The sequence below is a fragment of the Legionella drozanskii LLAP-1 genome (assembly GCF_001467585.1).
GTDB lineage: Bacteria > Pseudomonadota > Gammaproteobacteria > Legionellales > Legionellaceae > Tatlockia > Tatlockia drozanskii.
The window spans coordinates 57,672-288,357 of sequence record NZ_LNXY01000003.1 but is presented as its reverse complement, the minus strand read 5'-3'; the positions used below and the strand labels follow the sequence as shown (position 1 = coordinate 288,357).

Below are 230,686 nucleotides of genomic sequence, written 5' to 3'. Positions count from 1 at the left end.
AGTCGATAGCTCAGCGCATGCAATTGCACAGGCCAAGGAAAATGCTCAATTAAATCAGCTCAAAAATATCGAATTTATTGAGGCAGATGCACGCGATTATTTAACTCAGGCCGGTGATTATGATTTGGTTATTCTCGATCCGCCTAAATTAGTTCCGTCTCAGCAACATTTAGAGCGCGCTAAAAATTATTATCGTTTTTTACATCGGGAAGTGTTTAAAGCGATGGAGCCTGGTAGTTTATTGATGACTTGTAATTGCTCATCTGCTTTAAGCGCACAAGAATTTTGTCTATTAGTAAGTAGCCAAGCTGCAGCGGCAGGAAAACAAGCACGATTATTGGGTACTTTTGGACCAGCAAGCTGCCATCCAACCTTGGCGACTTTTCCTGAGGGTAATTATTTGACTGCGGTATTGTTGGCGGTGGTTTGAGTGGGTAGGTGAGACTCTTAAAAATTGTCACTTTTCTGCCCTCTCCCGCAAGCGGGAGAGGGCGTGGAAAATCCTTATTCCAACTATGATTTATGCCTTGCCTGCAAACAGTCCAACAACTCATAAAAACTAAGTTCACAGGCTTGTAACATCACGAGCAAATGAAAAATCAAATCAGACGCTTCATTGACCAATTCATCGCGCTGATTAGTCACTGCTGCAATGGCAGTTTCAACTGCTTCTTCGCCTACTTTTTGCGCGCAACGGTTGATACCTGATGCGAGTAATTGAGCGGTATAACTCTCGGCGGAGCTTTCTTTTGCGCGATGTTCGATGAGTTGAATCAAGCGATCTAAAAAGCCGAGCTTTGTGTTTATTGGTGGTTGAAAACAACTGGCAAAGCCGAGATGGCAAGCAGGGCCATTGGGTATAACTTGAATAAGTAAACTATCGCCATCACAATCCGGAGCAATCGCTTTGAGTTGCATCGAATGCCCCGAGGATTCGCCTTTAGTCCACAAGCGTTGTTTACTGCGACTATAAAAAGTGATTTGGCCTTTTTCCAAAGTGAGAGCTAAGGCCTCTTGATTCATGTAGCCAAGCATTAATACTTCACCATTGTTGGCATTTTGGATGACGGCCGGTATGAGGCCATCCATTTTTTGCCAAGCTAATTGATTGATCTGTACGCTATTCATAATCTAACCTCAATATTATTGGCTTTAAGTTTCTGTTTCACTTCGTTGATCGATAAAACCCCTTCATGAAAAACTGAAGCAGCTAAAGCACCATCGACTCGTGCTTGTTGGAATACATTCACGAAATCATCGGCATTTCCCGCTCCCCCCGAAGCAATTAATGGGACTTGAATGTGATCGCGAACGAGTTGCAATTGCATGAGATCGTAGCCCTGACGGACTCCATCCGCTTGCATGCAGTTGAGAACGATTTCTCCGGCACCTCGGTCTTGTACCTCAGAAATCCAATCCAGCGTTTTGCGTCTTGAGTTGATTGATTTAGTTTCATCCCCAGTGTATTGGTAAACGTAAAAATCATTGGCTATCCATTGACTATCAATGCCAATGACGATGCATTGATTACCAAATTCTTGGCTGAGATGATTAATTAAGTTGGGATTTTCTAAAGCGGGACTATTGAGCGACAATTTATCGGCCCCCGCATTAAGTAAGGCTCTAGCGGTAGCAAGATTCCGAATACCACCAGCGACGGTGAAAGGGATATTAATTGCAGCAGCAACCTGATTTACCCATTGGGGACTAACTGAGCGTTGGTCGGAGCTTGCGGTAATATCATAAAAAACGAGTTCATCCGCGCCCTCAGCAGAATATTGACTAGCAAGAGATAAAATATCTCCCACTACACGATGGTTACGGAATTTCAGACCTTTCACAACTTGATTATCGCGTACATCAAGGCATGGAATAATACGTTTAGCTACCATTTGCTTGCCTCGTTAAATAAGAAGAAATATCAAAGTCACTCTCGTACAGCATGCGGCCTAAAATTGCTGCCGCTATCCCAAGAGTCGCTAATTGTTCCAAATCGGCGACATCTCGAATTCCGCCTGAAGCCTGCCAATCAATTTGTGGAAAACGGGTGATGGCTTCTTGATAAAGATCAAAATTAGGACCATTCATCATGCCATCACAATTAATATCGGTGCATAGAACCTGGGTAAGGCCTAATTGTTGATAATCATCTACTAATTCCCATAGACTGCGCTCGGTAGTTGTTTGCCAACCATGAATGGCTGGTTTGGGTAGTTTGTTGTCGATTTGCACATCCAAGGCCAAAACAATATTTTCTGGTTTAGCGAGTTCAATGATCTTAAACGTGAGCTCTGGATTGGTGACGGCTAGGCTACCAATGACTAATTTATCAATACCGGCTTGCAAACAATTTTCAGCGGCGTCAAGACTGCGAATTCCACCACCTACTTGCAAACATAAACCAGGTGCATGCATCGCTTGAATCAAGGCCAGTTGTGCGATTCGTCCTGACTTGGCACCATCAAGATCAACAATATGTAGGCGTTGTGCGCCTTGTAAAGCATAGCCCTGTGCCAGAGTAATAGGGGAATAGTCATAAACAGATACTTGATCAAATTGACCCTTGCGCAGCCGTACACATTGACCTTGGTGCAAATCAATCGCTGGAATAATGATCACGATGCCTCCAATAGTAAAAAATTATTGAGTAATTTAAGTCCGGGTTCTGCTGATTTTTCTGGATGAAATTGCATGCCATAAACATTTTCATACTGAACTATAGCGGTGAATTGTTCACTATATTGGCATTTGGCCAGAGCGTTTTCATCATTTAATAAAGCATAGCTATGTACAAAATACACATAATCCTCAGCACTTAAACCCTCCGATAACGATGTAATTTTTGTCCACTGCAATTTTGACCAGCCCATATGTGGCACAGGATAGTTGGAAAGTGCAGGTAGGCGTTTAACCTGGCCGGGTATCCGATTTAGGCAATTGACTTGACCTTCTTCACTATATTCAAGCAATAATTGCATCCCTAGACAAATGCCTAATAAGGGTTGTGTTAACTGCTTAAGCACATCAACTAAGCGATAATGTTTGAGTGCCTCCATACCCGCAGCTGCCGCGCCCACTCCGGGTAAAATCACATGACTGGCGGCGAGAAGATCTTGGGCTTCATGTGTTAACTTATAATCGCATCCCAATCGTTTAAGCGCGTTGGTGAGCGAGGTTAAATTATTACCGCTCACATCAATTACAGCGATCATAAAACCCCCTTTGTTGACGGTAAGCTACTATCACAACGCGCACAAGCTTGACGTAATGCACGACCCAAGGCTTTAAAACAGGCTTCAATCATATGATGGTGATTTTGGCCTTTCACAGAGATGTGTAAAGTGGCCCCAAGACTGCTGGCAAATGAGTTAAAAAAATGTGGAATCATTTCAGTCGCCATGCCACCAACAAATTCACGCGTAAATTGCCCTTCAAAGGCACAGTAACTGCGTCCACCTAGATCGATAGTTACCGAAGCAAGCGACTCATCCATGGGGAGGGTAAAGCCATAACGCGCAAGCCCCCACTTGTCGCCCAGGGCTTTTTTTAAAGCTTCGCCAAGAGCGAGTGCGGTATCTTCAACGAGATGATGTTCATCGACCTCGGTATCGCCTTGCGCATTCATTTGCAAGCTAAATCCTCCGTGTTTAGCTATTTGTTCTAGCATGTGGCTGAAAAAACCGATGGGTGTATTAATGCGACTCGCTGTTTCACTATCGAGATTCACTGCAACCTCTATGCTGGTTTCTTTAGTTTGTCGTTTAATAGAAGCTGTGCGTTCTAAAATAGTTTCAGCAATACCTTGCCAGCCCTGTTCTTGGGAAATGGGAAGAAAAGAAACGCCAATATTATTAGCTAACTCTCTATCAGTTTCTCGATCGCCGATAACCCACGATCGCTGACGGTCAAACTTATTTTGCATTAAAAAAGTATCCAGCAAGCCTGTCTTCGGTTTGCGACAGCTGCAATTGTCTTGTTCTTTGTGAGGGCAAATAAAAATTTCGCTGAAACAAATGCCCTGGGAAGAAAACAAATCAAGAATGAAATCATGGCAATTTTGAAAAGAGGTTTGTGGGAAACTATCGGTCCCTAATCCGTCTTGATTGGAAACCATCACCAATTTAAAACCTGATTTTACTAAGGCTAACAGAGCAGGAATAACTCCCCGACATAAGCGAATTTTGCCAAGCGTATCGACTTGAAAATCACTAGGCTCTTCAACCAGAGTACCGTCTCTATCAATGAATAACAGTTTTTGCATTTATCTCTCCGGCTGAAAATTATTTAATGCGGTTAATAACCGTTGGTTCTGCTCTTGAGTACCGACGGTAATGCGCAACATATTTTGCAAAGGGTCCGCTGTAAAATGGCGTACAGCAATGCCCAACTCGGCAAACCAGGCGTTAAGTTGCTGTGCGTATGACGATATCATCAAAATAAAATTGGTCGTACTCGAATAGATTTTTTCTATCCAAGGAGATTCTTGCAACTGAGAAGCGAGTTTTTCGCGCTCATTTAAAATATAAGTAATATTGTGAGTAAACCAGGTTTTATCTGTTAAGGCATGTTGAGCTAGTTCAATGACAGCACTGGATAAGGTGTAGGGTGGAAGAACGTTTTGGATTGCTTTAATCAGTTGCGGTTGGGCAATGATTGCCCCTAGCCTTAAACCAGCCAAACCATAGGCTTTAGATAAAGTGCGTAAGACAATTAAATTATCAAACGAGGCAAGAAGCGTGGTTGCACTGGATGTTTGGGCGAATTCAATATACGCTTCATCCACAACTACGACCGCCTTAGACCTAAAATAGAGGCAAAGATCGGCGATACTGGCTAAATCGAGCAAATTACCTGTCGGATTATTGGGGCGACAAATCATAATGAGCTTGCAATTGGGTTGCCACAGTGAAAACATTTTTTCAATCGACCAATTAAAATTATTGTTAGCCTCCAGCGGGCAATTAATTATCTCTGCTTGTTGTAAACGGGCATAAAAGGCATACATAGGAAATGTGGGTGAGCATTGCATGAAGCTGTCTCGACCTGCGCATAGAAAAAGCCGCATCAATAAATCGATTCCATCATCGCTACCACGAGTTAAGACAAGTTCCTCATCGCTTACTTGATAATAAGTAGCAATTTGTTGTTGCAATCGTTGAACTTCTCTAGCATCAGGATAATGATTAAGCGGTACTTGCCTCAACGAAGCCGGTGACCAAGGCAATTCATTAGCGTGCAAGCGACAGCTTAATTCATCACCTCCAGGAGCATAACCTTGAAGAGATTTTAAATCGGGGCGAATTAATTCTAATACTGACATGTTAATACTCCAGTGCTTTTAATGTATTTAAACGTAAGGTCACTGCATTCGCATGCGCATCTAAGCCTTCAATAAGCGCTAGGGTTTGCGCTGCTTCGCCTAAAGAATTAAGACCTTCTGCAGAGACTGACTGTACTGTTAATGTCTTTAAAAAATCCATAGTACTCAGGCCGCTGTGATTACGCGCGTAACCATTAGTGGGCAAGACGTGGTTGCTGCCTGTGACATAATCCCCCATTGTTTCAGCAGCCCAGGGTCCTAAAAATACTGTCCCTGCAGCGGTGATAGAAGCGACCCAAGTATTGGCATCGCTACGATTGATAATTAAATGTTCAGGGGCATAACAGTTGATGATCTCAAGTTGTTCAATCGGATTGCTGCAAATTAAAATAAGGCTATTTTGCAATGCCTGCTTGAGAATTGTCTGTCGCGAAAGCGACATTAATTGCTGTTTGAGGGCTTGATTCACTTTAAGAGCAAACTCAAGACTTTCAGCAATTAAAATAACTTGAGAATCCATCCCATGTTCTGCTTGAGCAAGCAGATCAGCAGCAACAAAGGCTGGATTTGCTTGATTATCTGCAAAAACCATCACTTCAGAAGGGCCTGCCGGCATGTCTATTGCGGCACCTGCTGGATCCGCAGCTACCAGAGTTTTCGCTTCGGTGACAAAACTATTGCCGGGTCCAAATAATTTATCCACCTTGGAAATCGTTTCTGTCCCATAAGCCATTGCGGCGATGGCTTGTGCACCGCCAATTTGATAAATAGTTTCAATGCCACAAAGACGGGCTGCGACTAAAAGATGAGGATCAATTTCTCCTTCTGAATTAGGGGGGGTACATAATATTTTTAAAGGGCAACCAGCAACTTGAGCAGGAATAGCCTGCATGAGCAACGAGGAAACCAAGGGCGTATTATTGCCACCAGGAACGTACAAGCCGACTCGATTGATGGGTCTATAAATTCGTTCAATGCTAATTCCTCTGGCCGTGATGATTTGTTTTGGCTGAGGAAGAATTGCTTGATGATAAGCGCGAATCGTTTCTATTGCCTGATTGATAGCCCAATTGGCCTGGGCACTAATTTCGGCTTTCAGAATTCTGTCAACAGATACCCTTAATTCAACCAAATCAACGGCGTCAAATTCGCGCGTGAAGGCAAATAAAGCCTCATCTCCGCGTGTTTTAACTGCTTCAATAATCGCTTGAACTTGTGGTTTAAACGAATTCCTTTGTTTGGGCCTAGACAGTTTTTGCTTTTTTTCTTCTAGGGATAAATTTTGCCAATCATTAATGGTTAACATCGAATTACTCCAGCATTTTTTCAATCGGTAACACCAAAATGGAACTTGCCCCTAAAGATTGGATAGTTTCTAAGGTGTTCCAAAAAATTCCTTCACTGGATACTACATGCACGGCCACTTTGTCGGGATGGGCAGGCAAAGGCAAAATGGTTGGTGATTCGGCACCGGGTAAGCGTTCACAAATTCGGTCTAAAGCGGTTTTAGGAGCATGAAAGAGAATGTACTTGCGCTCAGCTGCTTGTTGTACAGCTTGAATGCGTCTTTGCAACATAGTAAACAGTTCTTGTATCGCCGTGCTAATAGGTTGAGTCGCTTGGATGAAAACCGCCTGACTCGTTAAAACAGTATCTACTTCTATCAACTTATTATCTTCCAGCGTTTGGCCAGTGGAAACAAGGTCGCAAATGGCATCTGCCATGCCCATACGAGGGGCAACTTCAACTGAACCGGAGAGCACCAAGCTTTCCGCACAAATTTGTTGAGCAGCGAGGTATTGAGCAAGCAAAAGAGGATAACTGGTCGCGATTCGTTTGCCATCTAACGAGCCTGGACCACGATAATCAAAATCCTCAGGAACTGCAATTGCAAGGCGACAGCGACAGGTTCCGAGATTTAAAAGGCTGTTATAACGTTTATCCGGTGCTCCGAGGGCTGCTTCTAATAGAACATTTTCACCGACAATACCGCCGTCACATAAACCATCAAAAACCAAGGTAGGGATATCGTCATCGCGAACGAAGAGCAAGTCAATAGGAAGATTGTCGACATGAGTCAGTAATGCGTTATCTTTAATACGAAATTTTAGACCACAGCGTTGTAATAAATTAAGCGATTCTTGTGCTAAACGACCTTTTTTTTGTAAAGCCAAACGAAGACGTGTTTTCACGGTTGCTCCAAACGATCTGCAATTAAGTTATAACCTCCGCTACCAAAGCTAAGACAACGTGCGACGCGAGTAATCGTTGTTACACTTACTCCAGTTTGCTCATGAATGGTCCGATAAGGGAGCCCTTCGCGAAGCAAGGGAATTACTTCCCAGCGATCGGCCATTGCTTCAAGCTCAGCAGGTGTACAGAGATCTGTAAAGAAAGCTAAAGCTTCTTCTGTATTTTCAAGCAAGCTGATGGCATGCATGAGTTGATGAACTGATTGATGTTTATGAGGATGTTGTTTCATGATAATGTATTAACGTAATATAACATTAACTCAGTCTAGCGTGATTTTACCTGCTCCGTCAACCTTAGATCTCTATTTTTTTCTTGACAGTATCTTCGCTTTACGTTGATATTGTCCTTTTCTGTTGGAGAAGGGAATGCTGCTGGAAAAAGATAAGTCCTGTTTATTGCTTATTGATGTGCAAGATAAATTAACCCCCCACGTACTGCATGCAGAAGCGATAGTAGAGCGCTGCCAATGGCTGATGCAATTAGCTACAGAATTTGATGTGCCCGTACTAGTAAGCGAGCAATATCCCAAAGGCTTAGGCGCAACAGTTGAGTCTTTACGCAGCCTGGTACCTCAAGATAGATTTATCGAGAAAGTGCAGTTTTCTTGTTTTCGTGCCCCCGATTTTAAGCCGAAGCTCCAGTCTCTCAATAGAAAGCAGATGGTGTTAATTGGCATCGAAGCTCATGTTTGTGTCTTGCAGACTGCCTTGGATTTGCAGAAAGTAGGTTATGACGTATTTGTCGTGGTTGATGCAGTAAGTAGTCGATTTGAACTGGACTATCGATATGGACTTAAGCGCATGAAGCAAGTGGGCGTTCATTTAGTTACCTCAGAAATGGTGTTTTTTGAGTGGGTTGGCCAAGCTGGGACGACTCAATTCAAAGCATTAAGTAAAGCTTACTTACAATAATATAATGATTCGGAGCAGGGATGAATTTAGATAATCAAATCGCCATTATCACCGGTGGTTCCTCGGGAATGGGTAGAGCTTGTGCACAGATGTTAAGTGAGCGGGGCGTGAGAGTCGTTGTTTGGGATCAACAAATTGAAAAAGACAGCCAGCTCAAGTTGGCCCTCGCTATTGCTTGTGATGTCAGTTCTGCTGAAGAAGTTGAGCGCGCGATAGAAAAAACAATTGCGCAAGTTGGCACTCCCAGAATTTGTATTAACTGTGCTGGAATTGCTCCTGCTAAGCGGATGTTTGGCAAAGAGGGCATTATGCCTCTTGCTGCATTTAAACAGGTTATTGATATTAATTTAGTCGGAACATTTAACGTGATGCGAGTTGTCGCCGACGCGATGTCCAAACTTGAACTTGAAATAAATTCTCAAGAGCGGGGAGTGATCATCAATACCGCATCAGTTGCTGCTTTTGAAGGGCAAATCGGGCAAATGGCGTATAGTGCTTCGAAAGGCGGAGTAGTAGCGATGACTTTACCTGCCGCACGTGAGCTTGCTCAGCATGCAATTCGAGTGAATACAGTTGCTCCTGGTTTAATTGCTACGCCTTTACTGTTGAATATGCCACAAGAAGTACAGGATAACCTAGCGGCAACAGTCACCTTTCCTAAGCGTTTAGGAAAACCTGAAGAATTTGCAGCGCTTGTTTTGCATATTATTGAAAATAGTATGATTAATGGCGAAGTGATTCGCTTGGACGGGGCTTTGCGTATGCAGGCGCGTTAACAGTTTCCTCTCCCGCGAAGGAAGTCATCGAATTGAACTTCTTGCGCGAGAAGTTGAGGGGAGAGGGAAATCTTCCTGACAAGATCATAGAATTAGCGATTATAAAATTCTTTTCCAATGATGCATTTGTAAAGAAATCAAGCTTTCTCATGACAACTGGATGCTGTCGAAGTTTTTACATCGCCAGTCGCAGTGTAAATATTAATGGCATTAGAAGGATTTTGACCGGTTAGTATACTAATAAGGTCTTGGCGGCTGTTGATATTAGATGAAATGACTTGACCATTGATTGAGTTCAACTCTCTACACTCAGCAATTTTTTCTGCTAGCTGATTATTTAATTGATTAACTTGATTGGCTTCTTCTAGGGAACAGGGTTTTAAAAAAGCTTGCAGTGCGAGCTTGGTATCATTGTTATAGGCTGGTAGCTCGAGGAGTTGAAGGCGATTATTGGCACTTTCTTCTAGCTGACTAGAAAGCGTTTCTTTTTGATTTGCGATCGTTTCCAGTGTCGTAAATTGGCGTTCGGCGAGTGCTTTTTTTTCTTCAGACAGCCGTTTAATCAATTCGTCAATCCAATTGATTTCTTGTTTTAGCTGGGTGATTAGCAGGGTAATCTTGCTATTAGTCATGGAAGTCCCTTGAGATATAAAGATAAAAAACGAATAATCTTTCTTGAATTACCTGTACTTCGCTGGGCTCCATACAGGTACTTGTTTTTAGGCTAATTCGATATCATCAAGCATTTTTGCTGCAATTTGATCACTTAGAATGCGATAGCGTCCGCTAGCCAGCTCTTCTTTAAGAAATTTTATTCTTGTATGGTTAACTTCTGGTGCTTTGAGAATAACTTCTTTTAAGGCTGAGAGATGTTTTGAAGTACTACTAATACTTACATGATTAGCATCATCAGCAGGTAGATCGTCAGAAGCAGTAACTTGTGTGCGCTGTTGCTGAACACGATTTTCTGTCTCTACGCGCTTGACGTTATTCATATCATTAAGTGGATTTACCATAACATTGCTCTCAATTGCACTCATCATGGTTATCGGCTCCTATCATGAAATCTTTAGAAAATATCGTTCAATATCCAAGCTATAACATATTTATAAAGTCATGTCATCATGATTTTAAATAATTTTTTAAATAGTCACTTTCACTTGTTTATTTGCACTAATTCTTGCTTCTATGATTCGCTTAGAAGATAAATTTTGTACTTTAATGGTATCTCCGAGTGCACCATCATTTAAAGCGATTCCATTCATGCTTACATTAATCATCTCGTTGACTGCCTGAATACTGACTTGCTCACCGCGATGAATAAGCAAAGGAGTTTCTAGATTAAAAGGGGTCACGATGGCACCTTCAGCCAAGTTTTGTTTACAAACTTGATCTCTAATCTCTTGAACATCCGAGAAATATCCATGTTTTAATTGGCTTACATCGATTTTTAATTTATCAAAATCATTGTCAGAAAGTTGTGTTCCCTTGGGTATTGGACGGTTAGTTACCAGGACCCATTTTTTTAGAGAAATTTTGAGGGGTATATAGAGAGTCCAATGCGTGTCTGGTTCACGGCATCTAACACCAATGGTTGTAGTATGTAAAATAGGTGTTTTATAAGGATTAAATATTTCCAACTCACTCTCTTTACAAGCTTTCAAGTTTAATCGAGGATCTATTTTTTCGGCAGATACTTCGATTTCGTCATGATTTTGAGTTGATAATTCACTTAAAGCAAAGCGCTCTACTTTTTGTTGAAGTAGCTCTAATGATTGCTTAGGCGCAGCTTGTAGTAGGCTTGATGCAAGAATAAACATTAAACCCAGAAAGACAGATTTCAACATAGACTAAACCTCAATCTATTCTCCTTTTGATAATCTTGCTGATTTTGGAACAGAGTAAATTGATTAAGAACTATCGTCAAGTTTCGGTTTAGCCGTAATTACGCATTTTCTAAAAATGGAAATAAAATTTATAATTGCCCACCAAACTGAGATGTAAAGGATCAATGTATGCTGAAACTTGGATTTATTGTTGTTTGTTTTTTGCCTTTTACTTTTGCTCTAGCTGCTAATCATCATCCGCAAGAGTTCCTTCAATCGATAAAAGGGACTAAGGATGAAGGAGCGCAAATTGTGAAGCATTTCTGTTCTAGCTGTCATGCAGAGAAACCTTTAATACCACTTGGTGCACCGAGAGTTGGAAATGAAAATGATTGGACCCCAAGAGTCAAAAATGGGATTAAGAGCCTGTTTAAGCATACGGAAGAAGGATTTAATGCAATGCCAGCACGTGGCGGATGCTTTGAATGTAGCGATGAGCAGTTGGTTTTAGCCTTAATAGCTATGCTTCCCGAGCCTCTTAAAAAAGAAGTTTTAAGCGATGAAAAAGACAAAAAATAAACACAAAGTAAAAATAATTTATAAAAAGACCTAAATTTATTCAAAAACCTTCCGATAATATAAAAAAAAAGAGGGAGGTAACACCCATGAAAAAGCAACTAGTCATTGGCTCGTTGTCAGTGTTAGCAGCATCTTGTGCGTCAATGGATCGATCAGTGCCCATAGTAGATGATGCGGGACATACGCATTATACAATGAGCGTTGATTCAGATCATAGGGGCGTAGGTAGTTTCCCAGCACAGCGTGAGGCCACAGGGAATAAAGTATTTATTTTTGACCCTAAAGCCGCCGCTTGGGCAGCTTATGATGCACAAGGTAACCGCGTTAAAACCGGAAGTGCATCAGGAGGTAAAGACTTCTGCGAAGATATTGGTAGGGGCTGTCGTACAGTCACTGGAACTTACCATGTTTATTCTAAGAAAGGGGAGGAATGTACTTCAAGTCTTTATCCTATTGAAACAGGTGGTGGTGCACGTATGCCATACTGTATGCACTTCAGCGGAGGCTATTCTATCCATGCTGCCTACGAAGTACCTAACTATAATGCTAGCCATGGTTGCATTCGAGTTTTACCAAGTGCTGCAAAATGGTTAAACCAAGACTTCTTGAATGTAGGTTCTACAGTAATTGTTAAATCCTACTAATAAGAAAAATAAGAAAGACGAAACCTGGTTGTCGCTTTGCGACACCAGGTTTGTTTTCGCTTATAAATATTTTTTTAATAAAGAATTAATCTGGGCCGGATTAGCCTGCCCTTTAGTTTCTTTCATCACTTGGCCTACAAAAAAACCAATTAATTTTTCTTTACCTGCGCGGTAATCAGCGGCTTGCTCAGGGTATTGATTAACAATTGCTTGTACGATTCCCTCGAGCAAGACATTGTTGCTCGCTTGCAGGTATCCTTCTTTTTGAATAATTTCATCGACTGTTCCTTCTCCAGCCCATAGCTTGGCAAAAATTTGTTTAGCGATTTGCATTGAAAATTTTTGTTCTGCAAGCTGGGTTAATAAGGGTGCGAATGCTGATGGTGAAACAGGAGTATTTTCAAAGCTGAGATTTACTTCATTGAGCGCTGCGGCAAAACTTCCTTTAAGCCAGTTCACAATCATTTTGTCGTCAGCTTGAGTGAGCTGTTTTAACTCGCTAAAAAATTGATAAATTGCGGGTGCTGAAAGAATAAAATGGATATCTTCTTCATTTAAATTTTCATTCTTTCTGAGAGTTATTCTGAGTGCCTCGGGCAAGGGCGGCATTGCTTGTTTAATTTGTTCTAAATCCTGCGAGTGAATTTGGATAGGCAATAAATCAGGATCAGGAAAATAGCGGTAATCATTTTCATTTTCTTTCGAGCGTAGAAGCTGAGTCATATTAGTGTTAGGACAATACAATCGTGTTTCTTGATAAATTGGTTGTCCGGTTTCAAGTAGGTCCTGATGTCTCATTTGTTCATAACGAATCGCTTTCTCAATGAAGCGAAAAGAATTAAGATTTTTTATTTCACTGCGAGTCCCTAATTTCTCTGAGCCTTGCGGCTTAAGGGAAATATTCACATCGCAACGAAAAGAACCTTCTTGCATATTTCCATCGCAGATCCCTAAAAATCGCACTAAAAGATGTAGTGCTTTGAGATAACTGACTGCTTCTTCTGCTGAAGTTAAACAAGGCGCCGTCACAATCTCAAGTAGCGGCGTGCCTGCTCGATTCAGGTCAATGCCTGTATATTGCGAATGAGCTTCGTGTAAGGATTTACCTGCATCTTCTTCTAAATGAGCTCTTACAATCTCAACTCGCTTTTCAGAACCTTCAACCTCAATGTTCAAATAACCATTGGCAACAATAGGTCGCTGGAATTGACTAATTTGATAACCTTTCGGTAAATCGGGATAAAAATAATTTTTGCGTTCAAAATAGGAATAGTTATTGATCGTAGCATTAATGGCTAAACCAAATTGAATGGCCATATGTACTGCTTGTTGATTGAGGACAGGTAAAACACCTGGAAGACCTGCATCAATAAAACAGGTTTGTGTGTTGGGTGCTGCGCCGAAAGCAGTAGCAGCGCCAGAGAACAATTTCGATTTTGTTCGTAATTGGGCGTGAACTTCAAGACCAATAACAGTATCCCATGCCATAAATCACCTTTCGAAGGTCGGTCTGGCTTGGTGCCAGTCAGTACATTGTTGATAATGGTGAGCACAATTAAGCAATAGTGCTTCGCTGAAATGTTTGCCAATTAACTGCATGCCAATAGGCAATCCTTGACTAAATCCTGCAGGAATAGACAGTGCAGGTATTCCCGCCAAGTTTGCAGCCACGGTAAATACATCGGCTAAATAATTTTGGATTGGGTCCGCTATTTTCTCCCCTAGTTTGAACGCGCAAGTCGGGGTAGTGGGACCTAAAATAATATCCACTTGGTTTAAGTAGTCTTGCAGTTCATTTTGGATTAACCGTCGAATTTTTAACGCTTGTAGGTAGTAATCGTCAAAATAACCAGCGGAAAGCACATGTGTGCCGGTTAGGATACGACGTTTGACTTCGAGGCCAAATCCTTCGGTGCGTGTATTGATAATTTGTTCGTGTAAGCTGCTCCCTTTTGTACTGCGATAACCAAAACGTACGCCGTCATAACGCGATAAATTTGATGAAGCCTCCGCACAAGCAATGACATAGTAGCAGGGTACCCATAGAGCTTGCAGTTTTAAGTCAAGTTCGATTATTTCAGCACCTTCCTGCTGGAAAATTTTTACAGCTGCATAAAGGGCTTGTTGAATATCGTTATCCACTTCTTTTTGAAAAAAACAAGAAGGCAAGCCAATACGTAAACCTTTAATTGAGCGATTTAAAGAGGCTGAATAATTAGGAATAGGCTGATCAACTGAAGTCGAATCCTTGGGATCAAATCCTATCATGGCTTGTAAGATCAGAGCTAAATCTTCTGCAGATCTAGCCAAGGGACCACCTTGATCAAGGCTCGAAGCAAAGGCAATCATACCAAAGCGAGACACCAAGCCATAGGTGGGTTTTATCCCTGAAATTCCACAAAATGCGGCGGGTTGTCTTATAGAGCCTCCGGTATCGGTACCGGTTGCAAAAGGAACTAGACCAGCCGCTACTGCCGCAGCAGAACCACCAGAAGATCCGCCGGAAACTCGTTTTTCATCCCAGGGATTTTTGACAGGCCCAAAATAACTGTTTTCATTAGCTGAGCCCATCGCAAATTCATCCATATTGGTTTTACCCAATAAGATTACTCCTTGTTCTGCTAAACGAGTAACGGCTGTTGCTTGATAAGGAGAATAATAATTTTCAAGCATTTTTGAGCCGCAAGTGGTGGCTAACTCTTTGGTGCAAAAAATATCTTTATGGGCCATCGGTAGGCCCGTTAAAGATTTTGCTTGCCCTGTTTGGAGCAATTTATCCGCTTCTTTAGCGGCGCTGAATGCCTGTTCTTCATCGATTACACTAATAAACGCATTCAGTGTCTGATGTTGTTGAATACGATTAAGGTAGTGTTTAGTTAATTCTATACTTGAAAATTCCCGCTGCCGCAGCGAATGGAGTAATTCAGATAAAGAGAGCTTGTGCATAGGTTTATTGTCCTGAATCAGAATCGATAACCTTGGGAACTTGATAGAGTTCGTTTTCGAAAAGCGGAGCAAGAGCTGCCAACTGTGCTTGACAATTTTCTTCAGTTACTTCGTCCGCTCTGAAACGCTGCTGCAGCTCAGAGGGGTGAAACAGGGGCGTAGTCTTGCTGGTGTCTACTTTACGTAATTGCTCCACAAAATCCATGATTGCATGAACTTCTTCTGCTAATTGGCTATGCTCATCGGATTCGCTATCTAGGTAGGCTAATTGTTCTATCTTTTTTAAGTCTTGTTCGTTGAATGACATAATGAATTCCAAAATAATTAAGGAAAAAGTATACCTTGCATTGTATACCTGGGGAATTATTTTCCGATATTTATCTAAGGTTTGGCGAATCCCCGTGGCTTGACCACAGGGGGCATTCTAAATAAAAAACTAGACTGTTGCGACTCTATCGAATTTCTGGCCCGAAATACAAGCTGCTTGGATTTTTGCTTGTAAGGCATAAACAAATTCGGTAACTGTAGTAACCGGTTGATCAACGATACAATCGGCATGGCCTTGTTTGATAAATGATCTCAAGTCGTTTCCTAAGCGTCCGTTTCTTAGAGTCGATAAATGAGCGATTAAATCGATGGGTTTTCCCTCTGCATCAAAATATTCTCCTCTTAATACTCTCTTTAAATCCGCAAGTGCTGTCATTTTTTGCTTATAGCTTTTTTGAAATAGACCTAAGACATTGAGATACAAATATTCTTTAGTGTCACCATATTCATCTTTTTGTTCCCTGCGTGTATGGTGATAATTATCCATGATGCTATTTAACTCATACAATCTGTTCTCTTTTAAAAATTCTACGCTGCGCTCAACTACAAACTGGTCAAGTGCTTGAACTATCGCCTGATTAGTATTTTGAACGGCAATTTCTCTGGCAGAGCGGTAGGCCCCCTGTTTTTCGCAAACATTAATATCGATGCCAGATACTTGCAGTAAAGCTTCTACTGCGTCTGCATTATTTTGAATGACGGCATCGATAAGAGCGACGTGACCATCATTAGATCGAACATTAACATCAGCACCAGCTTGTATTAATTGGGTGATATTTTGTAGGTCGCCATTTTGAACAGCACGTAGGAGTGGGGTATAACCCAGTCGGTCTTGAACATTTAAATCTGGATGTGGTTCAATGTTTTTTCTTTTTGAGGATGATTTAAGGGCTGTAGTTAAACCAAATTTAGCTCTAAACGTTTCAATTTCTTCTGCATTATATTTCACTGGTATAAATGCTTCGACTGGGTCACCAATGAAAGCTGCAAAACTCAGTTCACTTATGCTTAAGGCATCCACTGCTTGCTGCCTTATAGCGCCCTTTTCGATTAAAAATCGGGCTATTTGGGGATGCTTATAGTCAATTGCTAGTATAAGAGGAGTCATTAAAGTTGCTTTAGCTGAGATAGGAGGTTCAACGTAATTTACGTCAGCTCCTTTTTCATTCACTAGAAATTCTACGGCTGGCAAATTTCCCGCTGAGACGGCAAATAGTAAGGCGGTATCGTAATCAAAGGCTTTCTCGCTTGCTGCAATTAACTCTTTGGCAATATCTAACTTTCCTTGAGAACAAGCTTTCTGGAAGTCAGCCTGAGAGGGAACTACTCCTGCCTGTAGTAATAGTTTAATAGTATCAAAACTACCGCTAATAACAGCCGCAGTGAATGCTTTTCGAGCAGAAGCAGAGTGGGGGTCGAAATTTTTGGCAGCAATAAGTAGTTCAACAAGAGCCGATTTATTTTGTTCTGCGGCTATAATTAGCGCAGTTTTTTTGCTTTGCTTAAATTCAAGGTCAACAATATTAGGCACTCTTTCCGTGAGTGCTTCTAAAAGCTCCTTATCATTTTCACGAATTGCAATTTTGAGAACAGGCTCTAATTCATCCAATCTTATCGCTACTTTTATCGCAACTAGACCTGATAGTTCTATTCGATGAACCAAATCATGTTGTTTAATGCTGATTTGATGCTCGGCTAGTTGCTTGAGATAATAATGGAATACAATGGATTCAGCTTGATTTTCAAAAAGCCCGTTCGCGGCGCGAGTTTTATGCAAGCGTTCTAGTCGAGCATCAATTTTCTTCTCTAAGTTATCAAGTGACTGAACCATAACGATTTCTTTATCAAATAAAACTACATCTTAGCAAAGGATTCTTAAGGGAAACTTAGAGGTTTCTTAAGGAAAACTTAAGCGCTTGGAATTTGAAAAGAAAGCCGCTTGCAGTGCATTAGTTTTAAAGTAGAATGAATAAATGTCCTTTTTTCTTGAGTGTTATTGATGTTACAGCAGGTTAAAACCTCGGGTGGCGTTCATATTGAATATGTGCAACATGATTTGGTCTATGAGAATGCTATTGAGCCGCTACTTGAACGACTCGATACTCATCGAGGAGCATTATTCGCTTCAAGTTTTGAATACCCCGGACGTTATACTTGCTGGGATATTGGTTTTTATAATCCCCCTTTGGCTTTGGTTTGCAAAGCTAAAGAAATTCATATTCAAGCATTAAATCAGCGCGGGGAAGTTTTATTAGCAATTATTTTTCCCTTATTGCAAGGATCTAGTGATTTAATTATAAAAGAACAATCGGATCGCTTGTGTCAGATCGAAGTAAAGCCCGCGCAACAGATTTTTAGTGAAGAAGAACGCAGTCGCCAGCCTTCGGTTTTCACTCTTTTGCGCTCTTTACTTGGTTTTTTTAAATCAGATGAATCTTATTTGGGTTTTTATGGCGCCTTTGGTTACGATTTAATTTTTCAGTTTGAGAGTTTAACCCGGCACAAAGAACGTTCATTAGAGCAGCGCGAAATGGTTTTATACCTTCCCGATGAAATCTATGTGGTAAACCATCGCAAAGAAGTTGCTTTTATTAGACGTTATAATTTTCAATTCCAAGGTAAATCAACTCAATCTCTGCCGCGAGATGGCGAATTTAATACCTATAAACCCACGCATAAACCGACAAAATCTTGCGATCATGAACCAGGGGAATACGCAGCCCTCGTTGATTTAGCTAAACAGCGTTTTGCCTGCGGCGATTTATTTGAGGTAGTACCTAGCCAAACATTTTATGCAGCATGCTCAGAACAGCCTTCGGCAATTTTTCGCCGAATGAGGGAAGTCAACCCTTCGCCCTATGGATTTTTCATTAACCTTGGGGAAGATGAATATCTTGTTGGTGCGTCACCAGAAATGTATGTTCGTGTGCAAGGTAAGCGGGTGGAGACCTGTCCTATTTCAGGGACGATTAAACGCGGAACTGATGCCATTGAAGATGCGCATAATATTCAGCTTTTATTGGATTCTGAAAAAGAAGCATCGGAATTAACGATGTGTACGGACGTAGATCGCAACGATAAATCCCGCATTTGTGAAGCAGGGTCTGTGCGAGTGGTTGGGCGTCGCCAAATTGAAATGTATTCACGCTTGATTCATACCGTCGACCATGTTGAGGGGACTTTGCGGGAGGAGTTTGATGCTGTCGATGCGTTTTTAACACATATGTGGGTTGTGACAGTCACAGGTGCACCGAAATTATGGGCCATGAATTTTATTGAAAAACATGAGAAATCACCGCGGAAATGGTACGCCGGTGCAGTCGGTTGGTTTGGTTTCAACGGCAACTTAAACACTGGACTTGTTTTGAGAACGATACGTATTCAACAGGGCATAGCTGAAATACGCGTGGGCGCAACCTTACTTTTTGATTCTCAGCCGCAAGCTGAAGAACAGGAAACCCGTTTGAAAGCCTCGGCATTTTTGGATATTTTGCAAAAACCAAATTTGAAACCTGGTTTAATAAATTCCCTACCGCAACAAGGTGCAGGTAAAAAAGTACTCCTGGTTGATCATCAAGATTCATTTGTCCATACCTTAGCCAATTATGTGCGACAAACAGGAGCCCAGGTAGTCACTATTCGTAGCGAATATGCCCTGGATTATTTACAAGAGCAATCCTTTGACTTAGTCCTGCTTTCACCGGGGCCTGGGCGGCCAGTTGATTTTAAGCTTGCAAAAACGATTGAAGCGGTTCTGAAGAAGAAGATTCCTCTATTTGGTGTATGCCTTGGCTTGCAAGGTATTGTGGAATATTTTGGCGGTGTCTTGGATATATTAACTTACCCGATGCATGGTAAGGCTTCCGAAATTGAGGTTAACGAGGAGTCCGGTTTGTTTGCTGGTCTGGGGCAATCATTTACAGCAGGCCGCTATCATTCGCTCTATGCGCGTACAGCAGAAGTGCCGGAGGAGTTAAAAGTGACGGCTTTAAGCCAAGATGGTATTGTAATGGCTGTAGAACATAAGACCCTACCGGTTTATGCAGTACAATTTCATCCTGAAACAATTCTTTCGCTGCCTAACCAAGCAGGATTGCGGATTATTTCTAATTTAATGGGAATGATTTGAGTAAATGCGCGATAAATTATTGATGGTCTATGGAGTATCAATTCTCTTAGGTATAACCACAGGGATAGTGGGCTCTTTTTTTCAAATTGCCATTTTACATTTAGATGAGTTCATTCAGCAAGTGCTTACTTTTGTTCAAACCAAAGGTGGTTCTGTTGTATTAGCTTCTGTTTTAATTTCTATGATTTTTGTTTTTATTGCTTGGCTCATGGTGCGACATATTTCCCCTGAAGCCTCAGGAAGCGGGGTACAAGAAATTGAAGGAGCTTTATTGCATGAAAGACCTATTTTTTGGCGGCGTTTAATACCAGTTAAATTTATTGCAGGTATTCTGGCAATCTCAGGAAAATTAGTGCTTGGTCGAGAGGGTCCGACGATTCAAATGGGTGGTAATCTTGGCGATATGTTTGGAGAGTTGCTTCATTTTTCCCAAGAAAGACGAGACACCCTAATCATGGCAGGTGCGGCCGCCGGTCTTGCTACGGCATTCAATGCGCCTTTAGCAGGAGTGCTTTTCGTAGTTGAAGAGCTGCGCAATGAATTTAACTTCACCTTCACTAACTTTAAAATGGTGGCCATTTCTTGTGTGATGGCTACGATTACCTTGAATTATTTTATCGGGGCACAAGCAGACATTCAGATGAATGTTTTTGAGTTGCCGAGCCTTAGATCCTTATGGCTCTTTTTTATTTTGGGAATTATGGTGGGTTTTGTTGGTTTGTTATTCAATCATACCTTGATGCTGAGTTTAAAACTCACTGATAAAATGACCTACGGATTACGGATGACCTACATATTAATTGTGGGTGCTGGAGTAGGACTTCTTGCTTATCTTCAACCTGATTTCGTCGGCGGTGGCTATCATATTATCAACCAAGCTCTAACGCTTACCCCGAGTGTATCAATACTCACTCTTATTTTAGTGGTTCGTTTTTTTACGACTATGATCTGTTATTCAACCAATGTTCCCGGTGGTATTTTTGCCCCGATGTTGGCCTTAGGAGCCTTATTTGGTACGGCCGTGTCGCATTTATTACAAGATTTAATGCCAGATGTAACGCTTCATCCTGGTATGTTTGCAGTGGCAAGTATGGGCGCTTTATTTGCCGCAGCGGTGCGAGCACCGATTACGGGTATTGTTTTGGTGGTTGAGATGACCCAAAACTATTCTTTGATTTTGCCATTAATGGTGTCTTGTTTGACTTCTACTACCGTTATGCAATTAGCGCGCAATGAACCTATTTATACGCAGCTATTGCGTAGAGCACTAAGGAAAGAACGTTTAGAGGCTGCGAAATAGTGTATTAAGAGTTAGCAACTGTCTTGAAAAACAGTTGCTAGACTCATGTTACAAAACTATAAATCCATTGGTTTTTCAATGTTTGTTGACATGAATTTCTTTGAAAACGCTTGTGGCGACTCTGCCTTGGGTTGCAAATTATCCAGATAAACGAGTTTAAAATAGCTCGCATTCGCCTGAGAATTAATATCTGGATTCTCAGGGAAATACTTAAGAAGCGGAAGAAAAGCCGACTGGCCTATGACATAGCGCTTATCTCTGCTTTTAGGTGCAAGGCCCCAAACATTTTGATAACTAATCGCTTCAACTTCTTGATTGCCAAGTTGTTTATTACCGACATACAACATCACATGGCCGCCAATATAAATCAGTGTCATTAAAGGATGGCCTTGGGATTTAAGTGTCTTTAAACGCTCATCAACATTCATTTGCGATAAATCGATAGCAGAATTTAATTTCCCTTGTGCTCCCGAATTTCTGGGTAGCCAAATACCGAAAGGGGCAAAAATACTTTTCATTTCTTGTGAGCAATCATTAAAAAAGAAAGTACTACCCCAACCATAGGGTCGATTTTTTAATTGTTTGAGAATCTTCACCAAGTTTTCTTTAGAAGCGACTAAAGGCATTAGAGTCGCCGCTTGAGCCGAAGTTAAAGCGGTTTTAATGACGGCTTGATTTTGCTCATTTTTAACGGGGATGAGTAGGGATATTGTTTGCCCCTCTTGTTGAACAAGAGGAAATACGGCTCCAATATAACCGGTAAAACGAAAATTATTGTTGGTGTCGACAATAGATGTTTCTGTTTTAGTGATGGCGGCTAGGTTTTTTTTGGCAGCTTGTTGCCATTGATTGATAAATTGAGGAGTGGCATAGGCTAGATCACTTGTTTTGATCCAAGCAAAATAGGCATCCGGGGTCAGAACTAGCGACCAGGCTTTATCTCGAGATTGAGTGAAAACATAGAGGGGGGTACCTGCCCAAATTGCCGATTCTTGTAAATTATCGAATGGAAAACCTTGTCCTGGAAGACTTATATGAAAGAAATCAGGTGCAAAATTCGGTAAGGCACGTGCGAAAGTATTGTTCACTGCGATTGCTTTATTTTCCTCTTTGAAAGAACTAGCCTGCAGTGTCTCCAAGGCCATGTTCCGTTTTATTTTATCCCACCAAATGAAATTTTGTTCTTTAAAATTTTCTGAATAATGAAGCTCATTAGGTGCTTTATTTTGGTTATTAAAATCTTCCAATACTTCTAGCTCAACTGTTCTCACAATCGGCAAAACTGACCTAACCATTTGCTCACTCCAAGGAGAGAGTCCTTGTGCATCGCTCGCATAATAATGATTATAAAATTGCTGTAATTGAGTTTTTTGATATTGTTCGCTTAATAGAGGAGTGGAATAATCACTGCTGTCTTTCGGCAAATAGTCATTACTATTTTGACTGTAGGTGTTTAGAGGAAAGTCAAAAATGGGTACCTCAATTGCGAAAGAGACAGTGCTTGAGAGCATTAAACTAATTGAGAAGAGGATTTCTTTTTTATTTAGCATAACCATAAGCTCAACTGGAAAAACGTCGATTTTAACATAAAACCAATCTTGGCGGTAATATAAATGATAAATCTGTTCTTATTTTGGTCATTAGTCCGATAAAATAGTGCGGCTTTTTTAATCCATGCGGATCACAATCTTCCCAAAATGTTCACGACTTAGCATACGAGCATGAGCTTGTTCGATATTAGAAAAACTAAATTCGGAATCAATAATGGGAACGATATGTTTGTTGAGTAAAGAGGTTGCCCAATGCGCCTGGGCAGATTTCCATAAGGCTGTTTTTTCACTAAGTGATTGAGCTCGTAAAACAAAGCCAATTAGCTGCAGGCGTTTTCTTATCATCGTGACTAGATTGAAGTCAACTTTCGCGCCTTGCATGCAAGAAATCTGTACTAATCTGCCCTTTGTTTGTAACAGCTCTAAGTGCTTAGCAAAATAACCGCCGCCTATAAAATCAACGATTAAATTAATTGAACCCTCATCAATTAGATTGTAAAAATCTTCTGTTTTATAGTTAATAGCCCTTGTTGCACCCAATTGCAGGGCTTTATCAACTTTTTCCTGATTACCTGCAGTAGTAATGACTTTGGCACCGATGTGTCTTGCCATTTGAATCGCAAAAGATGAAATACCGCTGCCTGCAGCATGAATAAGTAAGGTTTGACTTTGATTTAAATGACCAAGTAGAAAGACCGTAGCATGAGCGGTGACTAATGCTTCAGGAATGGCTGCTGCATAGCTGAATCCCCAGCCCTTTGGGATGGGTGCTGCAAGTGACTGATTCAGACAGCAATATTCAGCATAGCCTCCACTGCCAACTAGTCCGTAAACACGATCACCAACCTTAAATTGTTTGACGTGAGTACCGATTTCTACAACCTCACCAGCAATTTCTAATCCTGGAATATTGGATTCACCCGGAGGAGGAGGATATTTCCCTTGTCGCTGCATCAAATCAGCGCGATTTAATCCTGCTGCTTTCACGCGAACAAGAAGTTGATCTTTATTATATTGGGGTTTTGCCTGTTCTTTTACAATGATACGGCTTTCTGGCCCAGGAGCGTCAATTGCTACATAGCGCATAAAAATCCTCATGACATATTTAGCTACTATTGATAACTCATTTATTAATCTTGAACAATATATCGGACTTAAAATGGTGTGATTTAAAACAACCTCATGCCTGCAATTTAAAAAAGCTCGCTTAATGACAAAACTTCGTTATACTTTTGCACATTGCTAGCAACCTGGTTGTTTGATGGCAAAATACACTAAGCATAAAAAAATAGCGTTATTTTTTATTTTCTTCCAATTATTGGTAACTCTTTTATTTTTTATTTGGCCAGCCTGTTCTGCACTAATCCAATCGGTATTTTTTAGCGATTCTTTTGGTTTGCATGATCGCTTTGCTTCTCTGACTAATTTTATCGATTTATTGCGCGATCCGGATTATGGGAAAGCCTTGCTAATTACCTTACTCATCGCTTTTTCTGTCACCTTAATAACCATGTGCTTGGGTTTGTTATTTGCTGTACTTTTGCAAAACCGGAAAAAAAGTAAAAAAATTTATAAATCCTTGCTTCTGTGGCCTTATGCTGTTGCCCCAGCAGTGGCTGCAATTTTATGGCGCTTTTTATGTCAACCGACAATAGGGTGGTTGGCCTATGATTTAGAGCTGCTTGGGGTTAACTTTAATTATCTTACTCATGCTAATCAAGCCTTGCTCGTTGTTATTCTGACGGCCAGTTGGCAGCAATTTAGTTATAATTTTCTATTTTTCTTTGCCGCGTTGGAGGCAATACCTAACTCACTTATTGAAGCAGCGATTATTGATGGCGCATCTCCCTGGCGACGTTTTTGGCAAATTATCTTTCCTCTTCTATCGCCCATCACCTTCTTTTTATTAGTCATGAATTTAATTTATGCTTTTTTTGACACCTTCGGTATTATTGATGTACTGACGCATGGAGGACCGGGTAATAGCACGACAACCTTAATTTATAAAGTTTATAAAGATGGTTTTGTGGGAATGGATCCGGGAAGTTCCTCTGCACAGTCAGTGTTGTTAATGCTGATTGTGATAAGCCTCACGCTAATCCAATTTCGTTACCTTGAAAAAAAGGTGCATTACGAATGAAAATAATAAGAAGAATATTAGCTCATAGCGTATTAATTGGATTTATTGCTTTTCTGTTTCTACCGCTTTACTTAGCATTGGTTGCTGCTAGTCATGAAGGCGCTGCAATGATGCATGCCCCTTTACCTGTATGGCCGGGTGCGGCTTTATTTCATAATGTAAAGACTGTCCTCACTGAAGGATTAGTAGCGACTGGAGGGCAGCCAGTAGGGCAGCTGTTACTGAATAGTTTATTGATGGCCGTGTTAATTGCGATAGGTAAGATCATACTAGCCTTATTCTCGGCGTTTGCGCTTGTTTATTTTGAGCTACCATTAAAACGAGTTTTCTTTGCGCTTATTTTTTCGACAATGATGCTGCCTGTTGAAGTGCGTATTGTGCCCACGTTCCAAGTTGTTGCTTCCTTTGCTTGGTTAAATACCTTTGCCGGGCTAACCTTGCCCTTGATGGCTTCGGCAACGGCTACTTTTTTATTTAGACAATTTTTTAAAACAATTCCGCCCGAACTTGTGGATGCTGCGAAATTAGATGGGGCCGGCCCGGTCCGATTTTTCCTTGATATTCTGCTTCCTTTATCGAAAACACAAATTGCTGCCTTATTTATTATTCTTTTTGTCTATGGTTGGAATCAGTATTTATGGCCTTTGGTCATTACCACGGATGGTAATATGGCGACCATCGTGATGGGTATTCGTTATTTAGCCGGTGTTGCGGATCAAATTCCTCAGTGGCATTACATCATGACTGTTGCGCTAATTGCTTTATTACCACCCTGTCTAGTCGTAGTAACGATGCAACGTTGGTTTGAAAAGGGGTTAACACATTAAATGGCAATGGTAAATTTAGTTGAAGTCAGTAAATATCATGGTCAACAGCTTATCCTTGATCAGCTCAACTTAACTATTGATAAAGGTGAATTTGTAGCTGTTGTCGGGCCTTCCGGCTGTGGTAAATCGACCCTGCTTCGTTTGGTTGCTGGACTAGATACTGTTAGCTCCGGTAGGATTTTGATTAATAATCAATGCGTTAATCAAATACCCCCTGCAAAACGAGACATGGCGATGGTATTTCAAAATTATGCACTTTATCCCCATATGACCGTTTTTGAGAACATGGCCTATGGTTTAAAAATGCGCGGTATGAAAAAAGATCTGATTCGACAAAAAGTCGCTGAAGTTGCCGCTTTATTGCATTTAAGTGATTACTTAACGCGCAAACCCTCGGCGCTTTCAGGTGGACAACGCCAACGCGTGGCGATGGGCAGAGCAATTGTTCGCTCACCTGCGGTTTTTTTATTTGATGAACCTTTGTCAAATCTGGATGCAAAATTACGCAATGAAATGCGTCAAGAAATCAAAAAATTACATCAGCAATTAAAAACAACTTCTCTGTATGTCACCCATGATCAGACAGAAGCAATGACCATGGCTTCTAGAGTTCTTGTTTTAAATAAAGGAAGGGTAGAGCAAATAGGTTCTCCGCAGAATTTGTATCAACAACCCGCTTCTCTTTTTGTTGCCGGTTTTACTGGTCATTATCCTATTAATTTTTTTCCTGCAAAAATTAATCTGAGTTCCCAAAAAGTTGTCTCTGATTTTGGCTTTGAGTTAGATTTACCTAAACTCAATGAATCACTTTCATGTGGAGAAGAGGTGATTCTGGGCATTAGGCCTGAGCATCTAAATATCGTATCCACCAATAAACCTGGGGCAATTTCAGTAAAAGTAGAATATATTGATGATATGGGTGCAGATAAATTGATTCAGGCCTCGAGTTTATGTGGTAAAGCTCGCTTTTCTATAAGGACATCAGCAGATACTGAAGTGATCGATAATTTATTTGCTTTAGATTTAGTGGTTAATAAAGCAAATTTATTTCATCAAAAAACAGGGTTGCGTTTAGGAGGATGGCATGATTGAGGACAATAAAGCGTTACGCGAGATTGATAAACCCTTCTACCGATATTGGCAAGCTTTATACCATTCATTTTTTAATAATGAATTATATGTTGATGTGGGAAAACGTTGGAGAGGGTTGGGCCTTGGTTATTTACTCCTCTTAATGTTTGTCGTGACGCTGCCGTTTTCTTGGCGAGTAACTATGGATTTTCGTCAATTTTTTATGCAAGATTTAATTCAGCCTATGGAACAATTACCAAAGCTATATATACAAAATGGTCTCGTATCACTCGATAAGCCTATGCCCTATGTGATAAAAAATAAACAAAATCAGGCGGTCGCCATCGTTGATACGACGGGTAAAGTCAACACTATGGATCAAACTTATCCTTTTTTGAATATATTAATCACCAAGGATAAGTTGTTTTATCGCTTTCCCTCACCGCAATTCTTTTTTAATGTGGATCATGTTCAGAATCCAGTAAGTCCAGTTTATGTTTATCCTTTTAGTAAGAATAGTAATGCGGTATTTGATGGGAAGGAATGGGTTAAATCGTCTGGAATATTACATTTAAAAACCTTTTTTGGGTTTTTGATTTACCCAACCGTTGCCCTTGTATTTTTTGCAATGTTTACAATTATTCTACTTGCCTTTGCATTGATGGGACAATTTATTGCAAAATTATTAAAATTTTCAATTAGTTATAAACAATCCTGTCGTTTAACCATGGTGAGTATAACTCCTTTTATGGTGGTCTTATGGTTCCTTTTAACCTGTGGATTGTTTTCTAATCGCGCCGGCTTTTTCATGCCTCTGCTTTTCATCCTCTATTTTTGTTATGCTGTAATATCACTAAGAAGAGAGAGCCAAAAGCTGGTGGTTTCGTGAGGGAGCTGATCCATTTTGCCCATGGTAATGGATTTCCATCTCCATGCTATAAGCAATTACTTAATGGATTAGAAGAGCGTTATAATTGTTGTTATATCGATAGAATTGGCCACAATCCTAAGTTTCCAGTGACGGAGAATTGGCATTTTCTAGTTGACGAAATTATCGACAGCATTAAACGACAAGCTGAGCAACCTGTTATCGCTGTCGGTCACTCCTTTGGTGGGGTTTTAAGTTTACTAGCAGCAATAGAGCAGCCGTCTTTATTCAAGTCAGTCATTATGCTCGATTCGCCCCTAATTGGACGCTTTAAATCGAGTATGGTGCGATTGGCTAAAGCTTTAGGTGTGATTGATCGAGTGACGCCTGCTCTTCGTACGCGTGAGCGAAGAGAGCATTGGCAAAATAGAGAACAACTCGTGACTTATCTGCGAAAGAGGGAGTTGTTTAAAACATTTACCGATGAATGTTTACAAGATTATATCGATTATGGTTTAGAAAAAACGGACGAAGGTTACGCGCTCCGTTTTAATCGGCATATTGAGTATTTAATCTATCGCACGATCCCTCATCGTTTAGCAGAGTATGAAGGAAAATTAAAGACTCCAGCCGCATTGATTTATGGTGATCAATCGAGTGTTGTGGACCGACTAGATCTTCGCCACATGAAAAAGAATTATAATATAGTGAGCTTTAAAACGCAGGGAACTCATATGTTTCCAATGGAGCATCCCGCTGAGGTGGTGAAACAAATTTTCTACCTCTTGGATGCTATACTAAAAAAATGAGTTGATGGTATTGTTCAATACAAAGGACCGTTTTTTAATAAGGAGAAAACCGTGTTGCCTAGTCTAATTATTTTAGCAGTTTTGTCGGTAGCCCTTGTATTATTTTCGCGTCAAGCATCTATTGTGGTTTGGGCTATTAGTTATGCAGTTTTTGCCTTATTGGTTGAACGTTATGCCTCGCCAGGTATTCTTGCACAAATTTTCTTGTGGGCTCTATTCGCAGTTCTTGTTTTATGCTCCATAAAACCGCTACGTCGAAATTTGTTATCTCGTCATCTCTTTCCCATCATCAGCAAAAGCATGCCCGCGATGTCTGCAACCGAAAGGGAGGCTTTAGAGGCTGGAACCGTAAGTTGGGAAGGTGATTTATTCAGTGGCGCGCCAGATTTCAATGTTCTACTTAATGCGCCAGTGGTGAAATTAACCCCTGACGAACAAGCATTTATAGACGGTCCAGTCAATGAATTATGTCGCATGATTGACGATTGGGATATTACTCATGTGCGCACTGATATGCCTCCTGAGATGTGGCAGTTTCTCAAAGAGAAAGGCTTTTTCGGCATGATCATTCCTAAAGAGTATGGCGGACATGATTTTTCTGCAACGGCGCAAATGTCCATTTTAGCGAAGTTATATGGGCGTTCAGTGACTGTCGGCAGCACGGTATCCGTTCCTAATTCCTTAGGTCCAGGTGAATTACTATTAAAATATGGAACAAAGGAACAAAAGGATTATTATTTACCACGCTTAGCCGATGGACGAGAAATTCCCTGCTTTGCTTTAACAGGACCTAATGCCGGTTCTGATGCTGCATCAATTCCTGACAAAGGCGTTGTATGTCGTCAAACGGTTAATGGTCAGGCAGTCTTGGGAATCCGTTTAAACTGGAATAAACGTTATATTACGCTTTGCCCAGTAGCAACCGTAATAGGCTTGGCTTTCCGATTATTTGATCCTGACAATCTCTTAGGCAAAGGAAATGATGTGGGAATTAGTTGTGCTTTAATTCCTGCTAATACACCGGGTGTCATTAAAGGCAGACGCCATTTCCCATTGAATACTGCTTTTCTAAATGGTCCGACTCAAGGCAAAGATGTGTTTATTCCAATGGATTATTTAATTGGTGGCGCCGACATGGCGGGACATGGTTGGCGCATGTTAATGGAGTGTTTAAGTGCGGGCCGGGCTATTTCTTTACCTTCTAGTTCCGCAGGTGGTTCGCAAGCGGGTGCTCTTGCAAGTGGAGCTTATGCCAGAGTACGTAAACAATTTAATCAAGCCATCGCTAATTTTGAAGGAATAGAAGAACCGTTGGCTCGTATTGCTGCGAATACTTATATGATTGATGCAGGTTTAACAATGACCGCTGCTGCAATCGATCATGGAGCAAAACCTTCCGTGGCTGGAGCTATATTGAAATTCCACAGTACTGAGCGTGCTCGTCAACTTGTTATGGATGCAATGGATATTCACGGTGGTAAAGGAATTTGTTTGGGACCCAACAATTATCTAGGACGTGGTTATCAAAATGCGCCCATTGGTATTACCGTTGAAGGGGCTAATATTTTAACGCGGAATTTGATTATCTTCGGACAAGGTGCCATTCGTTGTCATCCTTATGTATTTAAAGAGCTAGAAAGTGTAAGAGAAAAGAATCTTAATCATTTCGACGACGCCTTTTGGGGGCATGCAGGGTTTGTGTTTGCGAATTTAACCAAGTCGTTTATCTTTGCATTCACTGATGGACATTTTACAGGTACTCCGACAAGTGCCGCGAAGCGCTATTATCAGCTGATCCATCGATATAGCACCAACCTTGCTTTTCTTGCTGACTTCTCCATGGCAGTTTTGGGTGGAGAATTGAAACGAAAAGAGATGATTTCGGCTCGCTTAGGTGATGTACTAAGTAAGCTGTATCTCACTTCCGCAGTTTTAAAACGCTTCCATGACGACGGTGAACCTCTTGCTGATTTGCCCTTAGTTGAGTGGTGTTGCCAGCAGTTGATGCATGAGTGTGAATTGGCGATTCGTGGGGTGATCGCGAATTTCCCATCACGTTGGGCACGTGTGGTGCTGAAATTATTTTTACAACCTTTTGGCAGCCAACGACCGGAGCCTTCAGACCAATTAAGTAAAAAACTAGCTCACATACTCACTGAACCTAATGACACTCGCAAACGGCTAACGCGTTTTGTATTTTCAGAACCACTTGCCAACTGCCCACTTGGACGACTCGAGGAAACTTTTCATAAACTATATGCGGTAGAAGAGCTGGAAAAGAAAGTGAGTCGTGCGGTCAAAAAGGGCCAATTACAATCATTAACCTTGCTTGAGCAAATTGATGAGGCTGAGCAGGCAGGCATTTTGGATGCTAAACAAGCCCAACAATTGAAAGACGCAGAATATGCAAGGCAAGAAGTTATTGCTGTCGATGATTTTGCTGATGAAGAATTGCGAAGACAATCAGCTCATAGTAAAACGAAAAAATCCAGCAAATATGGATATGATGATTTAACTGAAACCGTTTAATACAGTGGGGGCTTGGAGTTTTTGTTGTTATCCCTGCGAAGGCAGGGATAACAACACTGGTGTTTCAAAAACAAGGTATACGTCAGATTGAAAAACTAGAACGAAAAGCTTATTTATCTTCTAGCACTTCATCAGGCATTGTGACATTAAGTTCAAGTACTGCACTATCGCCCATGCGCTCAAGATTCACGCTGACTTGGTCTCGGTTAATGCGAATGTATTTCGCAATGACCGCCAGAATTTCTTCTTGCAGCTTGGGGAGATAATCCGGAGTATTACGTTGTGAACGTTCATGCGAAATAATAATTTGGAGACGTTCTTTTGCCACTGAGGCAGTATTATTACGCTTTCTCAAATAATTAAATATGCTCATGCTGGTGCTTCCTCCTTGTTTTTACCGAACAGACGGCGTAGTAATCCTTTACGCTCGCTGGTAATAAATCGCATTGGTCTGTTTTCGCCCAGAAAACGAGCAATAGCATCTTGATAAGCAATACCTGCGTCACTGGCTTCATCAAGAATAACCGGTGTTCCGGTATTGGAGGCTTTAAGAACAGCCTTTGACTCAGGAATCACCCCAATTAGAGGAATTGCAAGAATTTCTTTAACATCTTCAACAGAAAGCATATCCCCTTTTTCTACACGCTCTGGATCATAGCGAGTCAATAAAAGATGTTCTTGTACGGGCGCTACATTATCAACTGCCCGCTTAGTCTTAGAGGCTAATATTCCTAAGATGCGATCAGAGTCTCGCACGGACGAAACTTCAGGGTTAGTAACAACAACAGCATGATCCGCAAAATACATCGCCATATGCGCACCCGTTTCGATGCCGGCAGGTGAGTCGCAAATAATATAATCGAATTCTTTTGCCAAATCGGATAAAACCTTTTCTACCCCCGCTAAAGTCAATGCATCTTTATCACGGGTTTGTGATGCAGGTAATATAAACAGATTTGGAATACGTTTATCTTTAATTAAAGCTTGATTTAAACTTGCTTCCTCGTTAATTACATTGACAAAATCATAAACCACTCTGCGCTCGCATCCCATTATAATATCAAGATTCCTAAGACCGATATCAAAATCAATGACCACTGTTTTGTGACCTTGCAAAGCAAGACCTGAGGAAAATGCTGCAGAAGTTGTGGTTTTGCCCACGCCACCTTTACCAGATGTTACAACAATAATTTTAGCCAATGCTGAACCCTTCCGTTAATCGCCAGATTAAAAATTTTACCCAGTTTACACGGTATTGTTTGCACAGTTCAAGCTCAAAGAATGTCCTTAAGAAATTAATTTTATCGAATAGGAATTAAAATACTGATTATTACTCATAACTGATTGATTTCAGCGTGTATTGATAGTCTGAAATCAAAGTTATTTGGAAATGATTAAATGCTTTTTTTTAACGTCGTGCTCATTAAAATCAAGTCGCCTGAAATCAAGCATTTCAGTATAGATAACTGAAGGGATTATTGTGACAAATTTGTTACGAAGTTTTTTATAATTGTCATAAGCGTATTACATAGTATGGCTAATCTTAGCTTGTATCCACTAAAGGAGATTAACCATGTACCTAAGAAAACTTATTATGACAACAGTACTTGGCACGTTAGTGCTGGGAGCTTCGGTAGTATCAGCGAATTCATCGCCTAGCGATATTGTTAATAGCGCCCCAATAAAACAAATTCATCAGCAGCGCGGATTTATGGGTATATTAACCATAGAGCAGCGTGATGATTTAAAAGTAATTAAGAAAAATTTGCATGAGCAATTAGTTCCATTATTCAAAGAGAAAATGGCTCTTAAATTGCAATTAAAGGGCAAAATGGCTAGTCCGCAAACTCAGTGGGCTGATATTAGCAAACTAGTTGATCAACTTAATGAAAATAATGCAAAAATTACGAGCTTAGTAGTTCGTACTCAACTCTCAACCTTTCAAAAATTTGGTGTGTTACTTCCTTTGCAACCTCATCATTTCCATCATCATCATCATCATCATCATGGATTTAAAAGTTGGAGGTAATTTTAACCTTAGGCAGTTAAAACAATGTAACAACTATCCTTTCAGATGGTTGTTACATTGGCTGTTTACCAAAAAGATCTTAATACCAACCATTAGAGCCACAGCAACCACCATAATAGCTAGTGCTACAACAGGAAGTACAGGATGAGTAACCGCAATTAGAGAATCCACAGCCAGTTAAAGCTGCTGAGGCAACGAGCACTGCAATTATTAGTATTTTTTTCATGACGGCGTCCTTGCTTTTAGTTATTATCAATAATTATACACAAAGACCACAAAATAAACAAAAAAATAAATAAAAAATTTTTTAATCAGCTTCTAACGACTTATTCAACGCCTTTCTCTTTTGATATTTGAAAAATCTTAGTGACTAAAATAAAAACATTCTGTATCATATAGGTAACAAAAGTTTTAGCAGTTCTCATTAGTAAATGATGTATTAGCGAAAAATGTGGAGTAGTTGCAGAAAGCAAGGATAGGGCAGAGATGCTGACAGAAACTCGCAATTATTACGACGAGTTGTATCAAAGTCAATAAAGGAGGATCTGCAAAAATAGTTTTTCCGAAACTTGATACTACAACTTTAATGCTTCACTATGCATACTATAAAAAAGGATAGTCTAGATGAAAAATTCAATACACATTCTCGTAGTCGAAGATTCTAAGATAGCGCAAATGGTCATTGAAACAAATCTAACCCAATGTGGATGTATCGTCGATATTGCAGCGGATGCTCAAGGTGCTCTAGAAAAAGCACATGATCATCATTATGATGTGATTTTAATGGATATAAGTCTTGGAAGCGGGCCTGACGGATTTGATATCGCAGCGCAAATAAAAGCGCACAGTACTTTAAATAAACAAACGTCGATTGCCGCCGTGTCTTCCCATGCTGAACCCGAATACCGAGATAAAGCAAAAGCGGTGGGTATGGTAGGGTATTTTAATAAACCTTTTACGCAAAAACACGCTGAAAAAATCATTGGTTTTGTCAAAAATAATCAATTAGCTCACATCATAAATCACATGAGATAACTCATTATCTAATATTTATATGGAAATATTTTTTTATTTATTGAAAATTATAACTAAAGTTTTATACTCATAATTTCCAAATAAGAAAGGATTTGCAAAGAATGAAACATTCATTGATAGCTTTGGGAGTTTTGCTGAGTAGTTCCAGCTTTGCTGATTCGCTTTCTTACAAAGAAGTCCAACTCTGTACCAATGCTTACAATCATGTTTGGTTTTCATTTGAAACGCTAAAATCCAATCTAAAAGAGGATCCTGCTGAGCAGCTGCCACAACTTATCACCGAATTTACCAAAGCAGTGACTTCAGATATTCATTTTGAGGTTCAGAAGCTTCCAGTTCCCCCCGATTTTACAAGCACAATTTCTATCATAGTGGATGGTATTGCTGATTTAGCAAATACAGCAGCATTCGGTATTGAGAATTTTGGCGAACACCATATAACTTCTCCCTTTAGCGTAAAAAGACTTCCAAATACTGACCAGGGTCATGTTTATAGTATGACAACTCGAGATATGGAGTTTACTCGAGATGCCGTCGCTGAAGGGGGATGCACAGTGTATCTGTCGCAAAAGGATGTTATTTGCACCGTGCAAAAAGGAGAAACTGGGAGGAAAGCATTTTTAAGCAGTATCATTGATAATGTTGTGACCGCCTATACAATCCCTGCACCACAATGTGCCTTGTGGAATGCGGCGCCAATTACCCCTTATGTTTAGGGTCAATAAGAGGTAAATCTTTACGGATTTAGAAGTCGGATATTTCCTATTTCCTATAATAGTTGTATAATGTTCGGTTAATCTAATTGTAGGAGCGTGGTATGTCACTTTCAATTGTGCAACAAGCACTGACTTTTGATGATGTGTTGTTAGTCCCCGCCCACTCGACTGTCCTACCTAAAGAGGTTTCACTAAAAACCTATCTTACTCGTGAAATTGAATTAAACATCCCTTTGATCTCAGCTGCGATGGATACAGTGACCGAAGCGCGATTGGCAATTGCTATGGCACAAGAAGGAGGAATCGGGATTATTCATAAAAATATGAGTATTTCTGCTCAGTCCGATGAAGTAAGGAAGGTAAAGAAATTTGAAAGCGGAATGGTAAAAGATCCAATATCCGTTACCCCTTCCATGAATGTCAAAGAGTTATTGGCAGTCATGGCTAAACACAATTTTTCCGGGGTTCCAGTGGTTGACGGAGAACTTCTCGTAGGCATTGTGACTAGTCGAGATATTCGATTTGAAACTAATTTATCCTTACCTGTTTCTGCAGTAATGACCCCTAAAGAGCGTTTAGTGACTGTCAGAGAAGGGGCAAACCGAGAAGAGATCCGTAGTCTTCTTCATAAACATCGTATTGAAAAATTACTAGTGGTCAACGAGGAGTTTAACCTCCGAGGTTTGATCACAGTAAAGGATATCCAAAAAGCGAAAGAAAATCCCTTTGCTTGTAAAGACAGTGCAGAACAATTAAGAGTTGGTGCTGCGGTTGGTGTAGGTGAAGGTACTGATGAACGAGTCATCGCTTTGATTGAAGCTGGGGTAGATGTCATAGTGGTTGACACTGCTCATGGCCATTCACAAGGTGTGTTAAATCGAGTGAAATGGATAAAGCAAAACTTCCCTAATATTCAAGTGATAGGCGGTAATATTGCTACTGCTAAGGCTGCTTTAGATTTAGTTGAGGCAGGAGCAGATGCGGTGAAAGTAGGAATAGGTCCTGGTTCCATCTGTACAACCCGAATTGTTACTGGTGTTGGTGTTCCTCAAATTTCTGCGATTGCTAATGTGGCAAACGGTCTTAAAGGCAGAGTTCCTGTGATTGCTGATGGCGGCATTCGTTTTTCTGGTGATGTTTGTAAAGCTTTAGCTGCTGGTGCAAATACCGTGATGTTAGGCGGAATGTTTGCAGGAACAGAGGAATCTCCCGGTGAAATAGAGTTATACCAAGGTCGTACCTATAAAAGCTATCGCGGTATGGGGTCTATCGGTGCTATGTCACAAGCTCAAGGCTCCAGTGATCGCTATTTCCAGGATACCAGTCAAGGTACTGAAAAATTAGTCCCTGAAGGAATAGAAGGCCGGGTACCTTACAAAGGTCCGGTACAGACCATTATCCACCAGATGATGGGCGGACTTCGTTCTTGTATGGGCTATACCGGTTGTAATACCATTGCAGACCTTCATGCAAAGGCAGAGTTTGTTCAAGTTACTAATGCGGGGATGCGTGAATCGCATGTTCATGATGTAAGTATTACTAAACAAGCGCCTAATTATCAGGTTGATGAATAACATGAGAGATATTACTCAAAAACCTATTATTATTCTTGATTTCGGTTCCCAATATTCGCAGCTCATTGCTAGACGTGTTCGTGAAATGGGAGTGTATTGCGAAATACATCCTTATGATATCGAAGTGAGAAGCTTAAAAGCACTTGCTCCCTGCGGCATCATTTTGTCGGGAGGACCATCCACCGTAACCGAAGCCTCTAACCCACGCGCGGCAGAATGGTTATTTGAATCCGGATTGCCTATACTTGGAATCTGTTATGGCATGCAAACGATGGCAATGCAGCTTGGTGGCGAAGTACAATCTTCAACGCTACGCGAGTACGGCTACGCAGAATTACGCTTACATGGTCATAGTCAATTATTAGACAATATTGAAGATAGAACAACGCCTGAAGGTGAGGCTTTATTAGATGTATGGATGAGTCATGGTGATAAGGTAACCGTTCTTCCTCCTGATTTTAAAATCATTTGCGAAACACGCAATGCACCCATCGCAGGCATGGCTAATGAAGCTCGTCATTGGTATGGCTTGCAGTTTCATCCTGAAGTAACTCATACCTTACAAGGATTACGAATTCTAGAGCGTTTTGTCGTTGATATTTGTAAAGCGGAAACGACCTGGACTGCGGATAATATTATCGAACAGGCAATTACCACTATCCGAGAACAAGTGGGGAACCAACAGGTGCTTCTCGGCTTGTCCGGAGGCGTGGATTCTTCAGTCGTTGCTGCCTTATTACACCGAGCAATTGGAGATCAATTAGTTTGCGTCTTTGTGGACACAGGTTTATTGCGTTTAAACGAAGCCGAGCAAGTGATGGCTATGTTTGGTCAACACATGGGTATACGCATTATTGCTGTTAATGCAGAAGAAAAATTTTTAAACGCATTGGAAGGCGTTGATTGCCCAGAGAAAAAACGTAAAATCATAGGCCGAACGTTTATAGAGGTTTTTGACGAAGAAGCCCAGCACATTCCGAATGTGAAATGGTTAGCTCAAGGTACCATTTATCCTGATGTCATCGAGTCGGCAGCGACAAAAACGAATGGTGCAGCAGTAGTGATTAAATCCCATCATAATGTGGGTGGTTTACCTGAAACATTGAATTTAAAATTATTAGAACCGATTCGTGAACTGTTTAAGGATGAGGTTCGTAAGATTGGTTTGGAGCTGGGTTTACCTTATACCATGGTTTATCGTCATCCTTTTCCTGGCCCGGGTTTGGGTGTGCGTATTCTCGGCGAAATTAAAAAAGAATATGCAAATATTTTACGTCAAGCGGATGCTATTTTTATTGAAGAACTGCATAAAGCCGATTTATACCAAAAAGTCAGCCAAGCATTTGCAGTTTTCTTACCCGTAAAAAGTGTAGGTGTAATGGGTGATGGACGACGCTATGATTATGTGATTTGTCTGCGTGCCGTAGAAACAATTGACTTTATGACCGCTCATTGGGCTCACCTTCCATGGGATTTTCTTGCTCAAGTATCCAACCGTATTATCAATGAGGTGGCTAGTGTATCTCGGGTCACTTACGATATTTCAGGAAAACCGCCAGCAACTATTGAATGGGAATGAGTCATCAGTTTTGGATGAGGCAAGCTTTCGAGCTTGCCTTAAAAGCAAAGGAGCACGGCGAGGTCCCTGTCGGTGCTGTTCTTATTTCTCAAGACGAACAAATACTTGGATGCGGTTGGAATCAAGTATTGCAAACAAATGATCCCTGTGCCCATGCTGAACTTCTCGCGATTCGGGCTGCTGCGGCCAAACTTGATAATCATCGGTTAATTAATACCACGCTCTATGTGACTTTAGAACCCTGTTCCATGTGCGCAGGAGCGTTAATTCATGCACGTATTGAACGTCTAGTTTTTGCCACTCGAGATTTTAAAGCTGGAGCTGCAGGTTCTGTTTATAATTTGTTACGCGGCTATCCTTTGAATCATCAAGTGCAGATTGATGAAGGGATTATGCAGCAAGAATGTGCGGATTTATTGGGTGATTTTTTTAAAGCGAGAAGGAGTTAGCTGCTAGCTTGGACTTCCTTTCGTCTATTAACTATTAAGGCTTCTATGATTTAGAAGGAAGTGGTTTATTCTCCCCAGATCGGCTATTTATCAATTTAGCTTTTTGTTATTATCTACCTCTTTCATTGTTTAATTGGACTTATTATGAAAACTCTAACAAGAGAACAGATTATTGAAAAAATTTTAGAATATATTCACAAGGAAGTTGAGCCTAATAATCAAGATAAAAATAGAACTCTTCATCCAGATATTCTACAAGCCGTTGACGAAATTTCACAAGTTATTATAAAACCTAAAAATTTATCTTTTCATTCAGAGAACAATGAAGAAAGAATTATCGCCTATAAAGTTAAGCAATATGGTTTGCATGAATTAGAAACTGCCTTTGTGGATCGTCCCTCTCAGTTAGAAGAATCAGGAGAGGTTAGTTCTTATGGTTTTGCTTATAGGTAGCCCTTTTACTTGCAACCGGGATAATACTTTTGCTATCCAAGATATTCGAGCAAAAAAGTGAAGAAAATAAAAAATAGTCCCAGCATCAAATAAAATAAAAACTGATCCTGAATAAGCCGTTGCTCTTTTGCTTTTGGACGCAGCATCCTAAAGGCGATAAAAAGAAAGACGGCGCCAATGATTATGCAAAAAATTTGTACTAATAAAAATATGGACATTCCAAATTCCTCAATGAGAGCTGTTTTCCAAAACTGCCCTGATAATTGTTTTCTACACTTCTTTCCTCATCCTCCAGCTTGAGGGAAGATCCAGAAGAACTCTCTAAGTTCTGAATCTTCCGTCAGGCCGAAAGATGACTATATTTCAACCAAATAAGGGTAGATCTTAACTTAATGGCAGTGAAGGCTTGACCATGAGGTCATTCACTCCATCCCTGCGAATCAATCCAATCTCGTCAACTCTGTAATCAACGCTTGTTTAAGGTTCTCTTTGTCCTCTTGACTCAAAGCTTGTCCCTCTAAAGTTGAAATAAAAAACATATCTTCCGCACGCTCGCCCGCAGTGGCAATTTTTGCATTATGAAGATGAATATTTTGATTCAGAAAAACACGGCTAATACTAGCCAATAGACCTGGTCTGTCAGGGGTTACAAGAAATAATCGGCTAATTTGATCATCCTCTTCACTAAAAGTAATTTGCGGTTTCAATTTAAAATGGGCCTGGGTACGCGACAATCTACGTAGAGTAATAGCGGGTATTTGCGCTGTCTCGGCTAATTGTTTTTCGAGCGCATGTTGGATATTCGCAGTACGCTGCTCATCAAAAAAAACTTGCTGCTGCTCGTCCAGAATGATGTAACTATCTAAATCATAATTATTATCGCAGGTGAGAATGGCTGCTTCTTGGATAGTTGCATAATGATTGCTGAGGACGGTTGTAGTGATAATAAAGCGCTCATCCCGATGCGGCATATAAATAAACACTTCAATCCCACCTCCACTGTGGTGGGGCATGATCAAAACCAAAGGATAGTTTTTACAGTTAATAATTGCTTTAGTATGCCTAGCTATCACTTCAGCTGGCTGATGAATAAAATACTTTTCCTTAAAATTTGTCCATAAACTTTGAATGGTTGGGCTAGAAAGACCCTCGCTAACCAATATATCGAGTGCCTGTTGTTGCCGGGAATGAAGCAACTCAGTCTCATTAAGGGATATTTTCTCTTGTTGCATCCATTGGTGAGCTGCGCGATATAATTCTTTTAACAAAGAATCTTTCCAAGCATTCCAAAGGGTATGATTGGTTGCACAAATATCTCCAACAGTCAGTAAATAAAGATACTCAAGATAATCCGCTTGTGGCAACTGGCTACAAAATTGTTGTACTGTTTTAGGATCATAAATATCTTGTCGTTGAGCGGTTTGCGACATGAGTAAATGGTTGCGCACAAGCCATATTAATAATTTCGACTCATCCTCACTAAGCTTATGACGCAACGCAAATTGTCGCGCTTCTTCTGCACCTAACTCCGAGTGATCGCCTCCACGCCCTTTGGCGATATCATGAAAGAGAGCTGCTAAATATAAAATGGCAGGATTCTCGATTTTTGGCATTAATTTAGCAGCTAAAGAAAATTGTTTTGCATACTTTGGTTTTAAAAAACGAGCCAGATTGCGAATAACAAATAGAGTGTGCTGATCAACAGTATAGACATGAAATAGATCATATTGCATTTGCCCTGTTACGGTTGCAAAACAATCCAAATAATGGCCTAAAACACCATAGCGATTCATATGATGTAGAGCATCATAGGGATCTTTTTCTTTAAAAATGGCAAGAAAAGTTTGAGTAGCAAATTTTGCGACGCGAAAGCGACGGTCAATTAAATAAAGATGTGTGCGGATCAAGCGAATGGTGCTGGCGCGCACTCCTTTAATGCTCGGCATTTTGGCAATCCAGAGAAAGATTTCCAGCAGAGCCTGTGGTTTATAAGCAAAAACTCTAGTGTTTTTTACCTCAATATAGTTATTTGATAACTGAAAATAACTGTCGAGTGGAGTCAGGCGTTGTTTTTGATGATGGACAATGGCTTCGCCAAACCACTGTAAGAGCATTTCGTTCAATTCTCGACTGCGTTTAATCATTTTGAAATAGGCTTTCATAAATTGTTCTATCGCTAGAGAATGTTCATTATCAAGGAAACCGAAAAGTGCAGCTAATTTAACTTGGTAGTCAAAAAGTAAACGTTCTTCCTGTTTTTCAGCTAACAAATGTAAAGCGAAGCGGACTCGCCACAGAAAATGTTGGCAAGCGATTAGCTCTTCATATTCTTTATCGCTAATAAAACCACAATTAATGCCATCGGCTAATTTTTTAATACCAAAATGGCGTTTACCAATTGATAATAAAATTTGTAAATCGCGCAGTCCACCTGGACCATTTTTTACATTGGGCTCTAAATTGTAGGCTGTTTCTCCGTATTTCGAGTAGCGTAGCAATTGTTCTTGCTGTTTAGCAAAAAAATAATCATGGCTGGACCACATATGTAGCGGGTGAGTCTGATAAATTAATTCTTCCATTAACGTACCGCGGCCACAGATTAGGTGCATATCTAGAATGCTAGAAATGACGCTTAAATCCGTCGAAGCTAGTTCGGCACAGGCATTCACTGTGGTAATTTGATGACTCACTTCTAAGCCGGTATCCCAGCAGTCTTGAATGAAAGATTGAGCGTGTTGTAGCTGTGTTTTTGAGATGCTATCAGTATGGAGTAGCAATAAATCAACATCGGAATACAGTTGCAATTCGCGCCGCCCATAGCTACCTAATGCAAGTAGACAAAACTTATTGCCCTTATGTAAATGATTTTTATGAAAGAGATTCGTGAGGATTTCGTCAATAAAGTTGACTAATTTACTGGTCAGAGGACCGATATTCGGTTTTTGTTTAAACTCTTCGCACAGCTCATCCTTGAACTGATGAATGGATAGTTTGAGATTGAGATTATCGTTCTTCATTACGTAAAGTCAGTATTTCTACTCCGTCGTCAGTGACCAAAAGAGTATGCTCCCACTGTGCGGATAGACTGTGATCTTTGGTAACTACCGTCCATTTGTCGGGTAGCAGTCGAGTGTGATGCTTCCCTATATTGACCATAGGCTCAATTGTAAAAGTCATGCCTGAGCGTAAAACCTCTCCGGTACCAGGAGTACCATAATGAAGCACTTGAGGATCTTCATGGAAAATACGTCCGATGCCATGGCCACAATATTCGCGAACAACTGAACAGCGATTTTTTTCTGCATGGGTTTGGATTGCATGACCAATATCACCTAAACGGATACCGGGTTTTACCATTTCAATGCCAATAAAGAGACATTCATGAGCAACATTGACAACATGCTTGGCTTTTATGGCAGGTTCGCCAATAAAAAACATTTTACTGGTATCACCATGGTAGCCATCTTTAATCACAGTAATATCAATGTTAATAATGTCGCCGTCTTTTAGTGCTTTTTTGCCTGGAATACCATGACAAACTACGTGGTTTATAGAGGTGCAGATCGATTTTGGAAAACCATTGTAGTTTAAGGGAGCAGGAATAGCCTGTTGTTCATTGACGATATAGTCATGACAGATGTTATTCAATTCATCAGTTGTTACACCTTCGCGTACGTAGGGGCCAATCATTTCTAATACTTCACCTGCTAGCCTTCCGGCTACACGCATTTTTTCAATTTCATCCGGGGTCTTAATGGTCACTGACATGATTTGGGAATCCACAAAATAAAAAATACTAGCATAAGTGATTATAGCGATAAAAATTAGATCCTGTCCCGAATTTGTTTTGATTTGAATCGATTAATTGCAGCAAAAAGTAATGGATTAATAATAATAGAAATGATAGCTGCAGCAAGTATCAGATCTTTCGCTTGTTCAGAAAGCATATCTAGCTTATAACCGAGTTGTGCGAGAATGAATGAAAATTCTCCAATTTGTGCGAGACTTACCGAGATAGTGAGTGCCGTATATAAAGGGTAACGAAACAAGCGGACGATAATAAAAGCGACGATTGATTTGCCAAGAACAATAATCAATACACTGATGAGGACCAACAAGGGTTGAGAAATCAAAATTTCTGGTCGTAAAAGCATGCCAACCGAAATAAAAAACAGTACTGCGAAGGCATCTCGCAAAGGTAAGGTTTCCTCAGCGGCGCGATGGCTTAATTTTGATTCACTTAAAAACATACCAGCAAAAAATGCCCCCAATGCAAGAGAAACACCGAATAAATTCGCGGCAATAAATGCAACAACGAGAGCAATAGAAAGCACCGCGAGCCGAAATAACTCATTGGATCCATTTTTAGCCACAGCAGCAAGAATGCGCGGAAGATAACGTCGTCCAAATAGCAACATGATAGTAAAGAAAGCAATAGCTTTAAGTGTCGTTATGCCTACTAGAAAAAAGGGGTTTGAAGTTAGGGTAGATGGTTGTTCTGTAGTCGAAGTCGTCATTGCAGCGAGAGAAGGAAGAAAAATAAGGATAACGATAATGGCGAGATCCTCAACAATTAACCAACCAACAGCGATTCGGCCGTTTTTCGTTTTAAGTAAGCTCCATTCTTCTAAGGCACGTATTAATACGACAGTACTCGCTACAGAGAGAGACAAGCCAAATACGATTCCTGTATTGATGGGCCAGCCTATACAATAGGCGAAAGTGAAGCCTAATAAGGTCGCAATGACCATTTGGACAATGGCACCAGGAATGGCGATTTTTTTAACAGATTTTAAATCGGAAAGTGAAAAATGAAGACCAACGCCAAACATTAATAAGATAACGCCAATTTCAGCGAGTTCCGCAGTAAGATTATGGTCAGCAATATAACCTGGTGTTGAAGGACCAATGAGAACACCTGCGAAAATATAGCCAACAATAGGGGAAATTCGTAAGCGATGAGCTAGATAGCCAAAAATAAAAGCTAATCCAAACCCAATCACCAAGATAGTGATGAGCGGAGTGTAATGCGTCATACTCCTCCTAAGCATTTGCTCTTAAATCCGTTCGGGCTGTGGGCAGCAAAGCCGTCTCGAAGCCTTGCTAACCTTGATGTGAACTTCGAGACCGCATAAACGCCTCCTTAGTCCGAACGGATGGTTATACGCGCTCAATCCCACCGCGTAAATTATCGTATTTTGAAGGGATTATAGACGTAGAATTAAGGTTTTGCTGAAAAAGAATCCGCGAAATCCGTATTTATAAGCTTTTGAGAATTAATGTCATTGATGATTGAAGCCTATTATGGTATAAATAACGCGCTTTAAATACACACACGTTTCGTCACATACGGCTGGGTCCCATGAGGGTGCTGTATGGGAGACGTGGAGGCCTAACCCTGGAGAAATAAAATGAACGTTAGTATGCGTGAACTGCTTGAAGCGGGTGCTCATTTTGGACATAGAACCCGTTTTTGGAACCCTAAAATGGCTGAATATATTTTTGGGGCGAGAAACAAAATTCATATTATCAACTTAGAAAAAACAATGCCTATGCTGAGTGATGTCGTTAATTACGTCGGTCGGTTAGCTTCTAATAAGGCAAAAATCCTATTCGTTGGTACAAAGAGAGCGGCTCAAGACAGTATTCGTGAGCACGCTAAGCGCTGCGGTATGCCTTATGTCGATCACCGTTGGTTAGGTGGTATGTTGACCAACTACAAAACAGTACGTCAATCAATTTTCCGTTTAAAAGAATTGAAAGAAATGCGCGAAAAAGGTGCATTTAATTCCATGATTAAGAAAGAAGCGTTAATGCTTACTCGAGAGCTTGAAAAATTAGAGCGCGGATTAGGCGGTATTGAGGACATGGGTGGTTTACCAGATGCTCTGTTTGTTGTCGATGTTGGCTTTGAGCATATTGCTGTCGAAGAAGCTCGTCGATTAAAAATCCCTGTTATTGGTATTGTAGATACTAATAACAGCCCCGATGACATTGATTATGTTATTCCGGGTAATGATGATTCAATGCGCGCTGTCGATATTTATGTACGTTGCATAGCAGACGCTATACTTGATGCTAAGCGTGGAAACACTGTAGGTGGTGTTGCTTCTGATGCTGAATTTGTAGAAGTTGCGGCTGATAAAGAGTCAGAAAAAACTGGGGAATAATATTTTTAAGGGGTAGGCATCATTGCAGTTTGCTAATGGACCTACCCTTTTTGCTATGTGGAGGATTCAATTATGTCAATAAGTGCTTCGTTAGTTATGCAACTTAGGGAACGTACTGGCGCTGGTATGATGGAATGCAAAAAATTCTTAATTGCTACGAATGGTGATATTGAGCAAGCGATTTTAGAAATGCGTAAAGCAGGGCAAGCTAAAGCTGATAAGAAAGCTGATCGCGTTGCTGCTGAAGGTGTTGTGGTAATCGCTCGTTCTGCAGATGGTCGTTTTGCCGTAATGCTTGAAATCAATAGCGAAACTGATTTCGTCGCACGTGATGAGAATTTCACAGAATTCGCTGGCAAAGCCGTTGAAACAGCACTGCAAAGTTCTGTGGCAGATGTTAATGCATTAGCAAAAGAAATCTTAGTAGGTACCAACATTACCGTTGAGCAAGCAAGACAAGAGTTGATTGCTAAAATCGGTGAGAATATTAAGCTACGTCGTATGGTTCGTATGAGTTGCGATGGTGTCGTTGGTTCTTATTTGCATGGTGCACGAATCGGTGTAATGGTTGCGTTAAAAAATGGTGATGAAGCCTTAGCTAAGGACATTGCAATGCATATCGCTGCTACCCGTCCTATGGTCATTAATAATGATCAGGTTCCAGCTGAAGCTATTGAAAATGAGCGTGATATTTTTACTGCTCAAGCTCGTGAAAGCGGCAAACCTCAAGAAATTATTGATAAAATGATTGAGGGTCGTATTAATAAGTTCCTCGATGAAGTTAGCTTGATGGGACAGCCATTTGTTAAAGATCCTAATAAGAAAGTTAGCCAATTATTAAAAGAGAAAAATGCTGAAGTTATTTCTTTCATTCGCTTTGAAGTGGGTGAAGGTATTGAGAAAAAAGAAGATAACTTCGTAGAAGAAGTGATGGCTCAGGTTCGTGATCAATAATGGACGATAATCATCCAAAGCTAAAATACAAACGCATTTTATTAAAATGCAGTGGTGAGGCATTGATGGGTAAATCTCAATTTGGGATTGACCCATCAGTTCTCGATCGCATCGCCAAAGATGTTGCAGAACTTATTCATATGGGCGTAGAGGTCGGTTTAGTCATTGGTGGTGGAAATTTATTCCGCGGAAAAGCCTTATCTGAAGCCGGTCTTGGCAGAGTAACTGGCGATCATATGGGTATGTTGGCTACGGTAATGAATGCCTTAGCTATGCGCGATGCCTTAGAGCGAATTGATTTACCAGCCCGTATCATGTCTGCGATTCCTATTTTGGGAATTGTTGATCCTTATCATCGACGTAAAGCAATGACTCACTTACGTCAGAGACATGTTGTTATTTTTGCTGCGGGTACGGGTAACCCATTCTTTACTACCGATACTGCAGCCTGTTTACGTGCTATTGAAGTGGGTGCAGATGTGGTTTTAAAAGCCACCAAAGTGGATGGTATTTATTCAGATGATCCGGTCAAGAATTTGAACGCGACTCGTTATGATTTTTTAACTTATCAGCAGGTACTGCGAGATGGGTTGCAAGTAATGGATGCTACGGCTATCTGCTTATGTCAGGACCAGGGCATGCCTTTACAAGTATTTGACCTAGCTGCACCAAAAGCCCTAAAGAAAATTGTCTTAGGTGAAAGGGTTGGAACCATAGTAGGAGCAAACCATGATCAATGATATTAAGCAAGATGCTGAAAAGCGAATGAAAAAGGCAGTTGAAAGTTTACGTAATGATTTAACGAAAGTCCGCACAGGGCGAGCAAACGTCGGTCTTTTGGATCATGTTATCGTAGATTATTACGGTACCCCAACGCCAATTAACCAGGTCGCTAATATCAGCAGCAGTGATGCCCGGACTCTATTAGTTACGCCCTGGGAAAAATCGATGGCGGCTGCTATTGAGAAAGCCATTTTGACTTCTGATCTGGGTTTAAATCCTGCAACCACAGGTAACGCAATTCGAGTTCCAATGCCGCCTTTAACTGAAGAACGCCGAAAAGAGTTAATTAAGGTAGTTCGAGGCGAAGGTGAGCAGTCTCGTGTTGCTATTCGCAATATACGCCGCGATGCGAACTCTCATTTAAAAGATTTGGTTAAAGATAAATCTATTTCTGAAGATGATGAACGCCGCGCGGGTGAAGTGATTCAGAAAATTACTGATAAATACATCGCAGATGTAGATGTTGCGCTTCAAGAGAAAGAAAAAGATTTAATGGAAATTTGATTAGAATTTCATCCAAAAACGCATCGCTAAGATGCGTTTTTTTTATTAACCAATTTTAGCGACATGTCCCCATTTATTATTCCAAGTGAGCTGTTTCAATTGCTTGTTTTTTTTAAGTACTTCTAAAAAAGGAGTAATTGATGCGCTATTTTGTGCAAGAATAATCATATTGGGAGAGTCTAAAACTGGTAAGGCAAGGGTGGAGAGTCCAAACTGTTGTTGGATGAGTTGGAAAATGGGCCATTGTTCATGTCGATTGGCTAGATTTACTGCAAGAATACCATCCGGTTTTAAGAGACGTTTGCATTGAGCAAAAAAAGCTTCGTTATTGCAATCAGCAGGGAAGGCATTAGCATCAAATAAATCAACTAAAAGATGCTGAAATTGCTGGGTACATTGTTGGACAAAGGAATTTGCATCTTGATGAACAATACTAAGATTATCTAACTGATTAATCATAAAAAAACGGGAGGAGATGTCTATTACCTCATCATTAGTTTCCACAATAAGCAGTTTTTCTGGACTCAGCAAGGGCGAAAGTGCATGTGCCGCACCGCCTCCTCCAAGACCGAGCATGCAGCAATTAGCTGGTTGTAAACGTACCGCAAAAATCAGAGTCTTGATATAACTTAGTCCCGGCCTATGAGGGAAATAACGATTGATTAAGGTTTGTATGGCCCTACTTTCAAATTGCAGCCATCGGAATAGAGGATTTTGGAAAACGCGTATTCCGGTTGGTGATTGGTAAATACAGTGTCTAGCAAAGGTTTTCCACATAAGTTAGCCGTTGATTTCGCGTTGAAAGGGATAAATAGCACCTAGCTCAAGCAATTTACTGAGCTCATCTAATGCCGCTAAGCATTCATCAATCAAATTAGGATCAGCCAGATCATTGGTGTCTAATTGGCTACGATAGTGACGCATGACCCAATTTTCTAAGTGCTCCAATAAAGTATCCGTCACCAAAATGCCTTGATGCATTGCTAATAATTCATCTTCAGTTAAAGCTATTCTTAACCGAAGACAGGCAGGGCCGCCGCCATTTCGCATACTTTGTTTGAGATCAAGATAGTGCGCATTGACAATCGGATTGCTCTGATCAGCAATGATTTCGTCAAGCAAATGTTCGACTCTAGGATTAGCTCGACACTCCATCGGTGCAATAAATGCCATTTTGTGTGGTTCGTTTGGCAGGCTAATGAGCTGAGAGTTAAACAGATAAGTGGCGACTGCTTCTTTCAGAGTAATATCTTGACTATTAACGGTAATCACTTGCACAGCAAAATCGGCTTTGAGCTGGATTTCTTTTAGCACTTCTGCCTGCAGAACGAGGGCATCCTCATGAATGAATAAAACAGATTCATTGGCAACAGCAATGACATCATTATGAAAAACACCTAGATCGATTGCTTTTGGGTTTTGGCGCGCAAAAACAACCTTATCTGGGTTTAATCGATGAGCACGAACGATTGCTTGTGAAGCCTCAAGGGTTTGGCGAGCAGGATATTTAAATGGGCCTTCAATTGACGAGGTTTTTAAGGTTTCTTTGCCATAAACAAATAAATGAATTCCAGGTCTATTGTGAGAACGGCATAAACGACTATGATTGGCAGCCCCTTCATCACTGGTTGTAAAACTTCTTGGGAGGGGCTGATGATGGCAAAAAAAGGACTCGTTGCTGAATAGGTTTTTCAGCAAGCTTTGGGAGAAATCAGCCTCTTGATGACGATGTAAGTTGGAAATAAGATTCGCCGCCGTAAAATGAATCCGATGATCTGCGGTATCAAGACTCGGAGAAACGGTGGCCGCATTGGCCGTCCACATCGCAGAAGCTGAATAGCAAGCTGCTAGAAGTTCAGGAGCTGTACGATGCGCTTTTTCAATCTGTTGAGCTGGACTACCTCTAAAACCGAGTTGATGGAGTAGCTCTAAGTTAGGGCGCTGTTGAGGAGGTAATAAACCTTGTTTTAATCCCATACGGTGTAATAAACGCATTTTAGCAATGCCTTGCAAAGCGGCTGCTTTTGGATTTGAAGAGCAGAGCGCATTCGACGTAGAGGCTATATTGCCTGCGGACAAGCCAGCATAATTATGATTAGGGCCGACTAGACCATCTAAATTTAACTCATAAACCGCCATCATTATTCCAAGTGAATGCCAGGCAATAATTCTTCTGGCGTCGATAATTGAGGTTGTTCCAAGCTGGCAATAGGATAAGAGCAATAATCCGTCGCAAAATAGGCACTAGGACGGTGGTTACCGCTACAACCAACCCCACCAAAAGGTAGATTAGAGACTGCTCCTGTTGTCGGCCGGTTCCAATTAATTAAGCCCGCGCGAATATGTTTATAGAATTGTTGATAGCGTTCAGGGCTATCAGATAATAAACCGGCAGATAATCCATAGCGTGTTTGATTAGCTAGTGCGATGGCTTCATCAAAATCATCATAGCGATAGATCTGCACAAATGGACCAAAGATTTCTTCATCAGGGGCCCTAGATACTTCGGTCATGTCGATAATCCCTGGGCTAAGTAAGCCAGTATTTTCTGCCAATAATGACATAGCTAACAGCGATTTACCTCCAAGATGAATAAGCTCCTGTTGGGTATGCAGATGTGCTTGTGCATGTTCATAGTTGATTACTGGCCCCATAAACGGTTCTGGTTGGTCATTAAATTTGCCAACGCGAAGTGATTGGCAATTTTTAATAAATTGTTTTAAAAAACGTTCCCCATTGAGATTGTTGGGAACGAAAAGCCGTCTGGCACAGGTGCAACGTTGTCCTGCGGTAATCATGGAAGAGAGTATGCTGTGATAAACGGCAGCATTCACATTTTTGATTTCATCAATAATGAGTGGATTATTTCCCCCCATTTCAAGTGCGAGGATCACTTCGGGTTTATCACTAAAATGCTGATGAATTTGTTTTCCCGTTTTATAACTTCCCGTGAAATAAACGGCTTGCAGATCGGAGGACAAGAGAGCTTTTCCGCTGTCTCCATTGCCTTGGACACAATTGAGAACCCCTTTGGGCAGGCCACTTTCATGCCAGCATTGCATAATAAATTGCGCGACTGCAGGAGCAAGTTCACTGGGTTTATAGACCACTGTGTTGCCGGCTAAGAGAGCGGGGACAATGTGTCCATTACTTAGATGGGCAGGAAAATTAAAGGCGCCAAGTACTGCTGCAACGCCATGAGGCTTATAACGTAAGCAAGCGTTGACTTCTTGAAGTGTAGCTTGCTTTTCAGCATTTCGGTCTTGATAGGCTTGGACTGATAAATTCACTTTACTAACAACTGCACTCACTTCGGTTTGCGCTTCCCATAAAGGTTTACCAGTTTCTAGAGCAATGAGAAAGGCAAGCTCTTGGCGCCTAGCTTCGACTTCTTGTGCAAAATGGTGTAAGTATTGAGCCCGGGTTTCGAGATTGAGTGAAGACCAGTAAGGAAGGGCTAAATGGGCAGCATCGCAGGCTAAAGCCACTTCTTCGTTGGTTGCATTGCGGCCTCGCCAAAGAATCGACCCATCCGCGGGATTTTTAGAAATAAAATTTTCACCTTGACCATTAATCCAGTGTCCATCGATATAATGATCTGCTGTCTTGCCTGGTTGTGGAGGATTAATCATGTTTTACTCACTTGGTCGCTGATGTTCTACTTGTAAAGGTGCTACGCGTAGACAATCGCCTGGTTTAACCTCTAAAAGCTTGGCTGTTTTCTTAGAGATAATACAAGAGCCTTGTAACTCATTAAAAATGACTTGACTGACGGTAGCTCGAAAATCGAGCTTAGTATTAGCAAGCAAAAATCGTTTTGAACTCACTTCGTCACTGATATTTTTAATAGTCATAATGCGACTTGCTGAGATTGTTCTTATTTGCGCACGCTGCGCTTCGATGGTGGGTCCGGCATCAAAAATATCAACGTAACCATTATGACGAAACCCTTCTTGGAGCAAGATTCTCATTGCCGGGGTTGTGGATTGATGGGGTTTAGCAATCACAGCTTGAGCAGAAGGATCCAGCAATTTTATATAAAGAGAATTCCTTGGCATTAAATCAGCAATGAATTGTTTATTGGTAGAAAGTGTTAAACGATCTGCATCTGGAAAAGGCATGTGAAAAAAATGTCGCCCCACATTATCCCAGAATGGAGAATGACCCGAATCGTCCGATACGCCACGCATTTCTGCAATAACCGTAGACGCAAAACGTGTCGGATAATTTGCCATGAATAAAAATCGTGCACGTGAAAGAAGCAAACCATTATGGCTGTGTCTAAAGTTAGGTTCTAAAAAGAGGGTACAAATTTCACTGACACCTTGGTAATCGTTCACTAGCGTTAAGATTTCATAATCACTACGAATATTGAGAGCGTGAGAGATTCGTGTGCGTTTCGAGAGTTTATAAGAATAGAAAGGCACTTCGTGACCTATTGCCGATTGAATAGCTGAGGTGCCAACCACTTTTTTTGACTCTGGATCCTCTAAAACAAACAAATAATATTCATGAACCGGAGAGTTCACAATTTTCTTAAATGATTTGCAAGCCCAGTCAAGCCGAGCAGCTAATAATTCTTTATCTTTGGGCAGAGTCGTAATCCCAATACCGCAATGCTCGGCTAACTGATAAATAGTCCCCAAGTCCGATTTTCGAGCACTGCGAAGGAGCATCATTTCTTGAGCTCCTCAAGACCACCAGCGGCTAAATCCATGAGTAAAAGAGCTGTGAGCGCTGAACGTTCAACTAGACTATCTAGCAAGATAAACTCATTTGCACTGTGAATATGACCGCCACGAACGCCTAGAGTATCAAGGACAGGTAAACCATGACGTGCTAGATTATTTCCATCACAGCAGCCGCCACTGTCTTGCCAATCAATAGATAGACCTAATTCTTTACCTAACTTTTGAATGCGAGAGAATAAGCGTTCTGTAGCAGGGCAAACTCGCTTCACAGGTCGGCCGAAATGACCATGGATAGTTAAGGAATATCCTTCACGTTTCATGCTGTTGAGGATTTTATTAAGTTGTTCTCTTACCCAATGCTCATCTTCCGTTTTAGATACCCGTATATCTAATTTAGCCACCGCTTTGTCAGGGACCATATTAATTGCATCACCGCCGGCAATTTTACCTACGTTTATAGTAACGCCCTGACTATGACTGTCTTGATTGAGTCCATGAATCGCTGTAATGACTTCGGCTAGATAGCAGATTGCATTGTTGCTTGCTGTGAAATCTCGTCCTACATGCGCTGATTTGCCTGTCGCTACAAGGGTAAATTTGCCGCTGCCACGCCGATTTTTGGCTAAGATTCCACTTGTAGTCATTGCAGGTTCATAAACCAAAGCCGCTTGATATAGATTCGCAAACTCATCAAAAAGCGTACTGGATGCTGGAGAGCCTATTTCTTCATCAGCATTGATTAATACATCCCAACCCAGGTTTTTTGTTTGTTTGGTTTCTTCAAAAGCGGATAGCGCGTGCAGTATAACGAGCAAGCCGCCTTTCATATCCGCTACGCCAGGACCATTAATCTGATTATCATTGATATAGGTTAAGGTTTGAAAAGGGTGATTTATCCCATAAACAGTATCCATATGGCCACTGAGAAGGATACGTCGCTTCAGTTCGGGACGTTTGCGAATAAAAAGTGCATCGCCACATTGTTGTATACTTATTTCACCGGTCATGTTCATTGTGGTGATAGAGGGAAGTTGCAACGTTTCAACTTGATCAGCAAGAGGAGTAAAAACCTCTTGTAAAGTGTGGTGCATCAGAGCTAGCCCCTGCAAATTTTCACTTCCAGAGTTAATTTCGCAGAGTTGATGTAGTTGCTCCACCATCGTTTGTTTACGGGGGGTTAAAAAGAGCAGAACTTCCTTTGTCATAGAGGTATCACTTTTACTCAAAAACTATCTATGACATTAGCGGAAATTATAACTGTTCGCAACCTTGCTTGATAATTGCGAAGGAGTTGACGCAAGACCTAACGGCATTTAGCGAGATAATCTTAAGCCGTTAAACGAGAGTCGAAAACGGAAGACACAAATTGATTTAATTGTTCAAGCTGTCGATGAATTTCTCTTTCGTATTCAGGGGTCGAATGTTCATCTGCATCTTTTAAGAATAACAAGTATTCGGGATTATCTTTATTTTTCCTGACAAAATTTTTGCGACCGTTGATACTGGCGAGTTCTTTGAGAAGTTCGGCTCTTCGTTTCTCAAAAACTCTATCGATGTTGTCATTAATAACCGAAATAAATTGGTTGTAGAGTTCGATATAGCAAAAATCAGGATCGTAGTTTTTTTGCAGTTTTAAATTTTTTAAATGATAAGCAAGAAAGGGTGATAGGGTCTCAATATTCTCAAACACTGAAGCTGGTGTTTTGAGCCTGTTTAAATAAGTGTAGCAAGAGTAGTTACCTAGACCTTTAATTCTGGGCGCTTCTATGTTGTTGCTATTCAGCATAATTTAAATCTCATTGAATAGATTAAATCGCTATTCTAATAGAAAAGGCTTAAGAAAATATGATGTTGATCAATTAATAATCATAAATGAATGTTTTTAACCAGCTATTATGCATGGCTTTTATCAGCTATTATGCATAGCTATTTAGATTTATAGGAGAAGTTTGTGCATCCTCTTATTGAGAATACTCATCCAGAATGGCATGAATTACTTGATCAAGCGTTGTTGACTGTGGAGCAGGATTATTTGCTGCAATTAGAAAACAGTCAACACTGGTTGCCGGGCTATTCTGCCCTGTTTGCTGCATTTAGCCAGCCATTAAGTAAAACAAAATATCTATTACTTGGCGAATCACCTTATCCTCGACAAGAATCCGCCAATGGCTATGCTTTTTGGGATGCAGCAGTTCATGACTTGTGGAGCAATACTGGACTTAGTAAAAAAGTGAATCGAGCGACTTCTTTGCGTAATATAATAAAAATGCTGCTTAGAGCGCGCGGAGATTTACAGCAAGATTGCTCTCAACCCGCCATTGCTGCTCTCAATAAATCTCAATATTGGCAGACTTCGGAGCAATTATTTACTGGTATAATTAATAAAGGATTCTTACTTTTAAATGCATCGCTGGTTTATGCTGAAGACAAGGTGCAATTTCACGCACGCCAGTGGCAACCTTTTATGCATAATCTATTATGCCAGCTGGCTAAGAGAGAACATACTTTGCAGCTGATTTTGTTTGGACGAATCGCAGAACAAATTCCTGAATCTGTCTTTTTTCCTTGCTTAATTGCCGAGCACCCTTACAATTTAAGTTTTATTACTAATACTAAAGTGTTGGAATTTTTCAAACCTTTAGATTTATTGAGTTGCCATGAATAAATCGACTGTTGATCCTCAAGAAATTGCTAAATTTGCCCAACATGCCAGTGATTGGTGGGATAAAGAAGGGCCCTTAAAAACCTTGCATGATATTAACCCTGCTCGCTTAGATTTTATTCAAAACCATCTTGAACTCGCTCAGCAAACCGTTCTCGATGTGGGTTGCGGTGGAGGTATTTTATGTGAGGGAATGGCATTAAAAAAAGCGCAAGTCACAGGACTAGATGTTGAGATTGATGCGCTGGAAGCGGCGAAAGCGCATGCAGCTTTAAGCACACTCACCATCAACTATGTTTGCTCTCCTGTGGAAGATTATGAGGAGAGGAGTGCTTTTGATGTGGTAACCTGCATGGAAATGTTAGAACATGTTAATAATCCCCAATTAGTCATTAATCATTGCGCCCGTTTGTTAAAACCAGGTGGCTATCTTTTCTTGTCCACAATTAATAGAACTTTAAAAGCCTATGCTACCGCAATTGTTGCAGCAGAGTATGTATTGGGTATCTTACCAAGGCAAACTCACGATTTTGCAAAATTTATTAAACCTAGTGAATTAGCTGCAATGATCAGAGAGGCAGGGCTTGAATTCCGAGAGATAGCAGGTATGGCTTACAATCCTTTAAGTCGAAGCGCAAGGCTTCAAGAGTCAGTGGATGTCAATTATTTGCTTTCTTGCTTTAAACCTAGCTAGGTACGCGCAAACGGCCTTATTTAGCATTTTGCTAGAGTGTGGCCGTTTGTAAGAGATTTATTACTCCTGACTTTTCTTTTCAACATAGCGTTGCTGATAACGCTGATGAGCGTATTTTGCTTGATCTTCAGTTACTATATCGACCTCATTACCAAAAAGATCGATGCGAGCAGTGTTAGCTTTTTGACAATTCAAATAAGCAGGGGATGAACTATAGTAACTCAGTGCTTCCCGTAATGCTTTTTTACTAAAAGGGGGGTTATCTAAGCGTTCATAAAAATCAATAATTTCGTCAAATATGCCGATCTGAAGTGGCTTAACCTGACTTCCTTTTTTAAAAAAAGCACTTGGAAAATGCTCTATTAACCAATCGATAATTTGGAGCTTATCTTTTTTGACGATTTCACTTTGCTGGCTCATACATATACTCCGTCGCAATGAATGTTGTTAAACTACCACAATCAATACGTTAATCAAGGCTGTTTTACCATAATTGGTGAAAATTTTGCTACAAATTATATGATTAATTGTTGTATAAACCATAGTATTTATTTTTCAATCTAGCTTTTTTTTATCTCAATGTCTTAGTTTAACCCAAGAGATCTCTCAAATTGCCACAAGAAATAAGTAGCAATGACCTTGCATTTATTCTTTTAAAATAATTAACTTATTGAATTATATCGATTAAACGATTTTATAAGAAAAAGACATTTCGTTCTAACCGTGACATACTGTCTTGCAAAGCAGCACTCTAGTTGCTAAATTTTACATATGGCTTCAATGGAATTGAGGCTCAACAAAAGGATTTGTAATCATAGGGATATGATAGTCAAGGATGATGTCGGAACAGGATGTTCTGACGGAAGACTGCGAAAAGCCAGGGCTTAACCCCTGGCTTTACTTTTTTGTAGTATAGCTCAGCAATATTATCATTGCCTTGGCCTTGGGTAGGTTGAGAAAAACTCTCAAGATCTGGGGGGGAAGCAAAGAGGATGTAAATCACCCTCTCTAAGGGATGTATTTATACAGTGGCAAAGCCAGAATGGGATAGATAATAGTGGTCAGGATAGTAAGCAAAGACTACAGACCCTCCTTTTATGGTGTTAATCACAGGCTTAGCTAAAGTTTTAGCAATTGAAGGACAACCCCAACTACGGCCAGCACGGCCAGCTTTTTTAATAAAATCAGGCTCTACATACCAGGCACCATGGATAACCACGCGTCTGCTGTAAGCGTTGTCATTAAACCCTCGCTCTAGACCTTGTAAATTTAATGAGTAGCCTTTTGAACCAACATAAGTGTCACGGGTAACGAAGGTACCTAGACTTGTTGCCTTGCTAGAGGGGGCGTTTGAGAAATGCGTAGGAGTGTCCATTCCTGAGTTTCTACCATGAGCAACATAAGTATTATATAAGAGTCGTTCTCTATTGACATCAAAAACCCACATGCGTTGCTTGCTGGAGGGTAGAGAATAATCAATCACAGTGAGAACAGGTTTTTTTACAGCGCCTTTGGCGGCTGCTTTTTGATAGGCTGTTAATGCGAGTTTAAGAACTTGTTTGTTAAGCTGTGGTGCTTTTTGACTCAGGTGCTGAACATGTTGATTGACATCAAAGCCCGTTTTAGAGGGGATTACATGGTGTGAAAGACCTGTTGAAAAAAAAGCCGCAGAAAGTATGCTTAATATTGTACTCATAACACTCCTTTTTTCTTGTTAAATGACGGAAATAAGGTTTACATACGGATGGTGATTATATTTACAAGTAAAACAAATGTAAAATTACAAGAGAAATGATTGCCCATTAGGGCGAAATATTATCCAATTCAGGAAGTTAGAAAAAGATAAGCTCACAATCTCAGAATAAATATTACACAAAAAGTCTGTAAAAAAATCTATCTAGTCTTATTTCCACCGGTTTAACAGCGTTAAAAAAGACCAATATTAACACAATTAGATCTATTTTGGCTATATTTTGAACATTTTTATCCGGAAACAGGCGACATAAGGGCTATAGATTTGCTAAAATACCCTTCGATACATTTCAATTAGAAATATTCTGAATTATTATCGCCTGATATTTTTTGACCTGTTGGATTGGAGATTACCATGCTTGAGCGATACTCAGCACAACTTCCGGAAGGTGCTCGCGCACTGATAAATAATGCTTACCGGACTGATGAATTAACTATACTAACCGAGCTGATAAAAAATGCCGAGGTAGATAGCGAACAAATTAAAGCTATTCGCAATCAAGCAACGGTCCTGGTTGAACAGGTCCGCTCGGAGCGTAAAAAAAGTACGGGCATTGACTCCTTTCTCACCGAGTATTCCTTGTCTAGCGATGAAGGAATTGCCTTAATGTGTTTGGCAGAAGCATTATTGCGCGTACCCGACAACGCTACAATCGATAGTTTAATAAAAGATAAACTAACAACCGCTGATTGGAAATCACACCGCGGGCAGAGTGATTCCTTTTTTGTGAATGCAACAACTTGGGCTTTAATGCTGACAGGAAAAGTGCTCACACCAGAAAAAGCAGACTCGATGCTTTCAAAAACATTATTCAAACTGTTCAACCGTGGCGGCGAATCCGTTGTACGTACAGCAGTGGATAAGGCAATGCGCATCATGAGTAAGCAGTTTGTCACTGGTCGAACGATTGGCGAAGCTTTATCACGCTCAAAGAAAAAGGAAGCTTTAGGTTACCGTTATTCCTACGATATGCTTGGCGAAGCAGCGCTCACGATGGTTGACGCCCACCGTTATTTCGACGCTTATAAAGAGGCAATCAAGGCGATTGGCGCCAGCGTTGATAAAAATACTCATATTTACCAACGCGCAGGAATTTCCATCAAACTCTCGGCTTTGCATCCTCGTTATCAAGAGGCACAGCGCGCAAGAGTCATGGAAGAATTGCCATCCAAATTATTGGAATTGTCTCAATTAGCTAAAGAATATGATATTGCTCTCACCATTGATGCAGAAGAGTCCGAACGACTCGATATCTCGCTTGATATTATAGAACGTGTATTTAACGATGATAGCTTGCATGGTTGGCATGGCTTTGGTATGGCAGTGCAATCTTATCAAAAACGAGCATTCTATTTATTAGATTGGATTGCTGCATTGGCGAGAGGAAAACAGCGTCGTATGATGGTGCGCTTGATTAAAGGGGCCTATTGGGACAGCGAGATTAAAAAGACGCAAATGCAGGGGCTTTCTGAATATCCTGTATTTACGCGAAAAGTATTTACTGACGTATCGTTTCAAGCTTGCGCTAAAAAGCTGCTGACGATGACTGATGCGATTTATCCGCAATTTGCTACCCACAATGCTTATTCCGTAGCAATGATTCTCAATATCGTTGGTGATTATCGAGATTTTGAGTTTCAGTGTTTACATGGCATGGGTAATGAACTTTATGAACAAATTGTGCCTGCAAATCGTTTAGGAATTCCTTGCCGAATTTATGCCCCAGTCGGTTCTCATGAAGATTTATTACCTTACTTAGTTCGTCGTTTATTAGAAAATGGCGCAAACTCTTCTTTTGTAAACCGAATTGTCGACGAAAAGGCACCCATCAGTACTTTAGTAGAAGATCCAGTAAGCAAAGCGAGTCATTTACTAGGTAAAATCAATCAAAATATTCCTTTACCAGCATCCATTTTTGTCCCAGGAAGGAAAAATTCGACTGGTATTGATTTTACCGATCGAGAAGTAATAGCCAAATTACAGCAACAATATACTGAGATGAATCTTTCTCATTGGTCTGCTAAACCACTTCTAGCTGGTGGAAAGCAAGGCGGGGAAGTGGAGCGATCGGTCTTATCACCGCAAAAACCCGAACGTCCAATAGGTCGGGTGAGTGATTCCACTCAACAAGATATTGATTGGGCTTTAACCCATGCTGAACGCGCTTTCCCAATGTGGTGTCAAAAACCAGTTAGTGAGCGAATAGCTTGTATCGAACGTTTTGCCAATCTCTTAGAAGAAAATATGCCGGAATTATTGGCTATGGCTTGTTTAGAAGCAGGTAAAACATGGAGCGATGGGGTTGCAGAAATTCGCGAGGCCGTCGATTTTTGTCGTTATTATGCAATGATGGCAGAAAAATTAATGGCAAAGCCAATGAAACTTCATGGCTATACTGGTGAATTAAATGAATTGAGTTTACATGGTCGTGGAGTGGTTCTTTGTATCAGTCCATGGAACTTTCCTTTAGCTATTTTCACAGGTCAGGTGGCAGCGGCTTTAGTGACAGGGAATTGCGTGGTTGCTAAACCTGCTGAGCAAACCTCTTTAATCGCTTGTTTTGCTGTACAGTTAATGCACCAAGCTGGTATCCCCACTGAGGTTGTGCAATTATTACCTGGAAACGGTGAAACAGTAGGCGCTAGTTTAGTCGCAGATTTACGCATTAAAGCAGTAATATTTACTGGCTCGACGCAAACTGCCGCTCATATTAATAAAACACTGGCGACTCGCGGAGGAGAAATTATTCCTCTCATTGCAGAAACTGGTGGCCAAAATGCAATGTTAGTTGATTCTTCTGCCTTATTAGAGCAGGTTGCTATCGATGCAATAACTTCTGCCTTCGGAAGTGCTGGTCAACGATGCTCTGCTTTACGGGTTTTATTTATACAAGAAGAAGTCTACCCTCGCATGATTCATTTATTGAAAGGGGCGATGGCTGAGTTACAAGTAGGTGATCCTCGTTGGCTTTCTACTGATATTGGCCCAGTTATTGATAATGAAGCATTATCAGGATTAAAAGCCCATGTAGACGCGATGAAACAAAAATATGAAATCATTTATCAATGTAAATTATCGGAAGACTGCGAATCAGGGTATTTCATGCCACCTACCGCAATTGCGATTGATAATATGGCTGCTTTAGAAAAAGAAGTATTCGGGCCCGTTTTGCATGTGATTAGTTATAAACGTAAAAACCTCGATAATATCATTGAGCAGATCAATAACACCGGTTATGGCTTGACCTTAGGTATCCACAGCAGAATTAACTATACCGTTGAATACATTAGAAAACGTGTTCATGCCGGTAATTGTTATGTAAATCGTAATATGATCGGCGCGGTTGTTGGCTTACAGCCTTTTGGTGGAGAAGGATTATCGGGTACAGGACCGAAAGCAGGAGGACCTTATTACCTACTGCGCTTGTGTCATGAGCGAACCTATACCGTTGATACAACAGCAGCAGGAGGCAATGCGAGTTTAATGTCATTGCCTGAGGGGTACTAGTTAGCAGTTATCTAAGAACCCCCTTACTAGCCAATTTCTGGTCCCCCGATTTCACGGAGGGGCCAGGTTCAATCCAACAAAAAAATATTTTATTCACAAATCTTCCCAACAAGGCCTATTATTATAATAATTAATGGTATAGCCGGTTGCAGGTTCAAGAAGTAGGTGGTCAGTAGAGTTAATACCCGGAGCTAACAACAAAAGGCCGAATAAAATGAAAGTATTCTTTTTGAACTCTTTGGCGTATCTAGTCAGTTTCCTAAGAATATGTATACTTCTTTGCGTTTTTCTTTTACTTATCGGTTTTGTTTCTCAATTTGTAGAGAACGTAAAAGAGTATCCCACGTTAGTAAAAATAAATAATCTAGAGCAGCAATTAAGCGACCCCTTCACTAAACAAATAAAAATGGCAATGCCTTATCGTTATAACGGGACTGATTACAGTGAAATTATCCTTCTATTTCTGATGCTTATTTTGGCCCATATTTGTGCTGTAATTCGATCAAAATTGCAGGGAATGGTGCGACGTATTCGTGAAAAGGAAACTTATTTTAAATGGCGTAACCAGGTCCGGGGTGTTGTATCAAAGGATAAAATGAAGGAGCTCGATAGCAAATTTGAAGCTTTAGCGACAAGTAAACCCAGTGATAGGAAAAAAATTCTTCGAGAATTTGCTATTTTAAAAACCAAGCTTGATAGTATGGGACAACAGCTTGCGTTTCTTGCTATTGATGTCGTTGATTCTACAGGCATGAAGCGAGATGAAGACAAATATCTTGCTGCTTATGATTTTGATCGCTACAACCAACTTGTTAGTGAAAGTCTTAAAGAAAATGGGGTGTTGAAACTTGCAATGACGCCTGATGGAATCATGAGTTGTTTTCGCACGGTTGATGATGCGGTCAAGGCGGCAATCAATCTACTTGATAAGTTAAAGTTGTTTAATGCCGATGAGAAAAAAATCAAGAGAGAATTCCAAATTCGTTGTGGTATCAACGCGGGCTTTGTCTATTTTGATGATGAGATGCCACTTGAACAAATCAGCGATCGAGTCATTGATATAGCGGGTCATATGCAAAAATATGCTAAACCAAATAGTATTAATATTGCTGCTTCAGCAATAGAACCCTTAAAAAATCGTGGTGGATTTAATGAAACAAATGATGTAATTGACGAGCAAAAAGTGTTTGAATGGACTAATAAGTAATAATAGAAAATAAGGAGATTTTTATGAAAAATAGAAATAAAATAATCAAAGCTGCAGTATCAGCTTTTCTCGCAATGGCAGCCACTCAAGTTTCTGCTGAAGCGAATAATCAAAATCAGGCAGCTCAGAATTCAGTGAAATGCTATGGTGTGGTTAAAGCAGGTATGAATGATTGCAAAACCGCAACAGCCTCTTGTGCGGGCTCTTCAACAAAAGACAATCAAGCTGATGCCTTTGTGCTTGTTCCAGAGGGTTTATGTGAAAAGCTTGTAGGCGCAAGCTTAACTGCAGGTACAGAAAAGAAATCTTAAGTTATCATTAATTTTATACACTTACATGGAGTACTCATGAATAGGACGTTAACCCGTTTTTTAATAGCAATATTATTCATTCTACCTACCTCTCTTCTGCATGCTGCAGCTGAAACCTTAACTCTTGATCCTCAACATAGCTATGTTTTATGGGAGATTGATCACCTGGGATTTTCCACGCAAGCAGGTAAATGGTATGTCAATGGGACTGTTACTTTAGATCAAGGGCAACCACAAAATAGTAAGGTAGAAGCGACAATTAAAATTGCTAATATAGTCACCGGAATACCTGAGTTAGATAAACATTTACAAGGCCCACTTTTCTTCGATGTGGCAAAATACCCCACGGCTACCTTTGTTTCCAATAAGGTTGATGTACTGAGTAAAACGAAAGCAAAAGTTGAAGGTATGCTAACTCTACGCGGGGTGACTAAGCCTGTTACGTTGGATGTGACTCTGAATAAAGTAGGTAAAAGCCCAATTACTGACAAAATGACGGTTGGTTTTACTGCGTCAACTACAATTAAACGTTCTGATTTTGGCATGAATACTTTGATACCTCAGGTAGGAGATGAAGTTAAAATTCAAATTGGCGCTGAAGCTTTCAAACCTTAGCGTTAAAGGAGCGTGAAGTCATGAATCTAAACATCAATAAGGGATTAGTATTTTTTCTCTTTATACTAGTGCCGTTCATCGGAAGAGCTGCGCCACCCGAATGGCAAATCGATCCGAGCCAAAGTAGTCTTTCGTTTACTGCCACACAAAATGGCGCGCCGGTAAGTGGCCAATTTAAGACATTTACAGGTGAAATTTTTGTTGATCCTGCTAATTATAAAGCGAGTTCGGTGCATATTGTCATTGATATGAGTACGATTACTACAGATTATGCTGATGTGAAAACTACTCTGATCACACCGGATTGGTTTAATGTGAAGGTGTTTCCAAAAGCAGAGTTTAAATCCACTGAGTTTAATAAAACAGGGGATAATACTTATCAGGCCATCGGAAATCTCACAATTCGCGATAAAACAGTCCCTGTGACTTTAAGTTTTACCACAGAACAACCTTCTTCAGATACTGGAATAGTAACCGGTAATACGGTATTGAAACGCAATGCCTTTGGTGTTGGACAAGGTGAGTGGTCGAGTACCGATCAAGTAAAAAATGATGTTAAAGTTGATTTTAAAATTGTCGCAAAAAGAAAGATTTAAGTTAGGCTTGGTACAGCTTAAATAGCTTTGTTAGGAGAGGATAGCAAAAAGGACATATTGTGATTAGGCGCTCAAACTTATATTTATTTATTTTCCTTGGCATTTTTTCCAGTTTAGTTTTGGTAGGGGGGTTACTTTCCCCCTTGCTTCTTCATTTTATTCGTTCAACTTACCTTTCTATGAGCACCTTTGTTCATCAGCATGAAGCTGAAATGTTTGGTCGATTTATGTCCAAATTAATCGAAGAAGGAGAGCCGAAAGCAAAAGTCATCAAGGCTTTCCAACATTCTCTAGAAAATACAGAAATGTATCATGGATATCTTTACTTGGTTAATGAAAATACAGGGGTGTTTCTTGCCCATCCCAATAGAAATGTTGTGGGAAGAAACGCCGGCGAACTTGATGCAGACTTCTTACCCATTAATGAACAAAAGACATTAAAATGGTCTACTGCCATAAAGAACAAGAAATTAGCTCAGGGAGGCATGCTCAACATGCCAACAGGCAGGGTTGAGGTTTTCAATTCTTTTCTGGTTCCTTCAACAGATTTTCGTGTTTTCTCTCACGAAAATTTAAATCGCTTAAATAGAGAAATAGCTAAGTTACAGCGAATTACCATCTTAATCTTCATACTACTGGGATTTTTAATTGCCTTACCGGCTTCCTATGCAGCCTTAAAAGTCAGTCGTCGCTATGAAAGGACAATTGAAGAGGAGCAGGACAAGTCAGAACGATTATTACTAAATATTTTACCTCTGAGTATTGCTAAGCGATTAAAAGCACAGGAAACACATATTGCTAATCGTTATGAAGACGTTTCAATACTATTTATTGACATAGTCGATTTTACTACGCTTGCGAAGCAAATGAGCCCCGAACAATTAGTTGAAATACTGAGCTATGTCTTTTCTCAATTCGATGCTATTTCTGTAAAATATGGTTTAGAAAAGATTAAGACAATGGGGGACGCTTACATGGTTGCTGGAGGCGTTCCTGATTTTAAAGTAAATCATTTGGAATGCTGCATAGAGGCAGCTTTCCAAATGATGGAGCTAATTAATAAAGAATTTAATGCGAAGATTCAATTACATGTTCGATTGGGGTTACATGTGGGACCAATTGTTGCTGGAGTAATTGGTACTCATAAGTTTACTTATGATTTATGGGGCGAAACAGTGAACATTGCCTCGCGCCTCGAAAGCACGGGTACACCTGGATTTATCCATTGTTCAGAAATGGTTTATCAACGTATGAAAGACGAGTATAAGTTTCTTCCAAGAGAAAAAATTGTATTAAAAGGAATGGGGGAAGTCTCCACCTATTTTTTAGTCCCTAGAGAGTAAAAGCCCATCAGTTTCGCACTTAATTTTTTTTAACTTTGCAGAATCAGTTTTGATTGCCTATGCTTTAAAGAATTTAATAATTTTAAAAATAGGGAAGAGGCCACATGGATAGATCAAGCCTATTTAAAATTATCCTTGTTGTTACATTTTGCTGCTTAGTCGTAGTTGGTTTTGCACACACAAAGGATATTTTTTCACAAGCTGGTATTGCTAATAAGTTTGGAAGTTTTATTCAACATAAGCTGATGCAGTAAATGCCCAGAACCTGGACATTTACTGGAAAAAATAATCTGCTACATAGGAGCTGGAAGTTCAGACTCTAGTCCATTAGCCTTTGTTTGATGGTATATGGCTGCTACTACTAATAAAACAGCCGCTACGGCGAGAATACCAGCAGCGAGTGGCGATAGAAAACCTATACCAATACTAAGTAGACCTGCTGTGGCTCCTAATATAAACTCTGCTTTAGCTAGTTGCTTGAGTTTAGGCGCCGAAAACATAGTATTTGTGCCATTCCAATGTGATGTTACCCCTTCAGCGACCACACCGGCAGAGGGTACTACATGTTCAGTAAACCCTTTTTTTACAGTTTCAAACATACCCTTAAGTAAATCGTTTGACTGAAAATCCTGATTGGTAATGAGCTGATTTTGGATAAACGCAGTGTGTGAATTAACAAATTGATCTAATTTTTTCCTTTCGTCATTGACAGAAGCATTAAAAAAATAATTAAACTGTACCCCATCTTCTTCAATCTGAAGACAGTGTCGGCCCCTAGGCGCATGGAATTCGTCGGCTGTAGTAATGTGCAGATCATGTTCTGAATCAGGTTGCGGATTAGCTTTAAGTAGTTGCTGTAGTTCCTCTTTCTTAGCCTTATTAGCGCCTGTTATAACGAGATTTATACGCATGGTTTTTCCTTAGATCAAAGTTAATAAAAAAATGGGCTAGTTAAACAAGAGAGACCGCGAATTGATTGGCTTGCTCCCTATGATATGAGGCAGCAATATAAAGAAATGCGGCTGCTAATAGAAGAAAACTGGCAGTAATGGGTTCTATAAAAAAGAGAGGTAGACCGATTAAAGTTAATACAACTGCTGATGCGAGCTCTACCCTAGCTTTTCGTTGGCTGTGATAGTCCGTTCTAAAGAGAATAGGAGTGTAATTATATGAGGTTGGGGGGTGTTGTTTATCTCTCCAGTTCTCTCTATCTTGTTGTGCTAGTCTGCATAGATACTCACGCTCATTTTTAATCGCCTGTAAAGCAGATACGGAAACTCGACCCATGTACTCGGAGGAGCTGCCTAGACGAGAGCGTACAAAATTTTCATAGCTATAAGCAAATGCTTCGAGTTCTTTAAAATCATCTAACTCATGATGGGAACGATAATCTGCAAAAGAATAGCGAAGTTTAATATCAAAAGCTGGCTTCTGATAGTACATAGGATTTCTGCTGTAATAATTAAGAGTAGTCGATGCGTGAGGAATAAAATTTAGACTGTAATTTCGGTATGCTGGATTTAAGCGCGATAACTCTACATGGTTCGATTGAAATAACTCGATTAATTCCTGACTAGTATTAATGTCTTCCGACTCTACAGTAATATTTAGTTGACGCATGATCTTCCCTTAAATTTAGACAAAGTAGATAAAATAAAACTAGGAGAGCTGGGTGAGTTTACTGATTACCATGAATATCAAACTCTTTTGAATCAATCCCCCGCTCACGATCAAACACTTCTTCATGCTTTTTGGCAAAAAACCATGGAAGAACGACAAAGAGCAATAATCCACCAATTAAAAAGCTTTCAAAAAAGAACAGATTACCTACTGGAATTTGTGTTGGTGGAACAAAACCTATAAACATTGCAGTCAGACAGCAAAGAATACCTAGTCCTGCAACTAGCCACATTACTGGTTTTCCCCCGGGAATTTTGTAACTTCGAGGTGTATTAGGCTGGCTATAGCGTAATTTTATCGCTGCAGAAAACATGAAAACGTAGACCAACAAAGCCATTTGAGCACTCAGATCACTTAAAAGCCAATAGGCAGCATTAATTGAGTCAAGTAGGATAAAAACCGCACTCAAAAGTGTGAAAATTATACCCTGCGCGATTAAAATAGCAACAGGCGCGCCGTGGCGATTGACCTGAGCGAAACGCTCGGGTAATGAACCATCACGGGCAGCAACCAACAGCCCTTTTGTCGGGCCAATAATCCATGCGGAAACTCCGCTGATACCACCAAGAATAATAAAAATAGCAATTAGCTTAGTCATCCAAGGCATATGGTAGCTATTAAAAAATATGGCGTAAGCATCGATTAAGCCTGAGACAACGCTTAAGTCTTTGTTGGGTACAACAGTAATGATTGCTAATGAACCTAAAACTAAGGTAGAAAAAATAAGAATGGTTGAATACAAAATGGCACGGGGATAGTCTCTTTGTGGATTCTTAACTTCCTCAGCGTGCACTGCAGACATCTCCATACCGAGTAGCCCAAATAAAACCGCGGCGAAAAGCGATAAATTACCGATAGAACTAAAATCAGGTATCAAAGAAGTAGACATATCAGCAGGAAGAGGTTTTCCTTGGAATAGCCAGATAGCGCCTAATATACTGATTAAGACCATCGGTAATATAGTGCCTAGGCTAGCTCCAATGATGCTCACTATACTCGAGACCCTCATTCCAAAACAATTGAGGAGGGTAAAAAGCCAAAATAGGCCGACGACGGTAGTCAGTAAATAAAATTTATTGTTAGCAAGTTGTGGTGCAAAAAGGTAAGAAAGTGTCGCTGCAATAAAAGCTAAAATAGTGGGGTACCACACCACATTATAAATCCACTGCAACCAGATGGTAATAAACCCAGCGCGTCGGCCAAACGCTTCACGTACCCAGACATAGAGGCCTCCTGTATTGGGAAAAGCAGTGGCTAATTCAGCCGCGACTAGGGCGATTGGTATAAAAAAGGTTATTGCAGCAATTAGATAATAAGAGACTAAGGGTAGACCCAGTTTTGCACTAATGGGTAAAGTTCGCAGGCTATCAACAGCAATCACATTGATCATAACCAATGAAAAAACTGACAATACTTTTTTAGATGGATGCATGCAAAATAGCCTTTATAAAAAAATGAGTTACCAATGATAAAATTGGCGATAGATAAGAGATAACCATGCAGCTAATTTGTAAATTATCAAGCGGCAAAATTTAGCAGTTTAGCTACATAAAATCAATCAAATGATTAGCAAATGAATTTGTTGGGTCCAGGCTAAACCTACAAGTTTTAACATCCAGGTTTCTTCTTGAGCGAACCACACAAAATGCAAGTTGGGCCGTGGCCCAACAATTTACAATTTAGCGAATCCCGCCTGTTTGACTAAACCAGAGCTCTTACAGCAAGTTACGCAATACGTACTGTAAAATCCCACCGTGGCGATAATATTCCAGCTCATCTGCAGTATCTATACGACAAATCACCTGGATTTTATCTTCTTTCCCATCGGAACGAAGAATACTAAGGTTTAGTTTGGCACCTGGCTTTAAAGAATCATCTACGGCGATGCTTATCTGCTCGCTACCATCTAATTTTAATGTTTTTCGAGAAGTACCTTCTTGAAACTGTAAAGGTAATACACCCATGCCAATAAGATTAGAACGATGGATACGCTCAAAGCTTTCAGTAATAACGGCTTTAACCCCTAATAGATTAGTGCCTTTAGCTGCCCAATCACGGGAAGAACCGGTTCCATATTCTTTACCAGCAATAACAACTAGCTGATGATCCTCTTTTTGGTAAAGCATCGACGCGTCATAAATTGACATCACTTTATCGGTTGGGATGTGACGAGTCACTCCGCCTTCGATATCGGGAGTCATTTCATTACGAATACGAATATTGGCAAAAGTTCCTCGCATCATCACTTCGTGATTGCCGCGTCTTGAACCGTAGGAGTTAAAGTCAGCTTCGGCAACGCCTTTGGATTTAAGATATAATCCGGCAGGGGAGTTTGCTTTAATGGAACCTGCTGGTGAAATATGATCGGTTGTAATTGAATCACCTAAAAGTGCTAAGACATAAGCGTTAGTCACTGGTTTTATACTTTGTGGTTTGATAGACAGATTGTCAAAGTAGGGTGGATGTTGAATATAAGTAGAATCTGCATCCCAGTTATAAGTGGAGCTACTGCTTGTTTTTATACTTTGCCAATGGCTGTCACCGAGGAAGACTTCAGCGTATTCTTTACGAAACATAGAGCTGCTGACTTTGGCTACTTCGCTAGCGATTTCCTTATTGCTTGGCCAAATATCTTTCAGATAAACATCGTTGCCCTCAGGGTCTTTCCCAAGCGGCTCTTTTGTTAAATCAACTCGAACAGTTCCTGCCAAGGCAAAAGCCACAACAAGTGGAGGGGAGGCTAACCAGTTAGCACGAACTTGAGGATGTACACGCCCTTCGAAGTTACGATTACCTGAAAGAACTGAGCAGACAACCAGATCGTTATCATTGACGCTGTGCGCAATCTTATCAGGCAGTGGACCTGAGTTACCGATGCAGGTTGTGCACCCGTAGCCGACCAAATTAAAGCCTAACTGATCTAGATAAGTTTGTAATCCAGCCTGTTTTAAATAATCAGTCACCACTTTTGAACCGGGGGCAAGTGAAGATTTAACCCAAGGTTTGCGCGTTAATCCTTTTTCCACCGCTTTTTTGGCAACCAAACCTGCTGCCATTAAAACGCTAGGATTAGAGGTGTTGGTGCAGCTAGTGATTGCTGCGATAACCACATCCCCGTGATGCATATTGTAGGATTCATTTTTTACGGAAAATGCTTTATCCATTTCATCGATTTTATTCACTTCTTGCATAAAGTTCGTAAATTCTTGCGAGAGAGTATGTAAATTAACTTTGTCTTGAGGGCGCTTAGGTCCTGCAAGTGAAGGTTCAACCGTGGATAAGTCGAGAGTCAGAGTATCGGTAAATACGGGTTCTTCTGAATGATGGTCATACCACAAACCCTGTACTTTCGTATAGGCTTCAACGAGTGCAATCGTATGGGCATCGCGGCCTGTTAATTCCAAATATTGTAAAGTTTCTTTATCGACGGGGAAAAATCCACAGGTTGCACCATATTCCGGAGCCATATTTGAAATGGTAGCGCGGTCAGCTAGTGGAAGCTCAGCAAGCCCCGGACCATAAAACTCAACAAATTTGCCCACAACCCCTTTTTTACGCAGCATTTGCGTGACTGTGAGTACTAAGTCGGTTGCGGTAATTCCTTCTTTCATTTTGCCAGTCAGTTTAAAGCCAATAACTTCAGGAATTAACATTGAAACCGGTTGACCTAGCATTGCTGCTTCTGCTTCGATACCACCAACGCCCCAGCCTAAGACACCTAGACCATTGATCATCGTCGTGTGTGAGTCCGTTCCGACAAGCGTATCAGGGTAAGCATACCAGGTTCCATTTTGCTGGTTGGACCAGACTGTTTTACCTAAATATTCTAAATTGACCTGGTGGCAAATACCCGTTCCTGGCGGTACTACTTGGAAATTAGCAAAGGCTTTTTGTCCCCAACGTAAAAACTCATAGCGTTCGATGTTACGCTCTAATTCAATTTCTGTATTGATTTTAAGTGCATCAGAGCTTGCGAACTTATCAACCATGACCGAGTGGTCAATGACTAAATCCACTGGTGAAAGTGGAGAAATTTTTTCTGCGTTGCCGCCCATTTTCTCAAGTGCTGCACGCATTGCTGCTAAATCGACGACTGCAGGCACTCCCGTAAAATCTTGCATTAATACGCGGGCAGGACGATAAGCGATTTCATGCTGAGAAGTTTTCGTATGAAGCCAGTCTGCGACTGCCTTGATGTCCTCGGTGGTGACAGTACTGCCATCTTCAAAACGCAATAAGTTTTCTAAAAGAACTTTAAGAGAATAGGGTAAGCGATTGATGCCTTTAAAATGTTTGTTCTCTGCTTCCTTGAGGCTATAGTAATGGTAGTTTTTACCATCGACTTGTAATTGGCATTCAGTTGAGAGACTGTCTTGACCCACTTTCATATACCGACTCCATTGAGTTCAAAAACAATTATGATAGCTCAAATAAAGTAAGTTTTCATGGGTCAAAGACGGCTTTGCTTGTTTTTTTCAGAAAGTGCTTACTTAAGTCCTATTGTTTCTGTAGGACTCTCGTCCTCATCATTAGTAGCAACCGAGTCTGACGCAACCAGCGCTTTAGCTGCAGCAAACAATTCCTCTTCTTTAGCATAAACTGCGTTTTCATTAGAACGTGTGATTACAGTAGAGTAATAGGCGCTAGGAGCTAACATTGTAATACCAATTCCAATGGTGATAAGTGCAGCAGGCAAATTAACAGGAATAAGAAACAGGCCTAATAGCGTTAAAAGAATACCGGAGTAAAGAGCAGCTTTTGATTTGCTGTCTGTAGAATTATAGGAGTGGTTTGAATCTTTACCTACATAAAGATAATAGGGAGAGTTAGTGTAAACGTGTAAGGCATGTGGGTTTAACTCTGGAGCTTCGAAGTAATCGTTTAAAGTTTTAGCAAAGACATAAAAAGCATTGATGTAAGGTTGCTGAGCTTCTCTTGTGGCTCTACGATCACTTTCTGGGGAAGCATCGCGACTAACTACCCTTTGTGAGTCAATTTGATTCCTGAAATCCCTCTCTCGTGCAAGAATTAACTGCATAAGATCTCTACTGCTCTCTTCACTAAATTTATCTGTGATGATGCGTTTGGCCTCTGCTAAACAGTCATCGGCTTGTTTTTGAGTATAGTGTTTTTGATATGATTTAAAGAATAATGTCATGGTTTTATCTCACAATTTTTTTTAACTGAGCTGAGACTACCATGTTCAAACTGAGGCCAAAAGAACCAATTATTAATCTTTACAAGCAGGAAATAATTATTAACAGAAAATTATTAATAATTACGGATTATTAACGTTGGTATGTTTTTTGCTTAGATTTTTCTCTTAGAGTGTTGAATTGAATTTTACAGGGAGTTTTTTAGAGATGATGAGTTTAATCCAGCTTATATTTTCTCAGAAAATACCAATGGAAACTTTGAGCCCAGAGGAGCAAACTGAAAATGGGGAAGCTGGAAATTCTGCTTTTTTAACCCTTATAGAACATTTTTTTGCTCCAGTTGAATTGACTCCCACCGAACAAACTCTAACTGTGAATGATAATTTTCAAGCTTCTGATATTGAAGAAGAAAATGGTGAAGAAATCAACTTTGTATCAACCTTAACAACCACTCCTGAGCTTGCTAAAAATGAGAGTACAGAGGAAGAAATGTCTCATTCGTCAATCGACACAAATCAAGAGGAATTATTAATTATTAATAGTGGACAATTGGCTTGGTTTGATGCTGATTTTTTCGTACCACCCGCTGAAAATTTAAGACAAGATTTTGGGCAGACCGATGAAAATTTAGATGCTAATGTTTCTTTAACAATGACCGATAATAAAGGAGTTTCGTTATCTAAAGAAATTGTAAAGAAAGATGATAAATTTGAGATGATTGATCAAAATCAAATTGAACAGTCCACAGAATATCCATTTGAAGATCTGCCTAAGGCCAATGAAAATTTATTAGAGCTGGAGTTGCCAGAGTTAGTTCAGGACAGTTCTTTTGAGAATCAAGTTTCGCAAGTAATTTCGCCTAGTTTAAGTAAAGAAATTAACACCAAAGCGGGAATAGTTAAACAAAACGAGAACATAGACCAATTTGAAAACTCTCAAGTTCAAGCGGTTTATAATAGCAATGAAAGAAGCCCAACTACTGAGATTGAAATATTAAGAGATTTCGATACAGGCGATAAAGAATTAGATAGCAAGTTAACAAATGATCCGGCTCTTCCCCTACAAAGCAGCCAGAAATTTACGTTAGCAGAACAGCAAGGAATAACAGCAAAAACAATAGAGCTGCCTCAACATTTAGAGCATCCTGACTGGAGCGAGCACTTCAATCAGCAGATTGTTTGGTTAGGACAACAAAACATTAAAACTGCAATTATTAAATTAAATCCACAAGAATTAGGGCCTCTTGAAATCAATATTAACGTCAAACAAGAGGACGCTTCAGTCAATATTACAATTCATCGATCCCAGGTCCACGAAGTCATTGAAAATGCAATACCTCGTTTACGAGAAATGATGGCTGAACAAGGATTAAATTTGACTCAAGTGAACATCGAATCTAATCAACGACGCAACGCGCAATCTTGGCAATACGAGCCTTCATTAGAGAAAAAGCAAGCAAATAGCGAACAGTTTGAAGAGCAACCTTTGCAAATGAAAGTAAAGAATGGACTGATCGATTATTTTGCTTGACTTAAAAAATAATTTTATTGACTATTGTAATAAGGATGAACAATAAGATTATAACATGGCGCTAGATTTCCTTACTTGGTTTAAACAAAATCAAACCTTCCTAAAACAATCAGAAGCCTCTGCTTATTGGGATGAAAAAATTACTGATCCTCAAATGCAAAAAGCGATTGTTAGGAATCAAAAAAGTCAAATGTTTTACGCTCATATAGAATCAAAGATTGCATCTGATCATGAGCAGCTCATCAATTTTTATTTAAGAGCTGCCTTTAAAAGGCTTCATCGTTCAGACTTTGAAAATCCAAAAGGTTTTGAACATAGCGCAAAGGCTAGTTTTGCTTTGCAAAATTTTTTGGATGTGAGAAATAAATTGGTTTTTTTAATCCAAAACGATATTGCTCAACATACGAGTAGAGATGCACAAGTTAGTGCTTTTCGTCGATGGATAACAACAGCCGAATTCCTCCTAAAACGCAACTCTTATGAAGGGTATTTTTTGGTAACTACTGTTTTATTAGGAATAGATATAGATAAGAACCTTCTCAGGGAAACACCCGAAGTTTGTCAAAACATTTTTAAAGAGTTATTTGAGTTAGCTAACCCCTCGCTTAATTTTCAAGCACTACGCACTAGGATTAGAGATAAAAAATCAGCAAATGATTTCACTGCTCTTTTCTTGTGGTCAAGGGATCTTATCTCTATAAATGCTAATTTACAGCAAAAAACGCCTTCACAGGATAGTTCTGAGCATAACAATACCAGTGATGCGAGTGATGAAACTAGCTCGGAATCTTCAGAATTCACTGATACGGATTTGCAGGAGAGCGATTCAGCGCCACAAATGATGAAAGAAGAGAAGAGCTCAGATTCTTTTATCGATCAGCAAATTGATAAAATATTGTGGAAAATTCGTTGTGAACAACAAGTTGAGCTCCCACCTCTCGCTCCTCACCTCATAGCCACATACAAAGAAAATGAGCAAAAATTTAATGTCCATAACTTAACTATCTTCCTTGAATCACAAGCGAGCCATGATTCAGAAAATTCAGAGCTAACTAGCGTTGACAACGATTTAGCAGGACTAGAGTCAATTTCTGAGTCTGAATTTAATGATGAACCGCCGGGAATTTCTGATATCGAGAGATTAAAAATTTCTACTAAAGAAGAAGCAGAAGAAATGCCCGAGAATAACTTAGCTAAGGAATCGACTGCTCTGGCCTCATCTGAATTATTTACTAAGCAATTACTTCCTAGCTTCTGGAAACGCAGATGCAGTAAAAAGGACCATTGGGAGCGCGTTTTTTCATACCCAACTAACGACTTTAGTATTTAGTAGCAACCGGTTTTACAACGTAGAACAGTGCCATATTGGTTAACAATACATCGTCGAGTACAAACAGGCCCGCTCCAAGCGTTTCGGTTGGGACGAGGCCCATACCACCAACCTGGTTTAAGACGATAAACACGAAAATAGGCTATTTCAGTATTTTTTGCTGAACTTATTGTTGATAACTGAGTTGGATTGGCTTGGGGGAAAGCAGGAGCCCCCAAAAAAGCTAATGAAATAAATAAGATAAGAGTAAAATAAAGAGTTTTTTCCGTCTTGTTATTATTCATGTGGCTTCCTTGTTTTCCAGATGAATAAAATTATAGACTTATGTATTGTATTTAACCACTTTTGATACCAGCCTTTGAGCAAAGACGACTAGAATCATTAATGTTGTGCCAAGTCTCCACCTACAATTTGGATCTCCGCTTTCGCGAACTTCCAAAGGGATAGTCAAGACATAATTTTCCTATAAGTCATCTTGCAGATCGCGTATTATTCTCCACTTTTGTTCATGAGGAAACCTAATCAATGGTTCATTTTGCAGAAATTAGCCAAGAACAATTTTTATCTGAGTATTGGCAAAAAAAACCTCTTGTCATTCGTAACGCTTTGCCTGGTTTTGTCAATGCTCTAACTCCGGACGAATTGGCTGGTTTATCTATGGAAGAGGAAATAGAAAGTCGTATTGTTTTTGAAACGCCTAAGAAAGCACCTTATTGGCATTTAAAACGAGGGCCATTTCTAGCAAAGGATTTTAAAAAATTACCCTCAAGTCATTGGACTTTACTTGTCCAAGGAGTGGATCGTTTTTTACCCGAAGTGAATGCTATGCTCGACTCTTTTAATTTTATTCCTCAATGGCGAATCGATGATGTGATGATTAGTTATGCGGCCAAGGAGGGTAGTGTAGGCCCACATTATGATAATTATGATGTGTTTCTGTATCAGGCTAAAGGACGGCGTAAATGGTTATTAACAACTAAGTATTGCAATGAAAATAATTACTTAGCCAATGTTGAATTGCGTATCATGAAGGAGTTCCAAATAGAAGAAGAGTATCTCCTTGATGAGGGCGATATGCTTTATCTTCCACCTCATGTTGGTCATTATGGAATTGCTAGGTCTGAAGACTGCATGACTTATTCGTTTGGTTATCGTAGTTATCAAGGACGAGAGTTATGGGATAGTTTTGCTGAATATCTAGCGGAGAAAGGACAGGCTAGTTATTACCGCGATCCTAACTGGTCTAATATTGTTGGAGCTTCTGAATTGCCTCAACAAGCCTGGCAAAACGCAAAGCGTTTAATGCAACAAATCCTCGATGATGAAACGTTGTTTAAGTCTTGGTTTGGTTGTTTTGTTACCGATTTAGATCAGCAAGCTGAAGCCTTATTGCCTGCTATTGATGACGAGGCCACTGACTTTGGCGATTTCCTCAATGAGCTACTTCATTGCCAAGAACTTATTCGTAATCCAGTCAGTCGTTTTGCTTATCAAGAAGAGAAAGAGGAACCTTTTATTTCTTTATATATTAATGGTAGTCAGTGGGACGTCCGTCAGGTTTCTAAGGAACTAGTTAAATTAGTTGCTAATTCGCGAATATTATCCAGTCAGGAACTCACACCTTATATTCAAACCGAACCTAATCAACATTTTCTTTATCAATTATGGAGTCGTCAGTGGTTGGAGTTCTCTGAGCCTTAGGGAGGGCAAATTTGTGCTTGACTAAGCTAGACAAGAAATAGCAGAATTTGAGACGATCTTTAACATAGTGATGATAATTCAGCCTTGTAGAAGTAAATCTGATCGACAAAGCCCCTCAGTGACCAATGTTTAACCTAATGTTTTAAATGAAAATTTCTCAGTTTAGCTGGTATAAATTTTGCAATCAATAGGTATTCAATAAAATAGTGATGAGGGATGAGCAATGTGCAAAAAATTCATTTTAAGTCTGATTTTCTTTGGATTTACTCTAGTCAATTCTGCGTTTGCCTTTGAAAAAGAAGTGGCTATCACTGTCGATGACTTACCCTTTGTAGGTTTTGCTGGTAATGATCCCAAAATATTAAAACGCGAGGAAGAGCAAATTTGGAATATTTTCCAGGCGCTTCTTGATAATAACATTCCTGCTACTGGCTTTGTTATCGCAGGGAATATTGAAAATGGTCAGTGGGAATTATTGGAGCGCTTCCAACAAGCAGGGTTTATAATAGGTAATCATACTTATGACCATGCCAATTTAAACGCAATGAATTATAAAAAATACATTGCTAACGTCGATAAGGCGGACAAAATTTTATCCTCACTCATGTCATCGCCAAAATATTTTCGTTATCCCTTTTTAGCTGAAGGTAGAGGAGAGAAAAGGACATTAGTTCAAGATTATCTGACGTCAAATAATTATGTTGTGGCGCCAGTGACTATTGATAGTAAGGATTTTGTGTTTAATGCCAAACTATATACGATGTCTTCGAAGGTTCGTGCAAGAAATTTAGATCGTATTAAACAGCAGTACTTATCTTATCTCAACAGCCAGATTCAGAAAGCAGATCGAATTGCTAAACATAAGAATCGCCCAGTAAAAGAGATTTTGCTCATTCATTCCAATCTACTCAATAGCTATTGTATGAGAGATGTAATTGCATTGTTTAAAAAAAATGGCTATCACTTCATTAGCTTGCCGGAAGCGCTACAACAATCTACAGATAGTACAATAGGAGCTAGCGCTGCGAACAACTCAATAGCAGAATCCTCGTTAGCATCGGGAGGGGTAGAAAGTATTACAGATAATACTGAATCAGCAGTCTCAGAAGAGCAACAATTGGATAAATGGATGTTTTAAGCAATTCATATTAGTATGGTCGCTTTTATGGTTTATCGAGTAAAACTAATATGGAAAATGATTTTTCTCTTAAAGAAAGTCTAAAAATTTTACAAATTACGGATACCCATCTTTTTTCTACAAACCCTAATTTATTTGGTATTAACCCTAATAAAAATTTTAATGAGGTAATGCGGGTAGTTTTTAATCACGAGCTTCAGGATACGGATTTTATTTTATTAACCGGTGATCTGTCCCAGGATGAGACGGCGAATTCCTACCAATATTTAGTAGAATCATTTAAACACTGTAAAAAACCTGTTTTTTGGATTTCTGGTAATCATGATAATGAAAAGCTGATGGCAGAAGTTTTTAGCCCATTCGCTTTATTTAATCGAGGAAAATTTTTAGAACTAAAACATTGGATCTTTTTATTCCTCAATTCAAAACTTGAAGGTTCTGAAAACGGTTACCTACACCAAGATGAGTTAAACAAATTAGAAAAACAGTTGAAATTATGTCACAAAAACGTTGCGCTAATCATGCACCATCATCCCACTCCAGTTAATACACCATTAATCGATAAATATATTTTGAATAATCGTGATGAGTTATGGGAAATAATTTCCAATACCAAGGTCAAATTGATTATTACCGGTCATGTGCATGGGGATTATAGTCTCTCTAAAAATGATATTAAAGTAGAGTGCTCGCCGGCAACATGTTATCAACTAAAGAAGGGTACTTCCACCTTAGAAATTGACAAGGCCATTGGTTATAAGATTCATTATTTTGATAACGGTAGGTATTATTCCAAAGCTGTTGAGTGGCAGTTTCCTTAAAGCATTCAACGGAGAAATTAAGTTTTTCCTCTCCGAAGGAAATCAGCCTACTAATAGAACTTCTTACGCGGGGGAGGATTGGGCGAGGGGGAAACAGCTGAGGATCTTCTCTCTGGTCCCACGAACAAGTCGTGGGACGCAAGGATGTTGGGATTAAGCAAACTCTTTCTTCAATCTTTCAACAGTATGTTTAGGTAAGAGCAGCCAATAATGCCCTGGGTTTTTCATATGACCGGCGATAAAAGTTGCTCTTTCGCCACCACCCCAAAAGACATCACCGCGTACTAAACCTTTAATGGCGCCCCCAGTATCTTGGGCAATCATTAATCGTTGAAATGCTTTGTCTTGATCAGGATTAACCTCCGCTGGTCTTGTGGTATTTAGCCACAGAGGTGCTCCTATAGGAATCCATTTTTTATCAATTGCTAAGGAGTAACCGGGTGTTAGAGCAACACCTTGAGAACCTAGTGCAGAATCATCTTTAAGATAATGGAAAAATACGAAGGATTTATTTTGATTTAAGACCTTATGCATCTGATCAGGATTTTCTTCAAGATAACGTTTAATATGCTGCATCGAGGCATTATCTCTAGTCATAACCCCTTGATCAATGAGAATCCGAGCAACAGAGGTATAGGGTGCACCATTTTCTGCTGCATACCCAAGATGGACACGCGAACCGTCATCAAGCACAACAGTGCCCGATCCTTGAATCTCTAAAAAGAGTCTATCAATATCACTATTTACCCATAGCAAAACGGGTGCTTTTTGAGCAATTGCCCCATTATTTATTTCAGCACGCGTATAATAAGGTAGGATCTGGTTGCCTGCTACTCTGCCAACCATTCGACGATTTTTTAAAGAAGGATCAAATAACCCTAAATTAATCGTCACGAGGTTCGTTGGCATACCATAAATAGGCACATTATATTCTTTGCTTTTAGTGCGACTGCCATGTAACTCCGCCATATAGTAACCAGTAAATAAACCCCGAACAGGCTGGTTATCATTAAACTCGACAGGAGTGAACCATTTTTGGAAAAATTTCCTTGCGGTAGTTTCCGTAATTGGATTTATTGCTAGCGCGGCGCGGCAAGCCGGTTGCCAATCTTTCGCTTTTAAAGTGATATGCTCACTACCCACATGTTGTTCTGGATTCTGATTCAAAAATGCTTTACAGGAAATTTGGAAGGCATGTAAAGATTTCTTTACCTTAGTTGTTTTCCAGCCAGGCAATTGAGCAAATGAGCGCTGTTTTAATAGGACTGCTTTTGGTTGTTTAGACCAATACCACCACGAGAAAACGCCAAGTAGTGTAAGCAGAAGAATAAATGTAAGTAATAGTAATTTTCTTTTCATAACTGGACAAATTTTACACTAATTGAGATTAAGTGCAACTCTTTTTTTCCTCTAAAAGGATTAACTAATTGTTTTATATAGTGAAAAAAATATCAATTTATGATATCAGAAGCGTGCTGAAAAGCCATGATTTTAAGCTCTGCGCCATCGTTCTGATTAAAAATTGAAACGTTGTCCGCGAACTAAAAATCCTTGAAAGCCATCTTTCTTGGCATCGGGTAGAGGACCGCAGTTATAATCATAGAGCCACATCTTTCCACGAGTTTTGCTATTTAGAGTTTTTAGTTCATTATAATGGGCGTGTTGACCGCTCAACTTCTCAGAGGTTTCACAATCATGAAAAATAAGGTCAGCTCGATCATATAGCGGTTGCAAAGTGTCGGGGGAGAAGCGAGTATCGGTTGAAATAAATATTTTTTGAGAGTTTGTTCTTATAAATAATCCATAACTAGGCATGATTTCTCCATTTGAAATGGAATGAATTGTTTTGACCAATTGAAACTGATAATTCTGCCAGGTAAAACGCTCATGAAGTGATTTAACATTAAAGAATGAAGCTAAATTGGCCTGTTTATCTTCTATTGAACACATGCCACCACGCAAGACATTGTTCCATAATTTTTCTATTTGATCATGACTTATAAAAAGTTTGGTTTTTTCACCGTCAATGAAATGCTTAGAAAAGCCTAGCCATTCGAGCCCACCACAATGATCACTATGTAAATGGCTTATGTAAACAGCATCGATATCACTAAATGTGTATCCCTCCGCATAGAGTGAATGTCTGGCATCGCTTCCACAATCAATAAGCAATTTGTAACCAGAATTACTTTCAATCAACATATTCGATTGAAATTTGTTTTCACCTACACTAAAGGCAGATGAGACGCCAAGGAATAATAGTTTCATTAAACTATCCTCTGAGCCATTTTGTCCTTTAACTAGCGATAACTCTAGGCATTAGACCTTATATTAAGCATAGTCATGCTTTTCTAAATAATATACTAAAGTAGTACGTGGGCGAAGAGAACTTGGTGATTAATGTAAGTCGCTTATTTTTTCACCATTCAGCCAAGAGCTAATTTTCTTATGTTGGTCTAGCTCAAGCAATGCAGGGGCATGTCCGGCATCTTCTACCTCGAAAAAATCAACTTCGGAATGAATTCTTTTCATTTTTTTTATATGTTCAGGGAGAAGCAAGGTAGAGCGCCTGCCACGAATGACTAAAACAGGGCATTTAATTTTTTGCCAGAAATCCCATAGATCAATGTCAAAAAGAATGCCTTCAAGTGCTCTATGAGGATGATAGAAAAATTCTTTGACGGATTGCCAACTGAGTTTGAAATCATGAATGTCCGGATCAAATTTACTAATAAAAACCCCCGGAGAAGGTTCGGTCACACTATGTTCAGTAAAATTAATCCATTGTTTTTCAGTAAGATTACCAAATTCTGCGTAAATTTTTTTATAGTGTTCTTTTGCTTGTTCTTTACTAGAAAATTCAGGATCTTTGCCTACATATTTGGCTAAATGCCACAGTGCTTGAATGGGAACCTCAGGGCCTACATCATTGAGAACAAGGCGACGAATAGGCGTATTAGGTAGTGAGGCCATAATAATACCCAATAACCCCCCCATGGAAGTGCCAATCCAATCAATTTCTTTTGCACCTGTCCTACTGATCAAGTTGCTCAGGTCTACAATATAGCGCTTAAAGTTATAATCCTGGGGGTTTGTCAGCCAACTACTATCTCCACGTCCAACCACGTCGGGGCAAAAAACATGAGATCCTTGTCCACTTAAGTAATCTGCAAGAGCATCAAAATCGCGGCTGTTACGGGTCAGGCCGTGAACACAGATCACAGTAGGCGACTCCGAATTCACCTTACCCCATTCGGTATAGGCAACTCGATGATAGCCCTCTTCAGAGACACAAAGAATATAATCCTGCTTCATAGGTTCACACTCTGATCAAGCAATTAGAATTAACTTCACTATAGTATATATTGGCCGCAGGAGTGTGCGATTGACAACAAGTAGTCTGGTTGTTTGAATCCCAGACTACTTATTTTAAGCTTTAACCGATTAAGCTAAAAAGAATTGCTGAGATAGCAATTAAGCCGATGATTGTAATAAAAGTATTTGCAACTGGCTGACGAAATTTTTTCATCGCTGGCACCTTTAATATGGCATACATCGGCATTAAAAAGAGGATGATTGCAATAATTGGCCCGCCTAAAGTCTCAATCATGGTTAATATATTGGGATTAATCGTTGCCGCAGCCCAACAACTGACGATCATAAATCCCTCAATCAAGGAATATAATTTGACATTATTTATCGTTTTGCCACGAGAACGCAGGGATTTAACAATTAAACCATGCAAGCCCTCACTAGCTCCGAGATAATGGCCAAGAAAGGATTTAGCTATAGCGATAAAAGCAATCACCGGTGCAATATAAGCAATGGTGGGTGTATGAAAGTGGTTGGCGAGATAAGATAAAATGGAAATATTTTGCTGTTTAGCCAAAGCAAGATCTTGTGGGGAGAGGCTAAGAACACAGCTAAATACAAAAAACATGACGGTGATGACCATCATGATATGACTGTATTTGAGAATCCATGAACTTTTTTCATCTGCTTTTTCTTTATAAGTGCGTTTTTGATTGACTGCAAAAGAAGAAATAATCGGCGAGTGATTAAAGGAGAAGACCATGACGGGAATAATTAGCCACAAAGTCATCAAAAAGCCATTGCTGCCTGCAGCCTGGCCAAAATTACTTTGTTGGAAAATAGAATCATTCCAATGTGGAATCAAATAGATAGATAAAATGGTTAGGATACTAACAAAAGGATACACCAATATGCTCATTGATTTTACAATGATTTCTTGACCCAAACGTACAATCGCCATTAAAGCCATGATAAGTATAATGGCTAAAAGTGCACGTGGAGGGGCCTCCATACCTAATTGATGGACTATAAAACTATCAGTGGTATTAGTTATAGCAACACTATACATTAGCAGGATTGGATAAATAGCAAAGAAATAAAATACGGTGAGCACTTTTCCTGCGATACTTCCGAAATGCTCTTCAACCACTTCGGTAATATCATTATTTCCCTTAGAACCCGAGAGTACGAAGCGACATAAGGCTTGATGTGAAAAATAAGTCATAGGGAAGGCAAGAATGGCCATGATGATTAAAGGCCAAATGCCATGTAAACCGGCATTGATGGGTAGGAATAAAGTACCTGCGCCGATAGCTGTTCCATACAAGCTCAACATCCAAACGGTGTCTTGCTTTTGCCAGCTTGGTACAGAATGCTGTGCTTCTTCGGCTATTAAGACCGAAATTCCTTCTTGGGACATAAACATCTCCATCTGCAATAAAATTAGGTTGACCTACTTTCACAAAGCCATAATTTCCATACTATGACCCTTTTTTTAGCAAAATCTGCAAACATGTTATAGAAAGTCATTTAACAAATCAAGCATGCTTTTCGTTTGATTATTGCACAATAAGATTAAGAATAGATTAAATGAAAAATTAAAATCTCGCGGTATAAAGTTATTTTTAAATTCCTAAACATCAAAATTTAATTCTAAATTTCAATCGGTTAAGTCAGTCACTTGTATTAATGGATGTACTATACTTCATAAAAGTACTTTCTTTGGAGAAGAAGCATGTCGCGCTCAATTAAGTCCACGAGCCCAAAAAATACTATGGATATGAATCAATTTTATCTTGATGTTATTGATTGTATGCCAAATATTGTCTATTTATTAGATAAACATTGCTCTTTGATAGGCTGTAACCGTAATTTCCGCAGTTTACTTGGCATTGACAACAATGAAGAAATTATTGGCAGCCGTCCTTATAAAAAGCTCACTTCGCACGCTAATTGGTCAGCAGAACGAAGTGAAATGCTTAAACGCGATGATATCAATGCTTTGTTATCTAAAGAGCCTATTTATGATGTGCAAGAAGCTCCAGTCGTTAATAAAAATAGTGATATTGTTTACTATCTGTCAAAAAGAATTCCTTTATTTGATAAAAATGAAGAAGTTATTGGCTTAGTCTGCGTCTTAACAGATATCACCGAAACAAAACGAATTAAAGAGCAACTAAGAAAAGTTAAAAACCAATTACAAGCTTATAACGAAAAACCTATTACTATTGCACCCACACAACAGAATATAGAGAATTTTTCAGATAAAAAGCCTCCTAGAGTACTTATGGTTGAAGATAATTCAATTGCACAAAAAGCAGCGCAATCATTATTAATGCAACTTGATTGTCATGTTGATGTAGCTGAATCTGGCGATAAAGCAGCCCTGCTATTTGAACCAGGAAAATATGACCTTGTGTTTATGGATATTGGGTTAGAGGATACTTCAGGCTATGTGGTATCTAAAAAAATACGACAATTGGAACAAGGGACTGAATACCATGTCCCTATCATTGCGCTGACCGGTTATCAAGCGGATATTGTTAAATATGATTGTGATGACTACAGCATGGAAGGTGCGCTGACAAAGCCGCTCACGACCGAGCAAGCTAAACAAATCATTCAACATTACATTTATCATATTGATATACCAATTCATGGATTAAAGAGTATCAAGGGGCAGATGGAGTAATTGATTGCCCCTTGAAACATTTACCGTTAGTATGTAGCGATTTGATTTACAGCGCTAAAGGGAATAAGAGAGAATTATGGTTTTAATGAGTGAGGCAATTTTTCAACACTTACAACAGAAAAACTATGTACAAGTTCCATTTCCTATCGCTTCAGAACTCCTGCAACAAGCTATTGACTCTTTTTTCAAATTTTTAGAAGAGCCTGAGTCAATTAAGCGCCATATTGATTTTACAATAGCACCTCAACATCGTAGAGGTGACGTAGGATTTAAACAGCGGAATGCAGGCGATCATCTCTATAATGACTCTAAAGATTTTTTTCATTTTCATCCTGCGTTATTTAAAAAATATGAGAAATTTCTTGAGGAAAATCCCGTTGTTAATGATTTTATGTTAAAAGCTAAACCCATTTGGGAATTGGTGTATGAAACAGTGCATACTATTTTACAACTGTTTGAAAACCAATTTATTGGAATCGTAGATAAGGTTTTTGCTACCGAAAATGTGCACATTCTTTTGCGATTTTTAAAGTATGAATGGTCAGAATCAGGGAAATACCTTGCAAAACCTCATTTTGACGCTGGATCCTGTACTTTGGCTGTCGCAGAAAGTTGTCCCGGTTTACGAATAGGGTCTTCTCCGGAGAGTTTAAAAACGGTAGAACATAAAAAAGAGCATGCAATTTTTATGCTTTCCTCAAATTACAAGCAAATTATCACCACTGATGAATATTCTGCCGGTTGGCATGATGTGATACAGCTAGATGAAACACATCTTGGAAAACCGTTTGCTAGATGGGCAATTGTGGCGTTTATTGATGCGCATGGGGTGTCGGCGCTGCCGAGAACAGAAACACATAAATGGTATGCAGGAACGGCATGAGCTCATCGACAAAAACTACACAGGAAAACAAATTTTCTCGATTATTATCGCTTGATGTTTTCCGCGGGATGACGATTGCTTTAATGATTCTAGTCAATAGCCCGGGAAATCGCACGGCCTATTCCTGGCTCGAACATTCCTCCTGGAACGGCTGTACTTTAGCTGATCTAGTGTTTCCCTGGTTTATCTTTATTGTTGGAGTTGCTTCGGTATTTAGTTTGTCGAAGGCGAGTGAGTTGGATCATTTATCTTCGCAGCAATTGTTCATTAAAATTTTAAAACGAAGTCTGCTTATTTTTTTTATAGGTCTATTGCTTAATGCACTCCCCTATTTTCATTTTTCCACGTTTCGCGTTTATGGGGTCCTGCAGCGAATTGCCATCTGCTATTTTGTGGGTTCCTTATTATTTTTAACGACACGAATGGAAACTCAAGCGCTGATTATGGCATTGCTGTTAGTTGTCTATTGGTTAATCATGATTTTGGCTAATGTACCGGGATATGGAGCTGACAATTTAACATTCGAAGGTAATTTTGCTGCTTATGTTGACCGCTTAATTTTCTCTCCTGCTCATTTATATGGCAAATTTTATGATCCAGAAGGGCTTTTAAGTACACTTCCCGCCATCGCTACTGCATTGCTAGGAAATTTGACCGGCTTTTGGTTACGCTCTCGTTATACTCGCCGAAAAAAATTGGAAGGTCTATGGGTGAGTGGTTTTATCGCATTAATACTTGGGTGGTATTGGGGCATATGGTTTCCAATTAATAAAACTTTATGGACAAGTTCCTATGTATTATGGACTGGGGGGTGGGCGCTTGTTATCTTGGCTTTGTGCTATTGGCTTAACGATGTTAAAGGGTGGAAGACCTGGTCTAAGCCTTTTGAAATCTTTGGCGCTAATGCTCTTGCAGTGTATTTTTTACATATTTTTTTCCTCAAAATACAGACAATCATTATTGTTAATCGAGCAGCAGATGGTTTGCCTGAAACTTTAAAAATGGGAATTACTAAAGCGCTTTTTGGTTGGGCATCACCGGAAAATGCTTCTTTGCTCTATGCAATAAGCTATACGTTATTTTGGTTGTTTATCCTTTCTATTCTTTATCGCAAGAAAATTTTTATCAAAATATAGAGATGCCTTTTCTGGGCCTATATCAGCTCTTGAATAGCAAATATTGCACTATACTTAGTTTGAGGTAGCTCTAGTCTAGCAACAAGTTAAATCTTCTAAGCTATAGGGAGGCAATTATGAGCTTGCGAAGAGAATATGATAATCATTCATTTACCGACTATTCCTATGAAGACGAAGAGGATAAAGAAAAATTAAGCCATAAAAGGCAAGTACGAAAAATGCTTGAAGAAAAACTTGAGCGTAAACGCTTAAAAGAAGAATTCGATGAATTAGATGGAGAGTTTGATTGGGATGAGCTTGATCGCTAACTGAGATCAAACCGGCCATTAGCTAGCTGGATGAGAGTGATAATTCGCAGCTAAAAGTGTATTTTGTAATAGGGTAGCTATCGTCATTGGGCCTACACCACCAGGTACAGGGGTTATCCAAGAAACGATATCTTTTGCACGCTCGAAATCAACATCCCCACGTAATTTTCCGTCAGCTAAACGATGCATGCCTACATCGACGATAATTTGCTTCTTATTTAACCAATTAACATCCAGAACATCTTGAACTCCTGTCGCAACAACAATAATGTCAGCAGCTCGTACAAATTTCTCCAGATTTTGAGTAAAACGATGACAAATAGTTACGGTTGATGCAGCCAATAAAAATTCCATCGCCATGGGTCGGCCAACAATATTCGATGCACCAATCACTAAAGCGCTTACTCCAACCAGAGGAATTTGATAATAGGATAATAAATGAATGATTCCATAGGGTGTGCAAGGTCTGAGTAGGGGGTTTCGTTGTACAAGACGGCCTATGTTGTAGGGATGAAATCCATCTACATCTTTTGTCGGGCTGATGCACTCGATTACTTTGTTGGTATCAATGGAATCAGGTAAGGGTAATTGAACGAGAATGCCGTCTACCTCCGTTGAATGATTTAATTGGTCAATTAATTCAAGCAATTCTTTTTCGGAAGTGTTTTCCGGCAAATCATAGGCATAGGAATTAAAGCCAACTTCCAGGCAGGCCTTGCGTTTGTTAGCGACGTAAATATTGGAGGCTGGATCACTACCAACCAAAATGACTGCCAAGCCGGGTGCTTTTTGCCCTTGTGCTACGCAATTGGCAACAGCTTCTTTAATATCTTCTTTTAGCTGTGTTGCGGCTTTTTTACCATCTAAGAGTAATGCTGTCATTTTATACATGAAGAAAGATTTTGAGTGCAAAATTATGAAATACTGTGACTCGATATGCAATGAAATTCGCAATTCTTTATAATATGGTTGCTAAATTAACCATTTTGACAAATAAATGTCGCATGCATTCGAAATACGAAGTATTTCTGCATGGGATTTCGTTTTTTTTGCCTAGCATTATGAAATACCAAGAGAAATCTAGACAAAAGTATTGGGGTGTTATACATTGGCCATTTTCCAGCAGGAAATGCTAATGCGTATTGCCTTAGGGGTTGAATACGATGGTAGCCAGTATCATGGCTGGCAAGCGCAGACTGGCCTGCATACGGTTCAGCAAGTTTTAGAGCATGCCTTAACGAAAGTAGCGGACACTGAGACTAGCATAATCTGTGCTGGCAGAACCGATACAGGGGTTCATGCAACAAACCAGATTATTCATTTTGATTGCGAGAAAGAACGAACCATTCGTTCTTGGATTCATGGGGCTAATTCATTTTTACCTAAGGATGTTTGTGTAAAATGGGGTCGTGAGATGCCTGATAATTTTCACGCACGCTACTCTGCTTTATCACGACGTTACAGGTACATTATATATAATTCGCCTATTCGACCGGCACTGTTGCGATCTAATGTGACTTGGCAATATCGTCAATTGGATCACAAAGCAATGCAAGAGGCTGGTCAGCATTTAATCGGTGAAAACGACTACACTTCCTTTCGTTCTGTAGAATGTCAGTCGAATACACCAATGCGCAATGTGCATCATCTACAGGTGACGCGTACCGGTGATTTGGTAATGATTGATATCACTGCGAATGCATTCTTACATCATATGGTAAGAAATATTGCAGGGGTATTAATGGCAGTGGGTTCTGGAAAAAGAACCAGTATCTGGGTGCAAGAGGTATTACAGGCTAAGGATAGACGACTTGGCGCGGAAACAGCACCACCCTATGGTTTATACTTAGTAGGAGTTGCCTATCCAAAAGAATTTAGTGTCATACAAACCAATCCCGGGCCTCTATTTCTTTGGGAGCGCTAATTGACTAATGCTCGAGTGCGAATAAAAATGTGCGGAATGACCCGCGAAGAAGATATTGCCTACGCTGCAGAACTTGGTGTAGATGCAATTGGGTTCATTTTTTATCCGAAAAGCCCACGGTGCGTTTCGCTGACTCAAGCAAAAAAAATATTACGTCAATTACCCGTGTTTGTTGACGCAGTGGCAGTTCTAGTTAATCCTTCATCCTTACTGGTTGATGAGATTCTTAATGAATTGCCCATTGTTTGGCTACAGTTTCATGGAGAAGAGTCTCCTGAGTTTTGCAGCCAATTCAAAAAACCTTATATCAAAGCGTTACAGGTAAGTACTGCAGCATCCATTTATAAGTGCAGCGCCGACTATCAACAAGCCTCAGCCATTCTTTTAGACACGCCATCCGAGAGTAGTTATGGTGGCACAGGTAAAACCTTTGATTGGGGACTTATTCCACGAAATCTCGAGAAGCCCTTTATTTTATCGGGTGGTTTGAATCCAACAAATGTTGGTGTAGCGGTTAGTAAATGCTTTCCATATGCAGTGGATGTGTGCAGTGGAATTGAATCATCCCATGGAATCAAGGATCATGAAAAAATGAGTCAATTTGTATCTGCGTTACGGGGGAAAAATGAGTGAAAAAGAACTTCCTGATGAGCATGGCCACTTTGGGCCTTATGGGGGCATGTTTGTAGCCGATACTCTGATTGATGCTTTGGAAGAACTAAAAAAAGCGTATCAACGTTATCGCAACGATCCAGAGTTTTTGGCTGAATTTACTACAGAGTTATCAGACTACGTCGGTCGTGCCACGCCGCTATATCACGCAGAGCATCTCTCTGCTCGAATAGGTGGGGGGCAAATTTATCTAAAACGAGAAGATCTGAATCACACCGGCGCACACAAAATTAATAATACGGTAGGTCAAGCGCTGCTTGCTAAGCGCATGGGAAAAACACGGATTATTGCAGAAACTGGCGCAGGGCAGCATGGGGTTGCCTCGGCAACGGTTGCCGCAAAACTTGGTTTAGAGTGCGTAGTTTATATGGGCTCTGAAGATATTAAACGCCAGGCTTCCAATGTTTATCGGATGAAACTCTTAGGCGCCGAAGTTGTACCCGTCAATTCGGGCTCTAAAACCTTGAAAGATGCTTTAAACGAAGCGATGCGTGATTGGGTGGCTCATGTTGATGACACCTTTTATATTATTGGTACAGTGGCGGGGCCGCATCCTTACCCGCAAATGGTTCGCGACTTTCAATCGATTATTGGTCGTGAAGCAAGAGCACAGATTTTAGAAAAAACAGGACAACTTCCCGATGCCTTAGTGGCTTGTGTTGGAGGAGGCTCGAATGCCATCGGCTTGTTTTATCCTTTTTTACAAGATAAATCAGTGGCAATTTATGGCGTTGAGGCAGCTGGTAAAGGCTTGGAAACGGGGCAGCATTCCGCATCATTGATTGCAGGTAAACCGGGTATTTTACATGGGAATCGGACTTACTTGCTCTGCGATGAATATGGACAAATAAAAGACACTCACTCCATCTCAGCGGGACTGGATTATCCAGGTGTCGGACCAGAACATGCTTATCTAAAAGACATTGGCAGAGTAAACTATGTGCCAATTAATGATGAAGAAGCGCTTGATGCGTTCCGTACTCTAACCCGAGTTGAAGGAATTATTCCTGCACTAGAATCCAGTCATGCCGTTGCTTATGCGATGAAGCTTGCTAAAACCATGGAGCCATCTCAACGAATTATTGTCAATTTATCTGGTCGGGGTGATAAAGATATGCATACCGTTGCCAGTATTGATAATTTATCTGTGTAGTTTAAAGGGTATTCTATGAATCGAATTGATAAAACCTTAGCACAATTGCAGGCGAGTGGTAAAAAGATGTTAAGCCCTTATATTACCGCGGGCGACCCGCATCCCGATATGACTGTTTCTTTGATGCACGAACTTGTCGCTGCTGGTGCAGACATTTTGGAAATTGGGATTCCTTTTTCAGATCCTATGGCTGAAGGTGCAATAATCCAGGCTGCGATGGAGCGCGCTTTAGCTTATAATGTGAGTTGCGAAAGTGTATTGGAAATGATTAATAAATTTCGCGAACGCGACAAGGATACTCCGATTGTTTTAATGGGCTATTTAAACCCGATTGAACAATACGGTTATGAAGCCTTTGCCAAACGAGCCAAGCAAGTAGGAGTTGATGGTACAATACTTGTGGATTTACCTCCTGAAGAGAGTGAAATGATAGCTCCCCTTTGGCAGACCTATGATTTACATAGTATCTATTTATGTTCGCCTACCACTTCCGATGAACGCATGGCGATGATTGACCAATATGGAAATGGCTATCTTTATTATGTGTCCTTAAAAGGGGTGACGGGATCAAGTGATATTGATTTAAATAAAGTGAAAGAATTGTATCGCTATAGAAAGTCGCAAACTCAATTACCACTCATGGTGGGATTTGGGATTAAGACTCCCGCAATGGCTGCAGAAGTTGCAGAATTTGCGGATGGAGTTATTGTTGGGGCAGCCCTGATTAGCCGCATTTTTGATGCTTATAGCTCTTCGGAAAATGCATTAGCAGCGGGTGCTTCTCTAATAGGTGATATGCGATCAGCGATGGATAATTAACGGAAACGATTATGACAGAAAGCAGTGAAAAAAGACCCCATTTTATACGTCAACTAGTTGCAGATGAACTCGCAAGTGGTAAGCACAAAGAGTTAATTACCCGTTTTCCACCAGAGCCAAACGGTTATTTACATGTAGGCCATGCAAAATCAATTTGCTTAAATTTTGGTTTAGCGGAAGAATTTAAAGGCCGTTGCTATTTACGTTTTGATGATACAAATCCAATTAAAGAAGAAGAGGAATACGTCAACGCCATTATTGAGGATGTACGTTGGCTAGGTTTTGAATGGTGTGAGATGACCCATTCTTCTGATTACTATCAGCAATTATATGATTACGCGGTTGATCTGATTAAGCAAGCTAAGGCCTATGTTGATAGTTTGAGCATGGAAGAAATCCGTGACTATCGGGGAACGTTGCAAGAACCTGGACGTGATAGTCCTTATCGTAATCGATCGGTTGAGGAAAATCTTGATTTGTTTACTCGCATGAAAGCAGGCGAGTTTGCTGACGGAACGCATGTGTTACGTGCTCGTATCAATATGCAGTCAGCTAATGTGAATATGCGCGATCCCGTGATTTATCGTATTCGCCATGCTCATCATCAGCGTACAGGTGACGCTTGGTGTATTTATCCTATGTACGATTATGCGCATCCCATTTCAGATGCATTAGAAAAAATCACTCACTCGCTGTGTACTCTCGAGTTTCAAGATCATCGACCTTTATATGATTGGTTTGTTGATAATTTAACGGTTCCTGCAAAACCAATTCAAACGGAATTTGCTCGTCTTAATTTATCACATACAGTGACTTCTAAACGTAAATTGCGAGAGCTAGTTGAACAGAACGTTGTTGAAGGTTGGGATGATCCACGATTACCTACATTGCGTGGTATGCGTAAAAGAGGGTATCCACCCGCAGCGATTAAGCAATTCTGTGAGCTTATAGGCATTTCACGCAGTGATTCAGTGATTGATATGTCTGTGCTTGAAGACTGTGTTCGTGGCGAATTAAATAACAGTGCAAAACGGGCAATGTGTGTACTTGAACCCTTAAAAGTTGTTATCGAAAATTATCCTGAAGGTAAAGTAGAAAATTTACAAGCACATTTTCATCCTCAGGATCCAAGTGTCGGAAGTCGCACCATTCCTTTCAGCCGAGAAATTTATATTGAGCAAAGTGACTTTATGGAAGATCCGCCCAAAAAATACTTCCGTTTATCGCCCGGAGCTGAAGTACGTTTAAGACATGGCTATGTTATTCGTTGTAATGAAGTGATTCGCGATACGCATGGCCAAGTGATTGAACTTCGTTGTAGTTATGATGCAGAGACTTTAGGAAAAAATCCAAGCGATCGGAAGGTGAAGGGAGTTATTCATTGGGTATCTTGCGAGCATGCTTTGCCAGTTAAAATTTATCAATACGATCGCTTGTTTAACGATCCTAATCCTGGGCGTGAAAAAGATTTTCTTCAGTTTTTAAACCCTGACTCATTAGAGATTGGGCAAGGATTCTGTGAACCCTCTTTGTTAACACAACCTTTGCATGAAGTGTTTCAATTCGAGCGCCTTGGGTACTATGCGGTTAATCAAATAGATAATGATCAGGTCAGTGCCTTTCACCGTGTTGTTGGGCTTAAAGATACCTGGGGAAAAATGAGTTAAGGGGAAGGCATGTTAAATCTTTATAATTCATTAACTCGATCAAAAGAGGAATTTAAACCCATCAAGCCTGGCAAGATTGGCATGTACGTTTGTGGCATAACGGTGTATGACCGTTGCCATTTAGGTCATGCACGATCCATGGTTTGTTTTGACGTGATCGTGCGGTTTTTGCGTGCTCAAGGTTATGAGGTGACCTATGTACGTAATATTACCGATATCGATGATAAAATTATCGTCCGCGCTAATGAGCGAGGGATAACCATTGATGAGTTAACGGCTCAATACATCAAAGCAATGCATGACGATTCTCGTGCATTAAATATTTTGCCTCCCGATATAGAACCTCGCGCAACAGCTCATATTGATTCTATCATTCAACTCATCAGGCAATTAATCGATAAAGGTTATGCTTATCTGAGTGATAATGGGGATGTTTGCTATCAAGTGGACCAGTTCAAAGAATACGGCAAATTGGCCCATAAAGATCTCGATGGATTAGTGGCTGGAGCCCGTGTTGACATAGTGAAAGAAAAACGCTCTCCGCTTGATTTTGTTTTGTGGAAAAAAGCAAAACCTGGTGAACCCAGTTGGCCTTCGTTATGGGGCGATGGGCGACCAGGATGGCATATTGAATGTTCGGCTATGGCCATGCATGAGCTAGGTGAGCAATTTGACATTCATGGCGGGGGTTTAGATCTACAATTTCCTCATCATGAAAATGAGATTGCGCAAAGTGAGGCGGCTAGTGGAAAATGCTTCGCGAATTATTGGCTTCATGTCGGTATGTTGCAAGTGAATAATGAAAAAATGGCTAAATCAGTAGGTAACTTTTTTACGATTGAAGATGTTTTAAAACAACATCACCCAGAAGTTGTACGTTACTTTCTCTTGAGCAGTCATTATCGCAGTCCTCTCAATTACTGTGAAGAAAACTTGCTTAATGCCAATAAGGCACTCACGCGACTATATCAGTCCATCAAAGATTTTGATGAAATACGAACAGATGGCGAGCTGGACGCTAATTGGCTCGAGCAATTTAACTCAGCAATGAATGATGATTTCAATACGCCTGTGGCTTTGTCTATTTTGTTTCAATTAAGTCATGAACTTAATAAAACCAATTCAGCAAAGCTCGCTTCTACTTTAAAACACTTAGCTGCAACTTTAGGACTACTGCAAACCGCACCCGAGGCTTTTCTCCAAGCTGGTTTGCAAGATGAAGATAAAAATCAGGTAGAAAACTTAATTCAAGAGCGGATTAAGGCAAGAGAAAGCCGAAACTGGGCGAGAGCCGATGAAATCAGAAATCTCCTGATAGATCAGGGAATTGAATTAGAAGACAGTGCCAGTGGAACTACTTGGCGTCGACGGAACTAGCAACTGTTTTATGGGCCGGGATCTATGGGCGCTAGGATCTCTTGAAAAGACAGTTGCTGCGATTTAACAGTGAGGACTGGACTGAAGGAATGAATTGAACAGTGCCACCGGGTTTCATACTACCTCTTCCAATAATCCCGCAAATAATCACTGGCTGGTAGAAATGCCAACGAAGGTGTCAACTCAGTAGAAATTTGTTTTTTTTGCGCTAATAAAGCTTTTTTTAGATAAGTCTTGGAAAGCTTGATTTTTCCCTGTCTTTTCGCGTCCTCCGCTTGAATCTCAAATTTAGCGATCTGGCAGGTTTGTTGAATATAGGGATCAGATAAAGTACCAGTGTATCGAATCAAAGTATTGAGCCGACTTAAGGCCAATTGAATTGGTTTCCCTTGATGAATTGCTAAAAAACTTGCCGCATGTAAAACGCCGCATTCAGAATAAGCTGACCAATATAAATTTTCATCCATCTTCGCAATAGGCTGAATTTGCACTATAGGCATCTGCCAATCTTTAGTCGAGAGCACTTGGCGTGCCCACATGCGATAGTACCATTCCTTATACTGCAAGCCCGAATCTTTCGCGCTAATTTCGGCCATTTGTCTCACGAGCTGATTTGCTTCTTTATTCCGCTGTTTTTTCAAGTAGCCTTCCTGTAGCCATTCTAGCGAATGATATTTATTTTCAGCATTGCAAGCATATAAGGGTTGATCGTTTAGGAGTTTGCATAACTGATCTGCAGCTTTAACAGAGATTTGGTTTGCCAAAATATAATCGTCCCAAAGTTCAAAACGACGATAAATATGTGCAGCCATGTGAGTAACATGAGAAGAGGAGCTCATCAATTTAAGTGCAATCTGAGCGGCAGGGAAGGCTTCACGAGCTATTTCGGGGGAAGGATTATCATGATAATGTAAATAATAATGAACAACACCCGGATGATTGGGGTATTTTATGAATAACTGATTAATAAGCTTTCTTCCTTGATCAATCAATTTCCCACTTGGTTTGTAATTAGGAAAATCAGAAGCAATCCCCAATAAAGACAAAGCATAAAAAGAGGCTACATCAGGGTCTTCAGGAAAACGGGCGTAAAATTGCTCCATTGCAAGCATATAAGCTTTATCTCGCTCAAATAATTGATTATTGCCAAATAATTGTTGAGCAGCGTTTAAATAATATTGTTCTTTCTCAGTGATGGGGTAGTGAGTTTTATTCGCAGCATAGCGGGCAAGTGTTTTTTGAGCAGCAATTAAATTTTCCGAGTTCCAAAGAAACTGTTTATACGACATGGCCTCTCCCCAGTAACTCATTGCAAATTCAGGGTCAAGCTTTTGTGCTTGTTGGAACTGCTGTATTGCTAGATCATACATAAACGAATGTAGGAATGCAGTGCCCAGTAAAAAATGTTCTTTAGCAATCGAATTCTTGCTAGTCACCTGTAAATTAACATCACCAAGCACAATGGATTGTCTCAGAGTGTGAATATCTTTTATAGCCTCGTTATTAGCATGGCCTAAAGTAGAAAATGTTATAAAAAATGTTAGTAATAATAGCCAGCGGGACATCGAATATTCCTATTGCAAACTTGGTTTAAATATGGGCAAGTTGGCAAATTATACTTGTATATGCCTAATCTGTGCAAATTTATCACATTAACCGTTTGGACTGAGAATTTTTCTTTCCTAAGCCTTTGATTTTAAGACAATGACAAAATATGAGCATAAATTATGCATATTTTTAGTTGAAAAACCCAAAAATTGAACTATGTTTAAAATAATAAGGCAATACTCCAGATAGGAGCCGTGATAATGGACCCTCTAGGCGAATTAGAAGACTCTCTGGCATACATGTTTGAGTTACAGACCAAACATACTGGCGGTTATATTGAGCCATCGGTTAATAAACTGAGGATGGCACTGAATGATTATAAAGATAATTCCTCCTCCACCTCCCTTAAAAACTTAATTTCTGCTATCAAAAAAGCCTTTCCCGTTATTGAAAAATATTACATCGATTCTTTTAAAGTGAGACAAAAAATAGAAGCATTAGCCGGCACTCAGGGAGAGTCAATCAATTGGTACACATCAAAAGAAGCCAATCGCTATCCTTTTTTCCAACCATCTAGCAGTGCAAAAGAAAGTAAAACTGATTTTATCCCCTGGCTTTCCGCACGTACAGGCAAAGATTTTGGCAGTCTTAGCGGCGAAGCTCAGGTACAAATGCTCATTGAGGAAAAATCCGATAAGGAATTTACTGTAAAACTTAAGTTGCATTTGCATGCTAATCCAGATTTTCTTGCAAACCTAGCGATGGAATCGCCAAATGCTTTTATCAAATTAATGAGCTCTAGTCTGGGTTTTCAATTAGAAAAGTATCAAATTGCCAAAGCCATTTATCATCATGGTAAGACGATCATGGACGAGTCGCTCAAAATGGATAAGTCTTCGGAACCCATCGAAAAAGTCATGCAGTTGGTAGACTATCTCAATGAACAATTGTCTTCTTTACATTCCATTGAAAAATTATTAGAAGACCCTAAAGCGAAGGCGGTATTAGATAAGTCAGAATTATTTCAACTCTACCAAAGTGAAGAATATAAAGAGCGGCAAGATTACGATGCCTCTGCCGCTCCTGCCACTTAAGGTTTGAATACATCACTTGGTAGTTCTTGGTTAGAACTTTGATGTTGCATTTTTTGATTAATTACCTTAGTTGCTTGTATTAAAGTGTTTAAGCATCCTCTATATACATTTTGATAATCTCTCTCGTTTAGATTATTGCTTAAGTATTTAAATACGTTCTCTGTACTTTGAGGGACAGAAAGTCCATTAAGATTGGGTTTTACTATGTTCATAAATTCACCGACCAAATCAATCAAATACAAGTCCTTATTACTAGGTAACTCATCAAAAGAGACTGAAAGGAAAGGGATTAATAACTCAGTATAGCGATTTGAAAGTTTTTGCAGACGCTGTGCAAAGCCAGCTTCATACTGATAGGACGGGTTGGCTTCAGCTGATTTTACTAATAACTGTACTCCAATTATTATCGCTGGGTTTCTATCTAAGCCAGACCAGTCTCCACTGTCTCCTTGCAGTTTAATTGATTCTAGTAATAAGGCATGTGCTAATTTTTCTAAAGCACGTGATTTTTTAGCAGAAGTCCCTGCTTCCTTATCCCTAAAATAAGCAGATTCCCAAGCTTGGAGGGCTTCTTTAAGGTCATGAGTAGGCTTAGGAGCTGGCTCAAAAAATCCTTGAGAGGTAGCTAGAACACTTACTACTGTAGAGTTCGTTTGTACTATTGCAGGGGCTACATCGCTTGTAGATGCCATCTCTAAAATGGGTGTTTCTTCTTCCTCTAAATTGGGTGTAGCAATAGTGAAGCTACTAATTTCCTCCTGCTCTGATCCAAATGAAATTGACTGTCCTGGCAAGGCAGCTTGAACAGCAGGTTCTGGGAGTCTTGTAGCCTTTGCTGCATTTATAGCAAGCTCTTGAAGAAGGGATGCACTACTTGAGGGTTCTTCATTCTCTTCTACAACTCTTCGTTTTTTAATGTTAACTCTCTTTGAGACTTGTTTTTTTGTAGATTTTGATGAGTCTAAATGAGCTGAATCTTTTCCTTTTCTCAATCTTGAATCCGATGAATTTTTCTTAGAGGAATCTGAGTTATTTGCTTCATCTTGCGAAGGTTTTCTTTTTCTTACAGAGGACAAGGTCGAGGTCTGGCGTGGTGATTCATCGAAATTACCTGTTTGGGATGAATTCGACTGTTGCAGTTTAGTTAACAAGCCTTGTGCGTTAGGTAACCTTTTTTCAATATGAGCTAAAAGCGATTTAATTTTAAATTGTTTATCGAATTTATGATAACGTTCTTCTAGCTGCTTTTTAAAGCCTTGCAAGGTTTGAATTATATTGTTAAGGGATTTTTCTGAGGGACTAACTTTATTTATATTCATAAAATATAAATTAAGTAGCGCAATTTGAAATTCATTTTTAAGTGAATGGAATTCACTTCTAGTTAACTGCTCACTAAGCTCTTGAGGTAAATTAGATGGAGGTAAATCTCTAATGGCCTCATTAATTAATTCATAGCACTCAGCGGCTTCCCTTACATAACCATAAACAACTTCTGGATTTTCCGTATCCCTTACAGCAAATGCATAATTGACAAAGCAGATAGCCACTATGAAAAGGCTATTGTTAAGCTCTGATAAATCTTCTTTGGTAGCAGACATAACTTCGCGTTTCAGGTTTTTAACTGCCCTAAATGATTCAATATTATGACGTAAATACTTGAGATCTTTTGTTTCAAAATATTTTTCATAATTAACGCTGAGTAGTGTTTGTATTTCGACAAGTTTAGTCATTGAAAATCCTATATAACAAATTAAAATTAATAATCAATTACTTATAAAATCATAAGAATTATAATTAATGATGAGACTGGATAGTGGTGGCCATATTTTGTCCTGGAAAGACTATATTTGTCCAGTAAATAATAAGGTATTTTGAGATTAGGCAATTTATCAATACTTAATGCTGACTTGTTACTCGAAGAATTTCTGCCAAGGAAGTGTCTCCGGCTAAAACACGTTTAAATCCGTCGTCGCGAATGCTGGGATGAGCAGGGCGTAGATAATTATCAATCACTTGTATGCTTTCATTACGATGAATCATCCCGCGCAAGGTTTCATCGATTGGGATCAATTCGTAGATGCCGGTTCGGCCTCGATACCCGACGTGATTACAATGATCACAACCTTTGGGTTCACTAACTTTTGAGATATCAATCTCAGCTCTAATATCCATTAATTCGCGCTCATCTTCTCGTAAAGTATGTGAGGTTTTGCAATAATTACAGAGTTTTCTCACTAAACGCTGAGCGATTAATCCCACAATACTTGAAGATAATAAAAAGGACTCAACTCCCATATCATGCAGCCGAGTTAAAGCTCCCAAGGCACTGTTGGTATGTAGAGTGGATAAGACTAAGTGACCGGTGAGACTTGCTTGAACGGCGATTTCGGCAGTCTCAAGATCGCGGATTTCCCCAATCATAACCACATCAGGATCTTGACGTAAAATGGCCCGTAAACCCTTCGCAAAAGTCATTTGCACTTTAGTGTTAACTTGGGTTTGTCCAATTCCAGGTAAATCATACTCAATTGGATCTTCGATGGTTAAAATATTGCGGCTGACTTGATTGAGTTCGCTAAGCATCGCATATAAGGACGTTGTTTTTCCGGAACCAGTTGGGCCTGTGACCAAAATAATACCATGCGGCTGGGCAATCATTTTGCGCATTGCCTTTAAATTTGTCTTAGGCATGCCCAAAAGGCTTAAATCGAGTTGTGCTGTTTGTTTGTCTAAAATTCTCAATACAACACGCTCGCCGTGATTAGATGGAAGGGTTGACACACGGACGTCGATATTATGGCCACCAATACGCAGAGCTATTCGCCCATCTTGAGGAATACGTTTTTCAGCGATATCTAATTTAGCCATCACTTTCACGCGAGAGATAACCAAGGGAGCTATGGCTCGTTGAATTTCTAATACTTCATGAAGTACGCCATCAATTCGGTTTCGTACTAGAACTCGACTTTCATAAGTTTCAATATGAATATCAGAGGCTTTTTGCTTGATGGCTTGGGTAAATAAGGCATTAAGCAAGCGGATGATAGGTGCATCATCTTGGTTGTCTAATAAATCTTCGCTTGTTGGTAATTGCCCAGCAAGTAAAGATAGGTCCATATCTTCTTCCATGCCTTCTGCTGCATCAAGAATAGAGGATTGTGATTGGTAAAGATGAGCGAGGTGTTGTTGAAATTCTGATTCATTCACTTCTTTAAACGTTAATTTTTCCTGTAATAAACGTTTTACCTCGGTTAAAACGGGCAAGGGAGGATTAGGTAAATGGTATACAACTAATCCTTCTGAATCAGGCACGGCAATGATGCCTTGGTTTTTAGCGAAGGCATAAGGAAGACGTTTTGATCGGTCATGGTTTTCCATAAGCTTTATTTAGTTGTCATAATCGGTGGTTTAGTTGCCATTATCGGGGGTTTCTGTCGAGCAAAAGGTTTTGGTAGTTTTGCCTTAGTTAATGGAGGTAAAATCATGTCTTCATTTTCTCTATTGAAAGGTTGCTCCCGTAACCATTTCAGCTCGTATTGACGGATATCGTTATATTTCCCGTTGGTAACTTCTAAGGCATCACGCTCAGTTCTTAATATTATAGGACGAATAAAGACCATTAACACGCGTTTTTCATGATTGGTAGCATTGTGTTGAAAGGCACGACCCATTCCAGGTATATCGCCAAGGATAGGAATTTTATTATTGTCAGTGCCTAGGCTATTTTGTATTAATCCGCCAAGTACAACAATATCACCACTTTCAATATGCACCGAGGTTACTATGCTACTAATATCGAAGGTCGGGTTGGTCGTGTTCGTAGTTGAGGCTGGATCAATCGTGTCATTGCCCTGATCGATTTGCAACTGAATGCCTTTACCTCGCGTAATTTGTGGTCTCACATAAAGATGAAGTGCGACGTTGACTCGATCAAAAGTTACATAGGGGCTGGCAGTTGTTGTTCCGCCTGCATTGTTGGGATAGGTTGTTGAAGCAACAGAAACTTGTTTACCTACCAAAATTTTTGCTTGTCGATTATCCAATACGACCACGGAAGGTGTGGATAAAATATTGGCTTTGCGTTGCTGCGCGAGAGCAAAAATTTCTGCTTGAAAATCATTCATTGATGTTTTTGAATTGACGATCGCAAAACCTGGTCTAAAATCTCCTGGTCTACCTTGTTGATTGGAGCCCCATTCAATCCCTAAACTTCGTACATCGGCCTCATTAACTTCGGCAACTAGTGCTTCGATTAGTAATTGCGCCGGTCGAATGTCTAATTGTCTAATGACTGCACGTAGAATGCGAATAAGACTAGCGGGTGCATTTATAATAATTGAATTCGTATTGGGTTCGGCGATAATTTGTACAGTGGGTTTAGTAGATCCCTCATTTTGGGTGCTAGCTCCAGTTGTATTAGGCGCTGCAGCAGAGGAGTTAACACTCGGTGGTGTTTGTGCGGCCGTCGAAGTGCTGTTATTACCCGAAGAAGAATTAGTCACTAAGCTTGAGGCGGGATTGGTGCTATCTAATTCTGGACGAGTAATGGTGCCAATGGTTGTCCCGACATTACCACTAAAATTGGCCTGAGCGATACCGGCCAAAATAGGGACTAAGTCTTCAGCGCGTAAATAATTGAGGTAAACAACCTGTGTATTGCTGTCGTAGCCATTGAGGTTGGCTCTATCCAGGCGATTAATCAGTAAGCGTAATTTGAGCCGCTCAGTTCGCGTTCCGCTCAAAATGATGGCATTACTGCGATCATCCACTGCAATCATTGTTTGGGCGTGATTGCCACTTGTTTGTGCTTTCATTAGGTCTTTCAAAGTGCCGGCTATATCCATGGCTAAAGCATGTTTTAAATGAACCATATCGAGTCCGTTAGCGGAGGAGGTATCGACTTGTTTGATAATGCGAACTAGCTGTTTAATGTTACTCGCGCGTCCTGACAAGATAAGCATGTTAGAAGGGCCATAAGCAGAAACACTGCTCCATTGAGGCATTAAGGGACGTAATACAGGAACCAGTTGCTCCGAAGGCACATAATGAACCGGAATAACTGCAACCATCATCTCATCACCATAGGGTCGATTTTTTGTTAAAAGCGGAACAGGTGAAATGGTTTTGGCATCAATGTTGGGCACGATTTTAATGACATCACCGCTTGGGACAGCAGCATAACCCGATATTTGTAGCATTGATAAAAAGACTTGGTAAAGCTCTTCATCTGACATCGCTGTACTCGAAGTAATTGAGATTTTCCCTTGAACTCGAGGGTCAATAATAAAGTTCTTACCAGTTACTCGCGAAACCTCACCAATGACCGCGCGAATATCGGCATTTTTTAAATTCCATAATTTTTTCTCACTCGCTGGCTTTGATGTTTCTTCGGCAATAGTTTCTTTTGTTTCATCTTTTACATTTGCTGGCGTATTTTGGAGCTGTGTTGGTGACGGTGGTGAATTTTCGTTAGGTTTGGAAGTAGTTTTAGTTTTAGCCGTCGTTATTTGAGAATGAGTTACAGTTTTGGTTTGCGCATCAACAATTAATTTTTTCTGTAAAGTGATCGCCGTTTTATAGTCACTGATTGGGCCAATATTAACAAAATAATTTTCTTGATTTGCTGGATGATCGACGGTTATAGGTTGCTTGATAAATGATGATAATTTAAATTTTAATTGCAGGGCATTATTTTCATGCGGAAAGGTACCAATATAAAGCATATAAACCGGCTTACCCTCAACAGTAACTCTTTTAAGAGCAACATCAGCGGCATAGGCATTGACTAAAGAAAATAGTGCTAATAGATAAAACGAAATTTTTCGCATTAAACAACCGTTAATCATTTATCAACATTAAAGATCGTCCAACATCATAACTAAATTTCTGAAGATACCCTAGCGTTTTCAGTAAATCCATTGAAGAGTTAATTCAAAAAGTAGGATCCCAGCTTGAAAACTAATTTTTTATTAAATTCCTCTAATTTGGCCTAGTAAATTTGGATATATAAAATTAAATCAATTTACTGTAGTAGATTAAAAGGGTTTTAAGATGAGGTTTAAAAGATAAGTGAAGCGGTTGCTAATCCTCGGTTATTACAAGATCCATAAACCATCGATTTTTATCAAGCAATGTTAAGTTTTGCTAAGATAATGGCATCAGAGCAAAGGAAAGAGTCTCTAAAATTTTTCAAAGGATATTCAGTATTGGAAAGTCAGCAAGAAGCTCAGCAGCAAGAGGTCTCCAGTCTGAATAGACCCAAATCATGCAGGTTTGTCTAGGTTTAGTATAACGAGTCCGACAAGCTCAGAGCTTCAATAGGCGGTTATGCTTTAAAATGGTGGCTACGGGTGGACTCGAACCACCGACCTCAGCATTATGAGTGCCGCGCTCTAACCGGCTGAGCTACGTAGCCACAAGAGGTCGTGATTTTGTCGTTTAATAGCATTGATGTCAAGACTACTAAGCTAATATTTTTTCAGAAAGTTTTTATTTTTACTGATTAATCTGTTTTATGTAATTTAGGCAGGTTCATACCATCAAGCCAAGAGGTTTATTGGCTCCGTTCGGGCCCTTCTCGAGCCGATGTATTCCCTGTATTTGAATATGAGTTGAGTTAATAGTTATTATTTTGCTCGAATTGTCATCCCTGCGAAGGCAGGGATGACAATCAAACATGTGTGTTGATACTAAACAATCAATAGATAGAGTGCACCAATACCGCGCAATACTTGCACTAATAACTGTTGCTTTTGCTGTAAGGCAACTGATTGGAGCGATTTAACATCATTCGTTTGCGTCTTGTTAGCTGCAATAATAATATCACCCGGTCTCAAACCAGCTCTCCATCCGGCACTGTTCTCAGAGGCGCCAACTACCTGAACTCCTACTATGTGACCATGTAAAGGGGAATCTTGTTCAAAATTCTTCAATGCTAGACCATATAGGAAAGGATTACTCGCTTGCAGCTTTTGCTCATGTTTCTTAACATCAGTGACAGAAGCATTTAAGGTGATTTCTTTACCCTCACGTTGCAATATAATCTTAGCATCGCTACCAACACGTAAGAGGCCAACGGTCGATTTGACCTGTGTGGCTTCTGTTATCTTGGTATTATTGATTTGAGTAATGATATCTCCAGGTTTTAAACCTGCTTTTTCAGCTGGAGAGTCTTGATTAACTTGAGCAACAAGAGCACCCTTGAAATCTTCTGAATAACCCATTGCTTGAGCCAATTCAGGGGTTAGATGTTGGACGAAAATGCCCATTAATCCACGATGGATAGAACCATATTTAATTAATTGTTGAGCAACATCTTTTGCCATATTAATAGGTATTGCAAAGCCAATGCCTATGTTTCCACCATAAGGAGAAATAATAGCAGTATTAATTCCAATCAATTCTCCGGCAGCATTCACAAGAGCGCCTCCCGAGTTACCTGGATTAATTGCTGCGTCAGTTTGAATAAAGTTCTCTACGCCTTCAATATTTAAATCACTGCGTTTAGTGGCACTAATGATTCCGAAGGTAGCGGTTTGGCTATTACCAAAACTATTTAACCCGAAGGGATTACCGATTGCGACCACAAAATCGCCTACCTCTGCTTTATCTGAATCGCCAATGGGAAGGCTTTTGAGATTTTTTGCATCGATTTTTAAGACTGCAATATCGGTTTCGCTATCGCCACCGATCAGTTTTGCTTTTAAACGACGACCATCATTTAAGGTTACAGTGATGAGATTGGCATTACGAATTACGTGATCGTTTGTAATGATCACACCATTTTGTGGGTCAACAATCACGCCTGAACCAATGCTTTGAAATTTTTTCGATTTTTCAGGGGCTTGCGGTTGCTGTTGGGCTTGTTGATCTTGTGAATCTGTGTCCTCGTCGTCAGCATTTGCGTTCGAGTTAGGTAAAACACCTTGTACCGCCACATTGACGATAGCGGGCATTGCATTTTTTAAAACCGGTGCAAGAGTAGGGGGTACCGCTGCATTTTCCATGGGTACTGCAGACGCTGTGAAAGACAGCATACTAAGCAATACAATTCTAATGAGAGTGTGGATTTTAAACGTCATATTAGTTATCCTCATTGATGTCGTTGAGCCAGATGAGAGTAGCCATTCTACCCGTTTGCGCTTCACGGCGATAGGAATAAAAGGCATTTTTTTGCTCAAAAGTACATATATTTGATTGATAAACAGCTAAAATGCCTAAGGAGTTGAGTACTAACTCAGCTAGCAGCGACAAATTAGCAAGCCATTTTTCTCCTTTTGGTTGAAATCCCTTGGATGCAAAAGAATAACGATTATGATAAGCATCCAGCACTTCACCGCCCACTTCATAACAGGATTGACAAATTGCTGGGCCAATCCAGGCCATGAGTTGTTCAGGAGAACTTTGCATTTTATTAAGCGTATTTTCAATTACGCCATTAACTAAACCGCGCCAACCTGAGTGAATAGCCGCGATTTCTGTACCCTGTTTGTTACAGAGCATAATTGGTAAGCAATCAGCCGTCATGATTGCTAATGGATGAGCCGATGAACGGGTAACGGCAGCATCTGCTGTGCGATTTTTGTCTTCTTCAACAACAACACAGTGATTAGAATGAATTTGCTCTAACCACTCAGGTTCTTTGGGAAGTTTTAATGCAGCAACGAGGCTTTGGCGATTGGTCCGTACTGCGGTTTCATCATCTCCAACATGAAGACCTAGGTTATTCGCGTCATAAGGAGCCTTACTGAGACCAGGAGTTCTCATAGTCGTTAAGGCGCTGACATTGGGAGGCGTAGGCCAACTAGCGTATAGGTTAGTCACTATGATCATCCAAAGCATGTATAAGTGATTGGAAATCATCCGGTAAATTTGCTTCAAATGTCAAAGTTTCTTCAGTTTCCGGATGGGTAAAAGATAATCGACAGGCATGCAAAGCTTGTCGGTGAAATTGTTTAAATAAATCTCTCAGTTCCTCAGTCGCATCAGCAGGAAAGCGCATTCTACCGCCATAGAGTGGATCACCCACAACCGGATGGTTAATATGAGCCATGTGAACACGAATCTGATGGGTGCGTCCGGTCATAAGCTGTACATTGAGGAGAGTAAAATCATGGTATTGTTTGCGAATCGAATAGAGAGTGATTGCTTCTCTTCCTTGCGCGCAGACAGCCATTTTTAAACGATTTCTTGGATGCCTCCCATAAAAGGTATTGATTTCACCGCCGGAAATCAAATGACCTTGGACCAGTGTCAAGTAGTTACGTTGCACTTCACGCGCTTGCATTTGGCGAATGAGATTAGTATGGGCGGTTAAAGTTTTGGCAACCACTAGTAAACCTGTTGTGTCCTTATCCAATCTGTGGATGATTCCTGCTCGCGGTAAATGTTGTAGGCTTGAAGAATGATGGAGTAAGGCATTGACTAAAGTGTGTTCACGATTACCGGCTCCTGGATGTACAACTAGGCCGGCAGGCTTATTGACAACAAGTACTTGCTCGTCTTCATAAATAATAGTCAATGGAATCGCTTCTGGAAGATAAGATTCTCCAGAATCGGTCTCATTAAAATCCACCATTAGCTTAATTTCTTCGCCACCCATAACCTTATCTTTTGGCCTAGCTTGGGTATGATTTAAAGTAATAGCACCTTCTTTTAACCACGCACTTAATTGTGAACGAGAGTAATCAGGAAATAGTTGCGCGAGGACCACATCTAGTCTTTGGCCATGGTATTCGCGCGGGATAAGGGTTTGTTTCGAAATAGTATCAGTCATATCAAGCAGTGATTAATTCATCCTCAGTTAATCTGCCACGCAGAGAGTTAGGTAAAGATTCGTTAATATGAACCTTCGCAAAATTGCCAATTAACGAAGGAGGACCGTCAAAATTGACTACACGATTGCATTCAGTTCGACCTGATAATTGCTGTGAATTCTTTTTCGACTTGCCTGTAACTAAAATTCGCTGAGTACTACCTACCATGGCTTGGCTATAGCGAGAGGCTTGCAAAAGAAGTCTGTTTTGTAAAATTTGAAGTCTTTGTTTTTTTAAATCCATGGGTGTTTCGTCAGGTAAATTTGCGGCAGGTGTTCCTGGGCGCGCACTGTAAATGAAGCTGAACGAGGTATCAAAGCCCATTTCATGGACTAGATCCATCGTTTCTTGAAAGTCTTCATCAGTTTCACCTGGAAATCCAACGATTATATCCGTTGAAAGACGAATATCCGGTCTTATTTTTCGCAATTTACGAATTTTAGACTTAAATTCCATTGTCGTATAGCCACGCTTCATCATCGATAGAATCTTATCTGAACCACTTTGTACCGGAAGATGAAGATGATTTGCCAGTTTAGGTACTTCAGCATAAGCGTTAATTAAATTATCGGAGAACGCGAGTGGATGCGAAGTAGTAAAGCGAATCCGCCCTATATTTTCTATGGCTGCTAGATACTGGATTAATAAAGCTAAGTCAGCAATATCGCCATTGTTCATAGTGCCGCGATAATCATTAACGTTTTGACCGAGAAGATTAATTTCACGTACCCCTTGAGCAGCTAATTGGAAACATTCTGCTAATACATCATCAAATGGCCGGCTTATTTCTTCACCGCGAGTATAAGGAACGACGCAATAACTGCAATATTTACTACAACCCTCCATAATCGAGACAAAGGCCACTGGTCCTTCAGCACGCGGCGCGGGGAGGTGATCAAATTTTTCAATTTCAGGAAAGCTAATATCCACCACTGGTTTTTTTGTTTCTAAGCGCTCATTAAGCAATGCTGGTAGGCGATGAAGCGTTTGTGGACCGAAAACCAGATCAACAAACGGTGCACGTTTGATGATATCTGCACCTTCCAGACTCGCCACACAACCGCCAACACCAATGACTACATTCGGGTTGTTCTTTTTATATTCACGCCATTGCCCTAGTTGTGAAAACACTTTTTCTTGTGCTTTTTCACGAATAGAGCAAGTATTTAATAAGATCACATCTGCTTCTTCGACGTTGTCAGTTTTTTCTAAGCCATGCGATTGCAATAATACTTCAGCCATTTTGGATGAATCGTATTCATTCATTTGGCAGCCATTTGTTTTGATAAAGAGTTTTTTTGCCATAATTATCTACTTCTAAAAATCAACAATTTTTTATTAGGTTCTAGTTCTATTGAAGAAATAGTGGGCTGGGCCCCATACTTCTTCTAATTGAACTGCTATTATCATCCTTGCACACTCTGACAGTAAGTCTCTTTGATACGAGGTAAAATAACTAAGGAAATTAAGATACCCAAAGGTAGTATGGCCAATGCGATATGGTAAGCTTCCAAAGGATATACTCGTACTTTATCAACCACTTCACCTTTCCACATGGTATCTAAAATAAGACCAACGATTGGTTGAGCAAGCGCGATACCAACCATATTCATCATGTTCATAAAACTTAATCCAGTAGCAACATAACGTTTATTACACAATTCTTTAGCTACTGCAAAAGCAGGAAGAAATGCTGCTGAGAAAATACCAAAGAAAAAAAGTAACAACTGCATTATTATGCCAGATTTCATTGGCGCGTAAATAAAAAGCAAACTTGTGAATAAGGCCCCAATACTTGCGATATACATCGGTGGTTTTCTAAGACCAATACGGTTAGAAAAAATCCCCCATAGAGGACTAGCAATTGCCCAACCAACAAAAACTAAAGAAATATAGTTGGCAGCAGTTGCTTTGGCCAAATTCATTTTAAACATCAAAAAAGGAACACCCCATAAACCGCAAAATACTGGTGTTGTCATGTACATTAAGCCACCGTAGACTGCCACTAACCAGAGTTGTTTATTCTTTATTAAAGTGAGGAGGCTACTTAAAAGTGGCTCTTCGTCGGCAGGATGATGAGCCTGATGCATCTTATTGGGAGCGTCTTTAGCGATTATAAGAATAAGGATAGCAAGGAAAAGACCGATTATGCCCATGATAATCATACTTTGGCGCCAGCCAGTCGTATCCACTAATAACGCTAGAGGGCCTTCTCCACCGATGGCTCCTAACATACCGATTGTAACCATCATTCCGGTAAGCAGAGCAAATCGTTGCGCAGGGAACCAATTAGCAGCAAGTTTCATTGAACCTACTGCCGCAAATGCTGAACCAAAGCCAATCATCAACCGTGCGACACAAGCCATAAAAAAACTGTCGGTAAGCCCGAAGGCAATTGTACTGATTGCACAAACTGTGGTTGCTAGTGTAAGTAACCGATGAGGGCCGAAACGATCCATTAATACACCACCAGGCAATTGCATGGCTGCGTAAGAATAAAAATAAATACCCGATAAAATACCTAAGGTCCGACTGGTAACAGAAAAATCTCGCATTAATTCTGTACTCATAACGGAAGGGGACACTTGAAGCAAGCATTCATAAAAATAGAAAAGACATCCTAACCCCCATACTATCCAAGGTATGGCTCCATGTGATGTGGACTGGGTTTCTGTCGAAGATTGCTCGCTGCTGTAAGTCATTGACTCTAATGCTCCCTATTTTACTTGTTTAGGCTAAAACGAATAGGAAAAAGTAAAATCTTAACATCTTGGTTACTAATTGTCTATTCTGTGTTCAAGGTATTAAGGTGAATATACGCTATTAAAAACAAGGAGGAAATAAGTCTTAGGCGGTTTAAGACGTTTTTTTTCATTTAGACTTCCACATAGAACTTAGATAATACTTTATGCATTATTGAGTTCCAAAATTAATCCCCAATAGCTACAATTTGGTGTATGATAAATCAATAGCTCATAATTTTTTTGACTCACTGCAGACGATGACTTAGATACTGGACGCTTAAGAGTAAAAATTGATTTCCTTTGCTAAGGAGGTAATATGATTGTAGAGATTTTATCAAGAGTACAATTTGCATTTAGCATTGGCTTTCATATTCTATTTCCCACCCTCAACCTAGGTTTGGCAGTTTTTTTAGTCATCATGGAAGCGGTATGGTTGAAAACCCGCAACCCTGTTTATCAAACAATTTGTAAGTTTTGGACTAAAATTTTTGCGCTCACTTTTGGGATGGGCGTGGTGTCAGGGATTGTTCTAGCCTATCAAATTGGTACCAATTTCGGACCTTTCATCGCACAATTTGGTAATGTACTCGGGGCATTATTCGCCTATGAAACATTAACGGCATTCTTTTTAGAAGCAGGATTTCTCGGGATCATGCTTTTTGGCTGGAAACGTGTACCGCCTTCATTACATTTTACCGCAACTCTTTTAGTAACGATTGGAACAACAATTTCAGCTTTTTGGATACTTGCAGCCAATTCTTGGATGCAAACTCCAAATGGTTACGAAATTATTAATGGAAAGTACATCGTTTCAGACTGGTGGAATGTTGTTTTTAATCCCTCTTTTATTCCCCGTTTTATTCATATGGTTTTAGCGTCATATATCACATCTTCTTTTGTTATTGCTGGTGTTGCAAGTTATTTTCTACTAAAAAACAAACATGTTAAGGTTGCAATGACTTGTCTGTCATTTGCTATGTGGGCTGCTTTAATTCTCGTTCCTTTACAGATTTTCATGGGCGATGAGGTTGGTTTGATGGTCTATAAACATCAACCCCTCAAAACCGCTGCAATGGAAGCTAATTGGACAACTCAGAAAGGTGCGCCTTTAGTGCTATTTGCCTGGCCTTCTCAAGAAAAGCAAGAAAATGAATATGAAATTTCTATTCCAAAATTAGCGAGTTTAATTAATACACATGAATGGGAGGGCGAATTATTAGGCCTGAACTCAGTTCCTAAAGACGATCAGCCCCATGTTGCGCCTGTATTTTTCTCATTCAGAATTATGGTAGGAATAGGTTTATTAATGCTAGGCATTGCCATTCTGGCTTTGCTCCTGCGCATGAGGAAAGCTCTTTATTCATCCCGAATTTTCCACCAATTGTGTCTAGGGATTGCACCTTTGGGATTTGTTGCCACCATTGCAGGATGGTTGACCGCAGAAATTGGTCGGCAACCTTGGGTGGTGTACAACCTTATGAAAACAAAAGACGCAGTCTCTGCTGTGGGCATGGAAGAAGTAATTATTTCCATGGTGCTGCTTATCTTAGCTTATGGCGTGGTATTTAGTTTTTATTTGTATTATCTATTTAAATTGATTCGTCTTGGTCCTTTAGAACTTGATAAGAATGATAGCGAACATCACTTATTCCAATATATGACCGATGAGGGAGAACATTAATGCTTCCGTTTATATTTGCTGGTTTATTAGCTTTTATTGTCATCATGTATGTTGTTCTCGACGGTTTCGATTTAGGAATCGGCATTTTATTTCCTTTTACCGGGAGCGAACGAGAGCGTGATCGCATGATGAATTCCGTCGCTCCAGTGTGGGATGGTAATGAAACCTGGCTAGTATTTGGAGGAGCAATGCTCTATGGCGCTTTTCCTTTGGTATATGGTTTATTATTACCTATTCTCTATATGCCAATCATGTTAATGGTAACGGCATTAATTTTTCGCGGCGTCAGTTTTGAGTTTCGCTTTAAAGCCGATACCTCAAAAACCTTATGGAATTGGTTATTTTCGATTAGTTCAGTTGCCGCAGCGTTCTTTCAAGGAGTTATATTAGGTTGTTTCGTGAAAGGTTTTCCAATTAACGAAGCCTCTTTAACTATTAACGATACAAATTGGTTAAGCCCCTTTAGTTTTCTTACTGGTATTGCTTTAGTCTGTGGTTATGGGCTGCTGGGGGCAACTTGGATGATCATCAAATCAGAAGGTCGGCTACAGCGTAAAATGGTGCATTATGCGAAAGGTTTGCTTGTTTTAGTGAGCCTATTTTTGGTGTTTGTCAGCATTTGGACGCCCTTGCATAGCGTTGAAATATTTAATCGCTGGTATAGTTTTCCCAATATATTGCTGCTCTCTCCTTTACCACTAATCACTGCAGTTATGGTTTTTTTGACGTGGAGAAGTTTGAAAAAAGGGGATGAGCTTAAACCCTTTATTTTCAGTATTATTATCTTTTTGTGTTCCTATTGTGGGATTGCTGTCAGTGTTTATCCTTATTTGATTCCACATGAAATTACTTTATGGGAAGGGGCGGCACCTAATTCAACTTTGATTTTTATTTTAGTCGGGGTGGCCATTATGCTACCTGTTCTCCTTGCTTATACCATGTACGCTTATCATCTATTCCGAGGTAAAACTGGTGAGGGCTATCATTAACATCCTAGGTGAACAACCCCTGGTTTAATGAGTTCGTTTTGTGGTATATAGCATTTTTTAAATTATGATCCAATTTTCACTGTAGGATGTTGAGGTTATGCAGACCGGAGCGGTTTTTTATACGATTTTCTTAATTTTTGCTGGAGCAGCTATTTTCTCCACGTTGGTGCTTTACACCAAACAATCGCTGCTGGTGGCATATATTCTTTTAGGAGCTGCTTTAGGTCCATGGGGAATGCAACTCGTTTCTGATGTTGAAGTGGTTCAGCAAGTAGGGGATATTGGTATTGTATTCCTACTGTTTTTATTAGGTCTGCATTTACAACCTCAAAATTTACTACACATGTTAAAGAAAATCACGTGGATTGCGGTAGTCAGTTCCATTTTATTTGCTGTTATTGCCTATTTGATTGGACGTTGGTTTGGTCTTGATGTTACCGAATCTTGGATTTTGGGTGCTTCGATGATGTTTTCGAGTACCATTATTGGACTTAAATTATTACCCACAACGATCTTGCATCATCAACATACTGGTGAAGTAATGATAAGTGTTCTGTTAATGCAAGACGTTATTGCGATTATTGTTTTGATCTTAATTAATGGGGCGCAACAAAGTCATGGCTTTTCCTGGAATGATCTCATACTAGTTGGCATCGCTTTACCTGCATTATCTCTTTTTGCTTTCGCTGTTGAGCGATATATACTTGTCAAATTACTGGCTCGTTTTGATAGGACCCAAGAGTATGTCTTTCTCCTCTCAATTGGTTGGTGTTTAGGCATGTCATTTTTAGCACAAAAACTTGGGTTATCTGAGGACATCGGTGCGTTTGTGGCAGGCGTTGCGCTAGCTGCCAGTCCAATTTCTCTTTACATTGCCGAAAGTTTAAAGCCCTTGCGTGACTTCTTCTTAGTCATGTTTTTCTTTTCAATCGGTGCTACTTTTAATTTTGGATTTGCGGCGCAGGTGGTTATACCGGCCTGTATATTGTCGTTTTTAATGTTGCTAATTAAACCTCTTCTATTCAGATTCTTGCTTATTCGGTCAGGAGAGAAAAAGCCTGTGGCCAAAGAAGTTGGGTTACGCTTAGGGCAAGCAAGTGAGTTCTCTCTTTTGGTAGCAAGTATTGCAATGAGTACTAAGTTAATTTCCGAGGTTGCTTCTAACTTAATTCAAGCAACAACAATTTTAACTTTTATCGTCTCATCTTATTTAGTGGTGTTGAAGTATCCAACACCAATCGCTTTGTCTGACAAAATGCGTAAGGATTGAAAATGAAACTGCTTGTTATTATTTTGAGCTTGTTAAGTGAAAGGTATTTAGTGCATGCAGTATCACATCTGCGCTTTAATTGGTTTCCTGCTTATTTTAATACAATTTATCAGCGGCTTCCCAAGTCCCACCAACTTTTAAGTCAGACACTGATTCTACTGGCTATTGTATTACCGCTGGCTATTATCTGCGCTATACTTCTGTATATTTTTGACCACATTTTATTCGGTTTTATTGGCTTTTTACTAAACCTAGCTATTTTTTACTATTGTTTAGGCCCCGCAAACCCCTTCTATCCTGTCAGAGAAGATACGGATGCAGAGCATAGTGAGCTGGCTGTGGGGGATTATTTTGCAAAGGCCAATGGTCAATTATTTGCAGTTATTTTTTGGTATATCGTATTTGGTACTTTGGGTGCCCTCATTTATCGCCTGATTTCTCTATGCCGAACGCAGGGTGCAACTGCCCAATTAGCGACCCAGGTAACTAATATTCTTGATTGGATACCAGCTCGAATTACTGTAATTCTTTATTTGCTAGTAGGTAATTTTCAACGAGGCTTGCATTTCTTCAGACAAAAATTTCTATCTTCCCCTGAGAATAATGATATATTTTTGAGTGAAGGCGGATTATTGGCTGCACGTACAACTGAGACTGAACCCGTGCAAATGTCCTACGCTGAAAGTTTAGTAGAACATGCAGTGATCGTTTATTTGGTTTTTATCGCTCTGTTTACTATAGGTGCTTTGTTATAATCACCTGTACAAAAACGCGCGAAAATAAATTTTTCATGCCTAGGTAGACCTAGAGTATCTGGAAAGCAGGTTAAATGTTTATTATAGTAAGATATCGCAGCTCATCCTTGTTAATAATATAAGAGCTAATCATGATGAATTTCATAGCCCGAGTGATATGCCCAATGGGTATAATATGCTTTAGTTGCTTATTTGCTATCTCAGGATGTATGCATCGAATGAACTCATCATGCACAACAACCTGCGAAAATAGATATCAAACTTGCAATAAAGTATGTCGTAATACTTGCTCTCAATGTACTGCTGCTGCAGGGCAATCGAGGGATAGGCATTATAATTACTATATTAATGAACAATATGTAAAAGGTGGAATGATTGCGCTTCAGTTGAATTCCTTCCGCGATCCTCTACAATGCCGCAAAGTAACTTGTAGCTGTCGGGAAGATTATCGAATTTGCATACAATCATGCGGGAGTGGTGGAAACGGCGTTATTAAAAAATATTTGGAGCATGCCCCACTTTGTAGTTAAGAGTTGTTTGGAAAATGAATTTCAAAGCAAACTCATAAGAGTTTTAGAGGAACAAATTCATGACATATGAAAACAGTAACGATATTGATCCAGTAGAAACACGCGAATGGCTTGACGCCCTACAGTCGGTGCTTGAAAGCGATGGCAACGAGCGAGCAGCTTTTCTTATCCAAGAAATAATTAATAAAGCAAACACTGAGGGCGTTGAGCTGAAAAGTTCTACCAATACGCCTTATCGCAATACCATAAAAACCTATGAAGAAAAACAATTACCGCCCGATGAAGGTCTCGGCAGACGGATTAATGCCTTGCTTCGTTGGAACGCCGTCGCGATGGTTCTGCGAGCAGGAAAATATGCACCCGAACTAGGTGGACATATCGCTTCTTATGCATCGGCTTTGACTCTGTATGAAACAGGATTTAATTATTTTTTCAAAGGACCTAATGGACCGCATGGTGGAGACCTTGTTTATATTCAAGGCCATTCTGCACCAGGTATTTATGCTCGCGCCTTTCTTGAAGGTCGTTTATCTGAGGAACAGCTAAAGAATTTTAGACAAGAAGTTGAGGTTGATGGGTTATCTTCATATCCACATCCTTGGTTGATGGGCGACTTTTGGCAATTTCCGACCGTATCGATGGGATTAGGCCCGCTGCAAGCAATTTATCAAGCCCGATTTCTTAAGTACCTTGAAAATCGCGGTTTAATCAAAGCGGAAGGGCGCAAGGTTTGGGCTTTTCTTGGTGATGGTGAAATGGATGAGCCTGAATCAGTAGGTGCTTTATCGATCGCAGCGCGTGAAAAGTTAGATAATTTAATTTTCGTAGTGAATTGTAATTTACAGCGACTCGATGGCCCTGTGCGCGGAAATGGCAAAATTATCCAAGAGCTAGAGGGATTATTCCGGGGCGCAGGCTGGAACGTTATTAAAGTGATTTGGGGTGGACGTTGGGATTCTCTCTTTGCTCGAGATCAGAATGGTCTGATGCAAAAGCGCATGCAAGAGTGCGTCGATGGCGACTATCAAGCTTACAAAGCGAATGATGGCGCCTATGTGCGAGAACATTTTTTCGGCCAATATCCTGAATTGAAAAAGATGGTAGAGAATATGTCAGATGAAGACATCTGGCGCTTAAATCGTGGTGGTCACGATCCACAAAAGGTTTATGCAGCTTATGCCCAAGCGGTTGAGCACACAGGCAATCCTACAGTTATCCTTGCTAAAACGATTAAAGGCTATGGTATGGGTGCTGCAGGTGAGGGACAAAATATTACTCACCAGCAAAAGAAAATGACAATCGAACAATTACGTGCATTCCGTGATCGATTTAGTATTCCAATTAGCGATGACAAAATTACAGAAATTCCATTCTATCGTCCTGATGACGATAGTCCAGAAATTCGCTATATACAAAAACAACGTGAATCATTAGGCGGTTATTTACCCCAACGTAATACTGAGTTCGCTCCGATGAAAGTGCCTGATTTATCGACTTTTTCTGCGGTTACTAAAAGTTCAGGCGATCGAGAAATTTCTACTACCATGGCTTTTGTACGCATACTCTCCGCGTTATTGAAAGATAAAGAATTGGGACCCAAAATTGTTCCGATTGTTCCTGATGAGTGCCGTACTTTTGGTATGGAAGGTTTGTTCCGCCAAATCGGTATTTATTCGCCTGTGGGACAGTTGTATACCCCGGTTGATCATGAGCAAGTCATGTATTATCGCGAAGCCAAAGACGGTCAAATTCTTGAGGAAGGAATTAACGAAGCCGGTGCTTTTTGCTCCTGGATGGCGGCCGCAACTTCTTATAGTTCTAATAAGTTAGCGATGATTCCTTTCTATATTTATTACTCGATGTTTGGTTTCCAGCGCATTGGTGATTTGGCTTGGGCAGCTGGCGACATGCAAGCACGTGGTTTCTTGTTAGGAGGAACTGCAGGCCGCACCACCTTGGCAGGAGAAGGATTGCAGCATCAGGATGGACATAGCCATCTTATGGCCTCAACTATTCCAAATTGTAAATCTTATGATCCTACCTATGCTTATGAGCTTGCTGTCATTATTCAAGACGGTCTTTATCGTATGTATGAAAAGCAAGAAAATGTGTTTTATTACATCACTGTAATGAACGAAAACTATACCCATCCTGACATGCCAAAAGGTGTGGAAGAAGGCATCATCAAAGGGATGTATCTTTTACAAGAAAAGAAAAAGAAATCCAAAAAACATGTTCAATTACTAGGAAGTGGAACTATTTTACGTGAAGCCATTGAAGCGGCAAGAATGCTTGAAGAGGATTATGGTGTAACAGCTGATATCTGGAGTGTAACCAGCTTTACTGAGTTGAGACGTGATGGTTTATCTGCCGAACGCCATAATCGCATGCATCCTGAAGCTAAACCACGTCAAGCCTATGTGACTGAACTTCTAGCTGACCGTAATGGACCTATTATTGCAGCGACTGATTATATGCGTCTGTATGCAGATCAAATCAGGCCTTTTATTTCAGCGCCATTCACTACTTTAGGGACGGATGGTTATGGCCGTAGCGATACGCGTAAACAATTACGACATTTCTTTGAAGTGGATGCAAAGTTTATTGCTCTAGCAGCTGTAGAGGCTTTGGTACGACAAGGTGAAATGCCTAAATCAACTCTCACGGATGCGATGAAGCGTTATAACATTAACAGTGAGAAACAGGATCCTGTGACTCACTGATTGCTTGTAATTAATGTTACTTAAACACTTAAGAGAGAGGTTAGGGCAAGGCCCAAACTACGTAACTTAGAGGGCTCTTCCGTGGGGTCTTGCCCTCTTACGATTATTTAAGACTGCATTGTGTATCTATTGCAGTTTACCTGTTTGCTGAGGATAAATATGGCTGATGAGATTAAAATTAAAATCCCCGATATTGGTGGCGCGACAGATGTTGATGTCATTGAAATTATGGTTAAACCAGGGGATGAGATTAAAAAAGATGCTTCGTTGCTCACTCTTGAGTCAGATAAAGCAAGCATGGAAATTCCCTCACCTCAAGCGGGTAAAGTGAGCTCTGTTAAATTGAAGGTGGGTGATAAAGTTTCTGAAGGTGATGTTATTCTAACCTTAGCGGCAGGGCAGTCAGAAGCAGAAACAACGCAACCCAAGGCTGCTGAAGAAAAAAAAGCGGAAAATGAACCTGAGAAAAAAACAGCGAAAGAATCAGAAAAACCTGTTGAAAGGAGTAGTGGAGTTCAGCAACGTCATGAGGTTCGTATTCCAGATATAGGTGGTGTAACGGACGTAGATGTCATCGATATCATGGTGAGTGTAGGACAGAAAATTAACAAGGATCAATCGCTGATCACGCTGGAAGGCGACAAAGCAACCATGGATATCCCCGCTCCAGCAGCAGGAGTTATTAAAGAGATTTTGGTGAAGGTAGGTGATAAAGTTTCAGAAAACAGTCCTATTTTAATTCTCGAATCTGAAGAAGAAATTACCACTAAACCAACTCCAAAGCCCTCTGTTGCACAAGACGAAAAACCGACGCAAGAAGATAAGCCAGAAGCTCAAGTGCCTGTATCCCGCCCAGCGGTTGAAAGAACCTCAGGCGCTCAGGTTTCAGCTGGTCCTGCGGTCCGACGTATAGCTCGTGAATTTGGGGTGAATTTATCTGAGGTGAAGGGCTCGGGCCGAAAATCAAGAATTACTAAAGAAGACGTTCAGCTTTATGTGAAGACTAAGTTAAGTGAGAAGCAAACTGGCAGTGGATTTTCACTGCCTACAGCAGCTGCTATTGATTTTAGTAAATTTGGTGAGATTGAAGTTAAACCTTTAAATAAAATCAAACGATTAACTGGGGTCAATGTTCATCGTTCTTGGATAACCATTCCTCACGTCACTCAATTTGACGAAGCAGACATTACAGAACTTGAGGCTTTTAGAAAATCCGAAACTGACAGCTCTAAACAGGCTGGTTATAAGTTAACAATCTTAGCTTTTGTGACCAAGGTTGTTGCAAAAGCATTGGCTGTTTATCCTCAGTTTAATGCCTCTTTGGATTCGTCTGGTGAAAACCTAATTTATAAGCATTATTACCATATTGGTATAGCGGTTGAAACGCCGAATGGCTTGGTTGTTCCAGTCATAAAAAATGTGGATCAGCTATCTGTAGGCGATATAGCACTTGAGATGGCAAGATTGAGCGCCAAAGCCCGTGAAAAAGGATTGATGCCGGCTGATATGACTGGTGGTTGTTTTACCATATCAAGCTTAGGTGGAATTGGTGGTACCGCATTTACCCCGATTGTAAATAGTCCAGAAGTGGCGATTCTAGGCCTTTCTCGCTCAAGTATGAAACCTGTCTATGAGCAAGGGGAGTTTAAGCCCCGTTTAATGCTACCTTTATCACTTTCTTATGATCATCGAGTCATTGATGGTGCAGAGGCTGCTCGCTTTGCGCGATTTATTAGTGAATCGCTGAGTGATCTACGACGAATATTATTGTGAAGGATACTTGCTTAAGCCCCTCAATAGGGTTGCTTGGGCATTCTGTAAATAAAGATTAGTAAATTAATGAGGCATGTGATGACTGGAAATATTAAAACTGAAGTAGTGGTCTTAGGTAGTGGTCCTGGTGGTTATTCCGCAGCATTTCGCGCTGCAGATTTAGGCAAAAAAGTCGTGTTGGTGGAGCGTTTTGATTCATTAGGCGGTGTCTGCTTAAACGTGGGCTGTATTCCATCAAAAGCCTTGTTACATATTGCTAAGGTTGTTGACGAAGCTCATGAAATGGCTGACCAAGGCGTTAGTTTTGCTAAGCCCACATTAGATAGCAAAAAAATTGTTGCCTGGAAAAATTCTGTTGTTAGCAAACTCACTGGTGGTTTAAAAATTTTAGCTAAACAGCGAAAAGTGGAAGTAATTACAGGTGTGGGCATGTTTTCAGGAACACATCAAGTAACTGTACAAGGAAAAGATGGAACTACTACTATCGATTTCGAAAACGCCATTATTGCAGTGGGCAGTGAATCAATTCATCTTCCTTTTATTCCAGAAGATCCACGCATTTTCACCTCAACGGGTGCTTTGGAATTAGCTGACATCAAGGGCAGTTTAATGGTCTTAGGTGGTGGAATTATCGGTTTAGAAATGGCCACTGTTTATTCAGCTTTGGGTGTTGATGTGACTGTTGTTGAGTTTATGGATCAACTTATTCCCGGGGCCGATGCTGATTTGGTCAATGTTTTACAAAAACGAATGACTAAAAAAGGCGTGAAATTCTTACTAAAGACCAAAGTAACTGCCATGCAAGCTAAAAAAGATGGAATTTATGTCGCAATGGAAGGAGAGCATGCTACTGATAAGCCTATCTGTTTTCAACAAGTGCTTTACTGCGTAGGTAGAAAGGCAAATGGTGGCGCAATTGATGCTGATAAAGCGGGTATTAGAGTTGACGAGCGTGGTTTTATTAAAGTTGATAATCAATTGAGAACTAATGTTCCCCACATCTATGCTATTGGTGATGTTATCGGTCAACCTATGCTCGCTCATAAAGCGATTCCTGAGGGTCGTCTTGCAGCAGAAGTTATAGCGGGTAAAAAACACTATTTTGAACCTAAATGTATACCATCTGTTGCCTATACTGATCCAGAAATTGCTTGGACTGGTTTGACTGAAAAGGAAGCAAAGGAAAAGGGAATTAGCTATGAAAAATCAGTTTTCCCTTGGATTGCAAGTGGTCGGGCTTTAAGCATGGGGCGAGAAGAGGGAATGACGAAACTTCTTTTTGATCCAAAAAGTAAACGTCTCCTCGGTGCAGGAATTGTGGGAGTGAACGCAGGAGATTTAATCACTGAAGCCTCTTTAGCCATTGAAATGGAATGCGATGTAGAAGATATTGCTTTAACTATTCATCCTCATCCAACACTATCTGAACCAATGGGCTTAGCTGCGGAGATTTTTGAAGGAACCATCACTGATCTGTATATGCCTAAGAAGAAAAAGGAATAATTTTCCTAAACTGGTAGTCAAATGGGTAGATGTAGCCTGGTTGCGTGCAACAGGCTACAATATATCGTAGATCAACGCGGTGCTAAAAGGACAATTTGAGACCAAGATGACACCTAAGATACGCCTAATGCTGCAGAATGATATCGATAATGTGTATGACATTGAAAAATCAACACATCGTGCCCCGTGGGGCCGTGATATTTTAAGCGATTGCGTATTAGTGGGTTATGATTGCCGTGTCCTAGAGTTACCAAACGATGACAGTACAAAAATAATTGGTTATATTATCAGCCGCTATAGTTTTAATGTTTGTCATATCCTAAATCTATGCGTTAGCTTTGCTTATCAAGGTAGAGGCTACGGCCAATTGCTTTTAAAATCAGTGCTTGATCCACTAAGTAATAATAAAGCTATCAATACCGTGATTCTAGAAGTACGCCCCAGCAACACTGCAGCTATTGCTTTATATGAAAAGTTTGGCTTTAATCAAGTATCCATCAAAAAAGGCTACTACAATGATGGTGATCGACTTGAAGATGCAATTTTGCTGAAGAAAATGCTTTAATTATGGCTTCCTAGCTGGCTTCCGCTCCCTAAGTGGTCCAAATCTTACACTGACCCTCAACTACTTTGGGAAAAGAATTAAATTGCTTCAACCTTTGTCTTAAGATCACTGAATCGTCCTGTTCATTCATAGCATCCTGGGCCATTTGTAATATATAGGCCATTGAATTTAATTTATTGGCATAGACTTCAATTTTCTCTATGGTTGCTAAAATATCATCTTTAATGAGGCAGCTTTCTTGAGTATAGGGATTAATAATGCTTCCGCCAAAGCCATAGCGGCAAGCTTGAAAGCGATTGTAACCGTAGACATAATACAGATCAGGTATAATCTCATCCGGTTTTTCTTCTATTAGATAGAGTGACAAAGCTTGAATATAAGCTGCGATAACGGCTGCTTTTTTAATCGTGAGCGGAGTATCGCATATTCTTACTTCTACGGTACCAAACTCAGGTTTAGGTCGAATATCCCAATAAAAATCTTTCATTGATTCAATGATTCCTAATCCTTTTAATTTATAAAAATAAATTGAAAATTCCTGCCAATTAGTAAGATAAGGGATGACACCGCTTAAAGGAAATGAATTAAAAACAGTTGCGCGAGAAGAATGGAATCTTGTATCTATCCCTTGGTAAAAAGGAGACGAAGCAGACATAGCAAGGAAATGCGGTATATATCGTGATAATGTATGGGTTAAGTAGATGGCATCTTCGCGATTAGCACAGCCAATATGAATATGTTGGCCAAATACTGTCGAACGTTTCGATAAATAGCGATAGTGTCGCGATAAATTTTTATAGCGCGTTGTGGGGAAGATTTTTTGTAGTGACCATTTGTGAAAAGGATGGGTACCGCCCCCACAAAAAAGCAAGTCAAATTCCTCACCAAAATTCAATAGTACGCTTTGCAGAATGTATAATTCATCAAGTAAAACATTCACTGAATGATGGATGGAAGAATTGATCTCAATCATTGATTGAGTAATTTCAGGCTTTATTTGTTTTTGATAAGTATGTTCTTTAATGTTTCTAATGAGATCTTTAGCTCTTGATGCGAGAGCGAAACTATGGGGATCTATAATTTGTAATTCTAATTCAACCCCAATTGACCCTGCCTTCGACTGCTTAAAAGGTACTGTTTTCATAATAAATATCCAAAAAGGTTATTATCTAAACATCTTAAGCAGATAACTTGTCTTAATGTAAGATTAGTTCATTTTTGCTAAAAACTCTTGTAAATGGGTTTTATCGGTTTCGCTCTGTAAATAACGCCGCAAATGCTGGAGCGATAGTACATAATCGTCTTGCGTTAATATTCCTCGCATTAATTCAAAGCGCAGATAAACACAGTAAGTGTTTAAAACATCCGTTTCACAGTAATCACGGATGTTTTTGAGATTTCCTGAACAAAACTGTTCCCAAACTTTTGCACCACTCATTCCCATTTTCCCGGGAAATCCAAGCATAGAAGCAATGTCATCCAGTGGAGCAAAGGCTTTACTTTGGTAGGAGGCTAAAACATCCATCAGATCGAGATGTCGATAATGAAAACGATTGAGATAATTGTTCCAACGAAAGTTTTGCTGATTCTCGCCTGCTTCCCAGTAAGTTGAAGCAGATACACCGTGAAGTAGCGCACGATAATGGAGAACGGGTAAATCAAAACCGCAACCATTCCAACTAACTAAAGTCGGGGTATATTTATCAATCCCTGAAAAAAAACGTTGAATCAAATCCTTTTCATCAGAATGCTCATCGCCGAGGGACCAAACTTTAAGATTGGAACCTTGGCTAAGTACTAAAGAAATAGCGACGATTTTTTGTAAGTAATGAGGCAAAAATTCGTTGCCAGTTTTTGCTCGTCGCAAAGCAAAAAGTGCATTTGCCGTATCCTCATCGGATAAATTTTGCAGATTATATAAAGTTCGACCTGCTTCTACGTCAGGTATAGTTTCAATATCAAATACTAAAATGCTCATTAGATGAAGTCAGGTATTGATTTATCAGCAAGTTATCACAGCTAGCATGTTTTGTGAATCGCATTAATTGCTTGTTGGAAAAGCAAATTGTTATAAACGGTAGCAGATAAAAGCAATTCTCTAAAAAAATATTTAATTTTGTCGGCTTTTTTGTTACTAATACATGACCGATTTTCCACGCTGAATAAAAATAAAAATGAATGTAAAATCATTATCGCTGCTTGTATTTACTTTTTTACTTGTTTCCTGCGTTAGTAAGCCACCAACTGATGTGAATAATATATGCCAGATTTTTAAGCAATATCCGCAATGGTATCGTGATGCCAAAGATGTTGAACGACGCTGGAAAGTTTCCATCCCAATTCAAATGGCTATTATTCACCAGGAATCAAAATTTGATGGCAGGGCAAAACCACCTCGTACTAAACTTTTGTGGGTTATTCCCTTCAAACGACCATCAACCGCTTATGGATACACTCAAGCACTTCGTACTACTTGGCGACAATATAAAAAAGCAGAGAATGGTGGGGGTATGACGGCATCGCGTGATGCTTTTGATGACGCAGTGGATTTTATTGGTTGGTATATTAACCAGGCCAATCGCACCGCTCATATACCAAGAAATGACGCATATCAATTATACTTAGCCTATCATGAAGGTATAGGCGGTTATCAGCGTAAAACCTATTTGAAAAAGCCATGGTTGATTCAAGTTGCACGTAAGGTGAAGGCGCGTTCTCAAATCTATCAGGCACAATTAAATCAATGTAGAAGATGAATACTAACCGAAATATGATATAAATAGGGATTAGCTGAAGCAGATTATTCTCGCTTTCGCGGGGATGGCATAGATTGAAAATGACATATTATAAATGACTGACATACTCTAATGTGTCAAAGTCGAAGGTAAATAATTTAAGTAGGAGCTTATTGATGCGATTAATGTTATTGGGTGGTCCTGGGGCAGGGAAAGGAACTCAGGCACTTAAATTAATTGACTATTTTGACATACCGCAAATTTCTACCGGAGATATGCTTCGTTCCGCGATTGCAGCGGGGAGTGAGCTGGGTAAGAGTGCTAAAAAGATCATGGATGCAGGACAATTAGTTTCAGATGGAATTATTATTGAATTGGTCAAAGAACGGTTGAAACAGCCCGATTGCCAAAAAGGATTTTTATTTGATGGTTTCCCCCGCACGATTCCCCAGGCCGATGCCTTAAAAGAGGCTCATGTTAAGCTTGATCATGTGATTGAAATTGCGGTTCCCGATGAAGAAATTATTCATCGGATAAGTGGGCGCCGAGTTCATGTGGCTTCTGGTCGTGTTTATCATATTAAATTTCATCCACCCAAAGTGGCGGGAAGGGATGATCTGACAGGTGAGACCTTAATTCAGCGCGATGATGATAAAGAAGAGACTATTAAGCATCGTTTGGCAGTATACCATCAACAAACTGAACCTCTAGTTAATTATTATCAAGGCTGGGAGCAAGAAAGTAAAAATGCACCTCGATTCCATCGTATTAACGGAATCGGCAGTGTTGACGACATTTTTAACCGAATTTTATCTTGCTTAGCAACTTCTAGGAGCGCACATGCCGACTTATCCTCTGGCGTCTAATCAGTTTGATGAGCTTATTAAGAACAACGAAATAGTTTTTATTGATTTTTGGGCTGAGTGGTGTGCGCCTTGTAAATCATTTGGGGTAATTTACGAGCAAGTTGCAGATGAGAATCCCTCAATACAATTTACTAAAGTGAATCTTGAAAAAGAGGCAGAGCTTGCTGATTATTTTCAGATACGTTCTATACCCCATCTGATGATTTTTAAGCAAGGAATTCTCATTTATTCTGAAGCCGGTGCTATGCCAGAATCCATGTTAAAAGATTTGCTTAAGCAGGCGATCGAGATTGATGTGAGTGAAATACGTGCGAAAATAGATGAGGAAGAAAGCTAGCTTCTTAATTAAATTCGAGTAAATACTCCGCTAAATTTTGCTTATCTTTGGAGTTAAAATCTAAGCCTAACTTGGTGCGGCGCCAAAGGATATCCTCACAATTCTTGGCCCATTCTTCTCGACATAAATAGTCCACCTCAATTTGATATAAACCATGACCAAAATCTTGGCCTAAATCAGACATGTCATTACACCCATTCAGCAGTAGTTCAGTTCTAGTTCCATAACTTGTTAAATAGCGCTCTTTAAGTTGCGCATCAAGCCAAAAATATTTCTCTCTTGCATGATGCGCATATTCTTTATAGGGCCAGTTATTGAGGGTGGAACCCGGAAGTGGATTATGAGCGGATTGTGAATCTTTTAAATAAGGAAAAATAGGTTGAAGTAGATTTACCGTTTCCAGGGAAGCTTGCCGATAGGTAGTAATTTTTCCGCCATAGATAGTGACCGCAGGCGCAGGAGATTCAGTGTAACAGCAGCTGTAATCGCGGCTTAAGGCACTTAATTTTTCGCTAGTTGATGCAAGTAGGGGACGCACACCGCTCCAGCTATTAATCATGTTTTTTCGCTCCAAATGGCAATTGAAATAATTATTAACAAGCGTTGATAGATATTCAATTTCCTCAATTGAAATGGTAATTTTATCTAATGAACCCTTGAAAGCGACATCGGTGGTCCCAATCATTGTATGACCATGATACGGGATCACAAAGACAATGCGTTGGTCATCATTTTGTAAAAGATAAGCATGATTTCCTTCATAGAGCTTATGGACAACTAAATGGCTTCCTTTTACTAATGACAGCTTGAATTGGTTGGGCACTTGTAAAATGTTATTAACTGATTCAACCCAGGGTCCAGCGGCATTAATAATTGTTTTAGCTTTAATCACGCTCTGCTGGCCCGATTTGGTTCGAACGGTGAGATGCCAAAGTTTATTAGATACTCTCGCTTCAATTAATGCAGTGTCCCTTTGAATAGAAGCGCCTTGCTCTTTTGCTTGCAAAGCATTAGTTATTGTTAAACGAGCGTCATCTGTAGCGCAGTCATAAAATAAAAATCCTTTATTGTATGATTCCATCAATGGGGAAAAATAAACGGATTGAGAGGTGCGACGAATGAATTTCGATCTTGGCAGTTCATTTTTCCGGCTTAAATTGTCATAAACAAATAATCCGGTCCGTAAAAGCCAAGTTGGTCGCATGTTGCGTTGATAGGGCAAAACAAAAGAAAGCGGATGAACTAAATGCGGAGCTAAATTGAGTAGAAGTTGTCTCTCATCCAGTGCTTTTTTGACTAAAGCGAAATCATAATGTTCTAAATAACGTAAGCCACCGTGGATTAGCTTGCTACTAGAGGAGGAAGTTTTAGAGGCAAGATCATCCTTTTCAAGAAGCACGACGGATAGTCCTCGCAGAGCAGCATCAGCAGCAGCCCCGCAGCCATTAATGCCTCCTCCAATTATTGCTACATCGAAAACATAGTCCATGTTCTTGTCTCCGCAAAAAGCGTATAGAATGAGTATCGGCTGCCATTCTCCTAGTATTAATGGCTACCTACATGAAGGCATGAAAATTTCAAAATCTAAGACGTTCACTGTGTTTAGTAGAAATGCCTTTAATCTTATTATAATAGGGAAATAGAAACGAATGACATATCTTCTTGCTATCGACCAAGGAACGAGTAGTACTCGCGCGATGTTATATACAAAGAAGGGTAGATTAGTGTTAGCAAGTCAATATCCGCTGACCCAATATTATCCAAAGCCTGGTTGGGTTGAGCATGATCCAGAAGAGATTTGGCAAAAAACGCTACAAGCGATGCAAGATATTATACTACAGGTCGATAGCAAAAAAGTTCAAGCTTGTGGCATCACGAATCAGCGTGAAACCACTTTAATTTGGGATAAGCAATCAGGTAAATGCTTAGCTCCAGCAATTGTATGGCAGGATAGACGCACACAATCCTTTTGTGAATCCCTATCAGATCGCGCAGAGTTGATACAACAAAAAACAGGCTTATTGCCAGATCCTTATTTTTCAGCCAGTAAATTGCATTGGTTATTGAAGCAGATTCCAGAAGCGTCCGAGCTTGCAAAAAAAGGTCAACTTGCATTCGGTACAATTGATTCTTTTTTAATCTGGCGATTAACCGAAAATAGGGCTCACTCCACCGACCTTAGTAATGCGTCTCGAACCCTATTATTTAATATATTTGAACAACGTTGGGATAAAGATTTATTAAAGCTCTTCTCAATCCCGGAGTCGATTTTACCGAAACTTTGTGCTAGTGATGCTAATTTTGGAGTGATTGATAAAAAGCATTTGGGAATCAGTATTCCAATTACAGGCGTTGTCGGTGATCAGCAGGCTGCTCTCATCGGGCAGCGTTGTTTTAAAGATGGCATGGTTAAAGCGACCTTCGGTACAGGTGGTTTTTTATTGATGAACACGGGTAATAAACCCGTTATATCGGACCATAAACTGTTAACAACAGTAGCCTATCGGATTAAAGGACAGACTCATTACGGTTTAGAGGGATGCTTATATCAAGCTGGCACCACCGTAAAATGGCTAAGAGATGAATTAAACCTAATAGAAACAGCCGCTGATACTGAGGTTTTGGCCGAAAGTCTCCCTGGGAATGAAGGAGTTTACTTAGTGCCTTCTTTTACTGGTTTAGGCGCACCCCATTGGATTAGAACTCCTGGGGCCGCGATTGTTGGTCTTGCTCGTACAAGCAATCGCGCTCATTTTGCTCGAGCTGCTTTAGAGAGTGTTTGTTATCAAACAAGAGAAATAATGGCCTGCATGCGAGCAAATAGTTCCATGGATTTAATGCTCTTACGTGTCGATGGCGGTATGGCGGTAAATCGCTGGTTTTTGCAATTTCTATCTTCGCAATGCAAGTTAATAGTGCAACGACCTCATGATATCGAAACCACAGCTCAGGGCGTGGCGTTGCTTGCGGCCATAGGCTGTGGTCTTGTTGATTCTTTAGAATCACTACAAGAGTCATGGACATGTGAGCAAGAGTTTTTTCCAGAGATCAATGAGAGTATTGAAGAAGATTTTCTGGGTTGGCAGAGGGCTTTAAAAATGGTGAAAGCGGGGTCTATATCTTAAAGGATCTTAGCTAACCAACCGATGAGCTTAATGAATTGGTTGGGCCAAGGCCCAACCTAACTACTAGACATCTCGTTGCTTTTCACCGGTATACAGTTGACGAGGTCTGCCGATTTTAGATTTATTGGCAACCATTTCCATCCAGTGTGACATCCACCCTACGGTACGAGCTAGAGCAAAAATAACGGTATACATATTGGTTGGAATTCCGATTGCACTCAATGTGATGCCGGAATAAAAGTCGACATTTGGATAAAGTTTTTTCTCAACAAAATAGTCATCTTCGAGAGCAATGCGCTCAAGTTCCATTGCTAATTTAAATAAAGGTGCGTCATGAGCTCCAACTGCATCTAAGACTTCGTGGCAAGTTTTGCGCATCACTTTTGCCCGCGGGTCATAACTTTTGTATACACGATGACCAAAGCCCATCAAACGGAAGGGATCATCTTTGTCTTTAGCCCGCTTAATATAATGATCTATATGCTTCACATCACCAATTTCTTTAAGCATATTCAAACAAGCTTCATTAGCACCACCATGTGCTGGCCCCCATAAAGCTCCAATTCCTGCGGAGATACAAGCAAAAGGATTAGCACCTGTAGAACCTGCTAAACGAACTGTAGACGTTGAAGCATTTTGTTCATGATCAGCATGTAATGTGAAGATAGTATCCATGGCATCAACAATGACTGGATTGGGGATAATTTCTTCAGAAGGCACACCAAACATCATATGTAGAAAGTTTTCTGCATAGGACATTTTATTTTGTGGATACATATAGGGTAGGCCGATTGAGTATTTGTAACTCATCGCAGCAAGCGTCGGCATCTTAGCAATAAGGCGAATTGCTGAAATATAGCGATCTTCCTGGTTATTTAAGTCCATTGTTTCATGATAGAAAGCGGACAGGGCTCCTACAATTCCGACCATAATTGCCATTGGATGTGCATCGCGGCGAAAACCATTTAAAAAATTGTACATCTGCTGATGGACCATGGTATGGTTATTAATTAAGCTAACAAAATCTTTCTTTTCTTGAGTAGAGGGCAAATCCCCATTAAGAAGCAGATAACTGACATCGAGGAAATCTTTTTTCTCAGCCAATTGTTCGATTGGATAGCCTCGATAAAGCAATATTCCTTTATCGCCATCGATGTAAGTAATTTTTGATTCGCAAGACGCAGTTGAGACAAAGCCTGGATCAAAAGTAAACATACCATTTTCACCCAGTTTATTGATATCCACCACCTCGTTACCTAGCGTTGGGCTGTATATTGGTAACTCAATAGACTCATGGCCGTCTATACTCAGTCGTGCAATTTTTTTTGTCATCACGTCTCCTAATATTCTTGGGCTACAGCCTGTTCGCTTGCATGTGAGGGCTGCACTATATAAAAATGCCCTGTGACAGTCAATTTATCCATGCATTAGAATTTCGAATTTGTCTAAACATAAGTATGATCCAGTTTATGACTTTTTAACAGGAATAAAATGAATAAAATTAGTGTTTAATCTTAAGTTGAGACACTCGATGTGATTCAATTAAAGCCGCTGTTGTGGTATTATTTCAGACTAATTTTATTGCAAACACTAAATAAGGACACGTCCTAGCTATGGTTTACTTAGCCAAAGAAGTCATACCCGTTAATATTGAAGACGAATTAAAACAATCTTATTTAGATTACGCGATGAGCGTTATTGTTGGCCGTGCCTTACCTGATGTGCGTGATGGCTTAAAACCAGTGCATCGTCGCGTTCTATTTGCGATGAGTGAGCTGAGTAATGATTGGAACAAACCTTATAAAAAATCTGCGCGGGTAGTCGGGGATGTAATAGGTAAATACCACCCGCATGGTGATACAGCAGTTTACGACACGATAGTTCGTATGGCCCAGCCTTTTTCAATGCGCTACATGCTTGTTGATGGTCAAGGTAACTTCGGTTCTGTTGACGGTGACTTTGCAGCAGCAATGCGATATACCGAAATTAGAATGTCAAAAGTGGCTCATGCTTTATTGGCTGATCTTGATAAAGAAACAGTCGATTTCAGCCCAAACTATGATGAAACTGAATTCGCTCCCATTGTTTTACCCTCACGTGTTCCAAATCTTTTAGTAAATGGTTCCTCAGGTATTGCAGTCGGGATGGCTACTAATATACCGCCACATAATCTTACCGAGGTGATTAACGCTTGTATTGCTTTAGTTGATAGTCCTGATTTATCAATCGATGAATTAATGACCTATGTTCCAGGACCTGATTTCCCAACCGCCGCCATGATTAATGGAAGAGCAGGAATCATTCAAGCTTATCGTACTGGCCGAGGTCGAATTCTAATTCGAGCACGGACTGAAATCGAAACGGATAGTCAGTCAGGGCGTCAGGCTATCATTATTTCGGAACTTCCTTATCAAGTGAACAAGGCGCGACTTGTAGAAAAAATTGCCGAACTTGTCCGAGAAAAACGCATTGAAGGCATTTCTGGCCTACGTGATGAATCCGATAAACAAGGGATGCGTGTCGTTATTGAGCTTAAGCGTGGAGAAGTAGCTGAAGTTATTTTGAATAATTTATATGCTCACACGCAGATGCAGAATGTGTTTGGCATCAATATGGTCGCCTTAGTTGATGGGCAACCTCGCACCTTGAATTTAAAAGAAATCCTTGAATACTTCCTAAAACATCGACGGGAAGTTGTTACCCGACGTACTATTTTCGAACTTAAAAAGGCACGTAATCGTGCTCATTTATTAGAAGGCTTAGGGGTCGCTCTAGCTAACATAGATGAGATGATTGAACTCATTAAACAGTCACCTACACCACAAGATGCGAGAGAAGCTCTCTTGTCTCGTTTATGGCAGCCTGGTTTAGTGAAAGCTATGCTGAAAAATGCCGCTAGTGATGCCTGTCGACCTGATGATTTGTCTATTGAATTTGGTTTAACTGAGGAAGGGTATCGCTTATCAACCAACCAAGCTCAGGCAATCCTTGAGTTAAGACTCCATCGGTTAACAGCGCTTGAACAAGATAAGATTATTTCTGAATATGAAGAGTTATTGGGCGTTATTAAAGAATTGCTCGATATACTTGCGTCTCCAGAGCGGTTGATGCAAGTAATTAAAGATGAGCTGCTCGAAGTGAAAGCGCAGTTTGGTGATGCCCGTCGTACAGAAATTCTTGCTTCTCAAGAAGATTTAACCATTGAAGATTTAATTACAGAAGAAGATGTTGTGGTCACCTTGTCTCATCAGGGTTATGTAAAATATCAACCTATTTCAGCTTATCAAGCACAACGTCGAGGCGGTAAGGGCAAATCCGCAACCAATGTGAAAGATGAGGATTTTATTGAGCGCTTAATCATTGCGAACACTCATGATACGTTACTGTGTTTTTCTAATCACGGTAAATTGTATTGGCTGAAAGCATATCAACTTCCTTTAGCAAGCCGAATTTCCCGAGGCAAACCAATCATTAATATACTTCCGCTTGCAGAAACTGAAGCAATCAATGCGATGGTGCCGGTAAGAGAATATCAAGAAGGGTACTTTGTCTTTATGGCGACCAAACACGGCACAGTGAAAAAAGTGCCACTTCAAGCCTTTAGCCGTCCACGCTCAAACGGTATTATTGCTGTTGATTTAGATGAAGATGATCGTTTAGTGGGTGTTGATATCACCGACGGTTCAAAAGACATCATGTTATTCACCGATGCCGGTAAAGTGATTCGTTTTGATGAAAGCCTGGTTCGTGCAATGGGCAGAACAGCTCGAGGAGTACGAGGTATCCGTCTAGGTGCAAATCAATCTGTCATTTCATTAGTAGTTGCTAAACCTCATGGAACTATTTTAACTGCAACTGAAAATGGTTATGGAAAACGTACCGAAGTTGAAGAGTACCGTGTATCAGGCCGCGGAGGACAAGGGGTAATCTCAATTCAAGTGAATGAGCGAAATGGCAAAGTGGTTCGCGCACTGCAAGTTGATGACAGTGATGAAGCGATGCTTATCACTGACAAAGGAACCTTAGTGCGTTTCAAAGTCGATGAATTGTCTATTATTGGTCGTAATACGCAAGGTGTGCGTTTGATTAATGTCAGCTCAGGTGAGCATGTTGTCGGCATGCAGCGTATAGAAGAAATTGCTGACTCTGATTCAAATCAAGAAGAAGACCATAACGATGAAGAAGAACTAGAAGAAGATAACAATGAGTAGAGGTTATAATTTTGGCGCAGGCCCTTCAATGTTGCCTGAGTCGATTTTACTGGAAGTGCAAGAGGAACTATTAGATTGGCATAATATCGGCATGTCGGTGATGGAAGTGGGGCATCGTACTCCTGCATTCATAGAACTTATGGAACAAACAGAAAATGAATTGAGAGCTCTTTTAAAGATACCCGAAAGCTATCATGTTCTTTTTTTAAGTGGAGCTGCTCGCTTTCAGTTTGGGATGGTTCCATTGAATTTTCTTACTCAAAATGAACAAGCGGGTTATTTGGTGACTGGAATTTGGTCATACATGGCCTACCAAGAAGCTTTCCGATTAAAACAAGCTTATTGCGTTGCCAATGGTGAAACCAATGGATTTACCAATATTCCCGCAGCAAATGAATGGCAGATTAAAGAAAATACAAGATATTTATATTACACCCCTAATGAGACGGTAAATGGTGTGCGATTCGATAAAACACCAAAAATAGCAGGCGTTCCTCTCGTTGCTGATATGACCTCTTGCCTCTTGAGTGAACCAATTAATGTTGAAGACTATGGTTTAATTTTTGCCGGCGCACAAAAAAACATTGCTAATGCTGGTTTAACTATAGTTATTGTTAGCGACGAGTTGCTGGGTACTGTCAAAAATGATTTGATTCCTACTATGTTAGATTATCGCACCTTCAGCTCTACTAAATCCGCTTATGCCACACCGCCAACTTTTAACTGTTATTTGGCAGGCAAGATGTTTCAGTGGATTAAGGAGCAAGGTGGTGTTGAGGCTCTATATAAGAGAAATTGTCAAAAAGCAGTAAAACTTTACGAATGTATTGATGCCTCTCTATTTTATCATTGCAGAATAGCTAAAGAAGCGCGTTCGCTAGTCAATGTCTGCTTTACACTTGATGATCCGATGCTTGAAGAGGCGTTTCTGGATGGAGCTAAAGCGCGTGGTCTATTGGCTTTAAAAGGTCATCGAACAGTTGGCGGATTACGCGCTAGCATGTACAACGCCATGCCTATAGAAGGTGTAGAGCGTCTTATTGAATTCATGAATGATTTTGCTAAGGAACACAAACAATGAAACTGCTCGATTTTCTAAGCAGCCCGGTAAAAGCCATTCACGGTGAAATCAGAGTTCCAGGGGATAAATCAATATCGCACAGAGCGATTATTTTAGGGGCCATTGCTCAAGGTACTACAACAGTAAATGGTTTTTTAGAAGGTGAAGATTGCCTAGCAACTCTGAAAGCTTTTCAATCCATGGGCGTCACTATTGAAGGACCTGTTAATCAGCGCGTTGTTATCCATGGTGTTGGTAAACATGGTTTACAAAAACCGAATAGTTTTATTGATTGTGGTAATTCCGGAACTAGTATGCGCTTGTTGGCAGGCTTACTTGCCGCTCAATCGTTTGATAGTGAATTAACTGGTGATGCAAGCTTACAAAAACGACCTATGGAGCGGGTTAGTCGCCCTCTGATGCAAATGGGTGCTGAAATTACTACAAACGAAGGCCGTCCACCATTGCATATTCGTGGCGGGCATACTTTGCACGGTATTAGCTATGAAATGCCCGAAGCGAGTGCGCAAGTAAAATCTTGCTTACTGCTTGCAGGGATGTATGCTCAGGGCGAAACCTGTGTCATTGAACCTGGTTTTACTCGCGATCATACAGAACGAATGCTCACTACTTTTTCTTATCCAATCCATAAGTCTGAAAATACAATTATAGTTAATTCTGAAAGTGAGTGTTTGGGTACCGATATTGTTGTTCCCGGTGACATTTCCTCAGCCGCCTTTTTTATTGTTGCAGCAACCCTTATTCCAGGTTCTGAACTAGTGATCAAGAATGTTGGAATTAATCCTACGCGAACAGGTATTGTTCAAATTCTGACGCGAATGGGGGCTAATATAAGCCTTAACAATAAACGTCTTAGCGGCGAAGAACTTGTTGCTGATTTAGTGGTAAAGCATGCACAACTTGAGGGTATTGATATCCCAACCTCGCTTGTTCCTTTAGCAATCGATGAATTTCCCGTTATTTTCATCGCAGCTGCTTGTGCAAAAGGACAAACCCTTTTACATGGTGCTAGAGAGTTGCGTTGTAAGGAAAGTGATCGAATTGGGGCAATGGTTGAAGGATTACAACAACTAGGTATTGAAGCCCAAGCATTTGAAGATGGTCTATATATAAATGGTGGGATCTTGCAAGGTGGCGAGGTAAATAGCTATCACGATCATCGTATCGCTATGGCTTTTGCTATTGCAGGCGCAGTAGCTAAAGGTCCTGTTACGATAAAAGACTGCATTAATGTTGCAACGTCATTTCCAACATTTGTAGAGACAGCCAATAAAATTAAATTGGCGATAAAGGAAATACAGAATGAAGCCTGATCGAGGTGTACCCGTTATTACGATTGATGGTCCAAGTGGGACTGGCAAAGGAACAATCTGTCACATGCTTGCTAATCATTTAAATTGGCATGTACTTGACAGTGGTAGTCTTTACCGTGTTCTTGCTTATGCAGCAAGATCCAAAGCTGTGGATTTTTCTAATATTCCCGCTATGGTAGAGCTTGCATCCAATTTAAATTTACGTTTTGATACAAATCCTCATCATAAGAGCCAAGTAATATTGGACGAGAAAGACGTTTTTGATGAGCTAAGAACGGAGCAGTGTGGGCAAGATGCGTCCAAAATTGCAGTTGTTCCTGAGATAAGAGAAGCATTACTTGCTCGTCAGCGGGCTTTCGCACAAGCACCTGGATTAGTAACTGATGGCCGCGATATGGGCACTGTAGTTTTTCCGGAGGCAGTTCTTAAGGTTTATTTGTTTGCTACGCCAGAAGAAAGAGCATCACGTCGATATTTTCAGTTGAAAGAAAAGGAAATTGATGTTAGCCTCGCCGAAGTTGTTGCTGAACTAGCTAAACGTGACGCAAGAGACACAGAGCGATTACATGCACCCTTAAAACCTGCAAAGGATGCGGTTTTGATTGACACAACTGGATTAACTGTTGTACAGGTGTTCGATTATGTATTAAAATTAATTGATGAACACTTGTTTCGCAGCTAAGAAGGATCGGTAATTAATTCGCTGTTACAAGCATTCAAAGCGTTAATGTGCAATCCCACCTATGGGATGAAGACTCATTAATGCATGAGGATATTTGTTACATAAGAATTGAGAATCGTTTTTGAAAAAACTCAACTTTTATTATAAAGACGAGTTTTATTTGGGGGGAATAATAAGTTGGATCTTATTTTTCCATAATTTTACTAAAGAGTTTATTAACATGTCTGAAAGTTTCAAAGAATTATTTGAGCAAAGTATCGTTGGCGCACAGTTCTATCCCGGTGCAATTATCACTGCAAAAGTGATTGGAATAGACGAAGATTACGTCACTCTAAATGCGGGTTTAAAATCCGAAGGTATAGTCGCTGTTGAAGAGTTCCATGATAAAAATGGCGAGCTAGAAGTGCATCTAGGTGACACCGTAGAAGTTGCTCTCGATTCAGTAGAAGATGGATATGGGGAAACCTTACTATCCAGAGAGAAAGCTAAGCGTCAAGAAGCATGGCGTAAATTGTCTAAATGCCATGAAAACAACGATACAGTAACAGGTTTAATTTCCGGTAAAGTCAAAGGTGGCTTCACTGTTGAAATCGGCACTATTCGTGCATTCTTACCTGGTTCTTTAGTAGACGTCAGACAAGTACGTGATCCATCTTACCTAGAAGGTAAAGAACTTGAATTTAAAGTTATTAAAATGGATCTAAAACGAAATAATATCGTTGTATCACGTCGTGCGGTAGTCGAAGAAGAAAGCAGTGCTGATCGGCAAGCTTTACTTGAGTCCTTACATGATGGACAAGTTCTTAATGGTATCGTTAAGAATCTTACCGACTATGGCGCATTCATAGATTTAGGTGGAATTGATGGCTTGCTCCACATTACCGATATTTCTTGGAAACGTGTTAAACATCCAAGTGAAGTATTAACTGTTGGCCAAGACGTTAAAGTTAAAGTATTAAGTTTCGATAGTGAGCGCAATCGAGTTTCCCTGGGTATGAAACAACTAGGAAACGATCCTTGGGTTGATTTAGTTGAGCGTTATCCTGTTGGTAAGAAACTTCAAGGTAAAGTAACTAATATTACTGATTATGGTTGCTTCGTTGAAATTGAAGAAGGTGTTGAAGGTTTAGTTCATATGTCAGAAATGGATTGGACTAACAAAAACGTACATCCAAGCAAAGTAGTATCAATGGGTGATCTAGTGGATGTGATGGTTCTTGAAATTGATGAAGAACGTCGCCGTATATCACTTGGTATGAAGCAATGTGTTGGCAATCCTTGGCATCAATTCTCCCAAAGTCACAGCAAGGGTCAAAAAGTGAATGGAAAAATCCGTTCTATAACTGATTTTGGAATTTTCATTGGTTTAGATGGTGAAATTGATGGTTTAGTCCACTTGTCTGATATCTCTTGGAACGTTCCTGGCGAAGAAGCAGTGAAACAATTTAAGAAAGGACAAGAACTGGAAGCAGTTATTCTCGCTATCGATCCAGAGCGTGAGCGAATTTCTTTAGGTCTGAAGCAATTAGAAGGTGATACTTTTACTAGCTATGTAGAGGAAAATGCCAAAGGCTCTGTGGTTAAAGGTAAAATATCTGCTGTAGATGCTAAGAGCGTTACTGTTGATTTAGCTCCTGATGTGATTGGTATCATTCGTGCCGGTGAACTATCTGAAGATCGAGTTGACGATGCGACAACACTCTTCAAAGAAGGTGATGACGTAGAAGCGAAAATTATTAATGTCGATAAGAAAAATCGCACAATCGCACTCTCAGTCAAAGCAAAAGATGCTCAAGATCAGGCAGAAGCAATTAAAAAGTACTCTCGCAGTGGCGAAGTTGCTTCCACAACCTTGGGTGATTTGTTGAAAGAAAAAATGGCAAACAAAGAGGGTGAATAATCCTTTTTAGCTGGAAAAAAGCGTAGGAAACTACGCTTTTTTTTTGTTTGATATCCATCCCACCTAAAGATACTGTAACTATCATGTGGGATGGGTATATCAAGCAATAAGGCTCGATTTGGCTATTCTTTTGATTATGTTTAAATTAAAAATAGCTAATTCGACTTCAAGGAACTTACTCAAGCATTTTGAGTCCATTATTCAGAGGTGAATAGAATGCGCCTGTTTATGATGTTAATTTATTTAATATTAATCGTACTGGGTGTAAGTTTTGCTGCCTTAAATGCGTCTTCTGTGCATGTTAACTTCTATTTTAAAACAGTCAGTATGCCTATCTCCGTGTTGATGACTATCATGTTTGGCGTTGGTCTTCTTATAGGCTTTTTATTTTTCATATATCGCTATTGGCGACTTAAGATGGATTATTTAAAAATTAGGAATCAGCTAAGGATGACTGAAAAAGAAATAAAGAATTTGCGATCTATCCCATTAAAAGATCAACATTAATAGAATTGACCTGTCTCGATTGAAAATTTATTATCTGGGGACGGTAGATGGGGTTAATGATCCTTTAGCTTGACGACTATCGATTATTGACCATAATAGGGATGTTCACAACGGCGGTGAACTCCTTTAAAGATTGGAGCGCTTTAATGATTAATTTATGGCCATTATTGTTACCTGCTGCTGCTTGGTCCGGTTGGTGGGTTGCTAGCCGTAATTACTCTGGCAAACAAAAGAAGTTTGACAATCGTTTATCTCGTGAATACGTTGTGGGCTTAAACTATCTCTTAAATGAACAGCCTGATAAAGCTGTTGATATTTTTATAAAATTATTAGAAGTTGATAGTGATACGGTAGAAACCCATCTTGCATTAGGTTCATTATTTCGTCGACGTGGAGAAGTAGATCGAGCAATAAGAATCCATCAAAATTTAATTGCTAGACCTCAATTAAGCTTAAGGGAGCGCAAAGAGGCTTTAATGGCCTTAGGCCAAGATTATATGAGTGCCGGTGTATTTGATCGCGCAGAGCGAATTTTCTTAGAAGTAGTAGACCTAGGCGGTAGTAGTGAAACTTGCAGCTTACAAGGCTTATTAGCAATTTATCAGCAGGAAAAAGCCTGGGAAAAAGCTTTAGATATTTCAAAAAAATTAGAATTATCCGCTGGCCAAAGTATGCATACCCAAGCTGCACATTATTATTGTGAGATTGCAAGTCATGCCTTAAAAAATAATGCAATTGATAAAGCACAAAATGCAACGAAGCAGGCTTTGCAAGTTGATAAAATGTCGGTACGAGCCAGCCTCATGCAAGCTACATTGGATATACAGCATGGACGTTATAAGCAGGCAATCCGTTCATTAAAGCGAGTGCCTCAGCAAGATCCTGAGTTTTTCAGCGAAATTATCGAGTCATTAGTTCTCTGTTATCGTGAGTTAGATGCAATGGATGAGTGTGTTGATTATCTCCGGCAAACATTAATCGACTATCCTAGAGCATCAACGATTTTTGTGATCGGCGAATTTTTACGTCGCGAAAAAGATATGGATGTTGCTATAGATTTTGTATCAGAAAACCTGAGTACTCATCCATCTATTAGAGGTTTAAATCGGTTAATTTTCTGGCATCTTGAAACAGCACACGGCAAAGTGAAAGATAAACTGCAAATGTTATATGACATTACAAGCAAATTTCTGGATAATAAGCCTATTTATCGTTGTGGACATTGTGGTTTTGGAGGTAAACATCTGCATTGGCATTGCCCAAGTTGTAAACAGTGGGGTAGAATGAAGCCGGTCCATGGATTGGAAGGGGACTAGATACTGGTATTAAGTTAGTTGTGAGGGATTTATCTTGAAGCGGAGATTTGTTCAGCTGGCCTTACCACCAATATGGCTTTAGGCCTTTATTCTTTATGTTGAGAAAATTATGCAATTTATTGATCTTAAAAAACAATATAAGTTAATTGAAACAGATATTTTAAGTAGCATTCAAACAGTATTGGAGCATGGCCAATATATTATGGGGCCAGAAATAGGAAAACTCGAAGGTCAATTGGCTGAGTTTTTAGGTGTAAAACACGTTATCGTGAATTCTAGTGGTACTGATGCATTACTTATGGCACTTCTTGCATTGGATATTGAGCCCGGTGATGAGGTTATAACAACACCGTTTAGTTTTTTTGCCTCAGCTGAAGTCATTGCCCTATGTCAAGCTAAACCTGTCTTTGTAGACATTGACCCAATTAGCTACAACATCGATGCAAGTAAAATTGAAGCAGCGATTACCCCAAAGACGAAGGTAATCATGCCAGTTAGTCTCTATGGTCAATGTGCGGATATGGAGCCGATCAATCGCATTGCCAAAAAATACGGATTACCAGTAATTGAAGATGCAGCACAAAGTTTTGGTGCAACTTATAATGGCCTCTATTCTGGTGCTTTATCCACGATAGGATGTACTAGCTTTTTCCCATCGAAGCCACTTGGAGGCTATGGTGACTCTGGAGCCTGTTTCACTGATGATGATATATTGGCTGAAAAATTAATTGAAATTCGCAACCATGGGCAAAATGTACGTTATTGCCATCGCCGTATAGGTATTAATGGTCGTATGGATACGATACAAGCGGCAATTCTAATTGAAAAGCTAAAGTTGTTCCCCGATGAAATGATTATGCGTCAAAAAGTTGCTCAACGATATGGAGAGCTCCTTTCTGGTTTAGTAAGAACGCCAGTCGTCATACCAGGTAATCTATGTGCTTATGCTCAGTATACGATTGAAGTTCCAAATCGTGATCAATTCCAGAAAAATATGCAGGATTTAGGTATCCCAACAGCGATACATTATCCTGTTGCAATACATCAACAGCAAGCAGTGAAATATCTTGGATATCAAGTGGGTGATTTTCCTTTTGCAGAAAAAGCAAGTAAGCATGTTGTCAGCCTACCTATGCATCCGTATATGAGTTTTGAAGAGCAACGAACTGTAGCAAATGCGGTGGAAAAATCATTGGCTAAAGAGTTAGTAGGAGCCTAGGTGAGTTTGAAACTGATAGTCGCGCTTGATTTCGCTAATCAACGAGACGCGCTTAATTTAGTTGAGAAATTGAATCCTAACCAATGTGCATTAAAAGTTGGTAGCGAAATGTTTACCTTGTTTGGCACTGATTTTGTAAGAAATTTGGTCAAAATGGGATTCAAGATCTTTCTGGATTTAAAGTTTCACGATATTCCTAATACCGTTGCTAATGCCTGTAAAGCTTGTGCTGAACTTGAAGTATGGATGATTAATGTTCATGCTTCGGGTGGTTTGAAAATGATGCAGGCTGCAAAAAAAGCTATTGAACCTTATGGAGCGAGCCGACCCTTGTTAATCGCTGTAACTTTGCTAACCAGTATGGGTGCAAATGAATTGCCAGCGATTGGATTCAATGCTTCGCTTGATGAACAGGTAAATCGATTAGCTAAATTAGCTCATGAAGCTGAACTAGATGGAGTAGTTTGTTCTGCCTATGAAGTGCCTATGATTAAAAATTCTTGTGGCCAGTCCTTTCTTACAATTACTCCTGGGATTAGGCTTCCTGGCGATAAAGCTAATGATCAAACACGTATAATGTCTCCTGTTCAAGCACTTGAATTAGGAAGTGACTTTTTGGTAGTAGGTCGTTCTATCACATCTGCGCCTGAACCTGCAGAGGTTGTACAGGGTTTATTATCGACATTTAATTAAACAATCTTATCTTTTAATACTAAGCCAATACTTATTTTTACAGGGAAAAGATCTCAGATATGCCAGAAGAACTAAATCGATATTATCTGCAGACTATGGGGATTGAAAGCTTTATATCTCGGAAGAAGAATCCCGTTTCTGAAAATCATCTCGTGGCACTTGAAGGTGAAGTTGCTGCCTGTACTCGCTGTCCATTACACAAGACGCGTACGCAAACTGTTTTTTCTCGCGGAAATTCAAAAGCTAGATTAATGATTATTGGTGAAGCACCTGGATTTTATGAGGATATGCAAGGCTTGCCCTTTGTTGGAAAGGCTGGCAGTTTACTCAATCAAATGCTGCAAAGTATCGAGATGAGTGAAGACAATGTTTATATCGCCAATGTTTTAAAATGCAGACCGCCAAATAATCGAGATCCCGCGATTGATGAAATTGAGCAATGTAGCTCCTATCTTACGCAGCAGATTGATTACATCGCCCCCAGTTTGATCCTTGCTTTAGGACGTTTTGCGGGCCAGTTTTTACTTAAAAAAACACTCCCACTTAATGAATTACGTAAAACGGTTCATCGTTATAAAAATACTCCTTTTTTAGTCAGTTATCACCCGGCTTATTTATTGCGTAATCCAATAGATAAGAAAAAGGCTTTTATTGATTTAATGGCTGTAAAAAAAATGTTATCAGAAGACTAGCTTAAGGCTATTTCTAAGCTTATTTTTGTCCAGCTCGTAAAATACAGGGAAGAGTTATTAGAAAAATGATGAGGAATTACGGTCTAACCTTGATTGAGTTATTAGCTGGATTAGTGATAATCAGTATTATGTTCGCCTTTTGCTTACCTTTAGGTTTCTCGCTTTATGGAAAAAATCAACTGAAAGTGCTCGAAAACGAGATAAGTATTGCTATTCGTTTCGCACGAAATATGGCTTTAATGAAGCATATACCTCTTGTTTTAAGCCCTTTACCGAAAACAAACAATTGGTCTGATGGAATGATATTATTCGTTGATAACAAAAATCATCAATATACTGAGACGGATCAATTAATTCATCAATGGAATTGGCAGAAGCTGAAAGTACAGGTTAACTGGCAAGGATTTCGTTCGCATAATTATCTAATATTCTCCTCAACATTAAACCATTCTGCGAATAATGGACATTTTACTCTACGAAATAAGGAGGGAGAAACTGTCAAATTAGTTATTAACCGCTTGGGACGTGTAACAGGCCTGCAATTACTGGAAAAGTAGGGGAGGCTGTATAGGAGGAAGGTCAAGATTTAGAGTGACCTTGTGTCATCTCACTATGTCAAATTAGTGCTTTCAAGGTGCAAGTGATATAATTACGCCGCTAAACTCATGTTTTATATTTTACTTATGCTTATTAAAACCACTCAGTTATTGCAAGGCGACAGTCATCCACCGAATGAATTAATAACTTGGCTTTGTCATCAAAATTCTCTCACCGAAAAACTTAGAACGCAAACTGGTCATGCGGAGCTTGAAGTGCTTGAACAACATTGGACTTTGCCAAGTTGGTGGGATAAATTCGCTTTGGGATTGCCGACAGAAGCAGTTCTGCACAGAAATATAGTAATGTTTTCGAAGCAAATACCCTGTTGGTTTGCTCGTACTATTGTGCCAGAACGTACATACTATGAAAATAGCCAATTTTTTGATCGGTTAACACAGGAATCTTTAGGAGTTATCATTTTTAATGAGCCTAAGATCGAACGAACACAATTGCTTAACTACCCAATTAATAAAAATTGTATAGAATATCATTGGATTCCGCCGTTAATAATGAATAAAAACGAGCAAGTTTGGATAAGATTGTCTGTTTTTACTATTGCAGAAATAACACGCTTTTATCTCGTAGAAATTTTGCTTCCAGGGCTTATGAGAGTATTAAAGTGAATTGGATTAATTATTTAAAATTAATGCGGCTACATAAACCAGTAGGTATCTTGCTGTTATGGTGGCCAATTGCCTGGTCTTTATGGATTGCTTACCAAGGTAATCCGCCATTTTCAATTGTTTTTTTGTTTTCTTTAGGCACCGTTTTGATGCGTTCGGCTGGATGTGTTGTAAATGACATTGCTGATCGTCATATCGATGCACATGTAAAACGAACTAAAAATCGCCCTTTAGCTGCAGGTCAAATAGGACTTGTTCAAGCCTTGAGCTTGCTTATTTTTCTTTTATTAGGTTCATTTATAATCTTAATTCAGCTACCAAAAGTCTGCTTTTATTATGCCTTATTAGCTGTTGTTATTACGATTTTATATCCTTTTTGCAAACGGTTTGTTGAGGGGCCACAATTTGTGTTGGGAGTTGCTTTTTCTTTAGGTATTCCTATGGTTTTTGCTTCTGCAAATAAAATGTATAACCCCACGATTATTTATTTATTAATTATTAATTTTCTATGGATAGTTGCCTATGATACGCAATATGCCATGGTCGATCGGGACGATGATTTGCAGATAGGAGTGAAATCTACAGCAATCTTGTTTGCAAGTTACGACAGGCTTATTATTGGTTCTTTTCAGCTATTTTCCCATTTACTTTGGTTGGTGCTTGCTTGGGAATTACATTTTTCTTTAAGCTTTTTTGTTGGCTGGGTTATCGCAGCTGGTATATTATTTTATCAACAAAGACTGATTGCGAAGCGGGAACGAGAAGCTTGTTTTCGCGCTTTTTTGACGAATGCTTGGTATGGTTTGCTGATGTGGTTGGCGGTTGTATCGTAGAACGTGCCTTGGCCAACATTAAATTATGCTTTAGCTCACAAGCTCATCAAGTAAACTGCTAGCTCCAATGCGGATGAAAGATTTATGGGGGTCGCGTCCTAACATTTGTTTGGCTAAAGCGAGATAAGTAAAGGCCTGTTCTGGTTTTTTTATTCCCCCAGACACTTTCAAGCCACAGTTTGCTTTAGAGTCGATAATCGCTTTAAGAATAGAAAAAGCTGCGGAAGGAGTAGCGCCTTGAGCAATTTTACCTGTTGAGGTTTTTAAAAAATCACAACCTGTCTCAATGACTGCTTTACTTAGCTGATAGATGAACTCTAAAGAAGGTAAAGCTCCTGTTTCTAAAATCACCTTAAAAGTCACCTTGGCTTGTTGGCAAAGTTGATAAGCCTGTTGACATTGTAATAAAGCTGTTTTTTCTTCGCCTTCCAAATAAATTTGATGAGGAAAAACATAATCAATTTCATTAATTCGATTAGTCGACAAAATTTCATCGATAGAAGTTAGGACTTGTATAGTTGATTGATCACCCTCAGGGAAATTTATGACCGTAGCAAGTTTAATGTCCGGTGAAGAAATCATTTTTTTGATGTGCTGAGGAAAAACACAAATTGCGGCTACTTGATAACGGTGAGCTTTGTGGTTAAGGGTTGATAAAGCATTGTCACTAGCTACTTCATCAAGTAAGGTCAGATCAATGAGGGAGATAACTTCTTTATTAGTGGGTCTAAAGAACTCTAATGTGGTTTTGAGTTCATCATAAGCCATCAAATAATTTTCTTCTAAACTAATCAATTGAACAATCCTCATTCAGTATCAATTACTGTCGGTCACTCATTTTTAAATTGATGCAATCCTAACAATGCTTAGCTAGAATAGCTAGGCCTACATTTTTTTTTCAACCACTAATAAATATGAGTGACGCAGTAGCCATTTTAAAAGAATTGCCTAGATACAATCTGCAATAAATTTTTTCACAATCTTGCTTAATTTCTCAGCAGCGGTTGCAGCCATTTGCACAACGGCTTCATGACTATGACTGGTTGCTGTTAGACCAGTCGCATAATTGGTAATTATTGCAATCACGGCGACTTTCATACCGCAATGATTAGCAACTAAAACCTCGGGTACAGTTGACATGCCAACAGCATCAGCACCTAAAATACGAAAAGCTCGAATCTCAGCCGCTGTTTCATAGTTAGGCCCTAGCACTGCTACATAGACGCCCTGATGGAGAGTCGTTTTTTCCTTGTCAGCAATATGTAATAATTGTTCTCGCATCTGCTGATCATAAGCGTTATCTAATGGGACAAACCGTGGACCAAATTCATCATCATTAGGGCCTACTAAAGGATTGCCTGGTTGAAAATTAATGTGATCGGTTATGAGCATTAATTCACCTGGTCCTACATCTTCTCGCAAAGAACCAGAGGCATTGGTTGCAAAAAAGTATTCACATCCTAGTAAACGCAAGCAGCGCACATAGGTTCTTAGAGTTTCAAAACTAGCCCCTTCATAGCTATGGGCCCGGCCTTGTAAACAGACAATTCCTTTTCCATGTAAATAGCCTAAAACTAATTTACCACTATGCCCAAACACCGTAGGTTTGGGAAAACCAGGTAGCTCATCGTAGTTAATGCTTATTGAATCTTCAAGTTGATCTGCAAAACTTCCTAATCCTGAGCCAAGCACTATCCCTAGAGTCGGTTTAAAATTTGGTAATAAGTGTTTAATTTTTTCCGCTGCCAAGTGGGCAGCATTTTTAGTTATATTGCTCATTTCTATTCCAAGTTAAGGCTTCAATTTAAAGGCGAGAGGTAATAATTCATCAATAGTGAGCGATCTTATTAAACTTTGATGATTACAGAGATGAATCATAGTCTCTGAGGTCGAGAATTCAGCGATTCTCTGACGGCAGGCTCCGCAAGGCGTGCATAAACTGTTTGCGCCGTTTAATACGACTAAGCTTTTTATTTTTTGCTTACCTGCAGTAATCATTTGGCAAATTGCTGAGGACTCAGCACAAATAGTTAAACCATAGGAGGCATTTTCAACGTTGACACCCGTTTGGAAGCTATCATCATCACAGCAGATACAAGCAGCAACCTGGTAGTTAGAGTAGGGGGCATATGCACTAGGTAATACTGCTTTGGCTTTGTTTATCATTGCTCCGATTAAGTCGACCATTTATCACTCCAAATTGGATGCAAACTATACTAATTATCAACAGGGGTTACAAGCCATTGGTTACTATTGGTATAGACTAGTTTTGAACATATTGTTGAAAGTGTAAGTTGGGCTAAGGACCAGCCTACACATGATAACAAGTCTTTGAACATAACCTGGTTATTTTCATTACTTAGTAGACCATTGCCGCGTCCTGATCTGATATAAAATCTGGTGCCTGTGTGATTTCAGAAGCACAGGTAAATTGTCCCGGATAGTTTCTACTGCCAAAAGATGGGAGCTGAGCAGTTCGATCTTTTCGGGCATTTTTCTCCATTTCTTTTCTTATTTCCCGCTCTTCCTTCGCTTTTACCTGTTTTACAAGCACGCTGTATTTCTCTTTTAGTTTACTTGCTTGTTCTGCAAAAACTTTAGCTTGTTCAATCTCTTCTCCTCCTTTCACCGGTGTAGTGATAAGGGGGGGTATTATTGCTGGGGAAGTATAAGTGCTTTTCTGATCGCAAAGGCTAACCACTTGAGAGGCATTATTTTCGGTGCTAAAACCATAATTCCAAAATCTGATGAAAAATTTTAATAATGGATAATACCAACTTGTTAGATGTCCACTTAAAAATGACTCCACTTTGGCTTCATTATTGATTTTTTTGAGTAGATCATTTGCTGAGGATTGACCATCATTGAGGCTTAATAATTCACATCCGCGCAAGACTAAATTATATTTTTGTTGCTGGCCAAAATGATTGATTAAGTTAATTTCAGGACTAAAATTTTCTCTTGATTTTTCTGGAAATTTCTTTGTATAAAACTGTGCCATATGATTAAACATTTCTTCGCTTAAATAGCTTGGATTCTCGGTAATAAGCTCTTCAAGGGCAGTAAATATACAATTGCTGAGATCTCGTTGAGGAAACTTAGCCATAACCTGCGAAATGTTTTTTAAATAGTTTGGATTAGCTTTGATTCTTGGGTGAGCAATGTAGTCTTTTATTAATCGAACTAAAGGTTCATGGTTTCCTGTGTAGTTGATTAAATAAGCACTAATCAAAGGTAACTCTGTCATTGAACTATTCGCTTCCCAAGCCTGGTTACATAGTTCTTTCCAGTCAATAATCGCTTGATGTTTTTCTAATAGCTTAAAATCTTGATCATTTTGTTGATGTTGGGGATCAAACCAGCCCAAGACTGTGGAATAAATATCACTTACTGCTTCTTTAAGTTCTTTGGGTAAATACTCTTTTGCAGCAATTGCATTTAATAAAGAACGCTTTACAGTTTGGGTCGTAATGAAGGGATCAAATTGTTCATTATGATAAAACAGTGAAGTAAGACCAAAATTGGCGCAGCGAAACACTAATTCCGCAAGTATTTCTTTACCTATTTCTAAGTTTTCGTCTGCGTTGAGATGCTGGTGAAAATGTCGCTTGAGAAACGTACTCATTTGTTCAAGTTCAGCTTTAGACCAGGCAATTTTCGATGAAAAACGAAGTTCTTTACGGTGAAATAGTTGTTCCCTTTGCTTTGCAAAAATAAGTAATAGCAGACGATGTTGATCAGTTTGTGTCAAATTATTTTGCCTATTCAGGGCCTCAATCGCTGGAGTACAGTGATGCTTAAAGAAGAAAGAAGTCAGTGGTTCTGAAAGATCAGTGTCGATGCTTTGAATCGGGGTTAAGTGGGCCGTTTTGAGGAAAAATTTCCAAATTATAGAGGCAGAACCTTCGGAGCTAAGCAATGTTGTTAGAATTCGATTATAGAGGTCTTCGGTTAGTGTTTTTTCAGTGAATGTTCGGTCACTAAGATGTTCTAAAGCACTAATAAGTAAATCGGGTTGAGCCGAGTCTTTTGCATAAATGCCGAGTAATTGAAAGCCATCATTAAACCATGACTTATCGCTATGATTAGCAAGAAAATTAGCTAATATTAAACCAGTGTCGTGGCGTTTAAAGAATTCGAAAATGTATTTTTGCAGTGCTTGATTAACAAATAGCTCGCGGCGTAGCGCAGGATTAGAAAGAATAATTTCGAACAACTGCTCCGCATTCTCATATAATTCAATGTTAGCTAGAAGCGAAAATAAGGACTCAGGTGAGTGTTTACTGACCAATACTTGCAGGCTTGCTGCTTGAATAGGTTTAGAGCTTGTTGCCAACTGGTAAGCCACTTGTGTGGTAATCCATTCATGTTTGCTAGGATCTGCCTTTTCATAGACTTCTTCAAGCGAATTTTCCGAAAAAATATCGCTAACTAATAGTCCGAGTGCTACCGACGATTCCTCTAGTTTTTCTTGAGGAACTGTTGCAATCAACATGGCCGAAGTATATTTTTGAAATAAATTCTCTTGTTGAACCTGTCCCGTATTAGTTAAGGTCCCAATGACTCGTCGTTCTCGGTCATAAAAGGGCAGTCCCACTGTCATTTCCTTTTTTCCAAGTAAAGGACGAGGTGGGGTATCTAGAGACATCGCATAATTTGCTTCGTTGATAAAACCAATTTTTCGCTGTTCTTGATCGTAAAGGAAAGGTTGTTGCTGTTGTTTCCGAGTTAACTCAGATTGTTCAAAATTTTTGTGCGGCAAATAAGTTTTTAACCAGCTTACTATAGTGCTTCTTTCTTGTTCAAAATCTCCTTTGCCTTCCGAAGCAACTCTAACTACATAATCAGCAATTTTATAAAATACACCGTCCCGAGCACCAGCAAGACGATTATTATAATGAGTAAAAAGAACTTCGGAAGCAGCCTCTGCGACCTCCGGCCAGGTATTTTCAATCGCTCGGCAATTGTTTTCAAGTTGGTTAAGTAAGGCTCGAATGCAATCATCGGAACGAAATTGAAGCAATAATTCTAATTTTTTGAATAAATGTTTTTTTCTTGATTTGTCTACTAGAATTTCTTGTCTGAGTTTCTCCATATATTCTTTGCTTTCTTCGGGGAACTTTGCCTCACCCTTAAGAAATTGACTAAGGCGCTCATACTCATCTTGTTTTAAGATCATTGAATAATAGCGATATCGATCTAGAAGAAGTTGCAAAACTTTTGCTGGGTCGGCCGAGGAATATTTTAAAGCAGCAACAAATCGAGGATTAGTTAACAGTCTCTGAATCCAGATAGCATTTATAGTAAAGCTGGATAAGCTTTTCTTGTCCTCTTCTTTGAGAATATCTTTGGCGATTTCTATCAGCTTTGCGTCACCAAGCAACTCTACATCTTGTTGACCTAAATATTCTTTAATATGGCCTAATGATTCTGGGCTAGTCTCGGCATGAGCACATAAATTATTCAATAAGTCCCTACAAGCCTGACTATAGAAGGCGTCATCAGAGTTTAAGCCTAACAAAGAATTATTGATAATTAGTTTTAGTGTTTCTGGAGGCAGTTTATTGATTGTTTCAACGATGATTTTGGATTTGGCCTGCTTAAATATTAGATCGAGCTTTAAAATAAATAGACGATTCTCTAGTGTTCTATTCTTGGACTCGAGCTTGGGCGCATAGGTTGCAATGAGTGCAAGAATCGCTTGGGGATGAGGACTAACTGTTTGCTCCTCAAGCATAGCTTTGAAAGATTCTGCTTGGGCTTGAACCTCAGACATTTGTAATTTATCTTCTATTTCCGAAGTTCGAGGTCTGTAAACGCCTGTTTTTAGCAGCTTAAATGACATGGATTGAGACGTGTAAGAATCAACTGAGGTTAAAATGTGTTCAATCCAGTGAGATACATCGCTATGTCTTATCTTCGGATTAATTCTTAACAGTTCAACGGGTAGATTTTGTCGTTTGGCATGAAGAACATATTCCACAAGATTTTTGAAGTCATGGAGTTGTGCCAAATCACATAAGGCTATTGTGTCAGTTAATTGAGTCTCATCATTGCTGTACAGCGCAGTTATTAAATTATTTAATGTGGTTGGGGGATTAATGAGAGCAATTTGTAAATCAAGTAGAACGGGCAATGCCCCATTTTTTAGGTAAAGAATGTGCTCAATTTGTTTGTCCACTTCAATCCATTCGGCAGGGTTTGTTGTTTGGATTAACCGAGCCATATTGTGATATAAGGCATCGCTTGAAATACGATAACCGCAGCTTAAAGTCCATTGGAATAACGCTGGCAGAAGCTGGTTACGCTGAGGATTTCGCCAAATTCCGCGCAATATCTGCTGATTTAATTGATTTAAAAGTAAATTTGTTTTTTCAGGATTGGAGTCTAGCTCTTTTTTTATAGTGGCTTGATTCTGATTTACAGTTTGTTGATGTTGATCCATGCGCTTACATAAAGCAGTCACCTTTAAGTTAAGTGCTGTGATTGCCTCAGAGGAAGCAAATTGTTGGAGTTCACTTCTTAATTGTCTGTCATCCGATTCGAAAAAGGAGCTGTCTTTCAACTGATTTTGCAATGTCTGTAATGTAGAGCTTAAATGGAGAAAATGAGTTTCTATTAACTCCCAGGCTAAATCAGTTTGATCAAGATGAATAAAAAATAAACTATCAGAAGTTTGTTGGAGTCCCTCAGTTAGCTCAGTTAGGGATTTTTTAATTGCTGCATGCCGGTCTTCCACAAGCAAGTTTGCTAAGTCTAAAGTTTGCTGATGAAGCTTATCGACTTGTTCAATTTCTGTAGCTAAGTCAAGACGGCCACGTTTGTTTTCTAGGCGATGAATCCAAGTGTTTAATTCATCGTTTCGGGGTTCTAATTTCGCAGCCGCTGATAAAGAGTCAGCAACAAGTCTGGGACTGAGATTGTTCCTGATGCTTTGAATAATTTCTATCACATTTGCAGATGGGGATGCCGCAAGGATTTCGTTCAAAGCCTGATGATTTTCAGGACGCATCCATATTTCAGGGCTACATGCATAGTCTCTAACTAGCTCGGATAAAAGACTACCTGGTATGAGAGTTATATTTTTAAGCGAATTAATTAATGACTGTTTTAAATGTAAATGGATGGGTTTGGTTTTTTCACTGAGTTGATTAATAAGTAATTTAAGACGAGGTTGAGTCGCCAAATTTAAAACGAGTTGTAAGCGGGCATTTGCTTCGGGTGAGGAAGAGGATGCTTTATAAGTTCTGTGAAACTCCTTTTCAAATTGACTAAATAATACTTTTAAATAGTCTTCATCAATTGGATTAGTTTGTAGTATCTGTTCAATTGTTAGTACAGTGAGTATCAGACAGATACGTTGACTTGCGAAACTAATTAAAGATTTACGGCAGAGTTTTGCAAATTCTTGGAGTGTTTCTGCAGGAAAATGGGATAAATCGGAGTTTTGTAAATGAATATTTGCAATACTCTCTAATACATTAGAATGATAAGGAATTAATTGTTTAATGAGTTGATGATTTTTAAAATGATCGCTGCCTTGCTGGCTTTTATAAATTGCAGGTTGTACTAAAGCGCGGGAAAGGACTAATCCTAGCTCGGTTTTTTCTTCTTGATTTAGGGTTAGAGACGAAAGCAAATTAATACGTTCTTGAGTCGGAAGAGAAAAAAGTAAAATGATTAAATGAAGTTGCAATGCCTTGTGTTGGATTGGGCTGCAATTTTGGAGTTTTTGTAAGTGATTTTTAATGTAAGTCTTAATTGCATTTTCTAAGGTCAGATCGGCTTGAGTGTCCTCTGATTGTTTTTTTTGAATTAAAAATAGACGCGCAATATCTGTAAGAAAATGGATGTAGCAATCATTTTCTTGGCTACAGTATTCCATTATAGAAATAGGTCTTCTTTGCTCTAAAACCTGCTCCAGTTCTTCGTAATTATTTATAGGAAGCTTTGCATTATTCAGTGTATTTGCAAAGGCAGTAAGGATTGATTGATTTATATGAAGCGTAAATGATTTTAGCGTCTGCAGTTGATTATTTGCTAAGGCTTCATCAACTGCCGTGTGTCCTTGGTCATCTTTCAGATAAGCAGAGAGCTTATGTCGAAGAAAAATTTCTACTAGAGTAGTATGACCTGAGGATGCAGCAAAATGTAAAACGGTTCTATTACCTCCCCATAAACGAGTGAGTATATCGGGATTTGCTTTAATTCGGCTTTCTATGTCTTCGGTTAAAATAGTGCTTGGAGGACTTTGAGCAAGTTCCAAAAGAGGTAAAGCATCGAAAATTGTAATCATTTCTTTATGGTTTTTTTTCTTAGCTAGCTCACTCATGGTTTTTGTTCCTGAGTAATCTAGATGATCTTTTTGAGTTCCTGGTTGCTCAAGATAACAGGCAACGGCTTGAACTCGTCGTTCGTTTACTGCGGTCTGCATGATGGACAGAGGATGGGAATACGATACCTCAGTAAATAGGGAGCGTAGATTTTCGTCGCTGTGATAGGTTCGTATTATAAATGTATCGATTCCCGAATTATCGGTGCGGGCGAAGGCAGATTCGATCGGTGTTTTATCTTGGTCATTGCGTTGCGAGAGTAATTTTTTTGCATCCTCTTCGTTGATTACCATTAAAGCTTCCAATAAGGCTGAAATAACGGTCTCGGATTGAGAGTTAAAGATAATATGAAATAAATTACTCCGGTTATTTCGGTTAAAAACATATTGAGTTGAACCATAGAGTAATTTGAGCAGATCTTCCTGAGCGTAGTTATCAAGTAATTTAAGTAAAGCTAAAGCTAACTCTTGTGAGGGAGCTGGTTGCTTTTTAAAAAGCTCGATAAATCCATCAGGTAGAAGTAAAGAAAGTAGCTTTTTAGCATCTATCTTGGACAAGGCTTCAACGATATGAATGGATGATTGGCTATCACTAGTATTAATCAACTCAAGAAAATAATTAATATTAGGAGGATTGCAGAATAGTAATTTGATTATCTCATCTTCGCGTAATCTTTTAATTTTTGCGGCAATTTTAAGTCTAGCTTGCTGAGGAGCATGGTTCATCACAGTGGTGAGTAAGGGTTTGTCGAATTTACTGTCTGTTGCTGCAGAAAATAAATTAACGAAGTTTGTTGAACTTTTCATTGCTACTAATGAGTCAGCAAGCTTTTCACAAACTATAGTCGGTGCATTTCGAAGAACTATATTTATAATATGTTTTTGCTCCAGATCTTTTTCTGGAATAGTAGGGCGATCATTGGCCACTTGTTTGGTAAATAATTCAGCGGATTTATTGGCATGTTCCACAAAATGTTCAAGAAGCAGGGCTTGGATTTGTTCATTAGGTAATTCTTGGATTTTTAACTTGACTCCATCGCTCATCTTACCCATTTTTTATCCTTTTAAAATTACAAACAAAGGCCGCAAGTAGCTAGCAGCTAGAAGGTTGTTAATATGGCTTATTTTAATTTCTATAAAAGTTTCCCAAACCGGGCTTATTTTAACCATTTACTTGGGAACGGCAAGTTAATAATTTAATTTCTAATAATTAAATGTATTAGGCTGCGTAGTATCATCAACGAACTGAGTCAACGTAGAAGTCGATTTAGAAATAGATAAATTGCGTGTCAAAATGGGAGGATAACTCATTACATTTTGAACGAGGGCAGGCTCAGTGAGCTCTGGCTTTGCTAAGCGTCTTGGAGCTAATTCATTGGTCAGCAGGGTATTATAACTTCCATTTTTCTTGTCTATATTATGCTCAAAAAAAGTGTATTCCGCCCAATATCTGAAGGTTGCGGCGCCTATGAGAATTGCAAATACTGAGGACAGCACTACTGTTATCGCCATTGCGGCAGGGAAAAAAGCGATGACAGTTGTTGCTATTGCAGTGATGAAAGCCATGGTTGTAATAAGCGAGGCATAGGTAACATAAATACTTTGTCGTTCACTTGAGTAATCTACATCATAAGGTAGGGGATTTTGTTGTTTATGGTATTCACTAATTAGCCAAACACAATTGCTCAATACAAAAAACCAACTCGCTGGTAAGGCAAGAATAGGGAAGATAAAAGCTAAAACACTGATTATTATTGCTATGCCGCCTAAAATAGCTGCTATCTGATGTTGGTTCTTAATTTGGGCAAATCCATACCATTCGCTTTGGTGTCGGGGATGATCAGGGTAAAGTTGGCAAGCGGTTAGCCAAAGACCATAAGCAACTAGGTATAATAATAAGGAGGTAATTTTTGCGAAGGCAGCAATGAAAAAAGGTGCATAACGAAGCTGTGAGATAGCGAAACCGAAAAAGAAAAAGGTACTACTTGCATTCTCAAGTCTTTTTGCGTGTTGAAGCACTAATTAATTACCAGAATTATCAAATGTTGATAATAATAATGAGATTTGAAGAGTGAATTCAAGTAATTTTTTGTGAATATTTCCACTGGAATCAAGGGTTCTTTTAGGAAATTATTTTATAGGAGCAAATTGCCCAAATTGTAAATTGACTAGGATTGGCAAACTAATCCTTACTAATAGCCCGCCATTTTTACGATTAAATGCTTGAATATCACCATGATGTAATTTGATCGCTTGTAAGGCTATCGATAAGCCAAGGCCATAACCACCAGTTTTCTTTTCTCTTGAGCTATCCACGCGATAAAAAGGGTTAAAAATTTTAGTCAATTGATCTTCTGGGACGCCAGGGCCGTTGTCTTCGATATCAATGTAAATCTCTGTGTTTAATTCAGGAGAATGCAAGGTGACACTAATCTTAGGATCAGCTGCCGAATAACATAGGGCATTACGAATAATGTTTTCAATGGCACGATGAATGAGACGCTCATCAAGAAATAATTCGCAATTCTGAGTTTGCTGAAAACTGACAACAGGTTTTTCTTTACTCACTTCAAAATTGGCATCCACGATGATCCGATTAAGTAAATCGGGTAAGTTAACTGCTGTTTTATTTAGATGAGTTGTTAATTTCTCAAGTCGTGCGAATTCAAGAATTTCACCAATCAGCGTGTTTAAACGTAAGCATTCGATTTCCATGCGGTTGAATTCAGTTTCTGCGATAAGATTTGCTTTGTTTCGACCTAATTCGATAGCGATTTGCAGTCGTGCTAACGGGGAACGTAATTCATGAGAAATATCTTGTAATAGCCGTTCTTTTGAATTAATGATGGTTTCAAGTTGTTCCGCCATACGATCAAATTCGCCACTTAATTCGGCAATTTCATCGCGCCGATGTCCTTTAAAATGACCAACACGAGTACTTAATTTCCCAGTGGCTATTGATTTGGCCGCCAATCTTAATGAGCGTAAGGGTTGGGTGAGATAAATTGACAAAAAATAGCAGATAAGACCGCTGATAATGATGGCGATAAGGATGCGTAAGGTGAGTCCTGCCCAAGGAATTTCAACAAAATGGGCGAGTGGTTTTTCACTTACGGCTACAAGTCGATAAGCAGTGCCTGAGGTTGAAAGAATTTCATGGCTTACAATAATATCGCCAAATTTTAGTAAGCCCACATCTAATTCATCGAGATTCGCAGCAATCTGTTTAACCACATCGACTGGGGCGGGTGAACCGATGATTTCGCCAGTACTGGTCAGCAAATACAAATCCATTTGCCGTGAGTTACCAATCTGAGTAAGCCATTTACTCAACGCTTCATGTCGACCTGACTCAAAGGTTGCAACTGCAGCATTGGCATAACTGTCCATGAAGACGCGTTCGCGTGCAGGAATAGAAGATTTTTGTGCGATTTCACTGGTAACCCAAGCTGTCGTGATGATAATCAAGATAGTTGCTAGCCAAAAGGAAAGAAAAATTTTCCAATACAAACTACGCATTAAACATATACCCAAATCCACGTACAGTTTTAACGATTGGTTCACCTTCCTGATTATCACCAAGCTTATTTCTTAAGTTTGAAATATGCACATCAATACTGCGGTCATAGGCAGTATATTTTCTACCTAGTGCATATTCAGTTAACTCTTCTTTTGAAAATGCTTGTCCTGGCGATTTAATTAGCATCTCGAGAATATTAAACTCAGCATTAGTCAATTCTAAAACTTCTCCTTCTTGCGTTGCTACACGCTTAGAGCAATCGACTATAATGCCTTGATGTTCAATAATTGGCCGTTGAGTAGGAATCTTCTGAGTGCGTCTCAGGATGGCACGCAGTCTTGCTGTTAATTCACGAGGATTGCAGGGCTTGGGTAAATAGTCATCAGCACCAATTTCTAGACCAACGATTCGGTCAATATCATCTCCACGCGCTGTGAGCATGAGAACCGGTGTTTCCAGGTGCTCGCGAATCGCTTTTAATACTTCAAAGCCATTTAATTTAGGAAGCATAACGTCAAGAATAATCGCGTCAAAGCTATGATTGAGCGCTTTTTTAATCGCAGATTCGCCATCATGAACGCAGATAACCTCAAAACCTTCGGGCTCGAGGTATTGAGTTAAGAGATCAGTTAGTTCGGTATCATCATCTACAATCTAGATACTGTTGTTCATTAATTCGTTGTCCTCAATATTATTATTTAGCTGCTTAAGAGCGTTTATCGTAGCATGCTAAAAGTTTAATCCGCCTCGCATCAGCGTTAATTACTTTAAATTCGAATCGATCGATTGTAATCACTTCGCCGCGTTTAGGTAAATATCCAAAGTTAGTCATCACAATACCACCAATTGTGTCATAGTTTTCATCGCTAAAATGAGCGTGCAGCTGTTCATTGAACTCTTCGATAGGTGTATGAGCTTTTACAATATAATAATGATCACTATGGGCTTTGATATAAGCTTCTTCATCAATATCAAATTCATCTTCAATATCGCCAATGATCTGCTCAATAATATCTTCAATGGTCACGAAACCGCTTACAGCACCGTATTCATCCACAACGATAGCCATGTGATTACGATTATTGCGGAATTCACTTAATAACAAATCCAAACGCTTACTTTCAGGGACAAAAGTAGTGAGTCGAATAATATCCTGTAAATCAAAGTCGGAATTTTGTTCAGCCTGAAAACGCAAGAGGTCTTTTGCATGTAAAATGCCAATTACTTCATCTCGGTGAGTACCCGTCACAGGAAATCGAGAGTGGCCTGAGCTTGTGACAATTTCAATGACTTCTTTGAGTTCAGCGTCTTGTGAGATGCAAGTCATTTGCTTCTTAGGTAGCATGATATCCCTCACTCGCATTTGAGTGAATTGAATAACCCCTTCAATCATCCCTAAAGTCTCTGAGTCGATTAAAGATCGAATATGTGCATCCCGTAAAAGACCAATTAATTCCTCTTTATTTTGTGGTTCAACTTGCAATAATTGCCTTAAGCGTGTGAACAACGAACCCTGTTCTTCCTCTTTACTCAACGTTATCACCCTCTGTTTGGTATGGATTAGCAAAACCAAGTTTGGAAAGTAATTTTACTTCTAGTGCTTGCATGATTCCAGCATCACTATCCTTAATATGATCATAGCCTAATAAGTGTAAGACACCATGAATAACGATATGTGCCCAGTGCTCCTGCAAGGACTTCCCACTTTCCTGACTTTCCTGCTGAAGAACGAGTGGACAAATAATGACATCGCCAAGCAGGGGGTAATCGAGTTCTATGTTATCAGGAAGCTCGCTTGGAAACGCAAGAACATTCGTGGGTTTATTTTGATGTCTATAAGTATGATTCAAATCAGTTATTTCTGTAGGATCGACCAAGCGCAAAGTTAATTCTGCGGAGTCCATATGTTCAAGGAGCGCTAATTCAGCCCAAGTTCGCAACGATTCGTCACTGACGGGAATGGGTTCATCACAAGCATGCTGTAAATCAATATGATAACTCATTATTTTATCCCCTTTTTCACATCTGCGTCATCGTAGCAATCAACTATTTTAGACACTAAGGGGTGTCTCACCACTTCGCGACTCGTAAAATGATGAATACTAATTTCATCAATGTTGGTCAGTAGTTTAACCGCATGCGCTAAACCAGAATCGATCCCTTTAGGTAAATCAACCTGAGTCATGTCGCCGGTAATGACCGCTTTTGAGCCGAATCCCATACGAGTTAAAAACATTTTCATTTGTAAAATAGTGGTGTTTTGTGCTTCATCGAGAATAATAAAAGCTTCATTTAATGTTCTACCACGCATAAATGCAAGGGGTAGTACTTCAATTACATCGGTTTGTATTAATTTTTGTGTTTCTTTAAAACCAATCATTTCGTATAAAGCATCATAAATTGGGCGCAAATAAGGAAGAACTTTTTCAACCAAGTCGCCGGGTAAAAAACCTAATTTTTCACCTGCTTCAACTGCGGGGCGAACAAAGACAAGTCGATGAACTTCACCTTTTTCAAAACTTTCTATTGCTTTAGAGACTGCAAGATAGGTTTTACCAGTACCTGCAGGTCCTACGGCAAAAACAATATCATGTTTATTAATGCTAGTTAAATACTCAGCTTGTTTATTATTGCGGGGTAAAATACTTTTTCGGGATAATTTAATGGTTGACATAGTAATTTGAGAATCCTTATCTAATTCAATCAATAAAGCGTTGATTAATTCAACCGATATAGGCCTATCAACAAAGTGACAGAGGTGTTTAATCACTTGCTTTACTTGCTTGAGGGAATGATTATTATGGCCAAATAAAATGACTTCATCATGATTTATTTTGATGGTTACATTAAAATGATTTTCCAATAGTTTGATATTTTCATGAAGAACACCACACAAATTTGCTAATTCGTGCGAATTCAAGTAGGGAAAACTAAGTGTTTCGTTACGCAGTGTACTACTCAATGGGCTATAAAAAATAAAGGTCTATATTAGTGAAGAATAGTTCATAAAACAGTCTTTTAGCAAGTACTGAACTCATAAGTATGTCGGATTAACGAAAAGAGATTGAATAATCCGCGGCATTATCTGCTATCTTATCCGTATCATAGGAAGATTCACCGCTAAGAATAGCTTGTACGATAGGTCCTAATATGACTTGAATATTTTCTTTTCGGCAGGGTTTTTCAATTTCCGGAAGACGGCTTCCCTCATACACATCATCAAAACGCGAGAGCATATCGGGATCATTAGTCCATAAAACAACTTTTGCTCTAATGCCATTTTTTTTTAAATCGGCGGCGACTTCGGGGCCATCTACTGGAATTTGTTGGAGAGTGTGAGGAAGAGATCGTAATTTACCATCGAGAATGACTAGATCGTATACACTTGTTGGTGCTAAGAGAAAATTAGTAGCTTCAATCCCATGGGTAAACGTAAGGACTTCACAGGGAAATAATTCCTTTAAAAATCGTTTCATTCTATTTTGGTTGGTAATATTATCCTCGACCAAAACTATACGAAGTTTCTTATCCATGAATTACTCGGAAAAAAATAGGACAACTTATATTCAAAGTATAGCAACGAAAAATTCAAAATGTGACGATTTACCTTCTAGTTTGAGCCTTGGGTCCATAATTGGCCGATTGAATCTAGAGCTCCGTGAAAGCGATTGTCTAGTCTTAGAAGTTATGAAAACCGCAATTATTCTCTAAGGGTTATTTTAAGAGAGAGGATTTGATATACTTATAAATGCCCTTTTATCTTTAACTTCGAATCCACCCCTATGATTGATTTACATTGTCACAGCAATTTTTCTGACGGAATGCTGACTCCGCAAGCCTTATTAGCAAAGGCCTTGGACGTTAATATTCAAATTTTGGCTTTGACCGATCACGATACGGTAGAAGGTGTTAAGGTTCTGCGAGAGGCTGCATCCGGTTATCCAATAAAAGTGATTAATGGAATCGAGTTAACTACTCGTTGGAAAAAATATGATATCCATATCCTAGGTTTAAATTTCGATATTGATAATGAACAGATTCAAACACTCATCAAGCGCCAGAGTGAAAGTCGTATCCTGCGAGCGCAACAAATTGCTGAAAAAATGAAGTGGTGTGGGGTTGATAATGCGTATGAAAAAGCTTGCGCACTTGCTGGGCATGAACGAATTGCTCGACCTCATTTTGCGCAAATTTTTGTGAATGAAGGTTTAACGAAGGATTTGCAAACAGCGTTTAAACGATTTTTATCGCGAGGAAAACCCGCTTTTGTACCCACACCTTGGATTTCGATCCCCGAGGCTGTTGAAGGAATAATCCAGGCGAATGGTTGTGCGGTAATTGCTCACCCTTTAAAATATTCTCTTACACGAACAAAATTGCAAGAATTAATTTGTGATTTTAAGGAGGCGGGCGGTGTAGGGGTGGAGGTTGTTTCAGGTGAAATGACCGCTACGCAGATGCAGGAAATGGCCGGGCTTTGCTTGCGGTATGAATTACTTGCTTCGACTGGCTCCGATTATCATGGGGATACATTATCGCGTATTTCTCTTGGAAGACAGCAACAACTACCGCTAAACTGTATACCAATATGGCATCAATGGATCAATTGATAGGGGACTTTTAATGAGCCAGTTTTTTGCAATTCATCCCGATAATCCACAGGCTCGATTGTTACGCCAAGCGGCGGCTATAGTCGAAGAAAAGGGATTAATCGTTTACCCGACCGACTCAGGGTATGCATTGGGTTGTAAACTAGGAAATAAACCAGCCCTCGAGCGGATTAGACGATTACGGCAATTAGATAAAAATCATAATATGACGCTAGTTTGTCGTGATTTGTCACAATTGGGAACCTATGCAAAAGTATCGAATGCAATTTTTCGCTTATTAAAAGCCTTTACCCCCGGATCTTATACTTTTATCTTGAATGCAACCCATGAAGTACCCCGATTAATGCTACACCCTAAACGAAAAACGCTTGGTTTGCGTGTGCCTGAACATAATATTACCCTCGCTTTACTGGAGTGTCTTGATGAGCCTTTGATGAGTACGACTCTCATTTTGCCCGGAGCAACTGCCCCATTGAGCGAGCCGGAGGCTATTAAAGATTTATTAGGAAATCAAATTGATTTAATCATCGATGGTGGGAATTGCAGTCATGAACCCACGACAGTGATTGATTTAACCGGAGAGTATCCCGTTATTCTACGTGAAGGAAAGGGGGATCCGGAACCATTTAGATAGCATATACCCATAATAGAAGGTTCTAGCAAATCTGGTTGCTAGATTGTCTTTATAAATAGAATGAAGGATTTTGATGTCAGCCTTATTTAGTGCTAATAAACGCGTTGTATCAGGAATGCGCGCGAGTGGTCGGTTACATTTGGGTCATTACCATGGTGTGCTTAAGAATTGGCTTAAATTACAGCACCAATACGATTGTTATTTTTTTGTTGCCGATTGGCATGGATTAACCACACGTTATGATGAGCCTGGTTTTATAGAAACTATTCTATGGGATATGGTTGTTGATTGGCTTGCCTGTGGCATAAATCCTAGTTTATCTAAGATTTTTATTCAGTCTTGGGTGCCAGAACATGCCGAATTACACCTTTTATTATCAATGATTACCCCCTTAGGCTGGCTTGAACGAGTTCCTAGTTTTAAAGATCAACAGGAAAAATTGCACGATAAAGATATATCGACTTATGGATTTTTAGGTTATCCACTCTTGCAAACTGCAGACGTGCTTTTATACAAGGCGGATTACGTTCCTGTTGGCGAAGATCAGGTAGCTCATATCGAACTCACACGCGAGATAGCTAGACGCTTTAATTTTATCTATGGGCGAGAACCTAATTTTGAAGCTTTGGCCTTAGAAGCCATTAAAAAAATGGGAAAGAAGAATGGCTCACTTTATACGGAATTGCGTAAAGAATTCCAGCAGGATGGTTGCCAAGAATCGCTTAGTACAGCGCAGGCTTTGCTAGTAAATCAGAATAATTTATCGATTGGTGATAAAGAGCGTTTGCTGGGTTATTTAGATGGTTCAGGAAAAATTATTCTGCCAGAGCCGCAGCCCATGCTTACAGAAACTTCTAAAATGCCAGGTACAGATGGGCAAAAAATGTCTAAGTCCTATAACAATACGATTAGTCTCCGTGAGGAGCCTGAGCAGGTTGAGAGAAAAATTCTAACCATGCCCACTGATCCTGCCCGAGTGAAGCGGACTGATCCTGGGGAACCGGAAAAATGCCCTGTTTGGCAATTACATAAAATTTATTCAGCGGATGATGTAAAAGACTGGGTACAGACAGGTTGTCGCACCGCAGGTATTGGTTGTATCGATTGTAAAAGACCGATTGTTGAATCGATTAATCGAGAATTAAGTCCCATCCAAAATACAATTAAAGAGTATGAAGCAGATCTGGGTTCGGTTAAGCGAATTGTTGCTGAGGGCTCTGAAGCAGCACGAGAAGAAGCAACTAAAAATATAAATACCGTGCGCGAAGTAATGGGTTTGGATTATTAATGAATGCGGAACTTTCGTTACCGACCGTTTCTGTGCTAGCGATTATTGATGGTAAACCGTTAACTGAAGTGCCGACTGATTTGTTTATTCCGCCAGATGCTCTAGAAGTTTTGTTGGATTCATTTTCTGGCCCTCTGGATTTGCTGCTTTATCTTATTCGGCGACAGAATATTGATATTTTAGATATTCCCATTGCGCTTATCACAAAGCAGTACATGCAATATATCCATATTATGGAAGAACATCGCTTGGAATTGGCCGCGGATTATCTGGTCATGGCAGCAATGCTTGCGGAAATTAAATCACGATTATTATTGCCTCCTAGCCCTAGCGAAGATGAAGAGCCAGAAGCCGATCCACGTTTGGAGTTGGTCAGGAAGTTGCAGGCCTATGAGCAATTTAAAAATGCGGCTCAGCAAATTGATGATTTGCCGCGTTGTGATCGAGACTTATTTCGCTTTTCAATTCCTTGTGAAAAGATAGAGCGGACTGTCATTCATCCTGAAGTCGACTTATCGTCATTAACGGCAACCATGCGAGAATTAATTAAACAACAAAGTCATTTGGTTAGTCATCAAATCAGTCGCGAACCCTTGTCAGTGAGGGAGCGCATGGCTCTGGTACTCGAACGACTAGCTCAGGAAAAAACAATGACCTTTACTCAATTATTTTCTCGAGCAGAAGGGCGAATGGGAATGGCTGTCTCCTTATTAGCGATCTTGGAACTAGCTAAGCAATCACTGCTCATAATTACCCAAGCAAATGCGTATGCAGTTATTCACTTACAGGTTTTAAATTATGAGTGAAACTGAACTTAAGCTTATAGTGGAAGCTTTGCTGATGAATTCAAGTCAGCCTTTGTCATTAGAACAATTACAAATGGTTTTCGAAGAATGGCAAAGACCGAGTCGTGAGCAATTGGTTAATGCGTTAAATCTCTTAGTAAAAGAGTATGAAACCCGAGCAATTGAGTTAAAATGCCTAGCCAGTGGTTATTGCCTACAGACTAAAACTGAATACAGTAGTTGGATTAGCCGTCTTTATGCCGAGAAACCAGCTAAATATTCCCGTGCACTTTTGGAAACTTTAGCGATTATTGCCTACCGCCAACCCGTAACTCGTGCTGATATTGAAGATATTCGTGGAGTGGCAGTTAGTAGCCCAATTTTGAAGACATTAATAGAGAGAGAGTGGATTAGAGTTGCAGGGCATCGTGATGTTCCTGGAAAACCTGCGGTTTATGTAACAACAAAAGTTTTCCTTGATTATTTTAATTTAACCAGTTTGAGTGATTTACCGGCTTTAGAGACCATCACAAATTCATTTACTGTGGTGGACGAACAAGCGATTGAAGAGTGTATAGAATAATGACTAGCGAACGATTACAAAAAATATTAAGTCAAGCAGGATTAGGTTCTAGAAGGGAGATGGAGCGCTGGATTGAGCAGGGATTAGTGCAAGTGAATGGAAAAGTTGCCCAAATAGGTGAGAGTGCTGGAGCAAATGACAAAATCTCTGTGCAAGGCCGCTTGATTGCTAATCCATTAAAAACACAAGCCAAAACGCGCATCTTGATTTATCACAAACCCATTGGCGAAATTTCCAGCCGCAATGATCCTAAACACAGTAAAACTGTTTTTGATAAGTTACCCCCTTTAAGGCAAGGACGCTGGGTACAAGTGGGGCGCTTAGATATTAATACCTCTGGACTACTCATTTTTACCAATGATGGTGAGCTTGCCAATCGATTGATGCATCCTAAATTTGGTTTAGAAAGAGAATACGCGGTTCGTGTGCATGGTCAAGTCAATCCTGAATCGATTAATGCAATGCTCAAGGGCGTAGAGTTAGAAGATGGTCGCGCGCAATTTAAACGCATTGATTTTAAAGGTGGAGAGGGTACTAATGTCTGGTATCATGTGACGCTTACTGAAGGGCGAAATCGTGAAGTTCGTCGTTTGTGGCAATCTCAAGGTGTTGAAGTAAGCCGTCTCATTCGTATTCGCTATGGCCAATTAACTATGCCGCGTTTTTTAACAAGAGGAAATTGGAAGGAATTATCAGTCGAGGAAGTAGAGCGCTTTCTAGCTTCACTGAATAAATGAATTGTAAGTTAGGCCTTAGACCAATATTTCACTTGATAACAATGAATAAACAAAGTTTCTAGGTAAAATTATCTTTCTCTTGAGCAAAGAATTGGGCCTCAGCCTGAGGCCCAATTCTTTATGCGAAATCCAATCCTCCCAAAACTAAGTTCAACTCTCTGAGCTTGCAATAATATGCCTAATAATTTGCTTTGTTGTTTTAATACTCTACTCTTTTAGGTAAGGGACTAATTTGGGGGAGAGCATGCGACTATTAATTCTCGCTGCTTGTCTATATGTCAATTCAGCGTTTGCAGACGTAATCATTGGCTTTACTGCGTATGATAATGGGGACTACACCACTGCCTATCCCCATTTAGTTCAAGCCGCTGGAGAAGGAAATAATGAGGCAATGTATCTATTGGGACGAATGTACCAATATGGTTATGGTGTCAACAAGGATGAAGTCAAAGCAGGTGAATGGTATCGAAAATCTGCTGAACAAAAAAATGCACTTGCCGAATTAAGTTTGGGTTACCTTTATGACAATGGGCAAGGGGTGACACGAGACTTTAAAGAAGCGTTTTCCTGGTATATGAAAGCCGCAGTTCAAGGAAACGCGATTGCACAACGCAATGTTGGGTTAATGTATGCAGTCGGAGATGGGGTAGAAGCAAGTGAAGCAAAGGCTTTCGAATGGTTTAAAAAATCAGCGGAGCAAGGTTATGCTCGTTCTCAAGTTAATCTCGCCTATCAATATATGATGGGTGCCGGTACACAAAAGAATGTTGATAATGCCTTATATTGGTATCAAAAAGCAGCAGAACAAGGGGACGCAAAAGGGCAGTATAGCCTAGGTCTTTTATATACCGGTAAATATGGCATTGCTCCTGATCAGAGTGCAGCTACTTATTGGTTTTCTAGTGCTGCGAATCAAGGTCACAAAAATGCTCAAGCTTATTTAGCCTATCAATATCTTAATGGATTGGGCGTGAAAGCTGATCCGGCGAAAGCGGCTTTTTGGTATCAAGCTGCTGCTGAGCAAGGCAATACGCACGCGCAGACCGAACTAGGCCAATTGTTATTGACGGGCACTGGTGTTGATAAGGATTATGAGCAAGCTGCTTTTTGGTTTGGAAAATCAGCGGAAAAAGGCAATCCGATCGCTCAGGGTAAATTGGGTTATTTGTATATGGCAGGCTTAGGAGTGTCTAAAAATTTACCACAAGCTTATGCCTGGTTAAAGTTGGCTGCGGCAAATAAAAATGAACAAGCTGTAAAAGAACTTCAGGAACTAGAGCCTACTTTGTCATCAGAAGACAGAGTAAAAGGGGATGTATTGTTTAAAGAGCTAAGCGCGAAACAACCAACTTCAGAACCGAATGAGGAAGAGGACGAATAGGTAAGTTTTTTTTCATAAGCAAGCATCTTTTTCTCACAAATTGAAGCCCCAAAATTTGAATTCCAAATTTCAATAATTATATTCCAAACATTCATTGTTCTTATATTAAATTGACTGATTATATATTATCCTAAAAAGCGATTTGATTTTTGGAGTAATTAATGATTATAGGCCCTTATTTTAGTTCCGAAAACTCCTGCTGGGTAAGGTATAGGCAAGATCAAAATAAGGAGCTTGTGGTAGAAACAGCAAGTGAACCTAATGGTAAGTGGGAGCTTTTGAATCACAGAGGTTTAAACGTCCATGTTACTTCCATACCATCTTTTAATCCTAAGCAGGGTGTGAAACGTGCTCGACCCGAAGCTACCGCTTCTCAAAAAGAACTATCCACGAAAGCACCACCGTCTAAACGTTTGCGACCAAGCGTCACATCGCAAACAGAGGTCGATGTTTTTTTTGATGAAATCAAAGCCTGTTTTGAGAACATTTATCTTTTAATGAGGTCGTCGCAATCTAAACAGCAACGTTTAGAATTTCAACGAAAGGTATTTGCTGCTTTTCAACTACTAACAGATCTCTCTAAAAATGAATCAAGCAAATTTTATAAGTTGACTGATTCCTTTCCTTCTCGACAACGAGCACAAAGAATTGCATTTTTTCTCTATAATAGTGGAAAACTAGCTTCCAATATAAAAAAATCGCCTCAATTACCCTCGGCCCTAATAGAATTCTTCTTAAGTTTAGTTTTAGCTTCACAACCCACTAACAAGGCTTTGACTAATAGTTTACAGGGCATAGGTGCTTTGGCTAAAGCGAATGCGATTGCAGGCAAGCTAAACAGCGAACACCTTGTATTTGCATTGAATAAACTCTTAACCTTAGATGGGCTTATCCCTCAGGCTATTAGCAACAGCTTCAATTGCCTTGGTTATTCAGCTCAAGCTAAGTGCTTAGAGGGTGGGATTGACCCTGTTCTTTTAAGTAATGCACTGAGAAGGCTCTTAACTTTCAACACTCTTCTTTTGCCTCAGCATATTGCCAACGCTCTCAATAGTTTAGGCTATTTAGCGCAAGCGAACTGTTTAGCTGATCCGATTGACTCAGCCCTACTAAGTCAGGCAATGACTAAGCTACTAACATTAGTCTATCTTGACTCTCAGGCTATTGCCAACAGTCTCAATGGCTTAGGCTATTTAGCCCAAGCGAATAGTCTAACAGCTGCTTTTGACTCAGCCCTATTAGGTGAGGCATTAACTAAGCTACTAACCTTAGACGATCTTAAGGCTCAAAACATTTCTAACAGTCTCAATGGCTTAGGCTATTTAGCTCAAGCAAAGTACTTAGATGGTGCGATTGACTCTGCCCTAATAAATGATCTACTTCGCAAGTTCATATCTTTAAACGATACTCATGCTCAACACATTGCCAACAGTCTTAATAGCTTAGGTTATTTAGCTCGAGCGAACTGTGTAGCAGGCCCGATTGACTCAGCCCTACTAAGTGAGACACTGACTAGGCTGCTAACTTTAGACGATCTGCGGGCTCAAGCCATTTCTAACAGTCTTAATGGCTTAGGCTATTTAGCTCAAGCGAACTGTTTAACAGCTGCCATTGACCCTGCGCTACTAAGTGAGGCACTAACTAAGCTGCTAACTTTAGACGATCTTCGGGCTCAAACCATTGCCAACAGTCTTAATGGCTTAGGCTATTTAGCGCAAGCAAACTGTCTAACAGCTGGTATTGAATCTGCGCTACTAAGTGAGGCACTGACCATGCTGCTAACTTTAGACGATCTTCAGGCTCAAAACATTGCTAACAGTCTCAATGACCTAGGCTATTTAGCTCAAGCGGAGTATCTAACAGATACGATTGACCCTGTTCTACTTAGTCATGCACTTAGCAAACTCTTAACCTTAGACGCTCTTCGTGCTCAACACATTGCCAACAGTCTCAATGGCTTAGGCTATTTAGCGCAAACGAACTGTTTAACAGCTGCTATTGACCCTGTGCTACTCAGTGAGACACTAACCAAGCTGCTAACCTTAGACGATCTTCAGGCTCAAAACATTGCTAACACTCTCAATGGTTTAGGTTATTTAGCCCAAGCGGAGTGTCTAGCAGATACGATTGACTCTGTCTTATTCAATGAGGCACTTAGCAAACTCTTAAACCTAGACGATCTTGATGCTCAGGCCATTTCCAACAGCCTCAATGGTTTAGGCAATTTAGCTAAAAAGCAGCGTCTAGCAGGCCCAATTGACTCTGGTCTACTCAGTGAGGCGCTTAGCAAACTCTTAAACTTAAGCAATCTTGATGCTCAGGCCATTTCCAACAGCCTAAATAGCATAGGCTATTTAGTTCGAGCGAACTGTCTGGCCGGCGTCATTGACTCTGCCATACTAAGTGAGGCACTTAGAAAAATCTTAACTTTAGATAATCTTGACCCTCAGGCCATTGGCATCAGCCTCAATAGCTTAGGCTATTTAGCTAAAGCGCAGCGTCTAGTAGACCCGATTGACTCTGCGCTACTAAGCGAGGCACTTAGTAGACTCTTAACTTTAGATGATCTTGACCCTCAGGCTATTTCCAACAGCCTCAATGGTTTAGGCTATTTAGCTCAAGAGCAATATCTGGCTGGCGTTATTGACCCTGTCATGCTAAGTAAGGCACTTAGCAAACTCTTAACCTTAGACAATCTTAAACCTCAGTCTATTGCCAACAGCCTCACTAGCCTAGGCAATTTGGCTAAAACGCAGCGTCTAGCAGGCCCGATTGACTCTGCGATACTATGTAAGACATTTAGCAAACTTTTAACCTTAGACAATCTTGAGCCTCAGGCTATTTCCAACAGCCTCAATGGCTTAGGCTATTTAGCCCAAGCGCAGTCTCTAACCGGCGCGATTGACTCTCGCATTTTGACTCAGACTCTCACCCACTTGTTAACTTTAAACGATTTGAGTGCACGAGACATTGCCAATAGCTTCTGCAGTCTTGGCCGACTGCAGGCTAGGGGCTTTTTAACAGCTCCTTTACCTTCCAAGCCCTTTAAACAATCAGCAACCAAGCTACTAACTTGTAAACTCATTCCGCTAGACCTAGTTCAAACGCTGGAGCATTGGACAACCTTTATTAGACCTGATGATAAGGAGGGCTTTGAGCTTTTTATACGCCTAGCTGACAAAGCTCTTCATTCTGCCTATTTACATCCCACTTTGGCACTTCGCTTGCTCCCCTCGCTGGTTGCTTATAAAAATTCTATTAATGATGAACGCTTAGACGCTTTGTATCATGAGCTCTTATCCTTCATTACTATTCCCTTCAAACGTTTTCCTGCTTCGGCCCAAGTTTCATTAAATCATTGTTTAACTGCGCTGAAAGCGCAGCCAAGCTGGCATTACAGCTTATCAAAAAATTTATCTCTGGCCCCACAATCCACTTTCAATTCCGAGACAGAATCGAGCCATTCTATGACTGAATCAGCGGTAGAAACAGAGGTAGAAACAGAGGTAGAAACAGAGGAGGAAGAGGAGCATATAATATCTACTCGAGGAGCTAAACAAACTAGGCGAGCGAATCGAGACCCTAATTCGTTTTTTAGGACTAGAGCTACCGAGGTGGTTAACCTAAGAGCTACAAGACATTGGCATAAGGCCAGTCAAAATTCTTTATTTAGAGCAATCCAAAGCAACGATGAAAAAGGATTAAAACGCTTATTAGATTTATCAGGGATAAATTATTCTTCTTCCTCTTCGGTAAAATCTAAGGCTGTGACAACTACAGGTTCTTCCAGCCGCGCTTCGTCGATGAAAACACAAGGTAGTGCAGCTGGCCTGGTCAATCAATTTTTTCATGAACTTCCTTCTTCGGCTTTAAAAATCTTAATTGCTCAATCAGAGGCTAAATATTTTTATTGGCTGTTTAGAGCGTGTACTATTCATGAGCGTTATCAACTTTGCCAATCCACCGCAGTTTATGTTTTATGGCAAAACCTGCCTCTTAATGAGTTAACAACTCTTATTAAGATGCTTAGACCCACTGCCATTTATAGAGACCATCACGCGTTGATTCACCTTATGGATGCCTTAACTATTCGGCTTGCCCAGAAACCGGCAGAGAAAGAGGGGCTTTTAAGTTTACAAAAAGAACTCCTAGATGAGGGGATTCGTTTTCATGTGAAATGTAAACATATACATGTGGTCCCTCGTCTTAAAGCGCTTTTAAGAGAGGTTGGAAGAAATAACGCGAGATTATTAGATAATGAAAGTTTGCAAAGAGAGGAGGAAATAGAAAGCTTGACTGTATCCATACCGGCATCTCAGCCCACAATTCGACCTCCTCTACAGCAGAGTCTAGTAGTTGCTGCACAAAATGCATCTCAGGTTAAAGGTTCGCGACTTTTTCAGCCTTCAGTGGCTGGCATTGCAAGGCGACAACGCCCAGGTCCCAAAGAGTTTTATGCAGTCAATCAACGTTATTTTTATGAGGCAGAAGATATCGATAAAATTTTAGGATATCGGATGAAAGGCCTCAATAACCCCTCCATTGTCTGCCTGGCAGGTGTGGAGCTAGAAGGTGCTAGCGGTGCTCGTATCGCTGCCGCCTTGAGTATTTGGAAATATCATGCTCATTTACCGCCTGATAGTGAGACCAAAGTCGTTGTCCCTATTAACGATACAAATAGAAATCATTGGGTTGGAATGCAGATTAATTTCAAAGGAACTCAGATCACAGAGCTCTTGTATTTTGATGGCTACCTCTCCAACGAAGATCAACGGCAAGAACTGAAAGCCATCCACCAAGACTTAGTGGCGGCCAATTTAATCACAAAACAAACTCGCATCAAAATAGCTCCTGCCATTAAACAACCCGACGGTAGTAGTTGTGGTGCTTTGGTCGTTGAAAATTTATATTGTTTCAATAAAGGGATGTCATGGCCATCAGACCTAGAAAACATCGCCAAAAATATTCGTGAGCGGCATTTAAGTTTATTGAAACAAGAGGATACTCATTTTTTTCACCAGTTTGGTCAAAAGCAAGAGGAAAATCGCTCAACCGTACCGAGCAGGGAGGAGCAAGTGCGAACTCATGGGTTGTGTTAGCCTTGCAGAATTAATCGGGACCTTCGGTCCCTGTTATATTTTATAAGAGCAGCTAAAGTTTGAAAAAATCCATCATGTCGTCAAAATCCTTTGGTGAAATGCAGACTGGGGAGTTTTGAGGTATTATTTAGGAAATTGTCGGGCCAAGGCCGATCTACGCTTGTTGTGATCCTATCACCTACCAAATTATCAGACTTCAATATTGAGATTCTAATGTATTCATACTTTTATGGTGTTCATTTTTTTCATAGTAACAACTCTGTTATGGTTCGGAGTCATCCAACTATTTCTTTAGTAAAATATTTTGGTGTACGCGATGAATCACTCAGACTACCGACCCGATCTAGTTTTGCTTTATCGCTAATGAATCTTTTTACTACAACCACTGTGTCGTTTAATCATGGTGAAAAAACGGATAATATTTTAATTGAAAATTATGATGATGAAGCAGGGATCGAAATGATAAGAGCATTTATTCAAAAATTTCGAGAGCTGTATCAGATTCAAAGATATTTCAATGTAAAATCAAAAAATAATTTTCCAACAGCGAGCGGACTTGCAAGTAGCGGTAGCGGCTTTGCTGCATTAACTATCGCCTTAGCTGAACTTTGTCAGTTAAATCTATCAAAAAAGGAGTTGTCTGCACTTGCTCGCTTAGGTTCAGGTTCGGCTGTACGTTCAATTTATGGTGGTATGGTATTTTGGCATAGGGGAGAAAATGCAGAAGGTAACGATTGTTTTGCTGAAACCATTTTTCCATCCAATCATTGGCCGGAACTACGAATGATCGTAATTGTAGTTTCAGAACAACCAAAATCAATAAGTACTCGCAATGCTGGAAAAATGATACTAAAAAGTCCAAGTTATCAACGTTGGATAGATGCAGCTGAAGAAAGAATTACTTTGTTGGTTAAGGCGATACGAGATAAAGAAATTGATCTTGTAGGGAGCATCATGGAACAAGATTGTATAGAAATGCACCATTGTTTAAAACAAGTTGGCATAACCTATCATACGGAAGAAAGTAACCAGGTGATGGATATTATTAGAGGTCTGCGTCAGGAAAAAATTAACTGCTATTTTACATCGGATGCTGGTCCTCAAATCAAAGTTTTGTGTTTAGAACAACAGGTATCTTTAATTATAAATCGTATCAAAGAGGACATTCCACAGGTAAGATGCCTTGTTTCGAATATTGCAGCTGATCCAATCGTTAAAAAATCACTGATAAAAAACACCGATGAACCTGAAACGGGTTCTTATACAGCAAAGTTATAAATAGGCCTAGGAAGCGTAGGTCGGCCGCCCTTGGTCCGATGGGTTGAGTTTGGCTTAATAGAAGGAATCGGGACCCTTCGTTTCTGTTAAATTTATAAGGTATAGGTCACGGAATTACCCAAAGGTATTCACGCTCTCATTAATAATACTGACTGAAATTCTACCCTTTTTATCTTTATTGCGTTTGATAATTGAATAAACTCTAAGGTTTAAATCGGCAGAGGAGACGTTGGCAATGCTCATAAAGTATTGACTTTCAATCGTGACTTGCTCGCTTCGAATTCCCATTTTTTGCAATAATAGATTAATCTTTCTCAAATCCTGAATTCCTTTTTTCCCGCGTGCATTTATTAATCGTTCGACCTGACTTTCATCTAGACCATAGCCTAGTGATCGGAGTACTGGTGCTGAGGCTGTATTGAGATTAATCGGTGTTACTTCGGGTAGGGCGGTAATAAAATTAAACAAGCTACGGTAAAGCTTGGCAGAGACTCCTTCTAATAAGCGAAACTCAGATACGCTCCTCATGAGTTGGTGGGCCGGATAGTAGGGTGGTTTTTGTTTCATATATTGAAGTGACAACGTCTCATCTTGACCAGGTTGGTAGGGGATAATCCAGTTTTGTAGGGTTACAGCAAGTTCTTTACGCTGCTCTTGACTTAATTTTGTGGCATTTTTAAGGAAATTGATAAACGATAATTGGTATTTCTGATCAGAAATATTGTTTAAATTAAAGCGAGCTTGTAAATCATATAAACTGCCCTGAATCGAGACATCGGGATAAATAGATTGCAATTTGCTTGGAAAATCAAGAACTTTGCCTAATTTGTTACTGAATGTAAATTTATTTTTGGAATCAGATAACTCTCCAAATGCCCAAAAAACAACTGCCTGTGAGGCCAAATAGACCTTATCGCTAGCAATGGTTAAACGAGTGCGGTAGATATCGAGTTGTAAGCGGGTGCTCATCGCAGTTGCTGCTATGGAAACGAGGGTCATGATGAATAATGCCGTAATTAAAGCACTTCCACTATTTTTCCGCATAAAGCGCCCCAGGTATAATAAAGAGAAGATTCATTTTGCCCCAGTCATTCAACGATAAATTCATTTGAATTGCTTTGGGTAATGGCTCAGCGCGTTGATTTTGTTGCACAGCATTAGGTCGCCACTCTGACAAAACTTGTAAACTATGATTTAAGTAGGCAAATTGGCAATTCATGAGACGCTCAATTAATACTTTGTCTTGATAAATATCTCGGTTGACTGGGTCAAGGGTCACCCAACTTCTACGAATCAGTTGATTATTTCGACATAAAAAGGCGACGCGCTGGAGAACACTGCGTTTCTTCTCACTATTAGGATTAACCAACCCGCTTCGCGTAAATTCAAGGTATTGAGATTCACCCACAAATATGGGGTGGAGTTGCATTTCATGACCAGCGCGTATATCACGACTAATCGCTTGTTCGGTATCATGTTCTATCAATATGATAGCCAGTTGCAAAGCATTCAGACGTTCAGCCTGCTCAATAACGCGGGAGCGAGTATTAAAGGCATAATACATCGCTGAAGAGGTAATCGCCGCAAGAATAGCAAAAACAGTAAGAGCAATTAAGATTTCAATGAGAGTAAACCCTTCTTCAGTCTTCATGGTTTATACCAAAAGGCGACGAGTGGATCCCGAAAGGGACCGGATTGATTTCTGCTCACAGTAATCGTAATTTGCTGTATTGATTTAATCGGTGTGGAAGTCATTTTAGCACGCCAATACCAACGCTGGCCTAGCATAGAAGTCACTTTAGTTACTTCTTGATTAGCCAGTTGCAATAATCCTAGTTGAATCATAGTGACCCCTTGCATGGCAACCCAGTGACTAATTGTTTTTTCTTTGATGCGTTGAGTATTTGAAACATTTTGTGCGGTTGCTTTAAACAGAGCAGTCAAGGCAATAGCAATAACGGATAGAGCGAGTAGAACTTCAATTAATGTAAATCCTTTTTGTTTCGCTCTTTGGTTCATTTAGGTTTCTCAATTATAATGCGCCCATCAGTGTTGCCAATTAAGCTGACTACCTGAGTATTAGTTGATGTCCCAAAATCAGCAATAAACTCAGACATGTCGCCTGCTGGAGTGATAATAATGTCTGGATTTTTTAATTTATTTTTAGAGCCTCCCTGCCGAAAGGTCACGCTAATCTTGCTCGGAAAGGAACGCCAATGAAAAATACTTTTTGCTGGCATCATTTGCCAACCACCGCTCTCAAAACGGTAAGTACTATAGCCTTCATTCGCTAAATTGATTCCGAGAGTGCTCGTTTCAATTATTGCTTGCTGTTGAACCAGTTTAATATAAGAGGAAAATTGCTCAGCACTCACTACTGCGCGTCGACTAGCACCAAAATCACCAAAAGCGAGCATTGCAAAACCAAGGGTGATGCCGATAATAGCCACCACCACTAAAATTTCAATCAGAGTAAATCCACGCTCAGCGTGCATCCCAATTGCCTATTTCAGCATTAATACCACTGCCGCCCGCTTGGCCTGATGCGCCTAAAGTAAATATATCGACCTCGCCATGTTCGCCCGGGTTAAGATATAGATAATCACGCCCCCAAGGATCTTTGGGTAATGATTTAAGATACTGTTTCCAATCTTGAGGAATGGGATTTGAAGAGGGTTTTTCAACTAAGGCCACCAATCCTTGATCAGTTGTTGGGTAAGAACCATTGTCGAGTTTATAAAGGTCTAAGGCATTTTGGATGGCTAAAACATCTTGCTTAGCTTTTACCACCCTTGCTTCATCTGGGCGATTAATAATTTTAGGAACAACGATTGAGGCAAGAATTCCCAAAATAACGACTACCACCATAATTTCAATCAAAGAAAAACCACTTTGTCTATTCATTAAAAACTCCGAGCGGGAAAATAATTTTTGCAATACATTCTACTACAACGAATCAAACCCGTGTATGAAAATCGGTGGATATAATTGCAAGAGTAGAATTTTTATTAATACCCAATTGCTAGAAGGTATAATTGTCGATAAATTATACACTAAAAGGGTTGTAGGTTGGGCCTCGTTTCACAAATTCATTTGCATTCGATCTAGTTAAACTAAGACCAAAATTGCGCTGTGTGGGACTTGAATCTGTGTTCATAAAATAAACAGACAGAATAAATATGACAATAGCACAATAAAATAACCAAATTAGTCTTTGATTTGTTATTCTTAGATAAGATATTTTGTAATACAGGGAGAAAATCAATAATGAAGTCATTTAAATATATCCTACTAATATTCCTTTTTTTTTCTTCGTTTTCCACTTTTGCTTATCTTGAAAATAGCTCAAATATACAAACACCGATTGCATCCAATGTTCTTGTGGGGGATTCAATTACTGCAGCCTGGCCATGGCAGGAGTTGTTGGCTAAGTCAGATATCGCTAATCGTGGAGTAAGTGGTGATACTTCGACGCAAATTTTACAACGAATGAATGGTATTCTTGAAGTTAAGCCCAAAAAAGCTTTTCTAATGTTTGGAATTAATGATTTTGGAAGGGGAGCTGATCCTGAGCAAGTTTTTAAAAACTATGAAACAATTGTAGAAATATTACAAAATGCCAAAGTTAGAGTCATTATTTCGTCGACTATTAAATGCAGTGCGAACCAAATTTACCTGCAATCTCAGATCATTAATCAAAAAGTTGATCGACTCAATGCGAAATTAAGAGATTTTTCGCGAAATCATGGCATCATTTTTGTCGATATTAATCAAAAATTATCAGATAGCAATGGAGGTCTCAATAAACGGTACACAGTTGATGGTGTGCATTTAAATTATGAGGCCTATAAGGAATGGGCAAAATTGTTATCGCCATTGATTAATGAAAATTAATTACAAGAAAAACCTGGTTGCCACAAAACAGCAATCAGGTGGTTAACTCACCAATTGATCCATTGAGAACACAGGGAGTAATGTTGCTAAAACGATAAATAATACAACCGCACCCATGAATAGAATGACTAAGGGCTCAAGAAGAGTTAAAGCTGTATCAATCAACCGTTTAACTTCATTATCTAAATGAGAAGCGGCTTTCTCCATCATACCCGCAATTTGACCACTTTTTTCTCCACTGGCAATTAAATGAGTTGCCATTGGACTTAAGAACCCCGTATCTTTTAACGATTGACTGATAGCACCGCCTTCGCGTACTCGAACAGTCGCATTATCAAAAGCATTTCGCATGACCAAATTGGTGACAAGGCTTGCTGAAACACGCATTGTTTCGAGAACAGAGACTCCAGCAGCAAATAAAATACCAAAGGTATGGATATAACGTGCCACATTAACTGAGCGCACTAAATAGGAAGCGATTGGTAACTTGAGTAAAATTTTATGCCAAGCAGTACGAATTTTTATGTTAGAAAGACTTTTCTTAAAGCCAGCGAGCAAGGCAATAAGGATTCCAATGGCAATTAAACCATAAGATTTAATCCAGTGGCTTAAATTGATAAGTACTTTTGTCATGCTGGGTAATTCTTGTCCACTACTGCTAAATACTTCAATAATTTTGGGGACAACAAAGGCTAAAAGAAAGCTAATGATTGCAGTAGAAACAATAATCATTAACGAAGGATAAATAAGGGCTTGTTGAACTTTTTGCCGAGTTTGTTGCTGATTTTCTGTGTAATCAGCCAGTTTTTCCAAGACCACATCCAATCGTCCGGTTTGCTCTCCAGCCCCTACAGTCGCCCGATAAAGTTCTGGGAATGCATTGGGGAATTCACCCATCGCTTGGGCTAAACCATACCCTTCAAGCACCTTTGAGCGAACACCAATAATCAAACCGCGAACTTTATCTTTCTCGGTTTGTTCACTAACGCCACGTAAAGATTCTTCAACTGGAATTCCAGCAGCAAGTAAAGTCGCTAATTGACGTGTAAATAAAGACAAATCTTGAGCGGCTAATTTATCTTTACTGCGCAACTTTTGTTGCTTGGATAAAGGACGAATTTGAGTTGGAACTAAACCCTGTTCGCGTAAATATTGGCGAGCTTGACGTTCGGAATCCGCCTCAATGACGCCTTTTTTTGTAGAGCCTGTTTTGTTTAGCGCTTGGTAATGATAGGCGCCCATAAGATTTACTTTCAGTTTTAAGGAGAATTAGTTTAATCTATTGGGTTAAATAAGTCACTTAGAGTAGACTTTTGATAGTAGGTATTTGGACAATCTTGGAGAAGGACAATGAGTACAGCAGCATTACATGAATCGATCAAGGAAAAAGAGATTAAGTTTATTGATCTGCGGTTCACTGATACAAAAGGAAAAGAACAACATATTACTGTTCCCACCTCTGCTCTTGATGACGACATGATCGAAAATGGCAAGATGTTTGATGGTTCATCAATTAAAGGTTGGCAAAAAATACATAAATCTGACCTCGCTCTGATTCCCGATCTAGAAACCGTAGTTTTTGATCCTTTCTACCAAGACAATACTCTAATTATTCGTTGTAATGTTGTCGATCCTCAGACTATGCTTGGCTATGACCGTGATCCACGCTCAATTGCTCATCGCGCAGAAGCTTATATGAAATCGACAGGGATTGCGGATCAAGCTTTCTTTGGACCTGAGCCTGAGTTTTTTATTTTTGATGATGTTCGTTCACAAACTGGAATGCGTGGAGCTTTTTACGAATTAGATTCCAGTGAAGGACATTGGAATTCAGGTAAAGTCATTGAAGGTGGAAATATTGGCCATCGACCCAGTATAAAAGGCGGGTATTTTCCTGTTCCTCCTGTCGATTCATCTCAAGATATTCGTTCAGCCATTTGTTTAACACTTGAAGAAATGGGCATCATCGTTGAAGCACATCATCATGAAGTGGCTACAGCGAATCAATGCGAAGTTGCGACCCGCTTCAATACTCTGACTAAAAAGGCGGATGAATTACAAATTTTAAAATATGTGGTGCAAAATGTTGCGCACAATTATGGCAAAACAGCCACGTTTATGCCTAAACCTTTATTTGGCGATAATGGTAATGGCATGCATTGCCACCAATCCTTGATGAAGGATAATGTTAATTTGTTTACTGGTGATGGATATGCTGGTCTATCTGAAACTGCACTTTATTATATTGGCGGAATCATTAAACATGCTCGTGCATTGAATGCGTTCACTAACCCAGCAACGAATAGTTATAAACGTTTGGTTCCAGGATTTGAGGCGCCAGTCTTATTAGCTTACTCTGCACGTAATCGTTCCGCTGCTATTCGTATTCCACATACCAGCAATCCTAAAGGACGTCGAATTGAAGTGCGTTTTCCAGATCCTATGGCTAACCCTTATCTTGCGTTTTCTGCAATGATGATGGCTGGTTTGGATGGAATTCAGAAAAAAATTCATCCTGGTCAGCCTATGGATAAAGATTTGTATGATTTACCACCTGAAGAGTTAGTTGATGTACCGACTGTTTGTAACTCTTTGGAACAAGCGATGCAATACTTGCAAGAGGGTCATGAATTTTTGCTCCAAGGTGATGTATTTAGTAAAGATTTTATTCAAAGTTACATTGCTTTGAAGGAAGAAGAAATTCAAATGTTGAGAATGCTTCCGCATCCGTTTGAGTTTGAGTTGTATTATAGCCTTTAATACTTCTGGCGCATTCCAGTTTAACCGGCGTTGTGCATAAAGGTTGGGCCTTGGCCCAACAAATTCATTGAGAAATTTAATTTATTCGCATTATATGGAGTGTTTGTTAGGCTAAGGCCAATCTACTTTATCTGCGACGCTGGTTTTGAACGCGGGGAATCACTTGAACATGTTTTTTCTCATCACGCTATAATGCTGGAGAATTTATGAAGCTAAGATCCCATAACCTTTTAACATGGGTACCTCATTTATTTTTATTTTATAGAGAAAAAGTATTTCGTAAATTACTCCCTATTTCTCTCATTATCACCCTGTATGCGATCCTAATTGCTCATTTTTTCCAGAATGCTACACGTTATAACGTTGGCCAATTTCATTTAATTTTTAGTTTTATTTTGACAATTATAATTAGCTTTAGAGTCAATACAAGTTATGCGCGTTGGTGGGAAGGGCGAACTTTGTGGGGGTCAATTGTCAATAATTGTCGAAATTTAGGTTTAAAATTTGATGCCTTTGCTGGATTGAAAAATCATCCTTGTTTTTTTGAATTATTAAAAAGATTACCAATCATAATTAAGGCTAATTTGCGAAAAAATACTAACGAATACATGGAAGAGTTGCATGCTCTTGGTATTGGTGAAATTGGTACTCAACACCCTGTCATTATAGTGGTTCAACGAATGTATTGTATTATCAACGAATTACGCGATAAGAAAAAACTCCGCTTTGAACAATATCTCGCTTTAGATAATCATTTAGCCAATATCGTTGATCTGGTCGGTGGCTGTGAGCGAATTGCAAATACTAATGTACCGCCTGCTTTTGCTTTTTTTGTTAAGCAAGCCTTACTTTTCTACGCCTTGATGTTTCCTTTTGGTTGGGTGGATACTTTTGGATTTTTAATTATTCCCATGATGGTAATGATTGTATATATCCTATTGGGATTAGAGATTTTATCGGAAGAATTAGAGGAGCCTTTTGGCAAAAATGATAATGAGTTACCGCTTAATATTATTTCCACAACGATTAGTAAGAATATTGAGCAAATTGCTGATAAAGGTAGGAAATTTAATGAACAGAATTTCCCAATGACATAGCAATTATTTGTAATCACTCAAATTGACGCTAACTTAATAGCAGACCCCTTGAAATTTGCCGTTCTAACCCGCATATAAAGTTTGTATTCGCGCTTCGGTTTATCGGAGATATTTTTTAAGCTGTTGATAAAATTAATAAAACCATTCTAGGCGCAACATTCGATTTTTGTACAATTTTTTGGTTATGGGGGATTTATAAATGGCGGCAAAGCAACAAACTATGGGTTTTCAAACTGAAGTTAAACAAATGCTCCATCTCGTTATTCATTCACTCTACTCAAACAAAGAAATTTTTTTGAGAGAGCTTATTTCGAATGCTTCTGATGCGTTGGATAAACTACGTTTTTTAGCCCTTGCTGATGCTTCTTTGTATGAGAAAGATTCTGATCTTCGTATTACTATAGAATTCAATGAGAAGTTAAAAACAATCACCATCAAAGATAATGGGATCGGTTTAAGTTGGGAGGAGGCTGTTGAGAATTTAGGAACTATTGCCAAATCTGGGACCAAAGAATTTCTCAGCCATATGACAGGCGAAGCAGCAAAAGATTCTCATTTGATTGGTCAATTTGGCGTTGGTTTTTATTCGTCATTTATTGTTGCGGATAAAGTAACTCTTAAAAGTCGACGGGCAGGGTTGAAAGCTGAAGAGGGAATCCTCTGGGAATCTAGCGGTGATGGTGAATTTACTATCGCTCAAGAGAAGAAAGCTCAACGCGGAACCGAAGTCACTCTTCATCTGAAGAAGGAAGACGACGAATTTTTAAGTGATTGGCGACTACGTCAAATTATTAGCAAATATTCTGATCATATTTGCTGGCCAATTGAGATGAAAAAAATTTCTGAGGATGACAAAGAATCGCCAGATTTCGAAACAGTAAATAAGGCGACTGCATTATGGACTTTGCAAAAATCAGAGATTAGTGACGAGGAATACAAAGAACTGTATAAACATATTTCTCATGATTATCAAGATCCTTTGGTTTGGTCTCATAACCATGTTGAAGGAAAACAGGATTACATCAGTTTACTTTATATTCCTGCTCACGCGCCATTTGATTTATGGCAACAAGAAATGAAACACGGTCTAAAGCTGTATGTGAAACGTGTATTCATTATGGATGATGCAGTACAGTTTTTACCACGATATTTACGTTTCGTAAAAGGTATTGTGGATGCAAATGATTTACCACTGAACGTCTCTCGTGAAATTTTACAAGACAATAAATTAGTTGATGCAATTAAGTCAGCCTGTACTAAACGCATTTTGTCAATGCTGGATAAATTGAGCAATCAAGACCCAGAAAAATACCAGCAATTTTGGAGTGAATTTGGTCTGGCTATGAAAGAAGGGCCTATTGAAGATTTTGCTAATAAAGAAGCGATTGCTAAATTGCTACGTTTTGCCACGACAACGAGTGATTCAGAAAAGCAAACAGTCAAACTCTCTGACTATGTTTCTCGTATGAAAGAAGGACAAGATAAGATCTATTATATTACTGCATCCAGTTATAATGCTGCTAAAAATAGTCCTCATCTTGAAATCTTTAGAAAAAAAGGCATCGAAGTATTATTGCTCAGTGACCGTGTAGACGAATGGTTAGTGGGATATTTAAGCGAATTCGATGGCAAAAAATTACAATCAATCAGCAAAGGCAAAATTGATTTTGATATCGAAGAAGATGAAAAGATCAAAGAAGATGAAAAAACTCTCGAGCCGATGCTTAAGCAAATTAAAGATGTGTTAGGCGATAAAATTAAAGAAGTGCAATTTACCAATCGATTAACGACATCTCCTGCTTGTGTAGTTGCTAGCGACGAGGATATGGGCATGGAAATGCAGCGTATTTTGCAAGCCGCAGGCCAGCCAGTTCAATTATCTAAACCGGTGTTCGAAATTAATCCTGAACATGCTTTAGTGAAGCGCTTGCACGATATCAGCGATGAAAGTCGTTTTGCTGAATGGGTAGTGATGCTTTTTGAACAGGCTGTCTTGGCTGAAGGTGGACAATTAGATAATCCTGCCGATTTTGTTAATCGAGTGAATAAACTGCTGCTAGATGCTTAGTAATTAGTGTCCCTACATAAAGGCCCACATGAGTGGGCCTTTTTAAAGCTTTTATAAAATCACATCCCTAGTACTTGAATCTGGCTATTAATACCTAGCTAGTTAAGAATAAAGGGGGAATTTATAAAATGGGGGGTAATTATTCGTCAGTTAAACGAAAATATTTTGTACCAAAGTAACGCTGTAATTTTTTTCTGATCGTACCACGGCTGATACCAAGCATCTTTGCAGCTTGTAGCTGATTGCCACGTCTTTTCTCCATGACAGCTTGTAAGAGTGGTGGTTCAACTTCAGAAAGAATCATGTCATAGAGATCATCGATGGCTTTGCCTTTATTTTCGGCAAGAAATCGAGTTACCAAACCATATACCAAATCTTGCAGACCTTGGTCTTGTTTCGTGGTTTGAGCAGTAGCTTGTGTATCAATGACATTCATCGTAACTTCCTTATTTTAGTTAAATCATTCTATCCCAATGCTTTCATTTGATAGATGAAAGCAAAATTAATTGTACATGAAGGCTAATTGATAATCTACTATTCTTACGCAAGAATGATTTATTCTTCAGCAAGTTGCAATTCGGCCATGACCAACTCAGCAATGGTACAATCTGCCTGTCCTGAGGAAAGAGAGAGTTTAAGCGCTTTCAGACGTCGTTTCATTCGGTCGATAGCCTCTTGATCGGTTAATAATTCAGTAAGAGCACGTGTAAGCTCGGTTGTATTACAATCGTATTGTAATAGCTCCGGGACAATCATTTCATTTTTTAAGAGATTACACAAACCTAAGTATTTTACTCTAATCACTTTCATTGCAACAATATAACTGAGTAAAGAGCCTTTATAGATAATGCACATGGGTTTTTCTAAGAGTGCACATTCTAAAGAGGCGGTACCAGAGGCGACAACCACACAATCACTACAGGCTACTACCTCACTCGCTTTGCCTAGGACAAATGAGATTCTCAACTTAGATTGTGAGAAATAATTTTTAATAATTTCCGGATTAAGCGTGCCTGCAATAGGAATGACAAAATGCAAGTCATCGATTTGCTTAGAAACTGCTTCAGCGGTAGCCACCAAAACTGGCATATGCCTTTCGATTTCGTTGCGTCTACTGCCTGGCAACAGGGCTACTAAACGTTTGTCTGTGGGAAGACCTAATACCTTGCGCGCACTGACCATATCATCACAGCTGGGTATTTTTTCAATAAGAGGATGGCCTACAAACGATACGGGAATATTCGCACGTTGATAAATTTCTTTTTCGAAAGGAAGTATGACCGCCATTCTATCGACATTGGCGCGAATAATTTCAATACGATTGGGTTTCCAAGCCCAAATTTGTGGACTTATATAATATAAAATCCGAATACCGAGTTGCTTAGCAAATTTAACGAGACGTAAATTGAAACCTGGGAAATCAACTAAAATTAATAAGTCTGGCTTATTTTGGCTGAGATGAATTTTGATTGCATCAAACGCTTTTTTAATAATACGAAGATGACGGACTACTTCTGTAAGGCCAGTAGTCCCATATCGGGCTAAGTCAGAAACAAGATGCACACCGGCCGCCTGCATATGCCTGCCGCCAATGCCACTTATTTCAAGCGAGCCATAGTCGGCAGTTAATTGGCGTACAAGAGCGGCGGCATGAATGTCGCCTGATTCTTCTCCAGCAATAATAACAAGGCGCTTAGTCGCTTGCATATTTTGAAATCAAATGAGTATCAATTAATGCAGTAATTTTAGCGGCTGTTGCTAATGCATCTCGACCTTCTTCTCCAGTGACTACAGGTGCTGAATCATTCTCGATGCACTCTAAGAATGCTTGAATTTCTGCTAGTAATGCATCGCCTTTCTCAAAGATTGATTGATGACGGGTGATTTCAGGAATACCCGGAAACATTTCGCCTTCACCTTTTTGGAATACTGCGAATTGTTTGTTTTGGTAATCGATAGAAATATAAGAATTAGGCTGAAAAATTCTTGTCTTACGTTCTGTTTTGAAGCTAATACGGCTGGCTGTCACATTGGCAACACAATGATTTTCAAAGGTAATTCTTGCATTCGCAATATCAATCGACTTAGTTAAAACCGGTGCACCTTGAGCATCGATACTAACTATCGGGGAATTAACGATGGTTTGAATTAAATCAATATCATGTATCATCAAATCAAGAATAACATTAACATCGGTGCCTCTTGGATTAAATGGAGACAGTCGATGAGACTCAATAAATAAGGGTCGCTCAAGGTATTCATCGAGTGCTAAACGCGCAGAGTTAAAGCGTTCTAAGTGACCTACTTGTAATTTGAGTTGTTGCTGTTTAGCTAAAGCTATAAGCTCATTGGCTTGCTCAACAGTTTCGGTGATTGGTTTTTCGATAAGAACATGAATGCCTTGTTCTAAACAAGCTTTAGCAATTTCATAATGCTTATTTGTCGTAGCCACAATGCTTACCGCATCGACTTTACCAAATAAATCTCGGTAGTCAAAATAGGCGGGTATGTTAAGCTCTCTTGATACTAATTCACAGGCATCTACATTGACATCGCAGACTGCAGCTAAATTAGCATTGGATAGCATTTTATATTTTTGAGCATGAAAACGCCCAAGATAGCCAACTCCAATTACCGCACAATTTAATATACTCATAACACAACGATGATAATAATTTGTGCGCATGATCTCATTTTCTTAATGATAAATCAATTTTATATGGTTATGATTAGCCGCTTATCGATTTATAGGAGAGGAGTTAATGGATAGATGTATTGCAGGAGTTGATGAAGTAGGTCGGGGCCCATTAGCAGGGCCGCTTGTTACTGCTGCAGTTATTCTTTATAAGCCTATCGAAGGGGCGACTGATTCAAAAAAATTAACGCCAGCCAAACGAAAAGAATTAGTCAAAAAAATTAAAGACGAAGCACGCTGCTTTGCTTATGGTCGAGCAGAAGTTGAAGAAATTGATCGCTTAAATATTCATCACGCTACTTTGTTGGCAATGAAGCGAGCAGTTGAAGCCTTAGCAATTCTACCTGATGAAGTCATGGTCGATGGTTTATACGTTCCAGCCCTGTCTATACCTTGTAGAGCCATTGTTAATGGCGATAATTTAGAAAATTCTATCGGTGCAGCATCGATTTTAGCCAAAGTGCTGAGAGATGAAGAAATGGAGGCAATGGATTTAATCTACCCAGGATATGGCTTTGCTGTACATAAAGGCTATGCCACTTTAATGCATCGCACGGCTTTAAAAGAAAAGGGACCTTGTCCGATTCATCGAAAAAGCTTTGGCTCTGTGGCGATGAGTTTGACAAAGAGTTTTGCCTAGTCGGGCCAAGGCCCGAACTGCTTAAAGACTTCGAAATTCAACCCAAGCCAGCTCAATTAATAAACAGGAGAAATTCGTTTAACATCATGTGTTAATAACTTAAAATAATCATAGGACATATAAAAATCGCCATAATTTCCAGCGAAGTTAGACCAAGAGTTACGTAAAGTTAATAAGCCTGTGTGTCTTTTCCCTTTATTATCAGTGGCAACTGCATTGTCATCGTACCCAGTAATAATCATTTCGTGGCCGGTCTTTGCATTGTATATATCCTTTAAGATTTCTGGGGTGAGTACCCAAGTGTCGTAGTCGAACCATGTTTTATATTTACCAACTGCTCCAGCCGTTCCCAGATCCGTACGCGGGAGTAAGACTCCAAATACTAATCTATCTCCTGAATTAAGTGTTTGTTTCACTTCATCCAATAGTTTATTTGCGTCTGCTCTTCGATAAATATTTGACCAATTGGCTGCTTTTCCAAAGACTAACTCACTTAATGAATAATATTGTTCCGGTTCTATAAATGATTGAGGAATGGAAGTGTAAGAAGGGTAATAATTTATACCGCCGCAGCCTTTCTTCCGTTGTTTTTCCGTATTAACGATTCCGTACTGCGTAATTTGGTTGATAACTTGACTAGCATTGCTACCATTCCACCCACTGAGGCCATAACCTTGTTTTTCTAAATAAGATCCCAGCTGTAAATGACATACTTGGCTCACATAATCACCTTGGCCAATGACTGCATCAAGTGCCCCTGTGACTGCAAAGGTAACACAAGTCCCATGACGACCTTGGTCAAGCACGGGTACATTCTTCATGCCCAGTTGTACTTTACTAGGAAATAGTGAGATTTCTGATGAGGGTAAAAACGAATTAGAATGGGCTAATAACTCTTTTGCACGGTTTGCTAACTGTTCTTTTTCTTCAGCAGAGAGGTCAATTTGCAGTAATTGGATGACTTTTTCATTGCTTTGATTAGCAGCTGCTTTATTGGGTGCAAGTTTTAAATGATGCTCGATTGAACCTACAATATTAAGGTCTTCGGCAAATGCGCTTCCGTTAACAAATACGAATAGAGCCAAGGTGATGGTTGTGATTTTTCTAAACGTCATGGTAGGCTAATGATCAAGGATAAGGTGGTTGATTATTATTCTTGTTGTTTCTAATGTCAACAAATAATGTTCCTGGACTACCAATTTCGCAGAGTCAAGTAGTTGTTAGGGTTTAAAACTAAATCCAGTTTTTATTTTTTTCAAAATTGATTTTGCCTGTTCAATATTATCTTCCTCTAAAGCGAATTCAAGCTCATTCAGGTGAATACGAAGCGTATTTCGATTAACTTGGCTTAAACCGCGTAAAAGAAAACCAATCGCTGTAAAAACAAGCATGCTGAAATAAGGGTGGATATTTATAAAATGTTCAAGCGATCTCATTGATCCTCCATGTTAATTGATTCCTTAGTTAGGCTCAGGAATGCTCTTTGATAACTTCCATAGGTTCCACTAAATGGTAATTACAAAAACGTCCCCAATATCGAGCCGTTGCTTTGATCATGTCTGGTTGAAGATAAGGACGTACATTTTGACTAGAGAAGGCAGAAATTACCTTTAATTTAATATCAATAAATTCATCAATCTTGATAAAAATATTCGGTCTAAAATCCACAGTGCTTGAAGGCGTGAGATAGCCAAATACATTGGGTGTTTGACGGCATGCGGTGATAGTTGCTTGGTAAATACTTCTGTGATCTTGATGGCTATCAAAAAAAGTATGAGTATAAACGTGCGTAGGTTTAACTTGTTCAAGAATCTCTTCGATAGATTCTATGGTTTCTATACTATTTGTAATTTTAGTATCGGCAAGATTTCCTAAAAATAACTTTGCACCTTGAAGCTTTGCAGCTACCTGTGCTTCTTTTTTTCTGATGCTTGGATTACCACCCTGTGCTCCTAAACTTAGAGTCAAGATATTCAGTTGGCTACCTTCGGCACGGAGTTTTGCCAAAGTGCCGGCACATCCAAATTCGACATCGTCCGGATGCGCGCCAATGGCTAGTATAATTTTTTTATTTTTTTCTCGCTTATGTTTTGATTCATCAGCTAATTGAATGACTCTCGAGGTAAATTCACTTTTATCGAGTGGTTTAAAAAATAATCCGTCAGCCCGATACTTCATCGCGGTCAGGATAAAATCCACCTTAATATTTTCAGTAATAATGATAATAGCAGTATCAGGATTCACTTCCTTTACCATTTTCGTGATATCTAAGTCGTTGATTTGCGGGCAATTGATGTCTGTAATGACGACGTTCCAGGTATTAAGCCTTGCTTGTTGCTGTGCATGCTCATTATCAACGACATGAACAATGTGAACTCTGTCTTCAAGCCAATTGATAATGGTGTTAGCAAGCTGAATATCGGGTTCAATAAGTAAAGTTTTATAGAGTTGCTTCAAATAAATGCTCCTTCATCCTTGCTACGCTCTATAGATTTTTATTTAATATATTAATAATAGACCCTAGGATTGATTTAGGGATTTAAAATCTAGCAGGTTACTTAAATTTAACCGGACTATTTCGCCATTTTTTAGTGGATTTGCTGTTTCCGTTTGTCGAAATAAGCTCATCCATTCTGGACTTACATTAAATCCATGACTTAAACCAAATTGGAAAGCCTTTAAAAATTGACCATGCCCAATGACAATCACAAATCCTTGTTGTTGAATAATTTGATGATGGAATTGCTTAACTCGTTTCAAAAAATCAGCAAATGATTCTGCATCTTTTCCATCACAATAGTAGGGATCATTTTTTTGCCAGTACTCTTCAACGTCCCTTCTTTTAGCTAACTTGCTTAGGTTATGCAAACGCGAGGGAGAAAGATATATGAACTCCTCAATAGGCCAGGTATCAATTAAAGTATTAGGCCATTGGTTTAATATAAAATCAGCTGTCTGTTTTGCACGAATTAAGGGGGACTTAATAAGTAGATCCGGTGGTTCGATGATCTTTTGAGCTGCCTTTTGCGCTTGCTCTTTTCCCAAGGGTGTCAGGCAGGTTTCAGCGGGTTTGTCGCTCCATCTCCCGCAGTTTATTTCAGTTTCCCCATGTCTGATTAGCCAAAGTTTTAAGTGCGACATAGTGCCTTCCATTCATTAAGATCAAAAAAATGTTCAGTCCAATAACGGACAACCATCAATTCTTTAAACGGCAATAATTCAGAGCTCAGTGGTTCATGCAAAATATCTTTAATCAAGAGTTTAGGGATATCTATTCCTGCAGCAGCAGTTAGGGGTAAGGTGCCAGGAAATCGGGGATTAATTTCTAGCAATTTAAAATCCCCTTGTGTATTGGCTTTAAATTGAATATTGGCTACGTAGCGAATGTCTACTTGTTTTGCAATTTTAAGAGCCATCTCCGACAGTTGAGGATGATGTATTGTTTGGCTGGCCACGGCGATGCCTGAATCTATTTTCAATCTCAGGCGAGGCACAGCCGCAAGTGGGCAGCCGTCACTGCGGATGTAAACATCGACGGAATATTCTTCACCTGGGAGTAGTTCTTGAATGAGATAACTCTCATCTTTGGGTAGTTGTTGCAGGGCGTTCTGATCATCAATGATCATTGCCCCTCTCGAACCGGCTCCAAGACGTGGTTTAGCAAAGCAGGGAAATTGAAAGGTTTCAGGATTGCTCTTCTCTGATAATAAGAAGAACGAAGGGCATAAACCAGTCTCTTCACAGAAAGCTAATAATTTGTATTTATCGCGACAAAGTTCAAGTGATTTCGCAGAACTCATCGGTAATTTAACGCCATGGCTGGTGAATTCTGTGAGATGTTGTGCAAGGGGCAATAACTCAACATCCACGGTGGGAATCAGGACTTCAATTTGTTTAAGTTGACAAATACTCAGCAAATGGGGCAGGAAATCTGGAGCATCACCTGGGGGAATAATGAACCTTTGTTTTTCTGGCACTAAATATAATCCTGCTGCGCAGGGGTCGATATCAGCCATATAAAGCTCATGTGTTTCAGCAAGACTTTTCCAAACACTGATAGCAGCAGCACCTCCTGCGCCAGTAATCAATATTTTCATCTTCTCTCTCTCCCTAGATTATTGCCAGTATATGCGCCAACCACCAGTAAGGTAGGTACTTCGATTAAAGAAATAATGTGAACCTTCGGCCACTAAAGCCTGATTTTTAAATATTGGGAAGATAAGTCGACCATGAACTTCCCAGCTTTTTTGTTGTTCCAGGTACGAAGGACCAATATCGTAAAAAAAGCGATTATTCACTTCTTTACTAAAGTCTAGCGAATAAGAGGAATTATAACCGCCAATTTGTTGAAAAGCCCAGAAACCTGTGACTGTAATATTCACAGGTAAGGGAGTAACAACAGTCAAGCCTGAAACTACTAATTGAGTCTTCCATGGCCTGGGAAAATCTACTCTCAGGCCACCAAACCATTGCAAATTGCGTAAGACAAAGACGTTGGTTGAGCCAAAAATACGACTTTCATAAGGAAGTCCATTGTGTTGACGCCCATCATAACTGAGCTGCCAGCCATATTGATTGGGGATGATGTGTTGATATCCCAGTAAAAGGCTATTATTGGGCAGCAAACTTGGGCCGGCTGCAAAGTTACTTTCTATTTGGGCAGTGTTATGAGTGGCAAAAAGGGTAAATCCATCCGTCGCATTCAAGTTACGGAAATAGAATAAATTAATACCATCCGATGAGCGAGGTGGGACAACATAATGACCTTTTGTTAAGCCTAAAATATTTTTTGTGGTTTTATCTAGCGTCTTTAAGTCAGTGAGGGTTTGATTGTTATAGGGATTTAAAGCGAGCGACTCACTTAATACTTGTCTTGCTTTCTTTAATTCATAATTTGTTATCAAAGTTTCACCTAAGCCATTGAGGGCTTCCGTATCAGTTGGTGATTTTCTTAGCATCTGTTGGTAAATCATCATTGCATCACGAACTTGGAATAAACTTCTTAGGGCTCTGGCTTCTCCAAAGAGAGCGGCGCGATCATCCGGTTTTTTAGCTAATATTTGTTGATAAATAACTAAGGCTTTTCTAGGAACTTGTGCCCATTCATAAGTGACTGCTAATTCCATCGCCGGCATCAGATTGCCTGGTTCTGCGGTTTCCATCGCAAATTTAAGCCAGGTTATGGCTGTTTTATACTTATTATTTTTTTTCGCTTCGTAACGAGCGAGTAAACCATGTAGCATCAGGTTTGAAGTCTGGTTAGTGGTGTATCTATCGCAACGAGCTAAAATCGCTTCGATTTGCGCAATAGGTGGATTGGGTTGATTAAGCAAAATTAATCCCTGATCGGCTTCACATAACACAGGTGCTTTAGAAATTGCGGCGAGTTGTTGCTGTCGCATTGTCTCGGAGATTTGTTTTAATGCTAGAGCTGCCTCTTCATTTTTGGGCTGAATTTTGAGACTGTTTTCAAAAAACTGCGTCGCTTGCTTTAAATTATTTTTTGCAAATTCAACCCAGCCAAGCCCATTAATTGCATCGATATCCTGTTGATTTTTTACCAATAATTGCTCGTAAACTAGACTGGCTTGTTCGAAAAGAGATAATCGCCGCAAAACACGACCTTCACCAAGGAGCGCAGCGCGATTATTTTTATCTTGAGTAAGAACTTGGTCATAGACTATCTGCGCCTTTTTAGGTTGGTTAGCCCATTCATAGGTCACCCCTAATTCGAGGGCTGGAGTAAAATTTTTAGGTTCTGCTGACCGCATGGCTTTTTGCAACCAAGATATAGCGTCATCGTAATTTTTAGAACGCTGTGCCTCGTATCGCGCCAATAATCCACGTAGTAAGGCGACTTCCGAGCCTTGTGGTTTTTCTTGTTCACAGAGCTTTATAATCGATTCAATATCATCTAAAGGGGGTGCTTTTTGATTAAGTAATTTAAGCCCCTCATTTATTTTGCAAGCAGAGGTAGGGCTGAGTGGACGTAATTGGGCCTCTCTTATTTGCGAAAGCGCAATGACTGCTTCTTTATTTAAAGGTTGAATGGCTAGAGTATTACGAAAATATTCTATGGCCGCTTGGTAATTGTTTTCTGCAAATTTAAGCCATCCTAGACCATTAAATGCATCGGTATCTTTGGGGTTCTTTTTAAGCAGTGCTTGATAAATATTGAGCGCAGAAGAATATTTTTTCTCTAAGCGATAAACGCGAGCCTGACCTAACAGAGCTGCTCTATTTTCAGGATCCTCATTCAGTATATTGCGATAAATAAGGCTGGCATTCGTTAACTGTTCGGACCATTCGTAAGTAAGGGCTAGCTCTAAGGCGGGTGCATAATCATTTTTAGGCGCTGATTGCATCGCTTTTTTTAACCAGAAAAAGGCATCATTGTAATTTTTATCGGTTTGTGCTTCTTTTCGCGCTAATAAACCCTGTAATAGCTGAGTTTCAGTGTTATCTATTTTATTCAGCGTACAGATATTTAAAATGTTCTTAATTTCTGTGAAAGGAGAATGAGCCTGATTGAGCAGAATTAATCCTTTTGAAACATTGCAGAGCTGGTTTGGGCCCCATTGTTGGGACTGAGTTTGCTTGATTTTATTTAGTGCCAGTAGGGCTTCTTGATTTTCCGGTTGTATTTTTAAGGTTTCTTGGAAAAATTGGGTTGCGCTTATTAAGTCTTTTTCTGCAGTTTTAACCCAACCCATACCATTTAATGCATCAACATCATGCGGACTATTTTTTAATAAATTTTGATAAATAATGGCTGCTGTATTAAATTGAGACTCTAATCTCAGTATTCCGGCTTGACCTAATAAAGCGGCACGATTTTGCGGATCTTGTGACAAAATCTGCTGATATAGTTGCGATGCATTGGCTAATTGATTGGCCATTTTGTAAGTGGTCGCTAACTCTAATCTAATCGATAAATCTTGTGGCGCAGCCGCTCGTGCTTTCTCAAGCCATTGAATAGCTTGCGTATATTGTTTATCTTGCTGTCCTTTTAGGCGGGCAAACAGTCCATGAAGTAATAACACCGAGGGTGAGTTAGGAGATATTTGATCACAAGCCGTTAAAATCATGTCGATTTGTGAAGGAGAAAAAGTTTCTTGATTAATTAAATCTAAGCCTTTAGAAACATCACAAAATACGACTGGTTCTGCATGAACTGTCAGGATAAAAAAGCTTAGTAAGATCAGGTAGATTAGTTTCATAATGCCTTACAAGAAATAGAAGATAATGAATAATCCACAAACAATAATTAAGCTCAGGAGTTGGTATAATAAAAAATGATATTCACGACGTAGGTCTTGAGCTAAGGTTTTATCGAAATCGAAAGGCTTCGCGTCTACAATATGTGGGTATAATCTTCGTTTAGAACTGATTTTTTCTGTTTTATCCCACTTAAGGTTAGGGCGTTTAATTTCCGCAATATAAGCGGCAAGGTTTATTGTGCATAACAAGGGACCATAACCTACAATGGTAAATAGGAAATTAGTAATTCGGGTAGATACCCCAGCGTATTCGAGTCTAAAAACAACCCATGCCCAAAACATACACAGAGCACTCCAGGTTTCCATAAAAAGTAAAACCATTTCATTAAGGCGTTTCGGGTTGGACGAGCCGACTAGGTCACTTAGCTGTTTGAAAAAGAAATCAGGATTCACTGAAATTGCCAGGATAGTTAAGGAAACTAGGCCTGGATAAAGGATGCCTTCAAGCCAAGATAAGCTGGATGTTCTGCGATCCACTAGGATTGAAAAGAGAGTGGTATATAGATAAACAAAAAGGCTCACGGACGCTATATAAAAGAAAATATGAGACGAATGTTCTTTATCAAGGATAAACAAGCCCACTAAGCCAAGAGCAGAAAGAATCATGATGAGGGGAGTTAAAAGGACGCAAAACCAAATAGTACCAAACATTAAATTACCTAAGCGTGATTTTATAGATTTACGAAACCAAACGTCTTTGAAGGCTTTGGTGATTTGTATATTTCCTCTTGCCCAACGAAAACGTTGTTTCCAGACATCGATAGCCGTTTTCGGTTCCTCAGCATAGACATAGGCATTACCTTCAAAAATAACTTTTTTCCCTAATTTTTGGGTAGAAAAAGTAGTATAGGTATCTTCTGCTAAGGTAGAAGTATTAATTTCACCGCCTAAGGCTTCAATATTTTCGCGTGTATGAAGCTGAGCTCCTCCAGCTAAACAGGCAACGACACCTAAAACATTTTGTGCTCTGCGGGCAATGGATTGTGACACTATATATTCGAAGCCAATTGAACGAGTAATGTAATTGGTTTGTCGATTTCCTACTTTAATATAAGCGGTTACTGCACCCACTTCAGGATCAGCTATATGGCGAGCTAATCGACGCAGGGCATCTTTTTTAAACGAAATATCAGCATCAATTAAGAGGAAAGCTTGAGCCCAATCCTCGGAAAGAACCGCTTTTAAACCATAATTCACTGCATGTGCCTTTCCTTTTCCTCCTCCTTCTTTTCGTACATGATAAACATTTTCTGGATATTCTAATTTTTTTAGATCAAGAAGTTCTTGAGTATTATCTGTGCTTCCATCATCAATGATGTAAATTTTTATAGCAGAAAGGGGATAATCCATTTTTAGTAAAATATCGATAGTGTGCTCGAGTACCAAAGCTTCATTCCAGGCTGGAACGACAACAGCGATCTTTGGGCAAAAGTCTTTGCATTTTTGATAATGATTCGAAAAAGCATGCAACCCGGATAAATTATGTTCGATAAAAAACGCAATGACCGGGACTATTCCGGTAAGAGCCATTATGAGGAAGAGGTAATAGAGTACTGAATATAGCCATTCTTTAGAGCTTGAGCTCGATTGCAGTATTTTCTTGCTAGGTAAATTATTTTGTAAGGCTTCTTTTGCTTTTTGAGGCAAAGCGAAGATTGGATCGCTTGGTTTTGAAGATTCAGTAATTAAAGAATAGCTCTTCGCTGCAACAATGGGTGGTTGTGAGCTAGCATAGGTCGTCATCGCCATAAATTGCAGGAGAAAAAGAAGAATAAATTGGCTTATCCAAGCTTCCTTTCTTGAAAAACTAATCATTTATCAAAAAATAGATTGTGTTAGTTTTTGAATCCCCATTATCGTATTCATCGGGCTTTGAATCGATAGCTTGTTGTAAAAAATAGTTTTTTTCATTTTTATCCATAATTGAAGCAGCTCCTTTTATCAAAATCCATCGCCATGCAGGGGTGATGAAGCCATATTCACTATTGATTAATTTTTTTAGGGTTGGGTAAGCATCCTTAAGCCATTGTTTATTTAGTAATTGTGCGGAAATAGCAGTGAAAGGTAGCATTTGAATACCAAAAGTATATTCAAGACCGCAGCGATATTCACTTCCGCATTTCTTAAAAAAGGTGTTTGAATCAATTTTAGCGTCCCATAAATTGCCAACAACCTGATTATGTTCTTTAAATTTTTTATTATAAATTGGGCTGTCATTAGGAATCTGCCAATACATTTGTGCCGACACGATTTCGCGTGCAGTAAGAAATTGAGCCCAATTCAATAACTTCTCATCATGCCGTGCTTGTGCATATAAAGCGATAGCATAATAGGCATTGACTGCTTCGCTGCTTGACTGTTGATTTTGCCCATCCACAAAAGAGGTTAATCCAGAAGCCCATGAATGCCCGGCAAAATCATCTTGAAACCGTTGTTTAGGAAAATAAGGATCTTGATTGTCATTATTTGCATAATCACGAATTAATCCATCAATCCATTCTTTGGGTGAAAAGGAAGCGCTTGGAAGAGGATGATTTATCCATTTGGGATCAAATTTGGCAATCACAGCAAAGGTGTAGACCCAATAGCCATAATGAAAATGATGATCAGTATAATGTCGCGCGCCATAATTATCGACACTGGGTATAATTCCACCCCAGGTGGTATCGTACTCAAAATGCCATCCTGAATGGCCCCGCATTTTTTTTCCTAGTTTTTCTTCAATAAATTGGAGCAATTGCTGTTTTACTTGCTCTTGTTTAAGCAGATTGGCAATCAAAATTAAACGAGCTGCCCGAGCAAATCGTTTACCTGTCATATACGGCCCGTCATCCGGGAAAGGTTGTTGAACTAAATTTTTTGCGTCTGTTAACAAGGCTTTATGTAAATTTCGGCTATCTTCAGTAGATAGGTTTTTGGGTTCTAAAAAAAAGATAGGGGTTTCAGGAAGTTCAATTTTCCGCTGTAACGTTGTTTCTCCTAGCATGAGTCCTTTGATTCCTGCATAGCTTACTAAAGAATGTTGCGGCAGCGAACTTCGTTGATGAGGTAAGGAAAGCATTAATGGTGGCTTATTGTTTTGGGTTAGCCAAGTAAAAGAATAATCACGGGTGGTATAGTCTTGTTGATAGTCAAGCGGGATCGTTTGACTATAGGCATCGAGCGTGGCGATGTCATTTTCTACAGCTGTAGCTGTGTCTTTTTGTAAAACCAATCTTACCCAACCTGAATAAGGTTCCTTTGCTGTTAATTCTTGACCTTGGGGACTAACAATCCAATTAAAAAGAATAGGTTTTTCGCTATAGAGAATCCAGGTTTGAGTGTGTTGTTGATTGAGTGCTTGGATTAATTCAAAACGATTGGCAGCGGCTAAGGGCCCGGCTGTGGTTTGCTGATTAATCGATAACCATTTAAAGGGTGAACTGAGTTTGGGTATGGCATTAATATAAAACTCAGTTAAATAAGGAGAACCTTGGATAAGAGGGGCTGTAATTTTCTGTTGCTGAGCATTTTGCCATTGTAAAACAATTTTAAAGCCATGCTCGGACTCTAGGCCATAACTATCCATTGCTTCCAAAGAGCCGAGTGTTAATTGATTTTCAAATTGATAAAAAAAAGCAGAGACAAGCTCCGGATATGTCGGTTCTGCATAATATCTCGGTCCTGTGTAACTTATACTGATTCCTTTTGCACTAATTTTGGTTTGGTAAGGGAAAACAGTGACTGGGTTGCTTTGGCCCTCTTTAGTGCGGTCCATCATAAAATTAATAAACCAGGCATTAGTTTGAAAGGGTTTTGCGTTATTAAGCCAAAATTGAGAGGGGACTATCGAATTAGTTGTCGTTGGGAAAGCATGTTTAGGATCAGCAGGCTTCGCTCTGCCGTAGTAACTAAGGCTAAGTAGAGAGAGGAAGATGAGAGCCTGGGCAGATGCATTTTTCATAAAATCCCTTTTCATTGGCTAATCCTTTATTTTCGTCGACGTACAATAATGAACAAGGGCACTAATATAGCAATTAAATAAATAAAAATTTGTAAATGAGTGCTTAAATAATAGAGTAAGTTTTTGCCTAGATTAGACATGTAAATTGTTAATCGATGCTTTAAGCTAATGTAGCGATTGTCATAACTATTAAGAATCTCAAAGGATTTATCAGGATTGATGATGGCAATATTGCCATTGAGGTTCATTCGTTTTTTATCACTAACTAAAGCGTTAACTGCAGAAAAAAGAGCAGGATTATTGTCGCCTGTTATCAATAAAACAGCATTGCCCTCACTCCAGGGAGAGGGCATTAATTCCAGCAAGCCTGTAGAAGATCCGCTAGAAATTTGCATTTGTTTTTGTGGTAGTTTCAATAGTCGTGAATTTCCCTGCAATTGTACTGGCATATAATTCAAAGCAAATTTAACCCATGGGTTTGTTGCGGGTGTTCCAAAAAGAATTACATTATGGTTACGAATAAAATCTTCATCGATTTCGTGGCTACTGCGAAAATTAAAAATTATTGGATTAGAGTTAGCTAATTGCCCCATTTTAAAAAATAAATTAGCTAAATTATCTATCCCCTCTTTAGATAGCGACGCGGGTAAAATAACAGTGACTTCGGTGCTAAATGGAACCAGAAGTTGATTTAACATGGCAAGAGGAAAATTATTCAAGAATGAGGTTTCAAATTCGCTTTCTGCATAAATTGTTGCCCAGAGATCATCATAATTTTCACGAGTGCAGAGCTCATTATTAATATGGAGATTAACGAGATATTCTATTTTGTTTATTCCAGGCTTCATCGCACTGGTGTCTATTTCAACCGGCCAAGAAGAATGTTCTTTAGTTAGCCAAAAAGAAGACTGTTTAGAACCATTCACTAAGAGAGTGATTTGCGAATAATTATTACCGGGAAAAATCGGAGCGGTAATAAGTGTTTTAATGGTCGCATAGTGAGGTATTCGATCATTAGGTAGGGGAACATTAAAACTGACCTTGTGTTGTCCTAGCCCTGTAACACTTTGATCCTCATAACCTAAGTCTTTAAAAGTTGTTTTGTACCATTCACCTTCGGATTGGATAATTGGATGAATTTGAACCTGATCAATAATAGCCAATTTTCCAGAAACAATGGCTTTCGATTCTGGGGCTAAAAAAGTAGTGACTGCTTTTTTTAGAGCAGCATAATCGCTTCCGGTAATCGCTAATAAACCATACACCGGATTAAAGGGTGATTGACTGAGTAGAAGAATCCCTGAATGACTGTCTAATGCTTTATTAACGGTTGGATTCTGAGTCAAGCGAGCTAATCCATTATCTGGAAATAAATGCCCAGCAATTCCAATAAGAATTAAATTATTGAGTTTTTGTAGTTCGACACTTTCATTGATATAACCAGTCGATAAATTCACCTTGCTGTTACCTGACCATCGACCCAGTTGTAGAGCTATTTGTAGCAAAGAAAATATTTCTTGTTGGCTAGGGTTTTGCGGCAGAACTAACATTGTTGGAATCGGGTTAATTGTTACCGGATCAATAAAAGGATAGGGTAGTTGCTGTAGTAAACCCTCAAAAGGTACTTCCTCTGTAGTTAGAGTAAGGCTACTTTCCGGTGAGATATAGATCCAAATATTAGGATCACATAAATTTTTTGTACTGACTAAATGAGCTGAGAAGTTCAAGGTTTGCCAATCTTTTGATAACTGTGCCAGTGGTAATTCAATATCCCAGCTTGCTTCTTTACTCGAGGTTGTAGGTAGAGCTAAGCGACGAATAACGGTCTGATTAAACTTAATATCAACTCTTGTTCCGACAGTTAAAAGAGGAGAAAAGTCCATTTTTAAATGTAGTATTGCTTTCTGTGTGTGCAAATGTTTCGCAAGCGGGAGATAAAAGGTGTAACTTGGCTGATATCCATTTAAGGATACAGAACTATCCCAGTTTAATTGTGTAAACGAGTAGTTGGCTGTCATGCTATTTCCTTTAGCAGCGCTTGCTGAATCGGTACTTAAGGGCTGTGTTGTAGCAGCGTTAATGGGCTGAAAAACCGTCACTAATAGCAATAGACTATAAAGAAAGAAACTGTACGTGCTGTGTAATAATCTCATCATCTTTTTATTAATGCACGCATCAACGAATAGTTATTGACTCAGATTACTAGCTTCGATTTACGGAGGCAACATTATTCGTTAGCGATTATAAGATAGATTATTAAATAAAATGCGATGGGAGCTAATCGACATTAAAATACCGAAACTGGTGAGAAAGGTCACCATTGCTGTCCCACCGTAACTGACTAGAGGTAGAGGAACTCCCACAACCGGCAAAATACCCATGACCATTCCCATATTAACAAAGCCAGAAAGGAAAAAAGTCATGGCTAAACTGGCAGCTAAAAGGCGGGTAAAACTGGTTTGAGCATGTCTTGCGATATGCAGTCCTCGCAGGGAGATGAGAATCACTAAAGCAATCAGAATACAACTACCGGCAAAGCCAAACTCTTCGCCACTTACCGCAAAAATAAAATCTGTCGCATGTTCTGGTAAGAAATTAAGATGCGATTGACTCCCCTCAAGCCATCCTTTACCGAAAGCACCACCTGATCCAATTGCGATCTTGGATTGAATGATGTGGTAGCCTGAACCCAGGGGGTCTTGTTCTGGATTAAGTAAAGTGTAGATTCGTTGTTTTTGGTAATCATGCATGACATGCCAAAGTAAAGGGGCCGCAGCGCCAATCACGATTCCAATAAACAGGATGATTCGCATTCCTATTCCAGCTAAGAAAATAACGCACAAGCCGGATGCAACAACCATAATTGCAGTACCTAAGTCAGGCTGTTTAGCAATCAACACAGCAGGAATGAAGATCATTAAGGCTGCCATCAATAACGATTTAAAATCAATAGGAACAGGTTTGCGATCAAAATACCAGGCGGCCATCATTGGAATGGCTAATTTCATTATTTCTGAGGGTTGGAAACGAAATAATCCTAAATCAAGCCAACGCTGGGCCCCCTTACCAATTTTTCCCATTAACATCACTGCGATAAGTAGCACTAAACCCACACCATAAATCCAAGGCGTCCAAGCTTTATATTTATGCGGGGGAATGATAGCAAAAATCATCATAATGCCTAGTGCAAATACTAGTCTGATTGATTGACGAAAAACCATGCTGAGATTCTGATTTGAAGCACTGTAGAGGATTAACATTCCCATCGCGACCAAGGCCAACAGTAAACCTAACAAAGGTAAATCAATATGAATAGATTTAACGGTCAAACGATAAACGGGTCGTGTATGACGTGTTTTCATGACTTAGGTTCGCTTTTTTTGAGTTCAAAATACGCATCCATCACTTTACGAGCGACATTGGATGCTGCTAAATCATTTTCTACCATTACAGCAACTGCAACTTCGGGGTTTTCAACAGGAGCAAAAGCAATAATCAGAGAATGATCTCTTAAATATTCAGGAATATCTTCGTATTTCACCTTGCGAGCTTTTTCATACTGTTTACCCCCAAATACTTGTGCTGTACCTGTTTTTGCAGCGACAGAGTAGGGTGCGGTTCTACCAAAACGATAACCAGTTCCTTCATTGCTGGTGATGACGGCTTGCATTGCTTCGGCAATGATTGTCCAATAATTTTCATCTTTAAGCTTGATAGGATATTCTTCAAGAGTTTTATATTCGTGTGTTTCTTCTCGGTCGCTTTGAATGGATTTATGCAATAAATGCGGCCTAAAACGTCTGCCTTTTTGACTTAATGACGCCGTTGCATTAGCTAGCTGCAGTGGAGAGACTAAGGTAAAACCTTGGCCAATCGAGGTGATAACTGTATCGCCAGGATACCAAGATTGTCCTTTGGTTTGTTTTTTCCAATGCTTGTTAGGCACTAATCCAGGCGCTTCTTCATTCAGATCAATATGAGTTAGTTGACCGAAGCCAAACTGAACTAACATATCTTCAATAGCTGCAATACCCATTTTGTGACCCAAATGATAAAAATAGGTATCACAAGAGACGGTTATGGCACGTTTTAAATTAATAAAACCATGCCCGGTCTTTTTCCAATCGCGATAAGCATGGCTCACACCGGGTAATCTAAACCAACCTGGGTCATGAATGCTATAGCTGGTGTCGACAATTCCTTTTTCTAAACCTGCCAGGCCCATGAAAGGTTTTATGGTTGAAGCAGGTGGATACAAACCTCGCACCGCTCGGTTATAAAGGGGCCTATCACGTGCGGTGGCTAATTTCTTATAGTTCTCGGTGCTGATCCCATTCACGAAAAGATTAGGATCAAAACCAGGTGCGCTAACCATCGCTAAAATATCTCCTCCATGAGTACTTAACACAACTACTGCCCCTCGCTTATCTTTCAATGCCTGGTATGCAACCTGCTGCAATCGTGTATCAATCGTTAAGTATAGTTTTTCGCCGGACACTGGATTTTGCTTGTTAACCACTCTCAAGGTTCGGCCACTGACATCTGTTTCTACTTGTTGATAGCCTACTTCGCCATGCAAAATATCCTCATAAAATTTTTCGATCCCTGACTTGCCGATAAAGTTGGTTGCTCGATAGTTAGTCGGATCAACCTGACGCAGCTCTTGGATATTGATTCGACCGACATAACCAAGTAAATGAGCTGTCGCTTCGCCGAGTGGGTAGTAACGCATGAGTCTGGCTTTAATACTCACACCAGAGAAGCGATATTGATTGCTCGCAAAAATGGCAACTTCTTCTTGGTCTAATTTAAGTTTAAGAGGAATGGGTACGAAGGAGCGATTTTGTTTAGACGCGCGATTAAAATTGTCGATATCCTCATCAGTAATCGATGGAAGAAGAATGCGTAATTGTTTCAAAGTGAGTTTTAGATTTTTGACACGTTCGGGAATAATTTCTAAGACATAGACAGGGATATTTTCAGCTAAGACTATGCCATTTTTGTCGAGAACAATGCCACGAGGAGGAGCAATCGGAATGATACTCATTTGGTTTTTTAGAGAGAGCGTTTCGTATCGTTTAAATTCGGTTATTTGCAGATAGGCTAAACGTAAAATAAGTACCAAAGATAAGATAATTATCAGTATGACAAGTAAATTTAATCGAGAACGATGTAATTGGGCTTCTAATCGATCATTTTTCACGGAATTATTAAATCGCATTTTCTGCAAAATTTAAAATAGAGTTGAGGAAAATAGCCATCTTAGCCTAAAACTTCATTTGTGATAAGGGTGGTTATGTATAATTGACCAAGCTCGGTAAAGTGTCTCTAAGAGAATAATCCGCACAAGCGGGTGTGGTAGAGTGAGTTGGGACAAAGACCAGCGTTCATCAGCTTTCGCTACAATCGAGGGGACTAGTCCTTCTGGTCCGCCAATAAGAAAACATAAATGACTGGTGATTTGTTGCAATTGCTCCAGCTTTAAAGCTAATTTTTCACTGCTAAAAGAACCACCTTCAATCTCTAAAGCAATAATACGCGAGTGTTGTGGAATCGCCGCCGATATTAATGCCGCTTCCTTTTCTAAAATACGCGTTAAATCGCTTGTTTTTCCACGCTTCGCCAATGGAATTTCAATTAAGTTAAACTGAACGAATTCCTGCAATCGTTTTGAAAATTCAGAAGCAGCTTGCTCAACCCAAGAAGGCATTTTATTACCACAAGCAATCAGCGTAACTTTAAGCATAATTTTATTTACTTGGTGGATTAGCTTGCCAAAGTCCTTCAAGATTATAAAAAGCACGACTTTCGGCTTGCATGATGTGTAACACAAAATCGCCAAAATCGATCAAAGCCCAATCACCGGATTCAAGGCCATTTTGGCTAAGGGCCGCTAATCCTACAGCTTTCATCTTTTCAACCACCACATCAGCGATAGCTTTTACATGGCGAGATGAACGTCCATTACAGATAATCATATAATCAGTAACAGAAGTTTGTTGTTTCACATCAATAACGGTCACATCGCTCGCTTGGATATCGTCTAACGATTTTAGTAGTTGATTTAAAAATGATTGTTGCTCGGTCATAAAGTATAAAAATCTTATTCAAAAGGGGTGGATAATAACAGTAAAATTAAAACTCTCAAAGGTTTCTTTCTAAAACCTTCTATAAATGTTGGGCCAAGGGCCTGAGGTATCGTCACTTTTTTTTTGAATAATATTTGGAGCTAAATCCAGTGTTTTACTGAACCGTTCAGCCTGAGGAGGAGCCAGCGACGTCTCGAAGGCCTGTCCTGAGGCACTCGAAGGGGGGCTTTGCATCAAACAAGGCTTCGAGACAGCGCTACGCGCACCCGAGCATCCTGAGGCTCTCGAAGGACTCAGCCCGAACGGATCAAGCTACTAATTGGAGCAACAGCTATTTTTGTTCAAAAAAAAGTGACGATACCTCAGGCCAAGGGCCAAGTCTCCTATCCTGATCATGAAACAAAGCCAACCTACACAGATTTGATAAAAGAAGCTTTTTATTGCTTGTACTACAATGTAGTTATTCCAACTATCATTCTGGAAATGGAGCTCTCTATGGCAGCCAGTTTTGGAAGCGCGATTGAAATACATGACAACCCTGTAAAAAAGAGAATCGTACTAATCTTTCAGGGTGGTGGGGCATTAGGTGCTTTTCAGGCAGGCGTTTATGAAGGGCTTGAGAAGTCACATTATACTCCTAATTGGATAGCGGGGACTTCGATAGGTGCCATCAATGCAGCAATTATTGCAGGAAATGAACCTAAGAATCGATTACCTCGTTTAAAACAATTCTGGGATGCAGTCACTCAACCTGAGGTTTTTAATGCGGGTTATGATTTTCCCGACCCATTGCGTAAATTAGTTGCTGACATGCAGTATCAGCATATCGTTTTATCAGGGATCTCCGTTTTTTTCAAACCTCGCTTAGACTCACTATTTAATATGTATTATGGCCCGTGGAATAGTTTTTACGATACCGAACCATTACGGGCTTTTCTCCAGGAGCTTGTTGATTTTGATTATCTTGCCAAATGTGAAATACGCCTCAGTCTGGGTGCCACTAATATTAATACGGGCAAAATACGCTATTTTGATAGTAAGTTTGAAAAACTTAGACCGGAACATATTATGGCAAGTGGTGCTTTGCCTCCGGCTTTTCCTCCCATTTTAATTGAGGGTGAATATTATTGGGATGGAGGTGTTTATTCCAATACTCCCCTAGCGGTTGTTTTGGATGATAAACCCCGAGTTAGTTCACTTTGTTTTATGGTGGATTTATGGAGTGCTATTGGGGACTTACCTAATAGCATCGATGAGGTGAAAAAAAGAAACCTCGAAATCAATTATAGTAGTCGCTCAGACGAACAGCGATGCCATTTTGAAGATAAACATAATTTACGCCGAGCGATTGGGGCTCTCTATAAGCAGTTACCAAAAGATAAGCAACTATTGCCCGACAATTTAGAACTAGCCTCTCTGGGATGTTTATCCGATTATGATATCGTGCAGCTCGAATATCAGCAAAAAAACTGGGAGTCATCGACTAAGGATGCTGATTTTTCAGCTTACTCAACCAAGGAACGTTGGAGGCAGGGTTTAAAACAGGTACAAAAAGCGCTCAAATCGAAGAAATTTATTAACCCCCACCCACCGCATGTGGGCGTGGCTATCTATCGTGCTGTGGAAGATTAGTACCAACTAATGGCACTTGATTAAAGACGTTGATGTGGTTTCGACTTGATGACGCGATAAAAGTGCCTTTATCGCGCGAAATAAAATGAAACAAACGATTGTTGCGACGATTAAGATATTAAAAAGCGTCGAAAAAGTTTGTGTATAATGTGCCTTTAATTCAAGTAGGGATAAGTTTTCTGTTTTTATTGAAGTTAAAGAAGCAAGCTTTCCGGATAAAAAGCCTCCGATCCCTAAAGATACAAAGAAGATACCCATCATCGTGCTTACTTTTTTGCGACTGGAGAGCACAGTTATTGCCGATAGTCCTACGGGTGAGAGCAATAATTCAGCAATTGAAATCAGTAAATAAGCGGGGATAAAAAATAAAGGAGATAATAGCGCTGCTCCGCTAGAGTTTGCGCAAACTATGGTAATTAAGGCATAGGCAGCAGCCATGAAAACCATTGCGAGCAAGAATTTCTTTCCAGTACGAATCCCGCTTTGAACCAAGGTCAGCTGAGTTTTGCTGCGTGAAAATAAGTAGCCAAAAAGGATCATGCCGATACTTTGAATACCGACATAATAGGGAGGAGGAAAGTTAATTCCAAATAATTTTGGTTCTACAACCCTAGAAATAAAGAGGGTTAAGGACATAAACATTTGAAAATAGAAAGCCCAAAACATAACCGAAATAATGCACAATAAACCGATAACAGCGGTTTGTTTTGCCTGATTTGGTGATTCGCGTCGAATAGAATAGATTAAATAAGCCAACGAGAGTAAAACGACTGCTGCAAAGGCTGAATCGGCAAAGATAGGGAAGTCAAGAATAGAATAAGAAATTAGCCATAATCCAAACATCAAAACGGTTGCCTTAATTAACTTACCCAGCCGATATTCATAGGGATGATAATCAGCTACTTTGTAGCGATAAGTACCAAATGCAAAAACTGCAAAAGCAATAATCATCCCAAAAGCAGCACTAGCAAAAGAAACTGACCAGCCAAAGCGTGCGTTAAGTAGGCTAGGTAAAGTTGTTCCTAAAATGATGCCTGTAGTGATACCCATGTAAAAAATAGTGAAACCACTTTCTCGTTTAGGAGAACCAATGTCGTATTCATTACCCAAAAGAGATGAGATATTGGGTTTTAGCAAGCCTGTCCCCACAGCCACCCCGGCTAATGCAACTGTCAGACCCCAATCGGAGCTTAGTAAAGTGAGTGCTATATAGCTGCAGAATAGGAAAGTTGCTCCCGCAAGAATCGCTCTTTTTTGGCCTAGTAAATGATCTGCAATCCATCCTCCAATCACTGGTGAAAGGTAGGTGAGTGCGGTAAAAGAACCCACTAATGCATAGATCTTATCGTCTTGCCATTTAAAATGCAGTGCAAGATAGAGTGCTAGTAAGGATTGCACAACATAAAATCCATATCTTTCCCACATTTCCGTGGCGAAAAAAACTCTTAATGAAGGGGGATGAGAAGCATGATTAATTAATTCGTTTTGCACAATGATTTCTTAGGTTGGATCCTGGTGTCTATAGTCTATCACACTGAGCTCTTACTTTACATACTGTAGTCTATTAAAACAGATTATATTCTTTCATGGGTATAACCCATAGTGTATGATAGCCCTCATATTCCCAGGACGGAGAAAAAATGCCAATTCTAAACAAAAATCCTCCCCATATCAAAGCAAATCGTGGTACCACGCTTGAAACCAAAAGTTGGCTTACTGAAGCTGTTTTGCGTATGCTCTGCAATAATCTAGATCCAGAGGTTGCTGAGAATCCCGACTCTCTCATTGTATACGGCGGACTTGGTCGCGCCGCTCGTAATTGGCAATCGTTCTACAAAATAATCGAAGTACTTAAAAAACTTGATATAAACCAAACCTTACTCATTCAATCAGGTAAACCGGTCGGTGTATTTACCACTCATGAAGAGGCACCTCGCGTATTAATCGCCAATTCTAATTTAGTGCCACGTTGGGCAACTTGGGAACATTTCAATGAACTCGATAAAAAAGGGTTGATGATGTATGGTCAAATGACCGCCGGCAGTTGGATTTACATTGGTTCACAAGGTATTGTTCAAGGCACCTATGAAACGTTTTCAGCCTGCGCGGAAAAACATTTCGCGGGCGATTTGTCTGGGCGCTGGGTTTTGACTGCCGGCCTTGGTGGAATGGGTGGGGCACAACCACTTGCGGCAACAATGATGGGAGCTAGTATGCTCGCCATTGAATGTGACCCTAGTCGCATCGAAAAGCGTTTAAAAACTCGCTATCTTGATAAATCAACTAATGATCTCGACGAAGCATTAGCCTGGATAGAAGAGTCCTGTAAAAAGAAGAGTCCATTATCCGTAGGTCTCTTAGGAAATGCCGCCGAAATCTATCCGGAACTACTCCGGCGTAATATTAAGCCCTCTTTAATCACTGATCAAACGAGTGCTCATGATCCTCTAAATGGCTACCTACCGAAGGGATGGTCCTTAGAAAAAGCTAAAGAATTAAGGCAAACATCTCCTGAGGAGGTTGTGGCTGCTGCGAAAGCTTCAATAGCCGAGCAAGTCCAGGCTATGCTTGGATTTCAACGCCTAGGTATCCCTGTTTTCGATTACGGCAATAATATTCGCCAAATGGCTTTTGAATCGGGTGTAAAAGAGGCCTTTGCTATTCCTGGATTTGTCCCCGAGTATATTCGTCCTTTATTTTGCGAAGGCATTGGCCCTTTTCGTTGGGTTGCTTTATCTGGTGATCCTGAAGATATCTATGCCACAGATGAAAAAGTGAAGGAATTAATGCCGGAAAATAAACATTTACATCGCTGGCTTGAAATGGCGCGCGAAAAAATCGTTTTTCAAGGACTTCCCGCAAGAATTTGCTGGGTAGGTTTAAAAGATCGCGCCCGTTTGGCTTTGGCATTTAATGAAATGGTTAAAAAAGGTGAGGTAAAAGCCCCCATCGTTATTGGTAGGGATCATCTTGATTCAGGATCTGTCGCGAGCCCAAATCGCGAAACGGAAGCCATGCTAGATGGCAGTGATGCTGTATCGGACTGGCCTCTATTAAACGCGCTATTAAATTGCGCTAGCGGAGCAACTTGGGTCAGTTTACATCATGGCGGAGGCGTTGGAATGGGTTTTTCACAACATGCAGGGGTCGTTATCGTTGCGGATGGTACAGATAAAGCGGGGGCACGCCTTAGCCGGGTTCTCCATAACGACCCAGCAACAGGAGTCATGCGCCATGCTGATGCGGGATATGAGCTTGCTAAACAATGCGCTAGAGAAAATAATTTATGGTTACCCATGGAGTTAATTGGAGAGCCCAAATGACCGAACTATTTACTCTGCTACCTGGTCAATTGAGCTTGCAGACTATTAAATACCTATTAAGAGAGAAAAAAAATTGCGTATTAGACGATAGCGCTGGGGCAGTGATTGAAGCATCTTGTAACATTGTTCGCGGAGTGCTTGAAAGCAAAAAAACTGTTTATGGAATTAATACAGGCTTTGGCTCACTGGCTTGTCAACGCATTTCTTCCGAACATTTACAACAGCTGCAGCGAAACATCGTACTCTCCCATGCTTGCGGAGCAGGTGAATTACTTGCGGATGAAATGGTTGCATTGATCTTGCTGCTCAAAATTAATAGCTTGGCCCAAGGTTATTCAGGGGTGAGAAGAGAACTTATCGATGCCCTAACTATCCTTTACAACAAAGGAATTTATCCCTGTATTCCTGCTAAAGGCTCTGTCGGAGCGTCAGGTGATTTAGTTCCTTTAGCTCATCTTTCATTACCCTTAATAGGCGAGGGTGAGGTGCGATATCAAGGCAAAATAATGAGTGCCGAAGAAGGATTAAAAATCGCTGAAATAAGACCGCTAGAGCTTGCCCCAAAGGAAGGTTTAGCCTTGTTGAATGGTCTCCAGCCTTCAGCAGCAATTGCTATGATTGCTTTTTTTAAAGCTGAATTGTTGTTTGAAGCGGCTGTCTTAGCGGGTGGGCTATCTGTTGATGCGGCTTGTGGTAGCGATGTTCCTTTTGATGACCGTATCCATTTGGCGCGTGGCCATCAGGCGCAACGTGACGTGGCGGCAATGTATCGCGAGTTATTAGCTGACAGTCCTATTCGAGAATCGCATCGTCATTGTAATCGTGTGCAAGATCCTTATTCTTTAAGATGTCAACCACAGATTATGGGTGCAGTTTTAAATCAAATGCGTTTTGTCGGCGAAACACTGCAAGTTGAGGCGAATTCAATTTCTGATAATCCCTTAGTCTTTGTTGAGCAAGAAGATATTCTTTCTGGCGGTAATTTTCATGGGGAAATGATCGCCATGGCTGCTGATAATCTTGCTCTTGCCATCGCTGAAATAGGCGCTAACTCCGAACGGCGTATTGCGTTATTAATTGATAAAAATTTTAGCGGCTTACCTGCATTTTTAGTTAAAGATGGAGGTTTAAATTCAGGATTTATGATTCCTCATGTGACAGCAGCTTCTTGTGCTAGCGACAATAAAGCCCTTGCACATCCGCATAGCGTAGATAGTCTTCCTACTTCTGCAAATCAAGAAGATCATGTCTCAATGGCCACCAATGCTGCAAGACGCTTGCATAATATGGTTGATAATACAGCAACAATACTTGCTATCGAATTATTGGCAGCCTGTCAGGGTTTAGAGTTTCATAAGCCTTTAACCACTTCACCAAAATTAGAAGCAGTTTATACTAAAGTAAGAGCTTTTGTTGATCCCTATACCACGGATCGTTATTTTTCACCGGATATAGCTATCATCAAACAAAAAATCCTTGACGGTGATTTTGCATTAGAACATTAATGCTATGAGATTATGAACTGATTAAAGGAGGAATCATGAGCCAGGTAATATTTATTACAGGAGCAAGCCGTGGAATAGGTCGAGCCATTGCTCATAAATTCGCAGGCATGAAAGCTTGTATTGTTGTGGCCGCTAAAACTGATACGCCTCATCCGACCTTGGAAGGAACAATACATAGCGTTGCCAAAGAAATTGAAGAACTCGGTGGACAGGCCTTGCCTTTGGTGGTCGATGTGCGAGATGAAGAGCAAATTCATAAAGCGATTGAAAAGACCATAAAGCAGTTCGGTGGCTTGGATATTTTGATTAACAATGCGAGTGCTATTAGCTTAACAGATACACTTTCAACGCAAATGAAACGTTATGATCTTATGCAATCAGTCAATGCCCGCGCTACTTTTGCTTGTTCACAAGCAGCGATTCCTCATCTTAAAAAATCCAAAAATCCGCACATCCTCACCTTATCTCCTCCACTGACAATGAATCCAAAATGGTTTGCCCCTAATCTTGCTTATGCAATAAGTAAATATGGAATGAGTATGTGCACTTTAGGGTTAGCTGAAGAGTTGAGGGAATATGGAGTAGCGGTCAATTCATTATGGCCGAAAACAACGATTGCAACCGCTGCGGTTCGTGTTAATTTCCCTGAGCTATGCAAGGCGAGCAGAAAACCGGAAATCGTTGCTGATGCAGCGTATTGGATCTTATCGCAGCCCTCACAATCGATTACTGGGAATTTTTTTATTGATGAAGATCTGTTAGCGAAAACTGGCGTTAGAGATTTTTCAGTGTATGCTATCGACCCAACAATTAAGCCATTCAACGATTTATTCTTATGACGATCGAAATTTATACAGATGGTGCTTGTAAAGGCAATCCAGGTCCTGGTGGATGGGGTGCTTTACTCCGCTTTAACGGACATGAAAAAACACTCAACGGCAGTGAACTTCAGACAACCAATAATCGGATGGAGCTTACTGCTGCAATTAAAGCCCTAGCTGCTTTAAATCGACCCTGTGTTGTCAATTTGTTTACAGATTCGCAATATTTACGACTTGGAATGACAGAATGGCTAAGCCAATGGAAAAAAAAAGGTTGGCGAAACTCAAAAAAGGAACCAGTTAAAAATGCGGATTTATGGCAACAGTTAGATGAGTTGGCGAGTAAACATACTATCGTTTGGCATTGGGTAAAAGGACATTCTGGACATCCTGAAAATGAACAAGCGGATGCTCTCGCTAATCAAGCTATTGAGGAGCTTTTAAAGATCTCGTGATTGGCCTCGCTGTCTAAGCTTTAGAGATTCGCGTAAGTTGATCTGCGACAATCGGATTGACATTCAGTCCAGATCTAAGCCAATATTCGTGGTTTAAATCAAGCAATAGGTTTTTCGATGCGGCAGGTTGTCTTAGATACAGAAACAACAGGGATTGGCCATGAATTAGGTCATCGAATCATTGAAATTGGTTGTATTGAGTTAGTAGACAGAAAACTCACCAATAATCTTTTTCATGTCTATTTAAATCCCCAACGATCTGTCGATGAAGGTGCTTTTCGCGTTCATGGCATCAGCACAGAGTTTTTGCAAGATAAACCTTTATTTCAAGACATTGCAAATAATTTAATTGAATTCATTGATGGTGCTGAATTAATTATCCACAATGCACCATTTGATATTGGCTTTTTAGATGCTGAATTAAAGCGGATTAATTCCAGTTTTCAAATTAAAACTCGCTGTTCGGTTTGCGATACTCTTGTTTTGGCGAAAGAAAAACACCCAGGTCAGCGTAATAATTTGGACGCACTTTGTAAACGCTATGAAATAGATAATTCTAATCGTACTCTTCATGGTGCTTTACTTGACTCGGAAATACTAGCCTCTGTTTATTTAGCTATGACAGGAGGGCAGACAAATTTATTCGAAGATGCGGCCGAACTTATCGCTAATTCTGAAATTGTTGTTAACCAACAAACTGAACAGTTGGTTAGTGGTTCACCAGTCCTCACGGCGAATCCGGAAGAATTACAACGTCATGAAGAGTTTATTAAGTTTTTGATTAAAAAATCAGGATCTAATCTTTGGGATACGGAGTGAAGGTTCAATATCACCAATCCCAATTTTCCACATCAATAATGCTATTTAACGCTTCCTCGCGTTAATCGCTGTTTAGAGTACTTAAAAAAATTTGAAATGTATAAATTTTGTCCTATAGTTAGAATCAGGAGTCCTAACAACAGGAACAATCATGGAAGGAATGAAACCTCAAAAACTAGGTTATTTAGCTGTTCTTGGTTTTAGTTTTCTCTTCGCCGGTATTGAACAATCGGCCAGTGCTGCATCAATCGATGTGGGTTCGCCGAAAATGGTTCTTGCCTCTAATACGTTTATCTTTAATCCGCGTACCCTAAGCTGGAAAGCCGTCAAAGATGGTAAGGTTATTCGTAGCGGAAAAGCAATTGGTGGTAGTAAATATTGCAAAGATATTGGACGCTCTTGTAGAACGCCTTCTGGTACCTATACTGTATTTAGCAAGGGAGGAGCAAGTTGTCGTTCTAGCCGATATCCAGTTGGCAAAGGTGGAGCAAAGATGCCTTACTGCATGTTCTTCTCGACAAACTATGCGGTCCATGGTTCTTATGAATTGCCTAATTATAATGCGAGCCATGGTTGTATTCGGGTAAGTCCTGATGCAGCTCGATGGCTAAATAACAATTTTATGCATATCGGCTCTACCGTGGTAGTAAAACCCTATTAAGATTTTGTCATGGAAGAAGAGAAGTCCAGTTGGCTTCTCTCTTTCAAGATGTAGGGTTGTTATTCCTCAAACTCATCATCATCCCCCATACTAAAGGATGAACCGCAGCCGCAAGTGGTTTTTGCATTAGGATTACGAATGACGAATTGCGCGCCTTGAATATTTTCGACGTAGTCAATTTCTGCATCATTTAGATATTGAAAACTCATAGAGTCAACTAATAATTTAACTGACAATTGACCATTTGAGCAGGTTTGCTCAACTATAGTGTCATCTTCTTGAATTTTTTCATCGAAGGTGAATCCATATTGAAATCCTGAGCATCCTCCGCCAGTTACAAATACGCGGAGATTTAAGCTAGGATTTTCTTCTTCGGCGATTAAAGAAGCAACTTTGTCTGCTGCATTCACTGAAAAATAAATGCCTGCAGAAGCAGGGGAAGCATTGATTGCACTCATAAAAACTCCCGATTAAAAATCATACTCAGTGAGCCAAAGGTTGAATACACACTGAACTTAAAATGGATGTATATTGATATTGTACAATATTATCGAATAATTTGTTCTATTGTAGCACCACCTAGACAGAGATTTTTATCGTAAAAAACCACGTATTGCCCAGGAGTTACCGCTCTTTGAAAACTTGAAAACATCACATAATGCTGATTATCGTTTTCAGGTGAAATCATGCAAGCTTGTTCTGGCTGGCGATAGCGTGTTTTTGCATAGCAAGTTAGAGGTAAATTATTTTTACAATCTTCTGCTAACCAGTGAATTTTACTACAGATAAGACCCTGAGCATAAAGCATCGGATGACTATTACCTTGAGCGACAATTAGCGTGTTGGTTTTGAGATCTTTATCGACCACATACCAGGGATCTTCACTAGCTTCTTGCCGTCCACCAATGCCAAGACCTTGGCGTTGGCCTAAGGTATAATACATCAGCCCATCATGACGACCTAAATATTGACCCTCGGCGCTTTTAATATCACCTGGTTTGGCTAAAATAAATTCTTTTAAGAAATTCTTAAACCGTTTTTCGCCAATAAAACAAATTCCGGTAGAGTCTTTTTTATCATGGGTGACTAAGCCTAAGTCTTTTGCAAATTCTCGAATCTGCGTTTTTAAATAATCACCGATAGGAAATAGGGTTTTAGTTAATGCTTCCGGATCAACCGCGTTTAGAAAATAGGTTTGATCTTTTTCCCTATCTTTGGCTTTAAAAAGCTGGCCATTCTTAACCCTCGCATAATGCCCAGTGGCTATATAATCAGCGCCTAACTGCAAAGCATGATTTAGAAACGCGTTAAATTTAATTTCCTTATTGCAGAGCACATCGGGGTTAGGTGTACGTCCTTGCTCATACTCGCTTAAAAAATGAGCAAACACGCGATCCCAGTATTCTTGAGAAAAATTAACGGTATGCAAAGGAATTTTTAACTGCTGACATACTGCTTGGGCATCGGCTAAATCAAGGGCGGCAGGACAATATTCATCGCTATCGTCTTGTTCCCAATTCTTCATAAATAGACCTTCGACCTGATATCCTTCCTCGCGTAGAAGCCAGGCTGCAACCGATGAATCGACCCCTCCAGACATCCCAACAATAACTTTAGCTTTCATGAAATAACAATATGTATAAAAAAAAATCTATTTTACGTTATAATAGGGGAATTTGAAATCTTATTAAGAGCTCCTATGTTAATTAATTTAAAAACTTATTCAGTAAAAGAGGGACCGCAGCAGGTAAAAATAGAACTTGACCAGCGATTGCCGGCTCGTGTTGGTTCTCCTTGTGTTGTTAATTGCAAGTTTGATGTGAAAGCTTTCGATAATTATTATTTGCTGACCCTTCGGGCTGAGGCGATGATAACAATTAACTGTCAACGTTGTTTTGATGAATTTTCTCATCACTACGTCAATCAAACCGAGCTGGCTGTTTGCAATACCGATGAAATGGCTGAGAAAATGTTGGAACAATATGAAAGTATTGTTTCAGAGCATAATCAAGTTGATCTTGTCGATTTAGTCACCGATGAACTACATTTATATGCACCAGAATTTCATTCTTCGACAAAAGAATGCGATAATGAAGCATCTAAATTTATCACTAAAGAGCAAGAATAAATTAGAAATTATTGAGTAACACTTGGATTAACGACAAAAAATCGGTAATATTCCGGCCCAACGAATACAAATTGTTTAGGAGTAATGCAATGGCTGTACAGCAAAATAAAAAATCTCGCTCAAGACGCGATATGCGTCGTTCGCACGACGCTTTAACCGAACCAACTTTATCAGTTGACCCAATAACTGGCGAAACTCATCGCCGCCATCATATTACCGAAGACGGTTATTATCGTGGTCGCAAAGTTTTAGAGACTGATAACGTTTACGAAGAACAAGAGTAATTCGCTTGAAAAACATCACCATTGCTATAGATGCGATGGGCGGGGATCATGGTTTAAAAATTGTGATTCCTGCTTGTGTTCGTGCTGTTCGACACAACCCTGATTTAAAGTTGTTGTTGGTTGGTGATCAAAATCAGGTTAATGCCCATCTAAAAAAACTAGGTGTCGCCAAAAATAGTCAATTTTCCGTTGTCCATGCTTCGGAAATAGTGGCTATGGATGAATTACCATCTCATGCAATGCGCAATAAGAAGGATTCTTCTATGCGCGTGGCTATTAATTTGGTCAAGGAAGGTCGGGCCCAGGCTTGCGTAAGCTCTGGAAATACTGGTGCCCTAATGGCGACTGCTCGTTTTGTGTTAAAAACCTTACCCGGAATTGATCGACCGGCAATCATAGCTGAGCTACCGACTGCACAAGGCAGAACACGCGTTATTGATTTAGGGGCTAATGTTGATTCCTGCGCGGAACATCTTTTCCAGTTTGCCGTAATGGGCTCTGCACTGATTGAGGCGGTGGATAAAAAACCAAAGCCTAAAATTGGTCTCCTGAATATTGGTGTTGAAGAAATTAAAGGCAATGATCAAGTTAAACGTACTGCTCATATGCTTGCTGAATGCAATTTAATGAATTATGTAGGCTATGTCGAAGGCGACTATTTTTATTCTGGTAAAGTTGATCTTGTCGTATGTGATGGGTTTGTGGGTAATGTCGCTTTAAAAGCAAGCGAAGGTTTAGCGAATTTAATGCTTTCTTTACTCAAAGAATCCTTTTCACGAAATATTTGGACTAAAATTGCCGGAGCGATTGCTCTACCTGCTCTAGGTCATCTCAGAAAACGTATGGATCCTGCTCGCTATAATGGTGCAAGTCTATTAGGTTTGAATGGTATTGTGGTTAAAAGTCACGGCGGTGCAAGAGAAATAGCTTTTCAATACGCAATTGAGGAAGCAGTCCTGCAAGTGAAAAATAATGTGGTTGATTTAGTGAGAGAACAAATAACCGATTTTATTAATCAAGGTTTGTTACTATGAAAAACGCCGTTATTAATGGGACAGGTAGTTACTTACCCGAACGTGTTTTAACGAATAAAGAATTAGAGTCTACTTTGGATACCACTCATGAGTGGATTTTATCTAGAACAGGTATAAGCAGTAGACATATTGCTTCTGAACATGAAACGACTTCATTCATGGCTTGCCAAGCCGCTGTAAAGGCAATTGCAGCCTCTAATATAGATGCAACTGAGCTTGATTTGATATTAGTAGCAACCTGTACACCAAATCATTTTTTCCCGAGCATGGCATGTCATGTTCAGAAATTTCTTAAAATAACTCAACCAATCCCAGCTTTTGATGTCAGTGCTGCATGTAGCGGATTTATTTATGCCATGGATATTGCAAAGCAGTATATAAGCGCTGGCACTGCTAAACATGTGTTGGTTATTGGTAGTGAAAGCATGTCACGCGCGCTTGATTGGAATGATCGCTCTACCTGTGTGCTATTTGGTGATGGTGCTGGTGCTGTGGTGTTAAGTGCTAGTGAGAAATCAGGTATTCTTGCCAGTACGCTTCATGCTTTACATGATGAAGAAGCTTACCTAAGCTATCCCAATTATGCGACCTTAGAACAGAAATCCTATATTGGCATGCGCGGTAATGAAGTGTTTAAGCTCGCTGTGAATATAATGGGTGATCTTGTTGATGAAATTCTTCGTAGTTGCCATTTGCAGCAATCAGATATTAATTGGTTAATACCACATCAAGCGAATATTCGGATCATTCAAGCAATTGCAAAAAAATTAAATTTACCCATGTCACAAGTGATTGTAACTATTGAAAATCAAGGAAATACCTCAGCTGCATCCATTCCATTAGCTTTAGATTACTCAATTCGTGAAAACCGCATAAAACGAGGTGATCTGCTACTTATGGAAGCTTTTGGTGGGGGAATGACATGGGGTGCAATGGTTGTGCGTTACTAATTAAGTGTTTGTTGGAGCTTTTTTGATATGAGTAATTTAGCGTTTGTATTTCCTGGCCAAGGCTCTCAGTATGTCGGCATGTTAGCCGAATTGGCTAATAATAATCCTCTAATTGTTGACTGCTTTTCACTGGTTTCTGATAAACTTGGGTATGATTTATGGCAATTAATACAACAAGGTCCTGAATCACGACTGAATCAAACCGAATATACTCAAGTGGCTATGCTCACTGCAGATGTGGCTCTATATAAACTTTTACAGAAACACGGTTTAAGACGTGCTCAAATGATGGCAGGTCATAGCTTAGGTGAATATGCTGCCCTGGTTTCTGCGAATGCGCTAAGTCTGCCTGATGCTGCACAATTGGTTGCCAAGCGCGGTCAATTGATGCAAAGCAGCGTTCCCTTAGGCCAAGGGGCAATGGCTGCAATTGTAGGTTTAGACGATGAACAGGTTGAGTTAATTTGTGCACAAGCAAGTACTCCAGAATCTAGAGTCACCCCAGCAAATTATAATGCAATTGGACAAATTGTGATTGCTGGCCATACTGCAGCAGTTGAGCGCGCTGTCAGCTTAGCTGAGAGTATGGAAGCGCGTTTAGCCAAAATTATACCCGTGAGCGTACCTTGCCATTGTCCATTATTAGTTGATGCGGCAGAGGCGTTTGAAGAGTATCTCGCGAATGCAAATTTTAAAACCCCTGAGATCTCTGTGATTTCCAATGTGGATTTAAGTATTTATCAATCCGCTGCACAAATACGCACCTTGCTAAAAGAGCAGCTTTATTGCCCAGTGCGCTGGGTGGAAACAATTCAACTAATGAAGAGAAAAGGGGTTGAATTAATAATTGAATGCGGCCCGGGAAAAGTATTAAATGGCTTGATTAAACGTATTGAGCGCAATTTGCCAACAATGAGTGTTAATGATAATGCTAGCCTAGAGCAAGCTCTAGCCCAATTGAACATGAGTGAAAAATCTTATTAAGGATTGCAGATGACGAGTTTACAAGGTAAGACTGCATTAGTGACTGGTGCAAGTAGAGGAATCGGTAAAGAGGTTGCCTTAACACTTGCAAAAAAAGGAGCCTATGTCATTGGATCTGCAACCACTATACAGGGTGCAGAGTCTATTTCAGCGATGTTTGCTCAGGAACAGTTAAATGGAGAAGGCGTTGCACTTGATGTAACGAGCGGGGAAAGGGTTGAAAATTTAATGACTCAACTTGCTGATCAAAATAAGCTACCTTCCATTTTAGTGAACAATGCAGGCATTACTTGCGATAATTTATTACTGCGAATGGATGATGAAGAATGGTACAAGGTTATTGAAACGAATTTAAATGCTATATTTAGATTATCTAAAGCTTGTCTAAAACCGATGTTTCGTGCTCGTTGGGGACGAATTATTAGCATCGGGTCTGTTGTAGGTTCGAGTGGTAATTCAGGTCAAGTTAACTATACAGCTGCGAAAGCAGGTGTGGTAGGCTTTACAAAGTCTTTAGCTCAAGAGATTGGTAGCCGTGGAATTACCGTGAATGTGGTTGCCCCTGGTTTTATTGATACTGATATGACTAGAGCTTTACCTGACATGGTAAAAGAGGAAATGTTAAGACGTATACCAATGAAAAAGTTTGGACGTGCTGAGGATATAGCAGAAGTAGTTGCTTTTTTGGCTTCAGACAGTGCAGAGTATATAACTGGCGAGACCATTCATGTGAATGGCGGCATGTATATGGATTAAATGGCTTGCGTTCTTTGAATAAATGAATAAACTAGCCAGCATAAAATTTTTTTAACTAAGAGGAAACACAAGTTATGAGTACGGTTGAAGAACGAGTTCGTAAAATTGTTATGGAACAATTAGGCGTTAAAGAGGATGACTTAAGAAATGATGCATCCTTTGTTGATGACTTAGGTGCAGACTCACTGGATACTGTTGAATTAGTAATGGCTTTGGAAGAAGAGTTTGAAACCGAAATTCCTGATGAAAAAGCTGAGAAAATTACTACAATTCAAGAAGCGATTGATTACATCGAAGCAAATCTTAACAAAGAAGAAGCTTAATACTTCTTCAAGGAGCTCTCATTTGATTAAGCGGCGTGTTGTAGTTACCGGTATGGGGATGATTACCCCGGTCGGTCTTAATGTAGAACAAACCTGGCAGAATATTTTAGCTGGAAAAAGTGGGGTCGGAATGGTTGAAGATTTCGATACTGCTGATTACTCCACTAAAATTTGGGCGAAAGTTAAGAATTTCAACATTGAAAACCATGTCCCGCTCAAAGAGGCTCGTAAGATGGATCTATTTACCCAATACGGAATCGCTGCTGCTGATGAAGCAATAGCTGATTCTGGATTGGTAATGGATGAAAAGCTTTCCTGCCGTACCGGTGTTGCGGTAGGAGCTGGAATTGGTGGAATTCTGACAATTACCAATAATCAAGACAAATTGGTAGCTGGTGGACCACGAAAAGTATCTCCCTTTTTTATTCCTGCTGGAATTATTAATATGGTTGCCGGTCAAATTTCGATCAAGCACCGTTTAAAAGGGCCTAATGTTTCTGTAGTAACAGCATGTACAACAGGCACTCATAATATAGGGCTAGCTGGCCGTATGATTGCTTATGGTGATGCTGATGTGATGGTTTGTGGTGGTGCTGAAATGACCACAACTCCTCTTTGCTTAGCCGGTTTCTCTGCTGTACGCTCTTTATCCAAACGTAATGATGAACCTGAAAAGGCATCACGTCCATGGGATAAGGATCGAGATGGTTTTGTTATGGGAGAGGGTGCTGGCATCTTGATACTTGAAGAGTATGAGCATGCGAAAGCTCGTGGCGCAACCATTTATGCTGAACTAGTAGGTTTTGGTATGTCTGGTGATGCTTACCATATCACTGCCCCTGATGAGGATGCTGATGGTGCATCTCGTGCAATAGCTGCAGCTATTGAAGACGCAGGTATTGAGCCTAGTCAAGTCGATTATATTAATGCGCATGGTACCTCAACTTATCTGAATGATATGAACGAAACTAAAGCTGTGAAGCGTGTTTTTAAAGAGCATGCTTATGATTTAGCAATTAGTTCAACAAAATCCATGACAGGACATTTACTGGGTGCAGCAGGTGCGGTTGAAGCGATTTTTAGTATTCTCGCGATTAAAGACCAAATTGCTCCACCTACGATTAATCTAGATAATCCTGATGAAGGATGTGATTTAAATTATGTTGCACATGAGCCGCAAAAAAGAAAAATTGATTATGTTTTAAGTAATTCACTTGGCTTTGGTGGAACCAACGGAAGTTTATTATTTAAGCGAGTGTAGATGGAAGGACGTCGCTTTAAACTAGTCTTGTCCTTCTGCTTATTATTCGGATTAGTTGTCTTTTCAATCATTGGCTATAAAATTTATCGCATTTTAGCGATGCCAATGATTGAAAAAACAAGTGCAGCAATCACAGTTATTATTGATAGAAATACAACAGCCTCTGATTTCGTGCGCACGTTAGAAGCGAAGGGTGTTATAAAATCCAATCGATTATTTCTCTCTTTAATTCGCTTTAAGGGTTTAGCCCATCGATTAAAAGCCGGTATTTATCAAATCACTCCAGGTGAATCAGCAATTCATTTTCTCTACAAAGTTGAGGCTGGAGAAGTGCTAGTGGAGTCATTTCGCATTATTGAAGGGACTAACTTAAATCAGGTAAAGACCAATCTGCAAAATGCGCAGTACTTAAAATATAATCCCAATGATTGGCTACCCATCATTGGTCATCATCCCAGTGCTGAAGGTTTATTGCTAGCCGATACTTATAACTATAATGCAGGCAGCGAAGCTAGATTTTTATTGCGACTTGCAAACCAAAAATTACAACAATTCCTCAATGAAAATTGGCAAAATAGAAATTCAGGATTACCCTATCATACACCATACGAACTACTGATTGTGGCATCTATTATAGAGAAAGAAGCTTCATTGCCTGCCGAGAGAAAAATAATTTCAGGTGTGGTAATTAATCGAATTAAAAAAAATATGCCTCTGCAAATGGATCCAACAATTATTTATGGGCTTGGCTCAAATTATAAGGGCAAATTGACTCATGAAAACATGAGCGTGAACTCGCCTTATAATACCTATCTTCATCGAGGCTTGCCACCAACTCCAATAGCAATGGTGGGTAAAGAAGCCATTGATGCAGCAGCTCATCCATTAGTCACTAATTATCTTTATTATGTCGCCAAAGGAGATGGTTCCCATCATTTTTCTGCGACTTATGAGGAACAAAGAGCAGCTATTTTACGTTATCAGAAGTGAGAGTAGGGGATTCGCCCGATTTATAGGTTGGGTCTTAGCCCATAGCCGTAAAGCTAAGGTATTTCCCTATTTTATTTAGCTCCGTTCGGGCTGAGGAGGCCGTAAGGCAATCTCGAAGCCTTGCTAGCCCTGATATAAGACTTCGAGACGGCGTAAACGCCTCCTCAGCCCGAACGGTTAATTGTCAGACTACAAGGTCGAATTGTAAGCTAAGTAAGACTTAGTCTGACAGCTACATTTTTTAAGAGGTTATTATGACTGAACGCGGTCGATTTATAGTTGTAGAGGGGCTTGAAGGTGCCGGTAAATCAACCGCGATTCAGACAATCAAGCACTATTTACAAGATGTTGTTCCCGATATTTTGCTGACACGTGAACCAGGCGGAACAAGAATAGGTGAGGCGGTTCGTCATCTAATTAAAGAAAAAGTGGAGGGCGAAGTCCTTGATCCTCGCAGTGAGTTACTACTGCTTTACGCAGCCAGAGTACAACTAGTTGAACAAATTATCCGACCCACTTTAAATAGGGGATGTTGGGTGTTAGCAGATCGTTTTGAATGGTCTACATTTGCATATCAGGGTGGAGGTAGAGGGTTAGATCGAGAAATTATCACCCAGCTATCCACATTTTGTTTAGACAATTTTAAACCGGATTTGATTATTTATTTAGATCTTAGCCCTGAACAAGGCTTACATCGAGTAAAAAAACGGGGTGCAAGCGATAGGATCGAACAGGAGTCATTAGCTTTTTTTACTCAAATTCGTAATTCTTATTTACGGCTGATTCAAACGACGGACAATGTTATTTCGGTCGATGCTAGTCAGCCATTAAAAACAGTGCAAGAATTAATAAAAACTCAACTTAAAGCCTATTTACTTGATAATGCAATCACTAAAAGAATCTGAATCATCTATTTTGTTGTGGGAACGGTTTCAATCGATTAGAGCGAAACAACGTGTACCCCATGCTTTGCTTTTAATGGGTGTTCAACACAGGACTCTCAATGATTTCGCCTATAAAGTAGCTTCAGCGATACTTTGCTCCGGGCAGCAAAAGCCCTGTGGCGAATGCAAGTCCTGTCGTTTGGTTCATCTACAAGAACATCCTGATCTGAGCTATCTGACAATGGATAAAGAAGGTGGAGTCATTAAAATCGATCAAATCCGTGAACTACATCATCTTGTTTTTACTTCAGCTCAACTGGCAAATGGGCGTGTAGTTATCATTAATCCCGCTGAAAAAATGAACAAAGCCGCAGCAAATGCCTTGCTTAAATTATTGGAAGAGCCACCCTCTTTCGTGCATTTTATTTTGGTTGCACAGCAGATCGGTACCTTACCTGCAACTATAATTAGTCGTTGCCAGCAATGGCGATTTTCATCTTCTGAACAGGTAGGAGCAGATTATTTATCTATCGGGCAGGAATATAGTTCAGATACTGATAGGGGAGTTCTCTTTGGTCAACTTTCAACCATTATTGAGGATTTAATCCAATTTATGACCAAGGAATTGTCTGTCTGTGCATTGGCTAGTAAGTGGCTTACTCATGATTTTGCTCATCTAATGTGGTTAATTTACTTACTTAATGCACAACTTATTGATTATAAATTTAATATTTCCAAGATTGAAAAAAGTTGGACTAAAGCTCTGATGGAGTTAGCGAAACATTTTGAGCTGGTTCATTTGTTTAAACAACTTGATCAGATTAATGAGATTATGAGGAAGCTTCAGCGTAATATTAATTTGAATCAGAGCTTGGTGTTGGAGAATTTATTGCTGGGTTATAAATTAAACCTATAGGTTGGTCTTGGACCAACAAATTCATTGCCAGATTTTGATTCCCACTCTGTCTAACTCTCCCCCCCACGCTACGCGGTGGAGAGAGGACTTGAGTGGTAAAAATCAGTAGTGCTTCGTAGGCGGGGGCAAGACCTGAGGTATTGTCACTTTTTTTGAACAAAATAGGTATTGCTCCAATCAGGAGGGCTAGGCCGGAGCCGTCGAAATTTCCGGATGGAGTAATCCTATCTTTTCACCAGATAATATTAATGCAGGTATATTTTTAGGGATCCAGTTTGCTTCATAAGTTGGATCAAAATGCTGCAGGTCTTAAAGTTGTAAGGCAAAGATTCAAGAAAGGAAATGTTCTTTGTAAGCCTGATTCAGTAAAAAGGTAGGAGTAGACAAGAGGGTTAGTTTCTTTAATATATCATTGTTTGGATTTTCAGCATAAATTTTATGTAAATTATCGATTTCAGGTATGGGGTTACGTTTAACATAGTTCATAAATAACTCTTGCCATTTTGCACTAGGAGCGGAACCCATCAAAACCAGCCTTGTGTGCATTTTTTCTAATGAAGGAGTCGATGGCGTATACATGCCACCAGTGGAATGTGCGACCAAAATAACATTTTCCAGGGTGCTCACTGCCTCATCTAAGTCTTCCGACCAATGAGAAAAAAATTCGTTGTCATCATTTGTCCCATTAGAACCATCTCCTTACTTAAGGTCTTACGTCGTCAGGGTCACAGATGGAATCATAAACGGGTTTACCGTGTGTATTGTGAGTTGAAACTCAATATGCGTCGCAAGGGAAAAAAGCGGTTACCCAATCGCTCGCCTGAACCTTTGAGTGTACCAGCGTCCATTAACCAGTGTTGGTCAATGGATTTTATGTGCGATGCATTGATGTGTGGTAGACGCTCCAGAATATTTAACCTAGTGGATGACTTTAACGGTGAAGTGCTAGCGATTGAGATAGATCTAAGCCTGCCTGCACAGCGAGTAGTTCGGGTATTAGAACGAGTCGTTTCCTGGAGAGGACTTCCTGCCAAATTACGTATGAATAATGGTCTTGAATTTATCTCAAGTCCGCTTGCCGATTGGCTAGAGATATTATTATCAATGCTAATAATGACTAGAGGCAGTGTAGATGTGAGAATCGACTACTGTTTGCTAAAAAATAATATGACTGCTAAGTTTTGTTGAAGCTTAGCCATATTTCTCGAATTAACTATAAGGAAGAGAGAAATGGAATTAAATATAGAACACGATAAAAAAAATCAAAAATTCTACCTTAAGAAAAATCATGAAGAGGGTAATTTAAAATATAAAAAACTCGATGGGCAAACACTGGATTATTATGCTACTTTTATACCTGAAAATTTAAGAAATCAGGGGATTGCTGATAATATTACGGATTATGCTTTACAATATGCAAAAGATAATAATTATCAAGTGGTTCCCAGTTGTCCTTATGTTAAAGGTTTTATTGAGAGGCATCCCAAGTATAAGAGTTTAGTAAAGGAAAAATCTGAAGAACATTCCAATCAATTGCCATTAAAAAAATACTGGCCTTTAATTTCCTTGATAATTATTTCCTTGCTTTCAGCACTTAGCATTAATTGGAATATTGGTGGCGACATGCGTGTTTGGATGCATTATTTTATGGGTAGTTTTCTGTTAATTTTCAGTACCTTAAAGTTATTTCATCCCCTTGATTTTGCCGATGCCTTCGAAATGTACGATATTATCGCCAAACGCTCCCGAATTTATGCTTATTGTTATCCTTTGATTGAATTAACTTTAGGCCTCGCCTATCTCTCATTTTTTTTACCGATAATTACCTACCTCCTCACGATTATTATTTTAACCATTGGTGCCGTTGGCGTGATCAAAGGATTACAAGAAGGTCTTGATATCAGTTGTCCTTGTATGGGCACCGTTCTAGACGTGCCTTTATCTACAGTTACCCTTACGGAAGATATAGGGATGGCTTTAATGGCTTTTATTCTTTTGCTTATGAGTATATTTTAACAGGATTATAGGCCTAAATAATATTTTAATAACAAATTCTGTATGACATATAACTGCTCATGGAGATATAAAAAAATGATGCGTCCCTTCTCACAAAAGTATTTTTATTTTATTGTAAATAGCTTCCTTACGGGTTATATACTGGTTATCTCAGCCCCTATATTTAATCCTTTACTAGCAGCGCTTATTTTAGCTTTGGCTTTAAAACCGTTTGCGACATTCCTTGAGAAATTTAAGGTTCCTCGTCTCTTGGCTTCCCTTATTTCAGTGATTGCATTCGTCATTGTTTTAGCAGGTCTTATTCTGTTTTTTCAAGCTCAAATAAGAAACATCGACTTCAAACTAGGCCATATTAGTCAAAATATGGTCTCGATGCCAACCTATATCCAAAGCTCGATTAGTAATTTTTTTGGCATTAACCAAGAGCAGCAGACCTCTCTTCTGAACGAAGTATTTACAATAATGATTAAAAACAGCACAGTTTTATTCAATCATACGTTATCATTTACCACAGCGCTTGTTGCTTCAATATCAATTTTTATTATTGCTTTATTCTTTTTTCTTAATTATCGAAAATTTTTTAAAAAATTTTTATTTAAAGTAGTGAACGAGAAATACCATCCCAATTTAAATCGAATTTTAACTCGCATTTTATCTGTTGTCAGTCGCTATATATTGGGTTTACTTCTTATTATATTCATCGTTGCCCTTTTGAATACATTAGGACTTTGGCTTTTAGGGGTAGAGCATGCGATTTTGTTTGGTGTATTGGCTGCTGTTTTAATACTTATCCCGTACATTGGTATTTTTATTGGTTCTCTGCTTCCTGCCCTATTTGTTTTATTAACAAAAGGATCGTTTGGGTATGCCATTGCAGTGATATTTATTTTTATAATTGTACAATTTCTTGAAGGTAATTTTTTTACTCCTAATATTGTTGGCAGCCAAGTGAGCGTCAACCCTTTTGCAGCGATATTGGGATTGTTAATTGGCGGATTATTACTAGGAATAACTGGTATTATGTTCGCGCTTCCCGTACTGGCAATAACAAAAGTGATCTGCGATGAAATAAAATCACTAGAACCTATAGGATATCTAATTAGTAATCCTAAATGAAATTCCCCACGTATCTATGATTTTCATACCATTTCTTTGGTCATATATATATACCTGGAGATAAGGGGGCATTCTTTTATCCCATACTCGAATTAGCTGCTAAAATCATATTATAGTAATAAATTATCTACTTAAGGGTATGTTATGAAAAAACACAAGGAAGATCATCCCGAGGTCCTCGACATAGAAAATATTTGCGAGATAACACCTAACACCCTACCTACAGAAGGGGTTTGTGATAAAGTGAATAAGCATAAAGCTAAACAAAAGAGAAAGTCAAAATCCAGGACTAAACAAACTTGAAATTAAAGGAAAAAGTCATTTTCTAATGGAGTGAATTAAAAAATAGCCATATTCCAAGCGCCGTATGAAGATCGAATTTTTCCTCTGGGAATAGAAAGGAAAAATAAAAGAGTTCCACTAACAATGCTTGCAAAGCATCCCAACCCTGATGAGTTAAAAATAAATGGTGTAATAAACAAGGCTATAGCTAAAAATAAGTTAAGGAGACGCACAGTACGAACTGTTTCAGCTAATGCTGTAATGGTTATCGTTAAAATAAGACAGCCAATGAGATGATCACTATTAGCCATTGACTCTGTTGTGCCTAAAGTAATACGTGTAAACATTAACCAAATCCCGATGAGCATGCATCCTATTAAATTCCAAGACAACGATATGCCTCCGCTTAACATTTCTCGCAGAATTACGAGAGGCGATTGCTCAAAATTATCTACTTCATTTCTAGATTGAACTCTCTCCTCATCACTATCACCAACAAATAAAATTCTTAATAAAGGCCTGCCTGCTTTCCATCTTCGCCAAAGAAAGGTACCTGTTGCAATTAATTCATCAAAGGAATAAGGGACTTGAATGAGCATAGCAATCGCAGCAATTAGGCATAAAGTACACCATGTATTTAAAAGAATAGGTTGAATAACGATAAAAGTAATCGAGACTATTCCTAATGGCACAATCATAATACCAAACAAAAGCACCAACCATGGCATGGTACGCCACCGATTTGAACCACCTATAATACCTGTTAAAATTTCTAAAATATAAACTGCAGCACCCAGACCTGCATCTGGAACTGGAAACGCTTTAGATATAGAAGACGTAATAATTTCTTCGGTTCCATTTTTTGCATCAGGTAGATATCCCATAAAAAACGGTTCCCATACCTGCTCAATATGACCGAGTTGGTAAGCAGCCATATATCGTGAAATAAAAAAACCGACATAAGCTAAGATGATTATCGGCAACCGCTGGAACCAGCTTGAAGGAGAAAAATCCCATCCAGGAGGAATAATAGGTCCTTCTAAAGCAGCATTAGGAGCGACTCCTAGGTCGGGTCGAACTATTACCGAAAAGCCAACAATTAATGTGCCAATAAGAGTATCATTTAAATATGCAACGGCGGTAGGCGCCCAAAAGATCAAAGGAGCAAATATTAACCACAGACCAATTAAAGCACAAACCCATCGAGCTGATGAGAAACGCCAAGATAAACTTAATGATGCGAATAAAAGAAGTATACTTCCACTAACAATATCACTTAATGTTAGAGGATAAGAGGTGTAGCTTAGGGAAGCTGGCGAGGTTATTAACCACAATCCAAAACCCATATTTAAAAAATGTACCCATAAGTTTTGTTGGTGTTGTTTGCGGAAGTTAGTCTCATAAATGGAGCGTATTTTCTCTGGATTATGCTTAATGGCAACCATCCAATCTGGTTGGACTAATCTATTTTTTTTATACCAAATCCCCGGATCAGCCTTTAAAGATTCGATAATTTTAGGAAGGGTTTCTTCAATTGAATGTTTGGGTTCCCAATGGAGATGTTTTTTGGCTTTAGTAATATCTAAAGCATAATGATCTGAAGAAAGATCTATCATGAACGAACGAATAAATGGTTTTTCACCCTGATCAAAATCATCAGGTATCAATGGTTCTGCCTGGTGCTCTAACCAGGCCGCTGCTTTAGCGACAGTTGAAGGAACTTTATAGAGCGAAGATTGTTCTCCATGTATTAATTGAGTTATTTGATTTTGCAATCTTCCATAGCTAACTGTTTGAGGTTCTCCAGCAAGAATGACTTCATGTTTCGATAATTCATTACGATATAAAAGAGCTTTTTTAAAAAGGTCTATCATGTCTTTCTGATGAATAAATGCCTGGCCAACGTTTAAATCCCCTGCATATAAATGACTTTTAATCTCTCGTTCATAGGTTCGAGCTATTTGGTTAGCCAGTGTTGGAACGCAAGTCATGTCATCATATAAACCTGCCAGGCGCAAAATCAGATAAGGTATTTTTCCATGACATTGTTTAATTACTTTTTCCGCTTCTAATTTGGATTTTGGATATGCCCATTTAGGCAAGAGAGGAGCATTTTCATCAATGGTATCTCCTAAAATACAAGGCTCATGGACAAGCATGGTACTGGCGTAGATAAATCGTTCTACCTCAAAACCCTGTAATGCCAAAAGTAAATTTTTTGTACCATTTATATTTACCGACTCATACAAAGAAGACTCTTCACCTGTAAAGTCAAAATAGGCTGCAAGATGGATCACTGCAGCAATCTTACTTCCATATTTTTCTTTGAATAGTCGAAAAGATAGTGCTAAAGATGCATCCGATGTAAGATCACAGGGAATCTCACAGGCATCTTTGTCTTGGTCAAATCCCACAATTTTATAAGAGCTGCGTAAAGCATGACTAAGAGCAGTCCCTATTTTACCACTGGAACCGGTTATAATAACAATTGGTTTGTCGGTTTTCTTAGCCATATAAAAATCCTTTTATAAAATCTACGATTAAACACTTATTACTATAATCTGAAATAATTATATATACATTAAAAATGGGAAATTACGTTTTGCAATCTTGGTATAACCATTAAATCATCAGTAGGATGAATCATTTTAAAGGGCATCGATTGACAATATTGCGCTAAATCTGCTCGAAATCGATTGGTTTGGACAAACACAGCTCGCGTAAAAATTATTACAATTCACTAATGCAAACATAGCATACCTCAATACTTTTTATGATTATAGTACATAAATCAATTGTAAATTAAACGAGCAGCGTTTGTCAGCACAAGGTTGACCTGTAAGTCCGGAAATTTAGACGGCTCTGGCCTAGAACCCCAATCAGTAGCTCGATCCGTTCGGGCTGAGTCCTTCGAGAGCCTCAGGATGCTCGGGTGCGCGTAGCGCTGTCTCGAAGCCTTGGTGCAAAGCCCCCCTCGACGAGTGCCTCAGGACAGGCCTTCGAGACGTCGCTGGCACTTCTCCTCAGGCTGAACGGTTCAGTAAAACTCTGGATTTGGCTCGAAACATTATTCAAAAAAAGTGACGATACCTAAGGGCCTTGGCCCAACAAACTGATTATCTAGAGCTGTTAGTCACTTCAAACTTACCAGCGACGCCATTGGCACGTGTATTAGGATCATACATTGATTCAGCCAAAATAGCCGGTACTGTGAAAATCCCTGTATTAATCGCTTTTATGCGATAAACAATTTCTTTTGCGGTGCTATCGATGCTGGTGAAAAACACCACTCGATCTTCACGTACATCGGCATACTCCACGTTTTCATTGTTAATGGAATCTCGAACAACCTCGAAACCTCCAGGTAAGAGGTCAACAATAGCAATGTTGCTTAGATAAGGATTATCTGTGGACCGCAGTTGAATATGTACTTCAATTTCTGAACCGAGTACCGTATTAGTGATCACCTTACCATTCTGATCATGATATTCACGATATACCTCGATGCCTTGTTTGGTTTCTTTAGACGCTAATTGCTTATCAAAGCCGGACTGTGTTAATTGATAGAAATATGTTTTTTTAGTCGGATTAATAAAGCTAACTTGTTTGGCATCCATATCGACATCTGCTTTTTCATAGTTATTATTCGCAGTAGTCAAGGTTTTTTCTTGGTTATTTCTAAGCAGCTCTTTTATTGAAAACGATGCAATCTTAGCTGAGCTTGGCTGTGATTGGTCATATGCACTTAAAGCCATGCTAATATAGCCAGATAAAACCGTGTTGATATCATTACTGTTGATAGCCTTGACTAAGGACATAACCAGCGTATTGCCCATGTTTACTAAACGTTCAGGGAAATGCCGGGCTATTAAATAAAGATATTGCGCATCTGCAATATTACTATCATAAAAATCAGTTTCCATCGCCGATTTAGCTTGAGGTTTATACTGGGCAATCAACTGATTAGCTTCAGCGCTACTTTTTAGTAACTGGTAGGTCGAAGCAATATAAGCTGCAGTTAGATCTATTTGCCATTGCGGTTGATTTTGATCCAAGTAGAGCTGTAGGTTAGTCACATAATTTGTGGTAACGATTTCATTCCGCGTTAAAATATAAATAGCATAAGCTTGAATACGCGCCTTAGCTAAATCGCTAGGTGTTTGAGTGGCTAAATCACGTAAATAACCTAACCCCGCACTAAATAAATCAGCTGGAACGCTGTAATCCTGTGCTCTAGCTTCGGTTAAAAACTGCATAGCGTAGACAGAGGCGAAAGCGTTGTTTGCATTATCAGCTAAACCGGGCCAGTAACTAAAGCCACCATTCGACATTTGCCGTTGTCCGAGCATTTGAATGGTCATATTGATTTTATCAGTAATAACTCGAGAGTCATTTGCAAACCAAGTTTGACCAGCCATTGCTAACAAAGGTAGGGCTTCGCTGGTTAATTGTTCTGTGCATCCATAAGGAAAGCCATCCAAATAGCGCTGTAAACCTGCAACTAAAATGAGAGGGCTTGAGGATATTGCGGCTTGGACACTGCGATGTTCAGGATAAACGTTTCGATCAATATTGACCAAGGTACGAGTATCATTTGAACTACCGCTGATCACAGAAGTCATAAAAGCGCTGGCTGGGCGAACACTTAAGGTCGAATCCATTTTCGATGACTTATCTCCTGAACTTGCTACCAGACTTATATTAGCTGAGCCTAATAAAGAATTTGCGCGCAGCTTAAATTGCACAGTTTTTTCTTTACCCTCATCGATGGCTAAGGTTTCATTATTAGGACCGATAATTTCTAACCCAGCTGTTGTTGTTAATTGCACAGACACTTGAGCATTAGTAGCTGAATCTTTAACATTGTTAGCCACGCTTGCTGTGATGACAAATTCATCACCTGGCGCGACAAAAGTTGGCGTATTAGGATTGATAATAAAATCCCCTCGGATCTCTGATTTCTTTTCCGTCGAACCCACCGCGTCACTAGCAACAGCAACCGCCATCACTCGTAAACTACCATTAAAATAATCGGGAACCTGATAAGTGACTTGTCGTGGACTCGAGTCGCTGTCCAAAATTCCTGACCAATATGCCACGGGCAAATCCGTTTTGCGCTTAAATGGGTTGAGATGATTGGTCAAAAGTTCCTCGCCTCCATCACCACCAACAGCAGAAATTTCTCTATCTTGAACAAATTTAGGTAGAATTTGATCGACCGTTTGTTGGGTGATCACTTCAAGGGCATGTTTTTGAAAAAAGAAAGCAAGGGGATCTGGCGTTACAAAATGGGTGACTTGTAAAATTCCTTCATCGATAGCAAACACAATGATTTTTCCGGGCTTATCAGTCTTATAACCAATAGTAAAAGGCTCACCAGG

Annotated in this window: 203 protein-coding genes, 1 tRNA gene and 1 pseudogene (2 of these 205 only partly in view); 109 read left to right on the top strand and 96 right to left on the bottom strand. The window is 39.7% G+C overall.

All coding sequences use genetic code 11. The annotated features are described in order from the left end of the window. Nucleotides 1–430, top strand: the 3' portion of a protein-coding gene (locus tag Ldro_RS02395) for a class I SAM-dependent rRNA methyltransferase (RefSeq protein WP_058494828.1). 743 nt of this gene lie to the left of the window's left edge; only the last 430 of its 1,173 coding nucleotides appear in the window; its start codon lies off the left edge, out of view; the stop codon is at nucleotides 428–430. A gap of 83 nt (nucleotides 431–513) precedes the next feature. Here Ldro_RS02395 and hisIE read toward each other — a convergent pair whose 3' ends face one another. Genes hisIE through Ldro_RS02350 form a run of 9 tightly spaced genes read right to left on the bottom strand, consistent with a single transcriptional unit; the run spans nucleotide 514 to nucleotide 7,802 of the window. Next, nucleotides 514–1,128: a bifunctional phosphoribosyl-AMP cyclohydrolase/phosphoribosyl-ATP diphosphatase HisIE gene (gene hisIE, locus Ldro_RS02390; protein ID WP_058494827.1), complete on the bottom strand. Its 615-nt coding sequence runs from the start codon at nucleotides 1,126–1,128 to the stop codon at nucleotides 514–516. Beyond that, nucleotides 1,125–1,892 carry an imidazole glycerol phosphate synthase subunit HisF gene (hisF, locus tag Ldro_RS02385; protein ID WP_058494826.1) on the bottom strand — a complete coding sequence of 256 codons (768 nt, stop codon included), beginning with the start codon at nucleotides 1,890–1,892 and terminating at the stop codon, nucleotides 1,125–1,127. The genes hisIE and hisF overlap by 4 nt, the downstream gene beginning before the upstream one ends. Further along, entirely contained in the window at nucleotides 1,882–2,619 is a 738-nt protein-coding gene (locus Ldro_RS02380) for a 1-(5-phosphoribosyl)-5-[(5-phosphoribosylamino)methylideneamino]imidazole-4-carboxamide isomerase (protein WP_058494825.1), read from the bottom strand. Before Ldro_RS02380 ends, hisF begins: the two co-directional genes overlap by 11 nt. After that, a complete protein-coding gene (hisH, locus tag Ldro_RS02375; RefSeq protein ID WP_058494824.1) occupies nucleotides 2,616–3,212 on the bottom strand; it encodes an imidazole glycerol phosphate synthase subunit HisH in 597 nt (198 codons plus the stop codon). Before hisH ends, Ldro_RS02380 begins: the two co-directional genes overlap by 4 nt. Continuing rightward, nucleotides 3,209–4,261: a bifunctional histidinol-phosphatase/imidazoleglycerol-phosphate dehydratase HisB gene (gene hisB / locus Ldro_RS02370; protein WP_058494823.1), complete on the bottom strand. Its 1,053-nt coding sequence runs from the start codon at nucleotides 4,259–4,261 to the stop codon at nucleotides 3,209–3,211. Before hisB ends, hisH begins: the two co-directional genes overlap by 4 nt. Continuing rightward, on the bottom strand, nucleotides 4,262–5,320 hold the full coding sequence (gene hisC / locus Ldro_RS02365; protein ID WP_058494822.1) for a histidinol-phosphate transaminase: 1,059 nt from the start codon (nucleotides 5,318–5,320) through the stop codon (nucleotides 4,262–4,264). It lies immediately after the preceding gene. Nucleotide 5,321: 1 nt separating this feature from the next. Next, nucleotides 5,322–6,626, bottom strand: a complete 1,305-nt coding sequence (gene hisD / locus Ldro_RS02360; protein WP_058494821.1) for a histidinol dehydrogenase — start codon at nucleotides 6,624–6,626, stop codon at nucleotides 5,322–5,324. Nucleotides 6,627–6,630: 4 nt separating this feature from the next. Next, a complete protein-coding gene (hisG, locus tag Ldro_RS02355) occupies nucleotides 6,631–7,512 on the bottom strand; it encodes an ATP phosphoribosyltransferase (RefSeq protein WP_058494820.1) in 882 nt (293 codons plus the stop codon). Further along, the gene (locus Ldro_RS02350; RefSeq protein ID WP_058494819.1) at nucleotides 7,509–7,802 is read right to left on the bottom strand and encodes a YerC/YecD family TrpR-related protein; all 294 of its coding nucleotides are present in this window, start codon (nucleotides 7,800–7,802) and stop codon (nucleotides 7,509–7,511) included. The genes hisG and Ldro_RS02350 overlap by 4 nt, the downstream gene beginning before the upstream one ends. Nucleotides 7,803–7,938: 136 nt before the next feature. On the opposite strand from Ldro_RS02350, the gene Ldro_RS02345 reads away from it, so the two are divergent. Next, entirely contained in the window at nucleotides 7,939–8,484 is a 546-nt protein-coding gene (locus tag Ldro_RS02345; RefSeq protein ID WP_058494818.1) for a hydrolase, read from the top strand. Between the two features lie 20 nt (nucleotides 8,485–8,504). After that, on the top strand, nucleotides 8,505–9,260 hold the full coding sequence (locus Ldro_RS02340) for an SDR family NAD(P)-dependent oxidoreductase (protein ID WP_058494817.1): 756 nt from the start codon (nucleotides 8,505–8,507) through the stop codon (nucleotides 9,258–9,260). A gap of 137 nt (nucleotides 9,261–9,397) precedes the next feature. Here the strand turns inward: Ldro_RS02340 and Ldro_RS02335 are convergent, their stop codons facing one another. The 3 genes from Ldro_RS02335 to flgA form a co-directional block, all read right to left on the bottom strand. After that, nucleotides 9,398–9,892, bottom strand: coding sequence for a flagella synthesis protein FlgN (locus Ldro_RS02335; RefSeq protein WP_065235881.1), 495 nt, complete (start codon nucleotides 9,890–9,892; stop codon nucleotides 9,398–9,400). Between the two features lie 87 nt (nucleotides 9,893–9,979). Then, nucleotides 9,980–10,303, bottom strand: a complete 324-nt coding sequence (gene flgM / locus Ldro_RS02330; RefSeq protein ID WP_058494816.1) for a flagellar biosynthesis anti-sigma factor FlgM — start codon at nucleotides 10,301–10,303, stop codon at nucleotides 9,980–9,982. 99 nt (nucleotides 10,304–10,402) lie between these two features. Continuing rightward, entirely contained in the window at nucleotides 10,403–11,107 is a 705-nt protein-coding gene (gene flgA, locus Ldro_RS02325) for a flagellar basal body P-ring formation chaperone FlgA (protein WP_065235880.1), read from the bottom strand. A 168-nt stretch (nucleotides 11,108–11,275) separates the two neighbouring features. On the opposite strand from flgA, the gene Ldro_RS02320 reads away from it, so the two are divergent. Together Ldro_RS02320 and Ldro_RS02315 are read left to right on the top strand one after the other, a co-directional pair. After that, entirely contained in the window at nucleotides 11,276–11,665 is a 390-nt protein-coding gene (locus Ldro_RS02320) for a c-type cytochrome (RefSeq protein ID WP_058494815.1), read from the top strand. 86 nt (nucleotides 11,666–11,751) lie between these two features. Continuing rightward, complete coding sequence (locus tag Ldro_RS02315; protein ID WP_058494814.1) at nucleotides 11,752–12,309, top strand: L,D-transpeptidase; 558 nt, start codon at nucleotides 11,752–11,754, stop codon at nucleotides 12,307–12,309. A gap of 60 nt (nucleotides 12,310–12,369) precedes the next feature. Here Ldro_RS02315 and gatB read toward each other — a convergent pair whose 3' ends face one another. From gatB to Ldro_RS02295, 4 genes are all read right to left on the bottom strand, one after another. Further along, on the bottom strand, nucleotides 12,370–13,797 hold the full coding sequence (gene gatB / locus Ldro_RS02310) for an Asp-tRNA(Asn)/Glu-tRNA(Gln) amidotransferase subunit GatB (RefSeq protein WP_058494813.1): 1,428 nt from the start codon (nucleotides 13,795–13,797) through the stop codon (nucleotides 12,370–12,372). A 3-nt stretch (nucleotides 13,798–13,800) separates the two neighbouring features. Next, nucleotides 13,801–15,255 carry an Asp-tRNA(Asn)/Glu-tRNA(Gln) amidotransferase subunit GatA gene (gene gatA / locus Ldro_RS02305; RefSeq protein WP_058494812.1) on the bottom strand — a complete coding sequence of 485 codons (1,455 nt, stop codon included), beginning with the start codon at nucleotides 15,253–15,255 and terminating at the stop codon, nucleotides 13,801–13,803. A 4-nt stretch (nucleotides 15,256–15,259) separates the two neighbouring features. Then, the gene (gatC, locus tag Ldro_RS02300) at nucleotides 15,260–15,562 is read right to left on the bottom strand and encodes an Asp-tRNA(Asn)/Glu-tRNA(Gln) amidotransferase subunit GatC (RefSeq protein WP_058494811.1); all 303 of its coding nucleotides are present in this window, start codon (nucleotides 15,560–15,562) and stop codon (nucleotides 15,260–15,262) included. 129 nt (nucleotides 15,563–15,691) lie between these two features. Then, nucleotides 15,692–17,413 carry an ankyrin repeat domain-containing protein gene (locus Ldro_RS02295; protein WP_058494810.1) on the bottom strand — a complete coding sequence of 574 codons (1,722 nt, stop codon included), beginning with the start codon at nucleotides 17,411–17,413 and terminating at the stop codon, nucleotides 15,692–15,694. A gap of 168 nt (nucleotides 17,414–17,581) precedes the next feature. Here Ldro_RS02295 and Ldro_RS02290 point away from each other — a divergent pair, with 168 nt between their 5' ends. Further along, on the top strand, nucleotides 17,582–19,711 hold the full coding sequence (locus Ldro_RS02290) for an anthranilate synthase component I (protein WP_058494809.1): 2,130 nt from the start codon (nucleotides 17,582–17,584) through the stop codon (nucleotides 19,709–19,711). A gap of 4 nt (nucleotides 19,712–19,715) precedes the next feature. Then, a complete protein-coding gene (gene clcA / locus Ldro_RS02285; RefSeq protein ID WP_058494808.1) occupies nucleotides 19,716–21,011 on the top strand; it encodes a H(+)/Cl(-) exchange transporter ClcA in 1,296 nt (431 codons plus the stop codon). A 56-nt stretch (nucleotides 21,012–21,067) separates the two neighbouring features. On the opposite strand, the gene Ldro_RS02280 is transcribed toward clcA, so the two are convergent. Together Ldro_RS02280 and Ldro_RS02275 are read right to left on the bottom strand one after the other, a co-directional pair. Beyond that, nucleotides 21,068–22,561 (bottom strand): SH3 domain-containing protein, encoded by a 1,494-nt coding sequence (locus tag Ldro_RS02280; protein ID WP_058494807.1) that lies wholly within the window; start codon nucleotides 22,559–22,561, stop codon nucleotides 21,068–21,070. Between the two features lie 117 nt (nucleotides 22,562–22,678). Further along, nucleotides 22,679–23,647: an NAD(P)H-quinone oxidoreductase gene (locus Ldro_RS02275; RefSeq protein WP_058494806.1), complete on the bottom strand. Its 969-nt coding sequence runs from the start codon at nucleotides 23,645–23,647 to the stop codon at nucleotides 22,679–22,681. Between the two features lie 175 nt (nucleotides 23,648–23,822). On the opposite strand from Ldro_RS02275, the gene Ldro_RS02270 reads away from it, so the two are divergent. Genes Ldro_RS02270 through Ldro_RS02245 form a run of 6 tightly spaced genes read left to right on the top strand, consistent with a single transcriptional unit; the run spans nucleotide 23,823 to nucleotide 30,805 of the window. Further along, nucleotides 23,823–24,701 carry an ABC transporter permease subunit gene (locus Ldro_RS02270; protein ID WP_058494805.1) on the top strand — a complete coding sequence of 293 codons (879 nt, stop codon included), beginning with the start codon at nucleotides 23,823–23,825 and terminating at the stop codon, nucleotides 24,699–24,701. Further along, nucleotides 24,698–25,528 (top strand): sn-glycerol-3-phosphate ABC transporter permease UgpE, encoded by an 831-nt coding sequence (gene ugpE / locus Ldro_RS02265; RefSeq protein ID WP_058494804.1) that lies wholly within the window; start codon nucleotides 24,698–24,700, stop codon nucleotides 25,526–25,528. Before Ldro_RS02270 ends, ugpE begins: the two co-directional genes overlap by 4 nt. After that, a complete protein-coding gene (locus tag Ldro_RS02260; protein ID WP_058494803.1) occupies nucleotides 25,529–26,620 on the top strand; it encodes an ABC transporter ATP-binding protein in 1,092 nt (363 codons plus the stop codon). Further along, nucleotides 26,613–27,488, top strand: coding sequence for a DUF1189 family protein (locus tag Ldro_RS02255; protein ID WP_058494802.1), 876 nt, complete (start codon nucleotides 26,613–26,615; stop codon nucleotides 27,486–27,488). The genes Ldro_RS02260 and Ldro_RS02255 overlap by 8 nt, the downstream gene beginning before the upstream one ends. Beyond that, a complete protein-coding gene (locus Ldro_RS02250; RefSeq protein WP_058494801.1) occupies nucleotides 27,485–28,276 on the top strand; it encodes an alpha/beta fold hydrolase in 792 nt (263 codons plus the stop codon). The genes Ldro_RS02255 and Ldro_RS02250 overlap by 4 nt, the downstream gene beginning before the upstream one ends. A gap of 51 nt (nucleotides 28,277–28,327) precedes the next feature. Then, the gene (locus tag Ldro_RS02245; protein WP_058494800.1) at nucleotides 28,328–30,805 is read left to right on the top strand and encodes an acyl-CoA dehydrogenase; all 2,478 of its coding nucleotides are present in this window, start codon (nucleotides 28,328–28,330) and stop codon (nucleotides 30,803–30,805) included. A 109-nt stretch (nucleotides 30,806–30,914) separates the two neighbouring features. On the opposite strand, the gene minE is transcribed toward Ldro_RS02245, so the two are convergent. Both minE and minD read right to left on the bottom strand, forming a co-directional pair. Then, nucleotides 30,915–31,178, bottom strand: a complete 264-nt coding sequence (gene minE / locus Ldro_RS02240) for a cell division topological specificity factor MinE (RefSeq protein ID WP_058494799.1) — start codon at nucleotides 31,176–31,178, stop codon at nucleotides 30,915–30,917. Beyond that, nucleotides 31,175–32,005 carry a septum site-determining protein MinD gene (minD, locus tag Ldro_RS02235; protein ID WP_058494798.1) on the bottom strand — a complete coding sequence of 277 codons (831 nt, stop codon included), beginning with the start codon at nucleotides 32,003–32,005 and terminating at the stop codon, nucleotides 31,175–31,177. Before minD ends, minE begins: the two co-directional genes overlap by 4 nt. Before the next feature lie 373 nt (nucleotides 32,006–32,378). On the opposite strand from minD, the gene Ldro_RS02230 reads away from it, so the two are divergent. After that, a complete protein-coding gene (locus Ldro_RS02230; protein ID WP_058494797.1) occupies nucleotides 32,379–32,834 on the top strand; it encodes a hypothetical protein in 456 nt (151 codons plus the stop codon). Between the two features lie 79 nt (nucleotides 32,835–32,913). Here the strand turns inward: Ldro_RS02230 and Ldro_RS16530 are convergent, their stop codons facing one another. Continuing rightward, a complete protein-coding gene (locus Ldro_RS16530) occupies nucleotides 32,914–33,060 on the bottom strand; it encodes a hypothetical protein (protein WP_164480606.1) in 147 nt (48 codons plus the stop codon). 398 nt (nucleotides 33,061–33,458) lie between these two features. On the opposite strand from Ldro_RS16530, the gene Ldro_RS02225 reads away from it, so the two are divergent. The 6 genes from Ldro_RS02225 to Ldro_RS02200 all read left to right on the top strand — a co-directional run bounded on the left by Ldro_RS02225 (nucleotide 33,459) and on the right by Ldro_RS02200 (nucleotide 38,640). Continuing rightward, nucleotides 33,459–33,869 (top strand): response regulator, encoded by a 411-nt coding sequence (locus tag Ldro_RS02225; RefSeq protein ID WP_058494796.1) that lies wholly within the window; start codon nucleotides 33,459–33,461, stop codon nucleotides 33,867–33,869. A gap of 101 nt (nucleotides 33,870–33,970) precedes the next feature. After that, the gene (locus tag Ldro_RS02220) at nucleotides 33,971–34,585 is read left to right on the top strand and encodes a hypothetical protein (protein ID WP_058494795.1); all 615 of its coding nucleotides are present in this window, start codon (nucleotides 33,971–33,973) and stop codon (nucleotides 34,583–34,585) included. Nucleotides 34,586–34,686: 101 nt separating this feature from the next. After that, a complete protein-coding gene (gene guaB / locus Ldro_RS02215) occupies nucleotides 34,687–36,159 on the top strand; it encodes an IMP dehydrogenase (protein WP_058494794.1) in 1,473 nt (490 codons plus the stop codon). Between the two features lies 1 nt (nucleotide 36,160). Next, nucleotides 36,161–37,738 carry a glutamine-hydrolyzing GMP synthase gene (gene guaA / locus Ldro_RS02210; RefSeq protein ID WP_058494793.1) on the top strand — a complete coding sequence of 526 codons (1,578 nt, stop codon included), beginning with the start codon at nucleotides 36,161–36,163 and terminating at the stop codon, nucleotides 37,736–37,738. Next, complete coding sequence (gene tadA / locus Ldro_RS02205; protein WP_058494792.1) at nucleotides 37,735–38,187, top strand: tRNA adenosine(34) deaminase TadA; 453 nt, start codon at nucleotides 37,735–37,737, stop codon at nucleotides 38,185–38,187. Before guaA ends, tadA begins: the two co-directional genes overlap by 4 nt. A gap of 144 nt (nucleotides 38,188–38,331) precedes the next feature. After that, the gene (locus tag Ldro_RS02200; RefSeq protein WP_058494791.1) at nucleotides 38,332–38,640 is read left to right on the top strand and encodes a hypothetical protein; all 309 of its coding nucleotides are present in this window, start codon (nucleotides 38,332–38,334) and stop codon (nucleotides 38,638–38,640) included. Between the two features lie 440 nt (nucleotides 38,641–39,080). Here the strand turns inward: Ldro_RS02200 and glnD are convergent, their stop codons facing one another. From glnD to Ldro_RS02180, 3 genes are read right to left on the bottom strand one after another with little or no spacing between them, the layout of a single operon-like run. Beyond that, complete coding sequence (glnD, locus tag Ldro_RS02190; RefSeq protein WP_058494789.1) at nucleotides 39,081–41,657, bottom strand: [protein-PII] uridylyltransferase; 2,577 nt, start codon at nucleotides 41,655–41,657, stop codon at nucleotides 39,081–39,083. Beyond that, nucleotides 41,644–42,408, bottom strand: a complete 765-nt coding sequence (gene map, locus Ldro_RS02185; RefSeq protein WP_058494788.1) for a type I methionyl aminopeptidase — start codon at nucleotides 42,406–42,408, stop codon at nucleotides 41,644–41,646. Before map ends, glnD begins: the two co-directional genes overlap by 14 nt. Nucleotides 42,409–42,464: 56 nt before the next feature. Then, complete coding sequence (locus Ldro_RS02180; RefSeq protein ID WP_058494787.1) at nucleotides 42,465–43,676, bottom strand: cation:proton antiporter domain-containing protein; 1,212 nt, start codon at nucleotides 43,674–43,676, stop codon at nucleotides 42,465–42,467. Between the two features lie 375 nt (nucleotides 43,677–44,051). Here Ldro_RS02180 and rpsB point away from each other — a divergent pair, with 375 nt between their 5' ends. The 4 genes from rpsB to frr all read left to right on the top strand — a co-directional run bounded on the left by rpsB (nucleotide 44,052) and on the right by frr (nucleotide 47,051). Next, nucleotides 44,052–44,810, top strand: a complete 759-nt coding sequence (gene rpsB / locus Ldro_RS02175; RefSeq protein WP_058494786.1) for a 30S ribosomal protein S2 — start codon at nucleotides 44,052–44,054, stop codon at nucleotides 44,808–44,810. Between the two features lie 69 nt (nucleotides 44,811–44,879). Continuing rightward, the gene (tsf, locus tag Ldro_RS02170; protein ID WP_131764279.1) at nucleotides 44,880–45,764 is read left to right on the top strand and encodes a translation elongation factor Ts; all 885 of its coding nucleotides are present in this window, start codon (nucleotides 44,880–44,882) and stop codon (nucleotides 45,762–45,764) included. Continuing rightward, nucleotides 45,764–46,504 carry a UMP kinase gene (gene pyrH / locus Ldro_RS02165; RefSeq protein WP_420795401.1) on the top strand — a complete coding sequence of 247 codons (741 nt, stop codon included), beginning with the start codon at nucleotides 45,764–45,766 and terminating at the stop codon, nucleotides 46,502–46,504. Before tsf ends, pyrH begins: the two co-directional genes overlap by 1 nt. Next, nucleotides 46,494–47,051, top strand: a complete 558-nt coding sequence (gene frr / locus Ldro_RS02160; protein WP_058494783.1) for a ribosome recycling factor — start codon at nucleotides 46,494–46,496, stop codon at nucleotides 47,049–47,051. Before pyrH ends, frr begins: the two co-directional genes overlap by 11 nt. A 45-nt stretch (nucleotides 47,052–47,096) precedes the next feature. Here the strand turns inward: frr and Ldro_RS02155 are convergent, their stop codons facing one another. The 6 genes from Ldro_RS02155 to Ldro_RS02130 form a co-directional block, all read right to left on the bottom strand. Beyond that, entirely contained in the window at nucleotides 47,097–47,828 is a 732-nt protein-coding gene (locus Ldro_RS02155; RefSeq protein WP_058494782.1) for a spermidine synthase, read from the bottom strand. 3 nt (nucleotides 47,829–47,831) lie between these two features. Then, nucleotides 47,832–49,190: an N-succinylarginine dihydrolase gene (gene astB, locus Ldro_RS02150; protein WP_058494781.1), complete on the bottom strand. Its 1,359-nt coding sequence runs from the start codon at nucleotides 49,188–49,190 to the stop codon at nucleotides 47,832–47,834. Nucleotides 49,191–49,192: 2 nt separating this feature from the next. Then, a complete protein-coding gene (gene astD, locus Ldro_RS02145) occupies nucleotides 49,193–50,683 on the bottom strand; it encodes a succinylglutamate-semialdehyde dehydrogenase (RefSeq protein WP_058494780.1) in 1,491 nt (496 codons plus the stop codon). 3 nt (nucleotides 50,684–50,686) lie between these two features. Further along, nucleotides 50,687–51,730, bottom strand: a complete 1,044-nt coding sequence (locus Ldro_RS02140) for an arginine N-succinyltransferase (protein ID WP_058494779.1) — start codon at nucleotides 51,728–51,730, stop codon at nucleotides 50,687–50,689. Further along, nucleotides 51,727–52,947, bottom strand: coding sequence for a hydrolase (locus Ldro_RS02135; RefSeq protein ID WP_083497878.1), 1,221 nt, complete (start codon nucleotides 52,945–52,947; stop codon nucleotides 51,727–51,729). The genes Ldro_RS02140 and Ldro_RS02135 overlap by 4 nt, the downstream gene beginning before the upstream one ends. Before the next feature lie 122 nt (nucleotides 52,948–53,069). Continuing rightward, a complete protein-coding gene (locus tag Ldro_RS02130; protein ID WP_058494778.1) occupies nucleotides 53,070–53,528 on the bottom strand; it encodes a hypothetical protein in 459 nt (152 codons plus the stop codon). 165 nt (nucleotides 53,529–53,693) lie between these two features. Between Ldro_RS02130 and Ldro_RS02125 the strand changes: the two genes are divergently transcribed. Together Ldro_RS02125 and ubiG are read left to right on the top strand one after the other, a co-directional pair. Then, nucleotides 53,694–54,407, top strand: coding sequence for a uracil-DNA glycosylase family protein (locus Ldro_RS02125; RefSeq protein WP_058494777.1), 714 nt, complete (start codon nucleotides 53,694–53,696; stop codon nucleotides 54,405–54,407). Next, the gene (ubiG, locus tag Ldro_RS02120; RefSeq protein ID WP_058494776.1) at nucleotides 54,400–55,098 is read left to right on the top strand and encodes a bifunctional 2-polyprenyl-6-hydroxyphenol methylase/3-demethylubiquinol 3-O-methyltransferase UbiG; all 699 of its coding nucleotides are present in this window, start codon (nucleotides 54,400–54,402) and stop codon (nucleotides 55,096–55,098) included. Before Ldro_RS02125 ends, ubiG begins: the two co-directional genes overlap by 8 nt. 60 nt (nucleotides 55,099–55,158) lie before the next feature. On the opposite strand, the gene Ldro_RS02115 is transcribed toward ubiG, so the two are convergent. Continuing rightward, nucleotides 55,159–55,518 (bottom strand): ProQ/FINO family protein, encoded by a 360-nt coding sequence (locus Ldro_RS02115; protein ID WP_058494775.1) that lies wholly within the window; start codon nucleotides 55,516–55,518, stop codon nucleotides 55,159–55,161. 601 nt (nucleotides 55,519–56,119) lie between these two features. Continuing rightward, nucleotides 56,120–56,794, bottom strand: a complete 675-nt coding sequence (locus Ldro_RS02110) for a murein L,D-transpeptidase catalytic domain family protein (RefSeq protein ID WP_058494774.1) — start codon at nucleotides 56,792–56,794, stop codon at nucleotides 56,120–56,122. 411 nt (nucleotides 56,795–57,205) lie between these two features. Between Ldro_RS02110 and putA the strand changes: the two genes are divergently transcribed. The 6 genes from putA to Ldro_RS02080 all read left to right on the top strand — a co-directional run bounded on the left by putA (nucleotide 57,206) and on the right by Ldro_RS02080 (nucleotide 64,430). Beyond that, nucleotides 57,206–60,358, top strand: coding sequence for a bifunctional proline dehydrogenase/L-glutamate gamma-semialdehyde dehydrogenase PutA (putA, locus tag Ldro_RS02105; RefSeq protein WP_058494773.1), 3,153 nt, complete (start codon nucleotides 57,206–57,208; stop codon nucleotides 60,356–60,358). 214 nt (nucleotides 60,359–60,572) lie between these two features. Beyond that, nucleotides 60,573–61,565 carry an adenylate/guanylate cyclase domain-containing protein gene (locus Ldro_RS02100; RefSeq protein WP_058494772.1) on the top strand — a complete coding sequence of 331 codons (993 nt, stop codon included), beginning with the start codon at nucleotides 60,573–60,575 and terminating at the stop codon, nucleotides 61,563–61,565. 23 nt (nucleotides 61,566–61,588) lie between these two features. Then, a complete protein-coding gene (locus Ldro_RS02095; RefSeq protein WP_058494771.1) occupies nucleotides 61,589–61,876 on the top strand; it encodes a BufA1 family periplasmic bufferin-type metallophore in 288 nt (95 codons plus the stop codon). A 36-nt stretch (nucleotides 61,877–61,912) separates the two neighbouring features. Continuing rightward, a complete protein-coding gene (locus tag Ldro_RS02090; protein WP_058494770.1) occupies nucleotides 61,913–62,491 on the top strand; it encodes a YceI family protein in 579 nt (192 codons plus the stop codon). A 20-nt stretch (nucleotides 62,492–62,511) separates the two neighbouring features. Then, on the top strand, nucleotides 62,512–63,087 hold the full coding sequence (locus Ldro_RS02085) for a YceI family protein (protein ID WP_058494769.1): 576 nt from the start codon (nucleotides 62,512–62,514) through the stop codon (nucleotides 63,085–63,087). 59 nt (nucleotides 63,088–63,146) lie between these two features. Beyond that, nucleotides 63,147–64,430, top strand: coding sequence for an adenylate/guanylate cyclase domain-containing protein (locus tag Ldro_RS02080; protein ID WP_058494768.1), 1,284 nt, complete (start codon nucleotides 63,147–63,149; stop codon nucleotides 64,428–64,430). Nucleotides 64,431–64,723: 293 nt separating this feature from the next. On the opposite strand, the gene Ldro_RS02075 is transcribed toward Ldro_RS02080, so the two are convergent. The 5 genes from Ldro_RS02075 to Ldro_RS02055 all read right to left on the bottom strand — a co-directional run bounded on the left by Ldro_RS02075 (nucleotide 64,724) and on the right by Ldro_RS02055 (nucleotide 71,268). Continuing rightward, nucleotides 64,724–65,341, bottom strand: coding sequence for a hypothetical protein (locus Ldro_RS02075; RefSeq protein WP_058494767.1), 618 nt, complete (start codon nucleotides 65,339–65,341; stop codon nucleotides 64,724–64,726). A 40-nt stretch (nucleotides 65,342–65,381) separates the two neighbouring features. Beyond that, complete coding sequence (locus Ldro_RS02070; RefSeq protein WP_058494766.1) at nucleotides 65,382–66,050, bottom strand: hypothetical protein; 669 nt, start codon at nucleotides 66,048–66,050, stop codon at nucleotides 65,382–65,384. Between the two features lie 58 nt (nucleotides 66,051–66,108). After that, entirely contained in the window at nucleotides 66,109–67,542 is a 1,434-nt protein-coding gene (locus Ldro_RS02065; RefSeq protein ID WP_058494765.1) for an APC family permease, read from the bottom strand. 283 nt (nucleotides 67,543–67,825) lie between these two features. Continuing rightward, nucleotides 67,826–70,498, bottom strand: a complete 2,673-nt coding sequence (gene acnA, locus Ldro_RS02060) for an aconitate hydratase AcnA (RefSeq protein ID WP_058494764.1) — start codon at nucleotides 70,496–70,498, stop codon at nucleotides 67,826–67,828. Nucleotides 70,499–70,596: 98 nt separating this feature from the next. Further along, nucleotides 70,597–71,268, bottom strand: coding sequence for a hypothetical protein (locus tag Ldro_RS02055; RefSeq protein ID WP_058494763.1), 672 nt, complete (start codon nucleotides 71,266–71,268; stop codon nucleotides 70,597–70,599). Nucleotides 71,269–71,473: 205 nt separating this feature from the next. Here Ldro_RS02055 and Ldro_RS02050 point away from each other — a divergent pair, with 205 nt between their 5' ends. Both Ldro_RS02050 and Ldro_RS02045 read left to right on the top strand, forming a co-directional pair. Continuing rightward, on the top strand, nucleotides 71,474–72,796 hold the full coding sequence (locus Ldro_RS02050) for a flagellar hook-length control protein FliK (RefSeq protein ID WP_058494762.1): 1,323 nt from the start codon (nucleotides 71,474–71,476) through the stop codon (nucleotides 72,794–72,796). A 55-nt stretch (nucleotides 72,797–72,851) separates the two neighbouring features. After that, nucleotides 72,852–74,126: a RasGEF domain-containing protein gene (locus tag Ldro_RS02045; protein WP_058494761.1), complete on the top strand. Its 1,275-nt coding sequence runs from the start codon at nucleotides 72,852–72,854 to the stop codon at nucleotides 74,124–74,126. On the opposite strand, the gene Ldro_RS02040 is transcribed toward Ldro_RS02045, so the two are convergent. After that, nucleotides 74,123–74,410: a hypothetical protein gene (locus Ldro_RS02040; RefSeq protein ID WP_058494760.1), complete on the bottom strand. Its 288-nt coding sequence runs from the start codon at nucleotides 74,408–74,410 to the stop codon at nucleotides 74,123–74,125. The two genes, Ldro_RS02045 and Ldro_RS02040, sit on opposite strands and share 4 nt — an antisense overlap. A 241-nt stretch (nucleotides 74,411–74,651) precedes the next feature. Here Ldro_RS02040 and Ldro_RS02035 point away from each other — a divergent pair, with 241 nt between their 5' ends. The 3 genes from Ldro_RS02035 (at nucleotide 74,652) to Ldro_RS02025 (ending at nucleotide 77,786) form a co-directional block, all read left to right on the top strand. Next, nucleotides 74,652–75,827 carry a JmjC domain-containing protein gene (locus Ldro_RS02035; protein ID WP_058494759.1) on the top strand — a complete coding sequence of 392 codons (1,176 nt, stop codon included), beginning with the start codon at nucleotides 74,652–74,654 and terminating at the stop codon, nucleotides 75,825–75,827. 223 nt (nucleotides 75,828–76,050) lie between these two features. Then, a complete protein-coding gene (locus Ldro_RS02030) occupies nucleotides 76,051–76,965 on the top strand; it encodes a polysaccharide deacetylase family protein (protein WP_058494758.1) in 915 nt (304 codons plus the stop codon). 50 nt (nucleotides 76,966–77,015) lie between these two features. Then, nucleotides 77,016–77,786 (top strand): metallophosphoesterase, encoded by a 771-nt coding sequence (locus tag Ldro_RS02025; protein WP_058494757.1) that lies wholly within the window; start codon nucleotides 77,016–77,018, stop codon nucleotides 77,784–77,786. A gap of 153 nt (nucleotides 77,787–77,939) precedes the next feature. Here the strand turns inward: Ldro_RS02025 and mltA are convergent, their stop codons facing one another. The 4 genes from mltA to Ldro_RS02005 form a co-directional block, all read right to left on the bottom strand. Then, the gene (gene mltA / locus Ldro_RS02020; RefSeq protein WP_058494756.1) at nucleotides 77,940–79,145 is read right to left on the bottom strand and encodes a murein transglycosylase A; all 1,206 of its coding nucleotides are present in this window, start codon (nucleotides 79,143–79,145) and stop codon (nucleotides 77,940–77,942) included. 156 nt (nucleotides 79,146–79,301) lie between these two features. Continuing rightward, nucleotides 79,302–80,054 carry an MBL fold metallo-hydrolase gene (locus Ldro_RS02015; RefSeq protein WP_058494755.1) on the bottom strand — a complete coding sequence of 251 codons (753 nt, stop codon included), beginning with the start codon at nucleotides 80,052–80,054 and terminating at the stop codon, nucleotides 79,302–79,304. A 129-nt stretch (nucleotides 80,055–80,183) separates the two neighbouring features. Beyond that, on the bottom strand, nucleotides 80,184–81,101 hold the full coding sequence (locus Ldro_RS02010) for an alpha/beta fold hydrolase (protein ID WP_058494754.1): 918 nt from the start codon (nucleotides 81,099–81,101) through the stop codon (nucleotides 80,184–80,186). 121 nt (nucleotides 81,102–81,222) lie between these two features. Then, nucleotides 81,223–82,518, bottom strand: a complete 1,296-nt coding sequence (locus Ldro_RS02005; RefSeq protein ID WP_058494753.1) for a serine/threonine transporter — start codon at nucleotides 82,516–82,518, stop codon at nucleotides 81,223–81,225. Between the two features lie 315 nt (nucleotides 82,519–82,833). On the opposite strand from Ldro_RS02005, the gene Ldro_RS02000 reads away from it, so the two are divergent. From Ldro_RS02000 to Ldro_RS01985, 4 genes are all read left to right on the top strand, one after another. Further along, the gene (locus tag Ldro_RS02000; protein WP_058494752.1) at nucleotides 82,834–83,790 is read left to right on the top strand and encodes a response regulator; all 957 of its coding nucleotides are present in this window, start codon (nucleotides 82,834–82,836) and stop codon (nucleotides 83,788–83,790) included. Nucleotides 83,791–83,866: 76 nt separating this feature from the next. Continuing rightward, nucleotides 83,867–84,673 (top strand): hypothetical protein, encoded by an 807-nt coding sequence (locus Ldro_RS01995; protein ID WP_058494751.1) that lies wholly within the window; start codon nucleotides 83,867–83,869, stop codon nucleotides 84,671–84,673. Then, on the top strand, nucleotides 84,670–85,809 hold the full coding sequence (locus Ldro_RS01990; protein ID WP_058494750.1) for an acyltransferase family protein: 1,140 nt from the start codon (nucleotides 84,670–84,672) through the stop codon (nucleotides 85,807–85,809). The genes Ldro_RS01995 and Ldro_RS01990 overlap by 4 nt, the downstream gene beginning before the upstream one ends. A 116-nt stretch (nucleotides 85,810–85,925) precedes the next feature. Next, nucleotides 85,926–86,117, top strand: coding sequence for a hypothetical protein (locus Ldro_RS01985; RefSeq protein ID WP_058494749.1), 192 nt, complete (start codon nucleotides 85,926–85,928; stop codon nucleotides 86,115–86,117). An 18-nt stretch (nucleotides 86,118–86,135) separates the two neighbouring features. Here the strand turns inward: Ldro_RS01985 and folD are convergent, their stop codons facing one another. Next, a complete protein-coding gene (gene folD, locus Ldro_RS01980) occupies nucleotides 86,136–86,999 on the bottom strand; it encodes a bifunctional methylenetetrahydrofolate dehydrogenase/methenyltetrahydrofolate cyclohydrolase FolD (RefSeq protein WP_058494748.1) in 864 nt (287 codons plus the stop codon). Between the two features lie 253 nt (nucleotides 87,000–87,252). On the opposite strand from folD, the gene truA reads away from it, so the two are divergent. Genes truA through cysS form a run of 6 tightly spaced genes read left to right on the top strand, consistent with a single transcriptional unit; the run spans nucleotide 87,253 to nucleotide 93,729 of the window. Continuing rightward, the gene (gene truA, locus Ldro_RS01975; RefSeq protein WP_058494747.1) at nucleotides 87,253–88,041 is read left to right on the top strand and encodes a tRNA pseudouridine(38-40) synthase TruA; all 789 of its coding nucleotides are present in this window, start codon (nucleotides 87,253–87,255) and stop codon (nucleotides 88,039–88,041) included. Continuing rightward, nucleotides 88,042–88,674: a phosphoribosylanthranilate isomerase gene (locus tag Ldro_RS01970; RefSeq protein ID WP_058494746.1), complete on the top strand. Its 633-nt coding sequence runs from the start codon at nucleotides 88,042–88,044 to the stop codon at nucleotides 88,672–88,674. After that, on the top strand, nucleotides 88,667–89,866 hold the full coding sequence (gene trpB, locus Ldro_RS01965) for a tryptophan synthase subunit beta (RefSeq protein WP_058494745.1): 1,200 nt from the start codon (nucleotides 88,667–88,669) through the stop codon (nucleotides 89,864–89,866). Before Ldro_RS01970 ends, trpB begins: the two co-directional genes overlap by 8 nt. 15 nt (nucleotides 89,867–89,881) lie before the next feature. Then, the gene (gene trpA / locus Ldro_RS01960) at nucleotides 89,882–90,685 is read left to right on the top strand and encodes a tryptophan synthase subunit alpha (RefSeq protein WP_058494744.1); all 804 of its coding nucleotides are present in this window, start codon (nucleotides 89,882–89,884) and stop codon (nucleotides 90,683–90,685) included. Between the two features lie 11 nt (nucleotides 90,686–90,696). Beyond that, the gene (locus Ldro_RS01955; RefSeq protein WP_058494743.1) at nucleotides 90,697–92,352 is read left to right on the top strand and encodes a glutamine--tRNA ligase/YqeY domain fusion protein; all 1,656 of its coding nucleotides are present in this window, start codon (nucleotides 90,697–90,699) and stop codon (nucleotides 92,350–92,352) included. Nucleotides 92,353–92,361: 9 nt separating this feature from the next. After that, nucleotides 92,362–93,729 (top strand): cysteine--tRNA ligase, encoded by a 1,368-nt coding sequence (gene cysS, locus Ldro_RS01950; protein WP_058494742.1) that lies wholly within the window; start codon nucleotides 92,362–92,364, stop codon nucleotides 93,727–93,729. 119 nt (nucleotides 93,730–93,848) lie between these two features. Here the strand turns inward: cysS and Ldro_RS01945 are convergent, their stop codons facing one another. After that, nucleotides 93,849–95,294, bottom strand: a complete 1,446-nt coding sequence (locus tag Ldro_RS01945) for a tetratricopeptide repeat protein (protein WP_058494741.1) — start codon at nucleotides 95,292–95,294, stop codon at nucleotides 93,849–93,851. A gap of 243 nt (nucleotides 95,295–95,537) precedes the next feature. On the opposite strand from Ldro_RS01945, the gene Ldro_RS01940 reads away from it, so the two are divergent. Next, a complete protein-coding gene (locus tag Ldro_RS01940) occupies nucleotides 95,538–96,371 on the top strand; it encodes a hypothetical protein (RefSeq protein ID WP_058494740.1) in 834 nt (277 codons plus the stop codon). Here Ldro_RS01940 and Ldro_RS01935 read toward each other — a convergent pair. From Ldro_RS01935 to Ldro_RS01895, 9 genes are all read right to left on the bottom strand, one after another. After that, complete coding sequence (locus tag Ldro_RS01935) at nucleotides 96,368–98,101, bottom strand: hypothetical protein (protein WP_058494739.1); 1,734 nt, start codon at nucleotides 98,099–98,101, stop codon at nucleotides 96,368–96,370. The two genes, Ldro_RS01940 and Ldro_RS01935, sit on opposite strands and share 4 nt — an antisense overlap. Before the next feature lie 166 nt (nucleotides 98,102–98,267). Next, a complete protein-coding gene (gene lspE / locus Ldro_RS01930) occupies nucleotides 98,268–99,749 on the bottom strand; it encodes a GspE family T2SS ATPase variant LspE (RefSeq protein ID WP_058494738.1) in 1,482 nt (493 codons plus the stop codon). Between the two features lie 5 nt (nucleotides 99,750–99,754). Continuing rightward, nucleotides 99,755–102,199 (bottom strand): GspD family T2SS secretin variant LspD, encoded by a 2,445-nt coding sequence (lspD, locus tag Ldro_RS01925; protein WP_058494905.1) that lies wholly within the window; start codon nucleotides 102,197–102,199, stop codon nucleotides 99,755–99,757. Nucleotides 102,200–102,709: 510 nt separating this feature from the next. After that, a tRNA-Met gene (locus tag Ldro_RS01920) sits at nucleotides 102,710–102,786 on the bottom strand. A 274-nt stretch (nucleotides 102,787–103,060) separates the two neighbouring features. Then, nucleotides 103,061–104,407 carry a Do family serine endopeptidase gene (locus tag Ldro_RS01915; protein WP_420795402.1) on the bottom strand — a complete coding sequence of 449 codons (1,347 nt, stop codon included), beginning with the start codon at nucleotides 104,405–104,407 and terminating at the stop codon, nucleotides 103,061–103,063. Between the two features lie 46 nt (nucleotides 104,408–104,453). Then, nucleotides 104,454–105,194: a peptidoglycan editing factor PgeF gene (gene pgeF, locus Ldro_RS01910; protein WP_058494736.1), complete on the bottom strand. Its 741-nt coding sequence runs from the start codon at nucleotides 105,192–105,194 to the stop codon at nucleotides 104,454–104,456. Then, nucleotides 105,187–106,146 carry a 23S rRNA pseudouridine(1911/1915/1917) synthase RluD gene (rluD, locus tag Ldro_RS01905; protein WP_058494735.1) on the bottom strand — a complete coding sequence of 320 codons (960 nt, stop codon included), beginning with the start codon at nucleotides 106,144–106,146 and terminating at the stop codon, nucleotides 105,187–105,189. The genes pgeF and rluD overlap by 8 nt, the downstream gene beginning before the upstream one ends. A gap of 1 nt (nucleotide 106,147) precedes the next feature. Beyond that, a complete protein-coding gene (gene miaB, locus Ldro_RS01900) occupies nucleotides 106,148–107,491 on the bottom strand; it encodes a tRNA (N6-isopentenyl adenosine(37)-C2)-methylthiotransferase MiaB (RefSeq protein WP_058494734.1) in 1,344 nt (447 codons plus the stop codon). Between the two features lie 101 nt (nucleotides 107,492–107,592). Further along, nucleotides 107,593–108,888 (bottom strand): MFS transporter, encoded by a 1,296-nt coding sequence (locus Ldro_RS01895; RefSeq protein WP_058494733.1) that lies wholly within the window; start codon nucleotides 108,886–108,888, stop codon nucleotides 107,593–107,595. A 358-nt stretch (nucleotides 108,889–109,246) separates the two neighbouring features. Between Ldro_RS01895 and Ldro_RS01890 the strand changes: the two genes are divergently transcribed. The 8 genes from Ldro_RS01890 to rimI all read left to right on the top strand — a co-directional run bounded on the left by Ldro_RS01890 (nucleotide 109,247) and on the right by rimI (nucleotide 120,719). Then, the gene (locus tag Ldro_RS01890; protein ID WP_058494732.1) at nucleotides 109,247–110,611 is read left to right on the top strand and encodes a cytochrome ubiquinol oxidase subunit I; all 1,365 of its coding nucleotides are present in this window, start codon (nucleotides 109,247–109,249) and stop codon (nucleotides 110,609–110,611) included. Next, on the top strand, nucleotides 110,611–111,600 hold the full coding sequence (gene cydB / locus Ldro_RS01885) for a cytochrome d ubiquinol oxidase subunit II (protein ID WP_058494731.1): 990 nt from the start codon (nucleotides 110,611–110,613) through the stop codon (nucleotides 111,598–111,600). Before Ldro_RS01890 ends, cydB begins: the two co-directional genes overlap by 1 nt. 97 nt (nucleotides 111,601–111,697) lie before the next feature. Beyond that, the gene (locus tag Ldro_RS01880) at nucleotides 111,698–112,870 is read left to right on the top strand and encodes a cation:proton antiporter (protein WP_058494730.1); all 1,173 of its coding nucleotides are present in this window, start codon (nucleotides 111,698–111,700) and stop codon (nucleotides 112,868–112,870) included. 2 nt (nucleotides 112,871–112,872) lie between these two features. Further along, nucleotides 112,873–113,625, top strand: a complete 753-nt coding sequence (gene ampE, locus Ldro_RS01875) for a regulatory signaling modulator protein AmpE (protein WP_058494729.1) — start codon at nucleotides 112,873–112,875, stop codon at nucleotides 113,623–113,625. Between the two features lie 589 nt (nucleotides 113,626–114,214). Further along, nucleotides 114,215–116,878 (top strand): pyruvate dehydrogenase (acetyl-transferring), homodimeric type, encoded by a 2,664-nt coding sequence (gene aceE, locus Ldro_RS01870; protein WP_058494728.1) that lies wholly within the window; start codon nucleotides 114,215–114,217, stop codon nucleotides 116,876–116,878. Between the two features lie 159 nt (nucleotides 116,879–117,037). Continuing rightward, on the top strand, nucleotides 117,038–118,651 hold the full coding sequence (gene aceF / locus Ldro_RS01865; protein ID WP_058494727.1) for a dihydrolipoyllysine-residue acetyltransferase: 1,614 nt from the start codon (nucleotides 117,038–117,040) through the stop codon (nucleotides 118,649–118,651). Nucleotides 118,652–118,729: 78 nt separating this feature from the next. Next, entirely contained in the window at nucleotides 118,730–120,154 is a 1,425-nt protein-coding gene (gene lpdA / locus Ldro_RS01860) for a dihydrolipoyl dehydrogenase (RefSeq protein ID WP_058494726.1), read from the top strand. A gap of 106 nt (nucleotides 120,155–120,260) precedes the next feature. Beyond that, entirely contained in the window at nucleotides 120,261–120,719 is a 459-nt protein-coding gene (rimI, locus tag Ldro_RS01855) for a ribosomal protein S18-alanine N-acetyltransferase (protein WP_058494725.1), read from the top strand. A gap of 28 nt (nucleotides 120,720–120,747) precedes the next feature. Here the strand turns inward: rimI and Ldro_RS01850 are convergent, their stop codons facing one another. Then, a complete protein-coding gene (locus tag Ldro_RS01850; protein WP_058494724.1) occupies nucleotides 120,748–121,863 on the bottom strand; it encodes a YbdK family carboxylate-amine ligase in 1,116 nt (371 codons plus the stop codon). Nucleotides 121,864–121,926: 63 nt separating this feature from the next. After that, a complete protein-coding gene (locus Ldro_RS01845) occupies nucleotides 121,927–122,697 on the bottom strand; it encodes a 3'-5' exonuclease (RefSeq protein WP_058494723.1) in 771 nt (256 codons plus the stop codon). A gap of 196 nt (nucleotides 122,698–122,893) precedes the next feature. On the opposite strand from Ldro_RS01845, the gene Ldro_RS01840 reads away from it, so the two are divergent. The 3 genes from Ldro_RS01840 (at nucleotide 122,894) to Ldro_RS01830 (ending at nucleotide 124,657) form a co-directional block, all read left to right on the top strand. Then, entirely contained in the window at nucleotides 122,894–123,475 is a 582-nt protein-coding gene (locus Ldro_RS01840) for a transglycosylase SLT domain-containing protein (protein ID WP_058494722.1), read from the top strand. Nucleotides 123,476–123,630: 155 nt separating this feature from the next. Further along, nucleotides 123,631–124,320, top strand: coding sequence for an adenylate kinase (adk, locus tag Ldro_RS01835; protein WP_058494721.1), 690 nt, complete (start codon nucleotides 123,631–123,633; stop codon nucleotides 124,318–124,320). Beyond that, on the top strand, nucleotides 124,295–124,657 hold the full coding sequence (locus Ldro_RS01830; protein WP_058494720.1) for a thioredoxin family protein: 363 nt from the start codon (nucleotides 124,295–124,297) through the stop codon (nucleotides 124,655–124,657). The genes adk and Ldro_RS01830 overlap by 26 nt, the downstream gene beginning before the upstream one ends. 4 nt (nucleotides 124,658–124,661) lie before the next feature. Here Ldro_RS01830 and glpD read toward each other — a convergent pair whose 3' ends face one another. Next, the gene (gene glpD, locus Ldro_RS01825) at nucleotides 124,662–126,146 is read right to left on the bottom strand and encodes a glycerol-3-phosphate dehydrogenase (RefSeq protein WP_058494719.1); all 1,485 of its coding nucleotides are present in this window, start codon (nucleotides 126,144–126,146) and stop codon (nucleotides 124,662–124,664) included. Nucleotides 126,147–126,306: 160 nt separating this feature from the next. Here glpD and glpK point away from each other — a divergent pair, with 160 nt between their 5' ends. Next, entirely contained in the window at nucleotides 126,307–127,782 is a 1,476-nt protein-coding gene (glpK, locus tag Ldro_RS01820) for a glycerol kinase GlpK (protein ID WP_058494718.1), read from the top strand. A gap of 63 nt (nucleotides 127,783–127,845) precedes the next feature. Here the strand turns inward: glpK and gltA are convergent, their stop codons facing one another. Further along, nucleotides 127,846–129,114 (bottom strand): citrate synthase, encoded by a 1,269-nt coding sequence (gene gltA / locus Ldro_RS01815; RefSeq protein ID WP_058494717.1) that lies wholly within the window; start codon nucleotides 129,112–129,114, stop codon nucleotides 127,846–127,848. Between the two features lie 281 nt (nucleotides 129,115–129,395). On the opposite strand from gltA, the gene gyrA reads away from it, so the two are divergent. From gyrA to ubiA, 13 genes are all read left to right on the top strand, one after another. Continuing rightward, nucleotides 129,396–131,993, top strand: a complete 2,598-nt coding sequence (gene gyrA, locus Ldro_RS01810; RefSeq protein ID WP_058494716.1) for a DNA gyrase subunit A — start codon at nucleotides 129,396–129,398, stop codon at nucleotides 131,991–131,993. Beyond that, nucleotides 131,986–133,074 carry a 3-phosphoserine/phosphohydroxythreonine transaminase gene (gene serC / locus Ldro_RS01805; RefSeq protein WP_058494715.1) on the top strand — a complete coding sequence of 363 codons (1,089 nt, stop codon included), beginning with the start codon at nucleotides 131,986–131,988 and terminating at the stop codon, nucleotides 133,072–133,074. The genes gyrA and serC overlap by 8 nt, the downstream gene beginning before the upstream one ends. Next, nucleotides 133,071–134,387 carry a 3-phosphoshikimate 1-carboxyvinyltransferase gene (gene aroA / locus Ldro_RS01800; protein ID WP_058494714.1) on the top strand — a complete coding sequence of 439 codons (1,317 nt, stop codon included), beginning with the start codon at nucleotides 133,071–133,073 and terminating at the stop codon, nucleotides 134,385–134,387. Before serC ends, aroA begins: the two co-directional genes overlap by 4 nt. Continuing rightward, nucleotides 134,377–135,069 (top strand): (d)CMP kinase, encoded by a 693-nt coding sequence (cmk, locus tag Ldro_RS01795; RefSeq protein WP_058494713.1) that lies wholly within the window; start codon nucleotides 134,377–134,379, stop codon nucleotides 135,067–135,069. The genes aroA and cmk overlap by 11 nt, the downstream gene beginning before the upstream one ends. A 220-nt stretch (nucleotides 135,070–135,289) precedes the next feature. Continuing rightward, the gene (gene rpsA, locus Ldro_RS01790) at nucleotides 135,290–136,969 is read left to right on the top strand and encodes a 30S ribosomal protein S1 (protein WP_058494712.1); all 1,680 of its coding nucleotides are present in this window, start codon (nucleotides 135,290–135,292) and stop codon (nucleotides 136,967–136,969) included. Between the two features lie 216 nt (nucleotides 136,970–137,185). Beyond that, nucleotides 137,186–137,476, top strand: a complete 291-nt coding sequence (locus Ldro_RS01785) for a LapA family protein (RefSeq protein WP_058494711.1) — start codon at nucleotides 137,186–137,188, stop codon at nucleotides 137,474–137,476. Nucleotides 137,477–137,622: 146 nt separating this feature from the next. Next, nucleotides 137,623–138,792, top strand: a complete 1,170-nt coding sequence (gene lapB / locus Ldro_RS01780) for a lipopolysaccharide assembly protein LapB (protein WP_058494710.1) — start codon at nucleotides 137,623–137,625, stop codon at nucleotides 138,790–138,792. Nucleotides 138,793–138,901: 109 nt separating this feature from the next. After that, nucleotides 138,902–140,011: a DegT/DnrJ/EryC1/StrS family aminotransferase gene (locus Ldro_RS01775; protein WP_058494709.1), complete on the top strand. Its 1,110-nt coding sequence runs from the start codon at nucleotides 138,902–138,904 to the stop codon at nucleotides 140,009–140,011. After that, entirely contained in the window at nucleotides 140,012–140,704 is a 693-nt protein-coding gene (gene pyrF / locus Ldro_RS01770; protein ID WP_058494708.1) for an orotidine-5'-phosphate decarboxylase, read from the top strand. A gap of 59 nt (nucleotides 140,705–140,763) precedes the next feature. After that, nucleotides 140,764–141,396, top strand: a complete 633-nt coding sequence (locus tag Ldro_RS01765; protein WP_058494707.1) for a uracil-DNA glycosylase — start codon at nucleotides 140,764–140,766, stop codon at nucleotides 141,394–141,396. Between the two features lie 65 nt (nucleotides 141,397–141,461). Further along, on the top strand, nucleotides 141,462–141,953 hold the full coding sequence (locus Ldro_RS01760) for a GspH/FimT family pseudopilin (protein WP_083497877.1): 492 nt from the start codon (nucleotides 141,462–141,464) through the stop codon (nucleotides 141,951–141,953). Between the two features lie 126 nt (nucleotides 141,954–142,079). Continuing rightward, a complete protein-coding gene (locus tag Ldro_RS01755; protein WP_065235890.1) occupies nucleotides 142,080–142,619 on the top strand; it encodes a chorismate--pyruvate lyase family protein in 540 nt (179 codons plus the stop codon). After that, on the top strand, nucleotides 142,616–143,452 hold the full coding sequence (ubiA, locus tag Ldro_RS01750) for a 4-hydroxybenzoate octaprenyltransferase (protein WP_083497876.1): 837 nt from the start codon (nucleotides 142,616–142,618) through the stop codon (nucleotides 143,450–143,452). The genes Ldro_RS01755 and ubiA overlap by 4 nt, the downstream gene beginning before the upstream one ends. 30 nt (nucleotides 143,453–143,482) lie before the next feature. Here the strand turns inward: ubiA and deoC are convergent, their stop codons facing one another. The 11 genes from deoC to Ldro_RS01695 form a co-directional block, all read right to left on the bottom strand. After that, a complete protein-coding gene (gene deoC / locus Ldro_RS01745; protein ID WP_238583943.1) occupies nucleotides 143,483–144,262 on the bottom strand; it encodes a deoxyribose-phosphate aldolase in 780 nt (259 codons plus the stop codon). Nucleotides 144,263–144,400: 138 nt separating this feature from the next. Then, nucleotides 144,401–145,231 (bottom strand): purine-nucleoside phosphorylase, encoded by an 831-nt coding sequence (locus tag Ldro_RS01740; RefSeq protein WP_058494704.1) that lies wholly within the window; start codon nucleotides 145,229–145,231, stop codon nucleotides 144,401–144,403. Nucleotides 145,232–145,243: 12 nt separating this feature from the next. After that, nucleotides 145,244–145,639, bottom strand: a complete 396-nt coding sequence (gene cdd, locus Ldro_RS01735) for a cytidine deaminase (RefSeq protein ID WP_058494703.1) — start codon at nucleotides 145,637–145,639, stop codon at nucleotides 145,244–145,246. A 172-nt stretch (nucleotides 145,640–145,811) separates the two neighbouring features. After that, nucleotides 145,812–152,837 (bottom strand): ankyrin repeat domain-containing protein, encoded by a 7,026-nt coding sequence (locus Ldro_RS01730; RefSeq protein ID WP_058494702.1) that lies wholly within the window; start codon nucleotides 152,835–152,837, stop codon nucleotides 145,812–145,814. Nucleotides 152,838–152,987: 150 nt separating this feature from the next. Then, a complete protein-coding gene (locus Ldro_RS01725; protein ID WP_058494701.1) occupies nucleotides 152,988–153,803 on the bottom strand; it encodes a hypothetical protein in 816 nt (271 codons plus the stop codon). A 111-nt stretch (nucleotides 153,804–153,914) separates the two neighbouring features. After that, nucleotides 153,915–155,303 (bottom strand): two-component system sensor histidine kinase CpxA, encoded by a 1,389-nt coding sequence (cpxA, locus tag Ldro_RS01720; protein WP_058494700.1) that lies wholly within the window; start codon nucleotides 155,301–155,303, stop codon nucleotides 153,915–153,917. Continuing rightward, nucleotides 155,296–155,958, bottom strand: a complete 663-nt coding sequence (gene cpxR, locus Ldro_RS01715) for a two-component system response regulator CpxR (RefSeq protein WP_238583944.1) — start codon at nucleotides 155,956–155,958, stop codon at nucleotides 155,296–155,298. The genes cpxA and cpxR overlap by 8 nt, the downstream gene beginning before the upstream one ends. Before the next feature lie 52 nt (nucleotides 155,959–156,010). After that, nucleotides 156,011–156,838 carry an HlyC/CorC family transporter gene (locus tag Ldro_RS01710; protein ID WP_058494699.1) on the bottom strand — a complete coding sequence of 276 codons (828 nt, stop codon included), beginning with the start codon at nucleotides 156,836–156,838 and terminating at the stop codon, nucleotides 156,011–156,013. Then, nucleotides 156,831–157,307, bottom strand: coding sequence for an rRNA maturation RNase YbeY (ybeY, locus tag Ldro_RS01705; protein ID WP_058494698.1), 477 nt, complete (start codon nucleotides 157,305–157,307; stop codon nucleotides 156,831–156,833). Before ybeY ends, Ldro_RS01710 begins: the two co-directional genes overlap by 8 nt. Then, nucleotides 157,307–158,266 carry a PhoH family protein gene (locus Ldro_RS01700; protein ID WP_058494697.1) on the bottom strand — a complete coding sequence of 320 codons (960 nt, stop codon included), beginning with the start codon at nucleotides 158,264–158,266 and terminating at the stop codon, nucleotides 157,307–157,309. Before Ldro_RS01700 ends, ybeY begins: the two co-directional genes overlap by 1 nt. 88 nt (nucleotides 158,267–158,354) lie before the next feature. Beyond that, on the bottom strand, nucleotides 158,355–158,837 hold the full coding sequence (locus tag Ldro_RS01695; protein ID WP_083497875.1) for a response regulator: 483 nt from the start codon (nucleotides 158,835–158,837) through the stop codon (nucleotides 158,355–158,357). Nucleotides 158,838–159,086: 249 nt separating this feature from the next. Here Ldro_RS01695 and Ldro_RS01690 point away from each other — a divergent pair, with 249 nt between their 5' ends. The 9 genes from Ldro_RS01690 to mvaD all read left to right on the top strand — a co-directional run bounded on the left by Ldro_RS01690 (nucleotide 159,087) and on the right by mvaD (nucleotide 171,699). Beyond that, entirely contained in the window at nucleotides 159,087–159,914 is an 828-nt protein-coding gene (locus Ldro_RS01690; protein ID WP_058494695.1) for a PHP domain-containing protein, read from the top strand. Nucleotides 159,915–159,927: 13 nt separating this feature from the next. Beyond that, the gene (locus tag Ldro_RS01685) at nucleotides 159,928–160,548 is read left to right on the top strand and encodes an L-threonylcarbamoyladenylate synthase (protein ID WP_058494694.1); all 621 of its coding nucleotides are present in this window, start codon (nucleotides 159,928–159,930) and stop codon (nucleotides 160,546–160,548) included. 73 nt (nucleotides 160,549–160,621) lie between these two features. Continuing rightward, complete coding sequence (locus Ldro_RS01680) at nucleotides 160,622–161,836, top strand: tryptophan--tRNA ligase (RefSeq protein ID WP_058494693.1); 1,215 nt, start codon at nucleotides 160,622–160,624, stop codon at nucleotides 161,834–161,836. Then, a complete protein-coding gene (locus Ldro_RS01675) occupies nucleotides 161,836–162,642 on the top strand; it encodes a segregation and condensation protein A (protein ID WP_058494692.1) in 807 nt (268 codons plus the stop codon). Before Ldro_RS01680 ends, Ldro_RS01675 begins: the two co-directional genes overlap by 1 nt. Further along, complete coding sequence (scpB, locus tag Ldro_RS01670) at nucleotides 162,635–163,204, top strand: SMC-Scp complex subunit ScpB (protein ID WP_058494691.1); 570 nt, start codon at nucleotides 162,635–162,637, stop codon at nucleotides 163,202–163,204. Before Ldro_RS01675 ends, scpB begins: the two co-directional genes overlap by 8 nt. Further along, nucleotides 163,204–163,941 carry a 23S rRNA pseudouridine(2605) synthase RluB gene (gene rluB / locus Ldro_RS01665; protein ID WP_058494690.1) on the top strand — a complete coding sequence of 246 codons (738 nt, stop codon included), beginning with the start codon at nucleotides 163,204–163,206 and terminating at the stop codon, nucleotides 163,939–163,941. The genes scpB and rluB overlap by 1 nt, the downstream gene beginning before the upstream one ends. A 244-nt stretch (nucleotides 163,942–164,185) precedes the next feature. Further along, nucleotides 164,186–165,322, top strand: coding sequence for an SEL1-like repeat protein (locus Ldro_RS01660; protein ID WP_058494689.1), 1,137 nt, complete (start codon nucleotides 164,186–164,188; stop codon nucleotides 165,320–165,322). A 161-nt stretch (nucleotides 165,323–165,483) separates the two neighbouring features. Then, complete coding sequence (locus Ldro_RS01655; protein WP_058494688.1) at nucleotides 165,484–170,421, top strand: Ulp1 family isopeptidase; 4,938 nt, start codon at nucleotides 165,484–165,486, stop codon at nucleotides 170,419–170,421. A gap of 213 nt (nucleotides 170,422–170,634) precedes the next feature. Beyond that, entirely contained in the window at nucleotides 170,635–171,699 is a 1,065-nt protein-coding gene (mvaD, locus tag Ldro_RS01650) for a diphosphomevalonate decarboxylase (protein WP_058494687.1), read from the top strand. Between the two features lie 114 nt (nucleotides 171,700–171,813). Here mvaD and gspK read toward each other — a convergent pair whose 3' ends face one another. Genes gspK through lspG form a run of 5 tightly spaced genes read right to left on the bottom strand, consistent with a single transcriptional unit; the run spans nucleotide 171,814 to nucleotide 174,603 of the window. After that, nucleotides 171,814–172,743 carry a type II secretion system minor pseudopilin GspK gene (gene gspK / locus Ldro_RS01645; RefSeq protein WP_058494686.1) on the bottom strand — a complete coding sequence of 310 codons (930 nt, stop codon included), beginning with the start codon at nucleotides 172,741–172,743 and terminating at the stop codon, nucleotides 171,814–171,816. Then, nucleotides 172,730–173,350 carry a GspJ family T2SS minor pseudopilin variant LspJ gene (lspJ, locus tag Ldro_RS01640; RefSeq protein WP_058494685.1) on the bottom strand — a complete coding sequence of 207 codons (621 nt, stop codon included), beginning with the start codon at nucleotides 173,348–173,350 and terminating at the stop codon, nucleotides 172,730–172,732. Before lspJ ends, gspK begins: the two co-directional genes overlap by 14 nt. Then, nucleotides 173,347–173,718, bottom strand: a complete 372-nt coding sequence (gene lspI, locus Ldro_RS01635) for a GspI family T2SS minor pseudopilin variant LspI (RefSeq protein ID WP_058494684.1) — start codon at nucleotides 173,716–173,718, stop codon at nucleotides 173,347–173,349. Before lspI ends, lspJ begins: the two co-directional genes overlap by 4 nt. Beyond that, complete coding sequence (gene gspH / locus Ldro_RS01630; protein WP_058494683.1) at nucleotides 173,715–174,194, bottom strand: type II secretion system minor pseudopilin GspH; 480 nt, start codon at nucleotides 174,192–174,194, stop codon at nucleotides 173,715–173,717. The genes lspI and gspH overlap by 4 nt, the downstream gene beginning before the upstream one ends. Next, nucleotides 174,184–174,603 carry a GspG family T2SS major pseudopilin variant LspG gene (lspG, locus tag Ldro_RS01625; RefSeq protein ID WP_058494682.1) on the bottom strand — a complete coding sequence of 140 codons (420 nt, stop codon included), beginning with the start codon at nucleotides 174,601–174,603 and terminating at the stop codon, nucleotides 174,184–174,186. Before lspG ends, gspH begins: the two co-directional genes overlap by 11 nt. Nucleotides 174,604–174,966: 363 nt before the next feature. On the opposite strand from lspG, the gene Ldro_RS01620 reads away from it, so the two are divergent. Further along, a complete protein-coding gene (locus Ldro_RS01620; RefSeq protein ID WP_058494681.1) occupies nucleotides 174,967–175,593 on the top strand; it encodes a GDSL-type esterase/lipase family protein in 627 nt (208 codons plus the stop codon). Nucleotides 175,594–175,635: 42 nt separating this feature from the next. On the opposite strand, the gene lspF is transcribed toward Ldro_RS01620, so the two are convergent. Further along, a complete protein-coding gene (gene lspF, locus Ldro_RS01615) occupies nucleotides 175,636–176,835 on the bottom strand; it encodes a GspF family T2SS innner membrane protein variant LspF (protein ID WP_058494680.1) in 1,200 nt (399 codons plus the stop codon). 108 nt (nucleotides 176,836–176,943) lie between these two features. On the opposite strand from lspF, the gene glnA reads away from it, so the two are divergent. The 3 genes from glnA (at nucleotide 176,944) to htpG (ending at nucleotide 181,518) form a co-directional block, all read left to right on the top strand. Further along, nucleotides 176,944–178,353 carry a type I glutamate--ammonia ligase gene (glnA, locus tag Ldro_RS01610; protein WP_058494679.1) on the top strand — a complete coding sequence of 470 codons (1,410 nt, stop codon included), beginning with the start codon at nucleotides 176,944–176,946 and terminating at the stop codon, nucleotides 178,351–178,353. Nucleotides 178,354–178,559: 206 nt separating this feature from the next. Further along, entirely contained in the window at nucleotides 178,560–179,450 is an 891-nt protein-coding gene (locus tag Ldro_RS01605; protein ID WP_058494678.1) for a bestrophin family protein, read from the top strand. Nucleotides 179,451–179,649: 199 nt separating this feature from the next. Further along, nucleotides 179,650–181,518: a molecular chaperone HtpG gene (htpG, locus tag Ldro_RS01600; RefSeq protein WP_058494677.1), complete on the top strand. Its 1,869-nt coding sequence runs from the start codon at nucleotides 179,650–179,652 to the stop codon at nucleotides 181,516–181,518. A 139-nt stretch (nucleotides 181,519–181,657) separates the two neighbouring features. Here the strand turns inward: htpG and Ldro_RS01595 are convergent, their stop codons facing one another. The 3 genes from Ldro_RS01595 to Ldro_RS01585 form a co-directional block, all read right to left on the bottom strand. After that, complete coding sequence (locus Ldro_RS01595; RefSeq protein ID WP_058494676.1) at nucleotides 181,658–181,954, bottom strand: helix-turn-helix domain-containing protein; 297 nt, start codon at nucleotides 181,952–181,954, stop codon at nucleotides 181,658–181,660. 119 nt (nucleotides 181,955–182,073) lie between these two features. Next, nucleotides 182,074–183,225 (bottom strand): lipid-A-disaccharide synthase, encoded by a 1,152-nt coding sequence (lpxB, locus tag Ldro_RS01590; protein ID WP_058494675.1) that lies wholly within the window; start codon nucleotides 183,223–183,225, stop codon nucleotides 182,074–182,076. After that, nucleotides 183,212–184,174: a Gfo/Idh/MocA family protein gene (locus Ldro_RS01585; protein ID WP_058494902.1), complete on the bottom strand. Its 963-nt coding sequence runs from the start codon at nucleotides 184,172–184,174 to the stop codon at nucleotides 183,212–183,214. Before Ldro_RS01585 ends, lpxB begins: the two co-directional genes overlap by 14 nt. A 106-nt stretch (nucleotides 184,175–184,280) precedes the next feature. On the opposite strand from Ldro_RS01585, the gene rnhB reads away from it, so the two are divergent. After that, on the top strand, nucleotides 184,281–184,853 hold the full coding sequence (gene rnhB / locus Ldro_RS01580) for a ribonuclease HII (protein WP_058494674.1): 573 nt from the start codon (nucleotides 184,281–184,283) through the stop codon (nucleotides 184,851–184,853). A gap of 56 nt (nucleotides 184,854–184,909) precedes the next feature. On the opposite strand, the gene Ldro_RS01575 is transcribed toward rnhB, so the two are convergent. The 13 genes from Ldro_RS01575 to rsfS form a co-directional block, all read right to left on the bottom strand. Next, nucleotides 184,910–185,968: a C1 family peptidase gene (locus Ldro_RS01575; RefSeq protein WP_058494673.1), complete on the bottom strand. Its 1,059-nt coding sequence runs from the start codon at nucleotides 185,966–185,968 to the stop codon at nucleotides 184,910–184,912. A 105-nt stretch (nucleotides 185,969–186,073) separates the two neighbouring features. Beyond that, a complete protein-coding gene (locus Ldro_RS01570) occupies nucleotides 186,074–186,289 on the bottom strand; it encodes a hypothetical protein (RefSeq protein WP_058494672.1) in 216 nt (71 codons plus the stop codon). Nucleotides 186,290–186,323: 34 nt separating this feature from the next. After that, nucleotides 186,324–187,310 carry a PIG-L family deacetylase gene (locus Ldro_RS01565; RefSeq protein ID WP_058494671.1) on the bottom strand — a complete coding sequence of 329 codons (987 nt, stop codon included), beginning with the start codon at nucleotides 187,308–187,310 and terminating at the stop codon, nucleotides 186,324–186,326. Between the two features lie 63 nt (nucleotides 187,311–187,373). Next, nucleotides 187,374–187,994, bottom strand: a complete 621-nt coding sequence (locus Ldro_RS01560; protein WP_058494670.1) for a phosphoglycerate mutase family protein — start codon at nucleotides 187,992–187,994, stop codon at nucleotides 187,374–187,376. After that, on the bottom strand, nucleotides 187,982–188,950 hold the full coding sequence (locus Ldro_RS01555; protein WP_058494669.1) for an ATP-grasp domain-containing protein: 969 nt from the start codon (nucleotides 188,948–188,950) through the stop codon (nucleotides 187,982–187,984). Before Ldro_RS01555 ends, Ldro_RS01560 begins: the two co-directional genes overlap by 13 nt. A gap of 18 nt (nucleotides 188,951–188,968) precedes the next feature. Beyond that, the gene (locus Ldro_RS01550; protein WP_058494668.1) at nucleotides 188,969–192,073 is read right to left on the bottom strand and encodes a tetratricopeptide repeat protein; all 3,105 of its coding nucleotides are present in this window, start codon (nucleotides 192,071–192,073) and stop codon (nucleotides 188,969–188,971) included. 6 nt (nucleotides 192,074–192,079) lie between these two features. Next, nucleotides 192,080–193,948: a glycosyltransferase family 2 protein gene (locus Ldro_RS01545; RefSeq protein WP_058494667.1), complete on the bottom strand. Its 1,869-nt coding sequence runs from the start codon at nucleotides 193,946–193,948 to the stop codon at nucleotides 192,080–192,082. Then, nucleotides 193,941–196,091: a glycosyl hydrolase gene (locus Ldro_RS01540; RefSeq protein ID WP_058494666.1), complete on the bottom strand. Its 2,151-nt coding sequence runs from the start codon at nucleotides 196,089–196,091 to the stop codon at nucleotides 193,941–193,943. The genes Ldro_RS01545 and Ldro_RS01540 overlap by 8 nt, the downstream gene beginning before the upstream one ends. Before the next feature lie 11 nt (nucleotides 196,092–196,102). Beyond that, nucleotides 196,103–198,094: a cellulose biosynthesis cyclic di-GMP-binding regulatory protein BcsB gene (locus Ldro_RS01535; protein WP_058494665.1), complete on the bottom strand. Its 1,992-nt coding sequence runs from the start codon at nucleotides 198,092–198,094 to the stop codon at nucleotides 196,103–196,105. 216 nt (nucleotides 198,095–198,310) lie between these two features. After that, on the bottom strand, nucleotides 198,311–199,438 hold the full coding sequence (gene rodA / locus Ldro_RS01530) for a rod shape-determining protein RodA (protein WP_058494664.1): 1,128 nt from the start codon (nucleotides 199,436–199,438) through the stop codon (nucleotides 198,311–198,313). Continuing rightward, nucleotides 199,435–201,297 carry a penicillin-binding protein 2 gene (mrdA, locus tag Ldro_RS01525; RefSeq protein ID WP_058494663.1) on the bottom strand — a complete coding sequence of 621 codons (1,863 nt, stop codon included), beginning with the start codon at nucleotides 201,295–201,297 and terminating at the stop codon, nucleotides 199,435–199,437. The genes rodA and mrdA overlap by 4 nt, the downstream gene beginning before the upstream one ends. Before the next feature lie 54 nt (nucleotides 201,298–201,351). Then, complete coding sequence (rlmH, locus tag Ldro_RS01520; RefSeq protein WP_058494662.1) at nucleotides 201,352–201,822, bottom strand: 23S rRNA (pseudouridine(1915)-N(3))-methyltransferase RlmH; 471 nt, start codon at nucleotides 201,820–201,822, stop codon at nucleotides 201,352–201,354. A gap of 4 nt (nucleotides 201,823–201,826) precedes the next feature. Next, the gene (gene rsfS / locus Ldro_RS01515; protein ID WP_058494661.1) at nucleotides 201,827–202,165 is read right to left on the bottom strand and encodes a ribosome silencing factor; all 339 of its coding nucleotides are present in this window, start codon (nucleotides 202,163–202,165) and stop codon (nucleotides 201,827–201,829) included. A gap of 495 nt (nucleotides 202,166–202,660) precedes the next feature. On the opposite strand from rsfS, the gene Ldro_RS01510 reads away from it, so the two are divergent. Beyond that, nucleotides 202,661–203,797 (top strand): patatin-like phospholipase family protein, encoded by a 1,137-nt coding sequence (locus Ldro_RS01510; RefSeq protein WP_065235888.1) that lies wholly within the window; start codon nucleotides 202,661–202,663, stop codon nucleotides 203,795–203,797. A 6-nt stretch (nucleotides 203,798–203,803) separates the two neighbouring features. Here the strand turns inward: Ldro_RS01510 and Ldro_RS01505 are convergent, their stop codons facing one another. Next, a complete protein-coding gene (locus Ldro_RS01505; protein WP_058494659.1) occupies nucleotides 203,804–205,288 on the bottom strand; it encodes a peptide MFS transporter in 1,485 nt (494 codons plus the stop codon). A gap of 149 nt (nucleotides 205,289–205,437) precedes the next feature. Here Ldro_RS01505 and hutU point away from each other — a divergent pair, with 149 nt between their 5' ends. The 6 genes from hutU (at nucleotide 205,438) to Ldro_RS01475 (ending at nucleotide 211,381) form a co-directional block, all read left to right on the top strand. Then, entirely contained in the window at nucleotides 205,438–207,120 is a 1,683-nt protein-coding gene (gene hutU / locus Ldro_RS01500; RefSeq protein WP_058494658.1) for a urocanate hydratase, read from the top strand. Further along, on the top strand, nucleotides 207,117–208,625 hold the full coding sequence (hutH, locus tag Ldro_RS01495) for a histidine ammonia-lyase (protein ID WP_058494657.1): 1,509 nt from the start codon (nucleotides 207,117–207,119) through the stop codon (nucleotides 208,623–208,625). Before hutU ends, hutH begins: the two co-directional genes overlap by 4 nt. Nucleotides 208,626–208,660: 35 nt before the next feature. After that, nucleotides 208,661–209,464 carry an SDR family oxidoreductase gene (locus tag Ldro_RS01490; RefSeq protein ID WP_058494656.1) on the top strand — a complete coding sequence of 268 codons (804 nt, stop codon included), beginning with the start codon at nucleotides 208,661–208,663 and terminating at the stop codon, nucleotides 209,462–209,464. After that, nucleotides 209,461–209,901 carry a ribonuclease HI gene (gene rnhA, locus Ldro_RS01485; protein WP_058494655.1) on the top strand — a complete coding sequence of 147 codons (441 nt, stop codon included), beginning with the start codon at nucleotides 209,461–209,463 and terminating at the stop codon, nucleotides 209,899–209,901. The genes Ldro_RS01490 and rnhA overlap by 4 nt, the downstream gene beginning before the upstream one ends. Before the next feature lie 117 nt (nucleotides 209,902–210,018). Continuing rightward, nucleotides 210,019–210,720 carry a DNA polymerase III subunit epsilon gene (gene dnaQ / locus Ldro_RS01480; RefSeq protein WP_058494654.1) on the top strand — a complete coding sequence of 234 codons (702 nt, stop codon included), beginning with the start codon at nucleotides 210,019–210,021 and terminating at the stop codon, nucleotides 210,718–210,720. Nucleotides 210,721–210,871: 151 nt separating this feature from the next. Beyond that, nucleotides 210,872–211,381 (top strand): L,D-transpeptidase, encoded by a 510-nt coding sequence (locus tag Ldro_RS01475; RefSeq protein ID WP_058494653.1) that lies wholly within the window; start codon nucleotides 210,872–210,874, stop codon nucleotides 211,379–211,381. A gap of 59 nt (nucleotides 211,382–211,440) precedes the next feature. Here the strand turns inward: Ldro_RS01475 and erpA are convergent, their stop codons facing one another. Together erpA and mnmA are read right to left on the bottom strand one after the other, a co-directional pair. Further along, nucleotides 211,441–211,839 carry an iron-sulfur cluster insertion protein ErpA gene (gene erpA / locus Ldro_RS01470; RefSeq protein ID WP_058494652.1) on the bottom strand — a complete coding sequence of 133 codons (399 nt, stop codon included), beginning with the start codon at nucleotides 211,837–211,839 and terminating at the stop codon, nucleotides 211,441–211,443. Nucleotides 211,840–211,928: 89 nt separating this feature from the next. Further along, nucleotides 211,929–213,005, bottom strand: a complete 1,077-nt coding sequence (mnmA, locus tag Ldro_RS01465; RefSeq protein WP_058494651.1) for a tRNA 2-thiouridine(34) synthase MnmA — start codon at nucleotides 213,003–213,005, stop codon at nucleotides 211,929–211,931. Nucleotides 213,006–213,080: 75 nt separating this feature from the next. Between mnmA and Ldro_RS01460 the strand changes: the two genes are divergently transcribed. From Ldro_RS01460 to Ldro_RS01410, 11 genes are all read left to right on the top strand, one after another. After that, the gene (locus Ldro_RS01460) at nucleotides 213,081–213,509 is read left to right on the top strand and encodes a YceD family protein (protein WP_058494650.1); all 429 of its coding nucleotides are present in this window, start codon (nucleotides 213,081–213,083) and stop codon (nucleotides 213,507–213,509) included. Between the two features lie 89 nt (nucleotides 213,510–213,598). Further along, a complete protein-coding gene (rpmF, locus tag Ldro_RS01455; protein ID WP_058494649.1) occupies nucleotides 213,599–213,793 on the top strand; it encodes a 50S ribosomal protein L32 in 195 nt (64 codons plus the stop codon). A gap of 5 nt (nucleotides 213,794–213,798) precedes the next feature. Continuing rightward, nucleotides 213,799–214,827, top strand: a complete 1,029-nt coding sequence (plsX, locus tag Ldro_RS01450; protein ID WP_058494648.1) for a phosphate acyltransferase PlsX — start codon at nucleotides 213,799–213,801, stop codon at nucleotides 214,825–214,827. Continuing rightward, nucleotides 214,824–215,777 carry a beta-ketoacyl-ACP synthase III gene (locus Ldro_RS01445; RefSeq protein ID WP_058494647.1) on the top strand — a complete coding sequence of 318 codons (954 nt, stop codon included), beginning with the start codon at nucleotides 214,824–214,826 and terminating at the stop codon, nucleotides 215,775–215,777. The genes plsX and Ldro_RS01445 overlap by 4 nt, the downstream gene beginning before the upstream one ends. Nucleotides 215,778–215,804: 27 nt before the next feature. Continuing rightward, the gene (gene fabD, locus Ldro_RS01440; protein ID WP_058494646.1) at nucleotides 215,805–216,761 is read left to right on the top strand and encodes an ACP S-malonyltransferase; all 957 of its coding nucleotides are present in this window, start codon (nucleotides 215,805–215,807) and stop codon (nucleotides 216,759–216,761) included. 9 nt (nucleotides 216,762–216,770) lie between these two features. After that, nucleotides 216,771–217,517 carry a 3-oxoacyl-ACP reductase FabG gene (gene fabG / locus Ldro_RS01435; protein WP_058494645.1) on the top strand — a complete coding sequence of 249 codons (747 nt, stop codon included), beginning with the start codon at nucleotides 216,771–216,773 and terminating at the stop codon, nucleotides 217,515–217,517. 74 nt (nucleotides 217,518–217,591) lie between these two features. Next, nucleotides 217,592–217,840 carry an acyl carrier protein gene (gene acpP / locus Ldro_RS01430; RefSeq protein ID WP_058494644.1) on the top strand — a complete coding sequence of 83 codons (249 nt, stop codon included), beginning with the start codon at nucleotides 217,592–217,594 and terminating at the stop codon, nucleotides 217,838–217,840. A gap of 22 nt (nucleotides 217,841–217,862) precedes the next feature. Continuing rightward, nucleotides 217,863–219,101 carry a beta-ketoacyl-ACP synthase II gene (gene fabF, locus Ldro_RS01425; protein ID WP_058494643.1) on the top strand — a complete coding sequence of 413 codons (1,239 nt, stop codon included), beginning with the start codon at nucleotides 217,863–217,865 and terminating at the stop codon, nucleotides 219,099–219,101. Beyond that, nucleotides 219,102–220,091, top strand: coding sequence for an endolytic transglycosylase MltG (gene mltG / locus Ldro_RS01420; RefSeq protein ID WP_058494642.1), 990 nt, complete (start codon nucleotides 219,102–219,104; stop codon nucleotides 220,089–220,091). Nucleotides 220,092–220,345: 254 nt separating this feature from the next. Beyond that, the gene (tmk, locus tag Ldro_RS01415) at nucleotides 220,346–220,996 is read left to right on the top strand and encodes a dTMP kinase (RefSeq protein ID WP_420795400.1); all 651 of its coding nucleotides are present in this window, start codon (nucleotides 220,346–220,348) and stop codon (nucleotides 220,994–220,996) included. After that, complete coding sequence (locus tag Ldro_RS01410) at nucleotides 220,974–221,891, top strand: DNA polymerase III subunit delta' C-terminal domain-containing protein (protein ID WP_058494640.1); 918 nt, start codon at nucleotides 220,974–220,976, stop codon at nucleotides 221,889–221,891. Before tmk ends, Ldro_RS01410 begins: the two co-directional genes overlap by 23 nt. Nucleotides 221,892–222,221: 330 nt before the next feature. Here Ldro_RS01410 and Ldro_RS01405 read toward each other — a convergent pair whose 3' ends face one another. Further along, nucleotides 222,222–222,518: a hypothetical protein gene (locus Ldro_RS01405; RefSeq protein WP_131764262.1), complete on the bottom strand. Its 297-nt coding sequence runs from the start codon at nucleotides 222,516–222,518 to the stop codon at nucleotides 222,222–222,224. A gap of 72 nt (nucleotides 222,519–222,590) precedes the next feature. Here Ldro_RS01405 and Ldro_RS15965 point away from each other — a divergent pair. The 4 genes and pseudogenes from Ldro_RS15965 to Ldro_RS16200 form a co-directional block, all read left to right on the top strand. Beyond that, nucleotides 222,591–222,983: pseudogene (locus tag Ldro_RS15965) on the top strand (DDE-type integrase/transposase/recombinase); the annotation flags it as partial. A gap of 138 nt (nucleotides 222,984–223,121) precedes the next feature. After that, complete coding sequence (locus Ldro_RS01395) at nucleotides 223,122–223,907, top strand: GNAT family N-acetyltransferase (RefSeq protein WP_058494638.1); 786 nt, start codon at nucleotides 223,122–223,124, stop codon at nucleotides 223,905–223,907. Between the two features lie 75 nt (nucleotides 223,908–223,982). Next, nucleotides 223,983–225,023 carry an AI-2E family transporter gene (locus Ldro_RS01390; protein ID WP_058494637.1) on the top strand — a complete coding sequence of 347 codons (1,041 nt, stop codon included), beginning with the start codon at nucleotides 223,983–223,985 and terminating at the stop codon, nucleotides 225,021–225,023. Between the two features lie 144 nt (nucleotides 225,024–225,167). Next, on the top strand, nucleotides 225,168–225,326 hold the full coding sequence (locus Ldro_RS16200) for a hypothetical protein (protein ID WP_157066446.1): 159 nt from the start codon (nucleotides 225,168–225,170) through the stop codon (nucleotides 225,324–225,326). A 35-nt stretch (nucleotides 225,327–225,361) separates the two neighbouring features. On the opposite strand, the gene Ldro_RS01385 is transcribed toward Ldro_RS16200, so the two are convergent. Together Ldro_RS01385 and Ldro_RS01380 are read right to left on the bottom strand one after the other, a co-directional pair. Beyond that, nucleotides 225,362–227,818, bottom strand: a complete 2,457-nt coding sequence (locus Ldro_RS01385) for a vitamin K epoxide reductase family protein (protein WP_058494636.1) — start codon at nucleotides 227,816–227,818, stop codon at nucleotides 225,362–225,364. Nucleotides 227,819–228,421: 603 nt separating this feature from the next. After that, nucleotides 228,422–230,686, bottom strand: the end of a protein-coding gene (locus tag Ldro_RS01380) for an alpha-2-macroglobulin (RefSeq protein ID WP_058494635.1). It continues 3,504 nt past the right edge of the window; only the last 2,265 of its 5,769 coding nucleotides appear in the window; its start codon lies off the right edge, out of view; the stop codon is at nucleotides 228,422–228,424.

Coding starts and splice junctions, on each gene's coding strand:
- hisIE (WP_058494827.1), bottom strand. CDS start 1,128: ATGAATAGCGTACAGATCAATCAATTAGCTTGGCAAAAAATGGATGGC.
- hisF (WP_058494826.1), bottom strand. CDS start 1,892: ATGGTAGCTAAACGTATTATTCCATGCCTTGATGTACGCGATAATCAA.
- hisH (WP_058494824.1), bottom strand. CDS start 3,212: ATGATCGCTGTAATTGATGTGAGCGGTAATAATTTAACCTCGCTCACC.
- hisB (WP_058494823.1), bottom strand. CDS start 4,261: ATGCAAAAACTGTTATTCATTGATAGAGACGGTACTCTGGTTGAAGAG.
- hisC (WP_058494822.1), bottom strand. CDS start 5,320: ATGTCAGTATTAGAATTAATTCGCCCCGATTTAAAATCTCTTCAAGGT.
- hisD (WP_058494821.1), bottom strand. CDS start 6,626: ATGTTAACCATTAATGATTGGCAAAATTTATCCCTAGAAGAAAAAAAG.
- Ldro_RS02350 (WP_058494819.1), bottom strand. CDS start 7,802: ATGAAACAACATCCTCATAAACATCAATCAGTTCATCAACTCATGCAT.
- Ldro_RS02345 (WP_058494818.1), top strand. CDS start 7,939: ATGCTGCTGGAAAAAGATAAGTCCTGTTTATTGCTTATTGATGTGCAA.
- Ldro_RS02340 (WP_058494817.1), top strand. CDS start 8,505: ATGAATTTAGATAATCAAATCGCCATTATCACCGGTGGTTCCTCGGGA.
- Ldro_RS02335 (WP_065235881.1), bottom strand. CDS start 9,892: ATGACTAATAGCAAGATTACCCTGCTAATCACCCAGCTAAAACAAGAA.
- flgM (WP_058494816.1), bottom strand. CDS start 10,303: ATGATGAGTGCAATTGAGAGCAATGTTATGGTAAATCCACTTAATGAT.
- flgA (WP_065235880.1), bottom strand. CDS start 11,107: ATGTTGAAATCTGTCTTTCTGGGTTTAATGTTTATTCTTGCATCAAGC.
- Ldro_RS02320 (WP_058494815.1), top strand. CDS start 11,276: ATGCTGAAACTTGGATTTATTGTTGTTTGTTTTTTGCCTTTTACTTTT.
- Ldro_RS02315 (WP_058494814.1), top strand. CDS start 11,752: ATGAAAAAGCAACTAGTCATTGGCTCGTTGTCAGTGTTAGCAGCATCT.
- gatB (WP_058494813.1), bottom strand. CDS start 13,797: ATGGCATGGGATACTGTTATTGGTCTTGAAGTTCACGCCCAATTACGA.
- gatA (WP_058494812.1), bottom strand. CDS start 15,255: ATGCACAAGCTCTCTTTATCTGAATTACTCCATTCGCTGCGGCAGCGG.
- gatC (WP_058494811.1), bottom strand. CDS start 15,562: ATGTCATTCAACGAACAAGACTTAAAAAAGATAGAACAATTAGCCTAC.
- Ldro_RS02295 (WP_058494810.1), bottom strand. CDS start 17,413: ATGGTTCAGTCACTTGATAACTTAGAGAAGAAAATTGATGCTCGACTA.
- Ldro_RS02290 (WP_058494809.1), top strand. CDS start 17,582: ATGTTACAGCAGGTTAAAACCTCGGGTGGCGTTCATATTGAATATGTG.
- clcA (WP_058494808.1), top strand. CDS start 19,716: ATGCGCGATAAATTATTGATGGTCTATGGAGTATCAATTCTCTTAGGT.
- Ldro_RS02280 (WP_058494807.1), bottom strand. CDS start 22,561: ATGCTAAATAAAAAAGAAATCCTCTTCTCAATTAGTTTAATGCTCTCA.
- Ldro_RS02275 (WP_058494806.1), bottom strand. CDS start 23,647: ATGCGCTATGTAGCAATTGACGCTCCTGGGCCAGAAAGCCGTATCATT.
- Ldro_RS02270 (WP_058494805.1), top strand. CDS start 23,823: ATGGCAAAATACACTAAGCATAAAAAAATAGCGTTATTTTTTATTTTC.
- ugpE (WP_058494804.1), top strand. CDS start 24,698: ATGAAAATAATAAGAAGAATATTAGCTCATAGCGTATTAATTGGATTT.
- Ldro_RS02260 (WP_058494803.1), top strand. CDS start 25,529: ATGGCAATGGTAAATTTAGTTGAAGTCAGTAAATATCATGGTCAACAG.
- Ldro_RS02255 (WP_058494802.1), top strand. CDS start 26,613: ATGATTGAGGACAATAAAGCGTTACGCGAGATTGATAAACCCTTCTAC.
- minE (WP_058494799.1), bottom strand. CDS start 31,178: ATGAGCATATTTAATTATTTGAGAAAGCGTAATAATACTGCCTCAGTG.
- Ldro_RS02230 (WP_058494797.1), top strand. CDS start 32,379: ATGTACCTAAGAAAACTTATTATGACAACAGTACTTGGCACGTTAGTG.
- Ldro_RS16530 (WP_164480606.1), bottom strand. CDS start 33,060: ATGAAAAAAATACTAATAATTGCAGTGCTCGTTGCCTCAGCAGCTTTA.
- Ldro_RS02225 (WP_058494796.1), top strand. CDS start 33,459: ATGAAAAATTCAATACACATTCTCGTAGTCGAAGATTCTAAGATAGCG.
- Ldro_RS02220 (WP_058494795.1), top strand. CDS start 33,971: ATGAAACATTCATTGATAGCTTTGGGAGTTTTGCTGAGTAGTTCCAGC.
- guaB (WP_058494794.1), top strand. CDS start 34,687: ATGTCACTTTCAATTGTGCAACAAGCACTGACTTTTGATGATGTGTTG.
- guaA (WP_058494793.1), top strand. CDS start 36,161: ATGAGAGATATTACTCAAAAACCTATTATTATTCTTGATTTCGGTTCC.
- tadA (WP_058494792.1), top strand. CDS start 37,735: ATGAGTCATCAGTTTTGGATGAGGCAAGCTTTCGAGCTTGCCTTAAAA.
- Ldro_RS02200 (WP_058494791.1), top strand. CDS start 38,332: ATGAAAACTCTAACAAGAGAACAGATTATTGAAAAAATTTTAGAATAT.
- glnD (WP_058494789.1), bottom strand. CDS start 41,657: ATGAAGAACGATAATCTCAATCTCAAACTATCCATTCATCAGTTCAAG.
- map (WP_058494788.1), bottom strand. CDS start 42,408: ATGTCAGTGACCATTAAGACCCCGGATGAAATTGAAAAAATGCGTGTA.
- Ldro_RS02180 (WP_058494787.1), bottom strand. CDS start 43,676: ATGACGCATTACACTCCGCTCATCACTATCTTGGTGATTGGGTTTGGA.
- rpsB (WP_058494786.1), top strand. CDS start 44,052: ATGAACGTTAGTATGCGTGAACTGCTTGAAGCGGGTGCTCATTTTGGA.
- pyrH (WP_420795401.1), top strand. CDS start 45,764: ATGGACGATAATCATCCAAAGCTAAAATACAAACGCATTTTATTAAAA.
- frr (WP_058494783.1), top strand. CDS start 46,494: ATGATCAATGATATTAAGCAAGATGCTGAAAAGCGAATGAAAAAGGCA.
- Ldro_RS02155 (WP_058494782.1), bottom strand. CDS start 47,828: ATGTGGAAAACCTTTGCTAGACACTGTATTTACCAATCACCAACCGGA.
- astB (WP_058494781.1), bottom strand. CDS start 49,190: ATGGCGGTTTATGAGTTAAATTTAGATGGTCTAGTCGGCCCTAATCAT.
- astD (WP_058494780.1), bottom strand. CDS start 50,683: ATGATTAATCCTCCACAACCAGGCAAGACAGCAGATCATTATATCGAT.
- Ldro_RS02140 (WP_058494779.1), bottom strand. CDS start 51,730: ATGATGCTCCTTCGCAGTGCTCGAAAATCGGACTTGGGGACTATTTAT.
- Ldro_RS02135 (WP_083497878.1), bottom strand. CDS start 52,947: ATGACAAAGGAAGTTCTGCTCTTTTTAACCCCCCGTAAACAAACGATG.
- Ldro_RS02130 (WP_058494778.1), bottom strand. CDS start 53,528: ATGCTGAATAGCAACAACATAGAAGCGCCCAGAATTAAAGGTCTAGGT.
- ubiG (WP_058494776.1), top strand. CDS start 54,400: ATGAATAAATCGACTGTTGATCCTCAAGAAATTGCTAAATTTGCCCAA.
- Ldro_RS02115 (WP_058494775.1), bottom strand. CDS start 55,518: ATGAGCCAGCAAAGTGAAATCGTCAAAAAAGATAAGCTCCAAATTATC.
- Ldro_RS02110 (WP_058494774.1), bottom strand. CDS start 56,794: ATGAGTACAATATTAAGCATACTTTCTGCGGCTTTTTTTTCAACAGGT.
- putA (WP_058494773.1), top strand. CDS start 57,206: ATGCTTGAGCGATACTCAGCACAACTTCCGGAAGGTGCTCGCGCACTG.
- Ldro_RS02100 (WP_058494772.1), top strand. CDS start 60,573: ATGAAAGTATTCTTTTTGAACTCTTTGGCGTATCTAGTCAGTTTCCTA.
- Ldro_RS02095 (WP_058494771.1), top strand. CDS start 61,589: ATGAAAAATAGAAATAAAATAATCAAAGCTGCAGTATCAGCTTTTCTC.
- Ldro_RS02090 (WP_058494770.1), top strand. CDS start 61,913: ATGAATAGGACGTTAACCCGTTTTTTAATAGCAATATTATTCATTCTA.
- Ldro_RS02085 (WP_058494769.1), top strand. CDS start 62,512: ATGAATCTAAACATCAATAAGGGATTAGTATTTTTTCTCTTTATACTA.
- Ldro_RS02075 (WP_058494767.1), bottom strand. CDS start 65,341: ATGCGTATAAATCTCGTTATAACAGGCGCTAATAAGGCTAAGAAAGAG.
- Ldro_RS02070 (WP_058494766.1), bottom strand. CDS start 66,050: ATGCGTCAACTAAATATTACTGTAGAGTCGGAAGACATTAATACTAGT.
- Ldro_RS02065 (WP_058494765.1), bottom strand. CDS start 67,542: ATGCATCCATCTAAAAAAGTATTGTCAGTTTTTTCATTGGTTATGATC.
- acnA (WP_058494764.1), bottom strand. CDS start 70,498: ATGAAAGTGGGTCAAGACAGTCTCTCAACTGAATGCCAATTACAAGTC.
- Ldro_RS02055 (WP_058494763.1), bottom strand. CDS start 71,268: ATGACATTATTCTTTAAATCATATCAAAAACACTATACTCAAAAACAA.
- Ldro_RS02050 (WP_058494762.1), top strand. CDS start 71,474: ATGATGAGTTTAATCCAGCTTATATTTTCTCAGAAAATACCAATGGAA.
- Ldro_RS02045 (WP_058494761.1), top strand. CDS start 72,852: ATGGCGCTAGATTTCCTTACTTGGTTTAAACAAAATCAAACCTTCCTA.
- Ldro_RS02040 (WP_058494760.1), bottom strand. CDS start 74,410: ATGAATAATAACAAGACGGAAAAAACTCTTTATTTTACTCTTATCTTA.
- Ldro_RS02035 (WP_058494759.1), top strand. CDS start 74,652: ATGGTTCATTTTGCAGAAATTAGCCAAGAACAATTTTTATCTGAGTAT.
- Ldro_RS02030 (WP_058494758.1), top strand. CDS start 76,051: ATGTGCAAAAAATTCATTTTAAGTCTGATTTTCTTTGGATTTACTCTA.
- Ldro_RS02025 (WP_058494757.1), top strand. CDS start 77,016: ATGGAAAATGATTTTTCTCTTAAAGAAAGTCTAAAAATTTTACAAATT.
- mltA (WP_058494756.1), bottom strand. CDS start 79,145: ATGAAAAGAAAATTACTATTACTTACATTTATTCTTCTGCTTACACTA.
- Ldro_RS02015 (WP_058494755.1), bottom strand. CDS start 80,054: ATGAAACTATTATTCCTTGGCGTCTCATCTGCCTTTAGTGTAGGTGAA.
- Ldro_RS02010 (WP_058494754.1), bottom strand. CDS start 81,101: ATGAAGCAGGATTATATTCTTTGTGTCTCTGAAGAGGGCTATCATCGA.
- Ldro_RS02005 (WP_058494753.1), bottom strand. CDS start 82,518: ATGTCCCAAGAAGGAATTTCGGTCTTAATAGCCGAAGAAGCACAGCAT.
- Ldro_RS02000 (WP_058494752.1), top strand. CDS start 82,834: ATGTCGCGCTCAATTAAGTCCACGAGCCCAAAAAATACTATGGATATG.
- Ldro_RS01995 (WP_058494751.1), top strand. CDS start 83,867: ATGGTTTTAATGAGTGAGGCAATTTTTCAACACTTACAACAGAAAAAC.
- Ldro_RS01990 (WP_058494750.1), top strand. CDS start 84,670: ATGAGCTCATCGACAAAAACTACACAGGAAAACAAATTTTCTCGATTA.
- Ldro_RS01985 (WP_058494749.1), top strand. CDS start 85,926: ATGAGCTTGCGAAGAGAATATGATAATCATTCATTTACCGACTATTCC.
- folD (WP_058494748.1), bottom strand. CDS start 86,999: ATGACAGCATTACTCTTAGATGGTAAAAAAGCCGCAACACAGCTAAAA.
- truA (WP_058494747.1), top strand. CDS start 87,253: ATGCGTATTGCCTTAGGGGTTGAATACGATGGTAGCCAGTATCATGGC.
- trpB (WP_058494745.1), top strand. CDS start 88,667: ATGAGTGAAAAAGAACTTCCTGATGAGCATGGCCACTTTGGGCCTTAT.
- trpA (WP_058494744.1), top strand. CDS start 89,882: ATGAATCGAATTGATAAAACCTTAGCACAATTGCAGGCGAGTGGTAAA.
- Ldro_RS01955 (WP_058494743.1), top strand. CDS start 90,697: ATGACAGAAAGCAGTGAAAAAAGACCCCATTTTATACGTCAACTAGTT.
- cysS (WP_058494742.1), top strand. CDS start 92,362: ATGTTAAATCTTTATAATTCATTAACTCGATCAAAAGAGGAATTTAAA.
- Ldro_RS01945 (WP_058494741.1), bottom strand. CDS start 95,294: ATGTCCCGCTGGCTATTATTACTAACATTTTTTATAACATTTTCTACT.
- Ldro_RS01940 (WP_058494740.1), top strand. CDS start 95,538: ATGGACCCTCTAGGCGAATTAGAAGACTCTCTGGCATACATGTTTGAG.
- Ldro_RS01935 (WP_058494739.1), bottom strand. CDS start 98,101: ATGACTAAACTTGTCGAAATACAAACACTACTCAGCGTTAATTATGAA.
- lspE (WP_058494738.1), bottom strand. CDS start 99,749: ATGGAAAACCATGACCGATCAAAACGTCTTCCTTATGCCTTCGCTAAA.
- lspD (WP_058494905.1), bottom strand. CDS start 102,199: ATGCGAAAAATTTCGTTTTATCTATTAGCACTATTTTCTTTAGTCAAT.
- Ldro_RS01915 (WP_420795402.1), bottom strand. CDS start 104,407: ATGCTGTCTTTCACAGCGTCTGCAGTACCCATGGAAAATGCAGCGGTA.
- rluD (WP_058494735.1), bottom strand. CDS start 106,146: ATGACTGATACTATTTCGAAACAAACCCTTATCCCGCGCGAATACCAT.
- miaB (WP_058494734.1), bottom strand. CDS start 107,491: ATGGCAAAAAAACTCTTTATCAAAACAAATGGCTGCCAAATGAATGAA.
- Ldro_RS01895 (WP_058494733.1), bottom strand. CDS start 108,888: ATGACTTACAGCAGCGAGCAATCTTCGACAGAAACCCAGTCCACATCA.
- Ldro_RS01890 (WP_058494732.1), top strand. CDS start 109,247: ATGATTGTAGAGATTTTATCAAGAGTACAATTTGCATTTAGCATTGGC.
- cydB (WP_058494731.1), top strand. CDS start 110,611: ATGCTTCCGTTTATATTTGCTGGTTTATTAGCTTTTATTGTCATCATG.
- Ldro_RS01880 (WP_058494730.1), top strand. CDS start 111,698: ATGCAGACCGGAGCGGTTTTTTATACGATTTTCTTAATTTTTGCTGGA.
- ampE (WP_058494729.1), top strand. CDS start 112,873: ATGAAACTGCTTGTTATTATTTTGAGCTTGTTAAGTGAAAGGTATTTA.
- aceE (WP_058494728.1), top strand. CDS start 114,215: ATGACATATGAAAACAGTAACGATATTGATCCAGTAGAAACACGCGAA.
- aceF (WP_058494727.1), top strand. CDS start 117,038: ATGGCTGATGAGATTAAAATTAAAATCCCCGATATTGGTGGCGCGACA.
- lpdA (WP_058494726.1), top strand. CDS start 118,730: ATGACTGGAAATATTAAAACTGAAGTAGTGGTCTTAGGTAGTGGTCCT.
- rimI (WP_058494725.1), top strand. CDS start 120,261: ATGACACCTAAGATACGCCTAATGCTGCAGAATGATATCGATAATGTG.
- Ldro_RS01850 (WP_058494724.1), bottom strand. CDS start 121,863: ATGAAAACAGTACCTTTTAAGCAGTCGAAGGCAGGGTCAATTGGGGTT.
- Ldro_RS01845 (WP_058494723.1), bottom strand. CDS start 122,697: ATGAGCATTTTAGTATTTGATATTGAAACTATACCTGACGTAGAAGCA.
- Ldro_RS01840 (WP_058494722.1), top strand. CDS start 122,894: ATGAATGTAAAATCATTATCGCTGCTTGTATTTACTTTTTTACTTGTT.
- adk (WP_058494721.1), top strand. CDS start 123,631: ATGCGATTAATGTTATTGGGTGGTCCTGGGGCAGGGAAAGGAACTCAG.
- Ldro_RS01830 (WP_058494720.1), top strand. CDS start 124,295: ATGCCGACTTATCCTCTGGCGTCTAATCAGTTTGATGAGCTTATTAAG.
- glpD (WP_058494719.1), bottom strand. CDS start 126,146: ATGGACTATGTTTTCGATGTAGCAATAATTGGAGGAGGCATTAATGGC.
- glpK (WP_058494718.1), top strand. CDS start 126,307: ATGACATATCTTCTTGCTATCGACCAAGGAACGAGTAGTACTCGCGCG.
- gltA (WP_058494717.1), bottom strand. CDS start 129,114: ATGACAAAAAAAATTGCACGACTGAGTATAGACGGCCATGAGTCTATT.
- gyrA (WP_058494716.1), top strand. CDS start 129,396: ATGGTTTACTTAGCCAAAGAAGTCATACCCGTTAATATTGAAGACGAA.
- serC (WP_058494715.1), top strand. CDS start 131,986: ATGAGTAGAGGTTATAATTTTGGCGCAGGCCCTTCAATGTTGCCTGAG.
- aroA (WP_058494714.1), top strand. CDS start 133,071: ATGAAACTGCTCGATTTTCTAAGCAGCCCGGTAAAAGCCATTCACGGT.
- cmk (WP_058494713.1), top strand. CDS start 134,377: ATGAAGCCTGATCGAGGTGTACCCGTTATTACGATTGATGGTCCAAGT.
- rpsA (WP_058494712.1), top strand. CDS start 135,290: ATGTCTGAAAGTTTCAAAGAATTATTTGAGCAAAGTATCGTTGGCGCA.
- Ldro_RS01785 (WP_058494711.1), top strand. CDS start 137,186: ATGCGCCTGTTTATGATGTTAATTTATTTAATATTAATCGTACTGGGT.
- lapB (WP_058494710.1), top strand. CDS start 137,623: ATGATTAATTTATGGCCATTATTGTTACCTGCTGCTGCTTGGTCCGGT.
- Ldro_RS01775 (WP_058494709.1), top strand. CDS start 138,902: ATGCAATTTATTGATCTTAAAAAACAATATAAGTTAATTGAAACAGAT.
- Ldro_RS01765 (WP_058494707.1), top strand. CDS start 140,764: ATGCCAGAAGAACTAAATCGATATTATCTGCAGACTATGGGGATTGAA.
- Ldro_RS01760 (WP_083497877.1), top strand. CDS start 141,462: ATGATGAGGAATTACGGTCTAACCTTGATTGAGTTATTAGCTGGATTA.
- Ldro_RS01755 (WP_065235890.1), top strand. CDS start 142,080: ATGCTTATTAAAACCACTCAGTTATTGCAAGGCGACAGTCATCCACCG.
- deoC (WP_238583943.1), bottom strand. CDS start 144,262: ATGAGGATTGTTCAATTGATTAGTTTAGAAGAAAATTATTTGATGGCT.
- Ldro_RS01740 (WP_058494704.1), bottom strand. CDS start 145,231: ATGAGCAATATAACTAAAAATGCTGCCCACTTGGCAGCGGAAAAAATT.
- cdd (WP_058494703.1), bottom strand. CDS start 145,639: ATGGTCGACTTAATCGGAGCAATGATAAACAAAGCCAAAGCAGTATTA.
- Ldro_RS01730 (WP_058494702.1), bottom strand. CDS start 152,837: ATGGGTAAGATGAGCGATGGAGTCAAGTTAAAAATCCAAGAATTACCT.
- cpxA (WP_058494700.1), bottom strand. CDS start 155,303: ATGCGTAGTTTGTATTGGAAAATTTTTCTTTCCTTTTGGCTAGCAACT.
- ybeY (WP_058494698.1), bottom strand. CDS start 157,307: ATGAGTTATCATATTGATTTACAGCATGCTTGTGATGAACCCATTCCC.
- Ldro_RS01695 (WP_083497875.1), bottom strand. CDS start 158,837: ATGGATAAGAAACTTCGTATAGTTTTGGTCGAGGATAATATTACCAAC.
- Ldro_RS01690 (WP_058494695.1), top strand. CDS start 159,087: ATGATTGATTTACATTGTCACAGCAATTTTTCTGACGGAATGCTGACT.
- Ldro_RS01685 (WP_058494694.1), top strand. CDS start 159,928: ATGAGCCAGTTTTTTGCAATTCATCCCGATAATCCACAGGCTCGATTG.
- Ldro_RS01680 (WP_058494693.1), top strand. CDS start 160,622: ATGTCAGCCTTATTTAGTGCTAATAAACGCGTTGTATCAGGAATGCGC.
- Ldro_RS01675 (WP_058494692.1), top strand. CDS start 161,836: ATGAATGCGGAACTTTCGTTACCGACCGTTTCTGTGCTAGCGATTATT.
- scpB (WP_058494691.1), top strand. CDS start 162,635: ATGAGTGAAACTGAACTTAAGCTTATAGTGGAAGCTTTGCTGATGAAT.
- rluB (WP_058494690.1), top strand. CDS start 163,204: ATGACTAGCGAACGATTACAAAAAATATTAAGTCAAGCAGGATTAGGT.
- Ldro_RS01660 (WP_058494689.1), top strand. CDS start 164,186: ATGCGACTATTAATTCTCGCTGCTTGTCTATATGTCAATTCAGCGTTT.
- Ldro_RS01655 (WP_058494688.1), top strand. CDS start 165,484: ATGATTATAGGCCCTTATTTTAGTTCCGAAAACTCCTGCTGGGTAAGG.
- mvaD (WP_058494687.1), top strand. CDS start 170,635: ATGTATTCATACTTTTATGGTGTTCATTTTTTTCATAGTAACAACTCT.
- gspK (WP_058494686.1), bottom strand. CDS start 172,743: ATGCGGAAAAATAGTGGAAGTGCTTTAATTACGGCATTATTCATCATG.
- lspJ (WP_058494685.1), bottom strand. CDS start 173,350: ATGAAGACTGAAGAAGGGTTTACTCTCATTGAAATCTTAATTGCTCTT.
- lspI (WP_058494684.1), bottom strand. CDS start 173,718: ATGAACCAAAGAGCGAAACAAAAAGGATTTACATTAATTGAAGTTCTA.
- gspH (WP_058494683.1), bottom strand. CDS start 174,194: ATGCACGCTGAGCGTGGATTTACTCTGATTGAAATTTTAGTGGTGGTG.
- lspG (WP_058494682.1), bottom strand. CDS start 174,603: ATGAATAGACAAAGTGGTTTTTCTTTGATTGAAATTATGGTGGTAGTC.
- Ldro_RS01620 (WP_058494681.1), top strand. CDS start 174,967: ATGAAGTCATTTAAATATATCCTACTAATATTCCTTTTTTTTTCTTCG.
- lspF (WP_058494680.1), bottom strand. CDS start 176,835: ATGGGCGCCTATCATTACCAAGCGCTAAACAAAACAGGCTCTACAAAA.
- glnA (WP_058494679.1), top strand. CDS start 176,944: ATGAGTACAGCAGCATTACATGAATCGATCAAGGAAAAAGAGATTAAG.
- Ldro_RS01605 (WP_058494678.1), top strand. CDS start 178,560: ATGAAGCTAAGATCCCATAACCTTTTAACATGGGTACCTCATTTATTT.
- htpG (WP_058494677.1), top strand. CDS start 179,650: ATGGCGGCAAAGCAACAAACTATGGGTTTTCAAACTGAAGTTAAACAA.
- Ldro_RS01595 (WP_058494676.1), bottom strand. CDS start 181,954: ATGAATGTCATTGATACACAAGCTACTGCTCAAACCACGAAACAAGAC.
- lpxB (WP_058494675.1), bottom strand. CDS start 183,225: ATGCAAGCGACTAAGCGCCTTGTTATTATTGCTGGAGAAGAATCAGGC.
- Ldro_RS01585 (WP_058494902.1), bottom strand. CDS start 184,174: ATGAGTATATTAAATTGTGCGGTAATTGGAGTTGGCTATCTTGGGCGT.
- rnhB (WP_058494674.1), top strand. CDS start 184,281: ATGGATAGATGTATTGCAGGAGTTGATGAAGTAGGTCGGGGCCCATTA.
- Ldro_RS01575 (WP_058494673.1), bottom strand. CDS start 185,968: ATGACGTTTAGAAAAATCACAACCATCACCTTGGCTCTATTCGTATTT.
- Ldro_RS01570 (WP_058494672.1), bottom strand. CDS start 186,289: ATGAGATCGCTTGAACATTTTATAAATATCCACCCTTATTTCAGCATG.
- Ldro_RS01560 (WP_058494670.1), bottom strand. CDS start 187,994: ATGTCGCACTTAAAACTTTGGCTAATCAGACATGGGGAAACTGAAATA.
- Ldro_RS01555 (WP_058494669.1), bottom strand. CDS start 188,950: ATGAAAATATTGATTACTGGCGCAGGAGGTGCTGCTGCTATCAGTGTT.
- Ldro_RS01550 (WP_058494668.1), bottom strand. CDS start 192,073: ATGAAACTAATCTACCTGATCTTACTAAGCTTTTTTATCCTGACAGTT.
- Ldro_RS01545 (WP_058494667.1), bottom strand. CDS start 193,948: ATGATTAGTTTTTCAAGAAAGGAAGCTTGGATAAGCCAATTTATTCTT.
- Ldro_RS01540 (WP_058494666.1), bottom strand. CDS start 196,091: ATGAAAAGGGATTTTATGAAAAATGCATCTGCCCAGGCTCTCATCTTC.
- Ldro_RS01535 (WP_058494665.1), bottom strand. CDS start 198,094: ATGACAGCCAACTACTCGTTTACACAATTAAACTGGGATAGTTCTGTA.
- rodA (WP_058494664.1), bottom strand. CDS start 199,438: ATGAAAACACGTCATACACGACCCGTTTATCGTTTGACCGTTAAATCT.
- mrdA (WP_058494663.1), bottom strand. CDS start 201,297: ATGCGATTTAATAATTCCGTGAAAAATGATCGATTAGAAGCCCAATTA.
- rlmH (WP_058494662.1), bottom strand. CDS start 201,822: ATGCTTAAAGTTACGCTGATTGCTTGTGGTAATAAAATGCCTTCTTGG.
- rsfS (WP_058494661.1), bottom strand. CDS start 202,165: ATGACCGAGCAACAATCATTTTTAAATCAACTACTAAAATCGTTAGAC.
- Ldro_RS01510 (WP_065235888.1), top strand. CDS start 202,661: ATGGCAGCCAGTTTTGGAAGCGCGATTGAAATACATGACAACCCTGTA.
- hutU (WP_058494658.1), top strand. CDS start 205,438: ATGCCAATTCTAAACAAAAATCCTCCCCATATCAAAGCAAATCGTGGT.
- hutH (WP_058494657.1), top strand. CDS start 207,117: ATGACCGAACTATTTACTCTGCTACCTGGTCAATTGAGCTTGCAGACT.
- Ldro_RS01490 (WP_058494656.1), top strand. CDS start 208,661: ATGAGCCAGGTAATATTTATTACAGGAGCAAGCCGTGGAATAGGTCGA.
- rnhA (WP_058494655.1), top strand. CDS start 209,461: ATGACGATCGAAATTTATACAGATGGTGCTTGTAAAGGCAATCCAGGT.
- dnaQ (WP_058494654.1), top strand. CDS start 210,019: ATGCGGCAGGTTGTCTTAGATACAGAAACAACAGGGATTGGCCATGAA.
- Ldro_RS01475 (WP_058494653.1), top strand. CDS start 210,872: ATGGAAGGAATGAAACCTCAAAAACTAGGTTATTTAGCTGTTCTTGGT.
- erpA (WP_058494652.1), bottom strand. CDS start 211,839: ATGAGTGCAATCAATGCTTCCCCTGCTTCTGCAGGCATTTATTTTTCA.
- mnmA (WP_058494651.1), bottom strand. CDS start 213,005: ATGAAAGCTAAAGTTATTGTTGGGATGTCTGGAGGGGTCGATTCATCG.
- Ldro_RS01460 (WP_058494650.1), top strand. CDS start 213,081: ATGTTAATTAATTTAAAAACTTATTCAGTAAAAGAGGGACCGCAGCAG.
- rpmF (WP_058494649.1), top strand. CDS start 213,599: ATGGCTGTACAGCAAAATAAAAAATCTCGCTCAAGACGCGATATGCGT.
- Ldro_RS01445 (WP_058494647.1), top strand. CDS start 214,824: ATGAAAAACGCCGTTATTAATGGGACAGGTAGTTACTTACCCGAACGT.
- fabD (WP_058494646.1), top strand. CDS start 215,805: ATGAGTAATTTAGCGTTTGTATTTCCTGGCCAAGGCTCTCAGTATGTC.
- fabG (WP_058494645.1), top strand. CDS start 216,771: ATGACGAGTTTACAAGGTAAGACTGCATTAGTGACTGGTGCAAGTAGA.
- acpP (WP_058494644.1), top strand. CDS start 217,592: ATGAGTACGGTTGAAGAACGAGTTCGTAAAATTGTTATGGAACAATTA.
- mltG (WP_058494642.1), top strand. CDS start 219,102: ATGGAAGGACGTCGCTTTAAACTAGTCTTGTCCTTCTGCTTATTATTC.
- tmk (WP_420795400.1), top strand. CDS start 220,346: ATGACTGAACGCGGTCGATTTATAGTTGTAGAGGGGCTTGAAGGTGCC.
- Ldro_RS01410 (WP_058494640.1), top strand. CDS start 220,974: ATGCAATCACTAAAAGAATCTGAATCATCTATTTTGTTGTGGGAACGG.
- Ldro_RS01395 (WP_058494638.1), top strand. CDS start 223,122: ATGGAATTAAATATAGAACACGATAAAAAAAATCAAAAATTCTACCTT.
- Ldro_RS01390 (WP_058494637.1), top strand. CDS start 223,983: ATGATGCGTCCCTTCTCACAAAAGTATTTTTATTTTATTGTAAATAGC.
- Ldro_RS16200 (WP_157066446.1), top strand. CDS start 225,168: ATGAAAAAACACAAGGAAGATCATCCCGAGGTCCTCGACATAGAAAAT.
- Ldro_RS01385 (WP_058494636.1), bottom strand. CDS start 227,818: ATGGCTAAGAAAACCGACAAACCAATTGTTATTATAACCGGTTCCAGT.